The 221,772-nt window shown below is 72.0% G+C and carries 206 protein-coding genes, 9 pseudogenes and 1 riboswitch (1 of these 216 only partly in view); of the genes and pseudogenes, 100 read left to right on the top strand and 115 right to left on the bottom strand.

Features of this window, described 5'->3' with window-relative positions; all coding sequences use genetic code 11:
- On the bottom strand, positions 1–1,200 hold the 5' portion of the coding sequence (lnt, locus tag ACFYZZ_RS37850) for an apolipoprotein N-acyltransferase (protein WP_389186299.1). It extends 366 nt beyond the left edge of the window; only the first 1,200 of its 1,566 coding nucleotides appear in the window; it begins with the start codon at positions 1,198–1,200; the stop codon falls past the left edge of the window.
- An 83-nt stretch (positions 1,201–1,283) separates the two neighbouring features.
- The gene (locus ACFYZZ_RS37845) at positions 1,284–1,766 is read right to left on the bottom strand and encodes a nuclear transport factor 2 family protein (RefSeq protein ID WP_389186296.1); all 483 of its coding nucleotides are present in this window, start codon (positions 1,764–1,766) and stop codon (positions 1,284–1,286) included.
- A 91-nt stretch (positions 1,767–1,857) separates the two neighbouring features.
- Between ACFYZZ_RS37845 and ACFYZZ_RS37840 the strand changes: the two genes are divergently transcribed.
- Entirely contained in the window at positions 1,858–2,481 is a 624-nt protein-coding gene (locus tag ACFYZZ_RS37840) for a DUF4291 domain-containing protein (protein ID WP_389186293.1), read from the top strand.
- A gap of 60 nt (positions 2,482–2,541) precedes the next feature.
- Here the strand turns inward: ACFYZZ_RS37840 and ACFYZZ_RS37835 are convergent, their stop codons facing one another.
- A complete protein-coding gene (locus ACFYZZ_RS37835; protein ID WP_386579730.1) occupies positions 2,542–2,721 on the bottom strand; it encodes a hypothetical protein in 180 nt (59 codons plus the stop codon).
- A 346-nt stretch (positions 2,722–3,067) separates the two neighbouring features.
- Entirely contained in the window at positions 3,068–3,943 is an 876-nt protein-coding gene (locus ACFYZZ_RS37830; protein WP_386579732.1) for an undecaprenyl-diphosphate phosphatase, read from the bottom strand.
- Between the two features lie 256 nt (positions 3,944–4,199).
- Here ACFYZZ_RS37830 and ACFYZZ_RS37825 point away from each other — a divergent pair, with 256 nt between their 5' ends.
- The 3 genes from ACFYZZ_RS37825 to ACFYZZ_RS37815 are packed head-to-tail and all read left to right on the top strand — an operon-like array spanning position 4,200 to position 6,990.
- Positions 4,200–5,348 carry a Gfo/Idh/MocA family protein gene (locus ACFYZZ_RS37825; protein ID WP_389186288.1) on the top strand — a complete coding sequence of 383 codons (1,149 nt, stop codon included), beginning with the start codon at positions 4,200–4,202 and terminating at the stop codon, positions 5,346–5,348.
- Positions 5,345–6,274 carry a PmoA family protein gene (locus tag ACFYZZ_RS37820; protein WP_389186285.1) on the top strand — a complete coding sequence of 310 codons (930 nt, stop codon included), beginning with the start codon at positions 5,345–5,347 and terminating at the stop codon, positions 6,272–6,274. Before ACFYZZ_RS37825 ends, ACFYZZ_RS37820 begins: the two co-directional genes overlap by 4 nt.
- The gene (locus ACFYZZ_RS37815) at positions 6,268–6,990 is read left to right on the top strand and encodes a cupin domain-containing protein (protein WP_389186282.1); all 723 of its coding nucleotides are present in this window, start codon (positions 6,268–6,270) and stop codon (positions 6,988–6,990) included. The genes ACFYZZ_RS37820 and ACFYZZ_RS37815 overlap by 7 nt, the downstream gene beginning before the upstream one ends.
- 37 nt (positions 6,991–7,027) lie before the next feature.
- On the opposite strand, the gene ACFYZZ_RS37810 is transcribed toward ACFYZZ_RS37815, so the two are convergent.
- Both ACFYZZ_RS37810 and ACFYZZ_RS37805 read right to left on the bottom strand, forming a co-directional pair.
- Positions 7,028–7,894, bottom strand: a complete 867-nt coding sequence (locus tag ACFYZZ_RS37810; RefSeq protein ID WP_389186279.1) for a GyrI-like domain-containing protein — start codon at positions 7,892–7,894, stop codon at positions 7,028–7,030.
- Between the two features lie 92 nt (positions 7,895–7,986).
- On the bottom strand, positions 7,987–8,457 hold the full coding sequence (locus ACFYZZ_RS37805; protein ID WP_389186277.1) for a winged helix-turn-helix transcriptional regulator: 471 nt from the start codon (positions 8,455–8,457) through the stop codon (positions 7,987–7,989).
- A 116-nt stretch (positions 8,458–8,573) separates the two neighbouring features.
- On the opposite strand from ACFYZZ_RS37805, the gene ACFYZZ_RS37800 reads away from it, so the two are divergent.
- Positions 8,574–9,743, top strand: a complete 1,170-nt coding sequence (locus ACFYZZ_RS37800; RefSeq protein WP_389186274.1) for a thiolase family protein — start codon at positions 8,574–8,576, stop codon at positions 9,741–9,743.
- 26 nt (positions 9,744–9,769) lie between these two features.
- Here the strand turns inward: ACFYZZ_RS37800 and ACFYZZ_RS37795 are convergent, their stop codons facing one another.
- Entirely contained in the window at positions 9,770–10,546 is a 777-nt protein-coding gene (locus tag ACFYZZ_RS37795) for a TVP38/TMEM64 family protein (protein WP_389186271.1), read from the bottom strand.
- 78 nt (positions 10,547–10,624) lie between these two features.
- On the bottom strand, positions 10,625–11,089 hold the full coding sequence (locus tag ACFYZZ_RS37790) for an NUDIX hydrolase (protein ID WP_389186269.1): 465 nt from the start codon (positions 11,087–11,089) through the stop codon (positions 10,625–10,627).
- A gap of 164 nt (positions 11,090–11,253) precedes the next feature.
- Between ACFYZZ_RS37790 and ACFYZZ_RS37785 the strand changes: the two genes are divergently transcribed.
- The 3 genes from ACFYZZ_RS37785 (at position 11,254) to ACFYZZ_RS37775 (ending at position 14,416) form a co-directional block, all read left to right on the top strand.
- Positions 11,254–11,973 carry a DNA alkylation repair protein gene (locus tag ACFYZZ_RS37785; RefSeq protein WP_389186266.1) on the top strand — a complete coding sequence of 240 codons (720 nt, stop codon included), beginning with the start codon at positions 11,254–11,256 and terminating at the stop codon, positions 11,971–11,973.
- A 296-nt stretch (positions 11,974–12,269) separates the two neighbouring features.
- Complete coding sequence (gene tuf / locus ACFYZZ_RS37780) at positions 12,270–13,439, top strand: elongation factor Tu (protein ID WP_389186263.1); 1,170 nt, start codon at positions 12,270–12,272, stop codon at positions 13,437–13,439.
- A gap of 131 nt (positions 13,440–13,570) precedes the next feature.
- On the top strand, positions 13,571–14,416 hold the full coding sequence (locus tag ACFYZZ_RS37775; RefSeq protein ID WP_389186260.1) for a spermidine synthase: 846 nt from the start codon (positions 13,571–13,573) through the stop codon (positions 14,414–14,416).
- Here ACFYZZ_RS37775 and ACFYZZ_RS37770 read toward each other — a convergent pair.
- Positions 14,378–15,670: an MFS transporter gene (locus ACFYZZ_RS37770; protein ID WP_389186256.1), complete on the bottom strand. Its 1,293-nt coding sequence runs from the start codon at positions 15,668–15,670 to the stop codon at positions 14,378–14,380. The genes ACFYZZ_RS37775 and ACFYZZ_RS37770 overlap by 39 nt on opposite strands.
- Before the next feature lie 189 nt (positions 15,671–15,859).
- Between ACFYZZ_RS37770 and ACFYZZ_RS37765 the strand changes: the two genes are divergently transcribed.
- Entirely contained in the window at positions 15,860–16,195 is a 336-nt protein-coding gene (locus ACFYZZ_RS37765) for a hypothetical protein (RefSeq protein ID WP_389186253.1), read from the top strand.
- Positions 16,196–16,250: 55 nt separating this feature from the next.
- Here the strand turns inward: ACFYZZ_RS37765 and ACFYZZ_RS37760 are convergent, their stop codons facing one another.
- Positions 16,251–17,255, bottom strand: coding sequence for a hypothetical protein (locus tag ACFYZZ_RS37760; RefSeq protein ID WP_389186250.1), 1,005 nt, complete (start codon positions 17,253–17,255; stop codon positions 16,251–16,253).
- A 130-nt stretch (positions 17,256–17,385) separates the two neighbouring features.
- Here ACFYZZ_RS37760 and ACFYZZ_RS37755 point away from each other — a divergent pair, with 130 nt between their 5' ends.
- Positions 17,386–17,829 carry a DUF4442 domain-containing protein gene (locus ACFYZZ_RS37755; protein WP_389186437.1) on the top strand — a complete coding sequence of 148 codons (444 nt, stop codon included), beginning with the start codon at positions 17,386–17,388 and terminating at the stop codon, positions 17,827–17,829.
- 102 nt (positions 17,830–17,931) lie between these two features.
- On the opposite strand, the pseudogene galU reads toward ACFYZZ_RS37755, so the two are convergent.
- Positions 17,932–18,840: pseudogene (gene galU, locus ACFYZZ_RS37750) on the bottom strand (UTP--glucose-1-phosphate uridylyltransferase GalU); the annotation flags it as partial.
- 394 nt (positions 18,841–19,234) lie between these two features.
- On the opposite strand from galU, the gene ACFYZZ_RS37745 reads away from it, so the two are divergent.
- From ACFYZZ_RS37745 to ACFYZZ_RS37715, 7 genes are all read left to right on the top strand, one after another.
- Positions 19,235–21,139, top strand: a complete 1,905-nt coding sequence (locus tag ACFYZZ_RS37745; protein ID WP_389186247.1) for a ricin-type beta-trefoil lectin domain protein — start codon at positions 19,235–19,237, stop codon at positions 21,137–21,139.
- Positions 21,140–21,575: 436 nt separating this feature from the next.
- On the top strand, positions 21,576–28,913 hold the full coding sequence (locus ACFYZZ_RS37740) for an SDR family NAD(P)-dependent oxidoreductase (RefSeq protein WP_389186244.1): 7,338 nt from the start codon (positions 21,576–21,578) through the stop codon (positions 28,911–28,913).
- Position 28,914: 1 nt separating this feature from the next.
- On the top strand, positions 28,915–33,708 hold the full coding sequence (locus ACFYZZ_RS37735; protein ID WP_389186241.1) for a beta-ketoacyl synthase N-terminal-like domain-containing protein: 4,794 nt from the start codon (positions 28,915–28,917) through the stop codon (positions 33,706–33,708).
- On the top strand, positions 33,705–34,025 hold the full coding sequence (locus ACFYZZ_RS37730; protein WP_389186238.1) for an acyl carrier protein: 321 nt from the start codon (positions 33,705–33,707) through the stop codon (positions 34,023–34,025). The genes ACFYZZ_RS37735 and ACFYZZ_RS37730 overlap by 4 nt, the downstream gene beginning before the upstream one ends.
- A 2-nt stretch (positions 34,026–34,027) precedes the next feature.
- Positions 34,028–34,840: an alpha/beta fold hydrolase gene (locus ACFYZZ_RS37725; protein ID WP_389186235.1), complete on the top strand. Its 813-nt coding sequence runs from the start codon at positions 34,028–34,030 to the stop codon at positions 34,838–34,840.
- Entirely contained in the window at positions 34,837–36,039 is a 1,203-nt protein-coding gene (locus tag ACFYZZ_RS37720; RefSeq protein WP_389186232.1) for a glycosyltransferase, read from the top strand. The genes ACFYZZ_RS37725 and ACFYZZ_RS37720 overlap by 4 nt, the downstream gene beginning before the upstream one ends.
- Positions 36,036–37,103 carry a class I SAM-dependent methyltransferase gene (locus ACFYZZ_RS37715; protein WP_389186229.1) on the top strand — a complete coding sequence of 356 codons (1,068 nt, stop codon included), beginning with the start codon at positions 36,036–36,038 and terminating at the stop codon, positions 37,101–37,103. Before ACFYZZ_RS37720 ends, ACFYZZ_RS37715 begins: the two co-directional genes overlap by 4 nt.
- A 106-nt stretch (positions 37,104–37,209) precedes the next feature.
- Here ACFYZZ_RS37715 and ACFYZZ_RS37710 read toward each other — a convergent pair whose 3' ends face one another.
- A complete protein-coding gene (locus tag ACFYZZ_RS37710; protein ID WP_389186226.1) occupies positions 37,210–38,319 on the bottom strand; it encodes a YbhN family protein in 1,110 nt (369 codons plus the stop codon).
- A 227-nt stretch (positions 38,320–38,546) separates the two neighbouring features.
- On the opposite strand from ACFYZZ_RS37710, the gene ACFYZZ_RS37705 reads away from it, so the two are divergent.
- Complete coding sequence (locus tag ACFYZZ_RS37705; protein ID WP_389186223.1) at positions 38,547–39,191, top strand: DedA family protein; 645 nt, start codon at positions 38,547–38,549, stop codon at positions 39,189–39,191.
- Positions 39,192–39,197: 6 nt separating this feature from the next.
- Here ACFYZZ_RS37705 and ACFYZZ_RS37700 read toward each other — a convergent pair whose 3' ends face one another.
- On the bottom strand, positions 39,198–39,725 hold the full coding sequence (locus tag ACFYZZ_RS37700) for a gamma carbonic anhydrase family protein (RefSeq protein ID WP_389186221.1): 528 nt from the start codon (positions 39,723–39,725) through the stop codon (positions 39,198–39,200).
- A gap of 107 nt (positions 39,726–39,832) precedes the next feature.
- On the opposite strand from ACFYZZ_RS37700, the gene ACFYZZ_RS37695 reads away from it, so the two are divergent.
- On the top strand, positions 39,833–40,597 hold the full coding sequence (locus tag ACFYZZ_RS37695) for an acyltransferase (protein WP_389186218.1): 765 nt from the start codon (positions 39,833–39,835) through the stop codon (positions 40,595–40,597).
- Position 40,598: 1 nt separating this feature from the next.
- Here ACFYZZ_RS37695 and ACFYZZ_RS37690 read toward each other — a convergent pair whose 3' ends face one another.
- Positions 40,599–41,456 (bottom strand): EamA family transporter, encoded by an 858-nt coding sequence (locus tag ACFYZZ_RS37690; protein WP_389186215.1) that lies wholly within the window; start codon positions 41,454–41,456, stop codon positions 40,599–40,601.
- 114 nt (positions 41,457–41,570) lie between these two features.
- Between ACFYZZ_RS37690 and ACFYZZ_RS37685 the strand changes: the two genes are divergently transcribed.
- Positions 41,571–42,143: a helix-turn-helix domain-containing protein gene (locus tag ACFYZZ_RS37685; RefSeq protein WP_386579772.1), complete on the top strand. Its 573-nt coding sequence runs from the start codon at positions 41,571–41,573 to the stop codon at positions 42,141–42,143.
- Positions 42,144–42,186: 43 nt separating this feature from the next.
- Entirely contained in the window at positions 42,187–42,744 is a 558-nt protein-coding gene (locus ACFYZZ_RS37680) for a YbaK/EbsC family protein (protein WP_389186211.1), read from the top strand.
- A gap of 2 nt (positions 42,745–42,746) precedes the next feature.
- On the opposite strand, the gene ACFYZZ_RS37675 is transcribed toward ACFYZZ_RS37680, so the two are convergent.
- Positions 42,747–43,883: a cation diffusion facilitator family transporter gene (locus ACFYZZ_RS37675; RefSeq protein WP_389186208.1), complete on the bottom strand. Its 1,137-nt coding sequence runs from the start codon at positions 43,881–43,883 to the stop codon at positions 42,747–42,749.
- A 79-nt stretch (positions 43,884–43,962) separates the two neighbouring features.
- Between ACFYZZ_RS37675 and ACFYZZ_RS37670 the strand changes: the two genes are divergently transcribed.
- On the top strand, positions 43,963–44,364 hold the full coding sequence (locus ACFYZZ_RS37670; RefSeq protein WP_389186205.1) for an ArsR/SmtB family transcription factor: 402 nt from the start codon (positions 43,963–43,965) through the stop codon (positions 44,362–44,364).
- A gap of 9 nt (positions 44,365–44,373) precedes the next feature.
- Here ACFYZZ_RS37670 and ACFYZZ_RS37665 read toward each other — a convergent pair whose 3' ends face one another.
- The 3 genes from ACFYZZ_RS37665 to ACFYZZ_RS37655 all read right to left on the bottom strand — a co-directional run bounded on the left by ACFYZZ_RS37665 (position 44,374) and on the right by ACFYZZ_RS37655 (position 47,921).
- Complete coding sequence (locus tag ACFYZZ_RS37665; RefSeq protein ID WP_389186202.1) at positions 44,374–45,597, bottom strand: 4-hydroxybenzoate 3-monooxygenase; 1,224 nt, start codon at positions 45,595–45,597, stop codon at positions 44,374–44,376.
- A gap of 75 nt (positions 45,598–45,672) precedes the next feature.
- Positions 45,673–47,310, bottom strand: coding sequence for an APC family permease (locus ACFYZZ_RS37660; protein ID WP_389186199.1), 1,638 nt, complete (start codon positions 47,308–47,310; stop codon positions 45,673–45,675).
- 203 nt (positions 47,311–47,513) lie between these two features.
- Positions 47,514–47,921 carry a CoA-binding protein gene (locus ACFYZZ_RS37655; protein WP_389186196.1) on the bottom strand — a complete coding sequence of 136 codons (408 nt, stop codon included), beginning with the start codon at positions 47,919–47,921 and terminating at the stop codon, positions 47,514–47,516.
- A 142-nt stretch (positions 47,922–48,063) separates the two neighbouring features.
- Here ACFYZZ_RS37655 and ACFYZZ_RS37650 point away from each other — a divergent pair, with 142 nt between their 5' ends.
- The 3 genes from ACFYZZ_RS37650 (at position 48,064) to ACFYZZ_RS37640 (ending at position 50,196) form a co-directional block, all read left to right on the top strand.
- Positions 48,064–48,963 carry a hypothetical protein gene (locus ACFYZZ_RS37650; protein WP_389186194.1) on the top strand — a complete coding sequence of 300 codons (900 nt, stop codon included), beginning with the start codon at positions 48,064–48,066 and terminating at the stop codon, positions 48,961–48,963.
- On the top strand, positions 48,960–49,508 hold the full coding sequence (locus tag ACFYZZ_RS37645; RefSeq protein WP_389186191.1) for a SixA phosphatase family protein: 549 nt from the start codon (positions 48,960–48,962) through the stop codon (positions 49,506–49,508). The genes ACFYZZ_RS37650 and ACFYZZ_RS37645 overlap by 4 nt, the downstream gene beginning before the upstream one ends.
- A 61-nt stretch (positions 49,509–49,569) precedes the next feature.
- The gene (locus ACFYZZ_RS37640; protein ID WP_389186188.1) at positions 49,570–50,196 is read left to right on the top strand and encodes a YigZ family protein; all 627 of its coding nucleotides are present in this window, start codon (positions 49,570–49,572) and stop codon (positions 50,194–50,196) included.
- A 48-nt stretch (positions 50,197–50,244) separates the two neighbouring features.
- Here the strand turns inward: ACFYZZ_RS37640 and ACFYZZ_RS37635 are convergent, their stop codons facing one another.
- Positions 50,245–51,579: an MFS transporter gene (locus ACFYZZ_RS37635; RefSeq protein WP_389186435.1), complete on the bottom strand. Its 1,335-nt coding sequence runs from the start codon at positions 51,577–51,579 to the stop codon at positions 50,245–50,247.
- Positions 51,580–51,721: 142 nt separating this feature from the next.
- Positions 51,722–52,120 carry a DUF3291 domain-containing protein gene (locus ACFYZZ_RS37630; RefSeq protein WP_389186185.1) on the bottom strand — a complete coding sequence of 133 codons (399 nt, stop codon included), beginning with the start codon at positions 52,118–52,120 and terminating at the stop codon, positions 51,722–51,724.
- 115 nt (positions 52,121–52,235) lie between these two features.
- Between ACFYZZ_RS37630 and ACFYZZ_RS37625 the strand changes: the two genes are divergently transcribed.
- Entirely contained in the window at positions 52,236–52,856 is a 621-nt protein-coding gene (locus tag ACFYZZ_RS37625; protein WP_389186182.1) for a MerR family transcriptional regulator, read from the top strand.
- Positions 52,857–52,862: 6 nt separating this feature from the next.
- On the opposite strand, the gene ACFYZZ_RS37620 is transcribed toward ACFYZZ_RS37625, so the two are convergent.
- The gene (locus tag ACFYZZ_RS37620) at positions 52,863–53,099 is read right to left on the bottom strand and encodes a hypothetical protein (protein WP_389186179.1); all 237 of its coding nucleotides are present in this window, start codon (positions 53,097–53,099) and stop codon (positions 52,863–52,865) included.
- Positions 53,100–53,356: 257 nt separating this feature from the next.
- Between ACFYZZ_RS37620 and ACFYZZ_RS37615 the strand changes: the two genes are divergently transcribed.
- Complete coding sequence (locus ACFYZZ_RS37615; RefSeq protein ID WP_389186176.1) at positions 53,357–54,520, top strand: exonuclease SbcCD subunit D; 1,164 nt, start codon at positions 53,357–53,359, stop codon at positions 54,518–54,520.
- Positions 54,517–57,507: an AAA family ATPase gene (locus tag ACFYZZ_RS37610; protein WP_389186173.1), complete on the top strand. Its 2,991-nt coding sequence runs from the start codon at positions 54,517–54,519 to the stop codon at positions 57,505–57,507. The genes ACFYZZ_RS37615 and ACFYZZ_RS37610 overlap by 4 nt, the downstream gene beginning before the upstream one ends.
- 3 nt (positions 57,508–57,510) lie before the next feature.
- Here ACFYZZ_RS37610 and ACFYZZ_RS37605 read toward each other — a convergent pair whose 3' ends face one another.
- Positions 57,511–57,957, bottom strand: a complete 447-nt coding sequence (locus ACFYZZ_RS37605) for an Lrp/AsnC family transcriptional regulator (protein WP_386579793.1) — start codon at positions 57,955–57,957, stop codon at positions 57,511–57,513.
- Positions 57,958–58,051: 94 nt separating this feature from the next.
- Here ACFYZZ_RS37605 and ACFYZZ_RS37600 point away from each other — a divergent pair, with 94 nt between their 5' ends.
- Both ACFYZZ_RS37600 and ACFYZZ_RS37595 read left to right on the top strand, forming a co-directional pair.
- A complete protein-coding gene (locus ACFYZZ_RS37600; RefSeq protein WP_389186169.1) occupies positions 58,052–58,516 on the top strand; it encodes a rhodanese-like domain-containing protein in 465 nt (154 codons plus the stop codon).
- 23 nt (positions 58,517–58,539) lie between these two features.
- Positions 58,540–59,055 carry an immunity 21 family protein gene (locus ACFYZZ_RS37595; RefSeq protein ID WP_389186166.1) on the top strand — a complete coding sequence of 172 codons (516 nt, stop codon included), beginning with the start codon at positions 58,540–58,542 and terminating at the stop codon, positions 59,053–59,055.
- 18 nt (positions 59,056–59,073) lie between these two features.
- Here the strand turns inward: ACFYZZ_RS37595 and ACFYZZ_RS37590 are convergent, their stop codons facing one another.
- From ACFYZZ_RS37590 to ACFYZZ_RS37565, 6 genes are all read right to left on the bottom strand, one after another.
- Entirely contained in the window at positions 59,074–60,303 is a 1,230-nt protein-coding gene (locus tag ACFYZZ_RS37590) for a cytochrome P450 (RefSeq protein WP_389186163.1), read from the bottom strand.
- Between the two features lie 56 nt (positions 60,304–60,359).
- The gene (locus ACFYZZ_RS37585; protein WP_389186160.1) at positions 60,360–61,748 is read right to left on the bottom strand and encodes an NAD(P)/FAD-dependent oxidoreductase; all 1,389 of its coding nucleotides are present in this window, start codon (positions 61,746–61,748) and stop codon (positions 60,360–60,362) included.
- Positions 61,738–61,980, bottom strand: coding sequence for a ferredoxin (locus ACFYZZ_RS37580; RefSeq protein WP_389186157.1), 243 nt, complete (start codon positions 61,978–61,980; stop codon positions 61,738–61,740). The genes ACFYZZ_RS37585 and ACFYZZ_RS37580 overlap by 11 nt, the downstream gene beginning before the upstream one ends.
- Positions 61,981–62,137: 157 nt before the next feature.
- Positions 62,138–62,815 carry a hypothetical protein gene (locus tag ACFYZZ_RS37575; protein ID WP_389186154.1) on the bottom strand — a complete coding sequence of 226 codons (678 nt, stop codon included), beginning with the start codon at positions 62,813–62,815 and terminating at the stop codon, positions 62,138–62,140.
- 258 nt (positions 62,816–63,073) lie between these two features.
- Complete coding sequence (locus ACFYZZ_RS37570) at positions 63,074–64,765, bottom strand: DUF885 domain-containing protein (protein ID WP_389186151.1); 1,692 nt, start codon at positions 64,763–64,765, stop codon at positions 63,074–63,076.
- Between the two features lie 32 nt (positions 64,766–64,797).
- Positions 64,798–65,301, bottom strand: coding sequence for an Lrp/AsnC family transcriptional regulator (locus ACFYZZ_RS37565; protein ID WP_094219622.1), 504 nt, complete (start codon positions 65,299–65,301; stop codon positions 64,798–64,800).
- A gap of 60 nt (positions 65,302–65,361) precedes the next feature.
- Here ACFYZZ_RS37565 and ACFYZZ_RS37560 point away from each other — a divergent pair, with 60 nt between their 5' ends.
- Positions 65,362–66,561 carry a trans-sulfuration enzyme family protein gene (locus ACFYZZ_RS37560; protein ID WP_389186148.1) on the top strand — a complete coding sequence of 400 codons (1,200 nt, stop codon included), beginning with the start codon at positions 65,362–65,364 and terminating at the stop codon, positions 66,559–66,561.
- A 77-nt stretch (positions 66,562–66,638) separates the two neighbouring features.
- Here the strand turns inward: ACFYZZ_RS37560 and ACFYZZ_RS37555 are convergent, their stop codons facing one another.
- From ACFYZZ_RS37555 to ACFYZZ_RS37535, 5 genes are all read right to left on the bottom strand, one after another.
- Positions 66,639–68,069, bottom strand: coding sequence for a GNAT family N-acetyltransferase (locus ACFYZZ_RS37555; RefSeq protein WP_389186145.1), 1,431 nt, complete (start codon positions 68,067–68,069; stop codon positions 66,639–66,641).
- 136 nt (positions 68,070–68,205) lie between these two features.
- Entirely contained in the window at positions 68,206–70,878 is a 2,673-nt protein-coding gene (locus tag ACFYZZ_RS37550) for a DUF6493 family protein (protein WP_389186142.1), read from the bottom strand.
- Positions 70,875–72,281: an SWIM zinc finger family protein gene (locus tag ACFYZZ_RS37545; protein ID WP_389186139.1), complete on the bottom strand. Its 1,407-nt coding sequence runs from the start codon at positions 72,279–72,281 to the stop codon at positions 70,875–70,877. Before ACFYZZ_RS37545 ends, ACFYZZ_RS37550 begins: the two co-directional genes overlap by 4 nt.
- Positions 72,282–72,441: 160 nt before the next feature.
- Positions 72,442–74,028, bottom strand: a complete 1,587-nt coding sequence (locus ACFYZZ_RS37540) for an alkaline phosphatase D family protein (RefSeq protein ID WP_389186136.1) — start codon at positions 74,026–74,028, stop codon at positions 72,442–72,444.
- Positions 74,029–74,137: 109 nt separating this feature from the next.
- Complete coding sequence (locus tag ACFYZZ_RS37535; RefSeq protein ID WP_389186133.1) at positions 74,138–75,568, bottom strand: PLP-dependent aminotransferase family protein; 1,431 nt, start codon at positions 75,566–75,568, stop codon at positions 74,138–74,140.
- Between ACFYZZ_RS37535 and ACFYZZ_RS37530 the strand changes: the two are divergent.
- Positions 75,559–76,452, top strand: a pseudogene (locus ACFYZZ_RS37530) (EamA family transporter); the annotation flags it as partial. The gene ACFYZZ_RS37535 and the pseudogene ACFYZZ_RS37530 sit on opposite strands and share 10 nt — an antisense overlap.
- An 81-nt stretch (positions 76,453–76,533) precedes the next feature.
- Here ACFYZZ_RS37530 and ACFYZZ_RS37525 read toward each other — a convergent pair.
- Both ACFYZZ_RS37525 and ACFYZZ_RS37520 read right to left on the bottom strand, forming a co-directional pair.
- Positions 76,534–77,364, bottom strand: a complete 831-nt coding sequence (locus tag ACFYZZ_RS37525; protein ID WP_389186130.1) for an alpha/beta fold hydrolase — start codon at positions 77,362–77,364, stop codon at positions 76,534–76,536.
- Positions 77,365–77,469: 105 nt separating this feature from the next.
- Positions 77,470–78,123 carry an NADPH-dependent F420 reductase gene (locus ACFYZZ_RS37520; RefSeq protein WP_389186127.1) on the bottom strand — a complete coding sequence of 218 codons (654 nt, stop codon included), beginning with the start codon at positions 78,121–78,123 and terminating at the stop codon, positions 77,470–77,472.
- 136 nt (positions 78,124–78,259) lie between these two features.
- On the opposite strand from ACFYZZ_RS37520, the gene ACFYZZ_RS37515 reads away from it, so the two are divergent.
- Both ACFYZZ_RS37515 and ACFYZZ_RS37510 read left to right on the top strand, forming a co-directional pair.
- The gene (locus ACFYZZ_RS37515; protein ID WP_389186124.1) at positions 78,260–78,466 is read left to right on the top strand and encodes a hypothetical protein; all 207 of its coding nucleotides are present in this window, start codon (positions 78,260–78,262) and stop codon (positions 78,464–78,466) included.
- A 155-nt stretch (positions 78,467–78,621) separates the two neighbouring features.
- Positions 78,622–79,383 carry a GntR family transcriptional regulator gene (locus ACFYZZ_RS37510; protein WP_386579822.1) on the top strand — a complete coding sequence of 254 codons (762 nt, stop codon included), beginning with the start codon at positions 78,622–78,624 and terminating at the stop codon, positions 79,381–79,383.
- A gap of 148 nt (positions 79,384–79,531) precedes the next feature.
- Here ACFYZZ_RS37510 and ACFYZZ_RS37505 read toward each other — a convergent pair whose 3' ends face one another.
- Positions 79,532–80,689, bottom strand: a complete 1,158-nt coding sequence (locus tag ACFYZZ_RS37505; protein WP_389186121.1) for an ROK family transcriptional regulator — start codon at positions 80,687–80,689, stop codon at positions 79,532–79,534.
- Positions 80,690–80,854: 165 nt separating this feature from the next.
- Here ACFYZZ_RS37505 and ACFYZZ_RS37500 point away from each other — a divergent pair, with 165 nt between their 5' ends.
- On the top strand, positions 80,855–81,298 hold the full coding sequence (locus tag ACFYZZ_RS37500) for a hypothetical protein (protein ID WP_389186118.1): 444 nt from the start codon (positions 80,855–80,857) through the stop codon (positions 81,296–81,298).
- On the opposite strand, the gene mug is transcribed toward ACFYZZ_RS37500, so the two are convergent.
- The 9 genes from mug to ACFYZZ_RS37455 form a co-directional block, all read right to left on the bottom strand.
- On the bottom strand, positions 81,259–81,792 hold the full coding sequence (gene mug / locus ACFYZZ_RS37495) for a G/U mismatch-specific DNA glycosylase (RefSeq protein WP_389186115.1): 534 nt from the start codon (positions 81,790–81,792) through the stop codon (positions 81,259–81,261). The two genes, ACFYZZ_RS37500 and mug, sit on opposite strands and share 40 nt — an antisense overlap.
- Before the next feature lie 50 nt (positions 81,793–81,842).
- Complete coding sequence (gene purB / locus ACFYZZ_RS37490) at positions 81,843–83,285, bottom strand: adenylosuccinate lyase (protein ID WP_389186112.1); 1,443 nt, start codon at positions 83,283–83,285, stop codon at positions 81,843–81,845.
- Between the two features lie 166 nt (positions 83,286–83,451).
- Positions 83,452–84,240, bottom strand: coding sequence for an SGNH/GDSL hydrolase family protein (locus ACFYZZ_RS37485; protein ID WP_389186110.1), 789 nt, complete (start codon positions 84,238–84,240; stop codon positions 83,452–83,454).
- A gap of 72 nt (positions 84,241–84,312) precedes the next feature.
- A complete protein-coding gene (locus ACFYZZ_RS37480; protein WP_389186107.1) occupies positions 84,313–85,326 on the bottom strand; it encodes a hemolysin family protein in 1,014 nt (337 codons plus the stop codon).
- Positions 85,323–86,678 (bottom strand): hemolysin family protein, encoded by a 1,356-nt coding sequence (locus ACFYZZ_RS37475; RefSeq protein WP_389186104.1) that lies wholly within the window; start codon positions 86,676–86,678, stop codon positions 85,323–85,325. The genes ACFYZZ_RS37480 and ACFYZZ_RS37475 overlap by 4 nt, the downstream gene beginning before the upstream one ends.
- Before the next feature lie 143 nt (positions 86,679–86,821).
- Complete coding sequence (locus ACFYZZ_RS37470; protein ID WP_389186101.1) at positions 86,822–87,247, bottom strand: GNAT family N-acetyltransferase; 426 nt, start codon at positions 87,245–87,247, stop codon at positions 86,822–86,824.
- A gap of 45 nt (positions 87,248–87,292) precedes the next feature.
- Positions 87,293–88,186 carry an LLM class F420-dependent oxidoreductase gene (locus ACFYZZ_RS37465; protein WP_389186098.1) on the bottom strand — a complete coding sequence of 298 codons (894 nt, stop codon included), beginning with the start codon at positions 88,184–88,186 and terminating at the stop codon, positions 87,293–87,295.
- Positions 88,187–88,250: 64 nt separating this feature from the next.
- Positions 88,251–90,818: an ABC transporter permease gene (locus ACFYZZ_RS37460; protein WP_389186095.1), complete on the bottom strand. Its 2,568-nt coding sequence runs from the start codon at positions 90,816–90,818 to the stop codon at positions 88,251–88,253.
- A 4-nt stretch (positions 90,819–90,822) separates the two neighbouring features.
- Complete coding sequence (locus ACFYZZ_RS37455) at positions 90,823–91,635, bottom strand: ABC transporter ATP-binding protein (RefSeq protein WP_386579842.1); 813 nt, start codon at positions 91,633–91,635, stop codon at positions 90,823–90,825.
- A gap of 171 nt (positions 91,636–91,806) precedes the next feature.
- On the opposite strand from ACFYZZ_RS37455, the gene ACFYZZ_RS37450 reads away from it, so the two are divergent.
- Together ACFYZZ_RS37450 and ACFYZZ_RS37445 are read left to right on the top strand one after the other, a co-directional pair.
- The gene (locus tag ACFYZZ_RS37450) at positions 91,807–92,049 is read left to right on the top strand and encodes a toxin-antitoxin system HicB family antitoxin (RefSeq protein ID WP_389186092.1); all 243 of its coding nucleotides are present in this window, start codon (positions 91,807–91,809) and stop codon (positions 92,047–92,049) included.
- 4 nt (positions 92,050–92,053) lie between these two features.
- A complete protein-coding gene (locus ACFYZZ_RS37445) occupies positions 92,054–92,428 on the top strand; it encodes a fic family toxin-antitoxin system, toxin component (protein ID WP_389186089.1) in 375 nt (124 codons plus the stop codon).
- Here ACFYZZ_RS37445 and ACFYZZ_RS37440 read toward each other — a convergent pair whose 3' ends face one another.
- The 6 genes and pseudogenes from ACFYZZ_RS37440 to bioB form a co-directional block, all read right to left on the bottom strand.
- Positions 92,429–93,121 carry a class I SAM-dependent methyltransferase gene (locus tag ACFYZZ_RS37440; RefSeq protein ID WP_389186086.1) on the bottom strand — a complete coding sequence of 231 codons (693 nt, stop codon included), beginning with the start codon at positions 93,119–93,121 and terminating at the stop codon, positions 92,429–92,431.
- A 274-nt stretch (positions 93,122–93,395) separates the two neighbouring features.
- Entirely contained in the window at positions 93,396–94,049 is a 654-nt protein-coding gene (gene folE, locus ACFYZZ_RS37435) for a GTP cyclohydrolase I FolE (RefSeq protein WP_389186083.1), read from the bottom strand.
- Positions 93,968–94,372 (bottom strand): annotated as a pseudogene (locus ACFYZZ_RS37430) (transcriptional regulator); the annotation flags it as partial. The gene folE and the pseudogene ACFYZZ_RS37430, both read right to left, overlap by 82 nt.
- 175 nt (positions 94,373–94,547) lie before the next feature.
- Positions 94,548–95,264, bottom strand: a complete 717-nt coding sequence (gene bioD, locus ACFYZZ_RS37425; protein ID WP_389186080.1) for a dethiobiotin synthase — start codon at positions 95,262–95,264, stop codon at positions 94,548–94,550.
- A gap of 1 nt (position 95,265) precedes the next feature.
- A complete protein-coding gene (locus ACFYZZ_RS37420) occupies positions 95,266–96,555 on the bottom strand; it encodes an adenosylmethionine--8-amino-7-oxononanoate transaminase (protein ID WP_389186077.1) in 1,290 nt (429 codons plus the stop codon).
- Positions 96,548–97,780, bottom strand: a complete 1,233-nt coding sequence (bioB, locus tag ACFYZZ_RS37415; protein ID WP_389186074.1) for a biotin synthase BioB — start codon at positions 97,778–97,780, stop codon at positions 96,548–96,550. The genes ACFYZZ_RS37420 and bioB overlap by 8 nt, the downstream gene beginning before the upstream one ends.
- A gap of 147 nt (positions 97,781–97,927) precedes the next feature.
- Between bioB and ACFYZZ_RS37410 the strand changes: the two genes are divergently transcribed.
- Positions 97,928–99,055 (top strand): 8-amino-7-oxononanoate synthase, encoded by a 1,128-nt coding sequence (locus ACFYZZ_RS37410; RefSeq protein WP_389186072.1) that lies wholly within the window; start codon positions 97,928–97,930, stop codon positions 99,053–99,055.
- 81 nt (positions 99,056–99,136) lie between these two features.
- Here ACFYZZ_RS37410 and ACFYZZ_RS37405 read toward each other — a convergent pair whose 3' ends face one another.
- Both ACFYZZ_RS37405 and ACFYZZ_RS37400 read right to left on the bottom strand, forming a co-directional pair.
- On the bottom strand, positions 99,137–99,361 hold the full coding sequence (locus ACFYZZ_RS37405) for a DUF397 domain-containing protein (RefSeq protein ID WP_389186069.1): 225 nt from the start codon (positions 99,359–99,361) through the stop codon (positions 99,137–99,139).
- A 9-nt stretch (positions 99,362–99,370) separates the two neighbouring features.
- Positions 99,371–100,231, bottom strand: coding sequence for a helix-turn-helix domain-containing protein (locus ACFYZZ_RS37400; RefSeq protein ID WP_389186066.1), 861 nt, complete (start codon positions 100,229–100,231; stop codon positions 99,371–99,373).
- A 212-nt stretch (positions 100,232–100,443) separates the two neighbouring features.
- On the opposite strand from ACFYZZ_RS37400, the gene ACFYZZ_RS37395 reads away from it, so the two are divergent.
- A complete protein-coding gene (locus ACFYZZ_RS37395; protein WP_389186062.1) occupies positions 100,444–100,899 on the top strand; it encodes an ATP-binding protein in 456 nt (151 codons plus the stop codon).
- An 80-nt stretch (positions 100,900–100,979) separates the two neighbouring features.
- Here the strand turns inward: ACFYZZ_RS37395 and ACFYZZ_RS37390 are convergent, their stop codons facing one another.
- Complete coding sequence (locus tag ACFYZZ_RS37390; protein ID WP_389186059.1) at positions 100,980–101,918, bottom strand: LysR family transcriptional regulator; 939 nt, start codon at positions 101,916–101,918, stop codon at positions 100,980–100,982.
- Positions 101,919–102,001: 83 nt separating this feature from the next.
- Here ACFYZZ_RS37390 and ACFYZZ_RS37385 point away from each other — a divergent pair, with 83 nt between their 5' ends.
- Positions 102,002–102,625: a LysE family translocator gene (locus ACFYZZ_RS37385; protein WP_386580546.1), complete on the top strand. Its 624-nt coding sequence runs from the start codon at positions 102,002–102,004 to the stop codon at positions 102,623–102,625.
- A gap of 7 nt (positions 102,626–102,632) precedes the next feature.
- Here the strand turns inward: ACFYZZ_RS37385 and ACFYZZ_RS37380 are convergent, their stop codons facing one another.
- The 3 genes from ACFYZZ_RS37380 to ACFYZZ_RS37370 form a co-directional block, all read right to left on the bottom strand.
- Positions 102,633–103,106 carry a C40 family peptidase gene (locus ACFYZZ_RS37380; RefSeq protein WP_386580548.1) on the bottom strand — a complete coding sequence of 158 codons (474 nt, stop codon included), beginning with the start codon at positions 103,104–103,106 and terminating at the stop codon, positions 102,633–102,635.
- 3 nt (positions 103,107–103,109) lie between these two features.
- A riboswitch (cyclic di-AMP (ydaO/yuaA leader) is annotated at positions 103,110–103,326 on the bottom strand.
- A gap of 350 nt (positions 103,327–103,676) precedes the next feature.
- Positions 103,677–103,985, bottom strand: a complete 309-nt coding sequence (locus ACFYZZ_RS37375; RefSeq protein WP_386580550.1) for a hypothetical protein — start codon at positions 103,983–103,985, stop codon at positions 103,677–103,679.
- 8 nt (positions 103,986–103,993) lie between these two features.
- Positions 103,994–104,629 (bottom strand): ATP-dependent Clp protease proteolytic subunit, encoded by a 636-nt coding sequence (locus ACFYZZ_RS37370; protein WP_389186055.1) that lies wholly within the window; start codon positions 104,627–104,629, stop codon positions 103,994–103,996.
- Between the two features lie 87 nt (positions 104,630–104,716).
- Here ACFYZZ_RS37370 and ACFYZZ_RS37365 point away from each other — a divergent pair, with 87 nt between their 5' ends.
- The 8 genes from ACFYZZ_RS37365 (at position 104,717) to ACFYZZ_RS37330 (ending at position 111,509) form a co-directional block, all read left to right on the top strand.
- Positions 104,717–104,998 (top strand): type II toxin-antitoxin system Phd/YefM family antitoxin, encoded by a 282-nt coding sequence (locus tag ACFYZZ_RS37365; protein ID WP_389186052.1) that lies wholly within the window; start codon positions 104,717–104,719, stop codon positions 104,996–104,998.
- Positions 104,999–105,219: 221 nt separating this feature from the next.
- Complete coding sequence (locus ACFYZZ_RS37360; RefSeq protein ID WP_386580556.1) at positions 105,220–105,522, top strand: urease subunit gamma; 303 nt, start codon at positions 105,220–105,222, stop codon at positions 105,520–105,522.
- A gap of 10 nt (positions 105,523–105,532) precedes the next feature.
- Positions 105,533–105,844, top strand: coding sequence for an urease subunit beta (locus ACFYZZ_RS37355; RefSeq protein WP_389186048.1), 312 nt, complete (start codon positions 105,533–105,535; stop codon positions 105,842–105,844).
- Positions 105,837–107,558, top strand: coding sequence for an urease subunit alpha (locus tag ACFYZZ_RS37350; protein ID WP_386580560.1), 1,722 nt, complete (start codon positions 105,837–105,839; stop codon positions 107,556–107,558). The genes ACFYZZ_RS37355 and ACFYZZ_RS37350 overlap by 8 nt, the downstream gene beginning before the upstream one ends.
- Positions 107,558–108,232, top strand: a complete 675-nt coding sequence (locus ACFYZZ_RS37345) for an urease accessory protein UreF (RefSeq protein WP_389186044.1) — start codon at positions 107,558–107,560, stop codon at positions 108,230–108,232. Before ACFYZZ_RS37350 ends, ACFYZZ_RS37345 begins: the two co-directional genes overlap by 1 nt.
- 102 nt (positions 108,233–108,334) lie before the next feature.
- A complete protein-coding gene (ureG, locus tag ACFYZZ_RS37340; protein ID WP_389186041.1) occupies positions 108,335–109,012 on the top strand; it encodes an urease accessory protein UreG in 678 nt (225 codons plus the stop codon).
- Positions 109,009–109,767, top strand: a complete 759-nt coding sequence (locus tag ACFYZZ_RS37335) for an urease accessory protein UreD (protein WP_389186038.1) — start codon at positions 109,009–109,011, stop codon at positions 109,765–109,767. The genes ureG and ACFYZZ_RS37335 overlap by 4 nt, the downstream gene beginning before the upstream one ends.
- Positions 109,768–109,913: 146 nt before the next feature.
- Positions 109,914–111,509, top strand: a complete 1,596-nt coding sequence (locus ACFYZZ_RS37330; protein WP_389186035.1) for an alpha/beta hydrolase — start codon at positions 109,914–109,916, stop codon at positions 111,507–111,509.
- Between the two features lie 51 nt (positions 111,510–111,560).
- On the opposite strand, the gene ACFYZZ_RS37325 is transcribed toward ACFYZZ_RS37330, so the two are convergent.
- Positions 111,561–112,577: an NAD-dependent epimerase/dehydratase family protein gene (locus ACFYZZ_RS37325; RefSeq protein ID WP_389186431.1), complete on the bottom strand. Its 1,017-nt coding sequence runs from the start codon at positions 112,575–112,577 to the stop codon at positions 111,561–111,563.
- Positions 112,578–112,645: 68 nt separating this feature from the next.
- Positions 112,646–113,365, bottom strand: a complete 720-nt coding sequence (locus ACFYZZ_RS37320; protein WP_389186032.1) for a lysophospholipid acyltransferase family protein — start codon at positions 113,363–113,365, stop codon at positions 112,646–112,648.
- A gap of 181 nt (positions 113,366–113,546) precedes the next feature.
- Between ACFYZZ_RS37320 and ACFYZZ_RS37315 the strand changes: the two genes are divergently transcribed.
- A complete protein-coding gene (locus ACFYZZ_RS37315; RefSeq protein ID WP_389186029.1) occupies positions 113,547–115,040 on the top strand; it encodes an MFS transporter in 1,494 nt (497 codons plus the stop codon).
- A gap of 10 nt (positions 115,041–115,050) precedes the next feature.
- On the opposite strand, the gene ACFYZZ_RS37310 is transcribed toward ACFYZZ_RS37315, so the two are convergent.
- Positions 115,051–115,308 carry a hypothetical protein gene (locus ACFYZZ_RS37310; RefSeq protein WP_389186026.1) on the bottom strand — a complete coding sequence of 86 codons (258 nt, stop codon included), beginning with the start codon at positions 115,306–115,308 and terminating at the stop codon, positions 115,051–115,053.
- A gap of 180 nt (positions 115,309–115,488) precedes the next feature.
- On the opposite strand from ACFYZZ_RS37310, the gene ACFYZZ_RS37305 reads away from it, so the two are divergent.
- Complete coding sequence (locus tag ACFYZZ_RS37305; protein WP_389186024.1) at positions 115,489–116,583, top strand: nitrous oxide reductase family maturation protein NosD; 1,095 nt, start codon at positions 115,489–115,491, stop codon at positions 116,581–116,583.
- A gap of 137 nt (positions 116,584–116,720) precedes the next feature.
- Here the strand turns inward: ACFYZZ_RS37305 and ACFYZZ_RS37300 are convergent, their stop codons facing one another.
- On the bottom strand, positions 116,721–117,734 hold the full coding sequence (locus ACFYZZ_RS37300; RefSeq protein ID WP_389186022.1) for an amidohydrolase family protein: 1,014 nt from the start codon (positions 117,732–117,734) through the stop codon (positions 116,721–116,723).
- A 48-nt stretch (positions 117,735–117,782) separates the two neighbouring features.
- Positions 117,783–119,411, bottom strand: a complete 1,629-nt coding sequence (locus tag ACFYZZ_RS37295) for an FAD-dependent oxidoreductase (protein ID WP_389186428.1) — start codon at positions 119,409–119,411, stop codon at positions 117,783–117,785.
- 295 nt (positions 119,412–119,706) lie between these two features.
- Here ACFYZZ_RS37295 and ACFYZZ_RS37290 point away from each other — a divergent pair, with 295 nt between their 5' ends.
- Positions 119,707–121,011, top strand: coding sequence for a cytochrome P450 (locus tag ACFYZZ_RS37290; protein WP_389186020.1), 1,305 nt, complete (start codon positions 119,707–119,709; stop codon positions 121,009–121,011).
- A gap of 97 nt (positions 121,012–121,108) precedes the next feature.
- Here the strand turns inward: ACFYZZ_RS37290 and ACFYZZ_RS37285 are convergent, their stop codons facing one another.
- Positions 121,109–121,465, bottom strand: coding sequence for a carboxymuconolactone decarboxylase family protein (locus tag ACFYZZ_RS37285; RefSeq protein ID WP_389186017.1), 357 nt, complete (start codon positions 121,463–121,465; stop codon positions 121,109–121,111).
- 206 nt (positions 121,466–121,671) lie between these two features.
- On the opposite strand from ACFYZZ_RS37285, the gene ACFYZZ_RS37280 reads away from it, so the two are divergent.
- The gene (locus ACFYZZ_RS37280; protein ID WP_389186014.1) at positions 121,672–122,628 is read left to right on the top strand and encodes a hypothetical protein; all 957 of its coding nucleotides are present in this window, start codon (positions 121,672–121,674) and stop codon (positions 122,626–122,628) included.
- Positions 122,629–122,633: 5 nt separating this feature from the next.
- A complete protein-coding gene (locus ACFYZZ_RS37275; RefSeq protein ID WP_389186012.1) occupies positions 122,634–123,155 on the top strand; it encodes an RDD family protein in 522 nt (173 codons plus the stop codon).
- Positions 123,156–123,172: 17 nt separating this feature from the next.
- Here the strand turns inward: ACFYZZ_RS37275 and ACFYZZ_RS37270 are convergent, their stop codons facing one another.
- Entirely contained in the window at positions 123,173–124,744 is a 1,572-nt protein-coding gene (locus tag ACFYZZ_RS37270; RefSeq protein WP_389186009.1) for a cellulose binding domain-containing protein, read from the bottom strand.
- Positions 124,745–124,951: 207 nt separating this feature from the next.
- Between ACFYZZ_RS37270 and ACFYZZ_RS37265 the strand changes: the two genes are divergently transcribed.
- Positions 124,952–125,353, top strand: a complete 402-nt coding sequence (locus ACFYZZ_RS37265; protein WP_389186006.1) for a DUF6153 family protein — start codon at positions 124,952–124,954, stop codon at positions 125,351–125,353.
- A 79-nt stretch (positions 125,354–125,432) separates the two neighbouring features.
- Positions 125,433–126,068: a DUF305 domain-containing protein gene (locus ACFYZZ_RS37260; RefSeq protein WP_389186003.1), complete on the top strand. Its 636-nt coding sequence runs from the start codon at positions 125,433–125,435 to the stop codon at positions 126,066–126,068.
- 47 nt (positions 126,069–126,115) lie between these two features.
- On the opposite strand, the gene rocD is transcribed toward ACFYZZ_RS37260, so the two are convergent.
- From rocD to ACFYZZ_RS37220, 8 genes are all read right to left on the bottom strand, one after another.
- Positions 126,116–127,345, bottom strand: a complete 1,230-nt coding sequence (gene rocD, locus ACFYZZ_RS37255; RefSeq protein ID WP_389186000.1) for an ornithine--oxo-acid transaminase — start codon at positions 127,343–127,345, stop codon at positions 126,116–126,118.
- On the bottom strand, positions 127,345–128,154 hold the full coding sequence (ddaH, locus tag ACFYZZ_RS37250) for a dimethylargininase (protein ID WP_389185997.1): 810 nt from the start codon (positions 128,152–128,154) through the stop codon (positions 127,345–127,347). Before ddaH ends, rocD begins: the two co-directional genes overlap by 1 nt.
- Before the next feature lie 163 nt (positions 128,155–128,317).
- A complete protein-coding gene (locus ACFYZZ_RS37245; protein ID WP_386580595.1) occupies positions 128,318–128,803 on the bottom strand; it encodes an Lrp/AsnC family transcriptional regulator in 486 nt (161 codons plus the stop codon).
- 37 nt (positions 128,804–128,840) lie between these two features.
- A complete protein-coding gene (locus tag ACFYZZ_RS37240) occupies positions 128,841–129,008 on the bottom strand; it encodes a hypothetical protein (protein WP_386580597.1) in 168 nt (55 codons plus the stop codon).
- A 92-nt stretch (positions 129,009–129,100) separates the two neighbouring features.
- Positions 129,101–130,051 carry a cytochrome c oxidase assembly protein gene (locus tag ACFYZZ_RS37235; protein ID WP_389185992.1) on the bottom strand — a complete coding sequence of 317 codons (951 nt, stop codon included), beginning with the start codon at positions 130,049–130,051 and terminating at the stop codon, positions 129,101–129,103.
- A gap of 104 nt (positions 130,052–130,155) precedes the next feature.
- The gene (locus ACFYZZ_RS37230) at positions 130,156–131,181 is read right to left on the bottom strand and encodes a 6-phosphofructokinase (RefSeq protein ID WP_389185989.1); all 1,026 of its coding nucleotides are present in this window, start codon (positions 131,179–131,181) and stop codon (positions 130,156–130,158) included.
- A 212-nt stretch (positions 131,182–131,393) separates the two neighbouring features.
- The gene (locus ACFYZZ_RS37225) at positions 131,394–132,122 is read right to left on the bottom strand and encodes a type 1 glutamine amidotransferase (RefSeq protein ID WP_145885041.1); all 729 of its coding nucleotides are present in this window, start codon (positions 132,120–132,122) and stop codon (positions 131,394–131,396) included.
- A 21-nt stretch (positions 132,123–132,143) separates the two neighbouring features.
- A complete protein-coding gene (locus tag ACFYZZ_RS37220; protein WP_386580604.1) occupies positions 132,144–133,382 on the bottom strand; it encodes a MurT ligase domain-containing protein in 1,239 nt (412 codons plus the stop codon).
- Positions 133,383–133,532: 150 nt separating this feature from the next.
- Between ACFYZZ_RS37220 and def the strand changes: the two genes are divergently transcribed.
- On the top strand, positions 133,533–134,087 hold the full coding sequence (gene def, locus ACFYZZ_RS37215; protein ID WP_389185984.1) for a peptide deformylase: 555 nt from the start codon (positions 133,533–133,535) through the stop codon (positions 134,085–134,087).
- 83 nt (positions 134,088–134,170) lie between these two features.
- On the opposite strand, the gene ACFYZZ_RS37210 is transcribed toward def, so the two are convergent.
- A complete protein-coding gene (locus tag ACFYZZ_RS37210; RefSeq protein WP_389185982.1) occupies positions 134,171–134,815 on the bottom strand; it encodes a TetR family transcriptional regulator in 645 nt (214 codons plus the stop codon).
- Between the two features lie 183 nt (positions 134,816–134,998).
- Here ACFYZZ_RS37210 and ACFYZZ_RS37205 point away from each other — a divergent pair, with 183 nt between their 5' ends.
- The gene (locus ACFYZZ_RS37205) at positions 134,999–136,228 is read left to right on the top strand and encodes an acyl-CoA dehydrogenase family protein (protein WP_389185979.1); all 1,230 of its coding nucleotides are present in this window, start codon (positions 134,999–135,001) and stop codon (positions 136,226–136,228) included.
- Between the two features lie 11 nt (positions 136,229–136,239).
- Here ACFYZZ_RS37205 and ACFYZZ_RS37200 read toward each other — a convergent pair whose 3' ends face one another.
- The 3 genes from ACFYZZ_RS37200 to ACFYZZ_RS37190 are packed head-to-tail and all read right to left on the bottom strand — an operon-like array spanning position 136,240 to position 139,044.
- Positions 136,240–136,761, bottom strand: a complete 522-nt coding sequence (locus ACFYZZ_RS37200) for a cupin domain-containing protein (protein WP_389185977.1) — start codon at positions 136,759–136,761, stop codon at positions 136,240–136,242.
- A gap of 7 nt (positions 136,762–136,768) precedes the next feature.
- Positions 136,769–137,983: a cytochrome P450 gene (locus ACFYZZ_RS37195; RefSeq protein WP_389185974.1), complete on the bottom strand. Its 1,215-nt coding sequence runs from the start codon at positions 137,981–137,983 to the stop codon at positions 136,769–136,771.
- A complete protein-coding gene (locus ACFYZZ_RS37190; protein WP_389185971.1) occupies positions 137,980–139,044 on the bottom strand; it encodes a type III polyketide synthase in 1,065 nt (354 codons plus the stop codon). The genes ACFYZZ_RS37195 and ACFYZZ_RS37190 overlap by 4 nt, the downstream gene beginning before the upstream one ends.
- Before the next feature lie 164 nt (positions 139,045–139,208).
- Between ACFYZZ_RS37190 and ACFYZZ_RS37185 the strand changes: the two genes are divergently transcribed.
- Complete coding sequence (locus ACFYZZ_RS37185) at positions 139,209–139,871, top strand: transcriptional regulator (RefSeq protein WP_389185969.1); 663 nt, start codon at positions 139,209–139,211, stop codon at positions 139,869–139,871.
- On the opposite strand, the gene ACFYZZ_RS37180 is transcribed toward ACFYZZ_RS37185, so the two are convergent.
- From ACFYZZ_RS37180 to ACFYZZ_RS37160, 5 genes are all read right to left on the bottom strand, one after another.
- Complete coding sequence (locus tag ACFYZZ_RS37180; RefSeq protein ID WP_386580618.1) at positions 139,872–140,105, bottom strand: DUF6213 family protein; 234 nt, start codon at positions 140,103–140,105, stop codon at positions 139,872–139,874.
- 25 nt (positions 140,106–140,130) lie between these two features.
- On the bottom strand, positions 140,131–141,516 hold the full coding sequence (locus ACFYZZ_RS37175; protein ID WP_389185966.1) for an NADP-dependent succinic semialdehyde dehydrogenase: 1,386 nt from the start codon (positions 141,514–141,516) through the stop codon (positions 140,131–140,133).
- Positions 141,517–141,591: 75 nt separating this feature from the next.
- Complete coding sequence (locus tag ACFYZZ_RS37170; RefSeq protein ID WP_386580622.1) at positions 141,592–142,065, bottom strand: NUDIX domain-containing protein; 474 nt, start codon at positions 142,063–142,065, stop codon at positions 141,592–141,594.
- The gene (locus ACFYZZ_RS37165) at positions 142,062–143,600 is read right to left on the bottom strand and encodes an ATP-dependent DNA ligase (RefSeq protein WP_389185963.1); all 1,539 of its coding nucleotides are present in this window, start codon (positions 143,598–143,600) and stop codon (positions 142,062–142,064) included. The genes ACFYZZ_RS37170 and ACFYZZ_RS37165 overlap by 4 nt, the downstream gene beginning before the upstream one ends.
- A 30-nt stretch (positions 143,601–143,630) precedes the next feature.
- Positions 143,631–144,560: an NAD(P)/FAD-dependent oxidoreductase gene (locus ACFYZZ_RS37160; RefSeq protein WP_389185961.1), complete on the bottom strand. Its 930-nt coding sequence runs from the start codon at positions 144,558–144,560 to the stop codon at positions 143,631–143,633.
- Between the two features lie 78 nt (positions 144,561–144,638).
- Between ACFYZZ_RS37160 and ACFYZZ_RS37155 the strand changes: the two genes are divergently transcribed.
- The 6 genes from ACFYZZ_RS37155 to ACFYZZ_RS37130 all read left to right on the top strand — a co-directional run bounded on the left by ACFYZZ_RS37155 (position 144,639) and on the right by ACFYZZ_RS37130 (position 149,869).
- The gene (locus tag ACFYZZ_RS37155; protein WP_389185958.1) at positions 144,639–145,220 is read left to right on the top strand and encodes a helix-turn-helix domain-containing protein; all 582 of its coding nucleotides are present in this window, start codon (positions 144,639–144,641) and stop codon (positions 145,218–145,220) included.
- 86 nt (positions 145,221–145,306) lie between these two features.
- Positions 145,307–146,278: an NADPH:quinone oxidoreductase family protein gene (locus ACFYZZ_RS37150; protein ID WP_389185955.1), complete on the top strand. Its 972-nt coding sequence runs from the start codon at positions 145,307–145,309 to the stop codon at positions 146,276–146,278.
- A complete protein-coding gene (locus tag ACFYZZ_RS37145; RefSeq protein ID WP_389185952.1) occupies positions 146,275–147,456 on the top strand; it encodes an acyl-CoA dehydrogenase family protein in 1,182 nt (393 codons plus the stop codon). The genes ACFYZZ_RS37150 and ACFYZZ_RS37145 overlap by 4 nt, the downstream gene beginning before the upstream one ends.
- Positions 147,453–148,535, top strand: coding sequence for an acyl-CoA dehydrogenase family protein (locus tag ACFYZZ_RS37140; RefSeq protein ID WP_389185949.1), 1,083 nt, complete (start codon positions 147,453–147,455; stop codon positions 148,533–148,535). Before ACFYZZ_RS37145 ends, ACFYZZ_RS37140 begins: the two co-directional genes overlap by 4 nt.
- Positions 148,536–148,708: 173 nt before the next feature.
- Positions 148,709–149,572 (top strand): phosphatidylinositol-specific phospholipase C/glycerophosphodiester phosphodiesterase family protein, encoded by an 864-nt coding sequence (locus tag ACFYZZ_RS37135; RefSeq protein WP_389185946.1) that lies wholly within the window; start codon positions 148,709–148,711, stop codon positions 149,570–149,572.
- A gap of 102 nt (positions 149,573–149,674) precedes the next feature.
- Positions 149,675–149,869, top strand: coding sequence for a hypothetical protein (locus ACFYZZ_RS37130; protein WP_386580637.1), 195 nt, complete (start codon positions 149,675–149,677; stop codon positions 149,867–149,869).
- A gap of 14 nt (positions 149,870–149,883) precedes the next feature.
- On the opposite strand, the gene ACFYZZ_RS37125 is transcribed toward ACFYZZ_RS37130, so the two are convergent.
- From ACFYZZ_RS37125 to ACFYZZ_RS37115, 3 genes are all read right to left on the bottom strand, one after another.
- Complete coding sequence (locus ACFYZZ_RS37125; RefSeq protein WP_389185943.1) at positions 149,884–151,119, bottom strand: phosphodiester glycosidase family protein; 1,236 nt, start codon at positions 151,117–151,119, stop codon at positions 149,884–149,886.
- Between the two features lie 74 nt (positions 151,120–151,193).
- On the bottom strand, positions 151,194–151,553 hold the full coding sequence (locus tag ACFYZZ_RS37120) for a DUF779 domain-containing protein (RefSeq protein WP_389185941.1): 360 nt from the start codon (positions 151,551–151,553) through the stop codon (positions 151,194–151,196).
- A 93-nt stretch (positions 151,554–151,646) separates the two neighbouring features.
- The gene (locus tag ACFYZZ_RS37115) at positions 151,647–152,432 is read right to left on the bottom strand and encodes a maleylpyruvate isomerase family mycothiol-dependent enzyme (protein WP_389185938.1); all 786 of its coding nucleotides are present in this window, start codon (positions 152,430–152,432) and stop codon (positions 151,647–151,649) included.
- Positions 152,433–152,519: 87 nt separating this feature from the next.
- On the opposite strand from ACFYZZ_RS37115, the gene ACFYZZ_RS37110 reads away from it, so the two are divergent.
- Both ACFYZZ_RS37110 and ACFYZZ_RS37105 read left to right on the top strand, forming a co-directional pair.
- Positions 152,520–153,017 carry a hypothetical protein gene (locus ACFYZZ_RS37110; protein WP_389185935.1) on the top strand — a complete coding sequence of 166 codons (498 nt, stop codon included), beginning with the start codon at positions 152,520–152,522 and terminating at the stop codon, positions 153,015–153,017.
- A 47-nt stretch (positions 153,018–153,064) separates the two neighbouring features.
- Complete coding sequence (locus ACFYZZ_RS37105) at positions 153,065–153,790, top strand: DUF2625 family protein (RefSeq protein ID WP_389185932.1); 726 nt, start codon at positions 153,065–153,067, stop codon at positions 153,788–153,790.
- 19 nt (positions 153,791–153,809) lie between these two features.
- Here the strand turns inward: ACFYZZ_RS37105 and ACFYZZ_RS37100 are convergent, their stop codons facing one another.
- Positions 153,810–154,082 (bottom strand): hypothetical protein, encoded by a 273-nt coding sequence (locus ACFYZZ_RS37100; RefSeq protein WP_389186458.1) that lies wholly within the window; start codon positions 154,080–154,082, stop codon positions 153,810–153,812.
- On the opposite strand from ACFYZZ_RS37100, the pseudogene ACFYZZ_RS37095 reads away from it, so the two are divergent.
- Positions 154,056–154,526: pseudogene (locus ACFYZZ_RS37095) on the top strand (amidohydrolase family protein); the annotation flags it as partial. The gene ACFYZZ_RS37100 and the pseudogene ACFYZZ_RS37095 overlap by 27 nt on opposite strands.
- Before the next feature lie 24 nt (positions 154,527–154,550).
- Here ACFYZZ_RS37095 and ACFYZZ_RS37090 read toward each other — a convergent pair.
- Together ACFYZZ_RS37090 and ACFYZZ_RS37085 are read right to left on the bottom strand one after the other, a co-directional pair.
- Positions 154,551–156,521 (bottom strand): N-acetylmuramoyl-L-alanine amidase, encoded by a 1,971-nt coding sequence (locus ACFYZZ_RS37090; RefSeq protein WP_389186425.1) that lies wholly within the window; start codon positions 156,519–156,521, stop codon positions 154,551–154,553.
- Between the two features lie 216 nt (positions 156,522–156,737).
- The gene (locus tag ACFYZZ_RS37085) at positions 156,738–158,291 is read right to left on the bottom strand and encodes a M1 family metallopeptidase (protein WP_389185929.1); all 1,554 of its coding nucleotides are present in this window, start codon (positions 158,289–158,291) and stop codon (positions 156,738–156,740) included.
- A gap of 225 nt (positions 158,292–158,516) precedes the next feature.
- Here ACFYZZ_RS37085 and ACFYZZ_RS37080 point away from each other — a divergent pair, with 225 nt between their 5' ends.
- The 9 genes from ACFYZZ_RS37080 to ACFYZZ_RS37040 all read left to right on the top strand — a co-directional run bounded on the left by ACFYZZ_RS37080 (position 158,517) and on the right by ACFYZZ_RS37040 (position 169,963).
- Positions 158,517–159,989: a Y4yA family PLP-dependent enzyme gene (locus tag ACFYZZ_RS37080; RefSeq protein WP_389185926.1), complete on the top strand. Its 1,473-nt coding sequence runs from the start codon at positions 158,517–158,519 to the stop codon at positions 159,987–159,989.
- Positions 159,986–161,314 carry a pyridoxal-phosphate dependent enzyme gene (locus tag ACFYZZ_RS37075; protein ID WP_389185924.1) on the top strand — a complete coding sequence of 443 codons (1,329 nt, stop codon included), beginning with the start codon at positions 159,986–159,988 and terminating at the stop codon, positions 161,312–161,314. The genes ACFYZZ_RS37080 and ACFYZZ_RS37075 overlap by 4 nt, the downstream gene beginning before the upstream one ends.
- On the top strand, positions 161,311–162,516 hold the full coding sequence (locus tag ACFYZZ_RS37070; protein WP_389185920.1) for an aminotransferase class V-fold PLP-dependent enzyme: 1,206 nt from the start codon (positions 161,311–161,313) through the stop codon (positions 162,514–162,516). Before ACFYZZ_RS37075 ends, ACFYZZ_RS37070 begins: the two co-directional genes overlap by 4 nt.
- Positions 162,517–162,605: 89 nt before the next feature.
- A complete protein-coding gene (locus tag ACFYZZ_RS37065; protein ID WP_389185917.1) occupies positions 162,606–163,370 on the top strand; it encodes a class I SAM-dependent methyltransferase in 765 nt (254 codons plus the stop codon).
- A 53-nt stretch (positions 163,371–163,423) separates the two neighbouring features.
- Positions 163,424–164,383: an SDR family NAD(P)-dependent oxidoreductase gene (locus tag ACFYZZ_RS37060; RefSeq protein WP_389185914.1), complete on the top strand. Its 960-nt coding sequence runs from the start codon at positions 163,424–163,426 to the stop codon at positions 164,381–164,383.
- A gap of 234 nt (positions 164,384–164,617) precedes the next feature.
- The gene (locus tag ACFYZZ_RS37055) at positions 164,618–167,002 is read left to right on the top strand and encodes an ATP-binding cassette domain-containing protein (RefSeq protein WP_389185911.1); all 2,385 of its coding nucleotides are present in this window, start codon (positions 164,618–164,620) and stop codon (positions 167,000–167,002) included.
- A 316-nt stretch (positions 167,003–167,318) separates the two neighbouring features.
- Positions 167,319–168,728 (top strand): phytoene desaturase family protein, encoded by a 1,410-nt coding sequence (locus ACFYZZ_RS37050; RefSeq protein WP_389185908.1) that lies wholly within the window; start codon positions 167,319–167,321, stop codon positions 168,726–168,728.
- Between the two features lie 129 nt (positions 168,729–168,857).
- Positions 168,858–169,679, top strand: coding sequence for a condensation domain-containing protein (locus ACFYZZ_RS37045; RefSeq protein WP_389185905.1), 822 nt, complete (start codon positions 168,858–168,860; stop codon positions 169,677–169,679).
- Positions 169,667–169,963 carry a hypothetical protein gene (locus ACFYZZ_RS37040; protein ID WP_389185902.1) on the top strand — a complete coding sequence of 99 codons (297 nt, stop codon included), beginning with the start codon at positions 169,667–169,669 and terminating at the stop codon, positions 169,961–169,963. The genes ACFYZZ_RS37045 and ACFYZZ_RS37040 overlap by 13 nt, the downstream gene beginning before the upstream one ends.
- Positions 169,964–170,227: 264 nt before the next feature.
- Here the strand turns inward: ACFYZZ_RS37040 and ACFYZZ_RS37035 are convergent, their stop codons facing one another.
- Entirely contained in the window at positions 170,228–170,476 is a 249-nt protein-coding gene (locus tag ACFYZZ_RS37035; protein ID WP_389185899.1) for a pyridoxamine 5'-phosphate oxidase family protein, read from the bottom strand.
- A 365-nt stretch (positions 170,477–170,841) separates the two neighbouring features.
- Between ACFYZZ_RS37035 and ACFYZZ_RS37030 the strand changes: the two are divergent.
- The 4 genes and pseudogenes from ACFYZZ_RS37030 to ACFYZZ_RS37015 form a co-directional block, all read left to right on the top strand.
- Positions 170,842–171,324: pseudogene (locus ACFYZZ_RS37030) on the top strand (hypothetical protein); the annotation flags it as partial.
- Between the two features lie 104 nt (positions 171,325–171,428).
- The gene (locus ACFYZZ_RS37025) at positions 171,429–172,082 is read left to right on the top strand and encodes a vitamin K epoxide reductase family protein (RefSeq protein ID WP_389185896.1); all 654 of its coding nucleotides are present in this window, start codon (positions 171,429–171,431) and stop codon (positions 172,080–172,082) included.
- A 237-nt stretch (positions 172,083–172,319) separates the two neighbouring features.
- Positions 172,320–174,035, top strand: coding sequence for a cytochrome c oxidase subunit I (ctaD, locus tag ACFYZZ_RS37020; protein ID WP_389185893.1), 1,716 nt, complete (start codon positions 172,320–172,322; stop codon positions 174,033–174,035).
- Between the two features lie 10 nt (positions 174,036–174,045).
- A complete protein-coding gene (locus ACFYZZ_RS37015) occupies positions 174,046–174,396 on the top strand; it encodes a hypothetical protein (protein ID WP_389185890.1) in 351 nt (116 codons plus the stop codon).
- An 83-nt stretch (positions 174,397–174,479) separates the two neighbouring features.
- On the opposite strand, the gene ACFYZZ_RS37010 is transcribed toward ACFYZZ_RS37015, so the two are convergent.
- From ACFYZZ_RS37010 to xylB, 8 genes are all read right to left on the bottom strand, one after another.
- Entirely contained in the window at positions 174,480–174,773 is a 294-nt protein-coding gene (locus ACFYZZ_RS37010) for a hypothetical protein (protein ID WP_389185887.1), read from the bottom strand.
- A gap of 298 nt (positions 174,774–175,071) precedes the next feature.
- Positions 175,072–176,595, bottom strand: coding sequence for an aldehyde dehydrogenase family protein (locus tag ACFYZZ_RS37005; RefSeq protein ID WP_389185884.1), 1,524 nt, complete (start codon positions 176,593–176,595; stop codon positions 175,072–175,074).
- Between the two features lie 56 nt (positions 176,596–176,651).
- Positions 176,652–177,959 carry a GAF domain-containing protein gene (locus ACFYZZ_RS37000; RefSeq protein WP_389185881.1) on the bottom strand — a complete coding sequence of 436 codons (1,308 nt, stop codon included), beginning with the start codon at positions 177,957–177,959 and terminating at the stop codon, positions 176,652–176,654.
- A gap of 79 nt (positions 177,960–178,038) precedes the next feature.
- Positions 178,039–178,641 (bottom strand): N-acetylmuramoyl-L-alanine amidase, encoded by a 603-nt coding sequence (locus ACFYZZ_RS36995; protein WP_389185878.1) that lies wholly within the window; start codon positions 178,639–178,641, stop codon positions 178,039–178,041.
- Between the two features lie 62 nt (positions 178,642–178,703).
- A complete protein-coding gene (locus tag ACFYZZ_RS36990; RefSeq protein WP_389185876.1) occupies positions 178,704–179,717 on the bottom strand; it encodes an acetamidase/formamidase family protein in 1,014 nt (337 codons plus the stop codon).
- Positions 179,718–179,802: 85 nt separating this feature from the next.
- Positions 179,803–180,030: a hypothetical protein gene (locus ACFYZZ_RS36985; protein ID WP_389185873.1), complete on the bottom strand. Its 228-nt coding sequence runs from the start codon at positions 180,028–180,030 to the stop codon at positions 179,803–179,805.
- Between the two features lie 245 nt (positions 180,031–180,275).
- Positions 180,276–181,484, bottom strand: a complete 1,209-nt coding sequence (locus tag ACFYZZ_RS36980; RefSeq protein WP_389185870.1) for an ROK family protein — start codon at positions 181,482–181,484, stop codon at positions 180,276–180,278.
- 57 nt (positions 181,485–181,541) lie between these two features.
- Entirely contained in the window at positions 181,542–182,987 is a 1,446-nt protein-coding gene (gene xylB, locus ACFYZZ_RS36975; RefSeq protein WP_389185867.1) for a xylulokinase, read from the bottom strand.
- A gap of 207 nt (positions 182,988–183,194) precedes the next feature.
- On the opposite strand from xylB, the gene xylA reads away from it, so the two are divergent.
- Together xylA and ACFYZZ_RS36965 are read left to right on the top strand one after the other, a co-directional pair.
- Positions 183,195–184,361 carry a xylose isomerase gene (gene xylA, locus ACFYZZ_RS36970; RefSeq protein WP_389185864.1) on the top strand — a complete coding sequence of 389 codons (1,167 nt, stop codon included), beginning with the start codon at positions 183,195–183,197 and terminating at the stop codon, positions 184,359–184,361.
- A 354-nt stretch (positions 184,362–184,715) separates the two neighbouring features.
- Positions 184,716–184,988, top strand: coding sequence for a hypothetical protein (locus tag ACFYZZ_RS36965; protein WP_389185861.1), 273 nt, complete (start codon positions 184,716–184,718; stop codon positions 184,986–184,988).
- A gap of 9 nt (positions 184,989–184,997) precedes the next feature.
- Here ACFYZZ_RS36965 and ACFYZZ_RS36960 read toward each other — a convergent pair whose 3' ends face one another.
- The 3 genes from ACFYZZ_RS36960 to ACFYZZ_RS36950 all read right to left on the bottom strand — a co-directional run bounded on the left by ACFYZZ_RS36960 (position 184,998) and on the right by ACFYZZ_RS36950 (position 190,601).
- Positions 184,998–186,338, bottom strand: coding sequence for an esterase-like activity of phytase family protein (locus tag ACFYZZ_RS36960; protein ID WP_389185858.1), 1,341 nt, complete (start codon positions 186,336–186,338; stop codon positions 184,998–185,000).
- A gap of 130 nt (positions 186,339–186,468) precedes the next feature.
- Positions 186,469–187,752: an SWF or SNF family helicase gene (locus ACFYZZ_RS36955; protein ID WP_389185855.1), complete on the bottom strand. Its 1,284-nt coding sequence runs from the start codon at positions 187,750–187,752 to the stop codon at positions 186,469–186,471.
- Positions 187,749–190,601, bottom strand: a complete 2,853-nt coding sequence (locus ACFYZZ_RS36950) for a DEAD/DEAH box helicase (RefSeq protein ID WP_389185852.1) — start codon at positions 190,599–190,601, stop codon at positions 187,749–187,751. Before ACFYZZ_RS36950 ends, ACFYZZ_RS36955 begins: the two co-directional genes overlap by 4 nt.
- Positions 190,602–190,810: 209 nt before the next feature.
- On the opposite strand from ACFYZZ_RS36950, the gene ACFYZZ_RS36945 reads away from it, so the two are divergent.
- Complete coding sequence (locus tag ACFYZZ_RS36945) at positions 190,811–190,993, top strand: hypothetical protein (protein ID WP_381662715.1); 183 nt, start codon at positions 190,811–190,813, stop codon at positions 190,991–190,993.
- Between the two features lie 100 nt (positions 190,994–191,093).
- Here ACFYZZ_RS36945 and ACFYZZ_RS36940 read toward each other — a convergent pair whose 3' ends face one another.
- Together ACFYZZ_RS36940 and ACFYZZ_RS36935 are read right to left on the bottom strand one after the other, a co-directional pair.
- Positions 191,094–191,936 carry a hypothetical protein gene (locus tag ACFYZZ_RS36940; protein ID WP_389185849.1) on the bottom strand — a complete coding sequence of 281 codons (843 nt, stop codon included), beginning with the start codon at positions 191,934–191,936 and terminating at the stop codon, positions 191,094–191,096.
- 137 nt (positions 191,937–192,073) lie between these two features.
- Positions 192,074–192,370 carry a hypothetical protein gene (locus ACFYZZ_RS36935; RefSeq protein WP_389185846.1) on the bottom strand — a complete coding sequence of 99 codons (297 nt, stop codon included), beginning with the start codon at positions 192,368–192,370 and terminating at the stop codon, positions 192,074–192,076.
- Positions 192,371–192,468: 98 nt separating this feature from the next.
- On the opposite strand from ACFYZZ_RS36935, the gene ACFYZZ_RS36930 reads away from it, so the two are divergent.
- Complete coding sequence (locus ACFYZZ_RS36930) at positions 192,469–193,374, top strand: oxygenase MpaB family protein (RefSeq protein ID WP_389185843.1); 906 nt, start codon at positions 192,469–192,471, stop codon at positions 193,372–193,374.
- On the opposite strand, the gene ACFYZZ_RS36925 is transcribed toward ACFYZZ_RS36930, so the two are convergent.
- Positions 193,351–193,884, bottom strand: coding sequence for a PadR family transcriptional regulator (locus ACFYZZ_RS36925; RefSeq protein WP_389185840.1), 534 nt, complete (start codon positions 193,882–193,884; stop codon positions 193,351–193,353). The genes ACFYZZ_RS36930 and ACFYZZ_RS36925 overlap by 24 nt on opposite strands.
- Before the next feature lie 114 nt (positions 193,885–193,998).
- Here ACFYZZ_RS36925 and ACFYZZ_RS36920 point away from each other — a divergent pair, with 114 nt between their 5' ends.
- The gene (locus ACFYZZ_RS36920; protein ID WP_389185837.1) at positions 193,999–194,754 is read left to right on the top strand and encodes an alpha/beta fold hydrolase; all 756 of its coding nucleotides are present in this window, start codon (positions 193,999–194,001) and stop codon (positions 194,752–194,754) included.
- 13 nt (positions 194,755–194,767) lie between these two features.
- Here ACFYZZ_RS36920 and ACFYZZ_RS36915 read toward each other — a convergent pair whose 3' ends face one another.
- Entirely contained in the window at positions 194,768–195,367 is a 600-nt protein-coding gene (locus ACFYZZ_RS36915) for a class I SAM-dependent methyltransferase (RefSeq protein ID WP_389185834.1), read from the bottom strand.
- Positions 195,368–195,519: 152 nt separating this feature from the next.
- Here ACFYZZ_RS36915 and ACFYZZ_RS36910 point away from each other — a divergent pair, with 152 nt between their 5' ends.
- The 5 genes from ACFYZZ_RS36910 to ACFYZZ_RS36890 all read left to right on the top strand — a co-directional run bounded on the left by ACFYZZ_RS36910 (position 195,520) and on the right by ACFYZZ_RS36890 (position 200,528).
- Complete coding sequence (locus ACFYZZ_RS36910; RefSeq protein WP_389185831.1) at positions 195,520–196,293, top strand: MHYT domain-containing protein; 774 nt, start codon at positions 195,520–195,522, stop codon at positions 196,291–196,293.
- A gap of 48 nt (positions 196,294–196,341) precedes the next feature.
- On the top strand, positions 196,342–198,864 hold the full coding sequence (locus tag ACFYZZ_RS36905) for a nitrate- and nitrite sensing domain-containing protein (RefSeq protein ID WP_389185828.1): 2,523 nt from the start codon (positions 196,342–196,344) through the stop codon (positions 198,862–198,864).
- Positions 198,861–199,298, top strand: a complete 438-nt coding sequence (locus tag ACFYZZ_RS36900; RefSeq protein ID WP_386581346.1) for a roadblock/LC7 domain-containing protein — start codon at positions 198,861–198,863, stop codon at positions 199,296–199,298. Before ACFYZZ_RS36905 ends, ACFYZZ_RS36900 begins: the two co-directional genes overlap by 4 nt.
- Positions 199,299–199,314: 16 nt before the next feature.
- Positions 199,315–199,728: a DUF742 domain-containing protein gene (locus ACFYZZ_RS36895; protein ID WP_389185825.1), complete on the top strand. Its 414-nt coding sequence runs from the start codon at positions 199,315–199,317 to the stop codon at positions 199,726–199,728.
- A gap of 197 nt (positions 199,729–199,925) precedes the next feature.
- Positions 199,926–200,528, top strand: a complete 603-nt coding sequence (locus ACFYZZ_RS36890; RefSeq protein ID WP_386581350.1) for an ATP/GTP-binding protein — start codon at positions 199,926–199,928, stop codon at positions 200,526–200,528.
- Positions 200,529–200,531: 3 nt separating this feature from the next.
- Here ACFYZZ_RS36890 and ACFYZZ_RS36885 read toward each other — a convergent pair whose 3' ends face one another.
- Positions 200,532–200,960 (bottom strand): PPOX class F420-dependent oxidoreductase, encoded by a 429-nt coding sequence (locus ACFYZZ_RS36885; protein ID WP_386581351.1) that lies wholly within the window; start codon positions 200,958–200,960, stop codon positions 200,532–200,534.
- A 92-nt stretch (positions 200,961–201,052) separates the two neighbouring features.
- Between ACFYZZ_RS36885 and ACFYZZ_RS36880 the strand changes: the two genes are divergently transcribed.
- The gene (locus ACFYZZ_RS36880) at positions 201,053–201,466 is read left to right on the top strand and encodes a roadblock/LC7 domain-containing protein (protein WP_386581352.1); all 414 of its coding nucleotides are present in this window, start codon (positions 201,053–201,055) and stop codon (positions 201,464–201,466) included.
- Between the two features lie 125 nt (positions 201,467–201,591).
- Positions 201,592–202,521, top strand: a complete 930-nt coding sequence (locus tag ACFYZZ_RS36875) for a DUF6397 family protein (protein WP_389185820.1) — start codon at positions 201,592–201,594, stop codon at positions 202,519–202,521.
- Positions 202,522–202,529: 8 nt separating this feature from the next.
- On the opposite strand, the gene ACFYZZ_RS36870 is transcribed toward ACFYZZ_RS36875, so the two are convergent.
- Positions 202,530–203,396 carry an acyl-CoA thioesterase gene (locus ACFYZZ_RS36870; protein WP_389185817.1) on the bottom strand — a complete coding sequence of 289 codons (867 nt, stop codon included), beginning with the start codon at positions 203,394–203,396 and terminating at the stop codon, positions 202,530–202,532.
- Between the two features lie 19 nt (positions 203,397–203,415).
- Positions 203,416–205,929 (bottom strand): DEAD/DEAH box helicase, encoded by a 2,514-nt coding sequence (locus tag ACFYZZ_RS36865; protein WP_386581358.1) that lies wholly within the window; start codon positions 205,927–205,929, stop codon positions 203,416–203,418.
- 145 nt (positions 205,930–206,074) lie between these two features.
- Here ACFYZZ_RS36865 and ACFYZZ_RS36860 point away from each other — a divergent pair, with 145 nt between their 5' ends.
- The gene (locus tag ACFYZZ_RS36860; protein WP_389185813.1) at positions 206,075–206,869 is read left to right on the top strand and encodes a metal-dependent hydrolase; all 795 of its coding nucleotides are present in this window, start codon (positions 206,075–206,077) and stop codon (positions 206,867–206,869) included.
- 14 nt (positions 206,870–206,883) lie between these two features.
- Here the strand turns inward: ACFYZZ_RS36860 and ACFYZZ_RS36855 are convergent, their stop codons facing one another.
- The 4 genes from ACFYZZ_RS36855 to ACFYZZ_RS36840 all read right to left on the bottom strand — a co-directional run bounded on the left by ACFYZZ_RS36855 (position 206,884) and on the right by ACFYZZ_RS36840 (position 211,643).
- On the bottom strand, positions 206,884–207,147 hold the full coding sequence (locus ACFYZZ_RS36855) for a type B 50S ribosomal protein L31 (protein ID WP_389185810.1): 264 nt from the start codon (positions 207,145–207,147) through the stop codon (positions 206,884–206,886).
- A 42-nt stretch (positions 207,148–207,189) separates the two neighbouring features.
- Positions 207,190–207,657: a DUF5709 domain-containing protein gene (locus ACFYZZ_RS36850; protein ID WP_389185807.1), complete on the bottom strand. Its 468-nt coding sequence runs from the start codon at positions 207,655–207,657 to the stop codon at positions 207,190–207,192.
- A gap of 345 nt (positions 207,658–208,002) precedes the next feature.
- On the bottom strand, positions 208,003–209,820 hold the full coding sequence (locus ACFYZZ_RS36845) for an ABC transporter ATP-binding protein (protein ID WP_389185804.1): 1,818 nt from the start codon (positions 209,818–209,820) through the stop codon (positions 208,003–208,005).
- Positions 209,817–211,643 (bottom strand): ABC transporter transmembrane domain-containing protein, encoded by a 1,827-nt coding sequence (locus tag ACFYZZ_RS36840; RefSeq protein ID WP_389185801.1) that lies wholly within the window; start codon positions 211,641–211,643, stop codon positions 209,817–209,819. The genes ACFYZZ_RS36845 and ACFYZZ_RS36840 overlap by 4 nt, the downstream gene beginning before the upstream one ends.
- Before the next feature lie 262 nt (positions 211,644–211,905).
- On the opposite strand from ACFYZZ_RS36840, the gene ACFYZZ_RS36835 reads away from it, so the two are divergent.
- Both ACFYZZ_RS36835 and ACFYZZ_RS36830 read left to right on the top strand, forming a co-directional pair.
- On the top strand, positions 211,906–212,610 hold the full coding sequence (locus ACFYZZ_RS36835; protein WP_389185798.1) for a L,D-transpeptidase family protein: 705 nt from the start codon (positions 211,906–211,908) through the stop codon (positions 212,608–212,610).
- A gap of 58 nt (positions 212,611–212,668) precedes the next feature.
- Entirely contained in the window at positions 212,669–214,294 is a 1,626-nt protein-coding gene (locus ACFYZZ_RS36830) for a peptide-N4-asparagine amidase (RefSeq protein ID WP_389185795.1), read from the top strand.
- 92 nt (positions 214,295–214,386) lie between these two features.
- Here ACFYZZ_RS36830 and ACFYZZ_RS36825 read toward each other — a convergent pair whose 3' ends face one another.
- Positions 214,387–214,836, bottom strand: coding sequence for a MarR family winged helix-turn-helix transcriptional regulator (locus ACFYZZ_RS36825; RefSeq protein ID WP_386581369.1), 450 nt, complete (start codon positions 214,834–214,836; stop codon positions 214,387–214,389).
- A gap of 115 nt (positions 214,837–214,951) precedes the next feature.
- Here ACFYZZ_RS36825 and ACFYZZ_RS36820 point away from each other — a divergent pair, with 115 nt between their 5' ends.
- Together ACFYZZ_RS36820 and mltG are read left to right on the top strand one after the other, a co-directional pair.
- A complete protein-coding gene (locus tag ACFYZZ_RS36820; protein WP_389185792.1) occupies positions 214,952–216,754 on the top strand; it encodes an ABC transporter ATP-binding protein in 1,803 nt (600 codons plus the stop codon).
- A gap of 68 nt (positions 216,755–216,822) precedes the next feature.
- Positions 216,823–217,725, top strand: coding sequence for an endolytic transglycosylase MltG (mltG, locus tag ACFYZZ_RS36815; RefSeq protein ID WP_389185789.1), 903 nt, complete (start codon positions 216,823–216,825; stop codon positions 217,723–217,725).
- A 12-nt stretch (positions 217,726–217,737) separates the two neighbouring features.
- Here mltG and ACFYZZ_RS36810 read toward each other — a convergent pair whose 3' ends face one another.
- The gene (locus ACFYZZ_RS36810; protein WP_389185786.1) at positions 217,738–218,841 is read right to left on the bottom strand and encodes an NAD(P)-binding domain-containing protein; all 1,104 of its coding nucleotides are present in this window, start codon (positions 218,839–218,841) and stop codon (positions 217,738–217,740) included.
- A gap of 180 nt (positions 218,842–219,021) precedes the next feature.
- Here ACFYZZ_RS36810 and ACFYZZ_RS36805 point away from each other — a divergent pair.
- Positions 219,022–219,390 (top strand): annotated as a pseudogene (locus ACFYZZ_RS36805) (protein kinase); the annotation flags it as partial.
- 76 nt (positions 219,391–219,466) lie between these two features.
- On the opposite strand, the pseudogene ACFYZZ_RS36800 reads toward ACFYZZ_RS36805, so the two are convergent.
- Together ACFYZZ_RS36800 and ACFYZZ_RS36795 are read right to left on the bottom strand one after the other, a co-directional pair.
- Positions 219,467–219,744, bottom strand: a pseudogene (locus ACFYZZ_RS36800) (ATP-binding cassette domain-containing protein); the annotation flags it as partial.
- Positions 219,728–219,902 (bottom strand): annotated as a pseudogene (locus ACFYZZ_RS36795) (ABC transporter permease); the annotation flags it as partial. The pseudogenes ACFYZZ_RS36795 and ACFYZZ_RS36800, both read right to left, overlap by 17 nt.
- 158 nt (positions 219,903–220,060) lie before the next feature.
- Here ACFYZZ_RS36795 and ACFYZZ_RS36790 point away from each other — a divergent pair.
- The gene (locus ACFYZZ_RS36790; RefSeq protein WP_389185784.1) at positions 220,061–220,483 is read left to right on the top strand and encodes a YjbQ family protein; all 423 of its coding nucleotides are present in this window, start codon (positions 220,061–220,063) and stop codon (positions 220,481–220,483) included.
- Positions 220,484–221,225: 742 nt separating this feature from the next.
- Here ACFYZZ_RS36790 and ACFYZZ_RS36785 read toward each other — a convergent pair.
- Entirely contained in the window at positions 221,226–221,447 is a 222-nt protein-coding gene (locus ACFYZZ_RS36785) for a hypothetical protein (protein WP_152861212.1), read from the bottom strand.
- A gap of 205 nt (positions 221,448–221,652) precedes the next feature.
- Here ACFYZZ_RS36785 and ACFYZZ_RS36780 point away from each other — a divergent pair.
- Positions 221,653–221,772, top strand: a pseudogene (locus tag ACFYZZ_RS36780) (DNA-directed RNA polymerase subunit alpha); the annotation flags it as partial.

Raw genomic sequence — 221,772 nt, 5'->3', positions numbered from 1 at the left:
GAAGGTCGAGGTCGCAGACTGGCCGAGGAGGATGTCGGCACCGTCCTGGGCGAGATGCCGGCTCATGTCGGGGAACGCGGTCTCGAAGCAGATCATCGGGCCGATGCGCAGCCCGTGCCCGACGTCCATCACGACCTGTTCGGTGCCGCGCCGCCGGTCCTCGCCCGCCGCCTTGCCGACGGAGGTGGCCCAGCCGAGCAGCGAGCGGGCCGGGACGTACTCCCCGAACGGGACGAGGCGCATCTTGTCGTACCGGGCACCGGTCGGGCCGTCCGGGCCGATGAGCACCGAACTCTTGTAGATGCCGGGCCGGTCCGAGCGGCGCGCGTCCACGTTGACCAGGATGTCCGCACCGGTCTGCCGGGACAGCGCCGCGACCCGCCGCGCCAGGTCGGGCCGACGGCTCAGATCGAAGCCGACGCTGCTCTCGCCCCAGACGATCAGGTCGACGTGCTGCCCGGCCAACTGCCGGGTCAGCTGCTCCTCGTGGTCGAAGCGCCGGTCGCCGCCGTCCATGACGCCTGGCTGTACGACGGCGATCCGGACGCGCCCGTCGATGTCCGGGCGGGGTGCCCACACCCAGGCCGCCGAGGTGGCGGCGGCGGTGGCGAGGAGCGAGGCGAGGGCGGGTACCCGGAACTCGCGCACGACCACCAGCATGGCGACCGCGACGTTGACCGCCACCACCAGGAAGCTGAGCAGCCACACCCCGCCCACCGAGGCCAGCCGCAGCGCCGGGCCCACCTGCCACTGACTGGAGCCGAGCATGCCCCAGGGCCCGCCGAGGCCCTGCCAGGAGCGGACCAGCTCCACCGCCAGCCACGCCGACGGCAGCACCAGCAGCGCGGCCACGCCCCGCCCCGGGGACGGCGTCCCGCCCAGGAACCGGCGGACCAGCAGGCCCCAGGGCACCCACAGCAGACTCAGCAGCCCGGCTATCAGGAACAGGAACACGTGCAGGCTCGGCAGCAGCCAGTGGTGCACGGCCAGCATCAACCCGAAGCCGCCGCACCAGCCGTCGTACGCCGCCCGCCGCCCGGTCGGCGCCGAGCGCACCAGCAGGATCCAAGGGACGAGAGCCACGTACGCGAACCACCACAGCGAGGGCGCCGGGAACGCGAACACGGGCAGAGCGCCCGCGAGAGCGGCGACGACGGAGCGCCGCCAGGGAGAGGTCAGCCAGCGGTCGAACGTCCTCATACGGAGTCTCCCTACCAAGGGCTGCCTCCAGTGTGCGCGTCGCAAGCGATCTCCGACAGAGGGCGTCGAGGCGGCTCAGCGGCTCACTCGGGCAGGGCCGCCGGGCTGCGCTCGGGCATCCGGCGCCACTTCTCGTGCACGACGACCTCGCGCAGCCGCCAGCCCTCCCGCGTGCGCAGCAGCCCGAAGTCGTACCGGCCGCCGCACACGAGGTCCGGGGCGCCGAAGTCGCCGTTGTCGGCGAAGCGCATCGGATTGACGTAGTCGGCCCGCACCCGGGCGGTGTCTCCGGTGTCGTGCTCCAGGATCCCGAACCGCAGCCGCCGGTTGACGATCAGATGCTGCCGCATGCCGAACAGGTCCAGGCTCTCGGCGAGCCACCCGGCCACCCGGCCGGCCTCGCCCTCGATCCCGCCGGCGGAACGGTAGTCGGCCCGCCCGTCCGGCGTGAACAGCCCTCGGTACGCCGCCCAGTCACCGTCGTCCACCGCCGCCGCGTACTCGGTGACCAACTCGTCCACGGCCAGCCGGTCCATCACGGTAGCTAGCTCCACACGCTGCGTCATCGGCCAAGTGTTGGACACCGGGGGCCAGGTGCCAAGAGGCGCGCCGAATATTCGGTGGTGCGAGGGAGGCCGGACGACCGAACCTGTCCTCGTGAACGATCAGTCAGTCGAACAAGTAGTTGAACCCGAGCCGAAGTTCCGGATCCGGGCCCGCCACACGGATTCCACGGTCACCGTCTATCAGGCGTACCGCCCGGAGATCGGCGGCCCCGCGGCCCGCACCGGCCGCTTTCCGGCCTCCTGGAAGCGGGACCGGATGACCTGGATCAAGCCGTCCTTCCTGTGGATGATGTACCGCTGCGGCTGGGGCACGAAGGAGGGCCAGGAGACGGTCCTCGCCATCGAGATCGCCCGCGACGGCTTCGAGTGGGCCCTGCGGAACTCCTGCCTGTCGCACTACGTCTCCGGCCTGCACGAGAACCAGGCGGCCTGGAAGCGGGAGTTGAGGCAGTCACCGGCCCGCGTCCAGTGGGACCCGGAGCGGGACCTGCACCTCAACCCGCTGCCGCACCGCTCGCTGCAGCTCGGCCTCGCGGGCGAGGCGGCCGTCCGGTACGCGGACGAGTGGATCGTCGGCATCGAGGACGTGACACCGCTGGCGACGGAGATCCATGGGCTGGTGCGGGCCGGCGAGCTGGACCGGGCGGCGGAGCTGCTGCCGGAGGAGCGGCCGTATGCGGTGGCCGACGAGGTGCTCGCGCATCTGCGCGCGTAGCGTCGTCGGTCCTGCACGGACACCGACACCGGATTCGGACTCCGGCTCCGGACTCCGGTCTCAGGCCGCCTCGATGATTTCTTCGCGGATGGCCTCCGCCCACTCGACCACCAACAGCTCGTACTCCGCGCGCTCCTGGGCCGACAGGGTGCCGCCCGCACGCAGCCACAGCGCCCGGATCTGCTCGTTCACCTCGGCAGCAGACCGCACGGAACCAGGGGGCAGGGAATCGGGGGACATGCGGACAAGCGTAGGGGCAAGCACTGACACTGCGCTACCGCACGGCTACTCAGAACGTATGGGGTTGGTCACCGGTCATCACGCCCGCGTTCGCGGTCGCGCCAGCCCAGACGGCATATGCCCCGCCGGGCCGCCGGGCGGAAGAAGTCGCGGGTGGCGGTGAACTGCCCCTCCGGACAGGTCCGTTCGTCCCCCGCGCGGCCACTGAATCCGCAGGCCATGGCCACTTCGGGGGAGTGGGGGGGGCAGGTGGGAGGGGGCCCGTTCAGGTCCGTCCCGTCCTGCGCGCGGGAGATGTCCGAAACGCTGGTGGGTGCCTAGGAGCTGGGGTGGGCTTCCGGGCCCGTCAGCTCGCCGATTCCGCCGCGTGGGGGCTCAGGGCGCCCGTCGTCACCAGCGCGATGATGACGATGCCGAGGGCGATGCGGTACCAGACGAAGGGCATGAAACTCTTGTTGGAGATCCACTTCATGAACCAGGCGATCACCGCGTAACCCGACGCGAACGCGATCACCGTCGCGAACAGGGTCGGGCCCCAGTCGACATCGCCGCTGCCCACCGAGTCCTTCACCTCGAACAGCCCGGACGCCAGCACCGCCGGGATGGCCAGGAGGAAGGAGTAGCGGGCCGCCGCCTCGCGCTTGTAGCCCATGAACAGGCCGCCGCTGATGGTCGCTCCGGAGCGGGAGACGCCGGGGATGAGGGCGCACGCCTGGCAGAGGCCGAAGATCAGGCCGTCCTTGACGCCGAGGTTCTCCAGCGTCTTGCGCTGCTTGGGCGCGCGGTGCCGCCCCCCGGTCTCGTCACGGGCCGCCAGGCGGTCGGCGATGCCGATCACCACGCCGACGACGACGAGCATGGTCGCGGTGATCCGCAGATCGCGGAACGGACCCTCGATCTGGTCCTTGAGCGTCACACCGAGCACACCGATCGGGATCGAGCCGACGATCACCAGCCAGCCCATCTGGGCGTCGTGGTTGTGCCGCATCGCCTTGTCGAACAGCGACCGGAACCAGGCCGAGATGATCCGCCCGATGTCCTTGCGGAAGTAGATCAGGACCGCCGCCTCCGTGCCGATCTGGGTGATCGCGGTGAAGGCCGCCCCGGGGTCCTTCCAGCCCGAGAAGGCCGCGGTCAGCCGCAGATGCGCGCTGGAGGAAACGGGCAGGAACTCGGTCAGCCCCTGGACGAGTCCGAGGACGAGGGATTCAAACCAAGACATGAAGGTGCGACGTCCAAGCGCTGATGGGATATGTGGTGATCATGTGACTGGGGCAGCGTATCGGGCTCCCCGGACCGCCCGGGAACAGGGGTTCGCCGTCGGCCGGGGGTGAGCGGCGGGACATGAAGGTTCACAGGTGGCACCGGGTGTTGACCGGCCCCGGCGCCTCCGCTTACGTTGCAGCGCAGGAGAAAGCGCTTGCTGCACCCGCCGCACCGCGCCCGCCGCCGTCCCCGGAGGAGTGCTGAACCCGCCCATGCCTCGCTCGACATCCCCCTTCTCCGGCCGGCGCATCCGGGCCGCCGTCATCGGCACCGGCGCCATCGGGCGCGGATCGCATCTGCCCGCGCTCGCCCGACTCGCCGAGGAGGGCGAGACGGAGGTCGTGGCCGCCGTCGACATCGACAAGGACGCCGTGGCGGCGTTCTGCGCCGAGGCCCGCATCCCGCACGCCTATACGGACCTCGACCTGATGCTCGCCGAGCAGCGGCCCGACCTGGTCACCATCGGCACCCCGCCCACGCTGCACCGCGCACAGACGGTGGCCGCGCTGCGCGCCGGGGCCTGGGTGTGGTGCGAGAAGCCCCCGGTGCCCTCGCTCGCCGACTTCGACGCGATCGAGGCGGAAGAGGGCACCGACGGCGGGCCGTACGCGTCGATCGTCTTCCAGCACCGCTTCGGCTCCGGATCCCGGCATGTGCGGCAGCTCCTCGCCGAGCGGGCGATGGGGCGCCCGCTGGTGGCCCACTGCCAGACCACCTGGTACCGGGACACCGCCTACTACGCCGTGCCCTGGCGGGGCCGCTGGCACACCGAGGGCGGCGGCCCGGCCATGGGGCACGGCATCCACCAGATGGATCTGCTGCTCGACCTGCTCGGGCCGTGGAGCGAGGTGCGGGCCATGGCCGGCCGGCTGGTGCACGACGTGGAGACCGAGGACGTCTCCACCGCGCTCGTCCGCTTCGAGAACGGCGCGCTGGCGACCGTCGTCAACAGCGTGCTCAGCCCCGACGAGGTCAGCCGCATCCGCATCGACTGCGAACGCGCCACCGTCGAACTGACCCACCTCTACGGGCATGCCAACGACAACTGGCGCATCACCCCGGCCCCCGACGTGCCGTCCGAACAGGTCGCCGCCTGGCGGGACTTCGGGCCCGACGTGCCCAGCTCGCACCTCGCCCAGCTGCGGGAGCTGGTCGTGAGCATGCGCGCGGGGGAGCGGCCGCGCAGCAGCGGGGCGGACGGGCGCACCAGCCTGGAGCTGATCACCGCGCTGTACAGGTCGGCGTTCACCGACACGACCGTACGACGCGGCGAGATCGGGCCCGGCGACCCGTACTACACGGCCCTGCACGGTGACGCGCCCGGCTGGGCGCCCGGGGCGACCGAGGAGGTCCCGGCATGAGCGGCGGACTGCGCCTCGTCCACGCCCACGGCGACCGGATCACGGTGACCGAACCGCTCACCGGCGTCGAGTTGTTCGCCTACGTCTACCGCCCGGAGGCGGCCTGGGAGGCGCCGAAGCCGTACCTCCACCCGGTGCGCACCCTGGCGGGCGACATCGTCACCGACTACCGGCCCAACGACCACCGCTGGCACAAGGGCCTGTCCCTGACGGCCTCGCATCTGTCCGGGGCGAACCTGTGGGGTGGCAACACATACGTCCATGGGGAGGGCTATCTCGAACTCCCGGAGCGGGTCGGCTCGATGGCGCACGCCTGCTTCGACGTGATCGCCGCCGACGAGGACCGGGCCGTCATCTCCGAACGGCTGACCTGGCACCCGCACGGCGGCCAGCTGTGGGCCGAGGAGGCCCGCCGCGTCGAGGTGCACGACGTCGACCCGGCCTGCGGCTCCTGGGCGCTGACCTGGTCGTCCGCGGTGACCAACCGCCGCGAGGAGCCCCTGCGCTTCGGCAGTCCGACCACCGCCGGACGCGAGATGGCCGGCTACACCGGCCTGTTCTGGCGCGGCCCGCGCGCCTTCCGTGGCGGCCGGATCATCGGCCCCGACGGGGAGGGCCCGGAGCTGATGGGCACGCAGGGCCCCTGGCTGGCCCTGTCCGGCGAGCACGACGGCACCGACGGGCACGCCACCGTCGTCTTCGCGCACGCCCCGGAGAACGATCACTCGGGCGCCGGGGGTACCCACCCCGCCCACTGGTTCGTCCGCAACGACCCCTTCGCGGGCATCGCCCCGTCCTGGGCCTTCCACGAGGAGCTGGAGCTGGCCCCCGGCGACACCCTCACCCGCCGCTACCGCGTCGTCGTCGCCGACGGCGCCTGGGGGCGGGAGGAGATCGCCAAGTACCTGGAGGCGCACCCGTGGTGACCGGATACGACGGGCTGCCCGGAGGGGTCGCCGTCTCGCGCCTGTGCGTCTACGACTGGCCCGCCGCCGACGGCCTGCACGGCGGAACCCCCCATCTGCACCTGGCCTGTTCGGAGGGGTACGTGGTCACGGGCGGGACCGGTGCCGTCCAGACGCTGACGGTGTCCGGGTACCGGGTCACGCCCCTGGAGGCGGGCACGGTCGCCTGGTTCACGCCGGGCACCGTCCACCGGCTGGTCAACGAGGGCGACCTGCGCATCACTGTCCTGATGCAGAACAGCGGCCTGCCGGAGGCCGGCGACGCGGTGCTCACCCTGCCCCCGCGGTACCTGACCGACCCGGACACGTACGCCGCCGCGACCGTGATCCCGGCCGACGCACCGGAGGAGGAGCGGGAGCGGCTCGCCCGCGCCCGCCGTGACCTCGCCCTGGAGGGCTACCGCACCCTGTGCGAGGCTTCCGGCCCCGAGCAGCTGGCCGCCTTCCACCGGGCCGCCGCAGCCCTCGTACGGCCCCGGCTGGCGCAGTGGCGCGAGCGGTGGCGGCACGGGGCACGCGCGGCCGCCGAGACCACCGGGGACCACCTGGCCCGCCTCGAACGCGGCGACGTCTCCCACCTCGCCGATGCCGCCGTACGGGCCGAACAGCCTTCGGAGGAAGGGAAGTTCGGGATGTGCGGGCGGCTGGACGTGTACCGGTCGCAGGCGTGGTCGTAGGGGCGGGACGGCATGCGTCCCGCCCCTTGCTCATGGGTCAGAACGCAGTCCGCTCCACGGGGATCCACAGCTCCGCATCCGCCTGAGTGGCGTCCTGCGACAGCTGGGTCCGCAGAATCTCCGGTCCCGGCCGGCTCCGGTACGGATTGGACGGGAACCACTGCGTGAACACGTCCCGCCAGAGGTACTGGAGCGCCTGCGGGAACGGCCCGGAGCTCTGGAAGACGGCCCAGGTCCCGGCCGGCACGGTGAGCGCATCCATGTCCTGGGGCGCGGCGGCGCGGGTCACCACCCCGTGGTAGTAGTCGAGTTCGGTCCCCTCCGCCCGACTCGGGTCGAGGTTCTCACTCACCCCGACGATCCCCTGCGGCTCCTGATCGGACAGACTCCGCATGCGCTGCAGCGTCTCCTGCCCGATGCCCCGGATGAAGTCGGCAATGGCAGGGTTCACCCCCTCGTGCACGAGCGGAACGCGCGCCTTCCTGCCGACCACACGGAACTCGTCCTTCTCCACGACCCGGTATCGCATACTGCTACTCCCTTCGACGGTGAGGCGGAAGGACAGCCGTGGCTGGGACTGCAGACTCGCACCGGACCGTCTGGCCTCGCCGGGACGGACGCCGTGCATGACGCGGAACGCACGCGCGAACGCCTCCCCCGACGTGTAGCCGTACCGCACCGCGATCTCCAGCAGCGTCCGATCCCCGGCCAGCACCTCGGCGCCGGCGATCGTGAGCCGCCTGCGCCGGATGTACTCCGACAGCGGCATCCCCGCCAGCGCGGAGAACAGCCGCCGTAAGTGGTACTCCGAAGTCACCACGATCCGCGCGAGGTCGGCCCCCTCGATCCGCTGATCGAGGTGGCACTCGATGTGCTCCATGGCCTGGTTCAGCCGCTCCAGCACCCCGGCCTCCTTCCCTTTCGATCACTCACGTTAGGAAGGACTCACCCTGGCGGACCCGACATCCTGTGCCCGATCCGGTCGGGTACGACGGCCTAGGCGGCCGTCGGACCGGTGACCGTCCAGCCCGGGGCCTGCGGGTGGGCCGTCAGGTCGTCGTGGTGGACGGGCTCGCCGCAGGCCCGGCAGGTGATCTGGGGCACCAGTTCGTTGCCGCAGCTGTGCTCGATGACCATGGGGAGGTCGGCGCCCTTGCGCAGGTGGCGGTCGCCCCACTCCTTGAGGGTCATCAGGACCGGCTCCAGCTCCAGCCCGGCCGGTGTGGGCCGGTACTCGAAGCGCTGCGGGCGCTCGCTGTAGGCACGCTTGGTGAGGATTCCCGCGTCCACGAGCCGGCGCAGCCGGGTGGCCAGGATGTCGCGCGGGGCGCCGATGTTGCGCACGAGCTGGTCGAAGCGGCCGTTGCCCAGACACACCTCGCGCAGGACGAGCAGGGAGTACTTCTCGCCGACCAGGGCGAGGGCGTCGGCGATGGAGCAGGGGCGCGGGTCTTTCGTGGCGGCCATGGTGGCCAGTCTAGAGGAGGGTTTGATTTTCCAACCTACGGAGTTATCGTGAGTTTGGATTTCCTACTCACTGGTAGCTCCCTACGGGTAGCCAGGCGGCCAAGGAGGCCCGCACCATGCGAGACGCAGTCATCGTCGAAGCCGTACGCACCCCCATCGGCAAGGGCAAGCCGAACGGCTCCCTCGCCCACGTCCACCCCGTGCAGCTCCTCGCGCACACCCTGCGCACCCTGGTCGAGCGCTCCGGCGTCGACCCGGCGCTGATCGACGACGTCATCGGCGGCACCGTCGACCAGGTCGGCGAGCAGGCCATGAACACCACCCGGTACGCCGTCCTCGCGGCCGGATTCCCGGAGACGGTCCCGGCGACCACCGTGGACCGGCAGTGCGGCTCCTCCCAGCAGGCCGTGCACTTCGCCGCGCAGGGCGTCATCTCGGGCGCCTACGACCTCGTCGTCGCCTGCGGAGTGGAGTCGATGAGCCGGGTGCCGATGTGGTCCAACGTGCCGGCCGGCAAGGACCCCTTCGGTCCGGGCGTGGCCGAGCGCTACCCGGAGGGCCTGCTCCCGCAGGGGATCAGCGCCGAACTCATCGCCGCCAAGTGGTCCCTCACGCGCGCGCGGATGGACGAGTTCGCGGTCTCCTCGCACCACAAGGCCGCCGCCGCGTGGGAGGCCGGCCTGTTCGACGCCGAGGTGGCGCCGCTGGAGGGCGTCACCCGCGACGAGTGCATACGGCCCGGCAGCACCCCGGAGATCCTCGGCGGCCTCAAGCCCGCCTACTACGACCCCGGCTTCGCCGAGCGCTTCCCGCAGATCGAGTGGAACGTCACCGCGGGCAACGCGAGCCCCGTCAACGACGGCGCCTCCGCCGTGCTGATCACCTCCAGCGAGACCGCGGCCCGCCTCGGCCTGCGCCCGATCGCCCGCCTGCACAGCTTCGCCGTCACCGGCTCCGACCCGCTGCTGATGCTCACCGGTGTCATCCCGGCGACGGAGAAGGTGCTGCGCCGTGCCTCGCTCAGTCTGGCCGACATCGACCTGTTCGAGATCAACGAGGCCTTCTCCAGCGTGGTCCTGTCCTGGCAGCAGGAGACCGGCGCCGACCTCGCCAAGGTCAACGTGCACGGCGGTGCCATCGCCCTCGGCCACCCGCTGGGCGCCAGCGGCACCCGCCTGACCACCACCCTGGTCCACGCCATGCGCGAACGCGGCGCGCGCTACGCCCTGCAGACCATGTGCGAGGCGGGCGGGCTCGCCAACGCGATGATCCTGGAAGGGGTCTGAAGGATCACCGGCTGATCAACAGCTGATCACCGGTCGCGCAGGTGGTGGCGCTTGCGCCAGGCCACCACCGTGCCCGCGAGCGCCGGTACCGCGATGGAGGCCATCGCGATCAGGAAGGCGGGCGACGTCGGCGCCGAGGCGCGGGCGCCCGCGACCGCGTAGGCGGCCGTGTTCGGGATCGAGCCGAGCGCCGTGGCCAGCAGGAACGGCAGCCAGCCCATCCGGGAGACGGCGGCACAGTAGTTCGCCGCCCAGAACGGCACACCCGGGAAGAGCCGCGCCGCCAGCATCGAACGGAACCCGTGCCGGCTGAGCTGCCCGTCGGCCGCCTTCAGCCAGCGGCCGCGCAGCAACGGCCGCAGCGCGTCCTGCCCCAGCACCCGGCCGAGCCCGAAGGCGACCCCGGCGCCGAGCACCGTGCCGGACAGCGCCGTCGCCAGCCCCAGCTGGGAGCCGAACAGCGCGCCCGCCCCCAGGTTCAGCAGGGGGCGCGGCACGAACGCCACCGTGCACAGCCCGTACGCCACCGCGAACACGACGGCCGCCGTGGCCCCGCCCAGCTGCGGCGGCCAGCCGTGTGCCAGCAGCCGCTGCGGCTCGAACGCGAGCACGCAGGACGCGGCGCCCGCGAGCAGGGCGAGCAGCAGGGACAGCCGTGCGTACGGCGACAGCACCACACGCGTGCAACGGGCGGCGAACCCCGAGCGGGGCAGGGGCGGGACGGGAACGGCCGCGGGGACGGCCTGCTCCATGGCGGCCCGGGGAGAGGCCGTGGCGGTGCCAGAGCGGTTGGCATCGAGCATCCGGCGACACTAACCGACGCATACGTGTGATCGCCGTGTGGTCCGTCTCATCACCGTCCTGCTCCTTCTCGACAGGCTTCAGGTCCGCCAGGGGCCCTCCGGTACCAGCGCTTCGAGCACGGTCAGCAGCTGGGGCGGCTCCAGGCGGTCAGGGAGCGAGGCCAGGTCCGGCGCGGCGATCCAGGCGTGGGTGTCGAGGTTGATCTGTTCGTCAGGGAGCAGGCCGGTCCTCGCGAGCGTCGGCTGTTCCTCGGCGAAACGGGCCAGGAAGAACTGCTCCGAGCCTGTGTAACGCTTGCCGTTCCACCGCACGTCTCGTTCGACGGTCACGGACCGGTCGGTGACCGCGGCCGGGTCAAGTCCGGTCTCCTCGGCCAGTTCGCGCCGTGCCGCCTCCAGCGGTGTCTCACCGGGGTCCATGCCGCCACCGGGCGGTTCCCACAGCCATGTTCCGTCGAACGGGTCGCGCCAGCGCAGCAGGAGTACGCGCTGGGCGGCGTCCAGGCAGATGACCCGAGCTGCGGGCCGATGTGTCGTCTCCACCGGCTCAATCTAGCCATGCGGCCAAGTGGTGTTCGAGGCCCCTACGTTGACAGCTGATCGCCCAAGGGGCTGCGTAGGTACAGGACGAGGTGGACTACGGCTACCGCCTGATCATCGCGGGGCAGGACGGCCTGTGACCGGGTGATCGCCGTATCGTTCGTCCCGTGACCGTCACAGGCGCGGCCCCGCCGGACGTGCCGCCCAGCGCCCTCGCCGACACCGTGCTGGAGCGGCTGACCGCCACGTACGCCGCAGCGGCCGATCCCGCAAGGGCCGCGGCGATGCGGGCGTACATGAAGGACGTGGCGCCCTTCCTCGGGATCCCGACCCCGGACCGGCGCACCCTGTCCCGCACCGTGCTGGCCGGCACACCCCGGCCGGACGAGGCCGACTGCACCGCGATCGCCCTGCGCTGCTGGCTGCTGCCCGAGCGCGAGTACCACTACTTCGCCGTGGACTACCTGCGCCGCCACGCGGCCCGCTGTACCTCCGCGTTCCTGCCTGTAGCCCGGTACCTCATCACCACCGTCTCCTGGTGGGACACCGTCGATCTGCTCGCCGCGCACGTCGTCGGCGCCCTGGTCGCGGCCGACCCCGGGCTCACGGCCGACATGGACGCCTGGATCACCGACGACGACCTCTGGGTGGCGCGTACGGCCCTGCTGCACCAGCTCCGCTACAAGGAACGCACCGACACCGACCGGCTGTTCGCCTACTGCCTGCTCCAGTCCGGCCACCCCGACTTCTTCGTCCGCAAGGCCATCGGCTGGTGCCTGCGCGAGTACGCCAAGACCGATGCCGAGGCCGTACGCGGCTTTCTGGCACGCGAGCGGAGCCGGTTCGCACCGCTGACCGTGCGCGAGGCGCTGAAGAATATCGCCTGAGGGCCCTCGCTTCCACTGCCTCAGCTCGCGTACCGAGTGACCAGGGCGGCGAAAAACCATTCGACGCCGGACAAACCGTCGGCGATGATCGTCGACATGTTCCGGTACGCCTTCCTCCTCGCAGCATCCGCAGTCGCGGATGCGCCGAAGGCTGCCGTCCCGATCCTCGCGGCCGCTGTCGACGGCGCCCGAAGCTGACCCTCTCCGGATTGTCCGGCGGACCCCGCAGGGGGAGGGTCGGCCACTCCTCGGGGTCCCCGCTCTTCCGCACGCCTGAGAGGCTTCGAGGTACAGCCATGTCCAAAACGGCATACGTGCGCACCAAGCCGCACCTGAACATCGGCACGATGGGCCACGTCGACCACGGCAAGACCACCCTGACCGCCGCCATCACCAAGGTCCTGGCCGAGCGCGGCACCGGCACTTTCGTCCCGTTCGACCGCATCGACCGGGCCCCGGAGGAGGCCGCCCGCGGCATCACCATCAACATCGCGCACGTCGAGTACGAGACCGACACCCGGCACTACGCCCATGTCGACATGCCGGGCCACGCCGACTACGTCAAGAACATGGTCACCGGCGCCGCGCAGCTCGACGGGGCGATCCTCGTCGTCTCCGCGCTCGACGGGATCATGCCGCAGACCGCCGAGCACGTGCTGCTCGCGCGGCAGGTGGGCGTCGACCACATCGTCGTCGCGCTCAACAAGGCCGACGCGGGCGACGAGGAGCTGACCGACCTGGTCGAGCTGGAGGTCCGCGACCTGCTCACCGCGCAGGGGTACCCGGGGGACGCCGTGCCCGTCGTACGGGTCTCCGGGCTGAAGGCGCTGGAGGGCGACCCGCGCTGGACGGCGTCGATCGAGGCGCTGCTCGACGCGGTCGACACCTACGTGCCGATGCCCGAGCGGTATCTGGACGCGCCGTTCCTGCTGCCGGTGGAGAACGTGCTCACCATCACCGGGCGGGGCACGGTCGTCACGGGCGCCGTGGAGCGGGGGACGCTCCGCCTGGGGGACCGGGTCTCGGTGCTCGGCGCCGACGTGGAGACCGTCGTCACCGGGCTGGAGACCTTCGGCAAGCCGATGGAGGAGGCGCAGGCCGGGGACAACGTGGCCGTGCTGTTGCGCGGTGTGCCACGGGACGCCGTGCGGCGGGGGCACGTGGTGGCTGCGCCGGGGAGTGTGGTGCCCAGTCGGAGGTTCTCGGCGCGGGTGTACGTGCTCTCGGGGCGCGAGGGTGGTCGTACGACTCCGGTGTCCACGGGGTATCGGCCGCAGTTCTACATCCGTACGGCTGATGTCGTGGGGGACGTCGACCTGGGGGAGGTGGCGGTCGCGCGGCCCGGGGAGACGGTCGAGATGACTGTCGAGCTGGGGCGGGAGGTGCCGTTGGAGCCGGGGCTCGGGTTTGCCATCCGTGAGGGTGGGAGGACTGTGGGCGCCGGTACGGTCACCTCTGTCGGTTGAGGGTCCCTGGACCGTAGGGGGCCCGGTGCGTGGGGGGACTGCGGGCCGGTTGTGGCTGGTCGCGCAGTTCCCCGCGCCCCTGAGGTGGGTCTCCGTGCTCCGTGTTTTCCAGTACCGGAGACAATGGTTTCGTGAGTGAAGCCATACCAGTGACCCGGACCGTTGACCACGGCACCGCCAAGTTGATGCCCGATGTCGATCGGGAGAGGGCCTGGCTGCTCACCGTGGACGGGGCGCCGCAGTCGTACGTCGATCTGGATGATCCCGCGTATCTGGAGTTCGAGTACGCGCGGCGGCTCGGGTATGTGCTGGACGTCGTCGCCGAAGAGGGGCGGCCGCTGGATGTGCTGCACCTCGGGGGAGGGGCGCTGACGCTGCCGCGCTATGTGGCCGCCACCCGGCCCGGCTCCCGGCAGGACGTCGTCGAGGCCGACCGTGCTCTGCTGGAGCTGGTCGTCGAGCATCTGCCGCTTCCGGAGGGCTCGGGTGTCGCGCTGCACGCCGCCGACGCCCGGGCCTGGCTGGAGGCCGCCCCGGACGACTCGGCGGACGTGCTGATCGCCGACGTGTTCGGTGGCTCACGTGTCCCGGCCCACCTCACCTCGCTCGCCTACGCCCGCGAGGCCGAGCGTGTGCTGCGCCCCGACGGGGTCTATCTGGCCAACCTCGCCGACGCGGCGCCGTTCGGGTTCCTCCGCTCTCAACTGGCCAATTTCGCCGCGGTGTTCGAGGAGCTGGCGCTGATCGCCGAGCCTGGCGTGCTGCGCGGGCGGCGGTTCGGCAACGCGGTGCTCGTCGTCTCGCACCGCACCGTCGACACCGCAGCCGTGGCCCGCCGCACCGCCGCCGACGCGTTCCCGGCCCGGGTCGAACACGGCCGCGCGCTACGGGACTTCATCGGGGCCGCCCGGCCGGTCCACGACACCGACGCCGTACCCTCACCCGAGCCCCCCGACGGGGCTTTCGGTATCGGCTGAGGGGAGCCCGGCGGCGGTCGTGCGCTCGGCGCGGCGGGTCAGCCCGCGCACGTCCGGGACCAGCAGGACCAGGGCGGTGACCAGGACGACCAGGCCCGCGCAGCCCCACAGGGCGGCCGTGCGGCCGACGGCGGACTCGGTGGGGCCGGCCAGGGCTGTGGCGAGGGGTATGAGCGAGACCGAGCCGAACCAGTCGTAGGCGGAGACCCGGGAGAGCTTGTCCTCGGGGATCTCCTGGTGCAGCGCGGTCATCCAGGAGACGCCGAACACCTCCACCGTCGTCCCCGCGACGAACATGACCACGTAGAGGACGCCCACCGGCACCGGCACGGCGAGGGCGGCCGAGGGCAGGGCCAGCGGGAAGACGCACAGGGTGCCGGCGAGGAGCAGACGGCGGGGTCGCCAGCGGGTCATCAGCAGGGCGCCGGCCACCGTGCCCGCGCCGAACGCGCCCAGCGCCAGCCCCCACGGGCCTGCCCCGCCCAGGCTGTCGCGGGCGACGAGCGGGCCGTACACCGCGTCGGCCGCGCCGACCACCGCGTTGGCGATGGAGAACTGGACGACGATGCCCCACAGCCAGGGGCGGCCGACGAACTCCCGCCAGCCCTCCCGGAGATCGGCCAGCATGCCCTCGCCGGGCGTGCGCGGCGGGATGTGGCTGACGTCGAGGAAGGAGCGCAGGGCTCCCGCGACGGCGAAGGCCGCCGCGTCGAACGCGAGGACCCAGCCGGGGCCGACCGCCGCGACCAGCGCGCCGCCGAGCGCGGCGCCGCCGAGGGCCGCTCCCTGGGTGGCCATACGGAAGAGGGCGAACGCGCGGCCCGCCTGCTCACCCTCCACCGAGGACATCAGCATGCCCTCGGCCGCCGGGCCGAAGAACGCCTGCCCGGTGCCGCCGAGCGCGGTGAGCAGCATCATCTGCCACAGCCGGGGCTCGCCGGCCAGCACCAGGAGCGCGAAGGCTCCTTGGGAGAGGCAGTTGAGGGCGTTGGCGGCGACCATCACCCGGTGCCGGGGCAGCCGGTCCGCGAGCGCGCCGCCGATGAGCAGGAACACCACCAGCGGCAGGGTGCGGGAGGCGGCCACCAGTCCCACGTCGCCGCCGTCGCCGCCCGCGTCCAGCACGGCGAACGCGGCGGCGATGAGCGAGCCGTTGGCGCCGAGACCGGTCACGACGGCCGCCGCGGTCAGCAGCGAGTAGTTGCGGCTCGCCCAGGCGGGCCTGGGCCGGTGGCGGGGGACGGCTTGCTTCACCGGGTGACTATCGCTCGCGTCCGCCGCGGTTTCAAACCGGTTTCCGAGGGCGCCGCCGATCCGGCCAACTCGCCGTGCATGGCGCGTTTTTGACGGAGAGGGAGGAGCCTTTTAAGGTGATCAAGTCATGTTCATGACTGCTTGTCATGGTGATGACTCATATGGTTCGAAAGAGAAGAAAGGATCTTCATGCGCAAGCATGCTGCAGCCCTGATCGCCACGGCTGCGCTCATCGGTGCGGCCGTGCCCGCTGTCGTCGCGGCGCCCGCCTCGGCCTCGACGATCCGCTGCCAGCCCGCCGCCCACCGGTACGTCGTCAAGAAGGACAACGCCCCCATCCACAAGACGCCGAGCGCCCGTGGCAGGGTGATCGGCCACGCGTACAAGGGCCACCACGTGGTCTCCCACTACGAGTGCACCAACGGCAGCACCTGGGAGTGCATCAAGGACTGCCAGGTCTCCGACGACGGCACGCCGACGCTGTACGGCCACTGGATCTACCGCGGCTACCTGGGCGAGGGCTGAGGCTCCCCAGTGTTCCGGCCCGCCGCGCTGCGGTGGGCCGGAACGCCCTGCGGGCTCAGTCGGAGGTCGGGGTTCCGTGCAGGCGGACCGTGCTGAGGATCTTCAGGACGGTTGCCTTGGGGATCTCGCCCTTCGTACCCGTGGCCCCGTAGAAGTTGAACGACACATAGTCGTCGGCGGAGTTCTTGAAGCCGAACGTGAGCGCCTTGCCGTCGGTCACGCACTTGCCCTTGCGCGGGGTGTGGGTCGACTGGGCCCACGCGTAGCTGCCCTCGACGCCCGAAGCCGACTTGAAGGGCGTGGGCTTCTTGTCCCACGAGATGCTCTTCTTGTCCGGCATGGTGTAGCCGCCGTAGACCCACCAGGCCGGGGTGTTGATCGCGATCTCGTCCGTGTCCTTGGCGCCGCTGGCGCCCTTGGTGCCCACGACCGCCAGCGGGGTGTCCTCGGTGCGGCCGTCCTTGTCGTCGTCGGACGTGCACCACTTGGACTGGTACTCGGCGAGGCCCGACATGGTGATGCCCTTGTCCTTGTCGGACTTCGGGAAGTCGAAGCCGACCGCGAGACCGGTGGCCTGGACCTCCCAGTCCGACGGCACGTCGAAGGCGACACCCCACTTGGGGTTCACCACGACCTTCCAGCCGGCGATCGCCGGCTTCTCGGTCTCGTTGCCGCGCGGGTCGTCGTCCGTCGACGGGGACGCGCTGGAGCCGGAGGGCGACGACGTGGCCGGGCTGCTCGGCTTGTCGGCCACGTCCTTCTTGTCCTTGTCGCCCAGGACCAGGAACGCGGTCACACCGGCGGCCACCACCACGGCCGCGGCCGCCACGATCGCGACGACCTTCGTCCGGTTTCCACCGCCACCACCGCCACCGCCCGGTGAGGGCTGCGGGACACCCGCGGGTGCCGGAGCCCCCCACTGCGGCTGCTGCGCATAGGGGCTGGGCTGTTGGTAGCCGGGCTGCTGGTACGGATTCGGTTGCTGGTAACCCGGCTGCTGATACGGGTTGTTCTGCGGGTTCTGCTCGCCCCCGGGCGGCTGCTGCTGTCCTGGCCACATGGGGGCCCACCCTAGCGGCGCCAGGGACACGATTCGGTCACTACCCCTCGCCAGGGCTGTAGCGAAGCGGAATCCTCTCTGGCCAGCGGCTGCTACTCGTGAGTAACATGGCGGCATGAGCGCAGACCAGATGTCGATCGGCGACATGCTCGCCGCCACCGTGCCGATGGCCCGGACCCTGAACCTGGAGTTCCTGGAGACCTCTCCGGAGCAGGCCGTGGTGTCTCTGCCGGACCAGGGTGAATACCACAACCACGTGGGCGGGCCGCACGCCGGCGCGATGTTCACGCTCGGGGAGTCGGCCAGCGGGGCCATCGTGCTGGCCGCGTTCGGCGACCAGCTCTCGCGCGCCGTGCCGCTTGCCGTGCGGGCCGAGATCGCCTACAAGAAGCTGGCGATGGGCGCCGTCACCGCGACCGCGAAGCTGGGCCGCCCGGCCGCCGAGGTCGTGGCCGAGCTGGACGCGGGGCAGCGGCCCGAGTTCCCGGTGACGATCGAGATCCGCCGCGCGGACGGAGCGGTCACTGGTGAGATGCAGGTCGTGTGGACGCTGCGTCCCAACAACAAGGACTGATGCGGGACACGGGGGAGGGGTCCGGGTGGATCCCTCCCCTCGCGTTGTCTCAGGCCGCCTGGGGCTCCTTCCCGATGCCGGCCTCGCCTGTCTTGCCGTCCTCCAGCCCCCCACGAACTCCCGGAGCCAGCCCCTGAATTCGGGGCCCAGGTCCGGGCGGTCGCAGGCCAGACGGACCACTGTGCGCAGATAGTCCGCCTTGTTGCCGGTGTCGTAGCGCAGGCCGTCGAAGACGACCCCGTGCACCGTGCCGCCCGCGGCCAGCTCCTGGAGGGCGTCCGTCAGCTGGATCTCGCCGCCGCGGCCCGGCGGGGTGCGTTCCAGGACGTCGAAGACGGCGGGGTCGAGGACGTAGCGGCCGATGACCGCGTAACGGCTCGGCGCCTTCTCGGGTGACGGCTTCTCGACCAGGCCGGTGACGCGTACGACTCCCTCCTCGCCGGTGGGTTCCACCGCCGCGCAGCCGTAGAGATGGATCTGCGCCGGGTCGACCTCCATCAGCGCGACCACGGTGCCCGCGTACCGGTCGCGGACGTCCAGCATGCGGCTGAGCAGGGTTTCGCGCGGGTCGATCAGGTCGTCGCCGAGCAGGACGGCGAAGGGCTGGTCCCCGACGTGGTGGCGGGCGCACAGCACGGCGTGGCCGAGGCCGAGCGGGTCGCCCTGACGGATGTGGTGGATGTCGGCCAGCCGTGCAGGATCGCGTACGGCGTCCAGGCGCACGGTGTCGCCCTTGGCCGCCAGGGCCTGCTCCAGCTCGAAGGCGTTGTCGAAGTGGTCCTCGATGGCGCGCTTGTGCCGGCCGGTGACCATCAGGATGTCGTCGAGACCGGCCGCCGCGGCCTCCTCGACGACGTACTGAATGGCCGGCTTGTCGACGACGGGGAGCATCTCCTTCGGCGTCGCCTTCGTCGCGGGCAGGAACCGGGTGCCTAGCCCGGCGGCCGGGACGACCGCCTTGCGTACCGAGCGGGGCGAGGCGGGGGTCGCTGGGGAGTGGGGGGCGATCATGCGGCCATGCTCGGGCACGCGGATGAGAGTGCGCCGAGAAGAACGTGGGAACAGGCTGTGGGTGTCCGCCGGCGGGACGGGCGGGAAGTTGGAGATTTCGTGTGCCATCCGGCTTTCCGCGCACACAAGTTGACCGTCATGCAACCGCGGCCTCGGAGAGGTGTGTTGATACCGCCGGTAACTGTTGTGCATTTCCCGGACTTTGAAACCGAGTCATTCGAACTTCTTGTTTCCTGTGAGGCTCGTGTGCGAAGGTGAGCCTTCCTGTGAGAGGGGTAAAGGTCGCGACCGAACGGCAAGGCCGGGCCCCTCAGGTATGCACCAATCAGGCACTGCTTTCCGACGGGGCGCCATTTCGGATGCCGCCCTGCGGCTGGAAAGGAAATGGTGTTCCGTGCAGTCCCCTTACCCCCCACGCCCGCCGTTCCCGCCCCGCCCCGGTTCGCTGCCGGGGGAGTCCGACCGCGATCTCGTCGCCCTTCTGGGCGGCCCCGGTGGCGGCCGCCATCACGCCGTCGCCCTGCTCCTGGCCCGGCACTGGCGGGCCACCCGCGACTACGCGAGCGTCTGCCTGGCCGCCGCCGGGCCCGCAGTGCAACTGGTGGCCACCGCCGCCTTCCAGCAGGTACTCGGCCGGCTCACGAGCGGGGCGGTCGGCGGCGCCCTGCGCCCGCAACTGCTGGTGGCCGTCCGTGAGACCGTCCGCACCTGGGCCGCCGACGAGGCCGCCTGTGTGGTCATGCCGGAATTGCGCAAAACCACCGGTGGCCGTGGTCTACGCGCGACGATGCCCGGCACGCCCGAAAGGCGGCAACTCGCAGAACGTGCATTCCAGGCCCTGCCCGCCGCCTCCCAATGCCTTCTGTGGCATACCGAGGTCGAGGCGGAGCCCATAAACATACCCGCTGGTCTGTCGGGGGTGGACACGGCCACCGCCGCGACCGCCCTGGAGCAGGCCCGCGAGCAATTCCGGGCGGGCTGCGTACGCGCCCACCGTGAACTCGCACCCTCCAGGGAATGCCGCTTCCACAACCGCCTCCTGGACGTCCCCATTCGACGCGGCGGCTCCCTGCTCCCGGATGTACAGGCGCATCTGGCGGCCTGCCGCCACTGCCGGCACGCCGCCGAACAGCTCAGCCATTTCGAGGGCGGCCTGGAAGTCCTGCTCGCCGAGACCGTGCTCGGCTGGGGCGCCCGCCGCTATCTCGACTCCCGGCCGGGCCGCGGCGCCCTGGAGGAGAAGCCGCCCGCGCCGCACGCGGTGGCCCCGGCACCGGGCGGCCGACACCGCACAGTCCCGGACGGCAGACGTCGCGCGCTGCCCGAGGGCAGGCGTCGTACGGCTCTGGCGGTGGGCGTCGGTCTCACCTCGCTCGCCCTGCTGGCCACGGTGCTCGCGGTCAAGGGCTGGTCCGATGACAACGGTGTCCCGGCGCCCGGGGCCACCTGGGGTGCCCCGGTGGGCAGTTCGGCTCGCCCCGGCGCCGACAGCGAGCGGTCCTCCGCGCTCTCCTCGTCCGCCGCCTCGGCCGGCGACCCGGTCGAGGTCGCCCACGGCAGGCTGCGCAGCCTCGCCTCCGGGCTCTGTCTGGACGCGAGAGGGGGGAACGTCGAGGCGGGTGCGGGTGCGGGTGCGGGTGCGGGTGCCGTGCTGGCGGAGTGTTCTTCCGCCGGGTCGCAGCAATGGTCGTACCAGGGCGACGGACTGCTGCGCGGCGCCGCCGATCCCACGCTCTGCCTGGCCGCCGACCCGGGGACGCGGGGCGTCGTGGTGTCCGGCTGTGTCGTGCACGCCGGAGAGGTGTCGTACGACATCACGGTCCGGGGTGAAGTCCTGCTCCGCAGGCCCGAAGGACTTGCCCTTGCCCTCGCCCCGGACTCCGGGGGCTCCCCGACCCGGGTGGTGGTCGCGGCCCGCGACGGCTCGAAGCGGCAGCGGTGGGTCCTTGAGGCGGAGGCGGAGGCGGAGGCGAGGACGGGGGTGGGAGTGGGCGCGCCGCCGGAGGCGCCTGACCCCGGGCGGAGTGGACCCTCGAAGGGGCCCGCCGAACAGCCGCCCGGGCGGCCGGACGAGGACGCCCCGCGTGAGGAGCGTGGGCAGGGGCACAGGGATGGGCAGGGGCAGGAGCACCAGCCGGCCAGTCCGGGGTACGAGACCCGGATCGCCCAGGTCGGCGCCCACGAGGATCCCGGCGCGGCGGGATCCGCCCCTCCCGCGGACCCGGTGCGCCGGCTCGTCTCCCCGGTCGCGGGCACCCTCGTCCCCGCGTCGACGGCGGTCGGCTCGCTGCTCGGCTGACATCGGAGGGCCACCCCGGACACGGGGGTGGCCCTCGCCCGCCCTCCTCCGGCCAACTCGCCGCCCGGCTCGGGTGCGTACCGGGATCGAGCCACCGGGCGGAAGTCATGCGGAATTTACAGAAACCGATCCCGTGTCCTGTGACGTTGCCCCACGGTGAGTCCACGGTGAATATGCTCGGCGCTTTGACGGGCTTGTGGGGGTGTGTCGAGAGGGTCGGGAAGGCCGTACGGTCAATGGGCGGCAGAGGATTGCTCGGATTTCCGGCGCTTGCGGGGGAATTCGGCGGGCTGGCCGAATCGATGCCACCGCTCGCGAAAAGGACGCGGCGTTATTGACCCGCCAGTAAGCACCTCGCTAGGTTCCGGTGGCCTCGCACCAGAGTGTCCTGCCGCACACCCCCCACCGTGCTGTCTTGCCGATTCTTCGGAGCATCATGACCTCCCCCGTGCGCGCCCAAGACCTGATCCTGTGTCTCACCCCCTTCGGAGAACCCGACGCCGGGCCGGCCGTGGCCGCCTGCGCCGCCGGCGCGCTCGGCATCCTCGACCTCGGCGACGGCGACCGACGATCCCGCGAGGAGCTGAACCGGCTGAGCAGAGCGGCGCCGGGGCCCTTCGGCGTACGGGTGACCGGACGCTGCGCGCTGGACCCCGGCGAACTCGGCGGTGGCCCCGACACCGTGGTCGTCGCGCAGGACGCGCCCTGGAACGTGGGCGAAGTGTCCGCGCGGTACCGGTTGTTGGCCGAGGTCACCGATCTGGCGCAGGCGCGTGAAGCGGTGCGTGCAGGGGCCCATGGGCTGATCGCGCGAGGCTCCGAGAGCGGTGGCCGGATCGGCGGGCTGAGCACCTTCGTTCTGCTCCAACAGCTGCTGGGTGGGGGCGGGTTGGAGGTTCCGGTCTGGGCCTGTGGCGGCATCGGGCCGCGTACGGCCGCGGCCGCGGTGGCCGGCGGGGCGGCCGGTGTCGTCCTCGACAGCCAACTGGCCCTGCTGGCCGAGTCGCGGCTGCCGGAGGCGGTGCGGGCGGCGCTGCGCTCCCTGGACGGTTCCGAGACCGTGGTCGTCGCCGGGCACCGGGTACTGCGCCGACGCGGCCCGGACGCCCCGCCTCCGCCCCCGGACGACGCCGCGGCGGTCGCCTCCCTGCTCGGCGCGCGGGACCTGCGCCGCCAACTCCTGCCGGTGGGCCAGGACGGCTTCCTGGCCGCGCGGTTCGCCGAGCGGTGGGGGGATGTACGGCGGACCGTGCACGAGGTGAGGGCGGCGATACAGGAGGTCGTCGGGGCGGCGGAGGCTGAGGGCGCGGATGGCCGCGGGTCGAGGCGGGCGGGTGCCGAGCCGGGGAGGTCGGCAGGCGGTGGGTCGGCCATGTGGGTCGGCGGTGGTCCGGCGGAGTCGATCGGCGGTGGGTCGGCCGGGTCAGCCGACGGTGGGTCGGCAGCGGCAGCGGCAGCGGAAGACGGTGAGTCGGTAGCGACCGGCGGCGGTGGGTCGGCAGTGGCCGGCGGTGCCCCGACGGAGTCGTTCGGCGGTGGGCCGGGCGAGTCGGCCGACGGTGGGTCGGCAGCAGCAGCGGCAGCGGAAGACGGTGAGTCGGCAGCGGTCGACGGTGGGTCAACAGTGGACGGCGATGGCCCGACGGAGTCGTTCGGCAGTCGTTCGGCCGGTTCAGCCGACCATGGCTCGACAGCGCCCGACGGCGGGTCGGCACTGGCCGGCGGTGGCCCCGCCGAGTCATCCGACGGGCGCCCGACCGGATCGCCCGACGCCGACTCGACCCAGTCCGTCGACCACGACCACGGCCCCGCGAGTGCCCTGCGCCCCGGCTCCCGCATGAGCCGTGCCCTCGGTACCCGGCTCCCTGTCGCGCAGGGCCCCATGACGCGCGTGAGTGATCAGGCGGGCTTCGCCGCCGCCGTTGCCGCGGACGGGGCGCTGCCCTTCCTGGCGCTGGCCCTGGCCGACGGTGAGCGGACCCGGGCGATGCTGACCGAGGCGCGTGCCGTGCTGGACGGGCGGTCCTGGGGTGTGGGTGTGCTCGGCTTCGCGCCCGAGGACATCAGGAACGCCCAGTTGGAAGCCGTACGGGAACTGCGCCCCACGCACGCGATCATCGCGGGCGGACGGCCCGCCCAGGCCGAGGCGCTGGAGCGGGCCGGGATCCGCACCTACCTGCACGTGCCCTCACCGGGGCTGCTGCGGCAGTTCCTGCAGGCCGGGGCGCGCCGGTTCGTGTTCGAGGGCTCCGAGTGCGGCGGGCACGTCGGACCGCGCGCCTCCTTCCCGCTGTGGGAGGCCCAACTCGCCGTACTGGAAGACTTCCTGGACGACGAAGCCGATGCCGGAACCGCGCGGCAGCTGGAGGTGTTCTTCGCGGGCGGGATCCACGACGAGCGGTCCGCCGCGATGACCGCCGCCCTGGCCGCACCCCTCACCGCCCGGGGCGCCGCCGTCGGCGTCCTCATGGGCACCGCCTACCTGTTCACCGAGGAGGCCGTGGCGCACGGCGCGATCCAGCCGCTCTTCCAACGGCAGGTGCTGACCGCCACCACGACCGCCCTGCTGGAGACCGCACCCGGCCACGCCACCCGCTGTGTCCCCAGCCCCTTCACCACGGACTACCGCGCTCGCGAGGCCAAGCTACGCGCGTCCGGCCTGCCCGACCGGGAGGTGTGGGAGGCGCTGGAGCGGCTCAACGTCGGGCGACTGCGCATCGCGAGCAAGGGCGTCGAGCGGTCGGCCCAGGGCGAGTTGACCGGCGTCGACGAGGAACGACAGCTCACCGACGGGATGTTTATGGCCGGCGAGGTCGCCGTCCTGCGCTCGGCGACCACCACCCTCGCGGAGCTGCATCACGCCGTCACCGACGGCGCCGCCGACCTCCTCGCCGCCCGCGCCCCCCGCCCCGCCGGTTCACGGGCCTGCGAACCCGCGCCGCCCGCCCCGCTCGACGTCGCCGTCGTCGGCATGGCCTGCATGTTCCCCGAGGCGCCCGACCTGGCCACCTTCTGGGCCAACATCGTCGCCGGACACGACGCCGTCACCGAGGTCCCGGCCGACCGGTGGGACCCGGCCGTGCACCACGAGGCCGGCAGCACGGCGTCCAAGTGGGGCGGCTTCCTGCCCCGCATCCCCTTCGACCCGCTGGGCTACGGCATCCCGCCCGCCTCCCTCGGCAGCATCGAGCCGGTCCAGCTGCTGTCCCTGGAGGCCGCCCGCAGGGCCCTGGACGACGCCGGATACGGCGACCGGGGGCGGACGTTCGACCGCTCGCGCACCTCCGTCGTCTTCGGCGCGGAGGCGGGCAGCGACCTGTCCGGCGCGGCCACCCTGCGCGCCGTCCTCCCGTCGTACTACGGCAAGGTCCCGGACGGTCTGGAGGAGCAGCTGCCCCGGCTCACCGAGGACTCCTTCCCCGGCATGCTCGCCAACGTCATCTCCGGCCGCATAGCGAACCGGCTGGACCTCGGCGGCGCCAACTACACCGTCGACGCGGCCTGCGCCTCCTCCCTCGCCGCGCTCGACGTGGCCTGCAAGGAACTCGTCTCCGGCGGCAGCGACGTCGTGCTGTGCGGCGGGGCCGACCTGCACAACGGCATCAACGACTTCGTCCTGTTCTCCTCGGTGCACGCCCTCTCTCCGACCGGCCGCTCCCGCGCCTTCGACGGCTCCGCCGACGGCATCGCCCTCGGCGAGGGCGTGGCCTGCGTGGTCCTCAAACGGCTCGCGGACGCCGAGCGCGACGGCGACCGTGTCTACGGCGTGATCAAGGGCCTCGGCTCCGCCAGCGACGGCCGCTCCCTCGGCCTGACCGCACCCCGCCCCGAGGGGCAGCGGGCCGCGCTGCTGCGCGCCTACCGCAACGCCGGCGTCTCGCCCGCCGAGGTCGGCCTGGTCGAGGCGCACGGCACCGGTACGGTCGTCGGGGACCGTACCGAACTCACCGTACTCGGCGAGGTGTTCGCCGAGGCCGGCGCCGAAACCGGTACCTGCGCGCTCGGCTCGGTCAAGTCGCAGATCGGGCACACCAAGTGCGCCGCCGGACTCGCGGGCCTGATCAAGACCGCCCTCGCCCTCTACACCGGCGTCAAGCCGCCCACCCTCCACCTGGACCGGCCCAACCCGGCCTGGTCGGAGGAGGAGAGCCCCTTCGCCTTCCACACCCGCGCCCAGCCCTGGGCGGCCCCGGCGGCGGAACGGCTCGCCGGAGTCAGCGCGTTCGGCTTCGGCGGAACCAACTTCCATGTGGTGGTGGGGGCCTACGACGGCGCCGTACCGCCGCAGCAGACCCTGGACGCCTGGCCCGCCGAGCTGTTCCTGTTCCGCGGGAAGGACACGGCGGCGGCCCACCGGGACGTCGAGGAGATCCTGCGGGCCGCCGAGTCCGACGGCCGACCCTGGCGCCTGCGCGACCTCGCCCTCGCCGCCGCCCGGCGCGCCGACACCTCCCACGAACCCGTGCGGGCAGCGGTCGTGGCCCGCGATGTCGACGACCTGATCGGGCAGTTGAGACGCGTCCTCGCCGCGGAGCACGATCCGGCGGCCGGCGGCCCCGTCGAGGGCGAGGATGAGGCCAAGGTCGCCTTTCTCTTCCCCGGCCAGGGCAGCCAGCGGCCCGGCATGCTCGCCGACCTGCTGGTCGCCCTGCCCGAGCTGCGCCACTACCTGCACCTCGGCCGCGCCCACGCCGACGCCCTGTACCCGCCCGCCGCCTTCGACGAGGCTGCCCGCGAGCGCCGCCGGGCCGATCTCACCGACACCCGGGCGGCGCAGCCCGCGCTCGGCATCACCGGCCTCGCCGCCCACGCCTTCCTCACCTCGGCGGGCATCCAGCCGGACCTCGCGGCCGGACACAGCTACGGTGAACTGGTCGCGCTGAGCGCCGCCGGAGCCCTCGACCCGGAGACCCTGCTGGAGCTGAGCACCGAGCGTGCGAGCGCGATCCTGGCGGCCGCGGGCGACGAACCCGGCACCATGGCCGCCGTCGGAGCCGGTGCCGAGGACGTGGCACGCGCACTGCGCGCCGCCGGGGCGCCCGAGTCGGTCGTCGTCGCCAATCACAACTCGCCCGATCAGTCGGTGATCTCGGGTCCCACGGCCGAAGTCGAGGCCGCCGTGGGCCTGTTGCGCGAGGCGGGCCTCGGGGTGCGACCCATCCCGGTCGCCTGTGCCTTCCACAGTCCGGTGGTGGCCGCCGCCGGGGAGCGGTTCGCCAAGGTCCTCGCGGACAAGGCCGTACGAGCCCCGGAGTTCCCCGTCTGGGCCAACCGCACCGCGGCCCCGTACCCGCACGACGCCGACGCCGTACGCGGCGAACTCGCCGCACAGATCGGCGCGCCGGTCGCCTTCGCCGCCCAGATCGAGGCGATGTACGAGGCGGGAGCGCGGATCTTCGTGGAGGCGGGCCCCGGCACGGTCCTCACCCGGCTCGTCGGCCGGATCCTCGGCGACCGTCCGCATCGCACCGTCGCCTGCGAGCCCCGCGCCGACAGCGGCCTGCCCGGCTGGCTCGACGCCCTCGCCCAACTGGCCCTCGCGGGGCTGCCGGTGCGCACCGCCTGGCTCTTCCGGGGCCGCGACGCCGTCGACGCGCTCCGGACACCGGCGCCGCGGCGGCCCGGCTGGACGGTCGACGGACACCTCGTCCGCACCGCCGACGGAGCACTCCTCCCCGGTGCCCTCGCACCGGCCCGACGAGTCGTGGAGACGACTGTGACGACGAACCCGCAGTACGGTGCCCCGGCCGGCCAGGACGCGCTGATCTCCGAATTCCTGCGCACCAGCCGGGAGCTGATCGCCGCCCAGCGCGATGTGCTGCTCACCTACTTCGGCGCCGCGCCCGGAGCGACCCCGCAGGCACCCGCCGCCCCCGCACCGATACCGCAGGCCGTGCTCCCAGAACCAGCCCAACTTCCCGCTGCTGCAGTGCCGTTGCCCGAAGCCGCCGAACCTGCCGAGCCCGAGCGTGACGTCGAGCGAGTGGTCCTGGAGATCATCAGCGAGCGCACCGGATACCCCGTCGACATGATCGAGCCCGACCTCGACCTGGAGGCGGATCTGAGCATCGACTCGATCAAGCGGGCCGAGATAGCGGGCGAACTCGCCAGACGCCTGGGGATCGCGGGCGGAGCGGAGATCCTGGACGACGCGGAGCTGGAGAAGCTGGCCAAGGCGCGTACGGCGGCGTCGGTGACGGCCTGGCTGACGGCGCGGGTCGGTGGGGGCGCCGGGGCTGATCTGGAGCCCACCGCAGCGGCCGACCAGGGACCGGCGGCCCCGCAGGAGCAGATGCCTCTCGGCGAAGCCCCGAAGCGCTGCGAGCTGCGCCCGGTGTCTCTTCCGCACCCCTCGGCCGACCCCGCCGTCACCCTCTCCGGCACCCGGTTCGTGCTCCTCGGCGACGGCGGGGGAGCGGCGGCCGAGGTCGCGGCACGGCTCCGGGCGCACGGCGCCGACACGGTGACCGTCGACCGGGCCCACCTCCTCGGCGAGGCCGACGGCAGGGTCGACGGCGTCCTGTACCTGGGCGCGCTCCCCGGCCCCGAGCTTCCGGTGCTGCCCGAGGCCTTCCCCGTGCTGCAGGCGGCCCTGGCCTGCGCACCGCGCAGCCTGCTGGCCGTGCAGCCGGCCGACGGCGAGGCGGCGACCCGGTCGGCCGGTCTCCACGGCCTCTTCCGCACCGTCGCCCGGGAGTACCCCGACACCCTCGCCCGGATCGTCACCGCCCCCGACACCGCACCCGCGGCCGTCGCCGACGCCCTGCTCGCCGAGCTGATCGCGCCGGAGCCGGCCCCTGTCGTCCTGCGTACGGCCACCGGGCAGCGGCACGGTCTCGAACTGGTGCCCGCGCCCCTGGGCCCGCTCGGCAGCACCGGCGCGGGACCCGCCGGGGACGGCGCCGCCGAGGCCGCCGCGCTCGGCCTGGACCGGGACTCCGTGGTGCTGCTGGTCGGCGGCGCCCGGGGCATCACGGCGAGGTTCGCCGTCGCGCTGGCCGCAGCGAGCCGCTGCCGTGTCGAGCTGGTCGGCCGCACGCCCGCGCCCACCGCGCCCGAGACCCCGGAGATCGCAGCCGCCCGCACCGCCGTCGAACTGCGCGCCGCTCTCGCCGCGAACGGCTCGCTCAGACCGGCGGAGGTCAACCGGGCGGCCGAACTCGTCCTCGCCCAGCGGGAGATCACCGCCACCCTCGCGGAACTCGCCGCCCTCGGCAGCGAGGCCCGCTACCGCTCGGTCGACTTCCGCGAGCGGGACGCCGCGCTCCAGGCCGTCAAGGAGATCCACGCCGAGCACGGCCGGCTCGACGGAGTCGTCTTCGCCGCCGGGGTGATCGAGGACCGGCTGATCGCCGAGAAGAGCCCCGACTCCTTCCGGCGCGTGTACGGCACGAAGACAGCCGGGGCCGCTGCCCTGCTCAGCGCGCTCGAGGACCTGCCGGGCGGACCGGGATTCACGGTGCTGTTCGGCAGCATCGCCGCTGTCCTCGGCAACCGCGGCCAGGCCGACTACGCCGCCGCCAACGACGCCCTGGAACGCCTCGGCGCCGACTGGGCCGAGCGCACCGGCCACCGGGCGCTCACCGTCCACTGGGGCCCCTGGGCGCCCTCCGGCATCCACAGCGGCATGGTCGGCGAGGAACTGGGCCGCGAGTACGCCCGCCGCGGGGTGCGGCTGATCGACCCCGACGAGGGCACCGCGGCCCTGCTCCGGGAACTCGCCTGGGGCGACCGCCCGGCCCGCGCCGTCGTCTACACCGCCTCGGGCTGGTGAGATGACGGAGCCTCAGACTCCCGTCGCCATAGTCGGGATGGCGGTGCTGCTGCCCGGTGCCGCAGGGCTCGACGCCTACTGGCGCAACCTGCGCGACGGCGTGGACGCCATCGGCGACGTCCCCGAGGGCCGCTGGGACGCCGGCTACTACCGCCCCGGCTCGGCCGCGGAGCCTGCCGTCGCCGACCGCATCTACTGCCGGCGTGGCGGATTCGTGGACGGACTGGCCCAGGTGGAGGTGACCCGGTACGGCATCATGCCCGCCTCGGTGCCGGGCACCGAGCCCGACCAGCTGATCGCCCTCGACGTGGCCGCCGCCGCGCTCGCCGACGCGGGCGGCACGGACCGGCTGCCGGAGCGGGACCGGATCGGCGTGGCCCTGGGACGCGGCGGCTACCTCACCCCGGGCCTGGTCCGGCTCGACCAGCGCGTGCGCACCGCCGGACAACTGGTCCGCACACTGGGCGAGTTACTGCCCGACCTGTCGTCCGCCCAGCTGGACCGGGTGCGGCAGGCGTTCACCGAACGGCTCGGCCCGGACAGCCCCGAGTCCGCGATCGGCCTGGTCCCCAACCTCGCCGCCTCCCGCATCGCCAACCGACTCGACCTGCGCGGCCCCGCCTACACACTGGACGCGGCCTGCGCCTCCTCGCTGGTCGCCGTCGACCAGGCAGTCACCGAACTCGCCACCGGCCGCTGCGACATGATGCTGGCCGGGGGAGTGCACCACTGCCACGACATCACCCTGTGGAGCGTCTTCTCCCAGCTGCGCGCCCTGTCCCCTAGCCAGCGCATCCGCCCCTTCCACCGCGACGCCGACGGCATCCTCATCGGCGAGGGCACCGGCGTCGTCGTACTCAAACGGCTCGCGGACGCCGAACGTGACGGTGACCGCGTGTACGCGGTGATCCGCGGGACGGGCGTGGCCAGCGACGGCCGTACGGCCGGGCTCGTCACGCCCGACCCCGGCGGCCAGACCCGAGCCGTGCGCCAGGCCTGGCACGCGGCCGGACTCGACCCCGCAGCACCCCACTCCGTCGGCCTGCTGGAGGCGCACGGCACCGCCACCCCCGCCGGTGACGCCGCCGAACTCGCCACAGTGGCGGAGGTGTTCGGACCGGGCGCGGCCCTCGGCGACGAGCGGCCCGTGCTCGGCTCGGTGAAGTCGATGATCGGCCACACCATGCCGGCCGCCGGTGTGGCCGGCCTGGTCAAGGCCGCCCTCGCCCTGCACCACGGCACCCTGCTGCCCACCCTCCACTGCGACGACCCCCACCCCGCCCTCGCGGCCACCCGCTTCCGCACCCTGGAGCGGGCACGCCCCTGGGAGACCGGCCCGGAACAACCGGTCCGGCGGGCCGCCGTGAACGCCTTCGGGTTCGGCGGGATCAACGCCCACGTGGTGCTGGAGGAGGCGCCGGGCGGGCGAGCGAGGTCCCGGCACGCCCTGACCCCGGTCGCCGAGCCGGAGCGCGTGCTGCTGCTCGCCGCCGACACCCCGGACGACCTCGCCGCCCTCCTGGCCGCCGACGATCCGGCGGTCCTCGCCGCCGGCCTCGACCCCGCGCGGCCGCACCCCGACGCCGGCCCCGTACGCCTCGGCATCGTCGACCCCACCGCCAAACGGCTGGCCCTGGCCCGTCGCGTGGTCGGCAAGGGCCGCGCCTGGCAGGGCCGCAGCGACGTCTGGTTCCGGCCCACCCCGCTGCTCGGGCCCGGCAAGCTGGTCTTCGTCTTCCCCGGCCTCGAAGGCGACTTCGCGCCCCGCGCCGACGACATCGCAGCCCACTTCGGCCTGCCCCCGCTCGCGGCCACCGGCACGGACGTACACGTCGACGACGTCGGACGGCACGGTTTCGGGGTCGTGGGCGTGGGCCGGCTCCTGGACACCGCGCTGCGCCGCATGGGGGTCGTACCGGACGCGGTCGCCGGGCACAGCGTCGGCGAGTGGACCGCCATGGCCGCGGCCGGACTGTACTCGAACGCCCAAGTGGACGCCTTCATGGCCGAGTTCGACCCGGACACGGTGACCGTGCCGGGGCTGGCCTTCGCCGCCGTGGGAGCCTCGGCGGACCGCGTCCGGACGGCTCTCGCCCAGGCCTGGTCCGGCTCCGGGATCGTGCTCTCCCACGACAACGCGCCCCGCCAGTCGATGGTCTGCGGTCCGGACGCGGCGGTCCAGGAGTTCGTACGGTCCTTCCGCGCCCAGGGCGTCCTGTGCCAGGTGCTGCCGTTTCGCTCCGGCTTCCACACGCCGATGCTCGAACCGTACCTCGCCCCCATCAAGGAGGCCGCCGACCGCTTCCGGCTCCATCCGCCGACCGTACCGGTCTGGTCCGGGACCACCGCTGAACCCTTCCCGCAGGACGAGGCGGCGGTGCGCGAGCTGTTCGTACGACACCTGCTGGAGCCCGTCCGCTTCCGCGAGCTGATCGAGTCCCTGTACGCGGCAGGCCACCGCACCTTCGTCCAGACCGGCCCCGGCCAACTGGCCTCCCTCATCGACGACACCCTCGCCGAGCGCGATCACCTGGCCGTCGCCGCCAACTCCCCGCACCGCTCCGGAATGACCCAACTGCGATGCGTGGCAACGGCGTTGTGGACGGCAGGGGCACGGGTGGCTCCCGCGCTGCCGTCTGCTCCGTCACCCGGGGCGGCGGGCCGCGCCGAGGCGCCCGAGCCGACGCCCTGCGCGCAGGAACCCGTCACCACACTCCGCACCCACGCGTCCGCTGCGGCACCCGCGCGCCCCGCCGTCCGCCTCGATCTGGACGGTGCCCTGGTGTCCCTGGCCGGGCCGGACCTGGACGTGCTGCGGTCGCAGCTGCGGCCGAGCCGACAGGCAGCGCACGCTTCGCAGCCACCCCGCCCCGGCACGTCCTCCCTCGACGACCTCGCCACCCGCTTCCCGGCGGCCGCCGAGCTGACCGCCCTGCTGCGGGACACCGCGGACACCGCGGCGGAGCTGATCGCGGCGCACGGCCACCGAAGCGGCCGAAGCGACCGAAGCGACGGCGGAACGGGACCACTCACGGCCACCGCCGCCGCAACGTCCCCCGCTTCCGCTTCCGCTTCCGCCCCCCGCACCGTCGCCCGAGCCGCCCTCCCGGCCCCGGCGGGCTCGGCCGGCACATCCCATACCCCCGTGCCCACCCCGGCCCCCGTCACCACCACCGTCCACATCTCCCCCCACTCCATGCCCCACCTTCTCGACCACTGCTTCTTCCCCCAGCGCCCCAACTGGCCTGATGTGGAGGACCGCTGGCCGGTGGTCCCCGCCACCACGATCGTCCGGCACATGATGGACGCGGCGGAGGACGCGGCTCCCGGCCTGCGTGCCGTCGCCGTGCACGGTGCCCGCTTCGACCGTTGGCTCACGGCCACACCCCCCGTCGACGTGCCCGTCTCCGTCACCCCCGACCCAGGCCACCCGGACCGCGTCGCCGTCGCCTTCGGCCCCACGGCCCGTGCCGTGGTCGAACTCGCCCCGCACCACCCCGCACCGCCCCCGCCGAGCCCGCGCCCGGACGCCCCCGAACGCGTCCCCGAGCACACCGCCGCGCAGATCTACCGCGACCGCTGGATGTTCCACGGCCCGGCCTTCCAGGGCCTCACCGAACTGACCGCGGTCGGCGCGCGGCACATCCGCGGAGTGATCACGGCGCCCGCGGCGCCCGGCGCCCTGCTCGACAACGTCGGCCAGCTGCTGGGCTACTGGATCATGGCGACGCGCACCGAGCGGACCGTCGTGTTCCCGGTGCAGATGCGCGAGATGCGCTTCCACGGGCCCCAGCCGGCCCCCGGGACGAAGGTGGACTGCCTGCTGCGGATCACCTCGCTCACCGACACCCTCCTGGAGGCGGACGCGGAACTGACCATCGACGGGCAGGTGTGGGCCGTGCTCAGCGGCTGGCAGGACCGCCGCTTCGACAACGACCCGCAGACCCGCCCCGTGGAACGCTTCCCCGAGCGCCACACCCTCTCCGAGGCCCGGCCCGGCGGCTGGGCGCTCGTGCACGAGCGGTGGCCCGACCTCGCCTCACGCGAGCTGATCATGCGCAACTCGCTCGGCGGTGCGGAGCGCGCGGAGTACGCCGAGCGCCCGCCGCGCGGCCGCAGACAGTGGCTGCTGGGCCGGATCGCGGTCAAGGACGCCGTACGGCAGTGGCTGTGGCAGCACGGCGAAGGGCCCGTCTTCCCGGCGGAGATCCGCGTGCACAACGACGAACTCGGCCGCCCGTACGTCACCGGCGTGCACGGCCGCACCCTGCCCCCGCTGGACGTCTCGCTCGCCCACCGAGCGGAGGCGGGCGTGGCGATCGTACGGCCGCACACCCCGCAGCCCGGCCCCGGCATCGACATCGAGGAGGTCACCGCGCGCGACCCCGCGACGCTCGCCACCGCCCTTGGCGCGGACGAACTGCGGCTCCTGCGCACGCTCTGCGCGGCCGGCCCCGACGGCGACGATCTGTGGTTCACCCGCTTCTGGGCCGCCAAGGAGGCCGTGGCGAAGGCCGAGGGGGTCGGATTCGGGGGCCGCCCCAGGGACTTCGCCGTGCGCGGGGCCGCCCCGGACGGCAGCCGGCTGGAGGTTTCCGGGCGGCTGGAGCGCGCCTACACCGTGCACTGCGCACCGGCGGGCAATCCGCCCGCCCTGCCCCGACGCGCCTACGTGGTGGCCTGGACGACGGGACCCGAGTCCGGTGCCGGACAAGGTGACGGACCGGGCGATGGACCGGGCGATGGACCAGGCGATGGACAAGCAGACGAAGCAGCCGAGGAGTACCCGCGATGAACCCCACCCAGCCGGTGCCGGCGCAGCCCACCACCGACACCGTGCTCGCCGACATCACCGGCATGCTTCGCACCCTCCTCGGGGAGTACGGCGAGGACGACGTGGTGATCGGTATGTCCACCACCTTCAACCGTGACCTGGAACTGGAGAGCATCGACCTCGTCACGCTGGCGGGACTGCTGGAGGAGCGGTACGGCCGGCGGGTCAACCTCGCCGAGTTCCTGGTCGGCATGGAGTTCGACGAGATCATCGAGCTGACCGTGGGCCGGCTCGTCGAGTACGTGGTGTGGAGCCTGAAGACCACGGAGGCGGGCTGACCATGGCGATGATCGACGCCGGCGGAATCCGCCTGCACGTCCAGCGGATGGGGCCCGCGGACGGCCGTACCCCGCGCGCCACGGTCGTCCTCGTGCACGGGCTGCTCACCGACAGCCTGGCCAGCTACTACTTCACCGTGGCCCCCGCCTTCGCGGCGGCCGGCCTCGACGTCGTCATGTACGACCTGCGCGGACACGGCCGCAGCGAACGCCCGCCGGACGGGTACACCCTCGACCACAACATCGACGACCTGGAGACCCTCCTCGACCGGCTCGGGATCACCGGGCCGGTGCACCTCGCAGGCAACTCGTACGGCGGCACCATCGCCTTCGGCCACGCGGCTCGCCACCCCGACCGCACGGCCAGCCTCACCCTGATCGAGTCCGAACCCGCGACCACCGCCTGGGCGGTGAAACTGGGCGGCATCCTGCGCCGGGTGCTGACCGAACTCGCGCACAACGAGCCCGACGCCCTCGCCTGGATCGCCGCGAACCGCGGCCACAACACCGCCCGTCTGGCCAAGGGCGCGGCCCGGCTCGCCCGCGAGACCACCCTCGGCCGGGACATCCCCGCGAGCCGGGTGCTGACCGAGGAGCAGATCAGGGCCGTACGCTGCCCGGTCCTCGGCGTGTACGGCGGCGACTCGGACCTGGTGGACCTGGTGCCGCTGAAGGAGGAGCTGCTCACGGACTTCCGGCCGGTCGTGCTGCCCGGGCACGAGCACTCGGTGCTGGTCGAGGCGGCCCCGGCCGTCGGCCGGCACATCCTGGACCTGATCCTGTCCGTCGGGCACGTGCGGGCGGGGGTCCGGTGAGCGGGTTCCTGTTCGTCGTCCCGCCGCTGGTCGGACACGTCAACCCGGCCGTCGGCGTCGCCGCCCGGCTCACCGCGCGTGGACACCGGGTGGCCTGGGCGTGTGCCGACCCGGCGCTGGTCCGCCGGCTTGCGGGCGAGAACGCGGACGTGTTCGCCTGCGCGGGCCCGGTGCCGGGCGCCGAAGGTGCTGTACGACCGCCCGACCTGCGGGGCGCGGAGGCTCTGAAGTTCCTGTGGGAGGGGTATCTGGTGCCGCTCGCCGACGCGATGGCGGCAGGTGTCCGCGCGGCCGCCGAGCAGTTCCGCCCCGACGTGGTCGTCGCCGACCAGCAGGCCTTCGCCGGTGCCCTGGTGGCCGAACGCCTCGGCCTGCCCTGGGCGACCTCCGCCACCACCTCGGCCGAGTTCACCGGCGCCTACGACGGCATGCCCAAGGTCGCCGAGTGGCTGCGGCAGCGACTGGCCGGGCTGCGCACCCGGATCGGCGACCCGGCCGGCACCGCCGACCCGCGCTACTCGCCCCACCTGCTGCTCGTCTTCAGCACACCCGAACTCATCGGCCCCCAGGCGCCGTTGGGGCAGCGGATCCACTACGTCGGCCCCTCCCTCGCCGACCGCCCCGCCGGGCCCGGCTTCCCCTGGGACTGGCTGGACGCCGGCCGGGCGAAGGTCCTGGTGACCCTCGGCACCGCCAACGCCGACGTCGGCGGCCGCTTCCTCGCCGAGTGCCGCACCGCGCTGCGCGAACGCGCCGACCGGCTGCAGGCGGTGCTCGTGGACCCGGGCGCCACCCAGCCCGCCGACCTCTCCGACAAGGACGTGCTGATCCTGCCGTCCGTGCCCCAACTCCCGCTGCTGGAACGGATGGACGTGGTCGTCTGCCACGCCGGACACAACACCGTGTGCGAGGCGCTCTGGCACGGTGTACCGCTCGTCGTGGCGCCCATCCGTGACGACCAGCCCGTGGTGGCCGCCCAGGTCGTGGACGCGGGCGCCGGCGTCCGGGTCCGCTTCGGCCGGGTCACCGCACCCCGGCTGGGCGCTGCCCTCGACACCGTCCTGCACGACCGCGCCCACCGGACCGCCGCCATGCGCGTCCGCGCGGCGTTCCGCGCCGCGGGCGGCGCCCGCGCGGCCGCCGACCACCTCGAACGACTGGCAGCACCCAGCAGCGGAGGGACGACGGAGAACCCATGAGCGACCACAGTGACAAGAACGAGCGCATCGCCGCCCTGCGCCCGGCCTACCAGGCCGACCTCGCCGACGGCACGGAACGCTTCTTCGCACCCCGCCGCACCACCTGCCCCTGGTGCACGTCGAGCAGTCTGACGACCCGCCTGCACACCACCGACCTGCTCCAGCACAAGCCAGGCCGGTTCACCCTCGACCGCTGCACGGACTGCGGACACACCTTCCAGAACCCCCAACTGACCGAAGAGGGCCTGGAGTTCTACTACCGCGACTTCTACGACGGCCTGGGCGAACAGCGCATGAGCGGCACCTTCGGCGGCCGCACCGCGATGTACCGGGACCGCGCGCAGGCGATGGCACCGCACGACCCCACCGCGAAGAACTGGCTCGACGTCGGCACCGGCCACGGCCACTTCTGCGAGGCCGCCCGCACCGTCCTGCCCGGCACCTCCTTCGACGGTCTCGACTTCACCGACGGCGTCGAACTCGCCGCCCGCGAGGGCCGTGTGGAGCACGCCTACCGGGGCGCCTTCCCCGACCTCGCACCCGATCTCGCCGCCCGCTACGACGTGGTGAGCATGTTCCACTACCTGGAGCACAGCACCAGTCCCGACCGTGAACTCCGCGCCGCCCACGAGGTCGTACGCCCCGGCGGCCACCTGCTCATCGAGGTGCCGGATCCGGAGAGCCGCTACGCCCGGCTCCTCGGCCGCTGGTGGCTGCCCTGGCTCCAGCCGCAGCACCTGCACTTCATGCCGGTCGCCAACCTGCGTCGGCGGCTGACCGAACTCGGCTTCACGGTGGTCGCCGAGCAGCACGCCGAGCCGCACGACCCGATCGATCTGCTCGCCGCCGTCTGGCTGGCCCTCGGCCACACCGCCCCGCGCGACGACGCACCCTGGCTGCCCGAACCTCCCGGCGCCCTCCGCCGCGCCCTGCGCACCGCACTCCTCCTGGCAGGCGTCCCCGCCCTGCTCACGGCCACCCTGCTCGACCGCTTCGCGGTACGACCCCTCTCCCACCGCCTCGGCCTGTCCAACGCCTACCGCCTGGTGGCCCGCCGCGAGTGACCGGGCTCAGCACACCAGGGCGCTCACACCCCGGGTGCTCGCCTCACTTCGGCGCTCACAACACCTTCGCGCTCACAACACCTTCGCGCTCACAACACCTTCGCGCTCACAACACCTTGGCGCGGATCAACGCCGACAGCACCAGAGCGCCCGGCAGCAGCGGCAGCCAGTCGGTCAGCACCCGGTACCCGATCACGGCCGCGGTGGCCGCCGCCGGCTCGGCGCCGAAGGCGACCAGCGTCCACACCAGCGCCGCGTCCACCGCAAGCCCACCGGGCGACGGGACGGCCCCGACGGCGGTGCCGGCCGCCAGAAAGGCGAGGACCACCTGCTCCCAGGGCAGCCCGAGGCCGAGCGCCGACCCCACACAGACCAGCGCACTTGCCTGCAGCAGCGGCATCGCGGCCGCCCCGCCCCACAGGGCCAGCACCCGGCAGGGCCGGCCGTGCACCTCCCGCGCATCGGCGAGGGCGGAGCGCACCAGCCCGGTCACCGGGCGCCGCAACGGCCGTACGACCGTCAGCAGCACCCCCACCACGGCGAGCACCCCGCCCGCGACAGCGGCGAGCGGCACCAGCAGCCGCCCGTCCGGGAGCAGGTCCGCGAGCCGCCGCCAGGCGGGCGAGGCGGCCAGGAACACCAGCAGCACCAGGGTCTTCGCGCTGGACTTGGCCAGCGAGTACAGGCCGATCGAGGCGGTCGCCCGAGGCAGCGGCACGCCCCGGGTGCGCAGGAACCGCACCGTGACGGCGTGCGCGCCGAGGCCGCCGGGCAGCACGTGGTTCGCGGCACCGGCGGCGAACTGGGAGGCCAGCAGCAGCCCCGGCGGCACCCGGTCCGGCAGCGCGCCCTGGCGGGCGCAGGAGGCCGCCACCCAGTTCAGGCAGGTGAACGCGATCCCGGCCAGCAGCCACCAGGGGTCGGCCGCGAGCAGCCGCGTCACACCGTCGTACACCACGGGCCGGTTGGCCAGCGCCCAGCCCACGGCGAGCAGCAGAGGAGCCAGACAGAGGCCGAGCCGGACCGGCCGCGCGGCCATGAGCGAGCCCCGCCGCACCGGAGCCTCAGACTCCGGACACGTTGCCGAGACAGGCGAGAGGGATGAGGCAGGGGAGACAGGGGCGACAGGTGAAACAGGCGGTGGTGCAGGTGGGGAGAGCGGGGACAGTGAGGACAGCGGGGACAGTGAGGACACGGGGACGTCGTCCTTCCGCATCGGGCCCCGGCGGGGGACCTGGGGGAAGCGGGGCGGCGAAACCGCCGAGAGCCTTCCCCTCCCGCATGACAGCTGGATGTCCGAAAGCCGAAGGAGGGAGGGCGGGACGGTGCCGCCGGGTGTCCGCGGGAGCCGTCGTTCACCGCCGACCAGGTAGCCTTCCCATGGGGTGCGCTGTGCAAGCCACGCCCCGACAGGCAGGGAAGGCGACACGGGAGGACCCGGCGGTGCACGTCCAGGAATGGCTCGACTCGGTGCCCCCGGTCGCCGTCTACGCGGTGGTGGCCCTGGTGATCGGCGTGGAGAGCCTGGGCATCCCGCTGCCGGGCGAGATCGTCCTGGTCTCGGCGGCCCTCATGTCCTCCCAGCACTCCGGCATCAACCCGATCGTCCTCGGCGCGTGCGCGACCGCCGGTGCCGTCGTGGGCGACTCCATCGGCTACGCGATCGGCCGCAAGGGCGGACGCCCCATGCTGGCCTGGCTGGGGAAGAAGTTCCCGAGACACTTCAGCGAGGGCCACGTCGCCACCGCGGAGCGCTCCTTCGAGAAGTGGGGCATGTGGGCCGTCTTCTTCGGCCGCTTCGTCGCCCTCCTGCGCATCTTCGCCGGGCCCCTCGCGGGCGTCCTCCACATGCCGTACTGGAAGTTCCTGACCGCCAACGTCCTCGGCGGCATCTGCTGGGCGGGCGGCACCACGGCGGTCATCTACTACGTGGGCGTGGTGGCCGAGGACTGGCTGAAGCGCTTCTCGTACCTGGGCCTGGCAGCAGCGGTCCTGATCGGCCTGACGTCGATGCTGATCATCAAGCGCAGGGCGAAGAAGGTCCAGTCGGAACAGCGAGAAGCAGAACCTGTAAGCGCCGGCGACTAGAAGTCCCTACTGGTGCACATCACGATGCGCCTTGGCCAACTCCGCATACATGGTCCCGTTGAGCGTGACCCCCTGCCGCTCCTCCTCGGACAACTCCCGCCGCACCTTCGCCGGCACCCCCGCCACCAGAGACCCCGGCGGCACCACCATCCCCTGCGGCACCAACGCCTGAGCGGCAACAAGCGACCCCGCCCCGATCAAGGCCCCGTTCAGGACGGTCGCCCCCATCCCGATGAGACAGTCGTCCTCCACGGTCGCGCCGTGCACCACCGCGTTGTGCCCGATGGAAACCCGCTCCCCGACGCTCACCGGAAACCCGGGATCCGCATGCAGCGTGACGTTGTCCTGCACATTCGCGTCCGCCCCCACGGTGATCGTCTCGACATCACCTCGCACCACCGCCCCGTACCAGACACTGGCCCCCGTATGCAGCGTCACGTCCCCGATCACAGAGGCCGTAGGCGCCACGAACGCCCCCGGATCGACCTGAGGCTCCTTGCCCCCGAAACCCACGATCAGCGCTTGCTGCGTCATCACCGTCTCCTCATGTCCTGGTACGACGCACGGTACGACATGGAGTAGGGCAAAGATCACAGCAGCCCGCCCTCTCGCCGATGGCAACCGCTGAGTAACGTGACCCCGTGCCGAAGCGCAAGAACACGTTCTCATCCTGGCGAGCCCGCGCAGCGCAGCGCGCCGTCCACGCCGGCTGGGCGTGGGTCCAGCGCACGGGATCGGTGACCGCCGAGAACCCCGGCCGCCTCCGCTTCGGCTCGATCGGCGAAGCCACCCGGCTGGCCTTCCCGCTCGGAACGGTCTTCGGCGACCCCTGGATCCACCTCGGATCCCACTGCATCATCGGCGAGCAGGTCACCCTCACCGCCGGCCTGATGCCGGACCTGGATCTCGGCCCCGACCCGATCCTGCGCATCGGCGACGGAGTCGTCCTCGGCCGGGGCAGCCACGTCATCGCCGACACCACGGTCACGATCGGCCGCGACTGCTACTTCGGGCCGTACGTCTACGTCACCTCCACCAACCACTCCTACGACGACCCGCACGAGCCCATCGGCAGACAGTGGCCGCGGATGGAGCCGGTGGAGATCGGACCGGGCTGCTGGATCGGCACCGGCGCGGTGATCCTGCCGGGGGCCCGGATCGGCCGGAACGTGGTTGTGGCGGCCGGCGCCGTGGTGCGCGGGACCGTGCCCGACCATGCCGTGGTGGCAGGGGCGCCCGCCCGGGTCGTACGGCGCTGGACACCCGAGGACGGCTGGCAGCCGCCCCTGCGGACCCCCGCGCCGGTGCCGCTCCCGGAGGGAGTCACACCGGAGCAGCTGCGCGCGCTGGCCGACCTCGACGAGGAGGGCGTGGAACGGCTGGCCCGTCTGGAGGCCGACGGCTGACTCAGCCGGTCGCCAGCAGCAGCGTCCCGAGTAGGGCGAGCCCCGCTCCGGCGGCCTGGATCGCGCGCAGCCGTTCGCTGAGGAAGCCGCGGGCGGCCAGCGCGGTGACCACCGGGTAGAGGGAGGCGAGCACCGCCGCCACGGTGACCGGGCCGTGCTGGGCGGCGACCGCGTAGGTGCCGTTGGCCGCCACGTCCGCTAGGCCGACGAAGGCCAGCGCGGGCAGCGAGGCGCCGGGCAGGCCGCCCTCCGGCAGGGCGGGGTTGCCCCGCCGGACCGATGCGTACAGGGCCGCGCCGCCCGCGGCGACGCTCGTCACGCGCTGCACGAAGAGGGAGAGGAAGAGGCCTGTGACGTTGGTCGAGGCCTCCGTGATCAGGGCGAACACCGTGCCGAAGCCCAGCGCCGCGACCAGCGTCAGCAGGATCGTCAGCCGCTGCACGGGCGCTCCGCCCAGCTGGGGGCCGCCCGCGAGGACCACGCCGGTGACGGCGACCGCGATGCCCGCGACCTGGAGGGCCCCCGGGCGTTCGCCGAGGATCAGGCCCACCCCGACCGGGACGGCCACACTGAGCGTGGCCAGCGGGGAGACCACGCCCATCGGGCCCAGGGCGAGCGCCTTGTAGAAGGCGAACACGGCCAACGGCCCGGCCAGGCCGGCCGCGACCGCGAACCACAGCCGTGGCCCGGCCTCGGTCCAGCCGCCGGTCGCGAGCGCGATCGCGCCCAGCACCACCGCCGCGATCGCCTGGGAGGCGACCACCACCGTCAGCGCGGGCGTGCGTCGTGTCAGCAGCCCGCCACCGAAGTCGGCCAGGCCCCACAGGAGGCTGGTGGTCAGGGCGAAGAACGCTGTCACTGATGCCTCGCAGTACAGTTTGGTGAACGAGCGGGTGCATCCCACCGTAGTTCGGTTCAGTGAACTCTGTCATCCAAAATATTGAATCCCCAACCGTGACCCTTTGGACGGAATGTGTCGGACCTCGAACTCCTGACCCAGTCCCTGGCGCGCAACGTCAAGCACTGGCGCGCGGTGCGCGGCTTCACCCTGGACGTGCTCGCCGCCCGGGCCGGTGTCAGTCGCGGCATGCTCATCCAGATCGAGCAGGCCCGCACCAACCCGAGCATCGGCACCGTCGTCAAGATCGGCGACGCGCTCGGTGTCAGCATCACCACCCTCCTCGACTACGAGCAGGGCCCGAAGGTCCGCATCGTCCCCGCCGAGCGGGCCGTACGGCTGTGGCACACCGACGCCGGCAGCTACAACCGGCTCCTCGCCGGCACCGAGGCGCCCGGGCCGCTGGAGATGTGGGACTGGCGGCTGATGCCGGGTGAGCGCAGTCCCTCCGAACCGCACCCCGGCGGCACGGTCGAACTGGTCCATGTCACCGCGGGTGAGCTGACGCTCACCGTGGACGGCGAGGAGTACCGCGTCCCGACCGGCGCGAGCGCCTCCTTCGAGGCCGACCTCCCGCATGTGTACGGCAACACCGGCGACGTGCCGATGGAGATGGTCATGGCGGTCTCGGTGCCGCCCGTGCACTGAGATGCCGGTACGGCGGGCGGGCGGGCCTTGCTAGCGTGCGGCCATGCGCGCACCCATCGGAGACTTCGACACCGCCACCCCCGCCCCCGACTGCCTGGACGAACTGACCGCCCCCGTCGCCGACGCCGTACGCCACTGGCAGGGCAGCGTCCCCGCCGACCGGATCCTCTACGTCGAGACCGACCCGCGCTGGGCCGACACGGCCGTCTTCGTCGAGCACTACGGCCGCGACCTGCTGGAGCGGTCGGCGAACTGCGTGGTGGTCGCGGGCAAGCGGGGCGGCGAGACCACCCTCGCGGCGTGTCTGGTCCTCTCCACCACCCGGGTCGACGTGAACGGCGTGGTGCGCCGCCAACTCGGCGCCCGCAAGGCGTCGTTCGCCGCGATGGACACCGCGACCGGCGAGACCGGCATGGAGTACGGCGGCATCACCCCGGTCGGACTGCCCGCCGACTGGCCGGTGTTGGTGGACGCCGCCGTCGTCGACCTGCCCTACGTCCTGGTCGGCAGCGGACGCCGCCGCGGCAAGCTGCTGGTCCCGGGCAAGGCGCTCGCCGAGCTGCCCGGCGCCGTGGTGCTCGAGGGGCTGGGGACTGTCTGAGGTCAGGCCGTCAGGTGATGGGCCAGGGCCAGATGCGGGTCCGTCTCGCCCGGCACCGGTGCCGGGTCGGCGTGCACCAGGGCGGCCGTGAGCCTCGGTACGGCGTGCAGCAGGGCGTGTTCGGCCTCGACGGCGATCGCGTGTGCCTTGCGGACCGACGCCTCGCCGTCCACCACGACCGCCAGCTCGGCCCGCAGCCGGTGCCCGATCCACCGCAGCCGCAGCTCGCCCACCTCGCGCACGCCCGGCACCGCACGCACCGCCCGCTCGGCCCGGTCCACCAGCGCCGGGTCGACGGCGTCCATCACCCGCCGGAACACCTCCCGCGCCGCGTCCCGCAGCACCAGCGCGATCGCGGCGGTGATCGCCAGTCCCACGATCGGGTCGGCCAGGTGCCAGCCGAGGGCCGACCCGCCGGCGCCGAGCAGCACGGCAAGTGAGGTGAATCCGTCCGTCCGCGCGTGCAGCCCGTCGGCCACCAGCGCGGCCGAGCCGATCTCCCGGCCCACCCGGATCCGGTACCGGGCCACCCACTCGTTGCCCACGAACCCGACCAGCGCGGCCACCGCGACGGCCGGCAGATGCGCCACCGGGCGCGGGTCGAGCAGCCGCCCGACGGCCGCCCAGGCCGTGAACGCGGCGGAGGCGGCGATGGTCAGCACGATCGCGAGCCCAGCGAGATCCTCGGCGCGCCCGTAGCCGTAGGTGAACCGTCGGGTCGCCGCCCGCCGCCCCAGCACGAAGGCGATGCCCAGCGGTACGGCCGTCAGCGCGTCTGCCGCGTTGTGCACGGTGTCCCCGAGCAGCGCCACCGAACCGGAGAGGGCCACCACCACGGCCTGCGCCAGCGCGGTCGTCCCGAGCACGCCCAGCGACACCCACAGCGCGCGCATGCCCCGCGCCGAGGACTCCAGGGCCGGATCGAGCTTGTCGGCGGTCTCGTGCGAGTGCGGGGTGAGGAGATGGGCGAGGCGGTGGCGCAGGCCGGGGGAGGGGTGGGGGTGAGCGTGGCCGTGACCACGGTCGTGGTGATGGCCACGGTCGTCGTGATGCCCATGGTCGTGGGGGTGGCCATGCTCGTGGGGTTGGCCATGGGGCTGCTGACCGTGCCCGTGCTCGTGCGTGTGCCGGTCGCTCACGTGGATCCCCTTCCGGTGGGTGGGAACGGACGCGCGGCTGGGAATGGACGCGCGCAGCCCACGGAGCCATTATGTGCGTATGAGCGCACGCATGCACCTATCACCTGCGCACCATGCGCAGCCGCGCACCCCGGGCGACGAGCAGTTCGCGGTGGCCGCCGAACTCCTCGCCCTGCTCGGTGACCGCACCCGCCTCACCCTGCTGCACGCCCTGACGGCCGGCGAGGCCGACGTCACCACCCTCACCGAGGCATGCGGCGCCGCCCGTCCCGCCGTCAGCCAGCACCTGGCCCGGCTGCGCCTCGCGGGCCTGGTGGGCACCCGCAAGGAGGGCCGCCGCGTGGTCTACGCGCTGCGCGACGGTCATCTGCGCCGCCTGGCCGACGAGGCGCTGAAGGTGGCCGACCACCGCCTCGCCGAACGGGTCACCGCTACGGAGTCGAGCGGCTCACCACAACAGGGCGCCGAGCCGCTCGGGTAGAGCCCCCGCTCAGAACACTGCGGCCGAGCCCAGGTACTGCTCGGCGAAGGCCGCCGCGGCGGTGGGCGAGGTGAACAGGCGGCGCAGCCGGGCGATCGTGGTGCCGGCCCGGAAGGGATCGCCCGAGGAGACCCCGTGGTAGATGTCCGACAGCCACTGCGAGAACTCCTGGTAGTCCCACACCCGCCGCAAGGACGCCTTCGAGTAGCCGTCCAGGCCGCTCCTGTCGCCCCGGGTGAGGTGCCCGACCAGCGCGTCGCCGAGCAGGAACGCGTCGTGCAGGGCGAGGTTCATGCCCTTGGCGGCGATCGGCGCCGTGAGATGACCGGCGTCTCCGGCCAGCAACAGCCGTCCGTGGACGAGGGGTTCGACGACGTAGTGGTGCATGTCCAGCACGCGTTTCTCGATCAGCCGGCCCTCGGTCAGCGGCGGCGCACCGGCCGCGCCGAGCCGGGTGCGCAGCTCGGCCCAGACCCGCTCGTGCGGCCAGTTCCCGGGATCGTCGCCGGGCGGGCACTGCAGGTAGTAGCGGGTGACCTCGGGGCTGCGGGCCATGTGCCCGGCGAAGCCGTTCGGGTGGACGCCGAACAGGACGCAGTCGGAGGAGGGCGGGGCCTCGGCGAGCAGTGCCAGCCAGCCGATGCCGTCGTCCTGCCGGGCGATCCGTGTCCCCTCCGGGGGCATCGCGTCCCGGGTCACCCCGCGCGCGCCGTCGCAGCCCGCGACGAACTCGCAGCGCAGCAGCCGCCGTTCACCGGTCTCCGGGTCCCGGTACGACACAGCGGGCCGGTCCGAGTCCAGGTCGTGCAGTTGTACGTCGCGCACACCGAAGCGGATGTCGCCGCCGCGTACGTCGGCGTACTCCCGCACCAGGTCCGTCACCAGCAACGGCTGGGGGTAGACGTAGTGGTGGTGGCCCGTGAGGTCGCCGTAGGAGAACCGGAACCGTTCGCCGTCGAAGCGGAACTCGCAGGTGTCGTGCACCTGGGCGCGCTCCAGCAGGTTCGCCGCCAGGCCGCGCCGCGCGAGTTCGCGTACCGCCCATTCCTCGATCACGCCGGCTCTCGGCCGGGTCTCGATGAACTGCCTGCTCTCGGTCTCCAGGACCACACAGTCGACGGAGGCGTCCCGCAGGATCGTGCCGACGGTGAGCCCGGCGGGCCCGGCGCCCACGACGACGACCGTACGGCGTTCCCCGGGCGCGGAGTCGGGGTGGGGGGAGGGGTGCGTCACCCCGGCATTATGACGGTGTCCCGTCAGCCGCGGCGGAGTTGCCGAGGCTGACGGGACACCGGGTGAGGTGCGGGGTCAGTGCGCCGGAGCGTCGGTGACCACGACCTCCTCGATGCTGCGCTCGATCGCCTCGGGCTTCGAGGCGGTGGCCTTGGCCCAGTAGTAGATGGCCAGGGAGAACACCGCGACCACCGCGATGTCCCAGTACAGCGGGATGGTGCCGTTGCCGCCGAAGGTGCTCAGGTAGGAGATCACACCGAGGCCGGCCAGGTAGCCGGGCAGCCACTGCGCGGCCTTGAAGTCCAGCCGGGGCGCGTCGGGCAGGTTCTTGCGGATCGCGTACCAGGCGTAGGAACCGAGCAGCACGTAGCCGATCAGGATCGCGGCGCCGAGCCGCCACAGGGTGTCCCAGCCGGACCAGAAGATGATCAGGTTGGCGACCACGAACGACAGCGGCGCGACGAACTTGCCGAACGGCAGGCGGTACGGGCGCTCGTGGTGCGGCAGACGGTCGGCGAAGACGCCGTAGGCCAGCGGCGCACCCGCGTACATCAGGACGCTCGCCGAGGTGATGAAGCTGACCAGCTCCTGCCAGCTGGGGAACGGCAGGAAGCAGATCACACCGGTCACGAACGAGACCACGAGGCCGAACCACGGCACACCGCGCTTGTCCGTCTTGGCGAACGCCTTCGGCGCGTAGCCGTTCTTGGCCAGGCCGTAGGAGATGCGGGAGGTGGCGGTGGTGTAGATCAGGCCGGTGCCGCCGGGGGAGATGATCGCGTCGGCGTACAGCACGAAGCTCAGCCAGCCGAGGCCCACCAGCGTGGCCAGACCCGCCCAGGGGCCGCTGATGCCGGGGAAGTCGAGCTTCGCCCAGCCGTGCGCGAAGGAGCTGTGCGGCAGCGCGACGATGAACACGACCTGGAGCAGGATGTAGATGACCGAGCCGATCGCGACCGAACCGAGGGTCGCGCGGGGCAGGTCACGCTTCGGGTTGCGGCTCTCGCCGGCCAGCTGGATCGCCTGCTCGAAGCCGAGCAGCGCGAAGATGATGCCGCTGGAGCTGATCGCACCGAGGACGCCCTTGGCACCGAAGGGCGCGAAGCCCTCGGAGGTGAAGTTGCCCGGGTGGAAGTTGCCGATGGCGATGACGAAGATCGCGGCGAGCGGGACGGCGATCTTCCACCAGGTGGCGGCGCTGTTGGTGTGGGCGAGGACACGGACACCGAGGAAGTTGACCGCGACGAAGACCGCCATGAGGACGACCGCGGTGACGATGCCGCTCGCGGTGAGCGTTCCGTCCGCGCGCTGCAGCCCGTCGGCCCAGCTCCAGTGCTTGGCGTAGCCGATCATGGCCTCGACCTCGATCGGTGCCACGGTGGCCGCCTGGAGCCAGGCGAACCAGCCGAACGACATGCCGGCCAGGCCGCCGAAGGCGTAGTGCGGGTAGCGGGCGGTACCACCGGCCACCGGGAACATGCCGCCGAGCTCGGCGTGCACCAGGGCCAGCAGCCCGATGGCCACCGCGCCGATCACCCACGAGATGATCGCCGCGGGGCCGGCGACCACGACGGCCTTCTCGGCGCCGAACAGCCAGCCGGAGCCGATGATGGAGCCCACGGAGGCCCACATCAGACCGATCAGGCCGACGTCACGGCGCAGACCGCCCTGGTCCTTCGTGGTTATGGGCGCTGCATGGTCGACTTTCACCATGTCAAGTGGCCTCTCAGATCGTTTAACACAGGCTTAACGAACAACAGCGCCACACAGTAGGGAGGGTTTCTGCGTTACCAAAAGACTCTTGGTGAATTCTTGACCTCGGATCTTGCCCCTCTTGGTCCCGGCATTCACACAGGTCAAGGGGTGACTCGAATGTCAATATTCAGCGGTGAATTGTGAGAAGAAGGTGAGACAGGTCACCCCAGAAGGGGAATTTCGATCGCCGGACAGCGGTCCATGACCATGTCAAGTCCGGCCGTCCGGGCCCGCTCGTGGGCGGCTTCGTCCACCACGCCGAGCTGGAACCAGACCGCCTTCGCGCCCTTGGCGACGGCCTCGTCGGCGACCGCTCCGGCCAGTTCGCTGTTGACGAAGACATCGACGACGTCGACCTCGAAGGGGATGTCCGCGAGGGAGGCGTAGCCCTGCTCGCCGTGCACCGTCTCCGCCTTCGGGTGCACCGGCACGATCCGCTTGCCGTAGCGCTGCAGCACCTGCGCCACGCCGTACGCGGCCCGCCGCCGGTTGGCGGACAGTCCGACCACCGCCCAGGTGTCGCCCAGCTCGGTCAGAATCCTGCGGATCGTCGCTTCGTCGCCGTACACGGCCGCCTCCTCGGGCTTCGGTGACTGTCGTCGGGGCAGAACAGCGCCCATCAGGTGCTGATTCCCCCCGGAACCCCGCCACGGTGACCGGAATCGGCGCAAGGTGCCTGCGTACGGCCCTCCGCACGCCTACGCTCGGGCCGTGCTGCGCATCCTCGACGCCCGAACCGGTGAGCCCGTCGCCGCCGCGCCCGCCCGGCGTGGCCTGACCCGCATCGAGGCGTATGCCTCCGGCCTCGATCTGACGGCCCTGCGGGTACTGCTCACCGCCGACGTCCTGGTCCGCGCCCTGGAACTCGGCGGCACCCCCGTCTGGACGATTCTCACCGCACCCCACCGGCACGCCGAACTCCGCACGGCCGCGACGCACCTCGCCATCCGTCCCTTCGAGGACGGCCGGGACCTCGCGTCCGGGCTGGGAGAGGCGCAGGTGATCCACGTGGTGGCCGAGGACACCGCGACCATGCCGAGTGAGGGCCCCCTGCTGACGGTCGCCCCGGCCGTATGGACGGCGGCGGAACCGGGGGACGACGAGCAGCTCGGCGGGTCGGGCGGATCGCCGCGCGATGGCGCGGGTACGGGCGGACACGGCTCGGACACCGCTTCGGACGCGCCACCCCACACCGCCACCACGGCCGGGGAGGCCCCCGCACCCCGCTCGTCAGGTGACCAGCCCCCTCTCGGCCTCCCGGCCCTCCTCTCCGATCCCACCGCCCTGCGCCTCGCCCTTCTCTCCGTCCCCCGGAACACGGCGGTACGGCTGGACGCCGACGGACTCGGAGCGGCGGCGCAGAGCCTCGCCCGCTGGCGGCGGGCCGTCGCCGGCTGGGCGCGGCAGCCTTCGCGGCCGGTGCCCGATGCGGTGCGGGTGCGGCTGCGGGCCGCGTGGGAGGACGATCTGGACCTGCCCGGGGTGCTGGCCGTGCTGCGGGACGTGGAGAGCGCGCCGGAGCTGCCCGACGGTGCCCGGTTCGAGACGTATGTGTACGCGGACCGCCTGCTCGCCCTCGACCTCGCCCGTGACCTCGGGAGCTTCGCGTGATCGAGCGTGCGGGCGCGGGCCCGCTGCGCCGGCTGGTCGTCCTGCGGCACGCCAAGTCCGCCTGGCCCGAGGGCGTCGAGGACCACCGGCGTCCGCTCGCCCCGCGCGGCCTGCGGGACGCCCCGGCCGCCGGGCGCGCCCTCGCCGAGGCCGACTGCCTGCCCGACCTCGCCCTGTGCTCCACCGCCGTACGTGCACGCCGCACCTGGGAACTGGCCTCCGCCCAGTGGGGCACGCCGCCCCCGGTGCGCTACGACCGCAGGCTGTACGGCGCGGACGTACCGGAACTGCTGGAGGTCGCGCGCGAGGCGCCGCGCGAGGTGGAGACGCTGCTGCTGGTCGGGCACAACCCCGGGATGGAGGAGCTGGTATTGGAGCTGGCCGGGGACGGACTGGAGGACACGCTCGAACAGGTGCGGGCGAAGTTTCCGACCTCCGCGATCGCCGTACTGACCTGGCGCGCCACCGGCTGGCCGGCCCTGGCCCCGGGCACCGCCCTGCTGACCTCGTTCATCGTGCCGCGGGGCAGGAAGGAGAAGGAGTAGCCGGGCCCGGCGGACGCGCACCGCGATCAAGGGCGGCCCGGCGCTCGCATAGGCTGACGGAATGCAGGACGAGTACCGCACCGTAGCCCGGGCCGGCGTGCACGAGACCGAGATCAACCGTTCCCGTTTCCTGTGCGCCCTCGCCCCGGCGGCCACCGAGCAGGAGGCCCAGGAGTTCGTCGCGGCCGTCCGCAAGGAGCACGCCGACGCCACCCACAACTGCTGGGCGTACGTCATCGGCGCCGACGCGTCCGTGCAGAAGGCCAGCGACGACGGCGAGCCGGGCGGCACCGCCGGCGTCCCCATGCTGCAGATGCTGCTGCGCCGCGAGATGCGGTACGTCGTCGCCGTCGTCACCCGGTACTACGGCGGTGTGAAGCTCGGCGCGGGCGGGCTCATCCGGGCCTACGGCGGAGCGGTCGGCGAGACCCTGGACGAGGTCGGCGCACTCACCCGGCGCCGCTTCCGGCTGGCCACGGTCACCGTCGACCACCAGCGCGCCGGCAAGATCCAGAACGACCTGCGCGCCACCGGGCGGGAGGTCCGGGACGTCCACTACGGCGAGGCCGTCACCATCGAGATCGGCCTGCCGGACGCCGACGTGGACGCCTTCCGCGCCTGGCTGGCCGATGCGACGGCGGGCTCGGCCGGGTTCGAGCTGGGCGGCGAGGCCTACGGAGACGCGTGAGGTCCGGTGCCCGAAAGGGGTCGGCCGGACCGCACGCCTCTCAGACGTTCACGCCTCCTCGGAGACCGTGCTCCGCGGGCGGGGAATGCCCAGCGCGCACAGGGCACCGACCAGGACCACGGCGACACCGACCCACACCGCGGGGTGCAGGCCGTCGACGAACTCCTGGGGGCTGCGGGTGCTGCCGTGCGCCACGAACACCGTGCTGAGGACGGCGATGCCGAGCGCCCCGCCGATCTCCCGGACCGTGGTGTTCGCGCCGGAGGCCTTGCCGGCGTGCTCCTTGGCGACCGAGGCGAGCACCACCGCGGCCGTGGGCGCGAAGACGAAACCCATGCCGATGCCCGCGACGATCATCGGACCGACCATGGCCGAGTAAGCGGTGCCGGTGTCCGCGACCAGGTTGATCCAGCCGAGGCCCACCCCCTGCAGGAACAGGCCGAGCGCCATCAGCCGGCCGCCGCCGACCTTGTTCGTGAGCACACCGGCGACGGGGGCGACGAACATCGGCATCAGCGTCCAGGCCAGGGTGCGCACACCGGCCTCCAGCGGGGTCCGCGGGGGCACGATCTGCAGGTACTGGGCGAGCAGGAACAGCGAGCCGAAGACACCGAAGTACATCGCCGCGGAGACGATGTTGGTGAGCGTGAAGGCCCGTATCCGGTAGAAGGACAGGGGCAGCATCGGCTGCGCGGCCCTGGCCTCCCAGAGCACGAACACGGCGAGCAGCACCGCACCCCCGGCGAAGGCACCCAGCACCTTCGCCGAACGCCAGCCGTCCGTGTCGCCGTGCACGATGCCCCACACCACCGCGCACAGTCCGGCAGCGGCCAGCAGCATGCCGACCAGGTCGAGGCGGATCCCGGGCAGCGAGCTCTCGCGCAGCGTCAGCAGGATGAGGGGGACGGCGACGACGCCCACCGGCACGTTGATCCAGAAGATCCACCGCCAGTCCAGCCCGTCGACCACCGCACCGCCGACCACCGGGCCCGTCGCGACGGCCAGGCCGCTGATCCCCGACCACAGGCCCAGCGCCAGCCCGCGCATCCGGTCCGGCACGGCCTGGGACAGCAGGGTCAGCGACAGCGGCATCACGGCCGCCGCGCCGAAGCCCTGGATCGTGCGGAAGGTGATCAGCTGGGCGCTGGTGTCGGCGAGACCGCAGCCCGCGGAGGCCAGCGTGAACACGATGATGCCGAGCACGAACACCTGCCGGCGGCCGAACCGGTCACCGAGCGCGGCCCCCGTCATCAGCAGGCACGCGAAGCTGAGGACGTAGGCGTTGACGAACCACTGGAGTTCCTGGGTGTCGGCCTTCAGGTCGACGGCCAGGGTGTGCAGGGCCGTCGACACGACGAGGTTGTCGAGCGCGACCATGAACATCGGCACGCTGCAGGCGACGATCGCGAGCCAGAGCGGAACGCGCCGACCCGTGCGCTCCGGGCCGGCGACGACCGGATCGTCGAGGACCGGGTTTCCTTCGGACAGCGTCATGGCGGGGGTCTCCTGATGGGGGTGAGCGGGGTCAGGCGTTCGTGTGCTGCTCGGCCAGCCGCCGCTTGGCGTCCGACCAGTCGATGGGCAGATCCGCCGCCGGGACCTCCCAGAACGTGAAGACCGAGTGCTTCATCGTGGGCCGCAGACCGGTCATGATCGACTTGTGCGGCTCGGTCCGTGCGTACGTGTAGAGCGCGTCCCTGTCCTGCCAGGCGGAGAGCGTCCAGAAGGTGCGCTTGAAGGGTTCGGCGATCAGCGAGGCGCCGTAGGCGCCGGGCGCGCCGGAGACCTGCCGCCAGGCGACCAGGGACTTGAGGAAGAAGCGCGGTACGTCCTTGAGGGAGCGGACCTCCAGACGGGACGCCATGACGAACGCCTCGGCATCCGGCGCGGGCTTGTTGACGGTGGTCCAGGGCAGGGTCGGCATGGCTGCGGCCTTTTCGGGTCAGAGGCAGGGCGAGAGGAGGGACCCAAAATTGGATACCTCTACTGTCTATGTTAGACAGTAGAGGTATCCAGTTTTCAAGAGCGGAGCCGATCCGATGCGTATGTCCGAGCTGAGCCGCCGCAGCGGCGTCTCCGTCACGACGATCAAGTACTACCTCCGTGAGGGCCTGCTCCCGGCCGGCCGGCAGACCGCCGCGACCCAGGCCGAGTACGACGAGCAGCACCTGCGCCGGCTCCGTCTGATCCGCGCGCTGACCGGTGTGCGCGGGCTGTCCGTCAGCACCACCCGGGACCTCCTCGAAGCCCTGGACCAGCACACCGGCGACACCCACCGCACCCTCGGCCTCGCCCTCGGCGCGATCCGGCTGGCCGAGGAGCCCGCCGAGCAGGCCCCCGAGGCGGCCGAAGTCGACGCACTGGTCGAGGAGTTGGGATGGGATGTGCACGAGTCGGCGCCCGCCCGCGCCGCGCTCGCCGAGACCCTGGCCTCGCTGCGCTCGCTGGGCATCCCGCGGGACTGGCACGCCTTGCTGCCCTATGCCCGGCTCGCCGAGCGGACCGCGGTCCTCGACCTCGACCAACTGGACGGCATCGAGGACCCGTTGGAGCTGGCCGAGCACGCGCTGCTGCTGACCGTCCTCCTGGAGCCCGCGCTGCTGGCGCTCAGGCGCATGGCCCAGGAGAACGAGTCGGCACGGCGGCACACCGGGCACTGAGACGCGTCAGGACAGCTCGCGCAGGATCTCGGCCGCGGCCTGGGGCCCCGCCGAGAACGCGGCCTCGTGGGACCCGATCAGGTCCGGGCCCAGCTGCTTGGAGTGGAGGTACGACCCGGCCGGCTTGGCCCGGCCGCCCTCGTTGGCGTCGTAGATCACGGACTGCAGCTCGCGCAGCGCCATGTCGCCGGTCCGCCTGCTGCCCCACGCCCGCGCCGCCGCCGAGGCCATTGCCCGGGGCATCCGCCCGAACGGCTGGCGGGATGCGGAGGTCGGTACGTGGCGCGCACGACAACCGTTTGGTCGTGCAGTGGCCGACTTTTGTTCACATCAAGGCGATTCCCGGGCGTATCGGGCGTAGTTGCCGGTCGCGCATCGAGGTCCGTGGTGGATCAGGTGTGCCGAGGCATTAGCGTGGTGGGTGCTGTGCGCGAGCCTGTCCGGGTTCGTGTGGGTCCTTGAGGTGTGGATGGGGTAGTCGTGCGGGCCGGAGCGGTTTCGTGAGAGTGCTGCACACGTCCGACTGGCATCTCGGCCGGGCCTTCCACCGGGTGAGCATGCTCGGAGCGCAGGCCGACTTCATCGGTCACCTCGTCACCACCGTGCGCGAGTACGCGGTGGACGCGGTGGTCGTGGCCGGGGACGTGTACGACCGCGCGGTACCCCCGCTCGCCGCGGTCGAGCTGTTCGACGACGCCCTGCACCGCCTCGCCGCCCTCGGCGTGCCCACGGTGATGATCTCCGGCAACCACGACTCGGCCCGCCGCCTCGGTGTCGGCGCCGGACTCATCGACCGCGCCGGCATCCATCTGCGCACCGAGCCGTCCGCCGCCGGCACCCCGGTCGTGCTGGCCGACGCCCACGGCGACGTGGCCTTCTACGGGCTGCCGTACCTCGAACCGGCGCTGGTGAAGGACGAGTTCGCGGTGGACAGGGCCGGCCACGAGACCGTGCTCGGCGCCGCCATGGACCGCGTCCGAGCCGACCTCGCCGGCCGCCCGCCGGGCACCCGCTCCGTCGTCCTCGCCCACGCCTTCGTCACCGGCGGCCAGGCCAGCGACAGCGAGCGGGACATCACCGTCGGCGGAGTGGCCGCCGTGCCCGCCGGGGTCTTCGACGGCGTCGACTACGTGGCGCTCGGCCATCTGCACGGCTGCCAGACGATCACCGAGCGGGTGCGCTACTCCGGCTCCCCGCTCGCGTACTCCTTCTCCGAGGCCGACCACCGCAAGAGCATGTGGCTCGTCGACCTGGACGCCGAGGGCGCGGTCACCGCCGAGCGGCTCGACTGCCCGGTGCCGCGCCCGCTGGCCCGCATTCGGGGCGCCCTGGACGACCTCCTCGCCGACCCCGCTCTCGCCCGCCACGAGCACGCCTGGGTCGAGGCCACCCTCACCGACCCGGTCCGCCCCGCCGAGCCCATGGCCCGGCTCACCGAGCGCTTCCCGCACACCCTCAGCCTGGTCTTCGACCCGGAACGGGCCCCGGACGACCCCGAGGTGTCGTACGCCCGGCGCCTGGCCGGCCGCAGCGACCAGCAGATCGCCCAGGACTTCGTGGCCCATGTGCGCGGCGCCGGGCCCGACGAACAGGAGGCGGCCGTGCTCGGCGAGGCCTTCGACGCGGTGCGCGCCGACGACGCGGTCCGGGAGGTGGCCCGGTGAGGCTGCACCGGCTCGACATCACCGCCTTCGGACCCTTCGGCGGCTCCCAGAGCGTCGACTTCGACGCGCTGTCCGCCGCCGGGCTCTTCCTGCTGCACGGCCCCACCGGCGCGGGCAAGACCTCCGTCCTGGACGCCGTCTGCTACGCGCTCTACGGCTCCGTGCCCGGCGCCCGGCAGAGCGGCCAGGGCATGCACCTGCGCAGCGACCACGCCGAGCCCGGCACCCGCACCGAGGTACGCCTCGAACTCACCGTCGCCGGACGCCGGTTGGAGATCACCCGGCAGCCGCCGTGGGAACGGAAGAAGCTGCGCGGCACGGGGACCACCGTCGACAAGGCCCAGACCTGGCTGCGTGAGTACGACGCCACAGCCCGCGCCTGGAAGGACCTCAGCCGCTCCCACCAGGAGATCGGCGAGGAGATCGCCCAGGTGCTCGGCATGAGCCGCGAGCAGTTCTGCCAGGTCGTCCTGCTGCCCCAGGGCGACTTCGCCCGCTTCCTGCGCGCCGACGCCGAGGCCCGCGGCCGCCTCCTCGGCCGTCTCTTCGACACCCAGCGCTTCGCCGACGTCGAGAAGCGGCTCGCGGAGCGCCGGCGCACGACCGAGGCCCGGGTACGGGAGGGCGACGCCGCGCTCCTCGCCGACGCGCACCGCATGCAGCAGGAGGCGGGCGACGCGATGGAGCTGCCCGAGCTGAGCCCCGGCGAGCCCGGCCTGGCCGAGGCCGTCCTCGGTGCCGCGGCCGTGGCCCGCAGCACCGTGCGGGAGCGCCTCACCGTCGCCCACAGCCGGCTGGCCGCCGCCGAGTCCGGCCGGGCCGCGGCGCAGCGCACCCTGGACGACGTACGCGAACTCGCCCGGCTGCAGGGCCGGTTCGCCGAGGCCCGGCAGCGGGCCGAACGCCTTCAGGAACGGGCCGGCGCCCACCGGGAGGCGCAGGAGCGCATGGCGCGCGCCCGCAAGGCGGAGGCGGTGGCGCCCGCGCTGGAGCTGCGGGAGGCCGCCGAGACGGACCACGGCGCGGCCGCCGAGGCCGAGGCACGAGCACGCCGTAGGCTTCCCGGCTCCTACGCCGACGCCGGCCCCGCGGGCCTCACGGCCGCCGCCCGCCGCGCCGCCGAAGAGCTGGGCGGTCTCGAGTCGGCCCGGCGCGCCGAACGGCGGCTCGCCGAACTGGCCGAGGAACGGGCCGGGTTGGACCGGCAGGAGCGTGCCGACGAGGACGTGCTGCGCGAGGCCGACGCCTGGCTCGCCGAGTGGGACGCCACGCGCGCGGCCCTGCAGTCCCGCACCGAGTCCGCGCAGGAGGCGGCCACCCGCGCCGAACAGCTCGCCGTCCAGCGCGAACCCGCACGACGGCGCCTGCACGCCGCACGGACCCGGGACGAGCTGGCCGCCGACCTGGAGGAGGCACAGCGCCGGGCCCTCGCCTCCGGACAACGCGCCCTGGACGCCCGCACCCACTGGCTGGACCTCAAGGAACAGCGCCTGACCGGCATCGCCGCCGAACTGGCCGCGCACCTCACCGATGGCGAACCCTGCGCCGTCTGCGGAGCCACCGCACACCCCGCCCCGGCCCGCAAGGTCGCCGGACACGTCGACCGCGAGACCGAGGAACGCGCCCAGGCCGCCCACCAGCACGCCGAGGAACAGCACACCGAGGACGAACGGCGCCTCGGCGTCGTACGCGAGGCCCTGGCCGCCGCCACCGCCGAGGCCGGCGACACCCCCACCGCGCGGCTCGCCGCCGAGGCCGACCGGCTGGAGCAGGACTACGCGCGCGCACGCCGCGACGCCTCCGCCCTGCACGCCGCCCAGGAGGAGCTGCGGGGGGCCGAGCGCGAGCGCGAGCAGCGCCTTCAGGCCCGCCAGGAGGCCGCCGTACGGGCCGCCTCCCGGCTCACCCGACGCGAGACCCTGGAACGTGAACACGCCCTCCTGGAGCAGGAGTTGACGCTGGCGCGCGGAGCCGCGACCAGCGTGGCCGACCGCGCCGCACAGCTGGAGCGGCAGGCGACGCTGCTCACCGACGCCGCCCACGCCGCGAGCGCCGCACAGGACGCCGCGCAGCGGCTCAAGGACGCCGACGCCCGCCTCGCCGACGCCGCCTACCGCGCCGGCTTCGACACCCCGCAGGCCGCGGCCGCCGCCCTGCTGGACGACGTGGCCCACCGCGACCTGCAACACCGCCTGGACGCCTGGCAGTCGGAGGAGGCGGCCGTACGCGCCGTGCTGGCCGAGGCCGACACCGCGGCTGCCGCGCAGCAGCCGCCCGCCGACCTCGCCGAGGCGGAGCGGACGGCGGCCGAGACGGAACGCCGGCTGCGCGCGGCCGCCTCCGCACGGGACGCGGCCGCCCGCTGCTGCACCGAGCTGGACCGCCTCTCCGCCCGTGCCGCCGCGGGAGTACGGGCACTCGCCCCGCTGCGCGCCGAGTACGACCGGGTGGCCCGCCTGGCCGCGCTCACGGCGGGCACGTCCGCCGACAACGAACGCAAGATGCGCCTGGAGTCGTACGTCCTGGCGGCCCGCCTGGAGCAGGTTGCCGCCGCCGCGACCGCACGGCTGCAGCACATGTCGTCCGGCCGCTACACCCTCGTCCACTCCGACGACCGCACCGGACGCGGCCGCAGCGGCCTCGGGCTGCACGTCGTGGACGCCTGGACCGGCCGTGAGCGGGACACCGCCACCCTGTCCGGCGGCGAGACCTTCTTCGCCGCCCTCGCCCTCGCCCTGGGCCTCGCCGACGTCGTCACCGACGAGGCCGGAGGCGTCCGCCTGGACACCCTCTTCATCGACGAGGGCTTCGGCAGCCTCGACGACCAGACCCTGGACGAGGTCCTGGACGTCCTCGACTCGCTGCGTGAACGCGACCGCAGCGTCGGCATCGTCAGCCATGTCGCCGACCTGCGCCGCCGGATCCACGCCCAGCTGGAGGTCGTCAAGGACAGATCGGGGTCGTCGCTGCGGCAGCGGGGCGGGTGACGGTCAGCGGCCGAGCGGACGCCGGGGCAGGGGCGAGGAGTACACCACGCTCGTGGTCACCGAACCCAGCGCGCCGATCCGGCCGGAGATCTCCTCCAGATGCGGCATCGACCGCGCGGCGACCTTGATGACGAAGCAGTCGTCGCCGGTCACGTGGTGGGCCTCGAGGATCTCCGGAGTCGCCGCCACCAGGTCGTGGAAGGGCTTGTAATTGCCGTTCGGGTAGCGGAGCCGGACGAACGCGAGGATCGGCAGGCCGAGCCGCTCGGGGTCCACGACCGCCGCGTACCCCTGGATGACACCGGCTTCCTCCAGCCGGCGCACCCGTTCGGTGACCGCGCTCGGCGACATGGAGACGGCGCGCGCCAGTTCGGCGTAGCTGGCCCGGCCCTCCCGCTGGAGGACCTCGAGGATGCGCCAGTCGGTGGCGTCCGGGGAATACACGGTCATCCCGGATGGATAGCAGGGAAATCCCCGGCCGATCAAGGGGAACCCCGGGGATCCCCACTTCAGGGACCCGGCCCAGCGCCATAGATTTCTGGCCATGATCACCAACTCCGTGAGCCCCGTCCTGCGGGTCGCCCCCGCCGAGGCCGCCGCCTACTTCCGCGCCAGTCTCGCCTTCCACGCCGACGTCTCCGACGTGGCCGTTGCGCTCGCGGCCGACGGCGACCCCGGCTTCGTCGTGATCGACTGCCGCTCGACCGAGTCCTGGGACCAGGGGCACGTCCCCGGCGCGGTCCACCTGCCCACCGCGCTCATCCCCGAGCAGGCCGAGCAGCTCCTCGACAAGTCCGTGCCCGTGGTGACGTACTGCTGGGGCCCCGGCTGCAACGGCGCCACCCGCGCCGCCCTCGCCCTGGCCGAACTCGGCTACCAGGTCAAGGAGATGCTCGGCGGCTTCGAGTACTGGGCCCGGGAGGGCTTCGCCTACGAGACCTGGCAGGGGCCGGCGCGCCGGGACGCCGACCCACTGACGGCACCCGTGGACGGCGAGTGCGGCTGCTGACGCCCGCCGTGTAGGTTCTGCGCATGGCTCGATACGCGGATCCAGGCGCACTGGAGTGGGTGGAGTCGGGCGGTGGCCCGCTGATAGCCGTACCGGAGACGGTGCTGCCGTTCTGGGCGGGCGCCGACAGCGAGGAGCTGGCCACGGACTACGACCGCGCGTGCGAGGTCGACGGCTACGTCGGGCTGCTCCCGGTCGGCGACAGCACCGCCCTCGTCTTCGGCGACGAACCCGCCTCCACCTCGTACCTGCCCGACCACGGCACCTTCGTACGCTGGTCCGCCGCGAACTCCGAGAGCGAGCTGCTGGCCCAGATCCCCGGCGCGCTCCACGCGGCCGTGTGGGAACACGAGATCCGCTGGAACGTGCCCGGCCCGGTGGTGCTGTTCGACTCGGCCTGGCCGGGCGGCGCGGCGGAGGGCGGGGAGCACCTGCGCGTGCCGCTGCAACCGGGCTCGTACGCGGTGCGCGCGGCCTACGCCCAGCCCGGCCCCGAGACCTGGGTCGGACTGGTCCAGCTCAGACGGCTCGTGGACTGAGCCGGGGCGCGCCCGCCGTCACCGCAGGCCGTCGAAGGTGATGTTGAGGTGGCGCGGGCCGCGCAGCACGGCGTTCGGGCGGTAGGGCGGCGGGTCCTCGACCAGCTGGGGGTTGTCGAGCCGCCGGGCCAGTTCGGCCAGCGCGATCTGGGCCTCCAACCGGGCCAGCGGAGCGCCGAAGCAGCTGTGGATGCCGCTGCCGAACCCGAGGTGCTGGATGTCCTCGCGGTCCGGGTCGAACCGGTCGGGATCGGGGAAGCGCTCCGGGTCCCGGTTGCCCGCGGCCAGGACCAGCCAGATCCGCGAGCCTTTGGGGATGGTGACACCGCGCACCTCGATGTCGGTGATGCAGGTGCGCTGCGGCACGAGCTGCACCGGCGGTTCGTAGCGCAGGAGTTCCTCGACGATCTTCACGGCCAGGCCCGGGTCGTCACGCAGCCGCTGGAGGTGCTGCGGGTACCGCAGCAGCGTGAGCATGCCGTTGGTGATCAGGTTGACGGTCGTCTCGTGACCGGCGATGAGCAGCAGCACCGCCGTGCTCAGCACCTCCATCGCGGTCATCGCGCCGTCCGGACCGTGGCTGTTCACCAGGTCGGACAGCATGTCGTCCTGCGGTTCCCTGGCGCGCTTCTCCACCAGCCCGTTCAGGTACATGCCGAGCTGCAGCCGGGCCTCCTGCGCGGTCTTCATGGCCTCGGCGCTCGTGCGGGTGTCGGGGTCCAGGCCGGCGACGATCGGGTCCACCCAGGAACGGAAGCGGGGTTCGTCCTCGCGCGGCACGCCCAGCAGCCGGCAGATCACGGTCACCGGGAAGGGGTACGCGAACTGGTCGACCACGTCGATCTGCCGTGCGTCCCCGAACCCGTCGATCAGGCCGGTGACGATCTGGGCGAGTTCGCCGCGCATCGAGTCGACCCGGGTGGGCCGGTGCGGCGGACCGAAGGAGCTGTTGGCGATCCGCCGCAGCCGGTCGTGCTCCGGCGGGTCGAGCCGGATGAAGCTCGGCGGCAGCCCCGTCGCCTCCGGCCCGGACAACTCGTCGTCGCCCGGGGCGGTGACGTTGGCGGCGTCGGAGCTGATCCGCGGGTCGTGGAGCAGGTTCTTGATGTCCCAGTACGAGCTGATGACGTACGGACCGTCCTCCTCCTCGTGCAGCACCGGGGTCTTGCGGAGCTCCTCGTACAGCGGATACGGGTTGGCGCGGTTCGCGAAGTCGGTGATCTGGCGCAGGAGCGAGGCGTGCGTCATGCGGAGTCCTTGGGGCGTGAAGGTCCGTGGAGGGGGAGCGGGGTCCGGGCGCCGGGTCAGTGGGCCGGGGTGAAGACGAGCTGCCGGTCGGTCGGTGAGTAGCCGCTGAGGGTCACGCCCGGGCCGTGGGTCGGCAGCGACGGGTCGGGGAACTCGGCCGGGACCGGCTGGCGGCCCTCGGGGCGGCGGTCCATCGTCGGGTACTCCACCGGGAACGGCGCACCTCGCTCGATCTCCCGCTGGTAGAACTCCAGCCACCGGGTGTTGTCGAAGCTCACGGCGGCGATTACGCGGTCCTGGTAGCCGTACACGCCGACGAACCGGCGATCCGCCAGGGAGCCCTGCGTGATCATGATCTGCTCGCCCATGGGCGGGACGCCCACGGACTTGATGTTCACGCCGAACTGCGACGACCAGAAGGCGGGCACCCACAGGTGCGGGCGGCGGTCGCTGCTGGGGCTGATCATGTTGTGCGCGGCGATCTCGGCCTGTGCGACGGCGTTGCCCCAGTGCTCCAGGGAGAGGAACTGGTAGCCGAACAGCGCGTGCGGGGACCGGGCGACGTCGCCCGCGACGAAGATGTCGTCGGTGACGATGCCCCGGAAGTCGAAGGCGCGGCAGCCCGCGTCACAGGCGATGCCCCGGGGTCCCGCGCCGAGCCCCGACCCGGTCAGCCACTCGGTGTTGCGCGTCGAGCCGAGCGAGACGACCACGAGGTCCGTCTCGACGACGCTCTCGTCGGACAGATGGGCGGCCCTCACCCGGCCCACCGAGTCGCCCTCCAGGCCGGTGACCATGACACCGGTGCGCAGGTCGACACCGTTCTCGTGGTACAGCTCGGCGGACACTGCGCCGATCACCCCGCCGAGGGCTCCCGCCAGGGGCGCGCCCGCGCGTTCCGCCACGGTGACCGCGAGGCCCATCTCCCGGCAGGCCGAGGCGATCTCCGACCCGGAGAACCCGGCGCCGATGATGAGGACCCGGCGCGGACCGGCCTTCAGCCGCCGGTACAGGGCGGCCGCGTCGTTCCGGGTCCGCAGCAGGAGGACGCCGTCCAGCTGCGCCTCCGACTCCTTCGGCCAGGGCCGGGCGCGCACACCGGTCGCGATCAGCAGGCGGTCGTACTCGACCTCGTCCCCGTCGGCCAGCCGCACCCGTTTCGCGGTCATGTCGAGGCCCGCCGCCGGGACGCCGAGGCGCCACTTCGCGTCGATCTCGCGGCGCCGGGGCAACTCGGTGTGGAGCGGGTCCGCCTTGCCCAGCAGGACGCTCTTGGACAGCGGCGGCCGGTCGTAGGGATCGTACGGCTCGTCACCGATCAGGGTGAGTTCACCGGTGAAGCCCTCGGCACGCAGCGTCTCGGCGGCCCGCAGGCCGGCCAGCGAGGCGCCCACGATCACGATCCGGCCCTCGCGCCTGAGCCAGCCCACGTAATCAGTGACCATCGGACGCCTCCCGGCCGGACGCGGCGTCGTCACCCGTGCCGTCGAGACCGTCGGCCGTGATCGCCTGCACCGGGCACGCGGCGACGGCACGGGCCACTCGCTCCCGCTGTTCCTCCTGCGCCCGCGGGTTGTAGATCAGCGCCTCCTCGCCGTGCATGGCGAAGACGTCGGGCGCGAGGAACGCGCACTGCGCGTACCCCTGACACTTGTTGAGATCGACGACGAGCCTCATCGGCGCTCCGTCCTTCAGGTGGCCAGGTCCGGTGCGCGCCACCACGTTCCGCGCGGGCGCCTTCGGACGGCGGTCATGTCCCGCTCGCCAGCATGCGAGCGTCGAGGGAGGCCTCGCGCGCTCAGGCACGCCGTTGGAGTGAACGGGCTCCGCGGGGTCACGCGGACGCCGTGAGACGCGCCCTGGTGCGACCGCTCGCCACGATGATGTAGACGCTGAGCACCAGCGACCAGGCGGGGAAGACCAGCTCCGCCCAGGGGACGTTCGACGAGACGAGGAGCAGGGTCAGGGCGGTGAGGTAGCCCAGCACCGAGAGCCAGCGCGGGAGCACGCCGAGGCGGTGCCCGATCACCGACATGGAGCACACGAACACGGCCGCCATCCGCATCGCGTACCCCGTGATCAGCGTGTACGCGAGGTGGCGGCCGAAGTCCCAGGTGGCCGTCCCGGAGCCGGCTCCCGGGGGGTGCGCGAGGCCCAGCACGGCCGCGCCCGCCGCGGCGGCGGCGAACATCGTGGCGGTGAAGACCAGTCCGCTGCCGAGGAGGACGGTGGCGAGGAACCTGTCCTCGACGGCCCCGACGTGGGCCCGGACGGCGCCGACGAACCACAGGAAGAAGATGCCGGCGAACGGTACGAGCGCGAGTGCGGTCCGCACCGCGTTGCGCTGCGCGGAGTCCGTGAACGCCGGGGCGTCGACCGCGTCGGCCCCCTCGGGAATGCCCAGCCGCAGCAGCACGATCGCCGCCGCCAGCAGCAGCGCGAACAGCACTCCGGCCAGTCCGGCGGCCCGCGGGGTCTGCATCGCCTCCTGACCCGGCCCCTTTCCCTGCATACCCGGCCCGCCTCCTCCGACTCGCCCCTCGCCACCAGCAAGCCGCCCCACCAACGGCTCCGCCACCGGAGGGCGGCCGTACGGCCGAACGGGGTGCGGTCCGCTGCCTGGGACCGGGTCGCCCTGCGCAGCAACCCCCTGCCCCTGCGTGGCCGCACCGCGCTCGTCACCGGAGCCGGTAGGCGTGCCGGAATCGGGCACGCGGTGGCGAGGCGGCCGGCCGCGTGCGGCGCGGTCAACCCCGGGTCACCGGCGAGGTCAGAGCTGGGACAGCTCGTCCAGCAGGTCGTCCAGGCCCAGCGAACCCTGCGAGAGGGCCGCCATGTGCCAGGCCTTCAGGTCGAAGGCGTCGCCGTGCCGTTCGCGAGCCTTCTCGCGGCCCAGCAGCCATGCCCGCTCACCGAGCTTGTAGCCGATCGCCTGGCCCGGAATGGTCAGGTACCGGGTCAGCTCGCTCTCCACGAAGTCCGCGGGCCGGCTGCTGTGCGCGCCGAAGAACTCCTGGGCCAGCTCCGGCGTCCACCGCTCACCGGGGTGGAACGGGGAGTCCGCCGGGATCTCCAGCTCCAGGTGCATGCCGATGTCGACGATCACCCGGGCCGCCCGCATCATCTGCGCGTCCAGGTAGCCGAGCCGCTGCTCCGGGTCGGTGAGGTAGCCCAGCTCGTCCATCAGCCGCTCCGCGTACAGCGCCCAGCCCTCCGCGTTGGCGCTGACCCCGCCGACCGTGGCCTGGTAGCGGGACAGGTCCTTGGCGACGTGGGCCCACTGCGCCAGCTGGAGGTGATGCCCGGGCACGCCCTCGTGGTACCAGGTCGACACCAGGTCGTACACCGGGAACCGGGTCAACCCCATGGTCGGCAGCCAGGTGCGGCCGGGACGCGAGAAGTCCTCCGACGGGGGCGTGTAGTACGGGGCCGCGGCACCGCCGGGCGGGGCGATGCACGACTCCACCTTGCGCACCCGCTCGGCGAGGTCGAAGTGCGTGCCGTCCAGATCCTCGATGGCCTTGTCCATCAGGCCCTGCAGCCATTCCCGGACCTCGTCGACACCCTCGATGTGCCGGCCGTGCTCGTCCAGGTGCGCGAGCGCCACCCACGGGGTCTTCGCGCCGGGCAGGATCTTCTCCGCCTCCTGCTGCATCTCGCCGAGGATGCGGTGGAACTCCGACCAGCCGTACGCGTACGCCTCGTCCAGATCCAGGTCGGTGCCGTTGAAGTAGCGGGACCAGCGCGCGTAGCGCTCGCGGCCCACCGTGTTCGGGGCGCCCTCGATGGCCGGCGCGTACACGTCCCGCATCCAGTCCCGCAGCTCCACCACGGCGGCGCTCGCCGCGCGGGCGGCCTCGTCCAGCTCCGCGCGCAGCGCGTCCGGGCCGGCGGCGGCGAAGTCCTCGAACCAGCCGAGGCCCTTTCCGTCGGTGTCCGACCACTCGGTGAGCTGCTCGACGAAGGTCGCGGTCGGCCGCGGCGCCGCGTACAGCTTGCGCTCCAGACCGAGCGCCAGGGACTCCTGGTAGCCCGCGAGCGCCCCCGGCACCGCACGCAGCCGCTCGGCGACGGCCGCCCAGTCCTCCTCCGTCTGCGTCGGCGTGACCGTGAAGACCTCACGCACCGAGTGGCCGGGCGTGCTCAGGTTGCCGACCTCGCGCAGGTGCTCGTCGGCCTCGTGCACGGCCAGCTCGGCGGTCAGCCGCTCCCGCAGCAGCCGCCCGCAGCGGCGCTCGACGTCACTGTCCGCGCCGGGCTGCCGCTCCGCCTCGTCGAGCCGGGCGAGGGTGGTCCGCGCCAGCTCCGCGAGGGCCTCCCGGCCCCGCGGCGAGTAGTCGGGCAGCCTGCTCGAACTCTCCTTCACACCAAGGTAGGTGCCGGTGACCGGGTCGAGGGCGATGAGGTCGTCCACATAGGTGTCGGCGACCTGGCGGGGCAGCGGGCTCTGGATCTCAGACATGCCGCCATCCTCGTACGGGGACTATGCCTGCGTCACCCAGGTATTCGTGATTCCGCTCTGGGCGTGGCCGGAGGCAGCAGCGGCCCGCAGTCCCACTGCTGGAAGATCAACCGGGTTTCCACCCGGGCCACTTCCCGGTGCGCCGTGAACTCGTCCAGCACCAGCCGCTGCAGATCGGCCATGTCCGCCACGGCCACATGCACCAGATAGTCGTCGGGCCCGGTCAGATGGAACACCGTCCGTGACTCCGGCAGTGCCCGGATCCGCTCCACGAACGGTCCTACCAGCTCCCGCCGATGCGGCCGGACCTGAACCGACAGCAGGGCCTCCAGACCGCGCCCCAGCTTCGCCGGATCCAGCCGCAGCTGGTGGCCGAGGATCACGCCCGCGCGGCGCAGCCGGGTCACCCGGTCCAGACAGGTCGACGGCGCCACGCCCACCTGCGCGGCGAGATCGCGGTAGGTGGTCCGGGCGTCGTTCTGCAGCAGCCGCAGCAGGTGAAGATCCACCGGATCCAGTACGACAGATTCAGCCATTGGCCGAACGTAGCACGGTGTTCGATTCCGGTGACCCGTCCTGTGTTCAACCTTCCGCCCATGGACACAGCGAGCACGGGTGCCTACGACGCCGTACGCACCGCATCGAGAGCACTGGCCACCGAGGCCGTGCACGCCGGCCGCGACGACCTCGCCCGGCAGGGCCTGCACGCCCCGCCCATCGACCTGTCCACCACCTACCCCTCGTACGACAGCCGGGGCGAGGCGGCTCGCATCGACGCCTTCGCCACCGACGGCGCCGACCCGGTGGGCCCGCCGATCTACGGCCGCCTCGGCAACCCGACCGTCGCCCGCTTCGAGACCGCCCTGGCCAGCCTGGAGGGCACTGAGTCCGCCGTCGCCTTCGCCAGCGGCATGGCGGCGCTCAGCGCGGTCCTGCTCGCCCGCTCCGCCATGGGCCTGCGCCATGTTGTCGCGGTACGGCCCCTGTACGGCTGCAGCGACCATCTGCTGACCGCCGGGCTCCTCGGTACGGAGGTGACCTGGACCGACCCGGCCGGCATCACCGACGCGCTGCGCGCCGACACCGGTCTCGTGATGGTCGAGTCCCCGGCCAACCCCACGCTCGCCGAACTCGATCTGCGGGCGATCGCCCACGCCTGCGGCACGGTCCCGCTGCTCGCCGACAACACCTTCGCCACACCTGTTCTGCAGCGCCCCGTCGAACAGGGTGCGCGGCTGGTGCTGCACAGCGCCACCAAGTACCTCGGTGGCCACGGCGATGTGCTGGCCGGTGTGGTGGCCTGCGACGAGGAGTTCGCCGGACGGCTTCGGCAGATACGTTTCGCCACGGGCGGTGTCCTGCATCCGTTGGCCGGCTATCTGCTGCTCCGGGGGCTGTCCACGCTGCCGGTGCGGGTCCGGGCCGCCTCCGCGAACGCCGCCGAGCTGGCCGCTCGGCTCGCCGCCGACCCGCGGGTGGCCCGTGTCCACTATCCGCGCCTCGGCGGCGCGATGGTCGCCTTCGAGGTCCACGGCGACCCGCACGAGGTGATCTCCCAGGTCCGGCTGATCACCCCGGCGGTCAGCCTGGGCAGCGTGGACACGCTCATCCAGCACCCCGCCTCCATCAGCCACCGCATCGTCGACGCCGACGACCGGCGCGGCGCCGGGGTGAGCGACCGGCTGCTGCGGATGTCGGTGGGCCTGGAGGACATCGACGACCTGTGGGCCGACCTGGACCAGGCCCTGGGGGAGCGGGCCGCCACGCCGGTACCGCTCCAGGAAGCCGTGCGCTGACGGGGGTGCGCACGACAACGGCCCGGCGGGAAACCGCCGGGCCGTCCGTCATCGAGCCGGGCTCGGTCGCGGCGGGCTCAGTCGCGGCGGGCCGCCCCGCCGAGCCGCTCCTCACCGCCGCCGAACGGCGTGCGCGCGGCGACCGGGGCGGCGTCCAGGCGGGCCGTGATGACCAGGGTGCCCTCCTCGATCTGGTAGTCCAGGGGCAGCCCGAGACCGCGCATCGCGGCGACCATCCCGGTGTTGGAGGCCTGCGTCACGGCGTAGACGCTCTCGCAGCCCGCCTCCACCGCCATCGCCACCAGGCGGCCGAGGAGTTCGGCGCCGACGCCGCGCCGCTGCCAGTCGTCCTCGATCAGCAGCGCGACCTCGGTCTCGTCGCCGTCCCACAGCAGATGCCCGAGGCCGACGATCCGGCCCGAGGGGGTCTGGGCTGCCAGCGTCCGCCCGAAGCGGGGGCTGAGCAGGTGGTTCAGATAGCGGTCGGCGTTCCCGACGGGCCCGTGGTACCGCATGCCGAGGGTGCGCTTCGAGCACCGCTCGTGCATCGCCCGGGCCGCCGCCAGGTCACCGGTGTCCGCCCGGCGCACGGCGATGTCGTTGCCCTCGGGCAGCGTCAGCACGTCCTGGCCGCGCGGGATGCGCGGACCGAGCCGGCTGTCCAGCTCCACCAGAGCCCTGGCCCGCGCGAACTCGGTCGGCGTGAACGGCAGATACGGCCGCTCCACGGTGAGCACACCGCCCTCCGGCGCCCGCAGCCGCATCACGGTGTCCTCCAGGACCCCCTCGACCGGCACGGGCTCCGGGCCGCGCCCCCCGCCGACCGGCGTGGCGGGCAGCGAACGGATCGTGCACCGGCCCAGCAACTGCCGGAGCGCCAGCGGCAGTTCCGCCGCGTCCAGCGCGGTGCGCGCCGCCAGGCCGAGGACCCGGGTGGGGGCGTCCACCAGGTCGTGGGCGTCGGCCCGCTCGATCCAGGTGGACGTACCGCCGGCCAGCGCGACCGCCCGGGTGATCTCGGCCCCCGCCAGCGCCTCGGGCGACCGCAGCAGGAACTCGTCGACCGTGCCGTCGGCCAGCGGATGCGTCTGCAGGCTCAGGATGTCGACCCGCCGCCCGGCCAGCGCCGTGCACAGTGCGGCCAGCGAGCCGGGCTCGTCCTTCACCGTCGTCCGCATCCGCCACAGTGCGCCGGTCCCGGCCACGTCCTGCGCGTCCGCCTTCCGTACGGGCCCGGCCGACCGCCCATCGGCGGCCGACCGGGCACCGGTATCCTCGGCCGGCGGTGCGTGGCCGTGGCGCCGAGCCCACCACGTGTGGAAGCCCGCCGTCGCGGCCAGCACGATCGCCGAGATCACCAGCAGCGCCGGACCGTCGGGTCCGTGCCCGATCAGGTTCGCCACTCCGTCGGCCACGGCAACGGCCGTGAACAGGGCGGCGAGTTCGACGAGGTCCCGCCGCCAGTGGTGCACGGGCCGTCCGTGCTTCGTCCGGGTCACTTGAGACATGTCTGGAGTCATGCACTCACTGTGAAGGAACGGTGTTGCGTGATCACGAACGGTTTGTGACCGATGGGTAAAGCATGCTTCCGCCCTTTTTGTTGCGCTTTCTATTGTTGCGGTGGGGCAGGCCTGCCGGTCCGGCTCAGGCGGCCACCTCCTCGGCCAGCGCGTCCCGCAGCCGCCGCGCCTGGACGACCAGACGGGAGGAGCCGCCACGCGCGGCGGCCTCCGCCAGGTGCGGCACTTCTCCGCGCGCCCCGGACCGCTCGGCGCACTCCGCCGCCACGGCCATCAGGTCTCCGAGGCCCCGGGCCGCCACGGCCGCCGCCTCCGGGCGGGCGGTCGCCAGACCGGCCAGCGGAACGGGCAGGGCGTGCCGGAGCAGCTCCCATATCGTCGCATTGGCTCCCGTGGCCGCCGCCGTCCGTACCGACTCGGCCAGCCGCTGCGGCTTCACCGCACCGCCCCCCACCAGCTCGCCCAGATCCGCGCCCAGCCGCGCCGCGTCGAGCTGCCCCCGCGCGGCGAGCACCAGCAGGGCGTCCACGGCCGCGAGTCGGTCCTCCTGGTGCCGCGCACCGAGCCCGTACGCCACGCACAGGTGCACGGCCTCGCCCGCCACGCCGCCGGATTCGGCGAGCAGCGGAAGCACGCCGGTACCGCGCTCGTCGTCCACGGCCGTGTCGGCCAGATCCTGCAGCATCCGGGCCGCGACCAGCTCCCGCCGCTCCGGGAGCACGGCGAGCCAGTGCCGGCGTGTGGCGGGGTCCCAGTGCCTGCACTGCCAGCCGCAGGAGATGGGGGACAGCGGCCGACCGAGCCGGTGGAACTCCTGCGGGAAACCGTCCTGCAACTCGGGGAGTTCGGCCAGCTCCAGAAGGATCCGCTCGCCGTCGGTGTGCCGCGTGGCCTCGGGGAGGGCGGCGTTGGTGCCGCCCAGCCAGCGGGCCAGCCGCGCCCCCTCCGCAGTGCCGAGCGCCCTGGCCCGCCCCGCCGCTTCCTCGACCGTCGCGCGGTCGTCCCTGCGCACCCGCAGCAGGGCCTGGGCGAAGTCGGTCGCACACACCCGGGCGTCCAGGCGCCGGTACTCCGCCAGGCGGGCCACCAGTTCCGCCGGCTCCAGCAGGCCCGTGCCCCAGGTGGGCGTGGCGAGCAGCAGCGGCATCGGGTCCGTGCGCAGGCGGTACGCCACCTCGCGCAGCCGCGCGTCGAAGACCCGGGCGAGCCCGCTGTGCGGGCACTCGTGTTCCTTCGGCCCCTTGCGCACGGCAGCGTGGAGCGTCGCCGTGCTCACCTTGCCGTGCAGGGTCGCGAGGAGCAGTTCGAGGCCTTGCCGGGCGCCGAAGAGGCCGTACCGGGAGTTGCTGAACATGTCGTCCGTACGCGGCCACTGCCGGTCCTCGTCCGTGGCCCACCAGCTGTTCGCGACCACCGGCACGAGCGCCCGGCGCAGTGCCTCCGGATCCTGGTACGCGTGCCGCACCAGACCGTCCAGCGCCCGCTCGAACGCGGCCACGTCACCCTCGGAGGCCAGCAGCGCCCCCATCTCCTCGGCCACCTCCTCGGCCGTCAGCGGCGCGGGCTCCAGCCGGAACGGCTCCGGGGCGGGCGGCAGCACCTCCTCGTACACCTCCTCGAACTCGCTCTGCGCGACACCCAGCGCGGCGGCCGCCCGGGCGCGCAGTGCCGGGGACAACTGCTGTGCGGCATGGGCGAGTTCCTCCTGGACCTCGTCGGCGTCGAGCTTCTTCAGGTGCCGTTCGACGAGCTTGAGCGCCCGCTCCTGCACCTGGGTGTCCTCGTTTCCGAACGCCTGGGCCACGACCGGCAGCAGCTCCGCCGCCGTGCCGGGGTCGCGGGAGAGCACCTTGCCGAGCAGGACGAGCTGGGCCCGCACCAGCTTCTTCTCGCTGCGGAACAGCAGCCCTTCGGAGGCCTCGGCCAGCTGCCGGGAGGTCAGATCACCCTGCAGCGCCAGGCCGGTGAGCACCGCCTGTGCGTGCGAGGCGACGGGGGAGACCGCGTCGCGGGACAGCGCCGTCCAGTCCGGGATCCGCGTCCGCTCCTCGTCCCGGGTGAGCGCGAGCTCCGTCAGCAGCGGCAGGAAGATCCGGTGGTCGGTGGGGCCGCCGCCGCGCAGCAGCCGGGCGACACAGGCGTCGACCAGGAACTCGCGGTCCAGGGAGCCCTCCTGGGCGAGTGCCGCGAGGGCGCTCTGCCAGGAGCCCGGTCCTTCGCCGAGCAGCCAGCGGACCTCGGCGAGATCCGACAGCGTGAACAGCCCGCCGACCAGCGTGGCGAGGTTCGGCTCGCGGCGCAGCACGTCGGCGACGCCCTCGCGGCGCCATCTGCCGTCGCCGACGCTGACGTGCCGGATCCAGCCGACCACATAGGCGTCCGTCACCGGGACCTCGCAGCCCGACCGGCTCACCAGCCCCGCCATCAGGGCGTACGGCACCTGTGCGGACACCGGCCGCTGGGCCAGCCGGTGCGCCACATCGGCCAGCCAGCCCGTGTCCCGGCCCTCCAGGACCCGCAGGAGTGACTCCGCGGACGCCTGCCGCCACCGCAGGTCGCTCGCCGCGAGCCAGGCCGCGGCCGCCGCGGCTCCCGTGTGGCAGGCGGCCCCGGCCAGGTGCAGCGCCGGGCGGATCTTCTCCGACCTGCCCTCCCACGGCGGGACGGCCCGCAACTCCTTGCGCAGCTGCTTCAGATCCGGCAGTGACGCGCGCCGTTCGGCCGTCGTCATGCCCTGCACCAGCCGCAGCGTCTCCGCCGTACGCCCGGCCCGTACCGCCTCCATCAGCTCCCTCATCGCACGCCCCCGTCGATCGCCGCCATGCCCTGTCCCACCGCGGCGCCCCGCCGCACCATCCGCACCGCCAGCGCGTGCTTGCACGGCCCGCGTCCGCCCCGGTACTTCGCCCACCACAGGCAGCTGCAGGTGAGCACCCCCGCCTCATCCCGCACCCGGTGCACATGTCCGTCCTCGGCGGTCACCGTGGCCAGGGCGCCGTCGAGGGTCACCGCGTCCGCCGCCGCCAGGGCTCTGGCCGAGCGCAGCCGCGGATTGTGCCTCTCGACGCGCTCGGAGTCGTAGGGCAGCTCCCGGTGGAAGTAGGCCGCCTCCGCCATGTCGTATCCGACGCGGCCCGAGGTGCCGAGGCGGACCAGGGCGGCGCGCACCCGCTCGGGTGTGAGGCCCGAGGCGGCCGCGAGGTCGGCCACGTCGACGCGGGGTTCCCACGCCAGCAGCACGGCTATCAGCTCGGCGTCCCCGGCGGCCTCGTCGGTGGCGAGCGCGTCCAGGACGCCGCCCTCGCCGGAGAAGCCGCGCGAGGCGTCCGGCGACAGCGTGAGCGTGAGCCGCATGCCGGGCAGAACGACCTCCCAGGCGGCGGCCGTACTCGCCGCACCGCCCACCGCGGGGCCGTACACCCGCAGGGCCGTCGCATGCCGCAGCACCCGCTGCAGCGCGGCCAGCCGCTCCGGACCCGGCAGGCACACCGCGCCCGGCACCGGCCGCGTCGTCGGCCGCAGTCCGCGGCCCACCGGGACCACCCAGCGCGGTCCGCCCGAGGCCCGCCGCGCCCCGCCCGCCCTCGGCAGCCCGCGCAGGAACCGCACCGCCTCGTCCGCCGGCAGCTCGGCCCGCAGGTCGAACCCGGCCGCGATCACCTGGGCCTCGGCGAAGCCGCGCAGCCACCGGTCGGGCAGCGGGACCTTCTTCTCCACCACCGGGCCGTCCAGCGTGGTGACCGCCAAATCGTCCGGGCCGACCCGCAGATGGAGCGGATCGTCCGTACCGATCCGGGACAGAGCCTCGCGCAGCGGGTTGTTGACGTCGACGTTCGTCGTGCCGTGCCCCACCTCGCCGCCGTCGAGACCCGGAGTGAGGACGTCCAGCCGGGCATACACCCCGCCGCAGCCGGAGAAGGACTCGAAGCGCAGCCGGTCGCCGTTGCCGGTCACCACCGGGTCGAGCGAGGCGCGCAGCTGCGGCTGGTAGTAACGCGCTGCCGCCACGTCGGCCACCGCGAGCAGCGCCGCCGCAGCGACCTGGGGCGAGGTCAGAAAGCCCGCGAAGAACCGCGGATGGTCCTGCACACCCGTGGGTGTCGCACCCCGGGACGTTTCCAGCCCGAGGCGGCGCCCGTCCGCCGCGGACTCGAGCGCGGAGGGTCGGCGATAGGCCACGGCCTGCAGTGATCGCGTCATGGGAAAAACCGTAGAGGCGCCCACTGACAATCGGCCTGACCTGCGAAAACACCTGCCCGACGGTGGAGTTGCCGGGCGGCTGACCGTGCCGCGCTCCGGGGGATGACGCCGGCGCGCGGCACGGCTTCGAGCGTACGGGACCCGGCGGCCCCGCGATCTCCTACTGGCCGACCCGGCCCGGCTGCAGCGTCTGCGTGAACAGCACCGTGCCGTCCTGCTCGCGCAGCCGTACCGTCAGTTCGCCGCTGTCGCCGTCGATGTCGACCTCGCCGAAGAACTGGTAGCCGCCGGCGGGCGAGACGTTCGCCGCGGTCGGCGCCTTCACGAACACCCGCTCCGGACCGAACGTGTTGTCCAGCGCGTTGGCCGGGAACGCGCCGGCGTTCAGCGGCCCGGAGACGAACTCCCAGAACGGCTCGAAGTCCGTGAACGCGGCCCGCGCCGGCTGGTAGTGCTGGGCCGAGGTGTGGTGCACGTCCGCCGTCAGCCACAGCGTGCCGGTGATCCGCCGGTGCTTGATGAAGCGCAGCAGCTCGGCGATCTGCAGCTCACGGCCCAGCGGCGCGCCCGGGTCGCCCTGCGCCACCGCCTCGAGGTTCGGCTTGCCCTCCATCGGGTCGGGCACCACGAGGCCGAGCGGCATGTCGGCGGCGATCACCTTCCACACCGCACGCGAGCGGGACAGCTCCCGCTTGAGCCACTCCAGCTGCTCCCGGCCGAGGATGCCCTGCGGGTCCACGGTCTGGTTGTCGGGCGAGTTGGCGTTGCGGTAGGTGCGCATGTCCAGCACGAACACGTCCAGCAGCGGGCCCTGGCGCAGCACGCGGTAGACGCGGCCCTCCTTAGCGCCAGGCCGCAGCGTGGAGATCGGGAAGTACTCGCTGAACGCCCGCCGGGCGCGAGCCGCCAGCACGTCGATGCTCTTCTCGGTGTACCGGGTGTCGGTGGAGGCGATCACCTCGCCCGGGTACCAGTTGTTGCGCACCTCGTGGTCGTCCCACTGGATGACGGACGGCACCCGGGCGTTGAACCGCTTCAGGTTCTCGTCGAGCAGGTTGTAGCGGAAGTTGCCCCGGTACTCGGCGAGGGTCTCGGCGACCTTCGCCTTCTCCTCGGTGGTGACGTTCCGCCAGGTGGAGCCGTCCGGCAGGGCCTGGGTGGCGCTGATCGGGCCGTCGGCGTAGACGTTGTCGCCGCTGCACAGGAAGAAGTCCGGGTCCAGCCCGGCCATCGCGTCGTAGATCCGGTAGCCGCCGAGGTCGGGGTTGATGCCCCAGCCCTGCCCGGCCAGGTCGCCCGACCACAGGAAGCGCACGCCGTCGCGGCGGTGCCGGGAGACGGTGCGGAAGGTGCCGGTCACGGGCTCGCCGGTGCGGCGCGGGTCGTCCGGGTCGGCGAGCAGCACGCGGTAGTGGATCTGCTCGCCGGAGTGCAGGCCGTGCAGCCGGGTGGTGCCGGTGAAGTCCGTGTCGGCGCCCAGCAGCGGGCCGTGCCATCTGCGCGGGTTGCGGAACGACTCGGTGGCCGAGGTCTCCACGATCATCCGGGCCGGCCGGTCCGAACGCACCCACACCAGGCCCGAGTCGGCGGTCACGTCACCCGTCTGCACGCCCCAGCCCGCCTCGGGGCGGCCGGAGAGGGCGAACGCCGGTGCCGCGCCGAGGCCCGCGGGCAGGGTCAGGGCCGCCGACGCGGCGAGGGAGCCGCGCAGAACGCTGCGGCGGCCGGGGAAGGGACTGTGGGACATGGCTGTGCCTCCAGGAACGGGATCCGGCCAGTGTGCAGAGCCACACCTACTGGGGCGCTGCGGCGCCCACGCAAACCGCAAGTGAACAACCGGGCGCCCGGGCCGAGGGTCACCCGCCGAGGGCCTCGGCCATCAGGCGTACCCCGGCCCGGATCCGGGCCGGAGGCAGATGCGCGTACCCGAGCACCAGGCGCACACCGCCCTCACCGGTACGCGCGTGCGTGCAGGCGCTGAGCGGCCGTACGGCGATGCCGGCGTCGGCGACCCGCTTCAGGAAGTCCTCCTGCGGGCCGAACCGTTCGGGCAGTTCGGCGATGGCGTGCAGGCCCGCGGCGATCCCGGACACCCGCGTCCCGGGGAAGTGCTCGGCCAGGGCGGCGACCAGGGCGTCGCGCCGCTCCCGGTAGGCGCGCTGGCAGCGGCGCAGCTGCCGGTCGTAGTCGCCGCGCTCCAGGAAGTGCGCGAACAGCGCCTGGTCGAGCGAGGGATGGCCGAGGTCCATGGTCCGTTTGCGCTCGATGATCTCCTCCGTAAGGGCCGCGGGAACCAGCAGCCAGCCCAACCGCAGCCCGGGGGCGAGGGACTTGCTGACCGAGCCCATGTAGGCGACACGTTCCGGATCGAGGCCCTGGAGGGCGCCCACCGGTGCGCGGTCGTAGCGGAAGTCGCCGTCGTAGTCGTCCTCCAGCACCAGGCCGTCCACCGACCTTGCCCAGCCGAGCAGTTCGGCACGCCGCCGCGCCGAGTACGCGATCCCGGTGGGGTACTGGTGGGCCGGCGTCGACACCACGGCCCGTACACCGGACGCGCGCAGCGGGCCGAGCGCCAGGCCGTCCTCGTCCAGCGGCAGCGGTACGGCGCCCAGGCCGGCCGCCGCGTACAGGCCGTCGTGCTGCGGACTGCCCGGGTCCTCGACCCCGATCGAGTGCATCCCGCGCGCGTGGAGCACGGATCCGACCAGGGCGCTCGCCTGGGCGACCCCGGAGACCACCACGATCCGCTCCGGGTCGGCCACCACGCCCCGGCGGCGGGCCAGCAGCCCGGCGAGCGCGGTGCGCAGCCGGGGCAGCCCACGCGGGTCCGGGTAGCCGAGGTCGTGGTGCGGCAGCTCGGCCAGCACGGCACGCTGCGCGGCGGCCCAGGCGGCCCGCGGGAACAGCGAGAGGTCCGGCGTGCCCGGGACGAAGTCGGCCCGGGTGCCGGGGGAGCGGGGCGCGAGGTCCCGCGCGCCGGGCCGGGCCGCCCGTACCGCGTCGCCCACCCACGTTCCCGCGCCCCGGCCGCTGCGCAGATACCCCTCGGCCGTCAGCTGCTCGTACGCCTCCGTTACCAACCCCCGTGACACGCCGTGGTCGGCGGCGAGGTCCCGGCTGGACGGCAGACGGGTGCCGGGCGTGAGCCGGCCCGAGCGGATCGCCTCGCGCAGCGCCGCCTGGAGGGCACGACCACGCGCGCGCGTTGGTGCCGAGGCCGCGGGCAACAGCAGCTCCCACGCGGCGGAGCCCATGAGACCGGCCGTATTGGTCCCCGATGACGTCATGGAAGTGGACCTTAAACCGGACCACGCCGCTTCCTAGCGTCGCGGTCATGAAAGCCACCACCACCCGCGGCGCCCTCCTCGCCGCCCTCGCCTGTGTGCTCGTCGGCGGGTCCTTCACCGCCAACAGCGTCCTGGGGCACTACCCGTACGCCGGCGGCCAGTTCCTGCGCTACGCGCTCGCCTGCCTGCTGCTCGCTCTGCTCGCCGGACGGGACGCCGGTCCGCGGCTGCGCGCGCTCGGCCTTCGCCGGTGGCTCCGCCTCGGGCTGCTGGCGGCCGTCGGCATGGTCGGATTCAACCTGGCCGTCATCGCCGCCGAACGCAGCGCGGAACCCGCGGTGCCGGGTGTCTTCGTCGGCTGCGCACCGGTCGTGGTGGCCGTCGTCGTTCCGCTCCTCGACGGGCGCCGCCCGCAGCGCGCGGTGCTCCACGGCGCCCTGCTCGTCGCCGCCGGCGCGTTCACCGTGCAGGGCTGGGGCCGTACGGACGGGCCAGGAATCGCGTTTTCGGCGTGCGCGCCGGGCGGCGAGGTGGGGTTCGCGGTCCTCGCCGTGCCGGTGCTGCGGCCGCTCGGGCCGCGGCTGCTGTCCGCGACGGTGTGCGCCGTCGCCGCCGTCGAGGCCGCGCTCGCCGGTGCGGTCCTGGACGGCGGCGCGTGGCTGCGCCGTCCAGGCGCCGCGGAGACCGCCGCGCTGCTGTGGCAGGCGGCGGTCGTCACCGTCGTCGGCTTCGTGTGCTGGTACATGAGCATGCAGCGGCTCGGAGCGGAGCGCGCCACACTCTTCTCCGGGCTTATTCCGGTGGCCGCCGCCTGCACCGCCCCGCTGGTCGGCACCGGCTCCTACGGCCCCGCGCAGGCCGTGGGCAGCGCCCTGGTCGGCGCCGGGGTCGCCCTCGGCTCCGGCGCGCTGGGCCCCCTCGGCGAACGCCTGCCTGTCGCGCGGCGTCCCGTACGCCGGCGCCGGTCAGCGGCTGCCGTCGAGGATCACCCGGGCGACCAGCGCCGGATCGTCGCTCATCGGGCAGTGCCCACAGCCGGGCAGCCGCACCAGCCGGGCGTGCGGGATGATCGTCTTGGCGCGGACGCCCTGGCGGCGCACGAGGAGCCGGTCCCGGGTGCCCCAGGCCACGGTGACCGGCAGGCCCGGCAGATCGTCGGTGAACTGGACGGTGGTGCCCGCCCGCAGGGTCGCGTCGAAACCGGTGGACCCCACGAGCGCGAGCGTCTCGGCCACCACGGCCTCGGGTGAACGGCGTGCGGGACGGCCGTAGATGGTGCTCGTCAGCGCGGTGCGTCCGGCCGCCGTGCGCGACAGCCGCTCAACCAGGGGCAGCGGGAGCCGCTGGGCTATGCCCCGCATCGTGAGCAGCAGCGCGAAGGCGTAGCGCCGCTCGGGCTGCGTCCAGAAACCGGCCGGGGAGAGCGCCGTGACGGACCGTACCCGCTTCTCGCGGCCCAGTTCCAGGGCCAGCAGGCCGCCCAGCGAGTTGCCGGCCACGTGCGGGTGATCCAGCTCCAGCGCCTCGAACAGGGCGCCGAGCACGGAGTTGGTCGTGGGCAGGTCGTAGTCCAGGCCGGCCGGCAGGCCGGGGGACGCGCCGAAGCCCGGCAGGTCCACCGCGATCACGTCGCGCTCGGTGGCGAGGATGTCCACCACCGGGTCCCAGGCCTGCCGGTGGTGGCCGATGCCGTGCAGCAGTACCAGCGGTTCACCGCGTCCCACGCGCGCGTAGGAGACGGTCACGTCCTTCGGGCCGTGCGGAGTGGGGACCGTGAAGGAGACGGTGGCGGACATGGGGGTGCTCCTCGTCTGGGCTGCTGACGGACGCCGTAGACAGCTTGTCAGCAATTGCTACCGACGGGTAGCCCCCGGTGTGGCACCGCCGCGCCCGCACCGGCCTCAATGCCCCCGGCGCACCTCGAAGTTGAAGTCCGCGTGCCCGAACTTCTGGAAGAGGTCGAACCACAGGGGCAGCAGCATCTCCACGGACCGCGCCGACCGGATGCCGCCCAGGTCCAGCACCCGGTCCGCCGGCCAGCCGAACTCCACGAGCAGTTCCGTCGCCTGCTGCTTGGCGGCGTCGTCGTCACCGCACACGAACAGGTTGTGGTCGCCCGGCACCCGCGCCGGAGCCACCATCACCTGGCAGTTGACCGTGTTCAGCGTCTTCACCACGCGCGCGTGCGGGAAGGCCCGCTGGATCTGTTCGGCCACGCTGTCCGATTCCACCGGGTCGAGCCGCAGCCGGCCGTCCTCGAACGCCAGCGGATTGCAGACGTCCAGCAGGACCTTGCCGTGCAGGTGCTCCGCCCCCGCCGCGCGCAGCGCGTCGAGCGCCACCCGGCCGCCCACCGCGTTGATGGCAACGTCGGCCGCCGCGGCCGCGTCCGCGAACGAGCCCGCGTGCGCCCGCCCGCCCGCGGCCGTCGCCCACTCCACCGCGATCGGATTGTCCTTCGTCCGCGATCCGAGGGTCACCTCGTACCCCAGCTCCACCAGCCTGCCCGCCAGCGTGCGGCCCACCTCTCCCGTGCCCAGCACCGCGTAGCGCATCGGTCACCTCCCGGACCCCGGCCGCCGGCCACCGACGGTCCGCGGACATTGTGGTCCGAACCAGTGCGGAACGGGTCGATTCCACCTGGACGCCGAGGGGCGTGTCGGATGGGATGGGGCGGGCCTACGGCAGCTCGTGCTCACTCTTTCGGGGGACAAGCCCGGCACCGTCTTCCAGGTGGACGTCGCCGGCGGTCGCATCAGCACCGTGCACCTCGTCCGCAACCCGGACAAGCTGCGGTCCCTGGTCGGCCGCTGCGCCGTACCGGCACGAAAGCCCAGGTCGTACGACACGGGCTTTGCCGCGATGTCACCCATGCTGCCGCGTACGAACGCCTCGTGAACGCTCCACTGCGCCGCCCCCGTGTGTTGCCTCAGGGATGGAGGATTGGTCTTGACCAAGGGTTTCGGCCGCCCTATGGTCGCAGATAAGTGCAACAACCTTTAATAAACAAGGGCGCTAAAAACCGCCGGACCACGGCTCTTGCGGAGGACAGGGTGGGGACCCAGCAGCTGGAATCGGTGCCGGAACCGAAGTACTGGCATCTCAAGACCGTGCTCAGTGAGGCACTCGACTCCGAGTTCTCGGTCGGCGAGATCCTGCCCAACGAGCGCGACCTCGCCGCCCGCTTCGGCGTGGCCCGTGCAACGCTCCGCCAGGCCTTGGAGCAGCTGGAGCTGGAAGGCCGGCTGCAGCGTCGCCGCGGTGTCGGCACGACCGTCGCGCCCCCGCGCGTGGGCGTGGCCGTCGGCAGCGAGCAGCACGCCTGGCCGGGGGCCGCGGACGACGCCTGGCAGCCGGTCGACTGCGTCCAGTCCGCGCCGCCGGTGGCCGTGGCCGCCGCCCTGGAGGCCGACTCCGGCGAGCCCGTGCACATCGTGCGCCGCTCCCGGATGTCCCACGGCCAGCTCGTCGCCACCGAACTGCTCTACGTCCCGGCCGCCTCGGTGCCCGACCTCACCGCGATCGACGCCCCGTCCGGCCCGGCACGCGCGCGTGCGGTGCTGCGCGAGCTGCAGCGCCAGGAGCTGGAGGGCCAGGACCGCGCCGTCGAGCTGGGCTCCGCCCGCGCGGACGACGCCAAGGACCTCGACCGGCTGCCCGGCGCACCCGTCCTGGTCGTCACCACCCGCTTCTTCGCGGGCGGCCGCACCGTGGCCCTCTCCGTGGCGACCTACCGCGCCGACACCTGCCGCCTCACCTTCGGCGACTCGCCCGACGTGGAGATACACCACGACCCCGAGCAGCGGGCCTCCTGAGCCCCAGCCGACCCCACCGCGCCCCGGGAACCTCTCCGGGGCGCGCGGTGTCCCGCCCGTCCACCGTGCAGCTCCAGGCACCAGGCCCCGCCCACCCGTGCTGATCAGGCAGCGCTGCCTCCCCGCGACGCGATCCGCCGGACAGGCCCTATCGCCGCGCCGTGACCGTGCCCTCCACCGCGAACAGCTGCTCCTCGACGTGGTCGAGGGCGAGGCGGAGGGCGCCTGTGGCCACGGCTGCCTCGCCCAGGAGGGACAGCGTCACCCGGGGTGGGCGCAGGCAGTAGCGGGCGAGTTCGCGGCGCAGGGGATCGAGTACGCCGTCCAGGCCGGCCGCCCAGCCGCCGATCACGACCAGCTCCGGGTCGAGGGCCAGCACCAGCGCGGCCACGTCGTGGACCAGGCGCTGGATGAAGCGTTCGACGGCCGCCCGAGCCCGCTGGTCGCCCTCGCGGGCGAGTGCGAACACCTCGGCGACGGCCTGTTCGTCGAGCGGGTGCAGCGGCTCGTCGGTGGTGGACAGCAGCGTCTCCGGGGTCGCCTCCCGGCCCAGCAGATGGAGCGCGCCGATCTCACCGGCCGCCCCGCCGTACCCGCGGTGCAGCCGTCCGCCGATCAGTGAACCCGCGCCCGGGCTGAGCCCGGCCAGCACGAACACCACGTCGTCCGTCTCCGTCGCCGCACCCTTCCAGTGCTCGGCGACGGCCGCCGCGTTGGCGTCGTTCTCGACCAGCACCGGGCACTTGAAGGAGCGGCTGAGCCGCTCGCCGAGCTTCAGGCCCGTCCACTGCGGCAGGGCCGTGCCCAGCCGTACCGTGCCGTCGGCCTCCACGATGCCCGGAGTGCCCACGCCCACCGCCCGCAGCGAACTGCGTGCGACCCCGGCCCGGCGCAGCAGCTCGGCGACGGCGCCGCGCAGCCGCTCCAGGCGTTCGTCCGCCGGGGCTGTCTCGTCCACCTCCTTGGCCTGCGCGCCCAGCACCCGTCCGTCCAGATCGGACAGAAGCGCGGCGACGCGGTGGGCGCCGATCTCCAGGCCCAGCAGATGCCCGGCCTCGGCGCGGAACCGGAACCGGCGAGCCGGTCGCCCCTGACGGCGTGCGGTGCCCTCCTCGGCCGCCTTCTCGACCACGAGCCCCGCTTCGATGAGCCCTTCGACGACTCCCTCGACGGTCGGCCGGGACAGTCCCGTGACCCGGGTGATCTCGGTGAGCGTCGCGCAGTCCGTGGCACGCAGAGCGTGCAGCACCACCGCGGAATTGATCCTTCGCAGCAGCGAGGGATCGCCGCCGGTCAGCTGGCCCACCGTCGGTCCTCCCAGCTCGCGGGCGTGTTGGGCGGATCGTACTCGGCCGGGCCCACCCCGGCGAGTGCCGGGCTCCGGCGGCCCGGCACGAGGCGGCCTGACGGCCCGGCACAGGCTTGCCTGACGGCCCGCCAATTGTCAGTGGGGCCCGCTTTACTGGATCACATGGACATCGCAAAGTGTCTGACCCTCATCGACCTGCTGTGCGCCCGGGAGTTCCCCACGGCGTACGGCAGGACGGAGCACGGCGAGAGCGGGCCCGGCTATCACCTGGTCGCCTTACAGACCAGCGGCGAGTTCTGGGAGGACGACGGCACCGAACGGGAGGAGACGGCGGCGCAGTACGAGGCCGACCGGGACGGCCTCGTGGAGCGGCTCACCGACCGGTGGGGGCCACCGCAGCACTTCAGCCTGCGCACCGTCTTCGGCCGGACGACGGAGGGCGAGGACATACCCGAGCCGTGGGCCGGACTCAGTGGGCACGTGCCGGACGTCCACCTGTGGGAGGCGGCCGGGACGGGCCGATGGGTCGCCCTCGGCGTCTCCCAGTGGGGCAAGGAGCTGCCCTTTCAACTCCTCGGCGTCGTGACCGAAACGGATCCCCCCTGATCCGACGTGCCGCCCGCGGCCTTCCGCAGCAGCGCGAACTCCTCCGCCATCGTCGCCGCCGTCCAATGCGCGTTCAGCCCGCTGGGATTGGGCAGCACCCACACCCGCGTGTCGCCGATCATCCGCTCCTGCGGCCCCACTTGAGCCTTGCGGTCCCCGAAGGCCGCCCGGTACGCGGTCACCCCGACCACGGCCAGCCACTTCGGCCGCCGTCGCGTCACCTTGGCCGTCAGCAGCCGCCCGCCCTCGACGTACTCCTCGGCGCTCAACTCGTCGGCCCGCGCGGTCGCCCGGGCCACCACGTTCGTGATGCCGAGCCCGTACGACAGCAGCTCCTGCTGCTCCGCGGGCTTCAGCAGCCTCGGGGTGAACCCGGACAGGTGCAGCACCGGCCAGAAGCGGTTGCCCGGGCGGGCGAAGTGATGGCCCGTGGCCGCCGTCATCAGCCCCGGGTTGATGCCGCAGAACAGCACCTGGAGACCGTCCGCGACCACGTCGGGAACGAGACGGTCGCGGGCGGCCTCCAGTTCCGCCCGGGTAAGGGTCAGAGGATCGCTCCGGGCGTGTAGCCGGCGGCCTCCGGGCGCTGCTTGACGATCTCCTCGATCCGGCCGACGACCACGCCGACCTGGTCGGCGGCCGCGCCGGTGAAGGACAGCTTGTCGGCCATCAGTGCCGCCAGCTGCTCCCGGTCGAGCGGCAGCCGCTCGTCGGCGGCGAGCTTGTCGAGCAGGTCGTTGCGCTCGGCGCCCTGCTCGCGCATGGCGAGCGCGGTGGCGACGGCGTTCTCCTTGATCGCCTCGTGCGCGACCTCGCGGCCGACCCCGGAGCGCACGGCGCCCATGAGCACCTTGGTGGTGGCGAGGAACGGCAGGTAGCGGTCCAGCTCACGGGCGACCACGGCGGGGAAGGCGCCGAACTCGTCGAGCACCGTCAGGAAGGTCTCCAGCAGGCCGTCAAGGGCGAAGAACGCGTCCGGCAGCGCGACGCGGCGCACCACCGAGCAGGAGACGTCGCCCTCGTTCCACTGGTCGCCCGCCAGCTCACCGGTCATCGAGGCGTAGCCGCGCAGGATCACCATCAGGCCGTTGACGCGCTCGCAGGAGCGGGTGTTCATCTTGTGCGGCATCGCCGAGGAGCCGACCTGGCCCGGCTTGAAGCCCTCGGTGACCAGCTCGTGCCCGGCCATCAGCCGGATCGTCTTGGCCAGCGAGGACGGCGCCGCCGCCAGCTGCACCAGCGCGGTCACGACCTCGTAGTCCAGCGAGCGCGGGTAGACCTGGCCGACCGAGGTGAACGCCTGCGAGAAGCCCAGGTGCCGCGCGATCCGGTCCTCCAGGTCGGCGAGCTTCGAGGCGTCACCGCCCAGCAGGTCCAGCATGTCCTGCGCGGTGCCGACCGGGCCCTTGATGCCACGCAGCGGGTAGCGGCCCAGCAGCTCCTCGACCCGGCCGTGGGCGACGAGCAGCTCGTCGGCGGCGGTCGCGAAGCGCTTGCCGAGGGTCGTGGCCTGGGCGGCCACGTTGTGCGAGCGGCCCGCCATGACCAGCTCGGCGTACTCGCCGGCCAGCTTGCCCAGCCGCGCCAGCACGGCCACCGTGCGGTCGCGCATCAGCTCCAGCGACAGCCGGATCTGCAGCTGCTCGACGTTCTCCGTCAGGTCACGGGAGGTCATGCCCTTGTGCACGTGCTCGTGCCCGGCGAGGTCGTTGAACTCCTCGATCCGCGCCTTCACATCGTGCCGGGTGACCTTCTCGCGCTCGGCGATCGAGGCCAGGTCCACGGTGTCGAGGACGCGCTCGTAGTCGGAGATCGCCTCGTCCGGCACCTCGATGCCGAGGTCCTTCTGGGCCCGCAGCACGGCGAGCCAGAGCTGCCGCTCCAGCTTCACCTTCTGCTCGGGGGACCAGAGCGTGGCGAGCTCGGTGGAGGCGTAGCGTCCGGCGAGGACGTTCGGGATGCGGGGCTTGGCGGGCGCAGAAGTCACGTGTCCAGATTCTACTGGCGGTTTATGCAGGCCACCGCCAGGGCCTTCTTCAGCGGAAGCTACGAGACCTGCGTCACGACGGAAATCGGCGGGCCGTGCCGGCACGTCGGCACGGTAAGGCCGGTGCCCGGGCCAGGCCCTGGCCTCCGCAAAGCTCACGAGTACGCTACGCCGGCCCCTCGTACGGCAGCAGCTCCGGCCGCTTCGCCGGGCGGCCGTCGCCGGAGGAGCGGCCGGTCAGGCGGCGGCCGATCCACGGCAGCAGGTGCTGCTTGGCGAACCGGGCGTCCGCGGCCCGCCGCGAGACCCACCCGGGCGGCTCGGTGGCCGGCATCGGCGTACGCCACTCGGCGTCCTCGGGCGGGTAGCCGAGCGTCTGCCACACCGCCTCGGCGACCCGGCGGTGCCCCTCGGCCGTCAGATGCAGCCGGTCCACGTCCCACAGCCGCGGGTCGGCCAGCGACGGCGCCCCGTACAGGTCGACGACCAGGGCGCCGTGCCGCTCGGCCAGCTCGTCGACGCAGCCGAACAGCTCCTCCATGCGCGGCCGGAACCGCTCCAGCACCGGGCCCTGCCGGCCGGGGCTGCGCATCAGCACGAGCTGCCGGCAGCTGGGGGCCAGCCGCTCGACGGCCTCCGTCAGCAGCCCCCGCACCCGGCCCATGTCGCACTTGGGCCGCAGCGTGTCGTTGAGCCCGCCGACGAGCGTGATCACGTCGGGGTTCATCGCGGCCGCCACGTCGACCTGCTCGTCCACGATCTGCCCGATGAGCTTGCCGCGCACCGCGAGGTTGGCGTACCGGAACCCGGGGGTGCGGGCGGCCATCCGCGTGGCGAGCAGGTCGGCCCAGCCCCGGTAGGAGCCGTCGGGCAGCAGGTCCGACATGCCCTCGGTGAAGGAGTCGCCGACCGCGACCAGGCTGGAGTGCGTGGGAGGTATGGGATTCGTCTGCATGGCGACAGCGATGGTATCCCGGCTCCATACCCAGCGGTCGGTCACCCCGGACGATCCGGGACGCGACGTCCCTCACGCGGGCTGCGCGAACAGCTCCCGCAGCACGTCCTCCATGGTCACCAGCCCGGCCAGCCGCCCGTCGTCGCCGAGCACGCCCGCGACGTGCGTACGGCTGCCCCGCATCGCGGTGAGGACGTCGTCCAGCGGGGTGCTCTCGCGCACCCGCGCGATGGGCCGCATGTCGCGCAGCCGGAACGGCGTGTCCCGGGGCAGGGCGTCCAGCGCGTCCTTGACGTGCAGATACCCGACGATCCGGCGGCCCTCGTCGACCACCGGGAACCGGGAGAAGCCCGAATCGGCCGACAGCCGTTCCAGCTGCTCCGCCGTGACGCCCACGCGGGCGTACACCACCCGCTCCAGGGGCACGACCACGTCCCGCACCGGCCGTCGCCCCAGCTCCAGGGCGTCGTGCAGCCGCTCCTGCGCCCGGTCGTCGATCAGTCCCGCCGCGCTGGCGTCCTTGACGATGTCGGCGAGTTCGGTGTCCGTGAAGGTCGCCGCGACCTCGCCCTTGGCCTCCACCCTGAGCAGCTTCAGCAGCCCGTTGGCGAAGGTGTTGATCGCGAAGATCACCGGGCGCAGCGCCCGGGACAGCGCGACCAGGGGAGGGCCGAGCAGCAGCGCGCTGTGCACGGGTTCGGCCAGCGCGATGTTCTTGGGCACCATCTCGCCCAGCAGCATGTGCAGATAGGTGGCCAGGGTCAGCGCGATCACGAAGGACACGGCGTGGCCCGCGCTCTTGGACACACCGACCGCGTGGAACACCGGCTCCAGCAGATGCGCGATCGCCGGCTCGGCGACCACACCCAGGACCAGCGTGCACAGCGTGATGCCCAGCTGGGCTGCGGCCAGCAGCGCGGAGACGTGCTCCAGACCCCACAGCACGCTCTTCGCGCGCCGGTCGCCCTCCTGGGCGAGCGGCTCGATCTGGGAGCGGCGCACGGAGATCAGCGCGAACTCGGCGGCCACGAAGAAGGCGTTGACGACCAGCGTCGTCAGACCGATCAGCAGCTGTACGGCGGTCATCGCGCCCCCTCCGTCTTCCCGTCGCTCCGCTCGGTGCCCTTCGCGTCGTCCAGCGGCGCGTGCAGCAGCACGCGGGCCGACCGGCGCCCCGAGGCGTCCACCACGTCCAGCCGCCAGCCGGCCACCTCGACTCTGTCCCCGACCTCGGGTATGCGGCCCAGCTCGGTGGCGACCAGGCCGGCCAGGGTCTCGTACGGCCCCTCGGGCACGCGCAGACCCACGCGCGCGAGCTGGTCGGTGCGGGCGGCGCCGTCCGCGGAGTACAGGGCCCGGCCCGTCTCGTCGGCGCCGGCGGGGGCGAGGTCGGGTGTCTCGTGCGGGTCGTGTTCGTCCCGTACCTCTCCGACGACCTCCTCGACGATGTCCTCCAGCGTCGCCACGCCGGCCGTGCCGCCGTACTCGTCGATGACGACGGCCATGGTGCGCTTGCCGGAGAGCCGGTCCAGCAGCCGGTCGACGGTGAGGGACTCGGGCACCAGCAGGGGCTCGCGCACCACCTGGGTGACCGAGCGGCGGGGCCGCTCCTCGGCGGGCAGGGCCAGGACGTCCTTGATGTGGGCGACGCCGACGACCGAGTCGAGGCTGCCGCGGTAGACCGGGAACCGGGACAGGCCCGTGGCCCGGGTCGCGTTCGCCACGTCCTCGCAGGTCGCAAGGGTGTCGAGGGCGACGACCTGGACGCGCGGGGTCATCACGTTCTCCGCGGTGAGGTCGGCCAGGTTCAGCGTCCGGACGAACAGTTCGGCTGTGTCCGCCTCCAGCGCGCCCGCCTTGGCGGAGTGCCGGGCGAGGGCCGCCAGCTCCTGGGGCCCGCGCGCGGAGGCCAGCTCCTCGGCGGGCTCGATGCCGATCCGGCGCACCGCACGGTTGGCCGTGTTGTTGAGGTGTGTGATGAAGGGTCGGAAGGCGGCGCTGAACCAGCGCTGCGGGTTGCCCACCCGCTTCGCCACGGCCAGCGGCGAGGAGATCGCCCAGTTCTTCGGCACCAGCTCGCCGACGACCATCAGGAACACCGTCGACAGGGCCGTGCCCAGCACCAGCGCGGCCGTGCCCGCCGTGGCGGACGAGAGCCCCATCGCCTCGAACGGCGCGGCGAGCAGCTTGGCGATCGACGGTTCGGCGAGCATGCCGACCACCAGGTTGGTGACCGTGATGCCGAGCTGTGCGCCGGAGAGCTGGAAGGTCAGGTTCCGTACGGCCTTCAGGGCGCCGGCCGCGCCGCGCTCGCCGTGCTCGACGGCCCGCTCCAGCTCGCCGCGCTCGACCGTGGTCAGCGAGAACTCGGCGGCCACGAAGCCGCCGCAGGCGAGCGAGAGCAGGATCGCCACCAGAAGGAGCAGCACTTCGGTCATCGGGTCACCCCAGTCCCATGATCGGGCAGGGCGGGGCGGAACGCGCGGTGTCGCGTACTGGCAGGATCGCCCATGGGCGGACGCTCACAACCTTTCATCGAGGACCGAGTACTCCCCCAATGGTAAAGGACGGGCAAAGTCGCCTAGTCGGTGAGCGGCTTCGTCCAGCGCCGCCACTGCTCCTGCGGCGCGTACCCGGCTGCCCGCCAGGCGTGGTGCGCCCTCTCGTTGCCGACCAGCACCATCGCGTCCCCGCGCCGCCCGCCGAGCTGTACGAACCGCTCCTCGGCGGCGGCCAGCAGCGCCGAGCCGATGCCCTGCCGCCGCCGCTCCGGATGCACCGCGAGCCGGTACAGATGGCAGCGCCAGCCGTCGAAGCCCGCGATCACCGTGCCGACCAGCTCACCCTCGTGCTCCGCGAGGATCAGCGCCTCGGGGTCGCGGGTGACCAGCCGCTCCACTCCCGCGCGGTCGTCGCTGATGCTGGTGCCCTCGGCGGCCGTCTTCCAGAAGGCGAGGACGGCGTCCAGGTCGGCGGGCCGGGCGGCACGTATGCGCAGTTCGATCATGGACTCAGCCCAGCACACCGGGCTGCTCCCGCCCGGGGAATTCCATCATGCGGACTCCTCCCGCAGCCGGGCGATCACCGGAGCGAACGCCTCCATGTACGGCTCCAGGACGGTCAGGTACGAGAAACCGAACCGCTCCCGCTGCGTCCGCACCCGTGCCACGACCTCCTCCAGCGGGCCGGCCAGCACGATGGGCAGCGCCAGCGCGCGCTCCAGGGTCAGCCCGGGCTGCCGCTCCAGCAGCGGCTTCAGCACGGGCTCCGGGTCGTCGGTGACGGCCACCAGCTGGAGCAGCAGGTTCAGCTCGGCGGGTTCGGCCCGGCCCGCCGCCAGCTCCCGGTAGCGGGCCACCCGCTCGTCCACCGCCTCCGCGTCGACGGGCTCCAGCTTCCCCGTCGTGGTGCCCGGCACCAGCCGTGCTCCGGTGAAGCCGACGACGTCCGCGTGCTCCGCGGCCAGGCGCAGCATCCGCTCGCCGTTGCCGCCGAGCAGCAGCGGCACCCGGCTCTGGGCCGGGCGGGGCAGGTGATCGGCAGCGCCGAGCAGCCGGGCAAGCTCCTCGACCGTGCGCCGCAGATGGTCCACCCGCTCGCGCGGGGAGCCGTACGGCAGCCCGGCCGCCTCGTGCTCGGACTGGACGTAGCCGGTCCCCAGGCCGAGTTCGAGCCGGCCGCCGGTCAGAGCGTCCGTGGTCGCGACCTCGCGGGCCAGCAGGGTGGGGTTCCAGAGGCCCGCGTTCAGCACGAACGTGCCGAGCCGGGGTCGCTCGGTGGCCTCGGCGGCCGCGACCAGCGCGGGGAACGGCGCGACCATCCCGAGGTGGTCGGGGACCAGGATCACGTCGTACCCCAGCTCCTCGGCGCGGCGACACTTGGCCCGCCACTCGGCGGCGGGCGACGGCGTGAGCAGACTGACCCCGAAACGGAACGCGCGCGGCATGAACTCTCCTCGACAGCGGGTGACTTGAGTCTGTGCCCGTGATTCCATCACGTCCGGGACACGCTCACTCGTGCGCGATCGCCGCCAGCACGTTCATCCGGGACGCCCGCAGCGCGGGCAGCAGGGCCGCCACGATGCCCACGACGGCCGAGCCGATCACCACCCCGACGATCGTGCCCCAGGGGATGGCGAGCGCGCTCATGCCCTGCAGGGCCAGCACCTGCTGGGTGCACACGCCCCACACGAGCCCGAGCCCCAGCCCGAGGACCGCGCCGAACACGGCGATCACCACCGACTCCAGCCGGATCATCCGCCTGAGCTGCCGTCGGCCGAGACCGATCGCGCGCAGCAGTCCGATCTCCCGGGTGCGCTCCACCACCGACAGGGCGAGGGTGTTGACCACGCCGAGCACGGCGATGACGATCGCGAGTCCGAGCAGCGCGTACACGAGGTAGAGCAGCACGGCGATCTGGTCGTGGACGAGTTTCTTGTAGTCGGCCTGGTCGCGCACCTGGACCTGCGGATAGGGCTTCAGCGTCCGCTCCAGCCGGGAGCGCAGCTGGTCCGCGCCGGTGCCGGCGGCCTTGTCGACGTAGAGCGCGGCGTCCTGGCCGCCGGGGACGTACTTCTCCACGGTGGCGATGCCGAAGAAGAGCCCGCCCTGCATGCCGAATCCGCCGCTGCCGTCCTGGTCCGTGAGGGCGCCGACCCTCATCTCGGTGGTGCGGCCGCCGGGGAACTCGACGGGAACGGTGCTGCCCAGGCGCACGTGGTGATCCCTGGCGAAGGTGACGTCCATGCCGAGGGCGCCGTCCGCGAGGGCCGCTGCGCTGTTCCCGGCCGCGTAGGTGACATGGGCGACCTCGTCCACCTGGGGGTCGTAACCGGCGGCGGTCGTCTCCACCCGTTTGCCGTCGGGCAGGCGTACGGCCACGGGCGCGAACCGCTGCCGTACGACGAGCCGTACGCCCTCGGTGCCGCGGACCTTGTCGGTGATCTCCTGGGTGAACGGCAGGAAGTTGGTGTTCTGGACGGTGAAGTCGGCGCCCAGCGTCTTGTCGATCTGCCGGTCGAACGACGCGGACATGGAGGCGCTCGCCACCGACATCCCGCCGACCAGCGCGAGGCCCACCATCAACGCGGCCGCGGTGGCGCCGGTACGGCGCGGATTGCGCAGGGCGTTGCGCTGGCTCATCCGGCCGACCGAGCCGAACAGGGCAGGGAAGCCCCCGCCCAGGACCCGGATCACCGGGCGTACCAGCAGCGGTCCCGCGATGACGGTCGCGATCAGCGTCAGCACCACGCCGAGGCCCAGCAGGGAGGCCGCCGAGGCGGTCTTCGTGGCCGCCGCGCACCCGGCCAGCGCGGCCGCGCCGGCCGCCCCGACCACGGATCCGACGATCGCCCGCACCTTCAACGGCTTGCCCACACCGGCGACTTCCGCGTCCGCGAGGGCCGCCATCGGCGAGACGGCCGCGGCGCGCCGCGCGGGCAGGTACGCGGCGACGAAGGTGACGCCGACGCCGACGCCGTACGCCGCGACGGGCGTCGCCCAGCCGATGACCATCTCGGTGGCCTTCAGGTTCATCCCGAACGCGCTCATCAGCCGGATCAGCCCGAACGCCAGGCCGATCCCGGCCGCGAGGCCCAGCGTGGAGCCGACGACACCGAGCAGCACCGCCTCGGTGAGCACCGACCGCCGCACCTGCCGCCGGTCGGCGCCCAGGGCCCGCAGCAGGCCCAGTTCACGGGTGCGCTGGGCGATCAGCATGGAGAAGGTGTTGACGATCAGGAAGATGCCCACGAGCACGGCGATGCCGGCGAATCCCAGCATCACGTACTTGATGACGTCGAGGAAGCCGCCGAGGTCGGCCGCGGCCGACTTGGCCTGCTCGTCGGCGGTCTTCAGGTCGTAGGTGCCGGTGCCGATGGCCGCGCCGACACGGCGCTTGAGTTCCGGGTCGCTCACGCCCTTGGCCGCGTCCACGGAGATGCTGGTGGCCCGGTCGGCGGAGCCGAGCAGTTCGCGGGCGGCCACAGCGGGGTCCAGGAAGACCAGGGCCGCGCCCGGGTTGGTGGTGGTGAACGTGGCGATGCCGACGACCCGGACCCGGAAGGTGCCCGGCTGCGCCTGGACGGTCAGCGTGTCGCCGATCCGTACGTGCTTCTTGTCGGCGGTGTCCGCGTCCAGCAGTGCCTCGCCCGCACCGTTCGGCGCATGACCGGAGGTCAGCTTCACCGGGCTGCGATGGGTGACGTACCAGGAGGTGGCGATCGTCGGGGCACCGGTGGTCGGGCCCACCGACTTGTGGGCGCTGTCGACCACCACCACGTTCTGCACCGACACGTCCGCGTGCGCCGCCGCGACCCCGTCGACCTTCGCCACCTGCGCCTTCAGGGCCGCGGGCACGGTCTGCACCGCGCCGCTGGGCACCGGGGACTTCAGGTCCTGCTTCGGCTCGACGGTCACATCGGCGGAGGTCGAGGCGAACAGCCGGTCGAAGGTCCGGGTGACGGTGTCGGAGAAGATCAGGCTGCCCGCGACGAACGCGACGGACAGCACGACCGCCAGCGCGGACAGCGCCAGCCGGCCCTTGTGCGCGAGGAAGCTCCTCAAGGTCGCCTTGAGCACCGGGTCAGTCCTCCAGGGCGGGGCTGTCGTCGCCGAGTCGTCCGCGCACCACGTCGAACGCCTTCATCCGCTCCAGTACGGCATCCGCGGTCGGCCGCTCCATCCGGTCCACGATCCGTCCGTCGGCGAGAAAGAGCACGAGGTCGGAGTGGGCGGCGGCGCCCGGGTCGTGGGTGACCATGACGACGGTCTGCCCCAGGTCGTCCACGGCGCTGCGCAGGAAGCCCAGCACCTCCAGCCCGGCCCGCGAGTCCAGGTTGCCGGTCGGCTCGTCGGCGAAGATCAGCTCGGGCCGGGAGGCCAGCGCCCGCGCGCAGGCGACCCGTTGCTGCTGACCGCCCGAGAGCTGCGCCGGGCGATGCGTCAGCCGCCCGCGCAGCCCGAGGGTGTCTATGACCTGGTCCAGCCACTTCTCGTCGGGCTTGCGGCCCGCGATGTTCATGGGCAGCGTGATGTTCTCGGCCGCGTTCAGCGTCGGGATGAGGTTGAACGACTGGAACATGAACCCGATCCGGTCCCGGCGCAGCCGGGTCAGCTCGCGGTCCTTCAGGCCGGTGATCTCCGTGTCGCCGATCCAGACCTGACCGGCCGAGGCGTCGTCCAGTCCGGCCAGACAGTGCATCAGCGTGGACTTCCCCGAGCCCGAGGGACCCATCACGGCGGTGAACCGGCCGCGTGCGATGTCGACGTCGACCGAGTCCAGGGCGAGCACGGCCGTCTCGCCCGAGCCGTACGCCTTGGTCAGCCCGCGGGCGCGGGCGGCGATCCCGCCGTCCGGCGCCAGGCCCGGCGCGTACTCCGCAGCAGGTGTGGACAAGACCGCCTCCCGGTCGCCTGGACGTCCCGACTCCTGGTCGGGGCCGAGCCTAGTGTGACCCGTCGCACAGCCGGAATCCCCCCTGGGGCCGAGGAGTCGGAGACCGTGTAAGGGGCACCTTCCGCCCGGCGGCTCTTGCCGTTGCTAGCACCTCGGCGCTAGCTTCGAAGCATGGCGAAGACCCAGCTGAACGTGCGCGTGGACGAGGACACCGCCCGCGCGGCCCGCGAGCGCGCCCTGGCCCGCGGCATGAGCGTCAACCGCTACATCGAAGAGCTGGTCAGACAGGACGCCGGGGAGGCCGGTCGCACCTTCGTGGACGCCGCGGCCGACTTCATGAAGCAGTACGAGTCCGTGTTCGCCGAGGAGTTCACCGAGACGCGCGGCACCGACTCCGGCGCGGGTCGCAGCTGATCCCTTGAGCGATCTCAGCATCGACCTCGCCTGGCTGCTCATGCTCGCCGAACAGAGGACGCCCGGGGATCCGCAGGTCACCGACTGGGGCGCGCTGGTCGCCGCCGTCGCCCGGCACCGGGCCGAGATATTCGGTGTGCCCGTCTACGACACCCCGCACGCCCGCGCCGCGTCCCTGCTCCAGCTGCTTCTCCACGTGCCCGCGCTGGAGCGCTCCAACGCGCTGTTCGCCTCGGCCGTCGCCTACGCCTATCTGGTCGCCAGCGGCCTGAAGGTCGTCACCACACCCGAGCAGGTCCGCGACCTCGCCCGGCTGGTCAAGAACGGTGAGGCGAGCATCGAAGACATCGCCCGGGAACTGCGCCGCTGGAGTCTGTGATCAGCGCCGGTCCGGCTCCTCGGGCCGCCAGGCGGTCCCCAGCACGCAGTACGAGGCGGGCAGCTTCGGACCCTTCTCCGGCACCAGCATCCGCCGCAGCGGGCCGAGTTCGAACCCGGCCTCGCGCAGCGCGGCCACCGGCTCCCGGGACAGGTGGCAGCCGCCGTTCAGCGCCGGCCACAGCCTCCGGTCCAGGGTGCGCTGGGTCAGCGTCATCATCCGGCCGCCGCCCCGGCCGTGCTCGAAGAACCGCACCTCGCCGCCGGGCCTGAGCACCCGGCGTGCCTCGGCCAGCGCCCGCGGCACGTCCCGCACGCTGCACAGCACCAGCGACAGCACGACCGCGTCGAAGGCCTCGCTCTTGACGGGCAGCGCCTCGGCTGCCCCGGGCACCACGTCGACCGGCACCTGGGCGTGCCGCGCGGACTGCAGCGCCAACTGTCTCAGCAGCGGCTCCGGTTCGATCGCCACGACCTCCGCGACCGCCGCCGGGTAGTGGGCGAAGTTCAGCCCGTTGCCCGCACCGATCTCGATCACCCGCCCGGACAGCCCCGCGAGCAACCGCTCACGCACCCCGGCCAGACCGAGCCGGGACTCCGCGGCCACACTGAACCGGGCGTAGTAACGGGCGAACAGCGGGTGGTGGACGGGACTCTGCGCCACCTGGCCGGAACCGGCCGACGACAGCCTCATGGCAACCTCCCGGAGGACGGGCGTACGGAGATTGTCCCCCGTACACCCCCGTCGCACCCCCGCCGAACGCGTCACGGCTCACGAGGGAAAGGGGCGGGTGCTCACCGCGTTGATGGCGCAGGACGACTCGGAACCCGGTCGTCGGCCGGCGCATGTCCCGAAAACCTCCGCCGCGTCCGGGCCGTATCCGACGCACGACGCGATGCGGGCTCACCCCGCCCAGCCGGTGGGGGGAGCCACCTGTGCCAGGCGTGAGTGGGGGCGAGCTGGTTGCTCAGGTGGGCAGGCCGGCGAGGGAGAGGAATTCGGCGCGGGAGCGCGGGTCGTGGCGGAGTGTGCCGAGGAGTGTGGAGGTGAAGGTGCTCGAGCCGGTGGCCTGGACGCCGCGGAGGGTCATGCAGGTGTGTTCGGCTTCGATCACGACGCCGACGCCTTTGGGTTCGAGGTGCGCCTGCAGCCAGTCGGCAACCTGCTTGGTCAGACGTTCTTGGACCTGGGGCCGGCATGCGAAGTGTTCGACGACGCGGGCCAGTTTGGACAGGCCGAGGATGCGGCGGCCGGGCAGGTAGCCGACGTGGGCGGTGCCGACGACGGGCAGCATGTGGTGCTCGCACACCGACCGGACGGGGATGCGGCGTGCCAGCACCAGCTCGTCGTAACCCTCATCGTTGGGGAAAGTCGTCAGGTCGAAGGGGCGCGGGCCGAACAGTTCGGCGTAGGCGCGGGCCATGCGGCCGGGGGTGCCGCGCAGGCTTTCGGTGTCGCTTTCGCTGCCGAGTGCTGCAAGGAACCGGGCGGCGGCGCGTTCGGCTTCGGCGAACTGTGGGCGGCAGGTGGCGGTGCGCCTCAGGACGGCCGCGTGATCGAGGGCGGTGAGGAAGCCGGCTGGAGGCGGACGCAGCAGTGACCGGGGCCGGGAGCCAGGCATGCCTGGAGGCCGCCCTCGTCGAGCCCTTCCAGGACGCCGCGGAGCAGGTGCAGGTTCATGCCGCAGACCGTCTGGGTGTGTTCGCGGGCGAGCGCGTGGAAGGGGCAGTTGCCCAGCACGATGGCGTCACCGTCGTGGCGGTGCTCGAATCCGTTGCCCTCCAGCAGGTCGAAGACACCCGCCTGTCTCTGCGCGGCAAGCTGCCTGCCCAGCTCGTGGGCCTTTCGATGCAGGACGGTGCGGACCGGTTCGCCGGTGGTTTCGGATTCCTCCAGGGCCTGGGCGAGGAGTCGTCCGGCCAGTTCGTAGTGGCGCTCGGGCATGATCCGCCGGACTGGCCCGAGGACGCCTCCGGGATCCGGTGCGCGCCGGCGTCAGGGCGCCTCCGGGATCCGGCCCGTTTCCGTCAGGGTGCTTCCCGGATCGGGCGCGTCTCGGTCAGGGTGCTTCCCGGATGGGCGCGCGTCCGGGGCGCCTCCACGATCTGGGGTGTTTCCGTCAGGGCGCCTCCCGGATCCGGAACGCCTCCGCGTCCCACGTCCCGTACAGGCGCGGGGCCAGCCACTGGGGTGCCGCCGTGCGGAAGTCGGCGGGCTGGAGTGCGCCGGCCCCTGCGGGCAGTGCGCCGAGCAGCGGAGCGGCGGCCACCTCCGGCAGGTCCATGACGTTGCAGCGGGAGGCGAGGTCGGGGGCGTCGGGCCAGCTGCCGATCACCACGCCGGCCGGCTCCAGGCCTCGCGCGCCCAGTTCACGGGCCGTCAGCTCCGTGGTGTTCAGCGTGCCGAGCCCGGCGGAGGCCACGACCAGCACCGGCGCGTTCAGCAGCCGGGCCGCGTCCGCCAGCGTCCCGCCCGCCGCGTCGAACCGTACGAGCAGCCCGCCCGCACCCTCGACCAGTACCAGATCGTGCTCGGTGGCCAGCTTGGCGGCGGCCTCGGCCACCTCGTGCGGATGCACCGGGGCCATCCCGGCCCGCCGGGCCGCCGTACCCGGAGCCAACGGATCGGGGTACCGCGCGAGTTCGGCGGCCGTGACGGCCCCGGCGAGCCGGGCGACCTCGTCCGCGTCGCCGCGCTCGTCCGGCCGTACCCCCGTCTGCGCGGCCTTCAGCACGGCGACCGACTGCCCGGCCGCGAGCGCCGCGGCGGCGACGGCCGCGGTCGTGACCGTCTTGCCGACCTCCGTACCCGTCCCCGTGATCACCAGTACCGGCATCTCATCCCTCCCGCGCCGCGACGCACACCGCGCGTGCGATCCGTGCCACGTCCGCGTCGTCCGAGACGTACGGCGGCATCGTGTAGACCAGGTCGCGGAACGGGCGCAGCCACACGCCCTCCCGCACCGCGGCCCGGGTTGCCGCGGCCATGTCCACCTCGTGGTCGAGCTGGACCACCCCGATGGCGCCGAGGACGCGGACATCCTTGACGCCGGGAAGGTCCGCGGCCGGAGCCAGCCCCGCGCGCAGGCCCGCCTCGATCCGCCCGACCGCCGACCGCCAGTCCTGCCCGAGCAGCAGCTCGATGGAGGCGCAGGCCACGGCCGCCGCCAGCGGATTGCCCATGAAGGTCGGCCCGTGGGCGAGCACTGGCACCTCACCGCGCGAGATGCCGTCCGCGACCCGGGCGGTGCACAGCGTCGCCGCCATCGTCAGATAGCCGCCGGTCAGCGCCTTGCCCACGCACATCACATCCGGGGTGACACCCGCGTGCTCCGCCGCGAACAGCGCACCCGTGCGCCCGAACCCGGTGGCGATCTCGTCGAACACCAGCAGCACGTCGTGCGCGTCGCACGCCTCGCGCAGCACCCGTAGATACGCGGGGGAGTGGAACCGCATCCCACCCGCGCCCTGCACCACCGGCTCCACGATCACCGCTGCCAGCTCGTCGGCGTGCCGCCCGATCGCCGAGCGCAACTCCTCGGCGTACGACTCCTCGTACTCGGCCGGAGGCGGGCCCACGAACACCTGGCGCTGGAGCACGCCGGTCCACAGCTCGTGCATCCCGCCCTCGGGGTCGCACACCGACATCGGCTGCCAGGTGTCGCCGTGGTATCCGCCCCGCCAGGTCAGCAGCCGCTGCTTGCCGGGGCGGCCGAGCGAGCGCCAGTACTGCAGGCACATCTTCACGGCGACCTCGACCGACACCGACCCGGAGTCGGCCAGGAACACATGCTCCAGACCGTCCGGTGACATGTCGACAAGGAGCTTCGCCAGCCGTACGGCGGGCTCGTGCGTGAGCCCGCCGAACATCACGTGGCTCATCCGTCCCAGCTGCTCGCGCGCCGCCTCGTTGAGGACCGGGTGGTTGTAGCCGTGGATCGCCGACCACCACGAGGACATGCCGTCGACGAGTTCGCCCGAGCCGTCCGCGAGCCGCAGCCGGACCCCGCTCGCCGACTCCACGACGAGGGGTTCGACGCGCCCGGGCATCGGACCGTACGGATGCCACACGTGCCGGCGGTCCAGCTCCAGCAGTTCGGGCACGCTCAGGCCGGACGGGTCAGGCATTGGGCGCGAGGTCCGTTCCGGCACCCCGGCGGCGGACGGCGACCAGGTCGGTGCGCGGCTCGTTCGTGGCAGGCCCGGACGCCGTACCGCACACGTCCGTTCCTTCGTGCGAACCGCAGACGGATCCGCACCCGGCCTCGCCGTGCGACCCGCAGCCCGCGTCGCCGTGCGACCCGCAGCCCGCGTCGCCGTGCGACCCGCAGCCGCCCCCGGCCGCCGTCGCCCGGTGCTCCGGCAGCGTCACCTCGCCGGCGCCCTCCACCTCGAACCCGGCGTCCGCGATCATCTCCAGGTCGGCCTTGCCGGCCTGGCCCTCGCTGGTCAGGTAGTCGCCGAGGAAGATGGAGTTGGCCAGGTTCAGCGCGAGCGGCTGCATCGTGCGCAGGTGGACCTCGCGGCCGCCCGCGATGCGCACCTCGACGTCCGGGCAGACGAAGCGGACCATCGCGAGGATGCGCAGGCAGCGCTGCGGGGTGAGGTTCCACTCCGCGGAGAGCGGGGTGCCCTCCATCGGGATGAGGAAGTTCACCGGAACGGAGTCCGGGTCCAGCTCGCGCAGCGACAGGACCACGTCCACCAGGTCCTCGTCGCTCTCGCCCATACCGGCGATGAGCCCCGAGCAGGCGGACAGACCGGCGGCGTGCGCCTTCTGCACCGTGTCCACCCGGTCGGCGTACGTGTGGGTGGTGGTGATGTCCCCGTACGTGGCCTCGGAGGTGTTCAGGTTGTGGTTGTAGGCGTCCGCGCCCGCCTCGCGCAGCCGTTCGGCCTGGCCGTCGGAGAGCAGACCGAGGCAGGCGCACACCTCGACGTCCTCGTTCTGGCCCTTGATGGCCTTGATGGTCTCGGAGACCCGGTCCACGTCCCGGTCCGTCGGGCCGCGCCCGCTGGCCACCAGGCAGACGCGCTTGGCGCCACCGGCCAGGCCCGCCGCGGCGGCCTGGGAGGCCTGGTCGGGCTTGAGCCAGGTGTACTTGAGGATGTCGGCCTTGGAGCCGAGCCGCTGGGAGCAGTAGGAGCAGTCCTCCGGGCACAGCCCGGACTTCAGGTTGACCAGGTAGTTGAGTTTCACGCGCCGGCCGAACCAGTGCCGGCGCACCTTGCCGGCCGCGGCCACCACATCGAGCAGGTCGTCGTCGGAGGTGGCGAGCACGGCGAGTGCTTCCTCACGGGTCGGCAGCTCGCGCCGCAGCCCCTTGTCCACCAGCGTGTTCAGCAGGTCCATGAGGCCCGATCCTGTCCTACGGGACCGCTTCCGGCCAAGGAGAGTCTGCACAACGGATGCGGATCACCGTGTGGGTATTGCCACACCCTGGGTGGTCGGGCGTGCCGCTAGGGTCTGTCCGCTACCTACAAATGCCCCGGAGGACCCATGGCGTTCGGCTGGATCGACGAGCAGGCCGAGGCGCGCCGCCGCGCCGGACTCGTACGGACCCTGCGCCCGCGCCCCGCCGACTCGCCGCTGCTGGACCTGGCGAGCAACGACTATCTGGGCCTCGCCCACCACCCCGAGGTCGTCGAAGCGGCGGCCCGGGCCGCGCGGACCTGGGGCGGCGGCTCCACCGGCTCCCGGCTGGTCACCGGCACCACCGAGCTGCACACCGAGCTGGATCGCGAACTGGCCGACTTCTGCGGGTTCGAGGCGGCTCTCGTGTTTTCGTCCGGTTATGCCGCGAACCTGGCCGCGGTCACCGCACTGGGCCCGCACGGCTCCCTGATCCTGTCCGACGCGGGCAACCACGCCTCGCTCATCGACGGCTGCCGGCTCGCCCGGGGCACCACGCAGGTGGTCGGGCACGCCGACCCGGAGGCCGTGGACAAGGCGCTGCGCACGCACGGGGGAGAGGCGATCGTCGTCTCCGACACCGTGTTCTCCGTCGACGGGGACGCGGCCCCGCTGGCCGCGCTGGCCGAGGCGTGCCGGGAGCACGGCGCGGGGCTGGTCGTGGACGACGCCCACGGGCTCGGTGTGCTGGGCGACGGCGGCCGGGGCGCCCCGCACGCGGCCGGTCTCGCGGGCGCGGCGGACGTGGTCGTCACGGCCACGCTGTCCAAGTCGCTGGGCAGCCAGGGCGGGGTGGTACTGGGTCCGGCCCGGGTGATCGACCATCTGGTCAACGCGGCCCGGACGTTCATCTTCGACACGGGGCTGGCCCCCGCGGCCGCGGGCGCGGCGCTCGCGGCACTGCGGCTGCTGCGGCGCGAACCGGCGCGGGCGGATCGGGCCCGCGCGGTCGCCGCCGAACTGCACGCAGGCCTGACCGCCGCGGGTCTGGACGCGGTGCGTCCGGACGCCGCGGTGGTCTCGGTGCGGGCTCCCTCCCCGGAGCAGGCCGTGCGCTGGGCGGCCGACTGCCGTACGGCAGGTCTGGCCGTGGGCTGCTTCCGTCCCCCTTCCGTGCCCGACGGCATCTCACGGCTGAGGCTGACCGCCCGCGCGGACCTCTCCGGGGCCGAGATCGAACGCGCTGTACATGTGATCGGCGAAACGCGACCATGAGTCGGCGTGACACGGCCGGGCATCGCGCGAAAGTGATCGGACCTGATCAGTAGGGGTCGGTCGGGTCGGGTGGGAACGGGATCATCGGAGCGCGGTCACGAAGCCCGCCCAGCTCCCGGGGGAGAAGAGCAGCGCGGGTCCGGCCGGCTTCTTGGAGTCGCGCACGGCGAGCAGCCCGGCCCAGCGGCCGGAGTGCGGCCGGGCCGTCTCCACGCAGTTGTTGGCTCCCGTGCTGTAGCTGCTGCGCAGCCAGCGCACGTCGTGCAGATCGGTACTGGCAGGGACGTTCCGAGGCAGTGCTGACATGGTGCCTCCTTACGCGCCGTCGCCTATCCCGGCGATGTAATCCAACGTGTCCTCGGGTGAAAGGGCGTGGATCTGGAGGGTGTTGAAGGCCTCCAGGTAAGCCTTGAGGTCTTCTTTCCGTTCCAGGTAGAGGCTACTCGTCAACTGGTCGAGAACAACCACATCCAGATCAGAAGTGCTCTGAAATGAGAAAATAACGAAAGGCCCGGTGAGGCCGACATGCGCACCGGCGGCGAACGGGAGCACCTGGAGGCGCACTTGGGGCAGGCGGGCGCACTCGACCAGCCGGGAAAGCTGCCGCGCCATGACCTCCGGCCCGCCGATCTCGCGCCTGAGCACCGCCTCGTCCAGTACGGCGCTCAGCTCCAGCGGTGGATCGGAGCGCAGCACGTCCTGCCTGGCCAGCCGCACCTCCACCAGCGCGTCCAGCCGCTCCTCGTCCACCCCGTCCAGGGCCGCACGGGTGACCGCCTGAGCGTATTCGGGCGTCTGCAGAAGGCCGGGAACCACCGTGGTCTCCAGCGTGCGCATCCCGGTCGCCTGTGACTCCAGGCTGATGAAATCGCGGTAGGTGGGCGGCAGGATGCCGCGGTAGGCGTGCCACCAGCGGCTGCGGCCGCCCGCCTCCTCCGACCCCGCCAACATCAGCAGCAACTCACGCAGTTGGCCGTCCGGTTCCCCGTATGCGTCGAGGAGTAACCGCACGTCGGCCGGTTTCACCCCGCTGGCGCCGGTCTCGATGCGGCTCACCTTCGACTGGTGCCAGCCCACGAGACGGGCAGCCTCACCGCTGGTGAGCCCCGCCCCGGTGCGCAGTGCACGCAGTTCGGCGCCCAATTTGCGACGCCGCACCGCGGGACCGTTCTGCATGGGTTACTCCTTACTCCTTACGGGCCACCCAAATACGGTCTCGCGTCGCAGAGTTCACCGCTTTGAGCGACAGATATATGCATATCTTGGTGGATCGCTCCCCGGACCGGCCCGGTGATGGCAGTCTGGCGAACAAGCACCAGTCCGGGACCGTACTCGAACCATCCGCTCCTCGTCGGACTGCGGTCCCGTGGGAAAGGGACGACGTCGCCATGGCAGACCATCTGGAAGCATCCGTCACTCTGCCGAGCGATCCCGCCTCGGTCTCCGCGGCCCGCTCCTACGTGGTGGGAACCCTCGAGGAGTGGGGGCTGCCGTCGGACACCGAAGCAGCCGACACCGTGCGGCTCATCGTCTCCGAGCTGGCCACCAATGCCGTACAGCACACCTTCGGACAGTCACCCACCTTCACGGTCGACATCGCGCTGGACCGTGACGAACATCTGCGCATCGGCGTCACGGACAGTCATCCGCGCTTTCCGAAGAGACTGCCCGCCGCCGTCCAGCAGGACAACGGGCGCGGCATGGTCATCATCCGCTGGCTCACCGCCGAGTGCGGCGGCAAGCTCCGCGTCCGCCCCACCCGCGAGGGCGGCAAGACGGTCTCCATCGAACTCCCCTGGACCGTCCCGGCCGAGCCGGTCACGGCAGGACAGCCGGAACTCTAGGGCCTGTCCGACAATTCCCGCCCGCCCCTGCTGAACCGCTTCGGCGACCTGCGGCCAACCCCACTCGGCCGGGCGACGCTTCACCGGGACGGCCGCTGACCCACCGGCGTCTGCCGGGCGCGGCCGAACGCTCCGTGCAGCAGGGCCCGGAACGCCTCCGCCGCCGGAGCGACCTCGTCGGGCCGGAAGGCGACCGAGATCGTACGGCGCAGCCGTCCCGCCTCCAGCGGCCGCACCCCGACCGGAGTCACCGCGGTCCGCGCCACCATCTCCGGTACGACAGCCACCCCGAGCCCCGCGCTGACCAGCGCGCACACCACGGCGTACCCGGGGGTCGGCACCAGCAGCGCGGGAGTGGCGCCCGCCTCGGCGAGCAGGGCCTCCACCTCCCGCCGGGCCGGATGGTGCGGGGCCATGCTGATCAGCGGTTGCCCGGCCAGCTGCGCCAGCGGCAGCCGCGACGAGGCGCTGCTCAGCGCATGACCCGGCGCCGTCACCAACACCAGCTCCTCCACCAGGACCGGCTCCAGACCGACCGAGGCCGGCACCGCAGCGGCCTCGCCCGGGTGGTAGGCGTGGGTCAGCGCCAGATCCACCTCACCGGCCGCCACCGCGGCGACCCCGGCCGGCGGGTCGTAGTCGGCGACCGACAGCTCGACGTCCGGGTGGGCCCGGCGGAACGCGCTCAGCGCCGGCGGCAGCAGATGGACGCCCGCGGTCGGGAAGGTGCCGAGCCGCAGCACCCCGCCCGACAGACCGGTCAGCCGGGCCAGTTCGTGCCGGGCCTGCTCCAGCTCGTCCAGCACCCGCCGGGCCCGCGCCACCAGCACCTCGCCCGCCTCGGTCAGCCGGGCCCCGCGGTGATGCCGCACCAGCAGCGCCGTGCCCGCCTCCCGTTCCAGCTTGGCCAGCTGCTGGGAGAGCGCGGGCGGCGTGTAGCCGAGCCGGTCGGCGGCCCGTGTGATGGAGCCCGCCTCCGCCACCGCGACCAGCGCGGCCAGCCGCGTGGGGTCGTACATGGCACAAGCCTAAAGCACTGCTTAAGACAGACCCTGGTCATTCGAAATACCTGCTGAAGGCTCGCTCCGTGCACGCTGGCCGTATGGACGGACAGCTCATCGCCTTCACCGGGATCGCCGCCGGACTCGTCGCCATGCCGGGCGCCGACTTCACGGTGGTCGTACGCAACGCCCTCGTCTCCCGCCGCGCCGGCGCGGTCTGCGGGCTCGGCATCGCGGGCGGCCTCCTGGTGCACACCACGCTGGCGGTGGCCGGAGTCGCCGCCGTGCTGGTCGCCGTCCCTGCGCTCTTCCGCGCGCTGCAGCTGCTGGGCGGCGCCTATGTGCTGCAGCTCGGCGTGCGGACCCTGTGGTCGCTGCGGCGGCCCGCCACCGCCACCGCTTCCGTCGAGGCGGCACCGCCCGCCCCGCACCCGCTGCGGCAGGGCTTCGTCACCAACGTCCTCAACCCGAAGGCCTCGCTGACCTTCCTCAGCCTGCTGCCCCAGTTCGTGCCGTCGGGCGACTCCGCGCTGCCCAGGACGCTGCTGCTCGCGCTGATCGTCTGCACGCTGGCGCTGGCATGGTTCCAGGTGGTGGCCCTGCTGGTGGACCGGCTCGGCAGGTGGCTGCGCCGGCCCCGGGCCGCCCGCATGCTGCAGGCGGGCACCGGGGCGGTGTTGACGGTGCTGGGAGCGGCTCTGCTGCTGGAGCCGCTCCTGCCCTGAGTCCGGGTCAGCTGACCCGGCCGTACCAGACGCTCCTGCTCCAGATCTTCTCCAGTCGCACCACGGACCCGGTCTTCGGGGCGTGCCAGATCTTGCCCTTCCCGGCGTAGATGCCGACGTGGTAGACGCTCGAACCCGAGTGGAAGAACACCAGGTCGCCGGCCTTGCGGCTCCGGGCCGAGATGTGGTGCGTCTTGTTGTACTGCTGGGCGGCCGTGCGCGGCAGCTTCTTGCCCGCCTTCTTGAACGAGTAGAGCGTCAGCCCCGAGCAGTCGAAGCGGCGCGGCCCGGTGGCCCCCCATGCGTACGGGGCACCCTTCTTGGAGGCCGCGACCTGGAGTGCCTTCGCCGCCGTGCCGGCGGCCGAGGCGTCGGTGGCGAGGCCCGGGACCACGATCGAGCCGCCGACGGCGGCGAGGGTGAGAGCCGAGGCCGTACCGGCACGGGCCATGAGCGACGGGACACGATTGAGCGCAGTCATGCGCAACCCTTCGTCAGCCGCCTGTGAAGGATGACCTGTCGGATTCGGGCTGGCGAAGTTGCCCGGCCGTGTTGCCACGGCTTCACCCCAAGGGCTGCTCGGTGCGATCGCCCGTCTGTGCGACGAACGTCCGTTCCGGCGACCCGTCTTGCTCGGGTCCTCCACTCCTGCCGATCCACTCCTGTCGACCGGTCATCCGGGGCGGCGGCAGGACTCGGCGTCCGCCCGGATCGCCCCGCCGTGGTGGCGGGGGCTTGTCGTCAGACACGGATCTTCACTCACAGGAGTCGGAAAATCCCAATGGAATCGGGGATTTGTGGTGTTACTCACCACTCACCCGTTCGGGTGGACGCTGCTGTGTTCGAGGCACCGTCAGATCCCGCACGTAGCCCCGGACCTGGGACGAAGCACTTTCTCGCCGACCTTGAACCGGCGTACTGCGCAAGCCGGGAGACCCGGAAAAAGTTCTGGAGCTACGCCGGCCGGGGGTACGTCGTTCGGGCCGTTTCGAGTCCGGCTCCGGCGGGTCCGTCGACGCGTTGGTCCCGTCGGGCCGGACGAGCGTCCGGATCAGCCCACGCGGTCCGGCGGGAGCACGACGCGAGCGGTGCGGCGCTCGCCGTCGAGCACCCTCAAGGCCCGTGCCAGCGTGTCCCCATGCAGCTCCGTCTCGCCGCGCTGGTGCATGAGGGCGAGCGCGTCGCGCAGCTCGGACGCCTTGCGCACCAGGGCCTGCGCCGCGCGCAGCCCGCGGTAGGTGTCCCCGGACTGCGCCGGGTTGATCCGGCCCAGCAGGTCGACCGCCTCCAGATAACGGTCGATCAACTCGCCCTCGGCGCACGTCAGGGCGGGCAGCGGCGGAAGCTCCGGTGGCAGCATCGGCCGGCTCACCCCGCGTGCTGTGCGCCGGGGGTGCTCCTGCGGCTCGGGACGACGCCGTCCACCAGGCCGTACGCCAGTGCGCCCGGCGCGTCCAGCACCAGCTCCCGCTCCAGGTCCTGGTGGACCTGTTCCGGGGTGCGCCCGGTGTGCAGGACCAGCATCTCCTCCATGAGCGTGCGCGTCCGGGCCAACTCGTCGGCCTGGATGACGAGGTCGCTCGGCTGTCCCTGGGCCGGTTCGGGCAGCGCGGGCTGTTCGAGCACCATGCGCGCGTTCGGCAGCGTGAACCGCTTTCCCGGGGTTCCGGCCGCGAGCAGGATCGCGGCGGCCGAGGCGGCCTGGCCCAGGCAGTAGGTCTCCACGTCGCAGGTGACGTACCGCATCGTGTCGTAGACCGCCGTCAGCGCGCTGAACGAGCCGCCCGGGCAGTTGATGTACAGCGTGATGTCCCGGTCCGGGGCCGCGTGTTCGAGGTGCATGAACTGTGTGATCACGTCGGTCGCCGCCGTGTCGTCGAGCGGTGTCCCGAGGAGGACGACTCGGTTCTCGAACAGCTTCGAGTGGGGATCGAGCGTGCGGTGGCCCGTGCTCGTGCGCTCGGTGAACTCGGGCAGGACGTGACGGGCGGACAGTCGGGTCATGGGCATACCCCTTCCTCGCGACAGGGCCTGTGGCGGCCTCGCTTCTGTACAGAATGTACAGGATGTACGTGACGTTAGAATGAGGGCATGGCCTACGAGATTCCGGTGACGCAAGCCAGGGCTGAGCTCGCCGACCTGATCAACCGGGTGGTGTACGGCGGTGAGCGCGTCGTCGTGACACGGCACGGCAAGCCGTTGGTCGCGCTGGTCTCGGCCGCCGACCTGGAGCGGCTCGACGCCCTCGACGAGCCGGTCGAGGAGCAGCCGATGGTCACGTCGGTGTCCCGCGTGCGCGAGGTCGAGCCCGCGGCCCGGGAGCGGCGGCGCTTCGGGATCGCGGCCGAGCACCGGGGGCCCGGCGTCTCGTAGCCGGGTATGTGCGGGCCCATCGCGCAGCCATGTGTTGATCAAGGTCTGGTTAACGTCGCTGAAACTCCGGCGAACTAGCCTGCCGATCCACGCCACCAGGGGTTTTTCTGCCCGCGTTGATCACGTTCGGGCAAATTTGTCTGTGTGTTACACCTATCCCGTCGTGGTGGCTGCGGCAACCGGACCCCGCACGGTCCGGAGCAAGGACTGTGAGGTGGGACGTGCAACTGACCCCGCACGAACAAGAGAGGCTGCTGATCCATGTGGCGGCCGACGTGGCCGAGAAGCGCAGGGCTCGTGGGCTCAGGCTCAACCACCCGGAAGCGGTCGCCCTCATCACGTCGCACATCCTCGAGGGCGCGCGTGACGGTCGTACCGTCGCCGAGTTGATGTCCTCCGGCCGCAAGCTCCTCACCAGGGAAGACGTCATGGACGGCATCCCCGAGATGATCCACGACGTGCAGGTCGAGGCCACCTTCCCGGACGGCACCAAGCTCGTCACCGTCCACGAGCCGATCATCTGAGGGGGCCGCGATGATTCCCGGAGAGGTGCTTTTCGCGGACGGCCCAGTCGTCTACAACGAGGGCCGCGAGGTCACCCGGCTGACCGTGCTCAACGGCGCCGACCGGCCCGTCCAGGTCGGCTCCCACTACCACTTCGCCGAGGCCAACCCCGGCCTGGAGTTCGACCGGACCGCCGCCCACGGCAAGCGGCTGAACGTCGCCGCCGGCACCGCCGTACGCTTCGAGCCCGGCATCCCCGTCGCCGTCGAACTCGTGCCCCTCACCGGCGCCCGGATCGTGCCCGGACTGCGCGGCGAGACCGGAGGTGCCCTCGATGCCTGAGATCTCCCGCGCCGCCTACGCCGACCTGTTCGGCCCCACCACCGGCGACCGCATCCGGCTCGCCGACACCGACCTGCTGATCGAGATCGAGGAGGACCGCTGCGGCGGCCCCGGACTCGCCGGTGACGAGGCGGTCTTCGGCGGCGGCAAGGTCATCCGCGAGTCCATGGGGCAGTCGCGTGCCACGCGCGCGGAAGGCACCCCCGACACCGTCATCACCGGTGTCGTCATCGTCGACCACTGGGGGATCGTCAAGGCCGATGTCGGCATCCGCGACGGCCGGATCACCGGCATCGGCAAGGCGGGCAACCCCGACACCATGGACGGCGTGCACCCCGACCTGGTGATCGGCCCCGAGACCGAGGTCATCGCCGGCAACGGACGGATCCTCACGGCCGGCGCCATCGACGCGCACGTCCACTTCATCTGCCCGCAGATCGCCGACGAGGCGCTCGCCTCCGGCATCACGACCCTGGTCGGCGGCGGCACCGGACCGGCCGAGGGCTCCAAGGCGACCACCGTGACGCCCGGACCCTGGCACCTGGCCCGGATGCTGGAAGCGATGGAGCAGTACCCGCTCAACATCGGCTTCCTCGGCAAGGGCAACACGGTCTCGCACGAGGCGATGCTCTCCCAGATCCGCGGCGGCGCCCTGGGCCTCAAGCTGCACGAGGACTGGGGGTCCACCCCGGCCGTCATCGACGCGGCCCTGACCGTCGCCGAGCGCACCGGCATCCAGGTCGCCATCCACACCGACACCCTCAACGAGGCCGGTTTCGTCGGCGACACCCTGGCCGCGATCGCCGGCCGGGGCATCCACGCGTACCACACCGAGGGCGCCGGCGGCGGGCACGCGCCGGACATCATGACCGTGGTCTCCGAGCCGCACGTGCTGCCCAGCTCGACCAACCCGACCCGGCCCTTCACCGTCAACACCGCCGAGGAACACCTCGACATGCTGATGGTGTGCCACCACCTCAACCCGGCGGTCCCGGAGGACCTGGCCTTTGCCGAGTCGCGGATCCGGCCGTCCACCATCGGCGCGGAGGACATACTCCACGACCTCGGCGCGATCTCGATCATCTCCTCCGACTCCCAGGCCATGGGCCGGGTCGGCGAGGTCGTGCTGCGCACCTGGCAGACCGCGCACGTCATGAAGCGGCGGCGGGGCGCGCTGCCCGGCGACGGGCGGGCGGACAACCGGCGGGTACGGCGCTACGTCGCCAAGTACACGATCAACCCGGCGCTCGCCCAGGGCCTGGCCCGCGAGATCGGCTCCGTCGAGACCGGCAAGCTCGCCGACCTGGTGCTGTGGGAGCCCGCGTTCTTCGGGGTCAAGCCGCACCTCGTCATCAAGGGCGGCCAGATCGCGTACGCACAGATGGGTGATGCCAACGCCTCCATCCCGACGCCGCAGCCGATCCTGCCCCGGCCCATGTACGGGGCGATCGGACGGGCACCGGCCGCCAACTCGTTCAACTTCGTGGCCCCGGCGGCCATCGAGGACGGGCTGCCGGAGCGGCTTCAGCTGGGCAAGCGCTTCGTCGCCATCGATTCGACGCGCGGGGTGACCAAGGCGGACATGCGGGAGAACGACGCGCGTCCCCAGGTGCGGATCGACCCCGACAGCTTCGCCGTGCACATCGACGGCGAGCTGGTCGAGGCGGCTCCGGCGGCCGAACTGCCCATGGCCCAGCGCTACTTCCTCTTCTGATGTCCAGGGCAGCACTGCTCGTCCTGGCCGACGGCCGCTTCCCCGCCGGAGGGCACGCGCACTCCGGCGGGGCGGAGGCCGCCGTCAAGGCGGGACGGATCACCTCCGCGGCGAGCCTGGAGGACTTCTGCCGGGGTCGGCTGCACACCGCCGGGCTGGTCGCGGGCGCGCTGGCGGCCGCTGCCGTCCTGGGCGTCGAGCCCCGGGAGCTGGACGCGGCCGCGGACGCCCGCACCCCCTCGCCGGCGCTGCGGCTCGCCGCGCGCAGGCTCGGCCGGCAGCTGATGCGAGCTGCCCGCGCGAGCTGGCCGTCGGCCGAACTCGACGCGCTGGCAAGGGAGTTCCCCAAGGGCGCCCACCAGCCGGTCGTGCTCGGAGCCACGGCGAGCGCAGCAGGCCTCGGCCCCTTGGACGCCGCGTACTGCGCGACGTACGAGAGCGTGAGCGGGCCGGCGACGGCCACGGTCCGTCTGCTGAGCCTCGACCCGTTCGACGCGACGGGAGTTCTGGCCCGGCTGGCTCCGGAGCTGGACCGCGTCGCGGACGCGGCCGTGGAGGCGGCGCGGAGGGTGCTCGACGAGGGAGTCGATGCGCTGCCGGCGGCTTCGGGGCCCCTGCTGGAGGTCGGCGCTGAGTGGCATGCGAGCTGGCCGGTACGACTGTTCGCTTCCTGACCGGGGGCTGCGCCCCCAGACCCCCATCGGCCTGAACGGCCTCGTCCTCAAACGCCGGACGGGCTGATTGTTGCCGGACTTGGCTGAAATGGAGCCGCTGTCATGCACCTAGACCACACCCACCACGGCCCCTCCGCCGTCAGCGCGGACGCGCATCGTCCCGACGGCTCCCGCCGCGCCCTGCGCATCGGGCTCGGCGGACCCGTCGGCTCCGGGAAGACCGCGACCGTCGCCGCGCTGTGCCGGGCGCTGCGCGACCAGCTGTCCCTGGCCGTCGTCACCAATGACATCTACACCCGCGAGGACGCCGAGTTCCTGCTCCGGGAGGCCGTGCTGCCGCCCGAGCGGATCACGGCCGTGGAGACCGGGGCCTGCCCGCACACCGCGATCCGCGACGACATCTCCGCCAACCTCGAGGCCGTGGAGGACCTGGAGGACGAGGTCGGTCCGCTGGACCTGATCCTCGTCGAGTCCGGCGGGGACAACCTCACCGCCACCTTCTCCAAGGGGCTCGTGGACGCGCAGATCTTTGTGATCGACGTGGCGGGCGGCGACGACATCCCGCGCAAGGGCGGCCCCGGCGTCACCACCGCCGACCTGCTCGTCGTCAACAAGACCGACCTCGCGCCGTACGTCGGCTCCGACCTCGCCCGGATGGCTGCAGACGCCAAGGCGCAGCGGGCCGAACTCCCGGTCGTCTTCCAGTCGTTGCGCGAGGAGGCCGGCGTCGCGGACGTGGCCGCGTGGGTGCGGGAGCGGCTCGCCGCGTGGGCGGCATGACGGCGACCGGCGTCCGGGCGAACGCCCGGATCGTCGCCCGCGCCGACGGACGCGGCGGTACGGCGCTGCCCGTGCTGGACGGCGAGGGCCCGCTGGCGCTGCGCCGCACCCGGGCGAGTGGCGGCGAGGCGCGGGTGATGGTCGTCGGCGCGATGAGCGGCCCGCTCGGCGGGGACCGCTTCTCGCTGGAGGCGCGGGTGGAGGAGGGCGCCCGGCTGCACGTCGGCTCGGCCGCCGCCACCATCGCGCTCCCGGGTCAGGGCAAGGGCGAGGCCCGCTACGACGTGCGGCTGGACGTGGCCGACGGCGGCGAGCTGCGCTGGCTGCCCGAGCAGCTGATCTCGGCCGGTGGCAGCGACCTGTACGTCACCACGCGGGCCGAACTCGCCGCCGGGGCGCGGCTCGTGCTGCGCGAGGAGCAGGTGCTCGGCCGGGTCGGCGAGGCACCGGGGCGGCTCACCAGCCGGCTCATGGTGCGCGTCGCCGGCCGGACCGTGCTGGACCAGGAGCTGTCCTGCGGGCCCGGCGCGCCGGGTGGCTGGGACGGGCCCGCCGTGCTCGCCGGACACCGGTCTGTGGGCCAACTGGTGGTCCTACGGCCCGAGTTCGCAAAGCAGCCGGTTGCGGCGCGGATGCTGGGGGAGTGTGCCGCGCTGGTACCGCTCGTGGGACCCGCCGTACTCGTCAGCGCCGTGGCCCCCGACGCGCTCGGGCTGCGGCTGCTGCTGGACGAGGCGCTGACCCTGCTGGCCTGAAAAGACGCACGTTCCGCTCAGCGGGACGTGATCATCCGTTTATCGGATTGGTAAAGAAACGTCTGTGCCCCCTGTTCTCGGACGGCTCACAGCGGAGAGGATCCCCGCCTGACCACTCGTAGAACTTTGTTGGGGGAGGGGCCCACTTGAGGGAGAACAGACCGAAGAGCCGCCTGCTGGCGTTCGGTTCGGCCGGAGCACTCGTCACCGCGACCCTGATAGCCGGCGCGGTGTCGGCTCCCGCGGCCAGCGCCGACAGCCGCCACGGACAGGACCGCGAGGCCAGGGGCGCCCAGATCGCCGCCGCCCGCGCGGCCAAGGCCGGCATCGACTGGAAGGACTGCCCCGCCGACTGGGGCCTGGAGAAGCCCATCCAGTGCGGCTGGGTCTCCGTGCCGCTCGACTACGCCAAGCCGTACGGCAAGCAGATCAAGCTCGCCGTCGACCGCATCGGCAACACGGGGACCCCCGAGGAGCGCCAGGGCGCCCTCGTCTACAACCCGGGCGGTCCCGGTGGCTCCGGTCTGCGCTTCCCGCGCCGGGTCGTCACCAAGAACGCCGTCTGGGCGAACGTCGCGAAGGCCTACGACTTCGTGGGCTTCGACCCGCGCGGTGTCGGCCACTCGGCGCCCATCTCCTGCGTCGACCCGCAGGAGTTCGTCAAGGCGCCCAAGGCCGACCCGGTCCCGGACACCGAGGCCGACAAGAGCGCGCAGCGCAAGCTGGCCCGCGAGTACGCGCAGGGCTGCGCCGAGCGCAGCGGCGCCATGCTGCCCCACATGACCACGCCGAACACCGCCCGCGACCTGGACGTCATCCGCGCCGCGCTGGGCGAGAAGAAGCTCAACTACCTGGGCGTCTCCTACGGCACCTACCTCGGCGCCGTCTACGGCACCCTCTTCCCGGGCCACCTGCGCCGCATGGTCGTGGACAGCGTGGTCGACCCGGCGCGCGAGAACATCTGGTACGAGGCCAACCTGAACCAGGACATCGCCTTCGAGGGCCGCTGGAAGGACTGGGAGGACTGGGTCGCCGCGAACGACGCCGCCTTCCACCTCGGCACCACCCGCGCCGCCGTCCAGGCCAAGTGGCTAGAGCTGCGCGCCACCGCCAAGAAGAACCCCATCGGCGGGGTCGTCGGCCCGGCCGAGCTGATCTCCTTCTTCCAGAGCGCCCCGTACTACGACTCGTCGTGGGTGCCGGTCGCCTCGGTGTTCAGCAAGTACGTCGCCGGTGACACCAAGGCGCTCGTCGACGCGGCCGCCCCCGACCTGTCGGACACGGCCGGCAACATCAGCGCCGAGAACGGCAACGCCGTCTACACCGCCGTCGAGTGCGCCGACGCCAAGTGGCCCACCAGCTGGCGCAAGTGGGACCGGGACAACACCCGGCTCAACAAGGACTACCCGTTCATGACCTGGGCCAACGCCTGGATGAACCTGCCCTGCGCCACCTGGCCGACCAAGCAGCAGACCCCGGTGGACGTCAAGACGCACCGTGGCCTGCCGCCGGTGATGATCGTGCAGTCCACGCGTGACGCGGCGACCCCGTACCCGGGCGCCGTCTCACTGCACCAGCGCTTCAAGGGCTCCCGCCTGATCACCGAGGAGGGCGCGGGCTCCCACGGTGTGACCAGCCTGGTCAACCCCTGCATCAACGAGCGGGTCGACAGCTACCTGATCGGCGGCAAGCTGGACACCGCCGACGTGACCTGCGCGCCGCACGCGACGCCCAAGCCGTAACCCCTCCGGTACGGCGACGAGGGGCGGCCGGACTCTCCGGCCGCCCCTTCGTCATGTCCCGGCCGACCAGGCGTCCTCGGCCGCGTAGTCGAAGAGGTCGGGATACGCCCGCGCCAGCAGCGGGAAACACTCCCGCCAGTCTCCCTCGGCGAGCCGCTGCCGCAGCCACTCCAGCGTCTCCGGCAGGCTCTCCTCGTACGACACCACCGGCCGGTAGCCCAGCTCCCGCTCGGCTGCGGACATGTCGAGGACGACCGGCAGCGGCCCCGACCAGGGAGTGCGGCCCACGGATCCGGCGGGCGGCGGGCCGTCCACCAGCGTGGTCTCCGGCTCCGTGCCCATGACCGCGTCGATCGCCGCCGCGATCCCGGCGACCGTCGGCGCCTGCGGATCACCGGCGTTGAGCACCCGGGACCCCGGGCGGGCCGCGGCCAGCCGGACCAGTTCGGCGATGTTCCGGGCGCTCGCCGGATGGAACCGGCTCTCCCCGCCGTAGGCGAGCACGCGTCTGCCCCGCCCGTCCAGATGCCGCTTCACGAAGTACAGCTCGCGGGGGAGCGGACTGTACGGCCCGTGCACCGCGCCCGCCCGCAGCACGGTCGTCGGCAACTCCGCGCCCTTCGCGAGCAGTTCACGCTCCAGAGCCGCCTTGCGGGCGCTGGACGTCGTCTCGCCCGGGGCCACCGTCGGCTGCGTCTCCGCGACCGGCACCGGGTACGCCGGGAAGCCGTCGGGCTCGTCCAGGGTGTCGAAGCCCCGACCCTTGGCGTCCTCGTACACCGACACGCTGGAGATCACGACCGCCGAGCCGATCCGGCCCGCGAGGTCCGTCAGCTGCCGGGCGTGACCGGCGTCGTACGCGACCACGTCGACCACCAGATCGCAGCCGTCGCCCACCACGGCCGCGAGCGCCCCGTCGCCCGTACGGTCCAGCCGGACCGCCCGCACCCCCTCGCCCCACGACCCGTCCCGGCCACCGCCCCGCGAGGCGGCCGTCACGTCCCAGCCGTCCCGTTCCAGTGCCGCCACCGCCGGACGGCCGATCTGTCCGCTCGCCCCGATCACCACAGCCCGTTTCATGCGGCGAGCCTAGGCATGCGGCACGCTCGTGGCGGAGCCGTTCTGCCGACGGCAGATCAGCTGAGCGGCGCCCGCGGGAACTTGCGCTCCTTCTTCTCGGCCGCCTGCTCCGCCTTCACGACGGCCGCGTACCGGTCGACGTACTCCTGCTCGGACAGCGAGAGGATCGCGTACATGATCTCGTCGGTGACGGCCCGCAGGATGGCCTTCTCGTGCTCCATACCGGCGTAGCGGGAGAAGTCGAGCGGCTTGCCGAAACGGATGACCACGGGGTGGATGTTCGGAATGACCTTGCCGGGCGGCTGCGCCTCGAAGGTGCCGATCATCGCACAGGGCACCACCGGCACCCCCGCCTTCAGCGCCATGACCGCGACCCCCACCTTGCCCTTGTACAGCCGGCCGTCGTGCGAGCGGGTGCCCTCCGGATAGATGCCCAGCAGCTCGCCCTTGCTCAGCACCCCGAGCCCCTCGCGGATCGCGGCCTGTCCCGCGTCCTTGCCGGAGCGGTCCACCGGGATCTGGCCGGCGCTGCGGAAGAAGAACGCGGTGAGCCGGCCCTTGATGCCGGGCCCGGTGAAGTACTCCGCCTTGGCGAGGAAGGTGATGCGCCGCTTCAGCATCGCCGGCATCAGGAAGTGGTCGGAGAAGGACAGATGGTTCCCCGCGACGATCGCCGGCCCCGACGCCGGCACGTTCTCCAGCCCCTCGATCCGGGGGCGGAAGACCAGTCTGAGCAAGGGGCCCAGCAGCACGTACTTGAGCACGTAGTAGAACACGGTTCGTCCCTCACTTTGCTCATGCGCGCCTGTGGTCACCTGTAGCTGTGCTCAGCCGGTCTCATGCTGACACTTTATTGAGTTCACTGACAGATGGTCAGGTGTGATGGCCGCCCCGTATCGCCGCCCCGGCGCCCGTTCCCCGCTGGTGCGACCGGTCATGCATGCATAGCGTGATCACATGACCACAGAAACGGACCGGCCCGCTCTCGACGACCGGCGGTGGAAAGCGCTCGGGGTCTGTCTGGCCGCGGGCTTCATCTCACTGCTCGACGTCTCGATCGTGAACGTGGCTCTGCCTTCCATGGAGCGCGGGCTCGGTGCCTCCGAAGCCACCCAGTCCTGGGTGGTGTCCGGGTACGCCCTCGCCTTCGGGCTCGCGCTGGCGCCGGCGGGGCGACTGGGCGACCTGCGTGGGCGCCGCCAGGCGCTGTTGTTCGGCCTCGGCATGTTCACGGCCGCGTCGGTGGGGTGCGGCCTCGCTGCCGGCCCCACCTGGTTGGTGGTGTTCCGTCTGATCCAGGGTGCGGCCGCCGGTGTGGTCGCACCGCAGACCTCCGGCCTGATCCAGCAGATGTTCCAAGGTGCCGAGCGGGCTCGGGCTTTCGGTTTCCACGGCAGCGTCGTCGCCGTGTCCACCGCGGTGGGCCCGCTCGCGGGCGGAGTGCTGATCCAGGCGTTCGGCACGGACGACGGCTGGCGCTGGGTGTTCTTCGTCAACGTGCCCATCGGGGTGGCCGCCCTCATCGCGGGGCACCGGCTGCTGCCCCGCCTCCCGGTGCCGCGCGACAGACGGGAGACGTTCGATCCTTTGGGCCTACTGCTCCTCGGCACGGGCGTGCTCGCGTTGCTGCTGCCCCTGGTCCAGGAACAGCAGTGGCAGGGGCGGGCGAAGTGGGTACTGCTCCCGGTGGGCGTACTGCTGCTGGGGGCTTTCTGGGCGTGGGAGAGGATCCAAGGCGGCCGGGGCAAGGCGCCGCTGGTCGACCTCGGGCTCTTCTCCCTGCGCTCCTTCACGCTCGGCACCCTGATCAGCCTCACGTTCTTCGCCGGGCTCACCACCATTTTCTTCGTCCTGTCACTGTTCCTGCAGAACTCCGTGGCATACAGCGCCCTCGCCGCCGGCGTGACGATCCTGCCGTTCGCGGCCGCTTCGGCGGTCGGCGCGGTCTTCGGGGGACGGCTGGTGATGCGTTACGGCCGCAGCCTGGTCGTCATCGGCCTGAGCGCGGTGGTTCTCGGGCTGCTCGGCGTCGTGTCGGCCGTTCAGCTGGTGCCCGGCGAGGGCGTGGGCTGGGCCATGGCGCTGCCGCTGGTCGTCGCCGGGATCGGGTCCGGTCTCACGGTCTCACCCAACACGACCCTCACCCTTGTGCCCGTGCCGGTACGACGGGCCGGTGCGGCCGGCGGGGTGATGCAGACCGGCCAGCGCATCGGCTCGGCCGTGGGTATCGCCGTGGTCGGCGCCGTGTATTTCGCGCACCTCGCCAACCACGGCCGTGCCACGACGGCCCTTCAGCTCGGGCTGCTCACCGCCATGGCCATCATCCTCGTCGCCCTCGTCCTGGCCGTGGCCGATCTGCGGGAGCGCCGCGCGCATCCGGGCCGCGACGACCTCACAGCGACGCAGCGGCGGGGCGTGGAGGGCGGTCCTCAGCCATCGGAACAGAGATGACCGCCGTGCGTCAGTCCTTCGAGGCGCAAGGCAGCCGACGCGCTGCGAAAAGAACCATCGAAATCTTCACCGCGGTCGAAATGGTCAAGGCCTGCAGGAAGGGCATTCCCGTGAGCCACAGTGCCATCATCATGGCCGTGAGGACCAGGAAAACCGGGAGCAGGTTGGTCTGTTTGACCGCGGAACGCAGAACACCCGTGAGTGTTCGAGGCTGAGCCACGCTGTCGATCGCGCCAACGCGGATCTCTTTTTCGTCGACTTGCGGCATTCTCTTTCCTCCCGTGGGCTCGTTTCCGCTAGCGAGCCTAGGTACGGCCCGACGGGGCTGCCACCGCTGCTACTCCGACGTCGTCCGTACGCGGCCGGTGATGTGAACCTTTACGCCCGTTGGGAGGCATGCGGGCGAGTGTCGCGCGGGCATCCGCACATTCGGTCCTACGTTCCGGACATGAAACGGAACCATGTGCGGTACGCCGCGTTCGTCGCCGTACTTCTCGGTGCGGGCCCAGGCGCTTTCCCGGCCTCGGCGGTCTCCCTCCCGTCCGCGCGGACCTTGACGGTGCACCCGGGTGAGTCGATCCAGAAGGCGGTGGACGCCGCCCGCGCCGGTGACACGGTCCTGGTGCAGGCCGGCACCTACCACGAGAGTGTCACGGTCAAAACCTCCGGACTGACCCTCCGCGGTGTCGGTCCGCGCACCGTGATCGTGCCTCCTCCCGCGAAGAAGGCCGCCCCCAGCCCCAAGGCAGCGGTCGGCTGCGTGGAGGGCGGCAAGGGCATCTGCGTGATCGGGCTCAGGGACAAGCCCGTCGCGGACGTGACCGTCTCCGACCTGAAGCTGACGGGCTTCTCCCGGGTCGGTCTGTGGTCCATGGCCACCGACCACCTGACCGTGCAGCGGGTGAGGGCCGAGAAGAACGGCCAGTGGGGCATCTCGCAGGAGCACTCCACACGCGGCGTGTTCAAGAACAACGTCGCCCGCGACAACGGTGACGCCGGCCTGTACCTCGCCAACACGACGATGTCGGAGAAGGGGGCCACGGACAGCCGGGGCCTGGTCGTGGACGGGAACACCCTGGAGGGCAACCGGAACGGCCTGACGGTCCTGCGCCTGCGAAACCTCACGGTCCAGCGGAACTACATGACCGGGAACTGCACCGGGATGATCGTGATCGGAGACGAGAACAAGCCCCGGGCCGGCGCACTCACCATCAGTGAGAACTATGTGCTGCGCAACAACAAGTACTGCGCCAAGACGGCCCGGCTGCCGTTCGTGCAGGGCTCCGGGATCGTACTGTCCGGTGCGGAGAGCGTTCTGCTGACGCACAACATGGTCGCGGGCAACAGCGGCCGGTCGCCGCTGTCGGGCGGGGTCGTGCTGCTCAAGGGCAACGTCGGCGCGGTCAACGACAAGAACCGCGTCGACAAGAACATGTTCACCGGCAACGCCCCGGCCGACCTGGTCAACCAGAACGCCTCGAAGGGCAGCAACCTCTTCCGCGGCAACCTCTGCCGGGTCTCGATCCCGGCCGGACTGTGCTGAGCTGAGCCGGCCCGTCGGCCGTGCGGCTCCGTGAACCGGGCAGTGTCCCTTCGCGTCGCTCCCCCGCGAGCGGTACGAAGGGACACTGCCGTTGCACCGGTTGGTGAGCGTGGCCCGCGTGACGGTCCCGGGCGCGCTCAGGCAGGAGCGAGTGCGGGCAGCAGACGCAGGGCGTTCCCGCGGTTGATGTGGCCGCGTTCCCGGATCCCGAGGGCGGGATCCCCGTCCAGAGCGGGGGTGGTCACCTCGGTGACCACGCGCGTGGGGGTGGGGGGCCAGTCGCTTCCGTAGAGGATCCGGGAGGAACCCGCGGCGGCCAGCAGAGTGGGGGTGGCCGACGGAGACATGGGCGCGGCCGTGTCGTAGTAGAAGCGGTGCAGGTAGTCGCGGACGCGCCCGGGGTCGACGGCGGGGACGAGCTGGCGGCCGAAGACCTCGATCCGGCTCGCGATGTAGGGGAGGTACCCGCCGCCGTGCGGGAGGATGAAGGTGAGCCGCGGAAAGCGGTCCAGCGCGCCGTTCATGATCAGGCTCAGGGCGGCGCGGGTGGTGTCCATGAGGAAGTCGCACACGAACGGCGGTACGCCCTGGGGGGCGCCGGAGGTGCTCACCTGCATGGGGTGCGTGCTGATCACGGCGGCGCGTTCGTCCAGTTCCGCCATGATCGGGTCGAGTGCGGGGTCGCCCAGGTACGTGTCGCCCGTGCTGGTGCGCGCACTGACGCCTACGGCCCCGAGCTGGTCCATTCCGTGGGAGACGGACCAGCGGGAGAGTTCGGCGTCGTCGAGGAAGATCGGTGTGAAGAAGGCGAAGCGGCCGGAGTGCCTGGTGGCCAGGGCGCCGGCCGCGTCGAGCGCGACACGCGTGCTCTCCTTGCGTGCCGCCGCCTCCTTGAAGCGTCCCAGCATGGCGACGGTGAGGACGCTGGTGCGCGTGCCCGTCCGATCCATCAGGTCCAGGGCGGCGGTTTCGTCCCACCGGGTCCACGGCGGCAGGCTGCCACGGTCCGCGAACCCGTTCTTCTCGGCCCACCGCAGCCATTCGGGGGCGGTGTAGTGGTGGTGGACGTCTATTCGTTCGTGTCGGGCGTCGTCGTCGCCCAGTGCGGTGCGGTGGCCTATGTCGCCCGGAGCTTGCAGGTCGGTCGGCATGGAAGGGCTCCCTACGGTGGAAGGGTCCGGGGGCGTCGGAGAGCGGGATCAGCGGCTGAGGAGGCCTTCGAGGACATGCGTCAGCTCGGCCGCGGGGTTCGCGGGGAGGTCTGCGGAGCGCCAGGCGACGATTCCGTCGGGGCGGACGAGCACCGCGCCCTGAGGAGTGACGCCGTGGACGGCAGCCCAGTCCGCGCCACCGCCATCGGTGCCGTGGGCGGCCGTGGTGTCCAGGTCGAAGTCCGGGCCGACGCCGATGCGGTAGGACACCAGGGGGACGTCGAGCTTGGCCGCCGCGGCCTGGGCGGCTGACGGCCACGGCCCGTCCGAAAGGCCCGAGAGCAGAACGAAGCACCGCTCGTACAGATCGACGGTCGACTTGGTGTCCCCGTTGTGCACGACGGTCATGTGCGGGGCCCGGGTACCGGGGTCCGCCTGCAGGCGTAGTGTCTCCGGGATGGTCGGCGCTTCGGTGTCCGCGCCGGACACGGCCGTGGAGAGGTAGCGGTAGCCGAGGGCCACGGTCATCAGGTCCGTGCTCTGGCTCGGGCCCTGCGCGGCGGCGTAGCCGGGGTGCTCCTCGCGTGCCGCTTGCTCGATGGCCCGGGTGATCGTGGCCAGGGCGACCGGGCGCCGTTCGTTCTCGTAGGTGTCCAGCAGGCCCTCTCCCGCCCAGCCGCGCAGTACCGCGGTGATCTTCCAGGCCAGGTTGTGAGCGTCCTGGATGCCTGTGTTGGATCCGAACGCGCCGGTGGGGGGCATCTCGTGGGCCGAGTCACCGATGAGGAAGACGCGTCCCTGCCGGTAGCGGTCGGCGACCCGGTCCGCCGCGTGCCACGGAGCACGCCCGGTGACCTCGACGTCCAGGTCCCGTACGCCGGCGGCGGCCCTGACGTGGTCCGCGATGCGCGTGTCGGTGAAGTACTCGAGCGTCTGGCCGCGCTCGGGGAACCACGGGATGTGGAAGACCCACTTCTCCTCGTTGTCGACGGGCAGCAGGACCCCGTCGCCCTCGGTCCCGTTCAGGTAGCAGACGAGGAAGCGCTGATCGCCCACCACTTCGCCCAGGAGCTTGCTGCGGAAGGTGACGCTGACGTTGTGGAACAGGTCGCCCCCTCCGCTCTGTCCGATGCCCAGGCGCTCGCGCACGGGGCTGCGCGGCCCGTCGGCCGCCAGGAGGTAGGCCGTGCGCACCGTGTACGTCCGGCCGCTCTCCCGTTCGCGCAGTTCGCACGTCACGCCGTCCGGACCCTCGGCGAAGGAGACCAGCTCCGTACCGAAGCGCACGTCCCCGCCCAGTCGACGGGCGTGCTCCAGCAGGACCGGCTCCAGGTCGTTCTGGCTGCAGGCGCACCGCAGGGTGGAGCACACGTCCTTCTCGGGGGGCTTCCCGCCGGTGAGCCGGGCCGAGAGCCATCTGCTCTCACCGCCCGACAGTCTGTCCGTCTGCATGATGCCGTGATTGCCGGACAGGTTGGCCGCGGCCTTTCTGATGTCCGGTTCCAGGCCGGCGGTGCGGAACAACTCCATGGTCCGCATGTTGTTCCCCCGGCCCCGGGGGTGTTCGGAAGTGGCGGCCCGGCGTTCGACGACCATATGGCTGACGCCCAGTCTGCCCAGAAACACCGACGCGGACAGTCCGACAAGCGAACCGCCCACGATCAATACCGGCACCATTTCTTCTTCGTCGCGCCTGTCCAAGGCCCGTCCTCCTCCAGTGACCCAGCGGTGGTTCGGGCAGCAACTCGAATTCATGGCGGCCCTGGTTTCGAACCTGTCATACGCACCCCGGGTCGGCAATCGAGCCTTCCCTCGGACGGCGCACTCGTCATTCCGTGACCGCACCGTGCCGACGATGTCGGTCAGCGTCAGGGTGAATCGCGTTTTCCCGTTGCGCGTGGCGTCAATGCATTCCTGCGTTCCGGCGTTCAGCCGACTCGTGCCACTGCGGGAAAGAGAAGAAGGGCCGTCGATGACTCAGATGCAAGAGCAGGAGACCGCGGACGAGACAGCCCGGGCAGTGGATGCGGCATCCCGCGGTTGCCCCGAATACCGGTCCAACCCGCACCCTCTCTATCGGCATCTGCGGGAGAACGCGCCCGTGTGCCGTCTCACCCCGCCGCACGGTGTGGACTCGTACCTCATCACGGGGTTCGAGGACGCGAAGGCAGCTCTGGCCGACCCGCGGATCAGCAAGGACATGTACGCGGCCATCGATGCCTACCGTTCCATCTTCGGCGACTCCTCCATCGCCCTGGACGACAACATGCTGTTCGCCGACCCGCCGAAGCACACGAGGCTGCGCCGGATCGTCAACCGTGCCTTCGTGCCCCGCCGTATCGAGGCCCTGCGCCCCCGGATCCAGGAGATCACCGACGCGCTGCTCGACAAGTGCTCCACCCTGCAGTCCGTCGATCTCCTGTCGGCCTTCGCCTTCCCGCTGCCCCTCCAGGTGATCTGCGAGCTGATCGGCGTCCCCGAGGAGGAGAGGGACGAGGTCCAGCAGTGGTGCAGCGTCGTCGCGAAGACCGGTTTCAGCAAGAAGGACAAGGACCGGCTGGCCGAGGCCGAGACCGCGCTCCGGGAGTACTTCGAGGTCCTGATCGCCCGTAAGCGGAAGGCCCCCGAGGACGACCTGCTGAGCGTCCTCATCCAGACGCGGGACGAGCAGGAGTCGCTGACGGACGGCGAGTTGCTGTCCACGCTGTGGGTGCTGCTGTTCGCCGGCCACAAGACGACCGCCTACCTCATCGGCAACGCCGTCTTCACACTGCTCACGCATCCCGAGCAGCTCCAGCAGGTGATCGACTCGCCCGAACTCCTCCCGAACGCCATCGAGGAGATCATCCGCTTCGAGGGCTCGGTCGAGAACGCGACCTTCCGTCACGCGCTCGAGGACATCACCATCGCGGGGACGCTCATTCCCAAGGGCTCGCTGGTGCAGATCGCGGTCACCTCGGCCAACCGGGACGCCGCCGCGTTCGAGAACCCCGACACCTTCGACATCGCCCGGCCGGGCGTGCAGAGCAACCATCTGGGATTCGGTACGGGCCCGCACTACTGCCTCGGCGCACCGCTGGCCAGGATGGAGATGCAGATCGCCCTGGCCTCGCTCTTCCGCCGCTTCCCGAAGCTCTCCCTGGCCCTGCCGGCCGACGAGGCCAAGTGGCTGACCGTGCCCTTCCCCGCGTTCCGCGGCCTGACCGAGCTGCCCGTCGCACTGGACCCCTCCAGGGTTCTGGACGACTGGGCATCCGGGATGCCCGACATCGCGTGAGACTCAGGTAGAGCAACGGCTCGTCCCTCGGTCCGTCAGGTCGGTTTCGAACTGACGTCGCCACACAGGCACAGGGACGAGCCGTTGTTGCCCGGGTTCAGGCGCTGTCCCGGCTCCGGGCCTCGGCCACGGCGATGGACTGGGCCTCTGCATCGGCCAGGGCGATGGCCACGCCGAAGGCCTGGGCGATGTGGCCCGCGGCCGACATCACGCGCGCGGTGCCGACGACGGGGGCGATCGCCACGAGGACGTCCTGCAGCTGCTCCACGGTCAGTTCGGCCTTGACCGCCGGGTCGACGTGGGCGAGGTAGGAGATCGCCGGTGCGTCCATGGCCACGAGCGCGGCGATGCGGGTCAGGATGAGGGTGCGGGCGTCCATGCCGCAGCGCTCTATCGAGTCGATCGTCATGGCGGCCAGCGTGTCGAGGACGGGAGCGTCTGATGTGGTGGGCATGGGGGATCGCCTTCCGGAGTCTGCCGTCTGGGGCCCGTTCACCGTAGGCGGCTGCCCGGCGCCCTTTGCTCACCCGACGCGGGTGAGGCTGTCGGACACGGCGGTGACCGTGATCCGGCCGGTGTGCACACGCCGTCCGGTCGGCCGGGGCAGGTCACCCCTGGTGGGTGAGGGCGGGCCGCGGCCCGCGATGGTCCGATACCGGCATGAGCAGGTCCGTGGGCGACTCGCCCGCCTCCGCGCCGACGGGTGGGAGCGGCGACGACGGCCTCGTGGGCCCCGTACCACCGGGGGTGACGCGGCTGGTCCTGGGGCTGGCCGACCTGGCGTCGCAGGCCGTGTCCGCGGTTCGTTCCGGGACTCCGCGTCCGGTGGGTGCGCCGGCGCCCCTGGGCGACGCCCTGCTCGGATTCGCCCTGGAGGTGAAGCGGCGGTCGGTGTCCAGGGTCGTGGGCACGGCCGACCGGGCCGGGCGCTGGGCCGGCGCCGCGACCCGGCTGCTCGTGCCGTCGACGGTGCGGAGTGCGGCGGACCGCCGCATCGCGTACTGGAGCGCGCGGGGAGCGGCGGAGCGGGAGCGGTCGCGGAACCAGGCCGGGGACCTGGTGCGGGCGCTCGTCCGGGCGGTGACGGCGGCCGTCGTAGACGAGCTGGACCTCGACGCCGTGGCCGACCGTCTCGACGTGGACCGCGTGGCCCGGCGCGTCGACCTCGACGCCCTGCTGGCCCAGGTCGACCTCGACGCGGTCCTCGCCCGCGTGGACCTGGACGCCGTGCTGGCCCGGGTCGACGTCGACGCCCTGCTGTCCCGGATCGACCTCGACGCCGCCATCGACCGGATCGACGTGGACGCGGTGGCGGAGCGGCTGGACGTCGACCGGGTGGCCCGGCGCATCGACCTCGACGCGCTGCTGGCCCGGGTGGACCTGGCGGCGTACACCGAGCAGGTGCTGGAGGAGCTGGACGTCGGGCGGATCGTCCGGGACACCGGGGGCAGCATGACGGCGGAGACGCTGGACGCGTTCCGTGAGCAGAACGCCCGCGCCGACCGGTTCGTGGACCGGTTCACCGACCGGCTGCTGCATCGCGCCGGATCCCCTCCGGAGCCGGCCGACGGTGAGCCGCCGTCCGTCGGGGGACGCGAGGGACCGGAGGTGCAGTGACCTCGATGGCCCGTGCGCCCGGTCCGGCGGTCGCCCAGGGACTGCCGGCCGGGATCGTCACGCGTACCGTGGCCGCCGTCGTGGACGTCCTCGTCGTGCTCGGCGCGGTCTCGGCCGTTCAGTTCGGTTATGCGGCGTTGCGGTATCTGCTGCTGGGGCCCCCGTTCTCGGCGCCGCATCTCGGCCTGTGGGGCACCACGGGATTCGGCTCCGCGCTCGCGGCCGTCTATCTCGCGGGCAGCTGGTGCACGGTCGGGCGCACCGTCGGTGACCAGTTGATGGGCCTGCGGGTGACCGGCCGGTCCGGTGCCCGCCTCACCCTCGTCCCCGCCGTGCTGCGGGCCGTCCTGTACCTCCTCTTCCCGCTGGGACTGCTGTGGATCCCGGCCAGCAGGCGCCGGGCCTCCGTTCAGGACCTGCTGGTGGGCAGTGCCGTGGTGCACGACTGGTACGGCCACGCGCGGCCCCACCCCGGTCCGGCCGGCTCGCCCGGTCCACCGGGTCATGGCGCGGGCGAGCGGCCGTAGGCGGTACCGAGGACAGGTCAGCCGGTGTACGCCGCGAAGATCTTCGCGAACTCGTAGGGGGACTGCGGGACGTTCGTGCACTGGTACAGGGCCCCGGTGCAGGCGTTGCGGTCCCGGGTCGCCTCCCAGAAGGCCAGCTCCCCGAGGTGCTTGTCCTGCGCGAAGGAGACCAGTTGGCGGGCGTCGCTCTGGTCGTAGACGTGGCCGTCGTCGTTCTGGCCGAGCATCGGAGTCACGCCGGTCATCGCCCACAGCTGGGCGTCCGACCTGCCGGGGTAGAGCGACCGCAGCTGGGTGAAGGTGGACTGCGCGGCCTGGAGGGCGGCGTCGCCGTAGTCGACGCTCCGGTAGTAGTCCATGGCCATGAGGTTCACGAGGTCGAGGTCGACTCCGGCGTCCCGCGCCGCCTTGACCACGTTCAGGCCGTCCGAGGTGAGGCCCTCCGGGAGCACGGGGAGCGTGAGGGAGATCCGCAGCCCGGGGTGGGCCTGCTGCAGACGGGCCAGGGCCTGGGAACGGCGGCTGATCGAGGCCGGGTCGGCGACGGCCGCACCCTCGATGTCGAAGTCGACATAGGTCAGGTCGTACGCGTTCACGACCGCGTTGTACTCGGTGTAGAGGGAGTCCACCGAGTCGCAGGCCTGGGCCAGTTCGATGCCGGACGCGCCGCCGAAGGAGACCTTCACGTCACCGCCGTTCGCCCGGATCGCGTCGATCTGGTCCTTGGCCCAGCCGCCTCGCGGGTCATAGGCGTTGAACCACATGGCCTTGCAGCCGGAGGCGGTGACGAACGCCATGGTGTAGCTCTTGAGCCCGCTTGCGGAGGCCATGTCGGGCATGCTCGGGGTGGGCCACGCACCCATGTCGACGTACGGAGCGGTGTGCACGCCGCCGCCCGGCCGGGTGCCCCCGGAGGCGGTCGTACCGCTGACCGCCGCGCTGTAGGCGGAGACGTTGCCCGCGGCGTCCCGGGCCCGCACGCGGAACGAGTAACTCGTGTTCGCCTGCAGTCCGGTGGCCGTGTACGAGGTTCCGGTCACCGTGACGGGTGTGCCGCCGTCGCGCGAGATGTCGTAGCCCGCGACGGATCCGGAGTCGTCCGTGGCGGCCGTCCACCGCACGGTCAGCGACGAGCTGGACGCGGAGCCCACGGTCACCCCGCCGGGCACGCCGGGCGGGGTCGTGTCGCCGCCGCCCGAACCACCCGTGCAGGGCGCGCCGTTGAGCCGGCAGCCGGCCGGTGTGCCGGCGCCGCTCGACACCCACCCGAAGGTGGTGCTCGCGCCCGGCGCCAACGAGCCGTTGTACTCACGGTTCTTGAAGGTGTAGTGACTGCCGCTCCGGGTGAGCAGCGCGTCCCAGTACGAGCCGACCGTGGTGCCGGAGGGCAGGTCGAACTCGACGGTCCAGGCGGACACGGTCGTACTGCCGCCGTTGGTGAGGGTGTAGGCGCCCTGGTAACCGCCGTCCCAGGTCGCGGTCTTGGCGAACGACGCCGTGGCCGAGCCCGCGGCGAGTGCGGGCGGTGGGGTGAGGAGCAGGAGCAGTGCGCCGAGGAACAGGGCGACGAGTGCCGATGGTCTTCGCATCGCTGCCTCCACTGGGGGGTCGGGCGCCGGGTCGACGCGCGAGGCCGCACAGGATTGGTCCATACCAAGTGATGGCATGTACATATCGATTGGCTGGAACCGCGTCAAGGGCACTGCGTCGTCCGGGACCTGACGGACCATGCCCGCGCGCTCGCACCGGCGAGGCCCCCGGCTCGTCCACCGACCGCGACCCATACGATGTCCCCGATGCACAGCACCGGACAGCACGCCCGGCAACCGCCCCCGAGGCGGCTGCGCGCGCTGTTCGTGCTGGCGGTGCTGGCCGGGCTGCTGGGCATGCACGCCCTCGCGCCCGGCGGCGGCACGGGGCACGGGGAGCATGCCCGGGCCGCGCACACGAAGGCCGCGGTCATCGCCCAGGGCGACTGTCTTGAAGGCGCCGGACACTGTGGCGGCCATCGGATGCACCACGCCGATCCCACCTGCGCGTCCGGTGCCGTGAACGGCGGTCCGCAGCTGCCCGCGCTCGTACCCGACCCCGTGACCGCCCTCGCACCGACGACCGACCTGCGCTCGTGCGCGCTCACGGCGCCGGACGAGGCCCGTGCACCACCCTCCCTGGCGGAACTCCAACTCCTGCGGATCTAGAGGCCACGACGACCGTCCACGCCGCGGTCGTCCTCCCACGCGCGCCCGAAGACAGCTTTCGAACAGCAGGAGTTCCCGTATGACCACCCGTACCCTGACGCGTCGCGTCGCCCTCGTCGCGGTGACCGGCGTCGCCTCCGTCGTCCTCGCCGCCTGTGGCGGTGGCGGTGGCGGCGGCGACCACGCGGGCCACGGCACCCCGGCGAGCACGAGTGCCAACGCCACCGCCGCGGCGCACAACGCCCAGGACGTCGCCTTCGCGCAGGGCATGATCCCGCACCACCAGCAGGCCCTGGAGATGGCGCGGCTCGCCGACGGTCGGGCCTCCTCGGCCCGGGTGTTGGACCTCGCCACCCGCATCGAGAAGGCGCAGGACCCGGAGATCCGCACCATGACCGGCTGGCTGAAGACCTGGGGCGAGCAGATGCCGATGGCCGGCATGGACCACTCGGGTCACGCCGGCATGTCCGGAATGATGAGCGACGACGACATGGCCGCCCTCAAGAAGGCCACCGGCAAGGACTTCGACACGAGGTTCCTGTCCCTGATGGTCGAGCACCACCAGGGCGCTGTCGAGATGGCCGAAGCGGAGAAGGGCAAGGGCCGGTACGGCCCCGCCATGGGCATGGCCGACGACATCGTCAGCGCCCAGAACGCCGAGATCGAGGAGATGAAGCAACTCCTCGGCAAGAGCGAGAGCAAGAGCAAGAGCTGACCGAGTGGGCAGGGGGCCGGCGGTACCCGTCCGGCCCCCTGCCCCCGTCACCGGCCGGCCGCGCCGAGCACCTTCTCCAGCGAGCCCAGCGCCGACTGCAGCTCCTCGGCCGTGATGGTCAGCGGGGGCGCCAGCCGGATGGTGGAGCCGTGCGTGTCCTTGACCAGGACACCCTCCCGCATGAGGCGCTCGCTGATCTCACGGCCGGTGCCGATGGCCGGGTCGACGTCGACGCCCGCCCACAGCCCACGCGCGCGGAAGCCGGTCACGCCCCGGCCGACCAGCTCGGCCAGGCCGCTGTGCAGGACCTGACCCAGGTCGGCCGCCCGGCGCTGGAACTCGCCGGTCTCCAGCAGCTCGACCACCGCCGTGCCAACGGCCGCCGCCAGCGGGTTGCCGCCGAACGTGGAGCCGTGCTCGCCCGGGTGCAGCACACCCAGCACCTCGCGCCGCGCCACCACCGCCGACACCGGCACGATGCCGCCGCCCAGCGCCTTGCCGAGCAGCAGCACGTCCGGGACGACGCCCTCGTGCTCGACGGCGAGGGTACGGCCGGTGCGGCCGAGGCCGGACTGGATCTCGTCCGCGATGAACAGGCAGCCCTTGCGGCGCGTCAGCTCACGCACGCCGGCCAGGTAGCCGTCGTCCGGGATGACGACCCCGGCCTCGCCCTGGATGGGCTCGAGCAGCACCGCCGCCGTCGTCTCGTCGACCGCCTCCTCCAGCGCGGCCAGGTCGTTGTACGGCACGACCCGGAAGCCGGGCGTGAAGGGGCCGAAGCCGGCGCGGGCCGTCTCGTCCGTGGAGAAGCTGACGATCGTCGTCGTACGGCCGTGGAAGTTCTCCGCCGCGACCACGATCGTGGCCTGGTCGGCGGGGACGCCCTTCACGTCGTACGCCCACTTGCGGGCCACCTTGATGCCGCTCTCCACCGCCTCCGCGCCGGTGTTCATCGGCAGCACCATGTCCAGGCCGGTCAGCGCCGCGAGCCGCTCGGCGAACTCGGCGAGCCGGTCGTTGTGGAAGGCGCGGGAGGTGAGGGTCAGCCGGTCGAGCTGGCGGTGCGCGGCCTCGATCAGCGCCGGGTGCCGGTGGCCGAAGTTGAGGGCCGAGTAGCCCGCCAGCATGTCGAGGTAGCGGCGGCCCTCGACGTCCTCCACCCAGGTGCCCTCGGCCCGGGCGACGACCACGGGCAGGGGGTGGTAGTTGTGCGCGAGGACCGGCTCCTCCGCCCTGATCAGGTCGTCGGACGTGCGCTCGTGCGCGGGTGCGGTCATCAGCGGATCTCCTGGGTGCAGCACTTGATGCCACCGCCGGCCTTGTGGAACTCCGACAGGTCGACGGGGACGGGGACGTAACCGTGGTCGGCCAGGCGCTCGGCCAGCGCCTCGGCCTTGGGAGCGATGAAGACGTGCCGGCCGTCGGACACGGAGTTCAGGCCGAACGCCATCGCGTCGTCGCGGGTGGCGAGCACCGCGTCCGGGTACAGGCGCTTGAGCACCTCCCGGCTTCCCGGCGAGAAGGCCTCCGGGTAGTAGACGATGTTGTCCTCGTCGAGGACGAACAGCGCCGTGTCCAGGTGGTAGAAGTACGGGTCCACCAGGGTCAGGCCGATCACCGGGTGGCCGAGGAACTCCTGCGCCTCGCGGTGGGCCTCACGGGTGGTGCGGAACCCGGTGCCGGCCAGCACGTACCGGCCGGTCCACACCAGGTCACCCTCGCCCTCGGTCACCGCCTCGGGCCGGTAGACGTCGTAGCCGGCCGACTTGAACCAGGTGTCGTAGTGGACCGACTCGGGGCGTCGCTCCGCCGCGTGGAACAGGGAGCCGAAGACCCGGCCGCCGACCACGAACGCCGCGTTGGCGGCGAACACCATGTCGGGCAGGCCCGGGACCGGGTCGACCGCCTCGACGGTGTGGCCGTGGGAGCGGTAGGTGCGGATCAGCTCCTGCCACTGCTCCTGGGCCAGATCCACGTCGACGGGCGTGTCGGGATGCATCCAGGGATTGATCGCGTACTGCACGGCGAAATGTCTGGGTTCGCAGACAAGGAAGCGCCGGGCGCGCGGCACACGACTTTCGGCCACAGAGGGTTTCCTCCGCTTTCCTGTGTGTCACTGGGGGTTGGCACAACGGTAGGAAGTGACGAGGCGGACGACAAGAAACGAAAGCTGCGTGCGTGCGCAGCATCGCTGCGTTCTCACCAGGAAGAACGCACGAGAACTGCGCGCTTCGGGGTTTACTTCGCGATCACTCGGGTGCGGCGTGCGTCGCGCCCGCTTCGGGGCTTTCCGGGAGGAGGTGGGACAGCACCATCACACTGATCGTCTTCCGGATGAACGGTTCGGCACGGATCCGCTCCAGCACCTCCTCGAAGTGCTCCACGTCCCGCGCCCGCACGTGGAGCAGCGCGTCCGCGCCGCCGGTCACCGTCATGGCCGCCGTGATCTCCGGGTGGTTGCGCACCACCTCCGCCAGGCGCCGCGGCGGGGCCGCGCCCTCGCAGTACACCTCGACGTACGCCTCCGTGCGCCAGCCGAGCGCGGCGGGCTTCACGGTCGCCGTGAACCCGGTGACCACACCGGTCTCCCGCAGCCGGTCCACGCGCCGTTTGACCGCGGTGGACGACAGCCCGATCGCCGCGCCGATCTCGGCGAAGCTGGTCCTGGCGTTCGCCATCAGCGCGGTGATGATCTTCCGGTCGAGGTCGTCGAAGGAGGCAGCCCTGCTGTTCATGCGGGCACTGTAATCAGCCACGCCCGCGTCGAGCCTCCTACGACTGGGTGACGACCATGGCGAGCGTCAGCAGCATGAGCACCACCCATCCGAACCACAGCCAGCCGTTGCTGCCGAGCGCGACCGTGTAGGCCGTCACGACGACGAGCCCGCCGACAGTCATCGCCCCCATCGCCTTGGTGGAACCGTTCGTGGAACCGGGCATCGCGACACCCTCCTCATGGTCCGTCCTCGACCATGGTGCCCCGAATGCCACGCGAACGGCATACCGCGGAGTCGGCTCTCGATACCGCGGACTCAGCTCTGGCGCGCGTTGAGCGAGGCCAGGTAGGCGTTGTACGCCTCCAGCTCCTTGTCACCGTCCCGGTCGGCGGCCCGGTCCTTGCGCTTGGCCTGCCGCTGCTCGGAGCCGTACCACTGGAACAGCAGCGCGATCAGCACCAGCACGGACGGGATCTCGCTGAACGCCCAGGCGATGCCGCCGGCCGCGTTCTGGTCGGAGAGCGCCTCGATGCCGAGCGAGGCGGGCGGGTGCTTGAACGTCTCGACCATCGGCTCCGACCCCATCATCAGCGCGATGCCGAAGAAGGCGTGGAACGGCATGCCCGCGAACAGCTCCAGCATCCGCATCAGGTGACCCGGCCGGTGGGGCCCCGGGTCCACGCCGATGATCGGCCAGAAGAAGGACACGCCCACGGCGAGGAAGTGCACCATCATCGCGATGTGCCCGGCCCTCGACCCCATCAGGAAGTCGAAGAGCGGGGTGAAGTACAGCGCGTACAGACTCGCGATGAACATCGGGATCGTGAAGGCCGGGTGGGTGATGATCCGCATGTACCGGCTGTGCAGCAGCGCCAGCAGCAGCTCACGCGGCCCCTTGCGGCCCCTGCCGGCCACCGGCAGCGCGCGCAGCGCCAGCGTGACCGGCGCGCCCAGCAGGATCAGGATCGGCGACAGCATGCTGATGACCATGTGCTGCACCATGTGCACGCTGAACATGACCATGCCGTAGTCGTTCAGCCTGGTGCACATCACCAGCCCGATGGTCAGCACACCGGCGACGTACGACACCGTACGGGCCACGGGCCACGCGTCCCCGCGCCGCCGCAGCCGCACCACGCCCCAGCCGTACAGGGCCAGCCCGGCCAGACAGGCGACGAGAAAGAAGGGGTCCGCCGACCACTGGAGCCCCCGCCCCAGCGTGAACGGCGGCAAGTCCATCATCGTGCCGTGCCCGCTGTGATCCATCCGGCGGCTCCTGATTCGTGGGGGTTGTACGCGTCTGTCCGCCCCCAAGAGTAGAACCGCCCCCGGTCACGGCTGTGACCGGGGGCGGGTTGTCCTCGGCTGAACTACAGGACGCACTCCGCCTCGTCGTACCGCTCGGCGGGAACCGTCTTCAGCGTCTCCACGGCCTCGGCGAGCGACACCATGACGATGTCGGTGCCGCGCAGCGCGGTCATCAAGCCGAACTCCCCGCGGTGCACGGCCTCCACCGCGTGCCAGCCGAACCGCGTGGCCAGCACCCGGTCGTACGCCGTGGGCGTCCCGCCCCGCTGCACATGCCCCAGGATCACCGGCCGTGCCTCCTTGCCGAGCCGCTGCTCCAGCTCGATCGACAGCTGCCGGGCGATCCCCGCGAAGCGCTCGTGGCCATAGACGTCCTTGCCGCCCTCGTCGAACTCCATGGAGCCGGGCCGCGGCTTGGCGCCCTCCGCGGCGACCACGATGGCGAACCGCTTGCCCGCCTCGAACCGCTCACCGACGCGCGCGGCCAACTCCTCGATGTCGAAGGGCCGTTCCGGCACGACGATGGCGTGGGCACCGGCCGCCATGCCGGAGTGCAGCGCGATCCAGCCGGTGTGCCGGCCCATGACCTCCACGACCAGCACACGCTGGTGGGACTCGGCGGTGGTCTTCAGCCGGTCCAGGGCCTCGGTGGCGACACCGACCGCCGTGTCGAAGCCGAAGGTGACGTCCGTGACGGCGATGTCGTTGTCGATGGTCTTCGGGACGCCGACGACGGGCAGTCCGTTGTCCGACATCAGCCGGGCCGCCTTCAGCGTGCCCTCGCCGCCGATCGGGATGATCGCGTCGAGGCCCAGTTCCGCGACATGGCCCTTGGCCCGCTCCACACCGTCACGCAGATGCGAGGGCTGGACCCGGGAGGAGCCGAGGATGGTGCCGCCGCGGGCCAGGATGCCGCCCACGGCGTCCAGGTCGAGCTTCATGTAGTCGCATTCCAGGAGGCCCTTCCAGCCGTCCCGGAAACCGATGACCTCGTCGCCGTGGTCGGCGACGGCACGGTGCACGACGGACCGGATGACGGCGTTCAGGCCGGGGCAGTCGCCGCCGGACGTGAGGACACCAATGCGCATAGCCCGAAATACCTTCTCAACGTGGGCCGGAAAACCGGACCACGTCGTCCGGCGGATTCCCGGCCACCCTACCGGCGGGAGGGGGTGGTTCCGTAGCGGGCGTCCGCCTGCTGGACGCGCCCGCACATGTGAGCGGACGGCCTGTCAGGCGGGCCCGCTACGAGCCTGCCGGGAACCGCTGAGACGGCGCTGAAGCGACGCTGGGACGACGCTTACGCAGGCTGCTGCGCGGCAGTGATGCGCTCGTTGCGGAGCGCGTCGTACCAGCGGTCGTCGATCGGCGGCAGCGCGTTGACGTCGAGCGCCAGCTTCAGCAGCAGGTCGGCGATCAGCGGGTTACGGGCCAGCACGGGGCCGTGCATGTACGTGCCGAAGACCGTCCCGTTGTACGCGCCCTCGGTGCCGTCCCCGGTGCCGTTGCCCTTGCCGATCTTCACCCGGGCGAAGGGGCGGGCCGTGGCCCCGAGGTGGGTGACGCCCTGGTGGTTCTCGAATCCGGTCAGCTCGGGGAGGCCGAGCTGCGGGTCGATGTCCCCGAGGACGTCGCCGACGCACCGCTCGCCCTCGCCGCGCACCGAGACCACGTCCAGCAGGCCGAGGCCCGGCTCGCGCTGGCCGAGGTCGTTGATGAACTCGTGGCCGAGGATCTGGTAGCCGGCGCACACGGAGAAGACGATCGCGCCGTTCTCCACCGCGCGCTGCAGATGGCCGTCGCGGCGCAGCCGCTCGGCAGCGAGCCGCTGCGGCCGGTCCTCGCCGCCGCCGATCAGGTAGATGTCACCGGAGGTCGGGATCGGCTGGTCGCTGCGCACGTCCAGCCGGGCCACGTCCAGGCCGCGCTGCCGGGCCCGCCGCTCCACGACGAGGGCGTTGCCCTGGTCGCCGTAGGTGCTCAGCAGGTCGGGGTAGATCCACACCAGCCGCAGTTGGTTGTCGCTCATGAGGTGATCGCCCTTCGAAGATCAGTTGCCGACGCGGCGGCGCAGGTCCTGGAACGCGGTGTAGTTCGCGATGACCTCGATCCGGCCCGGCGGGCACATCTGCACGGCCTGGTCGAGGTTCTCGCAGACCTGGAAGTGCTGGTTCGCGACCTCCAGACGGACGGCGAGGTCCAGCTTCCGGTCGCCGATGACGAAGATCGGGTGGCCGGTCAGCCGCGTGTAGTCGACGTCCCACAGCCAGGAGGTGTCGGTGCCGTCGGCGCCGCGGGCGTTCACGGAGAGGATCACCGGGGCGGGCGGCGGGTCGATCAGGGAGAACGTCTCCAGCCAGCCGGCCGGGTTCTTCGCCAGTAGCAGCCGCAGGTCACGGCCCTCGAACTGGACGACGTCGTAGCGTCCCGCGACGGCCTGCACCTGGTACATGCGCTCCAGGGCGACCTGCGGCGGCACGCCGAAGACGGCGGCGACGGCCGCGGAGCTGGCCGCGTTCGCCTTGTTGGCGCGACCCGGCAGCTGCAGGTGGATCGGCCAGGCGGACCCGTGCGGATCCAGCACATGGTCCCCGGACAGCGCCCAGGTGGGCGTCGGCCGGCGGAAGCCGCACTCGCCGCAGAACCAGTCGTCACCGGGGCGCTGCATCACGCCACCGCAGGACGGGCAGGACCAGGCGTCGTCCTTCCACATCTGCCCGGCTGCGACCCAGATCACATTCGGGGACGAGGAGGCGGCCCAGACCACCAGCGGGTCGTCGCAGTTGGCGACGACGACGGCCTTGGTCCCGGCGAGACCCTCGCGCCAGTTCTCGGCGAGCATCCGGGTCTCGGCCGCGCGGTCCAGCTGGTCGCGCGAGAGGTTGAGCAGCGCGATGCACTTCGGGTCGGTGTCCCGGGCGACGCCGGCCAGGTACTTCTCGTCGACCTCGATGACGGCGAACTTGGCGTCCGAGCCCCCGGCCAGTGCCGAGGTGATGCCGGCCGGCATGTTCGCGCCGAGCGCGTTCGAGACGACCTCGCCCGCGGCCCGCAGGGCCTCCGCGATCAGCCGCGTGGTCGTGGTCTTGCCGTTGGTCGCCGAGACCAGGACGACGTCCAGGTTCTGGGCGAGCCGGGCGAGGAGGTCGGGGTCGAGTTTGAGTGCGACCCGGCCGCCGATCACCGATCCGCTGCCGCGTCCCGCGGCGCGGGACGCCGCTGCGACCGCCTTGCCCGCGGTCACGGCCAGCTTGGCCCGCGGCGTGAGCGGGTCCGAGTTGCCTGCCATCAGTTCTCGATCCTCCTTGCGTACGCGCCGCGCCTGGGGCCATCCGGCTACGTGGTGTGGGCCTCAGCCTATCGAGATCCATTCGCACACCCGAATCCCGGCCCATGCCTGGCGGCGGGCATGAACTGAACGAACCGTACCCTTGCCGCCATGCGACACGGCTCGATCCCGGGCGCCCACGGGCGCGTCCGGCCTCTTTCCCTGCTCCACGACCCCGTCCTGCACGGGCCCTGCCGGGCCGTCACGGACTTCGGACCCGAACTGGCGGCGCTCGTGGAGGACTTGTTCGCGACCATGTACGCGGCCCAGGGGGTGGGCCTGGCCGCGAACCAGATCGGCGTGCCGCTACGGGTGTTCGTCTACGACTGCCCCGACGACGAGGACGTCCGACATCTCGGACATGTCGTGAACCCGCGCCTGGTGGAGGCGGACGGCGTGGTGATCCGCGGCCCGGAGGGCTGTCTGTCCCTGCCGGGCCTGGAAGCGGGCACGGAACGCTACGACCACGCGGTCGTCGAGGGCTTCACCGCGACCGGAGAGCCGATCACCGTGCACGGCACGGGTTTCTTCGCCAGGTGCCTGCAGCACGAGTCGGACCACTTGGAGGGCACGGTGTACGCCGACCACATCAAGGGCTGGCGCCGCCGCAGACTGATGAGACAAATCTCGCGATCTTCGTGGCACCGGGAAACCGGTCCCGCCTGAAGGAGCGCGGGGCTGTGTTCAACCTGCGGCTCCGCCGCGCGGGCGCGACCGGCCCCCACGCGCCCGCACCCGAATCGTGACCGTCAGAACCCCGGACCGCCCATTTTGTCCCCGGCTGCCGCAAGGCGACCCCACAGCAGATCGGCGAGAGACCTCACCAACTCGGCCCGGGAGCACGGCCGCTCGCCGAGCCACCAGTCCCCGGCCGCATGCATCATCCCGACGATCCCGTGCCCCCAGACCCGAGCCAGCTGCTGACTCCCGGGCCCGAGGTCCAACCGCTCCTCGATGACCTGAGCCAGCTCCTCGCCCATCCGCCGAAGCAGCGGGGCCGAATGCTTGCCGACGTCGAAGCCCGGTTCGCCTCCCTGGCTTCCCTCCGCCGGATGCATGAGGAAGCGATACACCTGAGGCCGTGCCTCGATCGCCGCGAGGTAGGTGTCCAGCGTGGACTCGACGCGCTCCCGCCGCTCGGCCGGGGCGTCCAGTGCCGCCCGCAGCGAGTCGAGCAGGGCGTCCGTGTGCCGCTTGGCCAAGGCCGCGTACAGCCCGCCCTTGTCGCCGAAGTGGCGGTAGAGGATCGGCTTGGTGATGCCGGCCTCCGCGGCGATGGCGTTCATCGAGGCCTGCGGACCATCACGCAGAACGACTCGGTCCGCCGCCTCCAGCAGCTCGCGCCGTCGGCGGTCGGCGGACCGCTGCTGATCGGTCCGCTGCGTGGTGTCCATGTGCTCTCCCCACCCGTGCTGATTCGGTGACGCCTGCGCAAACTAACACTGTCCACGCCCCTGACATCGAACGGGATGCCGAGGCGTCATCGGGAGTTGACTTTTCCTACCGGTCAGTAACACACTCGTGTTACCGCTAGTAACACCACTGGAAACACCGTATGCGCCGCCGCTGGAGGGGACATGGCCGAGTTCACCATGGAGCTCAACGACGAACAGAAGGAGGTCCGGGACTGGCTGCACGGTTTCGCCGCCGACGTCATCCGCCCCGCGGCCGCCGAATGGGACGAGCGTGAGGAGACTCCCTGGCCGGTCATCCAGGAGGCCGCGAAGGTCGGCATCTACTCCCTCGACTTCTACGCGCAGCAGTACTTCGACCCCACCGGCCTCGGTATTCCGATGGCCATGGAGGAGCTGTTCTGGGGCGACGCGGGCATCGCCCTCTCCATTGTGGGCACCGGCCTGGCCGCCGTGGGCGTTCTCGCCAACGGAACCGAGGAACAGATCGGTACCTGGATCCCCCAGATGTACGGCGACGCGAACGACGTCAAGGTCGCCGCGTTCTGTTCCTCCGAGCCCGACGCCGGCTCCGACGTCGCCTCCCTGCGCACGCGTGCCGTGTACGACGAGGCCAAGGACGAGTGGGTGATCAACGGCACGAAGACCTGGGCGACCAACGGCGGCATCGCCAATGTCCACGTCGTCGTCGCGGTCGTCGACCCGGAGCTGGGCTCCAAGGGCCACGCTTCCTTCATCGTCCCGCCGGGTACGCCGGGGCTGTCCCAGGGACAGAAGTTCAAGAAGCACGGCATCCGCGCCTCGCACACCGCCGAGGTCGTCCTGGAGAACGTCCGCGTTCCCGGCTCCTGCCTGCTCGGCGGCAAGGAGAAGCTGGACGAGCGGCTCGCCCGGGCTCGCGAGAGGGCGAAGGCCTCCGGTGGTGAGCGGGTGAAGAACGCGGCGATGGCGACGTTCGAGGCGTCCCGCCCGGCCGTCGGCGCGATGGCGGTGGGCACCGCACGGGCCGCGTACGAGGTGGCTCTCGACTACGCGACGACCCGTGAGCAGTTCGGGCGGCCGATCATCGACAACCAGGGTGTCGCCTTCCAGCTCGCGGACATGCGCACGCAGATCGACGCCGCGCGGCTGCTCGTGTGGCGTGCCTCCTGGATGGCGGTCAACGGCAGGCCGTTCACCGCGGCCGAGGGCTCCATGTCCAAGCTGTTCGCCAGTGAGACCGCGAAGAAGGTGACCGCGCAGGCGATCCAGATTCTGGGCGGCAACGGGTACACCAGGGAGTACCCGGTGGAGCGGATGCACCGGGACAGCGCGATCTACACGATCTTCGAGGGGACGAGTGAGATTCAGCGGCTGGTGATCGCGCGGACCTTGTCGGGGATGCCGATTCGGTAGCGCTTACGGAATCACCTGTGCCTGAGCGGAGTCAGTTGCTGGATGTCGTACTTGGCGCGTAGTTCCTCTATCGCCTCCTGATCCGGCGGCCCCCCGCTCCCCAGGATCTCCAGCAGCTCCTCGAAGTAGCGCTCGTGATCGGGCGGCGGACTCGCCTGGAAGAACATCTTCGCCGGTGTGTCCGTCGGGTTCGCGAACGCGTGGGGGCATCCCGGAGGTACCACGATCACCGTGCCCGGGGTTGCCCGTACCACTCGGCTGCCCGAACTCGACTCCCACTTCTGCCAGTTGTCGGGGGTGCGGACGCGCGGCTCGAAGGCGAGCACGTCCAGCTCGCCGTCGAGGACGTAGAACAACTCCTCGCTGCGCGTGTGCACATGGGCACCGACGTCGAAGCCCGGCGGGACCTCCACCTCGAAGGTGGAGGCCATCCGCGAATGGGTGCCGGTGACCTTGAACGTCACGCGCTGGGCGGACGTCGCGACGATGCGGCCATGGCCCGGAGGCACGAGCAGTCCCTCGGTCGTCGTCATCGGTCGCTCACCACGTCACGGGCAGGGCCTCGGGCCCGCGGATCAACGCGCCCTTCCTGAAAGCCACCTGTCCGGGCGGTACGGCGAGCCGCAGGCCCGGCAGCCGGTCCAGCAGGGCGTCCACCAGGAGTTCCGCTTCCAGCCGCGCCAGCATGCCGCCGGGGCAGTAGTGCGGGCCGAAGCCGAATGCCACGTGCGGGTTGGGGCTGCGGGAGAAGTCGATGGTCTCCGGGTCGGTGAAGACGTCCGGGTCGCGGTTGGCGGCCAGGTAGGAGACGTAGACCGCGTCGCCCGCGCGGATGCGTACGCCCCTGATCTCCACGTCCTCCAGGGCGATCCGGGAGAGGCCGACGGCGTTGCGGTGCGGGATGTAGCGCAGCAGTTCGTCGATCGCCTTCGGACGGATCCCCGGATCGGAGCGCAGCCGTTCGACCAGGTCGGGGCGGGTCAGCAGCAGGTAGAACAGCTGCCCGCTGTTGTTGGTGACCGCCTCTCCGCCGATCTGGAGGAGGCCGGCGAGGCCGACAGCCTCCTCCAGGGTGACCTCGCCCCGGCACACGGCGGCGCCGAGCAGTGAGGTGACGTCCTCGGCCGTGCTGCCCTCGCGCAGCCCGATGAGGTCGGAGAAGTAGGCACTCATCTCGCGCTTGGCCTTCTCGCTGGCCTCCTTTCCGTGCGCGGAGGACAGGATCAGCTGGGTCCAGGTGTGCATGTCGTGCCGGTCGCCCGCAGGGACGCCCATCAGCTCGCAGATCACCGCGATCGGGAAGGGGCTGAGGACCGTCGCCGTCAGGTCGGCAGGCGGGCCGTCCTGGAGGAGTTCGTCGACCAACTCGTCCAGCATGTCGCGCGCCCGCTCGCGGATCCGCTCCACGCCCTTCGCGGTGAACGCGGCGGCGACCGAGCGGCGCAGCCGGGTGTGGTCGGGCGGGTCCAGGAAGCCGACCGCGCCCCGGTCCGGGACGTAGTGCGGAGCGAGCCGGGTCACCTGCCGGCCCATGACCGCCTCGCGGCCGAAGCGGGGGTCGTTGGCCACCATGCGCACGTCGTCGTACCGGGTGACCAGCCACGCCCAGCCCTCGCCGTTGGCCAGCTGGACGCGGGTGACCGGGCCCTCGCGCATCAGGTCGGCCAGCACCGGGTCGAAGTCCGTCCCGGTCAGATCGACGGCCGGCCAGTGCCGGATCGGGGGCAGGATCCCCGTGACGGTCTCCTCGCTCATCGCGCGATCCCGCCGTCCTTGACCCAGCGGCCCACGGTCATCTCGGCGGTGATGCCGGGACCGAACCCGGCGAGCAGCCCGCGCGCCCGGTGCTCGGCACCGCCCTCGTCGAACAGCCGGCGCAGCGCGTCGAGGACGACGGCGCTGGCGATGTTGCCGTACTCGGTGAGCGTGGCCCGGCTGAACCGGAAGGCGTGCGGGTCGACCTGGAGAAACTTGCTGAGGTCGTCGAGTATTCGGGGACCGCCCGCGTGGATGATGTAGAAGTCCAGGTCGGCGGCGTCCCAGCCGTGCGTGCCCGCGAGGTCCTGGAGTGCCGGGGCGAGCGGCTCCATGGTGGTCGGCACCCGCTTGTCCAGCAGGAAGTGGAAGCCGGTGGCCCGGACGTCGTAGGCGATCCAGTCCTCGGTCTTGGGGATCAGGTACGAGCCGTTGCGCTCCAGATGGACGCCCGTGCCGCCCCGGCCGCGCACCACGGCCGCGGCGATGCCGTCGCCGAACAGGCCGTTGGACAGCAGCGAGCCGACGCCGAGGTCGGTGGGCTGGTAGCACAGCGAGCAGAACTCGCAGGCGACGATGAGGACGTTGCCCTCCGGGTAGGCCGAGCAGAAGTCGTGGGCCCGGTTGATGGCCGCGCCGCCGGCCGCACAGCCCAACTGGGCTATGGGGAGTTGGCGGGTGTTGGACGGGAAGTCCATCTCGTTGATCAGCCACGCGGTCAGCGAGGGCATCATGAAGCCCGTGCACGACACGTAGATGATGACATCGATGTCGGAGGTCAGGACCTCGGCGTCGTCGAGCGCGCGCTGGATCACCGCGGGGACACGGGCCTTCGCCTCCGCCTCGTAGAGCTTGTTGCGCTCCTCGAACCCGGGGTGTTTCAGGGTCTCCTCGATGGGCTGCACGATGTGCCGGGTGCGGACGCCCGTGTTCTCGATCAGCCGGAGGGCCAGCGGGAGCTGGGGGTGGTCCGCGTGGTGCGCACGTGCCAGCTCCAGCGTCTCCTCCATCGTGATCACGTGTTCGGGTACGGACACCGAGGGTCTGCACAAAGTCGCCATGAGCCGTCCCTGCTTTCGCCGTCCGGCGGACTGGCGCCCGCCGGTCAGAAGGTGGTCCACCCAGGTTCACCCGAGGGGGCGACGATCTCTCGTCGGGTTACTCCGAATCGGGGACAAGGGGTAGGGATCGGACCTGAAGCCCGAACCACCCCTCGGAGGCCCGGATGACGCCCAAGGCCGCAGAACTACTGGCCACCACGACCGCCCAACTCGCCCCGGACCCGCGGACCAACCCCCTCGTCCCGCTGATCGCCGGGGGAGAGGCGAGCCGCGAGACCCTCGCCGCCCTGGCCCTGGAACAGCGGTGGGTGATCGCCGCGGACCAGCGCGCCTTCGTACACCTGGCCGAGCGCACGGCCGACTCCCGCACCGCGGCTGCCTTCTTCACCTCGCTCGCCGAGGGCGAGACGCTGGCGGGGGAGCATCTGACCGCGTTCGCGGCGGCGTCCGGCGTGACCGAGGAGCAGACGCACACGTACGTTCCCCGGCCCGGCTGCCAGGCCTACCCCGCCTACGTCTCCTGGCTCGCCCTCAACGCCTCCCCGGCCGACGCGATCCTGGCTCTCACCGCCAACTTCTCGGCGTGGGGCGGCTATTGCGCCCGCATCGCCGAAGGCCTGCGCCACCACTACGGCTTCTCGGACGAGGCCTGCGCCTTCTTCGACTTCTTCGCGCAGCCGTCCCCCGACCTGGACGCACAGGCGACGGCGGCGGTGGCGGCGGCACTGGAATCCGGCCACCTGAACACAGACCTCGCGCACACCTACGGACGCCTGCTCCAGGCGTACGAGGCGATGTTCTGGAACTCGCTGAGGGAAACTCCCTAGCTACGGCGCCCCGCTGCTGTGAGCGATACAAGCCACGTCGATGCGGTCCGCAAGCTTCGCCAGCTCGATGGTCAACGCGGCGACCGTATCCTCGTCGAGCCCCTGCTCCCCGGCCTCGACAAGATGCAGCCACCGCCCACCCACGGTCCGCAACAACTTACTCACGTCGGCCGCCGCCACCTGCAGGGCACCGCGGTCGTCGACGATCAGAGGCAGGGTCACTTCGCGGTTCACAAACGGGATGGTAGCCGCGCAGTCCTCACGCACCCTGCCAAACCGTGGTGATGTTGCAGAACTCCCGGATTCCGTGCCCGGACAGCTCACGCCCGTACCCGGAACGCTTCACACCGCCGAACGGGAACGCCGGATGGGAGGCGGTCATCCCGTTCACGAACACGCTACCCGCCTCCAGATCCCGCGCGAACCGCTCCATCTCGTTCTCGTCCCGCGTCCACACGTTCGAACTCAGCCCGAAGAAGGAGTCGTTCGCGATCAGGATCGCCTCGTCCAGGTCGCCGGCCCGGTACAGCGTGGCGACCGGCCCGAACGCCTCCTCACGGTGGATGCGCATCTCCCGGGTGATGCCCGCAAGGACGGTCGGCGGGTAGTACCAGCCCGGCCAGTTCGGGCGTTCCCCGCCGCACAGCACCTGGGCGCCGCTGCGCTTCGCGTCGTCGACCAGCTCCTCCAGGTCGGCCCGCCCCTGCTCGGTGGAGAGCGGCCCGATCTCGGTGCTCTCCTCCAGCGGGTCACCGATCTTGAGCGCCTTCATGCCCGCGACGAACTTCTCGGCGAAGGCGTCGTACGCGTCGGTGTGCACGATGAACCGCTTGGCCGCGATGCAGGACTGTCCGTTGTTCTGCACCCGCGCGGTCACGGCGACCTGCGCCGCCCGGTCGAGGTCGGCGGAGGGCATGACGACGAACGGGTCGCTGCCGCCCAGCTCCATCACCGTCTTCTTGATCATCTCGCCGGAGGTGGACGCGACGGCCCGCCCGGCCGGCTCGCTGCCCGTGAGCGTCGCGGCCTTCACGCGCTCGTCGCGCAGGATGCCGTCGACCGCTCCCGAGCCGACCAGCAGTGTCTGGAAGCAGCCCTCCTTGAAGCCCGCCCGGTGGAACAGGTCCTCCAGGTACAGGGCCGTCTGGGGGACGTTCGAGGCGTGCTTGAGCAGGCCCACGTTGCCCGCCATCAGCGCGGGCGCGGCGAAGCGGATCACCTGCCACAGGGGGAAGTTCCACGGCATCACCGCGAGGACGGGCCCGAGCGGCCGGTAGCGGACCCGGACCCGCGAGGCGCCGGAGTCCCGCACGTCCGCCTCGGCCGGTTCCTCGTCGGCGAGCAGTCCCTCGGCGCGTTCGGCGTACCAGCGCATCGCCTTGGCGCACTTCGCGGCCTCCGCCCGGGCCTGCTTGACCGGCTTGCCCATCTCGGTGGTCATGACCCGGCCGATCTCCTGCTGGTCCTCGTCCAGCAGGTCGGCGGCCTTGTTCAGCAGTCGGGCGCGTTCGGCGAACGTGGTCGTCCGGTACGTGCGGAACGTCGCCTCGGCGAGCTGGAGCCGGCGTTCCAGCTCCTCCTCACCCATGGACTCGTACGTCTTGAGTGTCTCGCCGTTCGCCGGGTTCACCGTCGCGATGGGCATGGCTGACCTCCCTGGGAGCGGGCTTGCTTCGACCTTCGCGCGCTGCGGTGCCGCACGCAACGCGTACTGCCCCCTTCAGCCCGAGTGCTCCGCCAGTCGGTCGAGAAACGCGGCCTGAGCCGTGATGATCAGCGCCCGGGCCCGGTCCAGAGCGAACCACGCCACCCGGTCCAGTTCCGGGAACTCCTGCGTCCGCCCGGACCTCGGCGGCCACTCCATGGTGAAGGTGCCGGGGTCGATCGCCTCCGGGTCCAGGTCGGCCTCGATCGCCCACACGGTCACGATCTTGCCGTTGGCCTGCGCGACCTCGCCCAGAGGTACGGCCTGCCCGTCGGGCGGCGCCAGCCCCAGCTCCTCCCGGAACTCGCGCCGGGCCGCCTCCCAGGCGGGCTCGTCGGGCTCGTACTCGCCCTTGGGCACGGTCCACGCTCCCGCGTCCTTCTTCGCGAAGAAGGGACCGCCCATATGGCCGAGCAACACCTCCAGCCCGTCGTCGGTGTGCCGGAACAGCAGCAGTCCCGCGCTGCGCTTCGTCGTCCGCACCGTCACGGCTTGACCTCCGGGTGGGCCGCCAGCAGGGCCTCCACCGTATCGGCCTCAGCCGCCCTCTTGTCCTCGCGGTAGCGGACCACGCGGGCGAAGCGCAGGGTGACGCCGGCCGGGTAGCGGGAGGAGCGCTGCAGGCCGTCGTAGGCGATCTCCACGACGAGTTCCGGGCGGACGGTGACCACCCAGCCGTCGTCCTCGACGGCCAGCTCCCGCAGCCGCTCGGTCTGCCAGGCGAGCATCGCGTCGGTCATGCCCTTGAAGGTCTTGCCGAGCATCGCGAAGGTGCCGTCCGGGTTGCGGGCGCCGAGGTGGAGGTTGGAGAGCTTGCCGGTGCGGCGGCCGTGGCCCCACTCGGCGGCCAGGACCACCAGGTCGAGCGTGTGCACGGGCTTGACCTTCAGCCAGGACGCACCGCGCCGGCCCGCGCTGTAGGGGGCGTCCAGCGCCTTGACGACCACGCCCTCGTGGCCGCGGGCGAGGGTGTCGGCGAGGAAGCGTTCCGCCTCGGGGATGTGCTGTGGCCCCGACGCCACGGTCCGGCGGACCCGCAGCGGTGCGGGCACCAGATCGGTCAGCAGCGCGTGCCGTTCGGAGAACGGCAGGTCGAGCACGTCCTGCCCGCCGACCAGCAGCACGTCGAAGAAGACGGGGCAGACGGGCACCTGAACGGCGGCCTTCGCCACGTCGGTCCGGGAGCCCACCCGGCCGGCGGTCTCCTGGAAGGAGCGGGGCCGGCCGTCCGCGCCGAAGGAGATGACCTCGCCGTCGAGGATGAACCGGTCGCTCGCCAACCCCAGGGCCGCCCGGGTCACTTCGGGCAGCCGGTCTGTGATGTCGTCCAGCGTCCGGGTGTGGATCCGTACCGCGCTGCCCTCCCGGTGGACCTGGACCCGGATGCCGTCCAGCTTCTCCTCCACCGCGCACGCGCCCAGCTTCTCGACCGCCTCGGCCACCGAGGAGGCGCTCTGCGCCAGCATCGGCAGCACCGGCCGGCCGACCGTGAGCCGGAACCGGTCCAGCGCCCCGGGCCCCTCGGCGAGCAGGGCCTGCGCCACCGTCTGCAGTGACCCGGCGAGCATCACCGCCCGCCGGACGTCCGCCGGATCCGCGCCGGTCGCCCGGGCCAGACCCTCCACGGCGACCGCGTCCAGCGCGCCCTGCCGCACCTCGCCGGTGAGCAGGCCGCGCAGGAAGTGCTGCTCCGCCTCGGTGGCCGCGCCCATCAGCTCGCCGACGATCCGGGCCCGCTCCGCCTGGGAGCCGGCCCCGGACACCTTGCCCAGCTCGCCGAGCCGGGCGTCGACCTCCCGCACGGTCAGCGAGGGCTCGGCGGCCGGCGGGACCGGGCGGCTCAGCACCTTCCAGCCGACACCGAGCCGCCCCTGGGGGAGCCGTCCGGCCAGGTAGGGGATGACGATCGGCACGTCGTCCGCCTCCGCGTCCCGGAAGAGCTCCGCGAGCAGCGTGGTCTTACGGGACCGGGCGGCCGTCGCGGCGACCGCCCGGGACACCTCGGCGAGCCGGGACAGCAGCATGCAGTCATGGTCGCACCGCGGGCGCGGGGTCTACACCCGTACGGCCGCGTCGAGGTCGGCGAAGAGCAGCTCGCCGTTGATCGCCGCCCCGGCCCGGTAGCCACGGCTCGCCGCGTTCACCACCTGCTCGGCGAAGCCGCCGGCGTTGCCCGCCGCCCACAGACCCGGCACGGTCGTCAGGCCCTGCTCGTCGATCACCGGGAAGCTGCCGAAGGGCGTCTCGCGCAGTTCCGCGCCCAGCCGCACGAGCAGGTCGTTCTGCGGAACGGCACGTGGCGCGACGTACAGCACCTCGCGGTCGTGGACCGTGCCGTCCGCCAGCCGGACGCCGGTGAGCCGGTCCTCCCCGGCGAGCACCTCCGCGACCGCACCGGGTACGACGGTGACCCCGGCGGCGGCCAGCCTGCGCCGGTCCTCGTCCGTCAGCTCCGTCTCCCGCACCTCGTGCAGGAAGAACCGCACGTCCTTGGACCACTGCGTCACCATCAGCGCCTGGTGCACGCTCATCGGGCTGCTCGCCAGCACGCCGGTCGCCCGGTCGCGGGCCTCCCAGCCGTGGCAGTACGGGCAGTGGATCACGTCCCGGCCGAACCGCTCGGCGATCCCCGGGACCGGCGGCAGCTCGTCCTTCAGGCCGGTGGCGACGACCAGCTGCCGCGCCGATACGGTCCGGCCGCTCGCGAGCACCACGGTGAAGTCCTCGTCCCTGGTCGCGTCCACCACCCGGTCCCGGACCAGTTCCACGCCGTACCGCGCGATCTCCTCGCGCCCTACGGCCAGGAACTCGGCGGGCGACATGCCGTCCCGGGACAGATAGCCCTGCAGGTGAGCGGACGGCGCGTTGCGCGGCTCGCCCGCGTCGACCACCAGCGTGCGCCGCCGGGCCCGGCCCAGCACCAGCGCGGCGGACAGGCCGGCCGCGCCGCCCCCGATCACCACCACTTCATATGCCTCGGTCACGGTGACCACCTCCGCGCCCGACGGTCGCCCACATGCTGCCGCGTTGACAAACTTCTTTGCCGAATCTGCAATACGGGTATGAGCACCGAGAACACCGACGACGTTCTGGCCGGCGTCGGCCCGAGGCTCCGGCGGATCCGCAAGGAGCGGGAGGTGACCCTGGCCGCGCTGTCCGAGGCGACCGGCATCTCCGTCAGCACCCTGTCCCGGCTGGAGTCCGGCCTGCGCAAACCCAGCCTGGAGCTGCTGCTGCCCATCGCCCAGGCCCACCAGGTACCGCTGGACGAGCTGGTCGGCGCACCGCCGGTCGGCGACCCCCGGGTGCGGGCGAAGCCGCTCGAACGGCACGGCCGGACCTTCTGGCCGCTGACCCGCCAGCCCGGCGGCCTCCAGGCCTTCAAGGTCCGCGAACCGCAGCGCAGGCAGGAGCCGGAGCCGCGCACCCACGAGGGCTACGAGTGGCTGTACGTGCTCTCGGGCAGGCTCCGGCTGGTGCTCGGCGAACACGACGTGGTGCTGGCGGCGGGGGAGGCGGCGGAGTTCGACACGCGGGTGCCGCACTGGTTCGGGTCGGCGGGGGAAGGGCCGGTGGAGTTCCTCAGCCTGTTCGGGCCGCAGGGGGAGCGGATGCACGTACGGGCACGGCCGACTCGTAAGTGACGGGCCGACCTGCTTCCCGAACGGCAAGCGACCGCTTAGTATGCGGTCGGACCCGGTCAGACGAAGCAGTCCCGTGGAGGCCCCGCATGCAGGCATGGCAAGTGCACGAGAACGGCGAGCCGAGCGAGGTGATGCGCTTGGCGGAGGTGGAGCGGCCCACGCCCGGTGAGGGCCAGGTGCTGCTGCGCGTGCGAGCCGCCAACATCAACTTCCCGGACGCCCTGATGTGCCGGGGGCAGTACCAGGTACGGCCGCCGATGCCCTTCACGCCCGGTGTGGAGATCTGCGGCGAGACCGAGGACGGCCGCCGGGTGATCGCCAACCCCGCGCTGCCGTACGGCGGCTTCGCCGAGTACGCGCTCGCCGACGCCCGCGCCCTGCTGCCCGCGCCCGAGTCCCTGGACGACGCCGAGGCCGCCGCGCTGCACATCGGCTACCAGACGGGCTGGTTCGGCCTGCACCGCCGCGCCCACCTGGAAGCGGGGGAGACCCTGCTCGTGCACGCCGCCGCGGGCGGGGTCGGCAGCGCGGCCGTGCAGCTCGGCAAGGCGGCCGGGGCCACCGTGATCGGCGTGGTCGGCGGTGCCGACAAGGCCGCCGTCGCCCGGGAGCTGGGCTGCGACGTGGTCGTCGACCGCCGCACCGAGGACGTGGTCGCCGCCGTGAAGGAGGCCACCGGCGGCCGGGGCGCCGACGTGATCTACGACCCCGTCGGCGGCGCGGCCTACGCCCAGTCCGCCAAGGTCGTCGCCTTCGAGGGCCGGATCGTCGTGGTCGGCTTCGCCAGCGGCACCATCCCGAGCCCCGCGCTCAACCACGCCCTGGTGAAGAACTACTCGATCCTCGGCCTCCACTGGGGCCTGTACAACACCAAGAACCCGAAGCTGGTCCTGCACTGCCACGAGCAGCTCACCGAGCTGGCCGCGCGGGGCGCGATCAAGCCGCTGGTGAGCCGGCGGGTACCGCTCGCCGACGCGGCCGCGGCCGTGCAGCGGGTCGCCGACGGGGTGACCACCGGCCGGGTGGCCGTGGTCATGGACAAGGGAGCCGCCGCATGATCGACGCCGCCGAACTCAAGCGCCGCACGGCCGAGTTGCTGGCCGCGCATCCGCCCGCCTCGACCGACCGCCTGGAGTTCCTCCGGGCCCGCTTCGACGCCGGGCTGGCCTGGGTGCACTACCCGGAGGGCCTCGGCGGACTCGGTGTCCCGCGCTCCCTACAGGTCGTGGTGGACGCCGAGCTGGAGGCCGCGGGCGCCCCCGACAACGACTCGCGCCGCAACGGCATCGGGCTCGGCATGGCCGCGCCGACGATCCTCAAGTACGGCACGGAGGAGCAGAAGCAGCGCTATCTGCGGCCGTTGTGGGTGGGGGAGGAGGTCTGGTGCCAGCTGTTCAGCGAACCCGGTGCCGGCTCCGACCTGGCCGCGCTCGGCACCCGGGCCGTCCGCGAGGGCGACGAGTGGGTGGTCAACGGGCAGAAGGTGTGGACGTCCGGCGCGCACAACTCCCGCTGGGCCATCCTCATCGCCCGCACCGACCCGGACGTGCCCAAGCACGCGGGCATCACCTACTTCATCTGCGACATGACCGACCCGGGCGTCGAGGTGCGGCCGCTGCGTCAGATCACCGGCGAGGCCGAGTTCAACGAGGTCTTCCTCACCGACGTCCGCATCCCCGACTCCCGCCGCCTCGGCGAGGTCGGCGACGGCTGGCGGGTCGCCCAGACCACACTCAACAACGAACGCGTCGCCATCGGCGGCATGCGACTGCCCCGCGAGGGCGGCATGATCGGCCCGGTCTCGAAGACCTGGCGGGAACGCCCCGAACTGCGCACCCACGACCTGCACCAGCGGCTGCTGAAGCTCTGGGTCGACTCCGAGGTCGCCCGGTTCACCGCCGAGCGGCTGCGCCAGCAGCTCGTCGCGGGCCAGCCCGGCCCCGAGGGCGCCGGCATGAAGCTCGCCTTCGCCCGCCTCAACCAGGAGATCAGCGGCCTGGAGGTCGAACTCCGGGGTGAGGAGGGGCTGCTGTACGACGGCTGGACGATGAGGCGCCCCGAACTGGTGGACTTCGTCGGCCGCGATGCCGGCTACCGCTACCTGCGCTCCAAGGGCAACAGCATCGAGGGCGGGACCACCGAGATCCTGCTGAACATCGTCGCCGAGCGCGTCCTGGGCCTGCCCGCCGAGCCGCGCACCGACAAGGACGTCGCATGGAAGGACCTGGCCCGATGAGTACACAGCCGGATCTGCTCTACTCCGAGGAGGAAGAGGCGCTGCGCGCCGCGGTCCGCGACCTGCTCACGGACCACTGCGACGCGGCCGGCGTGATCGCCCGCACCGAGTCGGACACTCCGCACGACCTCGCCCTGTGGAAGTCCCTCGCCGACAGCATGGGCCTCGCCGGGCTGCTCGTGCCCGAGGCGCAGGGCGGCCAGGGTGCCACTCACCGTGAAGTCGCCGTCGTGCTGGAGGAGCTGGGCCGGGCGGTCGCGCCCGTCCCGTACCTCACCAGCGCGGTCGTGGCCACCGAGGCCCTGCTGGCCTGCGGGGACGAGGAACTGCTGGGCCACCTGGCCTCCGGGCGCACCATCGGCGCCCTCGCGGTCGGGCTGCACTCGGCCCCGGGCGCCGCCTTCAAGGCCGTACGGCTGGAGAACGGCACCCTGCACGGGGAGTTGACGGGCATCGCGGACGCGGCCGCCGCCGACGTCCTGCTCGTCCCGGCCGACGACGGCGGGCTGTACGCGGTCGCCGCCGACGCCGTGACCGTCACCCCGCAGACCTCCCTGGACCTGACCCGCCCGCTCGCCACCGTCACCCTCGACGGCGCGCCCGGCCGCCGCATCGGCGACGCGGACGTGGCCGTACGACGGGCCCTGCGCAGCGCCGCCGGACTGCTCGCCGCAGAGCAACTCGGCGTCGCCGACTGGGCGCTGACCGAGACGGTCCGGTACCTGAAGGAGCGCAAGCAGTTCAACCGGCCGGTCGGCGGGTTCCAGGCCCTCAAGCACCGGCTCGCCCAGCTGTGGCTGGAGGTCGTCAACCTCCGGGCCGCCGCCCGCGCCGCCGCCGACGCGCTCGCCTCCGGCGAGGACACCGACCTCACGGTCGCCGTCGCCCAGGCGTACGCGGCGCCGGTCGCCGTCCACGCGGCCGAGGAGGCCCTGCAGTTGCACGCCGGCATCGGCATGACCTGGGAGCACCCGATCCACCTGTACCTGAAGCGGGCCAAGGCCGACTCGATCGCCTACGGTACCGCGGGTGCCCACCGGGAGGCCCTGGCCGAACTGGTCGACCTCCAGGCGCCCTGACGCACGGCGTGTGAAGCCCGCCCCACCTGGGGCGGGCTTCTTCGCGCGGGCACCCGTCACCAAGTGAACAGAGGGCAGCAGTCCGGCCAACTCCCTTCAGAACAGGGCCATTTGAGTGGAGAGCGCACGCATACTCTCCCCGGTCCCATCCGGTCCCTCAAGGGAGGCAGCGCATGGCCCTCACCACCCGTCGCAGAGCCCTCACCACCCTCGGCGCCGCCCTCGCGGGCGTTGTCGCCCTGCCCGCCGGCCAGGCCTGGGCGGGCGGCGGCCACCGCGGCCCGCGCCCGCTGTGGCACGCGCACGCCCACAACGACTACGAGCACCCGCGGCCCCTGTCCGACGCCCTCGGCCACCGCTTCGGCAGCGTGGAGGCCGACATCTTCCTCGTCGGCGACCAGCTGCTCATCGGTCACGACAGCTCAGAACTGGACCCGACCCGCACCCTGGAGTCCCTCTACCTCGACCCCCTCGCCGCTCGCGTCAAGGCCAACCACGGCTCCGTGTACCGGGGGTGGCGACAGCCGCTGCAGCTCCTCATCGACATCAAGACCGAGGGCTCCTCGACGTACGTCGAACTCGACCGGCACCTGCGGCGCTACCCACAGCTGTTCACCCGTTACGCGCACGGCCGCGTCCACCCCGGTCCGGTCACCGCCGTCATCTCCGGCGACCGCGCGGCCCGTCTCCCCATGGAGGCCCAGACCGAGCGCCGCGCCTTCTACGACGGCCGGCTCGCCGACCTCGGCACCGCGGCCCCCGCCTCCTTCGCCCCGCTGATCAGCGACAACTGGACGCTGAACTTCACCTGGGTGGGCGCGGGCCCGTTCCCGGACGGCGAGCGGCAGAAGCTGCGCGACATCACCGGTGCCGCCCACGCGCGCGGGCAGCAGATCAGGTTCTGGGCGACCCCGGACACGGCGGGTGCGACCCGGGACGCCCTGTGGACGGAACTGCTCGCCGGCGGCGTCGACTACCTCAACACCGACGACCTCGCCGGCCTGGAGGCCTTCCTGGACGCACACCTGTCCGGGTAAGACCACACGATCGGAGGACATGTCAGCCGCCCGGACGAACCCCCCGCTACGCCACACTTGCGGCCGAACGCCGCTCATGGGGCGTGGCGGAGGAGGTTCCCGATGGCCGTTTCCATCTCTGTGGTGCTGCTGCTCCTGATCATTGTCGTGATCTTCATGCGCAACGGCGCCCTGAAGATCTCGCACGGCCTGGTCTGCATGCTGCTCGGCTTCTACCTGGCCAGCACCAGCATGGCGCCCACGATCCACAGCGGGCTCACCGCGACCGCCGACCTGGTGAGCAGCCTGCGGCCGTAGGGCGGCCGTCGCGGTCAGGACGAGAAGACCCCGATGCCGTTCGGGACCGGGCGCTCGGATCCGCCGCTCGGGTGGTTGCGGACCGTCACGCTGCTCGCGCCCGTGTCCCGGGTGACCATCTCGGACGAGCCGCCGCCGTCGAGGTTGAACGCGTCGGACGCGCCCAAGCCGTCCATGAGGTCGGCCTCTTCGGCGATGGTCATGCCCGTCCGGTAGGCCGCGGCCCCGTCCAGCGAGAGCAGCAGCATCCTGTGTCCGTCGTCCGCGAGGCCCACGACGGTGCGCACGGCCGAGGTGTTGTCGTCCAGGCCGGACAGCGGCCTGCCGCCACGCAGGACCGGGTAGCCGCCGATCGCGAACCTGTACGGGACCTTGGCCGTGGCCGCCACCAGGTCGTGCGTGACGGTCACCTCGTCGCCGGCGGACAGCTGCCGCAGCTGCTGCGCGCCCTGCTCGCGGCCCACCAGGACCGTGGTGTCCGCGGGGATCGAGCCGGTGCCCGGGGTGTCGGAGGCGGAGACCACCTCACCGCCGCGCACCTTCACCTCGTAGGTGTCCTCGCTGCACGCCCCGGCCCGGTCGGTGTCCGTGCCGCAGGTGGCCCGCTCCCGCGAGACGCTTCCCCACCGCGAGGTGAAGGCGCCGACGGAGTTCTGCGGCAGTGCGTACTGGTTGAGGCCCTTGAGCGGGAACTCCCCCTCCGGCGTGCCGACGGAGCCGCTGAGGGTGAGGCGGTCCAGCCGGGCCCGCCCGTCGGTGCCCACGCCGAGGACGTCCGTCGTGGTCGTACCGGGCGGCAGGGAGGGCCCGAACCGCTGGGCCTTCGGCACCGCCGCCTTGAGCACCTGTCCGCCGGCGATCGCCGGTCCCACGCTCGCGCCCGTCGCCTCCACGCCCGGGTGCTGGGTCTCGCTGATGTTGAAGAAGTCGCCGTTGACCCCGGCGACCGCGCCGGCCGAGTCGGCCAGGTTCGAGACGGTCGCGCGGGCCGCCACCGACCCGGGGTACAGCAGGCCCAGCCGGACATGAGGATTGTTCAGATCGACGGTGAGCAGGTGGGCGTGTGCCCTGCCCGCCGCCTCCTCGATGTCGAACTGCCGGTAGGTGACACCCGGCGCGACCCGCCTGCCCAGTGGTACGGCACCGGCCGGCGCCGCCCCCGCCAGGGCCGCACCGGCCAGTACACCGAGCGCCGTGAGAACCGTGAGAACCGATCTGCCTGCCGTCGTCTGCCGCCGATCACGCGCCACTGCGCCCCCTGAAGTCTCGTCAACTGTCCCAGGACTCAAGAAAGTGCAGCAGACGGCGGTGGCGCGCGGGGGAGCTAGGCGTCGACTACGCGAGAACGAGTGAGAAAACGTACCCCCTCGGGTGCTTCCAGTGAGAATCCGCTCCCTCGTCCGGGTACCACGTCGACGATCAGCCGGGTGTGGCTCCACGCCTCGTACTGGCTCCTCGACATCCAGAAGGTCACGGGCTCCTCGACACCCTCCACCGCCAGTTCCGCCAGCAGCACGTCGGAGCCGCCGGTCCGGAACTCGCCGTCCGGGTAGCACATGGGCGCGCTGCCGTCGCAGCAGCCGCCCGACTGGTGGAACATCAGCGGACCGTGCTCGGCCCGCAGCCTGCGTACCAACTCGGCGGCCTGCGGGGTGAGTTCGACGCGGGGAACTTCCACTTCCATGGTCACCGTCCTGGAGAGCCGGGGCGTCGCAGGTGCCCCAGTCTCACGGCTCGTCAACTGTGCGTCCAGCACGCGTTCTTCAGCGACCGTGGGTCAGCCGTGGCCGAGGACGTCGTCGGTCCGGCCCCACCCGGGCGTCGGCGGCTGCGGCCACCTCGGGGGAGGGGGCAGGGTCTCGGCCGGACCGTCGGACACCAGGCCCGTGGCCGGAGTCCGCCCGCTGAGCCACCCCAGCAGGAGGTGCCCGGGCCCGGCGACCGAGGGGCCCTCGGGAGACAGGGCCCACCGGCGGCCCAGGTCGACCGCCTCGACGCGGGAGAGGGGATGCCCCTGGGTCTGCAGAGTGGCGAGGGTCTCGTCGAGCGCCCAGGACACGTACGACGCCGGCCAGTCGGAGGTGCCGTACTCCAGGCCGAGGTCGGCGTGGTGGTGCTCCAGTTCCCGCTGACACCGCAGCAGGGTGTACCAGGCGGGGTGCCGCCAGCCGGCGAGCGCCGCCACCAGGGTGTCCCACCTCGCCGCGGGCATCCCCCGGGCCTCCGCCACGACCAGGTCCAGGGCCCGCCGTGTCCGGTCGGCCAGCGCGTCGGCGGGCAGGGCGGCGGTCCGCTCGGCCGCCTCGGCCAGGGCGGCCGCATCCTGCCGGGGCCCCGGCGCGGAGCCCGTACGCGCCAGCCGCAGCAGCCAGACGTAGGCGTCCGCGCCGCCCGCGATGTGCGCGAGCACCTGGCCCCGGGTCCAGGGAGCGAGTCCGGAGGGCGCCCGGCAATCGGCGTCGGACAGCGCGTCCATCGTCTGCGCGAGCCGGTCCACGGAGCGGACGACGTCATCGATCAGGGCGTCGACATCGGCCGCGCCCCTCGCGGGGGAAACGTTCATGCACACTCCCGAGCCTCGACATGCACCAAGAGCATCCCAGAGACAAGGAGATGACGGAGGGGCGGGTGCCTGGGAGAGGATGCCCTCATGCGCTACCACTCGCCCTTCGACCGGCCCGAACCGCGCCTCGTGCCCGCCGGCGAACACCCCCTCTGGGACGAGGCCTTGGCAGCGGTCAACCGCGACCTGGCGGTGACCCTGCCCGAGCAGCGGCCCCTGTGCCTCTTCGCGGTGCCCTGGGAGGAGGGCGAACCGGACCAGGTCTACGTCGCCCTTGCCAACGGCGAGTGGCACGGCAACCCTCTGTGGGCCGACCCGGACACCTCCGCCGACGCCCTGGAGGCCGTTGCCGAGGCCGCCCAGGACACGGTCTCGGAGCGCCTGTGGCAGGCATGGCCGGTCTGCGCCGTGCACGACCTGGGGATGCACCTGCGCGAGGAGTCCGGCCGGCCGTCGTGGTGGTGCGCCGGTACGACGGATCCGAAGGACCCGCCGCACATCCGCGCGGCCGTGGGCGAGTTGGAGACCCTCCAGCGCCCGCACCGGCCGAACCGGAAGCGCCGGAAGAACAGCGCGCGGGGCTGACCGGGGGCGGCCGGGGCCCGGCGCGGCGGGCGTGCCATGATCCTCCGATGCGCGAGATCGACGAACTGGCCCAGGTGGACGATCCGGCCTGGCCGCAGCTCCAGGAGCTGCTCGCGGCCACTGCCGTGCCGGTCCGTGTGCTGCCGGGCGACCCCGGCGAAGGCCGCCGGTGCCTGCTGCAGATGCAGGTCACCGCGCGCTCCACGCTCGGCGCGCTCGCGCTGAACTGCGGCGGGCTCGTCCTGGACGACGGGTGGCTGCGGGTGTACGGCGGCGGCTCGGCGGCGACCGGCGGTCTGCCCGGTCTGGGCCGGGTCAACGGCTTCCCGGAGGAGTTCGATCCCGCCTGGCATCCCGCCTCGGGTCTGGTCGTCGGGCACGACGTGCTCGGCGGGGTGTTCGCACTCAACGGCCACGACCCGGCCGGAGCGGGCCGCCCGGGCGAGCCCGGGCAGATGACGTACTTCGCTCCCGACACCCTGGAGTGGGAGGCCCTGGACATGGGCCACTCCAGCTGGGTGCGGTGGCTCCTGTCGGGCCGGCTGGAGACGTTCTACGAGGGGCTGCGCCCGCCGGGCTGGCGCGAGGAGGCCGCCGCCCTGGACCTCTCGCAGGGCATCACCGTCTACCCGTTCCTGTGGTCCGAGGAGGCGCAGGACGACCTCGCTGCCACGACCCGGCTGGCCGTGGCGATGCGCGAAGTCCTGGGTGCGGCGGCGGACTTCGCCCGGCAGCTGGGTCCGGCCGACCCGGGTTTCCTCGGCGAGGCCTGAGGCACCGCCGCCCGGCTGCTCACCCCTGGCGGCGAACGGCACGCATCGCCACCGCGTACACCCCGGAAGCCGCCAACAGCCCCACGGGCAGGGCGAGATCGATGCCCAGGGCGGCTGCCACCGGCCCGGTGTGCACCGTGTCGACGCACGCGGCGGAGGAGGCGACGCCCGCCGCGAGGGCCGGCGCGCCGGCCCAGTTGACCCTGCCGGTGTACCAGAAGGGGCTGCCCGGGGTGTCGTCGGCGAGGACGAGGCCGTCGTAGCGGTTGGCGCAGCCATGCAGCCCACCCACTGCTTCGAGTTCACCCGAGCCGACCACACCGACAACTGGTCGCGCCGGCTCGGCGATGAGCGTGCCGGGCGCGCGTTCCGCTGCCGCGATCTGTGGGCGGCCGGGGCCCGGGTCGTCCTCGGCTCCGACTGGCCCATCGCGCCGTACCCGCCACTGCAGGTCATGGCCGGCACCCGGCACCGCCGCCCCGCCGACCTCTCCCTGCCTCCGCACGGGCCCGACCAGGCCCTCACCGCGCTGCAGGCGCTGCGGGGCATCACCGTCAACGCGGCCTGGGCCGCCGGGGAGGAGCACCTCGCCGGCCGGCTCGCCGTCGGCCGGCGTGCCGACCTGACGGTGCTGGCCGAGAACCCGCTGGAGGTCCCCGACACCGAGCCGGCCGACCTGCCGGTCGTCCTGACGGTGCCGGCGGGCCGGCCCACGCACCAGGCCGCCGACCTGTAGTCGACGGCCCGGGCACCCTTCGGGTCAGCGCTGGGGAACGGGCACCGCCTGTCCGGGCGGGCCCGCCGCCACGGCCGCCGACTTGATCACGTCGACATCACTCGCCCGGACATAGGCGAGCCGGTGGCCGAGCTGGATCTCGTAGTACTCCTCCTGGCCCCGCACCACCGGGGACGGGGAGTCGTTGGAGGAAGGTTTCTCCAGGTAGGAACCGAGGACGCGGGACTGCGTCACATACCGTTGGCCCGCACGGATGGTGTACGGGAGCGGCGACTCCTCGGGCAGCTCGTCCGCATCCTCCGGATAGGCGTCCTCCTCCGGCAGGGCGCGGCCGAACGCCTCGACCTCCCGCAGGCCCTCCTTCGGGGTCACCATCAGGCCGCGCGCACCGACCGCCGTCGGGTGACCCTGCGGATTCTTGAACCAGGCCTTGTGACCCTGGAACCAGATCGCCGTCCAGTCGCCGCTCCGGTCGGCGACCGCGAAGGTCTGGCCCGCCGAGACCCGCGACCCGAGGTCGTTGACGTCCACGGTGGAGTCCTGGCCGTCGGGGTGCCGGCCCGGGTCCTGGATCAACGGCGCGTTGTCGTACGGATCGGTGTGCAGGCGGACCGCACTGGAGCCGTGCGGCGCACACGTCACACCGCTCTTGGTGCAGCCGGTGAACCGCGGCTTGTAGGTGGGGTAGTCCGGCAGGATCATCACGACGTCGCTGTCCGGCCCGGCCGTCGCCTTCAGCGGCGCGCCGAGCAGGTCGAAGTAGTGCCGCCAGTCCCAGAAGGGGCCCGGGTCGTCGTGCATGTCCGGGATGGAGTCCTCGGTCGGGGCCGGCACGTTGTCATGGCCGAAGATGTGCTGCCGGTCGAGCGGAACCCCGTACTTCTTCGCCAGGTATTTCACCAGGCGGGCCGAGGACCGGTACATCGTCTCCGTGTACCAGGCGTCGGGATGCCGCAGGAATCCCTCGTGCTCGATCCCGATCGAACGGGCGTTCACGAACTGGCTGCCGGAGTGCCAGGCCGAGTCCTTGATCCTGACGTGCTGGGTGATGTGGCCGTCCCGGGAGCGGATGGAGTAGTGCCACGACGCCTCCTCCGGATCCTGGATCGTCTGCAGCATCGACGCCAGCGGTGCCTCGGTGTCGTGGATGACGATGTAGTCGATCCGCTGGTCCTTGGGCCGGTCGGCCAGCTGGTGGTTGCCGTACTCGTCGTCGTCGATCTCGACGTACGGCGCGCTGAGCCAGGAGCAGGACAGCTCAGGCGGGCAGTCGACCTCCTTCGGGCGCGGCGCGCCCGTGGTGGCGGGGCGGTGCGGGCGGACACGGGGGCTCGCCGCGAGGGTGACGCGCTGCCCCGCGTCGGTGACGCGGCGCGCGCCCCGGCGGATGACGTCGAAGACGTCGTCGGCGTAGGTCTCCGCCGAGGCCCGGTCGGCGGCGCCCGGGAAGGCGGCCACGGTCTCCCACCAGTCCGCCGGATTGGGGCTGAGCGGCTTGCCGAGCTTTCGCTGGGTCGCCGCGAGGAGGGCCGCGCCGCCGCGCACGTTGGCCGCGTCGTCCGTCCGCAGCTCCTCGGCCGGAAGCCCGGTCAGGCGTGCGGCCCGTCGCAGGTCCGCCGCGGGTTTCGGCATGCCCGAGGAGGGCGACCCCGCGGCCCCCGTGCGCGGCTGTCCCTTCTTGAGCTGTGGCGTCTGCTGGGGCTGGGGCGCGTCCACCAGGTGCATCGGACCGTAGCCGCCGACGACGCTCGGCGCGCCCTGGTGGGAGTCCCACCGCGACTGCAGGTAGGACACGCCCATGAGCACGCTCCGGGGGACGTGGTACTCGTTCGCGGCGGCCTTGTACTCGTCCTGCAGACGTTGGTCGGACGGAGCGACCTCCCCCGAGCGGTCGATCAGCAACGGCACCAGAAGCGCCGCCGAAGCGGTCACACAGATGATCCGCCGGTGCCCGCGTACGGCACTGGAGACGCGGGGGGCGACGCGTTTTTTCATGTAGGTGCCTCCGACGAGGTTCAGCGTGGTGGCCAGGGACAGGTGCGACCAGGGCACAGTTGACTGCCCTTCAGGGCAAAGGGGGTTGCCCTTCGCGTCACCCCTCGTACGTTTCCGTGCCTCGCGCGCCACGTCGCGCCGAGCGTCACCGGCGTGGACCAGCCGTCGGGCACAGGCCACCCGGTCGGCGGCACCCTGCCCGGCCCGGCGTCGGGCTCAGTCCTCGACCGGGTCCACCTGCCAGTCGGCGTGTCCCGGCATGGGCGGGGTGTGCGGCCCGTACAGCCAAGGCGTCAGAAAGGGCGTCAGATCCTCGCCCGCGACGCGGGACGCGAGCCTGACGAAGTCCGCGGTGCCGGCGGCCCGGCCCCGGTACGTCGTCACCCAGGAGCGTTCGATCCGGTCGAAGGTGTCCTCGCCCACCTTCTCCCGCAGCGCATAGAGCACCAGCGCCGAGCCGTCGTAGCGCATCTGCCGGAACAGGGTGGACGCGGTCGGCTCGGCGGGTGCGCCGTCGTCGTGCCGCCACTGGTCGTGCTGTTCGTAGGCGGCGCGCATCATGCCCGCCAGGTCGATGCCGCCGTGGGTGTCGGAGTAGAGCAGCTCGTAGAAACGGGCGTGTCCCTCGCTCAGCCACAGGTCCGACCACCGCCGGATCGCGACGCTGTCGCCGGTCCAGTGGTGGGCCAGCTCGTGCACGAGGTTGCGCTCGGCGCCGACCTGATCCCCCGACAGATCGGCGCCCGGCACGACGGACAGCGACTGGGTCTCCAGGGCCACCGGCAGGTCGGTGTTCCCGACCAGCACGCCGTAGCGGCGGAAGGGATAAGGGCCGAGCCGCTGTTCGAGCCAGGCCAGGTGCTCGGGGGTGAGCGCGCGGTACGCCTCGGTGTCCGTGACCAGGTCCTCGGGGACCACGTCGCGGACGGGCAGCCCGCGCGGACCCGTGCCGTCCACGACGGAGAACCTCCCGATGCCCATCTGGACCAGCTGGGCCGCGACCGGTTCCTCGGAGTCGTAGGTCCACCGGATCCGTCCGTCGGCTTGCCGTACGCGCCCGACGAGCCGGCCGTTCGCCACCGCAGTCAGCCCCGGCGGGGTGGTGATCCGGAAGGTGAACGGTGCCCGCACGCTGGGGTGGTCGTCGGCCGGGCAGACCATCCTGGCGCCGTCGGGCTGGAGCGACAGCAGGGTGCCGTCGGCCGTGGGGACCCAGCCGTAGTCCTGGATCGCGTCGTCGCGGTGGCGTCGCTGCGTCGGGTCGGCGGTGTAGGCGACCCGGACGGTGAACGCACCCCCGCGGGCGATCGGCCTCGCCGGGGTGACGACCAGCTCGTCGCCGTCGCGCACGGCCTTCGCCGGTGTGCCGTCGACGGTGACCGCGTGCAGCATGTTGCCCGCGAAGTCGAGGTCGAAGCGGGACAGGGCCTGTGTGGCGGTGGCACGGATGGTGGTGGTCGCGGCGAAGGGCGTGCGGGGCGCGCGCCAGTCGAAGTCGAGGGTGTAGCGGCGGACCGTGTAGCCGCCGTTCCCGTCGAGCGGCGCGAGCGGGTCACCGAGACCGCGGGCACCGGGGGAGGGGACCTCGCCGGGCGAGCCGGGGGAGGCACCGGGGGCGGGGTGCCCGGCGCGGTCCGGCGCGCGGTGCTCCCCGTCGGGGAGGACGACGGTGAGGGCGGCGGCACCCGCGATGCCGACGGCACCGGCCAGGGTGAGGGCCGCACGGCGGGTACGGATGCGGCGTCGGATGCCGGCGGTCGTGAAGTCCATGGCGGCACTATGTCAGTAAGAGATCATTAATGTGCTTATATCCATCCATTCCGACGCAGCGGCTCCCAGGGCCGGTCTCCGGCGAAAACCTGCCGACTTGCTCCCACGGGGGGAGGTACGGGGCGTAAACCGATCGGATGGGGGAAGAGGGTCATACGGCAAACCGCGGGGAGTGGTCGGCCGTGCCCGGGGTGCCGGGCCTGGGTACGGGGGGAGGGACCAGGCATGGGCGGGCAGCCCCTGTTTCTCCGTCCGCGGCTGGAACCGCGGCTGCGCTCGCTGGCGGAGTCCGGCGAGCTGCTGCACACACTCGTGGACGCGCTCGGGTCGCCGCTGCACGCGGTCGTTCCCGACCAGACGGCCGCGAATCTGGAGCGGTTCCGAGCGGTGTACCGCCGGCATCACCTCTCCGGCCAGGTCTTCTTCGCCCACAAGGCCCATCGGTCCAGTGCCCTGCTGAGGCGGCTGGCCGCCACGGACGCGGGCGTGGACGTCGCATCGCTGGGCGAACTGCAGCACGCGCTCGGCGCCGGATTCACCCCCGACCGCATCACCGCCACCGGACCGAAGAACAGGGAGTTCCTCTGGCTGGCCGCGCGGACGTCGGTCACGGTCGGCGTCGACGGCCGCGACGAGCTGGAGCAGCTCGCCGCCCTCGTTCGCAAGCACGCCCTGCCCCGGGCCCGCGTCCTGCTGCGGCTGTCGGGGTTCGAGACCGCCGGGGTGCGGGTGCTGAGCCGGCGCAGCCGGTTCGGCTCACCCGTACGGGATTTGGAGCCGCTGCTGGAGGCGGTCGAGCGGCACCGTGACGTCCTCGACCCGGCGGGAGTGGCGTACCACCTGGACACCACCAGCCTCGACGAGAAGGCCACGGCGCTCGAAAGCTGCCTGCGCGTGCTGGAGGAGTGCCGGGAGCGGGGACTGCGGCCGTCGGCCGTGGACATCGGCGGCGGATTCGGCGTCAACTACCTTGCCGACCGCGAGCAGTGGGAGCGGTACACGACCGAGCTGACCGCCGCCGTCCTCGGCACCCGGCCACCCCTGACCTGGGGCGGGCACGGCTACGGGCTGCGCAACGAGGCCGGCACCCTGCGCGGCGCGCTCGGGCTCTACCCCGCGCACCGGCCAGTCGCCGGGGCGCGGTACCTGGACGAACTCCTCGCGCACCCCGCCGCGTCGTTCGGCGGCCGCCCGCTGGCCGGCCTGCTGCTGGAGCACCTCTACGACCTGCACACCGAACCCGGGCGGGCACTGCTGGACCAGTGCGGGCTGACCCTCGCGAGGGTGCTGGAGGTCCGCACCCAGGAGGCCGGCGGCGAGCTGCTCGTACAGCTGGAGGCGAAGGCCGACGACATCGCCCTTGAGGCGCACGGCGTCCTCATGGACCCCCTGGTCCTCCCGCGGGACCCGGCACGCACCGGCCCCGCCGCGGAGCCGGTCGCCGTCCATCTCTTCGGCAGCCTGTGCCTGGAGGCCGACCTGATCACCCGGCGGACGGTGTTCCTGCCCCGCCGCCCCGAACCGGGCGACCTGCTGGCCTTCGTGAACACCGCCGCCTACTGCATGGACTTCCACGCCACCCGCGCCCAGCGCCGGCCCGTCGCGCGCAAGGTCGCCGCCTGGCAGGACGGCGGCTCGTGGCGCTGGTGCCTGGACGATCAGTACTGGCCGACCACCTCCGTGGGAGGAGCGCAGTGAGGTACGACAGCATCACCGAGGCCATCGGCAACACTCCGCTCGTGCGCATCGACCCGGCCGTACACGGTCTGACCCACATCGACCTGTACGCCAAGCTGGAACTGCTCAACCCGTTCGGATCGGTGAAGGACCGGGCCGCCTGGAACATGGCGCGTCCCCACCTGCGGGCCGCGGCCGAGGACGGCCGGCAGGTCGTGGAGCTGTCGAGCGGCAACACCGCCAAGGCGCTGGCCGTCCTCGCGGGGATGCACGGCCTGACCTTCAAGAGCGTCACCAACCGGATGCGCATCCCGGAGATCAAGGACCTCCTGCTGCTGCTCGGCGCCGAGATCGAGGAACTGCCCGGCCAGAGCGAGTGCCTGGACCCGACCGCCACCGACGACCCGCTCACCCTCTTCCACCGGACGCTGTCCGAACCCGGCGGTGCCTTCCTGCACACCGACCAGTACTTCAACCCGCGCAACACCGAGGCCCACCTCGCCGGCACCGGCCCGGAGATCGTCAAGGACCTGGACGGCCGGGCCCCGGACTGGTTCATCGCCTGCGTGGGCACGGCCGGTTCCTCCACCGGCGTCGCCCGCGCGCTGCGCGAACACGACCCCGCCGTACGGGTCGTCGGACTGGTCGCGGACAAGTCAGACTTCATCCCCGGCATCCGCACCATCGACGAGGCGCGCGAGGTCGGGCTGTTCGACCCGGGCACCTACGACACGATCGAGGCGGTGAGCGCCGACGACGCGATCGAGGGCATGCTGACGCTCAACCGCCGGTGCGGCATCCTGGCCGGCCCCACCGGCGGAGCCGCCTACTTCGGCGCCCTCCGCCGACTGCGGGCCGCCGACGGCGAACTGACGGAGCGGCAGTCGGCCGTCTTCATCGTCTGCGACCGCGTCGAAAGCTACCTGAGCTACGTCCGCCGGCGGCGCCCGGACCTGTTCGGCCGCCCCAGCCGCAGGAACTCACCGGCCGACGTGTCCGACACCGAGATGCGCGAGGCTCCGGCCGTCGGCGTCGCCGAGGCCCAGGCGTGGATCGCCACCGGCCGGCCGCTCGTGGTCGACCTGCGCAGCCCCTCCGCGTACGCCGCCCTGCACATCGACGGCTCGGTCAACATCGTCGACGAGCTGTTCGAGGAACTGGTCCATGGCGGCCTGCCCTTCAGCCGCAACCGCCCGGTGCTGCTCGCCTGCCCGGTCGGCGAGAAGTCCGCCCGCTACGCCGCGCTGCTGACCCGTATGGGGCACCCGGAGGTCCGCAGCCTGACCGGCGGTATCATCGCCTGGCGCGACGCCGGCGCACCCCTGGTACGGGACCGAGCGGCATGACCGCACCCGGGATCCGTACTCAAGAGCCGTCCGACAGCGCGGAGTTGAGCGCTCTGCGCGCCCAGTTCCCCATCATCACCGGGCACCCGGAGCTGGCCTACCTCGACAGCGCGGCCACCGCGCAGAAGCCGCAGGCCGTACTCGACGCGGTCCAGGCCTACCTCACGACGACCAACGCCAACGCCGGGCGCGGCACCTACACGTGGGCCAACAGGACCACGGCCCTGGTCGAGGAGACCCGGGACCGTGTCAAACGGTTCCTCGGCGATCCGGACCCGGAGCGGTCCGCCGTGCACTTCACGAGCGGCACCACCGAGGGGCTGCGCGCGATCGCCCGCGACTGGCTGCCCCAACTCCTCGCCGACGGCGACGAGATCGTGGTCCCGGTCGCCGACCACCAGGCCAACATCTCACCCTGGCTGGAGGTACGGCAGCAGCTGGCCGGCCAGGGCGTGCGGGTCCGCGTCCTTCCGATGCCGTACCAGCAGGCGTCCGGCGACTACGACCACACGGCGCTGGCGTCCCTCGCCGGGCCACGCACCCGGTTCGTCGCCGTGACCCATGTCCACCACGTCTACGGCGGGAACATGAACATCCACCGCATCCGCGAGGCGGTGGGCCCGGACGCCGTCATCTGCCTGGACGCCGCCCAGAGCGTCGGTCATCTGCCGGTGTCTGTGGCCGAGTTGGACGTCGACTTCGTCGTCTTCTCCGGTCACAAGGCCATGGCCCTGCCCGGCTCGGGGGCCGTCTGGGCGCGCCAGGCAGGCGGGGCGGCGTTCACCCCCGGCGGCTGGCCGGGCACGCCCAACACGGCCGGCATCGCCTCCCTGGCCGCGGCGCTGGACTGGCTGGAGGCCGCCGGGCCCGACCGGATCGAGCGGTGGACGGTCGCCCTGGCGGCCCGGCTCACGGACCGGCTGCGCCACCTGGACGCCTACGAGATCCTCGGCTGCCGGACGAGCGTCGCCGCCGACTCACCCGTACAGCAGCGCCAGGGCATCGTCACCTTCCGGCACCGCGACATCGACTCGGGCGACCTGGGGTTCATCCTCTTCAGCCACGGCTTCATGGTCCGCTCCGACAGCCACTGCCAGGGCAGCGCGGGGGAGAAGGCCGACTCGGTACGGGTGAGCCTGCACGTCTACAACAGCAGGGAGGAGATCGACAGGCTGCTGTCGGTCCTTGCCACCCTCGGGTGATATCAGCCCCCGATAAGAGAATGGAAACCGTTGTCAGCTGTAGCCTCTGCGAAGGAATCAGGGGCGAGACGGCAAGGTGGCACGACCGTATGGGGCTGAGTCTGGCAACGGCCGAGCGATGGGTGCGGCGGTGGGAGCGGCAGCAGGAGCGGTACGCCGTCGACCGTGAGGAGCGCTTCACGGTGATCGCCGACATGGTCGAGCACATCGCCGCGAGCGCTGCCCACCGGCCGCTGATCGTCGACCTCGGCTGCGGCCCCGGATCGCTGGCGGCCCGTCTGGCCCGGCGGCTCCCGGACGCGGACATCGTGGCGGTGGACCGGGACCCGCTCCTGCTGGAGCTGGCCCGCACCCACCACGCGGACGCGGCCCGCTACGTCGACACGGTCATCGGCGAGCACGGCTGGACCGAGGCCCTGGACCTCGACCGCTCGCTCGACGCGGCCGTCTCGACGACGGCCCTCCACTACCTGAGCCCGCAAACCCTGCGCCGCACCTACGGCCGACTGGCCTCGCTCCTGCGCCCCGGCGGCATCCTCGTCAACGGCGACCACCTCCCCCAGGACGACCCCCAACTCGCCCAGATCGCCGGGCACATCGGACTCCGCCGAGCGGAACGCCGACGGGCCTTCGCGCACGAGGACTGGTCCTCCTGGTGGACGGCGATCGCCGAGGACCCCGAAATGACCGATCTCTACACCGAACACCAGGCCCGCCGCCCCCCGACGGGAACGGACAACGCCGCCCGGCTCTCCCTGTCCGCGCACGTACAGCTCCTGCGGCAGGCGGGCTTCGGTCACGCCGGGCCCGTCTGGCAGTACGGCGACAGCTATGTGGTCGTGGCGATCCGCTGATCAGCCTGGTCCGGCTTGACTTCGAGTGTGCTCGAATTCGTAGCGTTCCGGACATGAGCACTGCACAGCACAAGATCGGTTCGGGTTTCGGGGCCGACAGTACGGCCGACGACGTTCTCGAAGGCATCGACCTCGGCGGAAAGCTCGCGATCGTCACCGGTGGCTACTCGGGGCTCGGGCTGGAGACCACCCGGGCGCTCACCAGGGCGGGGGCCGAGGTCGTCGTACCGGCGCGGCGTCCGGACCGCGCGCGGGAGGCGCTCGCGGGTCTGGACCGGGTCGAGGTGGACCAGCTCGATCTGGGCGACCTGGAGAGCGTGCGGGCGTTCGCCGAGCGGTTCCTCGCCTCCGGACGCACCGTCGGCCTGATGATCAACAACGCCGGGATCATGGCCTGCCCTCAGACCCGGGTCGGACCCGGCTGGGAGGCGCAGTTCGCCACCAACCACCTCGGCCACTACGCCCTGGTCAACCGCCTCTGGCCGGCGATCGAACCCGGCGGCGCCCGCGTGGTCTCCGTCTCCTCCCGCGGCCACCACTTCTCCGGCATCCGCTGGGACGACATCCATTGGCAGCAGGGCTACGACAAGTGGGAGGCCTACGGCCAGGCCAAGACCGCGAACGTCCTGTTCGCCGTCCACCTCGACAGGCTCGGCAGGGAGAAGGGGGTGCGCGCCTTCGCACTCCACCCCGGCGGCATCATCACCCCGCTCCAGCGCCACCTGCCCAAGGAGGAAATGGTGGAGGCCGGCTGGATCGACGAACAGGGCAACGTGCTCAACCCCGAGGGCTTCAAGTCCCCGCAGCAGGGTGCGGCCACCCAGGTGTGGGCGGCTACCTCACCCCAGCTGGAGGGCCTCGGCGGCGTCTACCTGGAGGACTGCGACATCGCCGATCCCGCCCCCGAGGGTGAGCGCCTGGGCGTGAAGGCGTGGGCGACGGACCCGGAGCAGGCGGCCCGTCTGTGGGCACTGTCGGCGCAGCTGACGGGCGTCGACGCGTTCGCGGCTTAGATCCCTCACCGAGGCCCGCCTCGGATCCCTCACCGAGGCCCGCCTCGCGGTCGTCACCGGACCGGTAAGGAATGGAGAAGCGCCGGTCGCGGAGCCGCGGCTACCGTGGCCGCCACGGGTGTCGTCCGGCGTAGGAAAATCGGACGTTACGCTCTATGCCGGTCGGATCCGGCCAGGCGGCACCGGTGGAGACCGTGAAGGCGGGCCCGCCCGAGGGATGGAGTGACGAGAAGCATGGCCAAGAGGACGGACACGCAGTCGCCTGCGCCGCACGCTGCCGACAGCCACGAACTGATCCGCGTGCACGGCGCGCGTGAGAACAACCTCAAGGACGTCACCGTCGCGATCCCCAAGCGCCGGCTGACCGTCTTCACCGGCGTCTCCGGCTCGGGCAAGAGCTCCCTGGTGTTCGACACGATCGCCGCCGAGTCGCAGCGGCTGATCAACGAGACCTACAGCACCTTCGTGCAGGGCTTCATGCCCACGCTGGCGCGCCCCGACGTCGACGTGCTGGAAGGGCTGACGACCGCGATCATCGTCGACCAGCAGCGGATGGGCTCCGACCCCCGCTCCACGGTCGGCACCGCCACCGACGCCAACGCGATGCTGCGCATCCTCTTCAGCCGGCTCGGGCAGCCGCACATCGGTTCGTCCCGGGCGTTCTCCTTCAACATCCCGTCGATCAGCGGCGCGGGTGCGGTCACGGTCGAGCGCGGCGGCAAGACAGTCAAGGAGCAGCGCAGCTTCAGCATCACCGGCGGCATGTGCCCGCGCTGCGAGGGCCGGGGCACGGTCACCGACATCGACCTGACCCAGCTGTACGACGACAGCAAGTCGCTCAGCGAGGGTGCGCTGACGATCCCCGGCTACAGCATGGACGGCTGGTACGGCCGTATCTTCAAGGGCTGCGGCTTCTTCGACCCGGACAAGCCGATCCGCAGGTTCACCAAGAAGGAACTGCACGACCTCCTCCACAAGGAGCCCACCAAGATCAAGGTCGAGGGCATCAACCTGACCTACGAGGGTCTGATCCCCAAGATCCAGAAATCGATGCTGTCCAAGGACATCGACGCGCTGCAGCCGCACATCCGCGCGTTCGTCGAGCGGGCGATGACGTTCACCACCTGCCCCGACTGCGACGGCACCCGGCTCAGCGAGGGGGCCCGGTCCTCGAAGATCGAGGGGATCAGCATCGCCGACGCCTGCACGATGCAGATCAGCGACCTGGCCGCATGGGTCCGCGGTCTCGACGAACCGTCGGTCAAGCCGCTGCTGACGGCGCTGGGGGAGACCCTCGACTCGTTCGTCCGGATCGGCCTCGGCTACCTGTCGCTGGACCGGCCGTCGGGCACGCTGTCGGGCGGCGAGGCCCAGCGCGTCAAGATGATCCGCCACCTCGGCTCCTCGCTCACCGACGTCACCTACGTCTTCGACGAGCCCACGACGGGCCTGCACCCCCACGACATCCAGCGGATGAACGACCTGCTGCTGAGCCTGCGGGACAAGGGCAACACCGTGCTCGTCGTGGAGCACAAGCCCGAGGTCATCGCGATCGCCGACCACGTCGTCGACCTCGGCCCAGGCGCCGGCGCGGCGGGCGGCACCGTCTGCTTCGAGGGCACCGTCGAGGGGCTGCGGGCCGGCGGCACCGTCACCGGCCGCCACTTCGACGACCGGGCCGCCGTCAAGGACTCGGTGCGCAGGCCCACCGGCATGCTGCAGATCCGCGGCGCGCGGGCGAACAACCTGCAGGACGTCGACGTCGACGTCCCGCTCGGGGTGCTGACGGTCATCACCGGCGTCGCCGGCTCCGGCAAGAGCTCGCTCGTGCACGGGTCGATTCCCGCCGCCGAGGGTGTCGTGTCGGTCGACCAGGGCGCGATCCGCGGCTCGCGGCGCAGCAACCCGGCGACGTACACCGGACTGCTCGACCCGATCCGCAAGGCGTTCGCCAAGGCCAACGGCGTGAAGCCGGCCCTGTTCAGCGCCAACTCCGAGGGCGCCTGCCCCACCTGCAACGGCGCCGGCGTCATCTACACCGACCTGGCGATCATGGCCGGCATCACCACCACCTGCGAGGAGTGCGAGGGCAGGCGGTTCGACGCCTCGGTGCTCGAGTACCGCCTCGGCGACCGGGACATCAGCGAGGTGCTGGCGATGTCGGTGACCGAGGCCGGCGAGTTCTTCGCGGCCGGTGAGGCCCGTACGCCGGCGGCGCACCGCATACTCGACCGGCTCGCCGACGTCGGCCTCGGCTACCTCACCCTCGGCCAGCCGCTGACGACCCTCTCCGGCGGCGAGCGGCAGCGGCTCAAGCTGGCCACCCACATGGCCGAGAAGGGCGGTGTCTACGTCCTCGACGAGCCGACCACCGGCCTCCACCTCGCCGACGTCGAGCAGCTGCTGGGCCTGCTCGACCGACTGGTCGACTCCGGCAAGTCGGTCATCGTCATCGAGCACCACCAGGCGGTCATGGCGCACGCCGACTGGATCATCGACCTCGGCCCCGGTGCCGGCCACGACGGCGGCCGGATCGTCTTCGAGGGCACCCCGGCCGACCTCGTCGCAGCCCGCTCCACCCTCACCGGAGAACACCTCGCGGCCTACGTCGGCGCCTGACCGCGCGTCGACGGGGCGGCGCGCATGCTCGGCGTGCAGGACTCCCGGAATCACCCAGGCCTCTCGACCGGCTCGCCAGCCTCCACGACCGCCTGGAGGTCCCCGCACAGCCACGGGCGCGCCCTCGACGGCGTGGACGCCTACGATGTCCGCGACGGAGAGACCGTGGCCGGCGCCACCGCATCGTGGATGCGGCCACAGGGCCGATCGAGGAGGGCTGTGTGACCGTCGCCGACATGGTGGCCCGCCGAGGACGAGGCGGTTGTCCCCGTACGCCGGCACTGCGCGTCGGCGACTCCCGCACCGGCGGCGGCTCATGAGTGAGGCGATCGTGGTGGGGGCCGGCCCGAACGGGCTGGCCGCCGCCGTCACCCTGGCCCGGCACGGGCTGCGGGTCACCGTCCTGGAGGCCGCCGACGAGATCGGCGGCGGCACCCGCAGCGGCGAGGCCATCGTGCCCGGACTGCTGCACGACCACTGCTCCGCGGTGCATCCCATGGCGGTCGGCTCGCCGTTCCTGCGCGAGCTGGACCTGGGCCGGTACGGCCTGCAGTGGCGGCTGCCGGACGTCGACTGCGCGCATCCGCTCGACGGCGGATCGGCCGGCGTCCTGTACCGCTCCGTCAGCGACACCGCGGCCGCGCTGGGCCGGGACGGGGCGCGGTGGCGGCGGTTGTTCGACGGACCCGCCGCCGCCTTCGACATCCTGGCGGAGGACGTCATGGGCCCGCTGCTCCGGGTGCCGCGTCACCCGGTCCGGCTCGCCCGGTTCGGGCTCCCGGCCCTGCTCCCCGCCGCGGCACTGGCACGCACGTTCGCCACACAGGAGGCCCGGGCGCTGTTCGGCGGAGTGGCGGCCCACGCCTTCCAGCCGCTGCACCACCCGATGAGTTCCAGCATCGGCCTCGGCATCCTGACCGCCGGACACCGGCACGGCTGGGCGGTCGCGGCAGGCGGCTCCCGCGCCATCACCGACGCCCTCGCGGCCCTGCTCGCCGATCTCGGCGGCAAGATCGAGACGGGGGTGCGGGTCCGGTCGGCCGCGGACCTTCCGCCCGCCGACGTGACCATGTTCGACCTCGCGCCCGGGGCGGTGGCCGACATCCTCGGCGACCGGCTGCCGCCGCGCGTCGCCCGCGCCTACCGGCGGTTCCGGCACGGCCCCGGCGCCTTCAAGGTGGACTTCGCGGTCGAGGGCGGCGTGCCCTGGTCCGCCCTGCCGGCGCGCCGGGCGGGCACGGTGCACCTCGGCGGCCCGTTCTCCGAAGTGGCCTTCACGGAACGGGAGATCACTGCCGGACGGATGCCCGAGCGGCCGTTCGTCCTGGTGGGCCAGCAGTACCTGGCCGACCCGCAGCGCTCGGTCGGCGACGTGCACCCGGTCTGGACCTACGCGCATGTGCCGCACGGCTACGACGGCGACGCCACCGAGGCGATCATCGCCCAGATCGAGCGGTTCGCCCCCGGGTTCCGGGACCGCGTGGTCGGCATGAGTACCCGCCCCACCTCCGCCTTCTCCACCCACAATCCGAACTACGTCGGCGGCGACATCCTCACCGGCGCCAAGAACATCCCCCAACTCCTCTTCGGCCCCCGCCTCGGCCTCGATCCATACGCCACCGGGCTCCCCGGTCACTACCTCTGCTCGGCGGCGACCCCGCCGGGCCCCGGGGCGCACGGGATGTGCGGCCACCATGCCGCCCGAGCCGCGCTGGAAGCGCTGTGACCGACGACCCGTGGGCCACGGCCGCCCCGTCACCGGGTGTGGACCTCTGGTCAGGCCTTCCGGTTCCGCTGTGCAATCTCTGACCGACTTCTTTCACCTCGGTGGCCAATCACCGGAGTCGGCCTAACGATGATCTCCTCGGTCACGAGCGGCTGGTTCGACCTGTCCGCCTACGTACCGCTGCGGGGGAGCCTCGTCCAGAGCGGCGACGAAGAGTTCCTGCTGGTGCTGGTGATCCATCACATCGCAGGTGACGGTGCGTCGTTGGCACCGCTGGCGCGGGACGTGTCCGTGGCGTACCGCGCGCGGGTGGCCGGCCGTGAGCCGGAGCGGACCGAACTGCCGGTGCAGTACGCGGACTACACGCTGTGGCAGCGGGAGGAACTGGGCGACCTGGCAGACCCGGAGAGCCTCCTGTCGGACCATGCGGCGTACTGGCGCGAGGAACTCGCCGGGGTGTCGAAGCCGTTGCCGCTGCCGCTGGACCGGCCCCGGCCCGAGGCGGCGAGCCACCGGGGCGGATCGGTGGAGATCGGCCTCTCGACCGAGACACGGACGCGGATCGAGGCGATGGCCCGCGCCCACGGCGCGACGGCGTCGATGGTGTTCCAGGCCGCGCTGACCGCGTTGCTGCACCGGATGGGCAGCGGCGACGACGTGGCGGTCGGATCGCCGATCGCGGGCCGCACCGACGAGGCGCTGAGCGACCTGGTGGGGTTCTTCGTCAACTCGTGGGTGCTGCGGGTCCGGTTGTCCGCGGAGTCGTCGTTCGAGCGGGTGCTGGAACAGGTACGGCAGAAGGCGCTCGCGGTGTACGAGAACCAGGACGTCCCGTTCGAGATACTGCTGGAGTTCCTGCGGCCGGAACGGTCGGCCGCGTACCACCCGCTGTCCAGGTGGTGCTCGCATGGCAGAACAACGTGCCGCCGGAACCGGACATGCCCGGCCTGACGGTGTCGATGGAACCCATCCCGACCGGCACCGCGAAGTTCGACCTGTTCTTCAACCTCGCGCCGGACGAGTCCGACGGGTCGGTGATGGGCGAGATCGAGTGCGCCACCGACCTCTTCGACCGCTCGACGGTGGAACAGATTGCGGCGCGGTTCGTGCGCGTGGTGGAGCAGGTCGTCGCCGACCCCTCGATCCGGACTGGCGGAGCATTCCCTACGGCCGGCCCATCGACAACGCGCGGTATTACTTCCTCGACGAGGACATGGAGCCGTGTCCCCGCATAGGCGCAGAACCGCACGGCCTCCGTGCGCTCTCGCGCGCCGGGTGGCACAGGGGCGGGTTTCTGGAAGGGCCCACGAAGGTTCCAGGGGCCGAACGGCCCTTTCGCGCGTGGGATGGGGTCGGCTTGACTGGGCCCGGATGCGGACCACCCGAGGGTGGTCCGCTGTGCCCGGTTCGCGGTTCCGGGCGCAGCGAACGGCTCGGGGGGAGTACATCTTCTCCTCCGCCCGAGCCCTCAGCGGTCGCCTCGCAGCGCGCGCCGGCCTTCACGGCTCCCCGCCGTCTGCCGCGACCAGCCGGATGCCGGTGATCAGGTCGGGGCGGATGCGTCCTCCGGCCGGGTCGATGCCGTAGGCCTCGTAGGCGACGACCACTTCGCGGTCGCCGTTCTGCCGGGCGTGCGAGACCAGTGCGGCGCCCTCGTGGGTGCGGATGATGATGGCGCCGTCGTCGAGGACATGGTCGACCGGGCGGGCGGTGGGCAGCGCGTGCCGGGTGAAGATGATCCGCCCCACTGGCCCTGCGCCTGCCGAGCAGGCGCAGGGCCTCGTCGGGGGACAGTTCGAGGCTGCGGCGCTGGGATGCCATCGAGGGCTGTCCTTCGGGTACGGCGATACCTGTCCGCCGCACGGGGCCGGGGGCCGCGGCCAGCAGGTCTGATGGCCTCCATGGAAAGCGTCTCGAACAGGGTGTGCCAGGGCCGTTCGGCCCTTGTTAACCGCTGCACGTACTGACTTCACTGATCCAGCGGTCCCGCCCGTGGGGCTTCGGCCTCGCCCCTGCGCTCGGCGAGGCGGTCCCGCTCACGGGCGAGGCCCGGGTGGGACCGCGTAGCACGACGGATGGGAGAGCGCCGTATGACGGAGAGGCGAGTGCGGACATGATCGCGGCGATCGGGCACGCCGATCTGACCCCGGACACACTGGAGCTGGTGGAGGCCGAGCTGCGGGCGGCGCTGGAGCGGCTGCCCGCGCAGAGGTCGGCGCTGGTGCGGGCAGGGGCCGGTGCGCCGGTGGCGTTCGGGCGGGCGGTCCGGGCGACGGGGCGGGAGCTGGTCGTGGTGACGCCCACACAGGGGATGGTGCCCGCGTTGCTGCCGGAGCGAGACCGGGTGGCGGTCGCGGAGCTGGTGTCCCTCGCCCGGTGGATGCGTCTGCTGGCGTACGAGCCGGACGACCGGGACGCGTGTGTCGGCGCGGACGAGCGGACGATCGCGGAATGCCGGCAGCTGCTGGCCGTGTGGGACGGCTCGCCCTCCAACGGCCGTGACGCCACCGCGCATCTCGTGGCGTACGCCCGCGCCCGTGGCGTTCCGGTCGAGGTCGTGTGGCCTGAGGGAGCTGCCCGCGAGGCGATACCCGGTGGACCGGCGCCCGCCGCCGGTCGCCGCCTACGCGGCATCAGCCCTCTGTCGACCACCACGGGCCCGGCGCCCACTCGGACCACTGGCAAGGCGGACCAACCACGATGACCGGCACCACCGCTACCGCGCACCACCTCACCAGGAAGGACGGACGACGAGGAGAGATCACACCGGAGGGCGCGACCAGTTCGCGTGCCTTCGCCTGGCTGCTGATCGTGTCCGGAGCGCTCGGCATCCTCGCCTCCTTCGTGATCACCATCGACAAGTTCGAGCTGTTGCAGGACCCGCACTTCTCGCCCTCCTGCAACCTCAGCCCGGTGCTGTCCTGCACGAACGTCATGCGCAGCGCCCAGGCGTCCGTGTTCGGATTCCCCAACCCGCTGCTGGGCCTGCTCACCTACCCGGTGGTGGTGGCCGTCGGATTCGCGCTGCTGGCCGGGGCTCGCTTCCGGCGCTGGTTCTGGCTCGGGCTGAACGCAGGAACGCTGTTCGGCGCGGGATTCTGCATGTGGCTGATGAGCCAGGCGCTGTACGAGATCGGCGCGCTGTGCCTGTGGTGCTGTCTGGCCTGGGCGGCCACGATCGCGATGTTCTGGTACACCACAGCGCACAACCTGAGCCACGGCATCCTGCGCGCGCCGCGCGTGGTGGTGGCCGGGGTACTGGAGTTCCACTGGGTGGTACCGGTCACCTGGTACCTGGCCATCGTGATGCTGATCGCCACCCGCTGGTGGGACTACTGGCAGACACTGCTCTGAGCGCATCGCCGACCGTACAAAGTCCGCCGCTGCGTCGGCTGATATCGCCATATCATCCCGGCGGCAGGCGGGGCCTCCGGCCACCGAAAGGATGAGTTCCAGTTGTGACGAATGGCGATGGCCGGTGAGCCTGGTTGTTACCGGCCCGAGTGCCAGTAGCGTCGCGTCGGAACGACGCCGCTCGCGCAGCCGCGATGTCGGTCAATGTTTTTCGGAATCTCGGAGACGAACAAAACTGTGAGCATCTCCAACGGATCTCAGGACGCCGCCGCTGCAGCACCGGAGGAGGTGTACGAGAACGAGTTGCCGCTACGGCGCAGCCAGCCGGGCAACGTGGCCGTGAAGTGGTTGACCACCACGGACCACAAGACGATCGGAACGCTGTATCTGATCACATCGTTCGCGTTCTTCGTGATCGGTGGCGTGATGGCGCTGCTCATGCGCGCCGAGCTGGCCCGCCCGGGCCAGCAGATCATTTCGAACGAGCAGTACAACCAGGCTTTCACGATGCACGGCCTGGTCATGCTGCTGATGTTTGCGACGCCGCTGTTCGCCGGCTTCACGAACTGGATCATGCCGCTGCAGATCGGCGCGCCCGACGTGGCGTTCCCGCGGCTGAACATGTTCGCCTACTGGCTGTACCTCTTCGGCTCGCTGATCGCGGCGGCCAGCTTCCTCACCCCGCAGGGCGCCCCCGACTTCGGCTGGTTCATGTACGTACCCCTGTCGGACGCGGTCCACTCGCCGGGCGTCGGCGCCGACATGGGCATCATGGGGCTGGCGTTCTCCGGCTTCGGCACCATCCTGGGCTCGGTCAACTTCGTCACCACGATCATCGTCATGCGTGCTCCCGGCTTGACCATGTTCCGTATGCCGATCTTCTGCTGGAACGTGCTGCTGACGGCCGTGCTGGTCCTTTTGGTCTTCCCGATCCTCGCGGCCGCACTCTTCGCCCTGGAGGCGGACCGCAAGTTCGGCGCCCACGTCTTCGACGCCGCAAACGGCGGGGCCCTGCTGTGGCAGCATCTCTTCTGGTTCTTCGGCCATCCAGAGGTGTACATCATCGCGCTGCCGTTCTTCGGCATCGTTTCCGAGATCATCCCGGTCTTTTCCCGAAAGCCGATGTTCGGTTACATGGGACTGATCGCCGCGACCATCTCCATCGCCGGTCTGTCCGCGACGGTATGGGCTCACCACATGTACGTCACCGGCGGTGTGCTGCTCCCCTTCTTCTCCTTCATGACCTTCCTGATCGCGGTGCCGACCGGTGTGAAGTTCTTCAACTGGATCGGCACCATGTGGAAGGGAAGTCTGTCCTTCGAAACACCCATGCTCTGGACGACCGGCTTTCTGGTCACCTTCCTCTTTGGCGGTCTGACCGGCGTGATCCTCGCCTCGCCGCCGATGGACTTCCACGTCTCCGACTCGTACTTCGTGGTCGCGCACTTCCACTACGTCGTCTTCGGCACGGTGGTCTTCGCGATGTTCGCCGGATTCCACTTCTGGTGGCCGAAGATGACGGGCAAGATGCTGGACGAGCGGCTCGGCAAGATGACCTTCTGGACGCTGTTCGTCGGCTTCCACACCACTTTCCTCGTCCAGCACTGGCTGGGCGTCGAGGGCATGCCGCGCCGCTACGCCGACTATCTGGCAGCCGACGGATTCACCACCCTCAACACGGTCTCGACGATCGGCTCGTTCCTGCTCGGTCTGTCGATGCTGCCGTTCTTCTACAACGTGTGGAAGACGTCCAAGTACGGCAAGCCGGTCGGCGTCGACGATCCATGGGGCTACGGTCGTTCCCTCGAGTGGGCGACGTCCTGCCCGCCGCCGCGGCACAACTTCCTCACCCTGCCGCGGATCCGCAGCGAATCCCCGGCGTTCGACCTGCATCACCCCGACATCGCGATGCAGGAGCAGGAGCACCAGTTCCCGGCGGGGCCGCAGAGGTGAGGGTCCTGCCATGAGCGCCGAGATGGCGGCGAACGACGATTCGGTCCAGGCCGGTATCGCACGGATGGAGGGTTACCTGCTGTGGCAGGGTGAGATCGAGCGAGCCCGCGCGGAAGCCGAATCCTTTGCCGATGAACTCGACTGGCTGACAACCGCTCAGCGGGAAAAGGTGGTCGACCTCTTCACCCGTCGCCAGCTCGACCTCTCCCGGGCGGCCATCACCCGCACGGCCCAACGCGCACTACAGCTCCGCCAGGAATACCAGCAGCGCTATGACTGCCTCAAACGCCGGGGCTTCGCCGCTGCCCTGGCCCTGGGAGCCGCTGCTGTCTTCGTCGATTCGTTGCTGCTGATGCGTTGACGAGTCACGACGCGCGAGGAAGCCGCACCGGGGAAACGATGGTCGGCCGCGGTGCCCCGGAGCGGGAGAGGCACCGGCGACCGTCAGCAGATCCTCTTCACGCAAACACCGCACGCCCCGGTGCCCGTGCACCCCGCACGTGCCGCATCCGGCACGAGGCCCGGCCCGTCGGAAGCCCGCAGGCCGCCGGAACCGGCCGCGCGGAGAATCCTGCCCCCGGTCGGACGCCGGTGGATGTACCAGGCCATGTTGGAGGTGAGCCCGGTCAGCAGGATCCAGGCGATGGCCACCACCCACGCGCCTCGGACAACGGACACTGCGGCAGCGGTGGCGGTCAGTCCACAGACGACGGCGGCGTAGTACGCGAGACGGGGCATCCGGCGGCTCCTCTTCATGGGCGGGTACGGGCACACCCACCGCTCACCCTCCCGCGGCAGCGCGACCACCGCGGTAGGGCCGACGGCCGGGAGACGCGCAACTGTCGCATCAGGGTGCAGCCGCCGTCCGGCCCTGGCGCACAGGGGCCGTTCGGCCCTGTCCGGCCCGCCGTGCACGGTGATTACCTGGCACAGCGGCCGAGTGCGCCGGCCACTGCGGCTCCCCGTTCCCCCGTCCGGGAGGGAGATTGACCGGCGCATTCGGTACGCGCTACCGACCGCTTCGACGCCCTTGTGGCTAGAAGAAGCCCAGCTTCTTCGGCGAGTACGACACCAGGAGGTTCTTCGTCTGCTGGTAGTGCTCCAGCATCATCTTGTGCGTCTCGCGGCCGATACCGGACTGCTTGTAACCGCCGAACGCCGCGTGCGCGGGGTAGGCGTGGTAGCAGTTCGTCCAGACCCGGCCCGCCTGGATCGCGCGGCCCGCGCGGTACGCGGTGTTGATGTCCCGGGTCCACACGCCCGCGCCGAGACCGTAGAGCGTGTCGTTCGCGATCTTGATGGCGTCGTCGAAGTCGTCGAACGAGGCCACCGAGACGACCGGCCCGAAGATCTCCTCCTGGAAGATCCGCATGCGGTTGTCGCCCTCGAAGATGGTCGGCTGGACGTAGTAGCCGCCCTTCAACTCGCCGTCGTACTCCACGCGTTCGCCGCCGGTGAGGACCTTGGCGCCCTCCTGCCGGCCGATGTCCAGGTAGGAGAGGACCTTCTCCAGCTGGTCGTTCGAGGCCTGGGCGCCGATCATCGTGGCGGTGTCCAGAGGGTGCCCCGGCTTGATCTGCCGGGTGCGAGCCACAGCAGCCTCCAGGAACTCCCCGTAGTTGCCGCGCTGGACGAGCGCCCGCGAGGGGCAGGTGCACACCTCGCCCTGGTTGAGCGCGAACATGGTGAAGCCTTCGAGCGCCTTGTCCCGGAAGTCGTCGTCGTGGGCCCACACGTCGTCGAAGAAGATGTTCGGGGACTTGCCGCCGAGCTCCAGCGTGACCGGCTTGATGTTCTCCGAGGCGTACTGCATGATCAGCCGCCCGGTCGTGGTCTCCCCGGTGAACGCCACCTTCGCCACCCGCGGGCTGGACGCCAGCGGCTTGCCCGCCTCCACGCCGAAGCCGTTGACGATGTTGACCACGCCCGGCGGCAGCAGGTCGGCGATGAGGCTCATCCAGTAGTGGATGGACGCCGGGGTCTGCTCGGCGGGCTTGAGGACGACCGCGTTGCCCGCGGCCAGCGCCGGCGCGAGCTTCCAGGTCGCCATCAGGATCGGGAAGTTCCACGGGATGATCTGCGCGACCACACCGAGCGGCTCGTGGAAGTGGTACGCCACCGTGTCGTCGTCGATCTCGCCCAGCGAGCCCTCCTGCGCCCGGATGGCGCCCGCGAAGTAGCGGAAGTGGTCGATGGCGAGCGGGATGTCGGCCGCCAGCGTCTCGCGCACCGGCTTGCCGTTCTCCCAGCTCTCGGCCACCGCGAGGGGTTCGAGGTAGGCCTCCATACGGTCGGCGATCTTCAGCAGTGTGTCGGCGCGCTCCGCCACCGACGTACGACCCCACCCGGGCGCGGCCTCGTGCGCCGCGTCCAGCGCCCGCTCGACGTCCTCCGCGGTACCGCGCGCGATCTCGGTGAACGGCTGCCCGTTGACCGGCGACGGATTCTCGAAGTACTGCCCGCGCGACGGCGGCACGTACGCTCCGCCGATGAAGTGGTCGTAGCGCGCCTGGTAGGAGACGATCGCGCCCTCGGTGCCGGGCGCCGCGTAACGGGTCATGCTGGTCTGCCTCCCGGTGAAGCGCTGCCCGCCGTTGGGCAGCTCGCGGCGCGAGGCTAGGCGGGCGGACGTTGCAAGTACGTTGCGCCGCCGGCCGGTGCCGGTGGCCGGTGAGCCGGTACAGCCAGCTCGGCCTCCAACGCCGCCAGCCGGGCCCGCACCGGCGCCGACGGCCGCACCGCCGCGAGCGCCCGCCACACCTCCAGGTCGTCCTCACCCCACGGCGCACGCGCCCAGTCCGCGAGCAGATCGGGATCGCCGTGGGTGATCAGGGCCGCCCGCAGACCGTCGGCGAGGCGGCGCCTGAGCCGCACCACCGCCGGGGCCTGCGAACCCGGCAGCAGCGGGCCGGCGTACGCCTCCACCGCGGACGTCAGCGCACCCGTCTCCAGCCGCCGCTCCACCACGCCGGCGTCGGACTCGACGGCCGCCGTGAGCCGGTACGGCCGGGAGGCGAGCAGCCCCGGCCCCAACAGCCGCCTCAGCCGGGCCAGTTCGGCACGCAGCGTCACCGGGGTCACCGACTCGTCCGCGTACAGCGCGCACAGCAGTTCGTCGCCGGTCAGCCCCTCGGGACGGCGGCCGAGGAGGACCAGGATCTCGCTGTGCCGGCGGCTGAGCCTGATCCGGTGGCCGTCCAGCCGGAGCTCGGCCTCGTCGCGGCCCAGGACGCTCAGCGTCGCGGTGTCCTCGGCACGCCGAGGCGGGGCGAGCAGCGCGAGCTGGGACTCGGCGGCCCGCGCCACCGCCTGCACGAAGCCCAGACTGTGCGGATGCGCCAGCCCGTCGCCACCGGTGATGTCGACGGCCCCGAGGACCCGGCCGGTGTGCGGATCGTGCACCGGCGCCGCCGCACACGTCCACGGCTGCACCCGCCGTATGAAGTGCTCCGCCGCGAACACCTGCACCGGCCGGTCCAGGGCGACCGCGGTACCCGGCGCATTGGTGCCGACGGCCGTCTCCGACCAGCGAGCCCCGGGCACGAAGTTCATCCGGTCCGCCAGGCGCCGGGTCGCCGGATGCCCTTCGACCCACAGCAGCCTTCCGTGTGCGTCGCACACCGCCAGCAGATGCTCGCCGTCGGCGGCGAACGTGCCCATCAGCTCCCTGAACAGCGGCATCACCCGGGCCAGCGGGTGCTCGGCCCGATAGGTACCGAGGTCGCCGTCGGTCAGCTCCACGCTCGCCGTACCGTCCGGCCCCACACCGGCTCGCGCGCTGCGCCGCCACGACTCGGCCACCACGCCCCGCACCGGGCGCGGCACCGTGCCGGCCGTGGTGAACGTCTCGTGCGCCCGGCGCAGCACCCGGACTCGCTCGGCGGGGTCGGCCCCCGGCTCCAGGGCCACCCACGGATCGGTCAACTCGCCCTCCCCGGACGGTGAAACGGCTGGAACCATCGTCACGCGCCGTGTTCGCCCAGACAACCGGTTCGACGTCCGCCTACGCGAAATTGACCAGTCTGATGTAGCGGACCCAGTCCCAGAACGGTCCCGGATCGGTGTGGTCGGTGCCCGGCACCTGATAGTGGCCGATGATGTGCTCCCTGTCCCTGGGGATGCCGTACCTGGCGCAGATGGCTGCCGTCAGCTGCGCGGACTGCTCGTAGAGGGCGTCGGTGAAGAAGGCGGGCTCGTTCACCCAGCCCTCGTGCTCGATGCCGATGCTGCGGGTGTTGTAGTTCCAGTTGCCCGCGTGCCAGGCGATGTCGGCCTCGTGCACGCACTGGGCGACGTGCCCGTCGGCCGAGCGGACCACATAGTGCGCGGACACCTGCTTCTGCGGGTTCTGGAAGATGGCCAGCGTGTCCGTGTACGTCTCCTGCGTGACATGGATGATCACACGGTCGACGGTGTAGTCGGCGGGGCGGTCGGACGAGGTGTAGTTGGCGGTGGTCGCCGGCTGCCACTCGGCCGGAGGGTAGTCGACGGCTTCCCGCGCACCGGCGCGGGCGTCGGGGAGCAGCGAGTAGGGGACGGCGGCGAGAGCCGCGCCCTTCAGGATCCGTCGCCTGCTGAGCTGTGGTCCGGGCCGGTTGGTGTCCATCGTCGGCTGCCTTTCAGGAACGGGTGTGGGGGGCATCACAAGCCTGCGCGACTGATGCGGTGTCAGCGGCCGAGCGTCCGCGCCGTCTCCCGCAGCCGCGCGTGCATGCCGCGGTGAGTCTCCCGCGCGGGCAACCACTCCTTGCGGAGCTTGGCCACGCACGTGTAGTTGGTGTCGCACACGTTGGCCAACGGCGATTCGACCGCCTGGGTTGCGTACTGATACGCGTCCGGCTCACTGAATCCGTAGTCGCGCACCAGCCACTGCACCAGGTCAAGCTGCGATATCCGGAACGCGTCCTCCACCGGGCGCGCCGAGCCTGTCGAGATGAGATGCGTGTCCGATTCCAGCCGGGGCCAGGGGGTGGCGACGTCCTTGAGGAGGTCGACGATCACCACGGTGTTCATCGCGCACTCCACGGCGACCCCGCAGGTCTCGCCCTCGCCCTGCCGCGCGTGCCCGTCACCGAGACTGAGCAGGGCGCCCTCGACGTTCACCCCCAGATAGCAGGTGACACCGGCCCGCATCTCGGGCGTGTCCATGTTCCCGCCGTGCGCGTCCGGGACCGGGGCCGAGCGCACCTCCAGATTGGCGGGGGCCACCCCCACCGTGCCGTGCATGGGGTCGAGGGGCAGCTCCAGCTCTAGGTCACTGTCCTGCGCTCGGAAGAGAGCGGTGCGCCGGGTGCGGTCGAGCTGCCAGATCCAGACCCGCTCCGGCAACGGCGGTTGCAGCGTGGCCGTGGTGTGCGTCGAGGTGAGCGCGCCGAAGAGGGGGACCGTGGTCGAAGCGGCCCAGTCCCGGGCCGGTTCGAGGGACACGAAGTGCACGGCCACGGTGTCGCCGGGCTCGGCTCCCTCGATGTGGAAGGGGCCCGTCTGCGGATTCAGGAAGGGAAACTCGCAGACCTCGGAGACGAGGTCCTTCTCGGACCGCACCCGGCCGGCGAAGCAGTCCTCGGTGTAGAGGTCGAGAACCGTTCCGGGCTGGATCCGGGCCACCGGGGGAGCACCGCCGAACGTCCAGGCGTACTCGTCCGGTTCCGGGCGCACGGTCAGGATGCGGGGGTCGGTCATCGCGGCATCGGTCCTTTCGGTGCGGCGGTCATGAGGAGAGAATCGGTCCCCGTCGGCCTTCCGGTGGGGCGGCTCGCCGTTACGGTCAGCGAGGCACGGTTCCGTCCTGCCGGTGGCCGGCCCTGTCGAGTTCCTCGGCGTGAACCCGTGCGGTCTCGGCTATTCGCTCGGGGTGATGCCGCATCAGCACCAGCAGGACCACCGCGCCGGCGGCCACGGTGGCGGCCGGCGCCATCGCCGTGATGCTCTGGAACAGGGCTTCGCGCAGCCCGATGGCGTCCCGCCGTAGCGTCCCGGTCGTCTCCGCGTGCATGTCGTCCCCCGATCCGTGTCAGCCGACTGGCACTCGACGCGTGTGCATCCCCTCGTCCCGCGAGCGCTCCGCCGGACAGGCAGGGCGGCAGCGCCTCGCGTGAATCACGGTACGGCGCGGGTGAGTTGGGCAGAAGGGTGCGCCGCGGTTCCGTGGACAACCGGCGGACTGTGGACAACTCCGCCACCCGATCGAGTGAGACCAGGCCGTCTTCCGGCCGTGCGAGCCCACCCGGCAGCGAGCCGTCAGGGCCGCTCCGCCACCGCCGCCGGATCGTCGAGAACGGCCCGGACGACCGAGTGGGCCGCGCCGAGGAGGGGGCCCTCGGGACCCAGTCCGGACACCGACACCGGGCAGGCCGGTCCCGCCGTACGGCCCGTCAACTCGGCCTCCAGCGACGGCAGCAGCCAGGGGGAGAGGCCGGCGAGGGCCCCGCCGAGGACGACCGTCTCGGGGTCGAGCAGATTGACCGCCCCGGTCAGCGCGATGCCGAGCGCCGTGCCGGCGTCCCGCAGAGCCCGCCGTACCGCCTCGTCACCCTCCCCGGCCCGTCCCGCGAGCAGACCGACCAGGTCCTCCTTCGGCTCCAGCCCGGCCGCACGCAGCACCGCCTCCTCACCGGCGTACTGCTCCAGGCACCCACGCCCGCCGCACGGGCAGGCGGGTCCGTCCGGGCGGACGGGCACATGACCCAGCTCGCCCGCGAACCCCCGCGTGCCGCGCAGCAGTTGCCCGTCCACGACGACCGCGGCGCCGATGCCGATCTCGGCCGACACGTGCAGGAAGTCGCGCGGTGTGCCGGCACCGAGCCACAACTCGGCCAGAGCACCGAAGTTGGCCTCGTTGTCCACGATCACGGGCAGGCCGCCGGGCAGCAGGGGGCCTAGGTCCGTGTCGTTCCAGTCGAGGTTCGGGGCGCGCACGACCGTGCGGCCGTCCCGCGCCACAAGCCCCGGTACGGCGACCGCGAGACCGGCGGGCCACAGCCCCTCCCGTTCCGCCTCGGCCACGACCCGGCGGACCAGCGCCGTCAGCTCCTCGATCACCGGTCCCGGGGCGCGGCCCCGGTTCGCGCCGTGCCGCACGGCTCGGGCGCGGACCGCGCCGCGCAGGTCGACCGCGCACACCGCGAGGTGATCGACGCCGATCTCCGCCCCGATGCCGGCGGGACCGTGCCCGCTCACCGCGAGCGCGGATCCGGGGCGGCCCACCCGGCCCGGCCGTTCCGGGCCCAGCTCCTCCAGCAGCTCCCAACGGATCAGCTCGTCCACGAGGGTCGAGACCGCCGCCCGTGTCAGGCCGATGTGGGAGGCGACCGCGGCCCGCGACAGCGGGCCCTCCGCGCTGACGGCGTGCATCACCCGGGCGAGGTTGCGCCGGCGCATGCCCTGCTGGGTGTCCGGCAGAGAGCGTCCGGCGCCGGTCGGGCGGCCCTCGTGCGGCGATGCGGTCATGCTCTGGTCAATCCTCGGTGTCTGCGGCCGGGCACAGCTCGGGTGCGGCGGCTGGGCTCAGCGGGATTCCGGCCCCCGCTCCAGCAGCGGGGCCGCGTCGGAGAGTACCCCGCTGATCCGGGCCAGCGTCGCCTCGTCCCGCTCCACCGCGTCCAACACCGGGCCCGCGGCCGTGTTCCAGCGACGGGCCACCGCGCCCGGGTCCTCGCCGGTCAGCAGGCCCGCGGCCTGCGCCGCGGCCCCGAGGGCGACCAGCTCCCTGGCCTCCGGGACCTGGACCGGCCGCCCCGACAGCCGGCGTACCGTCTGCTGCCAGGCCGTGCCCCGGGCTCCGCCGCCGATCAGCAGCAGCGGGGTGGTGCGGTCCGCGTCCTGGTCGAGGACCAGGTCGAGCGCGCCGAGCAGTGCGTGCACCGCGCCGTCGTAGGCCGCCTGCAGCAGCTGGCCGGCGGTGGTGTCATGCCGCAGCCCGTGCAGCAGGCCGGACGCGTTCGGCAGGTTCGGAGTGCGCTCGCCGTCCAGGTACGGCAGCAGGGTGACGGAGGTGCCGGGCTCGACGGCCTCCCGGTCCAGGCCCAGCAGTGCCGCGACGCGGTCCACGGCGAGGGTGCAGTTCAGGGTGCAGGCCAGTGGCAGCCAGTCGCCGTGCGCGTCCGCGAAGCCCGCCACCGTACCCGTCGGATCGACGGGGCGGTGCTTGGAGACGGCGTACACGGTGCCCGACGTGCCGAGGCTCAGCACCGGCGTGCCCGGCCGCAGGCCGAGGCCCAGCGCCGCGGCCGCGTTGTCACCGGTGCCCGGCGCCACCAGGGTGCCCTTGGAGAACGGCAGGTCGTGGTGCTCGCGCACGGTGCCGGCCACCTCGCCGGGCCGTACCACCCGGGGCAGCAGCGTCGGGTCGAGGCCCACGTGCGCCAGCGTCTCCTCGTCGTAGGCCTCCGTCCCGGACGCCCACCAGCCGGTGCCGGAGGCATCGCCGCGGTCCGTCGTGCCCTGTCCGGTCATGCGCTCGGTGAGGTAGTCGTGGGGGAGCCGCACCGCCCTGGTGGCGCGGACCGCCTCCGGCTCGTGCTCGGCCAGCCACGCCCACTTCGTGACCGTGAACGACGCTCCGGGCACGCTGCCGGTGCGCTCCGCCCAGCCCTTCGGGCCGCCCAGCTCCTCGACGAGCCGGCGGGCCTGCGGCGCCGAGCGGACGTCGTTCCAGAGCAGCGCCGGACGTACCGGTTCACCCTGCTCGTCCAGGGTGACCAGGCCGTGCTGCTGGCCGCCGACGGACACCGCGGCGGCCTCGTGCGCGGGCTCACCGCACTGGCGCAGTGCCTCGCACAGGGCGTCCCACCACTGGCGCGGATCACTCTCCCGGCCCGCACCGGAGGACACGGTGTGCGGCGCCTGGCCGCTCGCCACGACCTCCCCGGTGGCTGCGTCGACGACCAGCGCCTTTGTGGACTGGGTGGATGTGTCCACGCCGACGACGAGCGGACCCTCGGCTGCTGACATCGGGTTCTCCTCTTCCGCGGCTGCGCGGGATGTGCTGTGAGCTGGCAAGACTTCTGTCAACGACATCGGTCGACGACAGAGGCCAACGACATCCGTCGAAGACTCCTTGTCGTCGAAGACACACCTTGTCTCTTCCCAGAGGTGCGTCCGCATACTAATTTGTAAACGGCCATGACGAAATAGTCGTACGCAGCAAGGAGTCGCGGCATGAGCTACCAGCCCACCCCCGAGGACAGGTTCACCTTCGGCCTGTGGACCGTCGGCTGGCAGGGAAGGGACCCATTCGGCGACGCCACCCGCCGCGCCCTCGACCCGGTCGAGACGGTGCAGCGGCTCGCCGAGCTGGGCGCCCACGGGGTGACCTTCCACGACGACGACCTGATCCCCTTCGGGGCCACGGCCACCGAGCGCGAGTCGCACATCAAGCGCTTCCGCCAGGCCCTGGACGCGACCGGCATGACCGTCCCGATGGCCACCACGAACCTCTTCACGCACCCCGTCTTCAAGGACGGCGCCTTCACCGCCAACGACCGCGACGTCCGCCGCTACGCGCTGCGCAAGACGATCCGGAACATCGATCTCGCCGTCGAGCTGGGCGCCAGGACGTACGTCGCCTGGGGTGGCCGTGAGGGCGCCGAGTCCGGCGCCGCCAAGGACGTGCGCGCGGCCCTCGACCGGATGAAGGAGGCGTTCGACCTCCTGGGTGAGTACGTCACCTCCCAGGGCTACGACATCCGCTTCGCCATCGAGCCCAAGCCGAACGAGCCGCGCGGCGACATCCTGCTGCCCACGGTCGGTCACGCGCTGGCCTTCATCGAGCGCCTGGAGCGCCCCGAGTTGTACGGCGTCAACCCCGAGGTGGGTCACGAGCAGATGGCCGGGCTCAACTTCCCGCACGGCATCGCGCAGGCCCTGTGGGCCGGAAAACTCTTCCACATCGACCTCAACGGGCAGTCCGGCATCAAGTACGACCAGGACCTGCGGTTCGGCGCCGGCGACCTGCGTGCCGCCTTCTGGCTCGTGGACCTCCTGGAGAGCGCCGGTTACGAAGGGCCCCGCCACTTCGACTTCAAGCCGCCGCGGACCGAGGACCTCGACGGCGTGTGGGCGTCGGCGGCCGGCTGCATGCGCAACTACCTCATCCTGAAGGAGCGTTCGGCCGCCTTCCGCGCCGACCCGGAGGTCCAGGAAGCGCTGCGTGCCTCCCGCCTGGACCAGCTGGCCCAGCCGACCGCCGCGGACGGCCTGCAGGCCCTGCTCGCCGACCGCACGGCCTTCGAGGACTTCGACGTGGAGGCGGCCGCCGCGCGCGGTATGGCCTTCGAACAGCTCGACCAGCTGGCGATGGACCACCTGCTGGGCGCACGGGACTGAGTGCGCACGCGCGCGTAGGGGGCCGCTTCCGAGCGGCCCGCACGCGCGCGTGCCTGCCGAAATCCGCGGCTCCGGTGAGGGCCGACCGCCCCAGCGCGGGATGCGGCGGAATCGTGCGGTCCACGGCATGAGCCGGTATCAGCTTCCGTGCGCGGGTGGCCTCATGACCGGGCGGTGGCGACTCTGGACGGTATGTCCCTGTCGCCTGTACCTCCCGTCCCGCCCGGACCGCCGGGCGGCACCCCGCCTCCGCCCGGCGGTTTCGGGCCGCCCCAGGGCGGCTTCGGCCCGCCCCCTCCCGGCGATCCTGACCCGTCATGGCTTCCGGTGCCTTCGCCGCGGAGCCGCGGCCCGTTGTTCGCCGTCCTGACCCTCCTCGTGGCCGCCGCGGCCGTCCTCGTCGTGGTGCTGACGGCCTCCGGGAAGCACGGCTCGGGGGACGAGAAGGCGCCGAAGGAGAGCGGCACGAGCACAAGCCGCTCTCCCAGGCCCTCCTTCAGCCTTCCCACCGAGCTGCCCAGCCGGCTGCCTTCGCGGCTGCCGACCGAGCTGCCCTCGGGTTTCCCGAGCACGCTGCCGAGCGACCTGGAGTCGATCCTGCCCTCGCTCTCCGACGTGCTGCCGTGAAAACGCCTCTCACAGGCCTTCGGGCAGCCGGACGTACGTCAGGGCCGTCTTGATCCCGCTGTCGACGAGGCGGCCCTGGGCGTCGAACGCGCCCGCTCCGTCGGTCATCCCGAAGTCGTTGTCGTTGATGAGCGCGAGAGTGTCGTGGTCCACGCGGGCGATGCCCTCGATCTTCCCCGGCACACCGCTCACCTTGCCCAGGTCGACGACGAGCCGCTTGCTCAGCACCGGCACGCCTGCCGCGGCCGGGTCGTCCAGCTGCTCCAGCGACGGAGAGGTCGTGTCGTCGTCCCAGGGGCCGCCGAGGATGTCGGCCTTCTGCCCCAGCCTGACCAGCTGCAACCGGGCCGCCTTGTCGGTGCGCTCCTCCACCAGCAGACGGTCGCGGCCGACGGCCACCACCGAGGAGATCTTCAGCTCGGAGGTGTCGTCCTCGCTCGGGTCGACGACGTTCACCGGGTCGAAGCGGTAGGCGTACTCCGCGGTGACGGCCTGCTTCCGCGGTGAGAAGCGCAGCAGACGCGTCGTGCGCGAGGCCTCCCCGGCGGCCGTGTCGGGCAGCGAGAGCGGGCTCTGCAGGGCTATCACCAGGTCACCGCAGGGAAGCTGCGCAAGCCCCTCGAAGCCGCGGTTGGTCTTCCGGTGCAGCAGGACGGACGGCAGTGCCTCCACCACCGGGTAGTCGGCGCCGGTGAGGTTCAGCCCCTTGGGCACGTAGCGAGTGAGCACCTGCCCGCGTGCGGAGACGTGGATGAGCGAGGGGCCGTACTCGTCCACGAGCCAGAAGGACCCGTCCCCGGCCCGCACGATGCCCTCGGTGTCCAGACCGTTCGGGTCGTACGACAGCGGGGTCGTGGCGTCGTAGGTGTACGGCGCCTCGTCGCGGCTCTTCTGGTTCGGCAGCCCGGTGACGGCCTTCCCCGAGGCAGTGGTGATCGGGATCGCGTCGATCACCTCGATCTCGTCCCCGGAGACCCGGATCTTCACGATCGCGGGGTCGAATCCCGGCACCGGGAACGTCCGGCGCTTCTTGCCGTCCACCTTGATCTGACCGTTGGGGCCGCGGTCGGAAACGGTCCAGTACTCGCCTTTGCGGCCGGCCGGGTAGATGTCGCTGCCGATGCCCCCGAGGTCCACTCCGTGGTCGTCGGCCACGCTGCCGGGCAGCAGCGCGTTGCTGAACTCGCCGAGCGGGATCTCCCCGAGGGTGGCCGTGCGGATGACACGGGCATCCCTGGACGGCGCCGCCGTGGCCGTTCCCGCGGCCACGAGGGCGGCGGCCAGGGCCAGGGGAAGGCCCGTGGCGACGGATCGGTGGACACGGCGCCGGCCGGTGGCGTGCGGGGACATCGGGCCTCCTGAGGGCAAGTTCGTTGACTGCGGCCAGATTTGGACCCCAGAAGGAACATCGCACGACCCCGGGGTGAACAAGCGGCGTCCACCACTCGTCGGGTCGCCCTCGCCGCGGACTGACAGCCCGTCAAGTGCCTGCGTGCGACCGGTCCTCCGGCCCGAGCCGCGCCGCGGCCAGTGCCGTCGCCGGATCCCGGTCCGCGCCGCCCGCCGGAACCCACCGCCCGCCCTCCTCGCGGTAGGGCCACCAGCTGCCCTCCTGGCCGAGGCGCAGCTGAATCCCTTCGGCCGGGACGGTCCAGCGGTTTCCGGCCGGCCGGAACGACGGCCGCTCGTCCTCCTCCCAGGCCGCCTCCAGGGCCGCACGCGCGCGTGCGAGCGCCGCGCCCTCCACCTGCCACTCCTCGTCGAGCACGGCCAGGGCCGCCGCACCTCCGACTCGCCAGGCACGTACGGCCGACGCCAGCCCGTCGCCGCCCCGCCCCGACCCTTCGGCGAGCCGGTCGGCGACAGCACCGGGAGCGGCGCCTTCGGCGAGCCGTACGGCGTCCTGAGCGGCCGTCAGCCCCATGTCCGGCTCCCCGTCGGCGCCGAGGCTCTGCCTGAGCATTCGGTGGGCCTCGGATGCCGTTCGCGCGGCCAGGAACTCCAGTGCCACGGGGTCGATACCGGGCGATGCCTGAGCCGACTCGGTCTCGAAGGACGGCGGTTCGCCGGGGCTCTCCGGAAGGCTGGGCAGAGCGGGCAGCGGAGGCAGGATGTCGGCGGCAGCCCAGGCCTCCGCCGCGTCCACACCCTCCGCCTCGGCGGACTCGTCCCGGCAGGCGGCGCTCCGCAGATGCAGCTGATCCAGGAACGCGCTCCGCGCCCGGCCCCGAAGGAGCAGGAGCACGAACGGATCCTCGTCCAGGAGACGCGCCACCTGATGGGACAGGGCGGCGGTGTGCCCGCAGTGGTCCCACGCGTCACAGTCGCACTCGGGTTCCAGATCGCCGAGCCCCGGCAGGAGTTCGATGCCCCTGACCGCCGCGTCCTCGATCAGATGCGAGGGCAGTTCCCCGTCGAGGAGCGCGGCCAGGTGTCCCGCCTGCTCCACGGCCAGGTCCAGAAAACCGACCCACTGCTCTTCGGAGAGTTCCGGCACCAGGACGTCGGCCCGGTGCGCCACGCCCTTCGGATCGCGGACGACCGCGGTGACCCGGCCCGGCCGTACCGTCACCGCGCCGACGCCGCCCCCACGCGCGAGTCGGCGCCCCGCCTTCACAGCGGCGGAGTCCAATGCCCCGTCCTCCAGCGCCCCCAGCCAGGTGCGGACCCACCAGGTCTGTGCGAACCCGCGCCCGCGCGCGGGCGGCAGCGCGGCGAACGTGCGCTCCAGGCCACGGTCGTGCTCATCGGCGTAGTGGTTCATCGTGCCTCCCCGCGCAGTTCCACCAGTGCGGCCAGTTCCGCGTCCGTCAGCTCCGTCAGTGCGGCCTCGCCCGCGCCGAGCACGGCATCCGCCAGTTCCCGCTTGCGCCCCAGCATTTCGGCGATGCGGTCCTCGACCGTCCCCTCGGCGATCAGCCGGTGCACCTGCACCGGGCGGGTCTGCCCGATGCGGTACGCGCGGTCGGTGGCCTGCGCCTCGACCGCCGGGTTCCACCAGCGGTCGTAGTGCACGACATGCTCGGCCCGCGTGAGGTTCAGGCCCGTTCCCGCGGCCTTCAGCGAGAGCAGGAACACCGGCGCCTCACCCGCCTGGAAGCGCCGCACCAGCGCCTCGCGCTCGGCGACCGGAGTGCCGCCGTGCAGGAGCTGCGAGGGCACCCCACGCGCCGTCAGGTGCCGTTCGAGCAGGCGGGCCATCCGCACGTACTGCGTGAAGACCAGGACGCCCGAGTCCTCCGCGAGGATGGTGTCGAGCAGTTCGTCCAGCAGCTCCAGCTTCCCCGAGCGTCCCGTGAGCCTCGGGTCGTCCTCCTTGAGGAACTGCGCCGGGTGGTTGCAGATCTGCTTCAGCCCGGTCAGCAGCTTCACGATCAGACCCCGGCGGGCCATGTCGTCGGCGTCCGCGATCCGCTCGAGGGTCTCGCGGACCAACGCCTCGTACAGGCCCGCCTGTTCCTGCGTCAGTGCCACCGGGTGATCGGTCTCGGTCTTCGGCGGCAGTTCCGGGGCGATGCCGGGGTCGGACTTCCGGCGCCGCAGCAGGAACGGCCGCACGAGCCGCGCGAGATGCTCCGCGGCGGCGGGATCCCGGCCGCCCTCGACCGGCAGGGCGTACCGCGTGCGGAAGGCGCCGAGGCGGCCGAGCAGTCCCGGTGTGGTCCAGTCGAGGATCGCCCACAGTTCCGTCAGGTTGTTCTCCACCGGCGTGCCCGTGAGCGCCACACGCGCGCGTGCGCCGATGGACCGCAGCGCACGCGCGGTCGCCGCATACGGGTTCTTCACGTGCTGCGCCTCGTCGGCGACGACCATGCCCCAGTGCACCTCGGCGAGCCGCTCGGCGTCCAGGCGCATGGTGCCGTAGGTCGTGAGGACGAACTCCCCGTCCGCCAGGGAGCCGAGACCGCGCCCGGGTCCGTGGAACCGGCGCACGGGGACACCGGGCGCGAACTTCTCGATCTCGCGCTGCCAGTTGCCGAGCAGGGACGCCGGGCAGACCACGAGCGTGGGGCCGGCCGACGAGGCGTCCGTCTGCCGGTGCAGGTGCAGCGCGATCAGCGTGACCGTTTTGCCGAGCCCCATGTCGTCGGCCAGACAGCAACCCAGCCCGAGCGCCGTCGTCCGGGCCAGCCAGCCCAGGCCGCGAAGCTGGTAGTCCCGCAGGGTGGCGGCAAGGGCCGTGGGCGGGGCGACGGGCTGCCCCGCCTCGGGGTCCGTGAGCCGCTCCCGCAGCTGCGCCAGCCATCCCGTGGGCCGTACGTCGACCAGGTGGCCGTCGACCTCGGCCGAGCCCGTCAGAGCGGCGGCCAGCGCCTCGACCGGGGCGATGGAGCGGTCCTGCCGGTTACGGGCGCGGTCCGCCTCCCGCGGGTCGACCAGGACCCATCGCTCGCGCAGCCGCACGAGGGGGCGCTTGGCCTCGGCGAGCCGGTACAGTTCCTCGCGCGACAACTCGCGCCCGCCCAGCGCGAACCACCAGCGGAAGGAGAGCAGGGCGTCTGCCGAGAGGAACGACGGCAGCGTCGAAGCCTCCCCGTCCCGCGGGCCGACGGCCGCGTGTGCGGTCAGCTCGCGTGACAGCTCCTTCGGCCAGTGCACGTCGACTCCCGCGGCGGCCAGTGCCCGGCCGCCCTCGCCCAGAAGTTCGGCGATCTCGTCGTCCGCGAGGTCCACCACGTCCGGCGCGGCGGCGGCGAGCAGTGGCGTCAGCGGCGGCCATGCCCGGGCCGCCCGGCGCAGTGCCAGCAGCGTGTCGGCCCGCGCGCGGGGGCCGAACACGTCGCGGGCGGGTCCCGAGCCGGCCCACAGGTCGGCGGCGTCCGCGACGTCCGCAGCCCCGCTCGCGCCGTGCACTTGGAGCACCGCACGGAACTGCACGGTGGAGTCGTCCTCGCGGACGGCGTCCTGCAGACCGGGCGCTTCCACGCGCAGCGACAGGCGGACGCCCGCGTCGTGGCCGGCGGCGATGTCGTCGGCCCACGCGCGCAGGCTGGGCAGATGCTGCGGTTCCGGTGCCGCGAACGCGGCACGGCCCGTCACGAGCGGTGCGGCCGGGGAGCGGGGGAGCGTGTCGGCGACCGCGTCCAGGAAGGCGCGCAGCAGCCGCTCGGGATCGGGGAGCCGAGGGTGCTCGCCGGCGGTGAGTGGTACGGCGTGTGCCTCCGGAGGCATGGCCGCGGCGAGTTCGCGGACCAGTTCCGCATCGCCCACGGACAGCGGCCCCACCCGCCAGGCGTCGTGATCGCCGGAGGAGAGACCCGGCAGGAGCAGGCCGCGTGCCAGGAAGTGCAGGGCCAGCAGGCCGGCCGTGCCCCAGAATGCGGTGGCCCGATGGGCGCCCGTCTCTGCACGCGCGTGCGTGAGCACCGGCAGGGCGGCGCGCACCGGCAGCAGCAGAGCGGGCACCCGTACCCGCTCGAGGTCCCGGTCGGGCGCGGGCAGCACCAGGTCCAGCTCCGAGACGGACCCCTGGGCGAGATCGGGGAGAGGTTCGCCGCCCGGTCGCCAGAAGGCCATCAGGCCGGCGCGAGCGGGGTCGGACGGTACGAACACCGTGCAGCAGCGGGCCAGTTCGGACAGGTCGGAGGATGCTTCCGTGGGAGTCCTCTGCACAGTTCCGCCGCACTCCTCAAATTTGACTACTCGCTAGGAGTGGCCGAGGATACAGCACGCGGCGAGCCCACCTCGAAGGCTTACGCTGTGACCTGTGCCACTAAGGGGCGCGTCTCAGGGATGTCTCAGGGTCGAGCTTCGGAACCGCCGGGAACGCGGGGCCGTTTTCAGAGCAGAGAGCGGCAGTGGCCGCGAAGGAGGCGACGCTCATGTCCAAGAACGCGAAGATCGCCGCAGGGGGTGTGGCGGTCGGTCTCATCCTGCTGATATGGCTGCCCTGGTGGGTGGCGTTCCTCATCGTGGTGGGGGTTCCGGCCGCTGCGTATCTGGCGCTGGACCCCTCGCAGCGGCGCAGGCTCCGCCGGGTCGGACGCAAGGAACTCGGCCGCTGAGAGACCGGCGAACGGACCTGGTCCGTTCGCCGGGGCGGCCGCGGACGCTCCCCGGACCGTCGGGGACCGCGCCTCCGCGGAGGGAGCGGCCCCCTCGGGGTCAGCTGGGCCGTACGGCCATCTTGTCGAGCGCCTCCAGGAGACCGGGCAGTTCGGGACCCCGGCCCACCGGCAGGACCTCTCCGGGCTCCTCGTCGAGCAGGACGAACGCGATGTCGTCGGTGCGCGCCACCATCGACCATCCGGGGCCGTCGGCGCGCAGCGTCCGGGCGTCGCCCGGGGCGAACGACGAGCGCACCCGGCCCAGCGGCGGCGGAGAGTCGACGTAGGCGCGCGCCTCCGAGAGCACCCGCCGGACGCCCTGGTGGCCGCTCTTCGGTGCGTTCTCCTCGTCGTCCGCCGCGGCCTCCGCCGTCTCGGTCCCCTCACCGGACGAGGGGAGGTAGTCATCGCCGATCTGCTCCCGCCAGACCGCCCACTGCAGCGCGATCTCGTCGGCGCCCAGACGTCGCTGGGCCGGACCCCAGGAGCTGGTGTCCGGCGGGGTCAGGGCGGGCCCCTCCCCGACCTCGGGGTCGGGGTCGTGCGGCGCGGGCACACCGGGCGCGGCGACGGCGACCGCCAGCGGCCAGCCCGGCAGGGCCGTCACGACCGTGCGCTCGTCCGGCGACAGTTCGTACTCCATGCCGCAGTCCCAGGACGCGATCGCCACGGCGACCAGCGAGACGTCGTCGATGACGACCGTCCAGCGGGCGCCCTCGCCGTCCTGCCCGAGTACCAGGCCGTACCCGTCGGCGAGCGGGGCGAGGTCAAGCGCCGCGCAGGCCTCCGGGTAGTCGTCGCCCAGCACGCTCGGAAACTGCGCCGGCGTCAGCAGCACCGCCGTGAGCACGTACAGCGCCTCGTCCGCGGCGGCGACGGCCTCATCGTCCGTCCCGGCCATGCCTGCCTCCCCAGTGGTTCGTCCATCGGCGCGCACCCTAGTGCGAGCGGAAGCCGCTTGTCACGACTCCGCACACCACACGGAGCTGCAGGTTTCCACCTGGACGGGGGCGAAATGCCCCCGTCGGGGTCCGTCTCTCAGGCCGTCGGCAGCCCGAGGAGGTCGCGGGCCACCGTCCCGGGTGACTCGTCACGCTCCCGGGCGAGCGCGATGACGGCCCGGCACGCCAGCTCGTTCACCCCGAACGACAGTGCCTCGGGAGACACCCATCCCGCCGCCTCGTCGATCCGGTCCTGATCGTCCTCCGCGCAGGCCGCCACATAGGCGGCCGCTGCTTCGAACAAGTTGTGTGCGCGCCGGTCCCGAGTGTCCACCGCCTCCGCGTGCGAGGAGGTACGGAATCTGGCGGCGTACTTGCGCATCATGTCGAACACGTGCTCCACCTTAGCCCTGAACGGGGTCGTCGCTGATCGCTCACTTGCTCCTGTTCAACGTAGAGTTGGAGCTTCGGCGACAGAAGGGGGACGGCGCGGTGAAGCGCTTCGAGCGGCTTGAGCAGATCCGCCGGATGGATCCGGTGGCGGACGCTCTGGAGATCTACCGGCTCAGCGTGGCGTTCGAATTCCCCTGGGACTACACGCGCGCCCTGGAGCTGGCCCTGTACCGCACCTACGCCGTGCCCAGCATCGGGCGGCTGCTGGCGCGGACCGCGGAGCTGACCGAGCGCACGCAGAAGCGTTACGACGACACCGCGCTGCTCCTCGACGCCGTCGTGGAGCACGGCTTCACCGCCGACGAGGGCCGTACCGCGATCCGCCGCATCAACCAGATGCACCGCAGCTACGACATCAGCGACGACGACATGCGCTACGTGCTCTCCACCTTCGTGGTGGTGCCCAGGCGCTGGATCGACACCTACGGCTGGCGTCGCCTGTCCCGGCACGAGGTCGTCGCCACCACCGAGTACTACCGCACCCTCGGCCGGCACATGGGCATCCCCGACATCCCCGAGACCTACGAGGGGTTCGAAGCGCTCCTCGACGCCTACGAAGAGGCGCACTTCGACTGGGACGTCCAGGCCCGACGGGTCTCCGACGCCACACTCGACCTGATGGCGTCCTGGTACCCGCGCCCGCTGGCGCCGCTGCTGCGCACGGCCACCCTCGCTCTGCTCGACGAGCCGCTGCTGCGTGCCTTCCACTACGAGCCTCCGAGCCAGGCCACGTCCTCGCTCGTGCGCCGCGCGGTGCGTACGCGTGGCCGGTTGGTCCGGCTGCTTCCGCCGCGCCGCACACCGCACTTCGCACGGCAGAACTGGGAGATCAAGGGCTATCCGAACGGCTACCGGCTGGCCGACCTGGGCACCCGCCCGGTCCCGGGGACGGGCGCCTGCCCGGTACGGCACCTGGACACCTCAGCGGCCGACGGCCTCGAGTGAGGCGAGGGTCTCGCGCAGCCAGGTGAGTTCGGCGCGGCTCGTGGCGCGCGCGATCTTGAGCACCCCGCGCCGGAACGGGTCGTCCAGTTCCTCGGCGGCCAGCGGCCGGTCGCCCTCGTAGAAGAAGCTCGCCGGTTCCTCGAGAAAGGCCAACCGGCGCCGTAGTACGGCCGCCTGGGCCGCCGGGTCGTCCAGGTGGCGCAGGAACGCGAGCAACGTGAACCAGTGGTTCTCGTCAGTGATCTCGCGCTGCCCGGGGTCGGCGAGGCGGCGCCGCAGCTCCTGCCTGCCCTCCTCGGTGAGCGTCAGCACGTGACGTGGCGCGGCCACGGCACCGGGCTCGGTGGCCCGCGCCAGCAGGCCCGCCTTCTCCAGCCGTTTGATCGCCGGGTACAGCGTGCTCTCGGCGACGGGCCGCACGTGCCCGGTGAGCGCGGCGATGTGCCTGCGCAGGACGTAGCCGTGCAGCGGGACGTCGTACAGGAAACCGAGGATGGCGAGTTCCAGCATGCCCGCATCCTCTCCTATGCCCGCTGTACAGCGAGGCCTCGATATTCTGCTTCCGTAATACATCGATGTCGAGGTATCTTGCATACGTCATCGCACGCATCAGGGAGGGGCACCGTGAAGCAGGCCGAATTCGACAGCAAGGGGAGCCGGATCCGGTGGACGGAGGCGCCCGGTGAGGGGCCCGCGCGCGTGTACCTGCACGGACTCGGATCGGTTTCCTCCGTGTACCACGCGCACATCGCGGCCCGCCCCGAACTCACGGGCAGGCGCAGCCTGTTCGTGGACCTTCCCGGGCACGGCATCAGCGACCGGCCCGAGCACTTCGGCTACACGCTGGAGGAGAACGCCGACGCCGTGGCTGCCGCACTGGACCAGGCCGGCGTCACCGGTGCCGAGTTGATCGCGCACAGCATGGGCGGGGCCGTCGCCATCGTCCTCGCCCACCGGCGACCCGACCTCGTCTCCCGGCTGGTCCTCACGGAGGCCAATCTGGACGCCTTCCCGCCGCAGACGGCTGCGAGCAGCGGCATCGCCTCCTACGGGGAGGACGAGTTCGTCGAGGAGCAGTACGCGCGCGTGCTGGAGGCGGTGGGCCCGCTGTGGGCGGCCACGATGCGGCTGGCCGATCCGCGTGCACTGCACCGCAGTGCGGTCGGTCTGCGGCGCGGCTCGGACCCCGTGATGCGCACCCTGCTGGAAGGCCTGGCGATCGACCGCGTCTACCTTCAGGGCGAGCGCAGCGGCGAACTCCCGGGCAGGGAGGACCTGGAAGCCGCCGGGGTCCGCGTGGTGACGGTGCCCGGCGCCGGGCACAACGTCATGTTCGACAATCCCGACGCCTTCGTGGCCGCCGTGGCGGGGCGGAACTGATCCGCCCCGGCCGTCAGGCCTCGGGCACCGCCAGGGCGAGGAAACGGGCGTCTTCGTCGACGTACGACGTCATGCGCCATCCCGAGCGGGCCAGGAGAGGGCCGAGATTGGCCTCGGCCCGCAGGTCGTCGGGGGTGATCTGCCGCCCCTGACGCGCCGCCAGGGCCGCCCGGCCGATGGGATGGAACAGTGCGAGCACGCCGCCCGGCCGCACCACGCGGACCAGCTCCCGCAGGTTCTCGGAGGGCTTGGGCAGGTGCGCGATCAGGCCCGCCGCGAACACGGCGTCCATCGAACCCGACCGCAGCGGCAAGGCGGCCACGTCCGCGAGCAGCAGCCGCCCCACCTGGTGTCGCCCGGCCCGCACGGCGGCCTGGAGCATCGCCGGAGTCAGATCGACCCCGGCCACCACTCCGGACGGCCCCACGGCGGCACGCAAGGGCGCAAGGGCGCGTCCGGTGCCGCAACCGGCGTCGAGCACGCGATCACCCTGACGCAGGCCGAGGTTCGCGACGGCGGCCGTGTAGGCGGGACCGTCGTCGGGGAACCGGCTGTCCCAGTCGGCGGCGCGGGCGGTGAAGAACTCCTGGACATGTGTGTGGTCGTCGCTCATGCCCCGCATGATCCCTCACCGACACGGGGGACATGCCTGCGCGCATGTTCGAGCTGGACGCGATCGTTCCATCGCCTCTCTGTGTCATATTCCAACACCTTTCGAAATGCGCCCCCTTCGTGCGCCCCTGCCGCGACTAGCGTCCCGGGGCCATGGGACACCTGGACCACGCCGCCTTCGGCTGGCTGACCCCCGCGCTGTCGTACGTGATGGCCTGCATAGGCGCCGCACTGGGACTGCGCTGCACCGTGCGCGCGCTCTCCACCACCGGCCGGTCGCGCCGCAACTGGCTCGTCACCGCCGCCTCCGCGATCGGGACGGGCATCTGGACCATGCACTTCGTGGCCATGCTCGGCTTCCGCGTCAGCGGCACCGACATCCGGTACGACGTGCCGCTGACCATCCTGAGCCTCGTCGTCGCCATGGTCGTCGTCTGTGCCGGCGTCTTCGCCGTCGGATACAGCAAGGACCGCAACCGGGCGCTCCTCCTGGGAGGGCTCACCACCGGGCTCGGCGTCGCGAGCATGCACTACCTGGGCATGGCCGCGGTACGGCTGCACGGTCAAGTGCACTACGACCCCGTCCTCGTCGGACTCTCGGTCCTGATCGCCGTCGTGGCGGCGACCGCGGCCCTGTGGGCGGGGCTCAACATCAAGTCACCCCTTGCGGTCACCCTCGCCTCCCTCGTCATGGGGGCGGCCGTCAGCAGCATGCACTACACCGGGATGTTCGCGGTGAGTGTGCGCGTCACCCCCTCCGGCGAGGTTCTGCCCGGGGCCACGGCGATGCAGTTCATCTTCCCCCTCGCCGTCGGCCTCGGGTCCTATCTGTTCCTCACCTCGGCCTTCGTCGCCCTCTCGCCCACGGCCGACGAGCGCGAGGCGTCCGCCTCGGCCCAGCGGCCCGTCCAGAGCGTCGCCCGCTAGCGGGAGCCCGGCCCCGGAGCCCCGACCCACATCCCGAGCGAGGAGGCCATGCGCCCACCCCGTAACACCCCCAGAGCCGGCACCCCTGCGCAGTCCACGCCCCCGCCCCGCGGCCGACGCGCGCACGCCGGACCACCGGCCGACGAGGTGCCGGGCGGGCCCCTCGACACGCTGCGGGAGCACGCGCCCCCGCGCGCGGGCCGTTGGCGCATGCGCGCTCGCACGGTGCGTGCCAAGGTGGTCTGCCTGCTGATGGTGCCCGTCATCTCCCTGCTCGCCCTGTGGGCGTACGCCACCGTCAGCACCGTCCAGGACGTTGCCCGGCTGCGGCAGTCCCAGCGGGTCGACGCCGAACTGCGCACCCCGGTGGCCGCAGCCGTCGCCGCACTGCAGACCGAGCGGGCCGCGGCCGTGCGCCATGCCGCCGACCCGGGCGCGGGACGCGGCGACGACCTCGAAGGCCTCGCCGCGCGGACCGACCGCGCGGTGGCCAAGCTGCGGCTCGGCCACGGCCACACCGTCGCCGACAGCCAGGAACTGCCCGCCGGAGTCGGCGGACGCCTCGAGGACTTTGTCGCCGGCGCCGAGCACCTGCGCGCGCTGCGGACCGCCGTACTCGACCACAAGGCCGGCTGGAGCCAGGTGTACGCGCAGTACACGAGCACCATCGGTACGGCCTTCACGGTGGACGGCGCCCTCACCGGTGTCCAGCAGGCCGACGTCGGCTCCGACGCGCGTGTGCTGCTCGAATTCTCCCGCGCCGCCGAGGCGCTGGCCCAGGAGGACGCGATCCTCGGCAGCGCGCGCCCGGCCGCCGGCCTGCAGGGCGAACGGCTGCGGCTGTTCGGCGCGGCCGTCGCCACGCGCCGCACCCTCTCCGAGGCAGCCGTGGCCGACCTGCCCGGCACCCAGCGCGCAGCCTGGCGCGAGCTGGCCGGCAGCAGCGCCTATACCGGCCTCACCGCCACGGAAGACAAGATCATTGCCTCCGGCGCCGGTGCCAAGGCGGTGGACACCGCACCGGCGAGCGCCTGGAACACTGCCCACGCGCGCGTGCAGGACGTGATGCGGACCATCGCGACGGACACCGGCCGCGCCGTCGCGGGCCGCGCCGACCCGTTCACACGCGGCTTCCTCAGCCCCGCCGGCGCCGCGGTGCTCTTCGGCCTCGCCGCCGTCGTCGCCTCGCTCGTCATCTCCGTCCGCATCGGGCGGGCCCTCGTGGTCGAGCTGGTAAGCCTGCGCAACGACGCTCTGGAGATCGCCCGCCGCAAACTCCCCGCGGCGATGCGGAAACTGCGCACGGGCGAAGAGATCGACATCCAGGCCGAGGCGCCCGCCGGACCACCCGCCGAGGACGAGACCGGCCAGGTCGCCGAGGCCCTGACCACCGTGCACCGCGCCGCCCTGCACGCAGCGGTCGAACGCGCCGAACTCGCCAGCGGCATCTCCGGAGTCTTCGTCAACCTGGCCCGCCGCAGCCAGGTGCTCGTCCACCGCCAGCTCAGCCTCCTCGACAGCATGGAGCGGCGCTCCGACGACCCCGACGAGCTGAGCGACCTCTTCCGCCTCGACCACCTCACCACCCGGATGCGGCGCCACGCCGAGAGCCTGATCATTCTCTCCGGAGCCGCACCCGGCCGGGCCTGGCGCATGCCGGTGTCCCTCACGAACGTCGTACGCGCCGCCGTCTCCGAGATCGAGGACTACGCGCGCGTGGAGGTGCGCCAGCTCCCCGAGGCGTCCGTCATCGGCGCGGCGGTCGCCGACGTCACCCACCTGCTCGCCGAACTCGTCGAGAACGCCGCCCAGTTCTCGCCGCCCCACACGCGCGTGCGCGTCACCGGAGAACCCGTCGGCAACGGCTACGCCCTCGAAGTCGAGGACCGCGGCCTCGGCATGGGCACCGACACCCTCGCGGAGGCCAACCGGCGGATCGAACAGTCCGAGGCCCTGGACCTGTTCGACAGCGACCGCCTCGGACTGTTCGTGGTCAGCAGGCTGGCGGCTCGGCACGGCATCAAGGTGCACCTGCGCACCTCCCCCTACGGAGGCACCACCGCGGTCGTCCTGGTGCCCACCGTCCTGCTGCACACCCGCGCCGCCGAGCGCCCCGCCCAGGAGGAGGCACCGGCACGGCCGGAACAGCCGCGCGAGTACGCGCCCGTGCCCGACGCGCCCCCGTCGCCCTCCGAGGTCACCGCGCAGACGGACCGGCCCGCCCTCGCGGCCAGTGCCCCGGCCCCCTCGACCCCCGCGCACGAACCCCCGCCCCCCGGAGTCACCACCTTGAGGCTGCACCGCCCTCCGAACGACTCCGAATCCTCCGACAACCTTCCACGCCGCGTGCGCCAGGCGAGCCTCGCGCCCCAACTCCGCCATCAGCGCTCCGAAGAGACGGCGCCGGAACCCGACCCGCGCGGCGACGACCGGCGCACCCCCGAACTCGTACGGGACCGCATGGCGGCCTACCGCGCGGGCTGGGCCCGCGGCGGTGGCAGGCAACCCGGCCGCGGCCCCGCCCCGGCACCCGAAACGGGCAGTGACAGCACTGAAGGAGACCCGGCATGATCCAGGACCCGAGCATGAGTACCGCCCAGCGATCAGGTGAACTGGACTGGCTGCTGGACGACCTGGTGATGCGGGTGAGGGAGGTTCGGCACGCCGTCGTGCTGTCCAACGACGGCCTGGCCGTCGGCGCCTCCACCGCCCTCGCGCGGGAGGACGCGGAGCATCTCGCGGCCGTGGCCTCCGGCTTCAACAGCCTCGCCAAGGGCGCGGGACGGCATTTCGGGGCGGGCGGCGTGCGCCAGACCATGGTGGAGATGGACGACGCCTTCCTTTTCGTGGCCGCGGCCGGCGAAGGCTCCTGCCTGGCGGTGCTCACCGCCGTCACCGCCGACATCGGCCTGGTCGCCTACGAGATGGCACGACTGGTCAAGCGCGTGGGCGAGCATCTCTACACAGCGCCCCGCGTCGCCGCCCGGCCGCCTGCCGCGGGATGAGCCGGAAGGGCGGCACATGACCGAGAACCAGAGCGACGGACGGCGCGAGCAGGGCAGCCAGTGGTACGACGGCGAGGCCGGGCCCCTCGTCCGTCCCTACGCCATGACCGGCGGACGCACCCAGCCCGGCCCCACCGGGGTGCGCTTCGACCTGATCGCCCTCGTCACCCTCGACCCCGCCGCACCCGCGGTGGACGAGGACACCTTGCTCGGCCCCGAACACCGCGCCCTGGTCGACCTGTGTCGCACCGAGACACAGTCCGTCGCCGAACTCGCGGCCGACGCGGACCTCCCGGTGGGCGTGGTCAGGGTGCTTCTCGGTGACCTCCTGGAACTGGGCTGCGTCACCGTCAGCCGCCCGGTACCCCCGGCCCAGCTGCCGGACGAACGCATTCTCCGTGAGGTCATCGAGGGGCTGCGGGCGCTGTAGATGAACGTTCAGAATCCGACGGGCGCCTCCTGGCATCCCGTTCCGTGCGCGTTCCGGAACCGACCGGGCGCGAAACGGTCACATCAGGCGTGTTCCGGTCCGATCCCCCGGAGGGATGCCGGAGTTGTCATGATGCTGACCTCCTGTCCCGAGCAGTCCGACACCGACCACAGCCGGCCCTCCCGAGAGAAGTGATCATGGTCTCCGAGCACTCCGACGCCGCCGGCGACATGTCCGCCCTGGCACTGAAGATACTGGTCGCCGGCGGCTTCGGTGTCGGCAAGACGACCCTCGTCGGGGCCGTCAGCGAGATCCGCCCGCTGCGCACCGAGGAGCTGCTCAGCGAAGCCGGTCAGCTCGTGGACGACACCGACGGCGTGGACCAGAAGGTCACCACGACCGTCGCCATGGACTTCGGGCGCATCACCATCCGCTCCGGCCTCTCCCTGTACCTCTTCGGCACACCCGGCCAGGACCGCTTCTGGTTCCTGTGGGACGAACTGGCGCAGGGGGCCCTCGGTGCCGTGGTCCTCGCCGACACCCGCCGTCTGGAGGACTGCTTCCCGGCCGTCGACTACTTCGAGCACCGGCGCATCCCGTTCGTGGTGGCCGTCAACTGCTTCCCCGGAGCACGCAGCTACGGCGCCCACGACGTCTCCCGGGCCCTCGACCTGGACCGGGGCACACCCGTGGTCCTGTGCGACGCGCGCGACCGGGACTCCGGCAAGGAGGTGCTGATCCGCCTCGTCGAGTACGCCGGGCGGATGCACACCGCCCGACTCCTCGACTCGGTGAGCTGAACGTCAGCCGGTCAGATCCTTCAGCGCCACCACCTTTTCCACGGCGACCCGGACCAGCAGCTCGCCCGGGACGCCGTTGCGGGCGCCGAACTCGTCCGCGCGCTCCTCGCCCATGTACCGAGCGGCGATGCGGGTGGCCCAAAGGCGCAACTCGTCCAGCTCCTCCGACAGTCGGGCGCGCCCGTGCAGCACCACGAAGTGGAACGGCGGCCGGTCGTCGTCCACGCACAGGGCGATCCGTCCGTCACGGGCGAGATTGCGCCCTTTCACGGTTTCCTTACCGGTGTTGAAGACCACGTCGTCCCCGTCCAGTACGAACCAGACCGGGGCCACATGTGGGCTCCCATCGGCGCTGACGGTGGACAACTTGCCGGTTCGGGTGCCGTACGAGACGAACGCCCGCCATTCCTCATCGGTCATCTTCTGTGCCATACGCCCATCCTGCTTGCCCGCAGGCCGGTCGTGGGGAAGGCTGGCGGACAGTTCCTCCAGCCAGGGGGAGACGTCACACGGGGAGACGGAACATGGCGCAGAACCAGGGACTCGGCTGGCTCCTGGACGATCTGACCGGGCGGGTGGACCATGTACGGCACGCGCTGGTCCTGTCCAACGACGGCCTGGTCACGGGGGCCAGCACCGGCCTTCGCCGCGAGGACGCCGAGCATCTGGCCGCGGTTGCGTCCGGGCTGCACAGCCTCGCGAAGGGATCGGGGCGCCACTTCGGCGCGGGCAGGGTGCGGCAGACGATGATCGAGTACGACGACGCCGTGCTGTTCGTGACCGCCGCCGGCACCGGCAGCTGCCTGTGCGTGCTCAGCGGCGCGGAGGCCGACATCGGCCAGATCGCCTATGAGATGACCCTGCTCGTCAACCGTGTCGGCGAACATCTCGGCGTGGATGCCCGGCAGCCCGATCGCGCTCCACTGTCAGATCTCTGACCTGCGTCTTTGTCTCGCGCCGTGGAGTTATCCACAGGCTCGCCACGATGTGCGCCGATCCGGCTACGGTGTGTGCACGGCGAACGCGCAGGGCGTGAGCCATCGACTTCACGGGGAGTACGACCATGTCGGGAAGCACCTTCGTCCCCGCCCGCACCGTCACCTGCACCCCGAGCCGCGCGGCTCGTGAACTGGGGCTCAAGCGCCGCGAGTTCGACCTCGCCGTCCATCTCGGCCGCATCCGGACCGTGCCCGACGAGGGCGGAGGCGGGGGCCGCCGGGTCGAACGGACCGAGATCGACCGGCTGCGCACCCAGGACGGTTTTCCCGACACGCTCCGTGAGCGCTTGCGCGTCGTGGGTACGGCGGAGGGTGCTGCGCTCATGGAGATCCCCGCGGGCAGGTTCACCAGGCTCGCCCGACTGGGTCTGCTGGTGCCGGTCCGCTTTTACCTGAACCGTTACCGAGCCGTGGTCTGGCTCTATCTGGCAGAGGAACTACGGCAGTTCACGTCCGGTGCGGAGAACGCACACCTGCTCAGGGGGCGTACGCCCGAGAGCCTCAGGAGCCAGCTGGCGGCCGGGGTCGACCTCCGGGCCCGCAACTGGCGGGGACGGCAACTCGGATTTCTGACACGGCAGTCCGAGGCCTCCTGGGCGCGTGCCGGGGTGGTGGCCGCCTTCCTCCCGTCCATCGACGTCGCGGATGTGGTCAAGGACCCCTACGAGCGCGCCCAGCTGAACCGCTTCCGGCCCGCTCCGCTCGACCACGGAGCGCCGGGATCACCGTCCGCGCATCTTGCCGAGCAGCTGATGACGGCGCAGGACCCGGACGAGATCGGCTGGCTGCGCAGCGACCTGGCGCACGCAGTGGAGGAGGCACGCGCCCACGCACCCGCCCCGCACCCGGCCGCACGGCACACGACCGTGCCCACGGCACGATCGGCCCCGCCGACCACACCCGGGGACCACGACACCCGGCCGGAGACACCGCGACCGACCCGCGGACTGCGGGCGTGGCTCCGCCGCAGAAACCCCCGGCCCGCCGGGGTCTGAGCCCCGCGCTACAGGGCCCGGAACAGACCTTCCTGGACGACCGACACGAGCAGCTGCCCCCGCAGGTCGTAGATGCGCCCGCGGGCCAGACCGCGCCCGCCGGTGGCGATCGGAGACTCCTGGTCGTACAGGAACCACTCGTCCGCGCGGAACGGCCGGTGGAACCACATGGCGTGGTCCAGCGAGGCCATGTCGAAGTTCCGCGCGGCCCACAGGGGTTCGACCGGGATGCGGACCGCGTCCAGGAGGGTCATGTCGCTGGCGTAGGTCAGCGCGCACGTGTGCACCAGCGGGTCGTCACCGAGCGGACCGACTGCGCGCATCCACACGGCGCTGCGCGGCTCGCTCCCCTCGATCTCCTCGGCGTGCCAGCGCAGCCGGTCGACGTAACGGATGTCGAAGGGCTGGCGGCGCGCCATCCGCTCCAGCTGCTCCGGCAGCGCGCCCAGATGCTTGCGGATCTCCTCGGTCACCGTCGGCAGGGACTCCGGGTCCGGCACCTCACGGGCCGGCGGCAGCTGGTGCTCGAACGGTCCTTCCTCAGGCTTGTGAAAGGAGGCGGTCAGATTGAAGATCGTGCGGCCCTGCTGCACGGCCGTGACCCGGCGCGTCGTGAACGACCGGCCGTCGCGGACCCGTTCCACCTGGTACACGATGGGCACGCCCGGCCGGCCCGGGCGGAGGAAGTACGCGTGCAGCGAGTGCACCGGGCGTTCGCCGTCCGTGGTGCGCCCGGCGGCGACCAGTGCCTGGCCCGCCACCTGGCCGCCGAAGACCCGCTGCAGGGACTCCTGCGGGCTTCGGCCACGGAAGATGTTGACCTCGATCTGCTCCAGGTCGAGCAGGTCGACCAGTCTCTCGGCCGGGTTCGTCATCGGTGGGATTCTCCTGTGGTCAGAGCTGGCCGACATCGGTGACGCGCACGACGGCACGGCCCTCGGCGTCGGAGGCCGCCAGGTCGATCTCCGCGCTGATGCCCCAGTCGTGGTCGCCGTTCGGGTCGTCGAAGATCTGGCGGACGCGCCAGAGACCGTTCTCCGGCTCCTCCTTGATGACCAGCAGCTTGGGGCCGCGGGCGTCGGGGCCGGTGCCGAGGTCCTCGTACTCGTCCCAGTACTTGTCCATCGCCTCGCCCCACGCCTCCGCGTCCCAGCCGGCCTCGGCGTCCATCTCGCCCAGGTCCTCGACCTGGTCGAGGGCGGCCAGCTCCACGCGGCGGAACATCGCGTTGCGGACCAGGACGCGGAAGGCGCGGGCATTGGCCGTGACCGGCTTGACCTCGTCGGCCTTCTCCTGGGCCTCCTCGGCGGTCATCTCCTCCGGGTTGGCGAGCTGCTCCCACTCGTCGAGCAGGCTGGAGTCCACCTGGCGCACCATCTCGCCGAGCCACTCGATCAGGTCCTGGAGATCCTCGGACTTCAGGTCGTCCGGGATGGTGTGGTCGAGGGTCTTGTAGGCGCTGGCGAGGTAGCGCAGCACGATGCCCTCGGTGCGGGCCAGCTCGTAGAAGGACACCAGCTCGGTGAAGGACAGCGCCCGTTCGTACATGTCCCGGATGACGGACTTGGGCGACAGCGGGTGGTCACCGACCCACGGGTGGCTCTTGCGGTAGGTGTTGTACGCGTGGAAGAGCAGCTCTTCCAGGGGCTTCGGGTACGAGATGTCCTGGAGGCGCTCCATGCGCTCCTCGTACTCGACACCGTCGGCCTTCATCGCGGCCACGGCCTCGCCGCGCGCCTTGTTCTGCTGGGCGGCGAGGATCTGCCGCGGGTCGTCCAGCGTGGACTCGACCACGGACACCATGTCGAGGGCGTAGGACGGCGAGTCGGGGTCGAGCAGTTCGAAAGCGGCGAGCGCGAACGTGGACAGCGGCTGGTTGAGGGCGAAGTCCTGCTGGAGGTCGACCGTGAGCCGCACGATGCGGCCCTCGGCGTCCGGCTTGTCGAGCTTCTCCACGATCCCGCCGTCCAGCAGCGAGCGGTAGATCGCGATCGCCCGCCGGATGTGCCGCAGTTGCTGCCTGCGCGGCTCGTGGTTGTCCTCCAGGAGGTGGCGCATCGCCTCGAAGGCGTTGCCGGGACGGGCGATCACCGACAGCAGCATCGTGTGGGTCACCCGGAACCGCGAGGTGAGCGGCTCGGGTTCGGACGCGATCAGCTTCTCGAAGGTGTTCTCCGTCCAGCCGACGAAGCCCTCCGGTGCCTTTTTGCGCACCACCTTGCGGCGCTTCTTCGGATCGTCGCCGGCCTTGGCGAGGGCCTTCTCGTTCTCGATGACGTGCTCGGGTGCCTGCGCCACGACCAGTCCCGCCGTGTCGAAACCGGCCCGGCCGGCCCGGCCCGCGATCTGGTGGAACTCTCGGGCCCGCAGCGTGCGCACCCTGCTGCCGTCGTACTTGGTCAGCGCGGTGAACAGCACCGTCCGGATGGGCACGTTGACACCCACGCCGAGCGTGTCCGTGCCGCAGATGACCTTGAGCAGACCGGCCTGGGCGAGCTTCTCCACCAGACGCCGGTACTTGGGCAGCATGCCGGCGTGGTGGACGCCGATGCCGTGCCGGACGTAACGGGAGAGGTTGCGGCCGAACTTGGTGGTGAAGCGGAAGTTGCCGATCAGCTCGGCGATCTGGTCCTTCTCCTCGCGCGAGCACATGTTGATGCTCATCAGCGCCTGCGCCCGCTCCACGGCCTGCGCCTGGGTGAAGTGGACGATGTACACGGGGGCCTGCTTGCTCTCCAGCAGATCGGTGAGCGTCTCGGTGAGCGGGGTGAGCTGGTACTCGTAGGAAAGGGGCACCGGGCGGGTGGCCGAGCGGACCACAGCGGTGGGGCGGCCGGTGCGGCGGGCGAGGTCCTTCTCGAAGAACGACACATCGCCCAAAGTGGCCGACATCAGGATGAACTGTGCCTGCGGGAGTTCCAGCAGCGGGATCTGCCAGGCCCAGCCGCGGTCGCCCTCCGCGTAGAAGTGGAACTCGTCCATCACGACCTGGCCGACGTCCGCGTTCTTGCCGTCGCGCAGCGCGATCGACGCCAGCACCTCGGCGGTGCAGCAGATCACGGGCGCGTCGGCGTTCACGGAGGCGTCGCCGGTGAGCATGCCGACGTTCTCGGTGCCGAAGAGCTTGCACAGCTCGAAGAACTTCTCCGACACCAGCGCCTTGATCGGAGCCGTGTAGAAGGTGACCTCGTCCCGGGCCAGCGCGGCGAAGTGCGCGCCCGCCGCGATCATGCTCTTGCCCGAGCCGGTGGGCGTCGAGACGATCACGTTCGCCCCGGAGACCGCCTCGATCAGCGCCTCCTCCTGGTGGGGGTAGAGCGTGAGACCGCGCTCCTGCGCCCACGACTCGAAGGCTTCGTACAGGGCGTCGGGGTCGGCGGTCGGCGGCAGCTGATCGATGAGGGTCACGCACCCATCTTGCCTGGCCTTCTCCCCGAGAGGGGAATCGGCTGCGAGTACGAAGATCATGGCCGCTACGCTGTGTCGCCGACGGCGCGTCAGTGCACCGGGTCAACTGGACAGCGGCACACGAGGAATGGGGCGGGAAACGGCCATGATGGGACCAGCACACTCACTGTCGGGGGCCGCGGCCTGGCTCGGCGTAGGAGCGGCGGCCGCCGCGGCCGGGCACCCGATGCCCTGGCCGGTCCTGCTCGTCGGTGCGCTGATCTGTGCCGGTGCGGCGCTCGCCCCGGACCTCGACCACAAGGCCGCCACCATCTCGCGGGCCTTCGGGCCGGTCTCGCGATGGCTCTGCGAGATCGTGGACAAGCTGTCGTACGCCGTCTACAAGTCGACCAGGAAGAAGAGCGACGCGCGGCGCTCGGGCGGCCACCGCACGCTCACGCACACCTGGCTGTGGGCGGTCCTCATCGGCGCCGGCAGCTCCGCGGTGGCGATCGCCGGTGGCCGGTGGGCGGTGCTGGCCATCCTCTTCGTGCACATGGTCCTGGCGATCGAAGGTCTGCTGTGGCGGGCGGCCCGGGGCTCCAGCAGCGATGTCCTGGTCTGGCTGCTCGCGGCGACGAGCGCCTGGATCCTCGCGGGGATCCTGGACAAGCCGGGCAACGGCTCCGACTGGCTGTTCACCGCGCCGGGGCAGGAGTACCTGTGGCTGGGGCTGCCGATCGTGCTGGGTGCGCTGGTGCACGACATCGGGGACGCGCTGACGGTGTCCGGCTGCCCGATCCTGTGGCCTATTCCGGTGGGCCGCAAGCGCTGGTACCCGCTGGGGCCGCCGAAGGCGATGCGGTTCCGGGCCGGCAGCTGGGTCGAGCTGAAGGTGCTGATGCCGGTGTTCATGCTGCTCGGGGGAGTGGGCTGCGCCGCTGCCCTCAACGTGATCTGACGCGCGCGGCCGCGTCAGCCCGCATCGCCCGGCTCCGCCCCGCCGTACCGGCGCTCGAACCGGGCGATACGGCCCTCGGTGTCCACCGTGCGGGCCTTGCCCGTGTAGAAGGGGTGGCTCTCGGAGGAGATCTCCACGTCGATCACCGGGTAGGTCTCGCCGTCGTCCCACTCGATGGTCTGCTCGCTGCTCGCCGTGGACCGGGTGAGGAAGGCGTAGCCGGCGGTGCGGTCGCGGAAGACCACGGCGTGGTACTCAGGGTGCTTGTCCTGCTGCATGGCGGCTCCTCGCGCGGGGCGGGCGCCCAGAGGGCGTCCTGGTCAGCCGGAGAGGGAGTCCTCGTCGACGATGTGCATCGCTGCCTCCTCGGCGGAGGCGGCGGCTCCGTCGATGCCGACGTCGGTGGCGATGAGGGCGCTCTCCTCGTCCTCGTGGGCGCCTTCGTCGGGGGCGACCAGGCGGCCGGAGCGGCGCGCACCGACCTCGTTGTCGAGGAGTTCACCGTCGGCCTCGCAGTCGCCGATGCCGTCGCTGTCGGGTGCGGTCGTGTCCGGCAGTTCCTCGGCGAGCCGCTGGTCCAGCGTCTCCCCGGACAGGCGTTCGCTCGCCGTCACTCCGCTGTGCTCCACCGCCCACGGCCGCTCCGGAGGGGACCAGCCGCGGTCCAGCGGGTCGTCGACGCCGTCGAAGTCCAGTGTGTCCTCGACGTCGAGCACGCCCGAGTCGTCCCGGATCTCCGAGGCATCGGGCTGGTAGACGTCGTCCCCCCATCCGTCGGCGCTGTCCACGGGTACCTCCAGGTGGTGAGGACGGCCTCGTGCCCCGGCGAGGGGCAGGGCGCCGCCGGCACGCTCGGCACGGGTTTCACGCGGCCGGAACGTAAGGGATCCCAGCCGTTCCCCGAGCCGGTGCCGCTATCCAGCCTTCCACCCCTGATCGGCACTGCGCAACGGCACGGGCGGAGGTCTGCGGCCGTGCACCCCCGCCAGACCCCTTCTCTCCGCTTCTTCCCGGGTTCACCCACCCACCCCCGTCCGGTCCACACGATCACTGTCCGTGACACCGTGTGTGCGGTCACCGTCCGTGTCGCCGCGAATACGGCGACACGATCCTCAGTCCCTGCCCGCGAGCACTCAGCCGTGCCACGACCGCCACAGCGCCGCGTACGCCCCGTCCGCCGCGACCAGCTCCTCGTGGCTGCCCAGCTCGCTGATGCGGCCGTTCTCCACGACGGCGATCACATCGGCGTCGTGGGCGGTGTGCAGGCGGTGGGCGATGGCGACCACCGTGCGGCCGTCGAGGACGCCGGCCAGGGAGCGTTCCAGGTGTCGGGCCGCGCGGGGGTCGAGCAGCGAGGTCGCCTCGTCCAGGACCAGGGTGTGCGGGTCGGCCAGCACCAGCCGGGCCAGCGCGATCTGCTGGGCCTGCGCCGGGCTGAGCGCCAGTCCGCCGGAGCCGACCTCGGTGTCCAGCCCGTCGTCCAGCGCCCGCGCCCAGCCGTCCGCGTCGACCGCGCCCAGCGCCGCCCACAGCTCGGCGTCGTGGCCGGCGACGGGGGTCCCCCCGCTCGAGCGAAGTCGAGAGTGGGGGAGGGCCAGCAGGAGGTTGTCGCGCAGGGAGCCGACGAAGACGTGGTGCTCCTGGTTGACCAGGGCGACGTGCGAGCGGACACGTTCGGCCGGCATCCGGGACAGTTCCGCGCCACCGAGGGTGATGCTGCCGTCCCGGGGCGCGTAGATGCCGGCGAGCAGCCTGCCCAGCGTGGACTTGCCCGCACCGGAGGGTCCGACCAGGGCCAGCCGGGTGCCCGGGGCGACCTGCAGGGAGACCTTGCGCAGCACATCGACGCCCTCGCGGTAGCCGAAGTGCACCCGGTCGGCTTGCACGTCCCTTCCACCGGGCGACAGCGAGGCGTCCCCGGCGTCCGGCTCGATGTCCCGGACACCGACCAGCCGGGCGAGCGACACCTGGGCCACCTGCACCTCGTCGTACCAGCGCAGGATCAGGTTCACCGGGTCGACGAGCATCTGGGCGATGAGCGCGCCCGTCGTCAGCTGGCCCACCCCGATCCAGCCCTGCAGCACGAACGCACCGCCGACCATGAGCACCGAGCCGAGCACGATGACATGGACGGCGTTGATCACCGGGAAGAGCACGGACCGCAGCCAGAGGGTGTACCGCTCCCAGGCGGTCCACTCCTTGATCCGCCGCTCCGACAGGGCGATGCGCCTCTCGCCCAGGCGGTGCGCCTCGATGGTGTGGCCTGCGTCCACGGTCTCGGCGAGCGCGGCGGCGACGGCGGCGTAGCCGGCGGACTCGGAGCGGTAGCCGGAGGGCGCCCGCTTGAAGTACCAGCGGCACCCCGCGAACAGCACCGGTACGGCGAGCAGTACGGCGGCCGCCAGCGGCGGGGCCGTCACGACGAGCCCGCCGAGCAGCAGCAGCGCCCACACCACACCGATCGCCAGCTGCGGTACGGCCTCCCGCATGGCGTTGGCGAGGCGGTCGATGTCGGTGGTGATGCGGGAGAGCAGGTCACCCGTGCCGGCCCGCTCCAGCACGCCCGGCGGCAGCCCCACCGAGCGGACGAGGAAGTCCTCGCGCAGGTCGGCCAGCATCCGCTCACCGAGCACCGCACCGCGCAGCCGCACCTGGAGGACGAACAGGGCCTGCACGAGGAGGGCGCACACGAACAGCCCGGCGGTCAGGCCCAGATGAAGTTCCCGTGCGCCGTCCGACACGCGCTCGACGAGGTCGCCGAGCAGGTACGGGGCCACCATGGAGGCGACCACGGCCACGGTGTTGACGGCGATCAGGAGCAGGAAGGCCCGGCGGTGCCGGCGGAACAGCTCGGACACGTACGCGCGCACGGTCGAGGCCGCGCCGACGGGCAGGGTGGTGGCGGTCGTCGGGGCCGCCGGGTCGTACGCCGGTGGCGCAACGCCGATCATGCGCTCTCCTCGATCTCTTCCAGCTTGTCGAAGGCACCCAGGAGGGTGCCCCCGTCAGCCAGGGCCGTATCCGCGTCGGCCGCGGCCAACTCCTCGTCGGTCTCGCGCGTCACCACGGCCCGGTACCGCGGTTCGGTGTCGATCAGTTCGCGGTGCAGGCCGACCGCGACCACCTCGTCCTGGTGGACGAGGGCGACCCGGTCCGCGCGGTCCAGCAGCAGCGGCGAGGAGGTGAACACCACCGTCGTCCGGCCCGAGCGCAGCCGTCGCAGCCCGTCCGCGATCCGGGCCTCGGTGTGCGAGTCGACCGCGGAGGTCGGCTCGTCAAGGACCAGCACCTCGGGGTCGGTGATCAGGGACCGGGCCAGCGCGAGCCGCTGCCGCTGGCCGCCGGACAGGGAGCGGCCGCGCTCGGTGATGCGGGCGTCCATCGGGTCGGCGGCGTCCAGCGACCCCTGGACCAGCGCGTCCAGGACGTCCTCGCACTGCGCGGCCGCCAGCGCGTCCTCGGCGTGTACGGCACCGGAGGAGGGCACGTCGAGCAGTTCGCGCAGCGAGCCGGACAGCAGCACCGGGTCCTTGTCCTGGACGAGGACGGCGGTGCGGGCGCTGTCGAGCGGGAGGTCGTCGAGCGGCACCCCGCCGAGCAGCACTGCCGGGCCGGGCTCGGCGGGGTGGCCGCCCAGCCGCTCCGCGAGTCGGCCGGCCGCGTCCGGGTCGCCGCACACCACCGCGGTGAACCGGCCGGAGGCCGCGAGCAGACCGGTGGCCGGGTCGTACAGGTCGCCGCCCGGCACCGCGGCCGCGCGGGAGCCGTCGGCGTCCGTGGACCGCTCCAGCGACAGCACGCGCGCTGCCCGTTTGGCCGAGGGCCGTGAGAAGGAGTACGCCATGGCGATCTCCTCGAAGTGCCGCAGCGGGTAGTTGAGGACCATGACCGCGCTGTAGACGGTGACGAGTTCGCCGACCGTGATCCGGTCCTGGCGGGCCAGGTGGATGCCGTGCCAGACGACCACGACCAGCAGCAGTCCGGGCAGCAACACCTGGATGGCGGAGATCAGCGACCACATCCGGGCGCTGCGCACGGCCGCGTGCCGTACCTCCTGCGAGGCGCGGCGGTAGCGGTCGAGGAACAGTTCCTCGCCGCCGATCCCGCGCAGGACGCGCAGCCCGGCGACGGTGTCCGAGGCCAGTTCGGTGGCCCGGCCCGCCTTCTCGCGCTGGATGTCGGCGCGACGGGTGGCCCCGGGCAGCAGGGGCAGCACGGCGAGCGCGACGATCGGCAGGCCCACGGCGACGACCACACCGAGGGCGGGCTGGTAGACGACCAGACCCACACAGACCGCGACGACGGTCAGCGCGGCGGCGGTGAAGCGGGAGACGGCCTCGACGAACCAGCCGATCTTCTCCACGTCGCCGGTGGAGACGGCCACCACCTCGCCGGCGGCGACCCGCCGGGTCAGCGCGGAGCCGAGTTGGGCCGCCTTGCGGGCCAGCAACTGCTGGACCCGGGCGGCGGCGGTGATCCAGTTGGTGACGGCGGTCCGGTGCAGGAAGGTGTCGCCGACGGCGACGGCCGTGCCGCACAGCAGCATCAGAACACCCGTCAGGGCGAGCCGGGTGCCTGAGGGGTCGATGACGGCCTCGACGGCGAGACCGACGCAGAAGGGCAGGGCGGAGACGGCGACGAAGTGCAGCAGGCCCCAGGCGAGCGCCTTGAGCTGGCCGCCCATCTGGTTGCGCCAGAGCCACCACAGGAGGCGAGGACCCGAACGTGCGTCCGGCACGCCGGGGTCGGAATACGGAAGGTCTTGAATCTGCATGACGTCCCAGTGGCTCGTGTCAGGGAGGACGGGAGGCGGGAACAAACCGTGAAAGGGTCGCGTCGCAGAGTGATGAAATTCAACCGGTTTTCCCCGACGGCCCGCGAAATCCACTGGGTTCCGGCCAGGCGTCGTCGCCCAAAGCGGCCCACGTCCGGGAGCTCTGTGGTCCGGTGCGGCGCATGCCCGGAGGGTCGCTCGACCGGCCGATACGTGATGTCATCATGGTCGCGTGCGGATAGACGGTGTGCGGCGAGTGACCATGGCAGTGGCGGCTTTCGGAACCCTCCTCGCGGCCTTGTCCGCGTGCGGGGCGCAGGGAGGCGGCCACGCCGACCCGGAACCCGGCGGCCAGGCCCGGCAGTCCGGCACGGCCGGCCGAGACCCGCGCAGCATCCCGGGCGTCGGCGCCGGCCTCCAGCGGCGGATTCCGGCCGACTCCCGGCAGGTGGTGGCCGTCTACGGCGAGGGCAAGGACTCGGCGGACTCCACGGTCGTGCTCTACGTCAAGCGAGGCGAGGCATGGCAGCGGATCCGCAGTTGGTCGGCACACAACGGCAAGAAAGGCTGGACCACCGACCATCACTCCGGTGACCGGCGCAGCCCCGTCGGCGTGTTCACCCTCACCGACGCCGGTGGCGTGCTCGAGGATCCGGGTGCCGAACTGCCCTACACGCAGGACGCTTCCTTCACCGCCCCGCGCTGGTGGGCCAAGTCGCACTGGCACGACTTCGACTACGTCATCGCCATCGACTACAACCGGGTCAAGGGCACCCCGCCGAACGATCCGACGCGCCCCCAGGGCGAGGAGAAGGGCGGGAGCATCTGGCTGCACATGGACCACGGCAGCGGTACGTCGGGCTGCGTCAGCATGTCCAAGTCGGCCATGCGGTACCTGCTGCGCACGCTCGACCCGGATCAGCATCCCGTGGTGGTCATGGGGGACAAGGCTGACCTGATGAGCTAGTACGGATGGCGGGACGCCTCATTGCGGGGCGGCCCCGACTCCCCGTAGAACACCGGCCATGAGAAGACGGATAGTCATGTCCATGCTCGCCGGAGCGACCCTCCTGGCGGGCACGTTCTTCGGCACCGGGGTCACTGCCGCGCAAGCCGCACCCCAGGCCGCCACCGACGCTCCGGCCGAGTTCGGCACCGACTGGCACGACCCGGTGACCGCCGCCCCGCCCGTCGACCGTCCGCACACCAAGTCCTGCCAGGTCACCCTGGCCGAGGCCCAGTTCCGTGACTTCACCCCCTACCGGGGCGCCTACACACCGCCCCAGGGCTGCGGCGACCGCTGGAGCAAGGTCGTCCTGCGCCTCGACGGCAAGGTGAAGGGACGTCAGTACGACCGCCTCGGCTATCTGCACGTCGGCGGGGTCGAGATCCTGCGCACCTCGACACCCGAACCGTCACCGGACGGCATCGAGTGGCATGTGGAGAAGGACGTCACCCGTTACAGCAACACCTTCCGCGGCCCGCAGGACGTCGAGATGCTCATCGGAAACGTCGTGGACGACACCTACACCGGCGTCATCGACGTCAAGGTGACGCTCACCTTCTACGCGGGCCGCGCCGAGACGCCCGCGCCCGACCGTGTCCTCACCCTGGCCGACACGCCCGACGGCACGACCCTCACCACCCCGCGCAACAGCGAGCGCATCGTCGCCGAGGTGTACGCCACCGGATCCGGCGGCGGCTGCGAGGAGTTCTGGTACCTGACCGTGGCCGACCCGGCGTCGTACTCCTGCAAGGCGGATCACGGGCCGTACCGCGAGGTGCAGATCAAGGTCGACGGGCAACTCGCCGGCATCGCCGCGCCGTTCCCGAACGTGTGGACCGGTGGCTGGTCCAACCCCTTTCTCTGGTACGTCATCCCGGGTCCGCGTGCCTTCGACGTCAGGCCCGTCGAGTACGACCTGACACCCTTCGCCGGACTCCTGAACGACGGCCGCCCGCACCGCGTCGAGGTCTCCGTCGTCGGTGTGCCCGCGGGGCAGTCCGGCTGGAGCACCCCCGTGAACGTCCTGGTCTGGCAGGATGCCCACCGCGCCCACGTCACCGGTGCCGTCACCACGGACCGGGCGAGCGGCATCGCCAACTCCTCGACCTACACACCCGGTTCGGAGAACCGCGTCGACACCGAGGCCGCACACCGGCTCACCGTCTCCGGATACCTGAACACCTCGCACGGCCGCGTGACCACCACCGTCACCCGCACGCTCGCGAACACCTCCGCTCACCGCTGGACCGACGGCGAGAACACGGACGGGCTCGACGCGACCTGGACGGACGACGAGACGGTGAACGTGCGCGGGCAGGGGCTCGCGCGAACGACGCACACGCACCGGACGTACACCATGAACGGCGCCACGACCCTGGGCGCGAACGACCGGCTGCGCACCGTGCTGGACCTCGGCGACCGGGCGACGGTCGTGGAGCGGCAGGGCGGCCGGCGCACCGCGTGGTCGCGGCTCGACGACACCTACAGCGGCGACGCGGCGTACACGATCAACGTCCCGCGCGACCAGCGCCATGCGGTCGGCACGACGAGCGAGCGCTACCGCCTCACCGGCTCGGACGGCTGCTACGACCGTTCGCTGACCACGGTCCAAGGGGTGCTGACGGAGGACCACAGCCGTTGCTGAGGGCGGCGGTGCGGGCTGCGCCACACGAGTGATTCACGCGGCTGTCGCATGCGGCCCCCGCTCCGACCTCGTGGAGCGGGGGCCACGGCCGTTCAGCAGGGCTTGGACGCCTCTCCGTCGATCAGGGTGTCCAGCAGCACGCCCAGCACCTCGCGCTCCTTCTCCGTCAGCGGAGCGAGGATCTCCGCGGCGGCCGACCGGCGCGCGCCGCGCAGCTCGCGCAGGGTCGCCCGGCCCTCGTCCGTCAGCTCGATGCGGGTCACCCGCCGGTTCGTCGGGTCCGGCACCCGCCGCACCTTGCCGCTCGTCTCCAGCCCGTCGACGAGGGTCGTCACCGCACGCGGCACCACCTCCAGGCGCTCGGCCAGGTCGGCCATGCGCGGGGGCGAGCCGTAGTGCGCGAGGGTGCGCAGCAGCCGGGACTGGGCCGGCGTGACGCCCAGGTCGCGCCGCTCCAGGTGGCGCTTCTGGATGCGGTGCACCCGGCGGGTGAGCCGCAGCAACTGCTCGGCGAGCAGGCCCTCGGGATCGGGGGTGGTCATGCGGGAACAATATCAGGATGCCGTTCATTGTGAGTATAGGTAACAATGAGCTACGATCCGTTCGCCATCGTCGGCCGCACCCTGGGCCGGCGCCCGCTCACCTCCGTAGGAGCCCATGCACCCCGACCGTGAACCCTCCTGGACCCCACCTGCCGACGCCGAGGAACAGCCCCGGCAGGTGCGCCGCATCCTGAAGCTCTTCCGTCCCTACCGCGGGCGGCTCGCGATCGTCGGCCTGCTCGTCGGCGCATCGTCGCTGGTCTCGGTGGCCACGCCGTTCCTCCTCAAGGAGACCCTCGACGTCGCGATCCCCGACGGCCGCACCGGCCTGCTCAGCCTGCTCGCGCTCGGCATGATCCTCAGCGCCGTCCTGTCCAGCGTCTTCGGCGTACTCCAGACGCTGATCTCGACCACCGTCGGCCAGCGCGTCATGCACGACCTGCGCACCGCCGTCTACGGCCGCCTGCAGCGCATGTCGCTCGCCTTCTTCACCCGCACCCGCACCGGCGAGGTGCAGTCCCGCATCGCCAACGACATCGGCGGCATGCAGGCCACCGTCACCTCCACGGCCACCTCCCTCGTCTCCAACGCCACCAGCGTGGTCGCCACGATCCTCGCGATGGTCGCACTCGACTGGCGCCTGACGGTCGTCTCGCTGCTTCTGCTGCCGGTGTTCGTGTGGATCAGCCGCCGCGTCGGCAACGAACGCAAGAAGATCACCACCCAGCGGCAGAAGCAGATGGCCGCGATGGCCGCCACGGTCACCGAGTCGCTCTCCGTCAGCGGCATCCTCCTCGGCCGGACGATGGGCCGCTCCGACTCCCTCACCGCGTCCTTCGCCGAGGAGTCCGAGCGCCTGGTCGACCTCGAGGTGAAGTCGAACATGGCCGGGCGCTGGCGCATGGCCGTGATCACGATCGTCATGGCCGCGATGCCCGCCGTCATCTACTGGACCGCGGGCCTGGCCCTCCAGCTCGGCGGCCCGCAGGTCTCGCTCGGCACCATCGTCGCCTTCGTCTCCCTCCAGCAGGGCCTGTTCCGCCCGGCCGTGAGCCTGCTGGCGACCGGTGTCCAGATCCAGACCTCCCTCGCGCTCTTCCAGCGCATCTTCGAGTACTTGGACCTGCCCATCGACATCACCGAGCGCGCGGAGCCGGTCCACCTCGACGCGATCAAGGGCGAGGTCCGCTTCGAGGAGGTCGAGTTCCGCTACGACGGCAAGGGCGGCCCGGTCCTCGACGGCATCGACGTCACCGTGCCGGCCGGCGGCAGCCTGGCGGTGGTCGGCCCGACCGGCGCCGGCAAGTCCACGCTCGGCTATCTGGTGCCCCGGCTCTACGACGTCACCGGCGGCCGCGTCACGATCGACGGCGTCGATGTGCGCGACCTCGACTTCGACACCCTGGCCCGCGCGGTCGGTGTCGTCTCGCAGGAGACGTACCTCTTCCATGCCTCGGTCGCCGACAACCTCCGCTTCGCCAAGCCGGACGCCACCGACGAGGAACTGCACGCGGCGGCCCGGGCCGCCCAGATCCACGACCACATAACCGGGCTGCCCGACGGCTACGACACGGTCGTCGGTGAACGCGGGCACCGCTTCTCCGGCGGCGAGAAGCAGCGCCTGGCGATAGCCCGCACCATCCTGCGCGACCCGCCGGTCCTCATCCTCGACGAGGCCACCAGCGCCCTGGACAACCGCACCGAAGCCGCGGTGCAGGACGCCATCGACGCCCTGTCGGCCGACCGGACGACCCTCACCATCGCCCACCGCCTGTCCACCGTCCGCGGCGCCGACCAGATCGTCGTCCTGGACTCCGGCAAGGTCGCCGAGCGGGGCACGCACGAGGAACTGCTGGATCTGGACGGACGCTACGCGGCCCTGGTGCGCCGGGACGCCCAGCTGGAGCCGACGGGCTGACACGGAACCGTAGCCGACAAGCTGACGATATGTCGGATTTGAAGCGATATGCGTATTAACGTGCCTGCATGCAGATGAACACTCCGCGACGGAGCACGATGCGACTGACGCGCCGGGGCAGGTTCCTCCTCGTCATGTCCGGCGCCGCCCTGGCCGGCACCGCCGCCGTGGCGGTGCCGCTGCTGACTCGGGGGAGCGGTCATGTGGAGGCGAAGCCCCCCATGCTGGTCATCCCGGAGGGCTGGCGCGCGAACCAGATCTACGACGCCGTCGACAGGGCCCTCGCGCTGCCCCCGGGCAGCACCCGGAAGTCACTCGGCAAAGCCGCCCTCAAGCTGCCGAAGGAGGCCGCGGGCAACCCGGAGGGCTACCTCTTCCCGGCGACCTATCCCATCGAGAAGGGCGCCACCCCCGAGTCGCTGCTGCGGTTCATGGTCGACACCGCCAACAAGAAGTTCAACGGCGCGCCGGTCGCTGCCGGGGCCCAACTCAACGCGGTGAACGTCTACCAGGCCGTCACCATCGCCAGCATCGTCCAGGCCGAGGCCGCCACCAAGGCCGACATGGGCAGGGTGGCCCGGGTCATCTTCAACCGGCTGCAGCGGGGCATGCCGCTGCAGATGGACTCCACCATCAACTACGCACTCAACCGCAACACCGTGCACACCAGCCTGGACGACACCCGCATGGAGAGTGTGTACAACTCCTACCAGCGCATGGGTCTGCCACCCACCCCGATCGACAACCCCGGCGAGGACGCGATGCGTGCCGCGATCAACCCGCCGCCCGGTGACTGGCTGTACTTCGTCACGATCAGGTCGGGCGACACCCGCTTCACCGCCGACTACTCCGAGCACCTGCGCAACGTGGCCGAGTTCAACGCCGCGCACCAGGCATCGGGGCAGCCCCAGCAGTCCCAGCAGCCCAGCGCAAGCCCGCAGCGGCTGCCGGCCACGCAGCCGCCCCGCTGAGCCGGCAGGACATCACGCGGCGGCCGGCTCGACCGGTTCGACCTGCTCGTCCGGCTTTTCGGCCAGCAGTCGCGTGATGTCCCGTACGGCCGCGCGTCCGGCCCGGTTGGCGCCGATGGTGCTGGCCGAGGGGCCGTAGCCGACGAGGTGGATGCGCGGATCGGCGACCGCGCGGGTCCCCTCGATCCGGATCCCGCCGCCGGGTTCGCGCAGCCGCAGCGGCGTGAGGTGATCGAGTGCGGCCCGGAAGCCGGTGGCCCACAGGATGACGTCGGCGTCCACGTGCCGACCGTCGTTCCACTCCACCCCGTCCGGGGTGATCCGGTCGAACATCGGCCGGCGGTCCAGGACCCCGTCGGCCAGTCCCTGCCGGATGGCGTCGTTGAGCGGGAGTCCGGTGACGGAGACCACACTCCTCGGCGGCAGACCCTGCCGTACCCGCTCCTCCACCAGGGCCACCGCCGAGCGGCCCGCCTCCTGGTCGAACGGGCCCTCACGGAAGACCGGGGGCCGCCGGGTGACCCAGGTGGTGGCGGCCGCGTACGGAGCCAGCTCCAGCAGGTGCTGGGTGCCGGACGCCCCGCCGCCGACCACCACGACCCGCTTCCCGGTGAACTCCTCCGGCCCGGCGTACCGCGCGGTGTGCAACTGCCGTCCGTGGAAGGTCTCCTGACCGGGGTAGCGCGGCCAGAACGGCCGGTCCCATGTGCCGGTCGCGTTGATCAGCGCCCTCGTGGACCAGTTGCCGTCCGAGGTCTCCACGAGCAGTCGCCCGGCGTCCCCCTCGCGCACGGCGCGGACGTCGACGGGGCGCCGTACCTGCAGGTCGAAGGTGCGCTCGTACCGGTCGAAGTACTCGCGGATCACCTCCGCCGAGGGCCGGGCCGGATCGGCGTCCGTCAGTTCCATGCCCGGCAGGGAGTGCATCCCGTGCACCTTGCCGTACGTCAGCGACGGCCAGCGGAACTGCCAGGCGCCGCCGGGGCCGGGGGAGTGGTCCAGGACCACGAAGTCGCGGTCCGGCTCGAAGCCGGTGCGCCGCAGGTGATAGGCGCTGGACAGACCGGCCTGTCCAGCGCCTATGACCACTACCTCGACCTCGCGCAATTCGTTCACGGTTCCACTAACAGTGAGGCGACCAGGGATCTTCCCGAGCGCTCATCTCGGAGTCACGCCGGACGGGCGCTTTGCCGCGGTCAAGGTGGTGCGCTCGCAGTTCGTGGAGGACGACGGATTCCGGACATGTTCCCGCCGTGAGGTGGAGGCGTCCCGCAGGGTGTCGGGCGTCGTACACGGCTGCGGTGGTCGACGCGGACGGCGGACGCGCGCCGTTGTCGTGGCTGGCGTCGGTGTTGGTACCCGACCATCGCCGCCGACGGGCCGGGGGTCATCGACTTCGGGATCGCACGGGCCACCGACAGCGAGGGCGGCACCGAGATCACCCACGCGGGCCGGCTGGTCGGCTCTCCCGCCTTCATGTCTCCGGAACAGGCCGAAGGGCGTGAACTCACCCCGGCCGGCGACGTGTTCTCGGTCGGAGCGGTGCTGTTCCAGGCGTGCACCGGACGGAGCCCGTTCGCCGGTACGTCCACGCCGCAGACGTTGTACAACGTCGTACACACCGAAGCCGACCTCACCGCGCTCCCGGAGGAGCTGCGCGGCCTCGTCGGACGGTGCCCGGCCAAGGACCCGTCCCAGCGGCCGACCCCGGTCGAGATCCCGCGGTCTCTCGGGCGGCTTGCAGCAGATCGGGCTCGCGCACCAGGGCACGGGCGAGGGAGGCGCGCTGTGCTTGGCCGCCTGAGAGGGTCCTCGGCCAGCCTCGCTGCGACGGCCGAGGCCGATTTCGTCCAACGCCCGTGCGGCGACTACGCGTTCGGGCTTGCCGGGCAGGGCGAGCAGCACGTTGGACCACGCCTTCTTCCAGGGCATCAGCCGGCGAGCCTGGAAAGCGACGGCCCTGCGGCGGGAGACGAGGGCGGTGCCCGCAATGTCGCGGGGTTCACCGGCCGGTGAACGTCGGTCGCCATTGCAGCAGCAGCCTGTCGAGGGAGCGGACGATGAAGTCGGCGAGCAGGCCGAGGAAGGCGTAGACGATCAGGCAGACCACGATCACGTCGGTGCGCAGGAAGTCCCGCACAGTCCCGCACCTGCACCATCAGGAAGCCGATGCCGGCGTACACGCTGAGGCAGAGCGGGCAGGGCTGAACGCAACATGCGGCCGAACGTAGCCAGGCGCGCTCCATGGTCAACGGTTTCTCGCCCTGTGACCTCACGTACCAGGAAACGGTCGCGCCATGCCATGGGGCCTCGGCGTATGGGCCAGGATGGGGGCATGTCAGATGCCTTCACCACTCGGATGCTGCATGTCGCCACCGGTTCCAGGGAGCGGGTCGTGGACCTGACCTCCGACTGTGAGGAGTTCCTGCGCGAGGCGGCGGCCGGCCGCGACGGCCTGCTCAATATTTTTGTGCCCCATGCAACTGCCGGCATCGCCGTCATCGAGACGGGCGCCGGCAGCGACAACGACCTTCTGACCGCCCTGCACACCCTGCTCCCCGCCGACGACCGCTGGCAGCACCGGCACGGCAGCCCGGGCCACGGCCGCGACCACGTCCTGCCCGCGATCGTCCCGCCGCACGCGACCCTTCCGGTCATCGGCGGCCAACTGGAGCTGGGCACCTGGCAGTCGGTGTGCCTCGTGGACACGAACAAGGACAATCCCGACCGCAAGGTGCGGCTGAGCTTCCTGGCGTGACTTCCTTCCGAGGAGCAACTTTCACGGTCGGCCGAAGGCCGAGGAAGTTGAACGCTGTCCTATGTGTGACGGAATTAGCGTGATGAGGGTCTTCGCCCCTCGGAGGAGGCCGCTGACCTGGGATTCTGTCATTCGGAGCGATGGGGTGCGCTTCCTGACGCTCGTTCGACGGCAAGACAGGCCGACACGGGAGACGTGTGAAAGCTCCACTCTCGACTGTGCGTTCCACCCATCCGCGCAGAGTGCCGTCTGACGGGGACGGCCCAGGAGCAGCACCCCATCAACTGTGTTGATGGGGTGCTGGGCTGTGTGCGCGGAGGCGTTCACCTGCGTTCGTGGGTGACTTGCCTACGGGAAGGCGGCCCGGCACATGGTCCCGGCTGAACGCCGTTGACCGTCGCTGAATGAGACGGGAATCGAGACGGCTGCACTCCTTGCCGCAGCACCGGAGACAGCGCGCGGCCAGCTGTCGAAACCATCGCGAGCGTGGGAGCTAAGCCGCCTTGGATTGCGCCGCACGCGTGCCCGAGGCGGGACCCTGTACCTCTTTGAGCAGGAAGGTCTCGTCTTCCCCGAAGTCAGGGGCCTGGAAGGGGTTGGTCGTCGGAGGCGGCGATGCTGCGGTGGAGCAGAGGGGTTGCCCTTCCAGGGCGGAGAATAGCGACGTCAGATCGATGAGAGGACTCTCTTTCGTTACAGGTCCCTGAAGGCGCCTGCTGTGCCGTATCCGGGCACAGCGGTCCTACAGCTTGGTCATCTTGGCGTACGGGCTCAAGATCCGCATTTGCGCCGAGCCGAAATCCACGAGCGCCGCGATTCCGTCCTCGATGCCGATCACCCGGCCGAGGCCGTACATGTCGTGTGTGACCTGATCTCCCACGGCGAAGTGCTTGGGAGCCGGTGTGACCGGGGCCTTGAAGGGGCTGGTGGGCAAGTGACGCTTCGGTGCAGCAGGCTTTGTCATTGCCCCCAGTATGCGCCTACGAACTGCGCTGGTGGCCGCCTCGCTGATCGTTGGACGCCAGTCCAGCAGGAGCTGAGCCTGTCGACCGGCCGGCCTGCAGACGGGCGGAGCCGGGCGGTTCGGCTTCGTATGACGCCGCACCACCCGTACCCTTCGGGGACCACGGCGTCAGATAGCGGGCGCCAAACACTGGAGGCAATACCTCGTGCTGATTGCTCAGCGTCCGTCACTGACCGAAGAGGTCGTCGACGAGTTCCGCTCCCGGTTCGTGATCGAGCCGCTGGAGCCGGGCTTCGGCTACACCCTCGGCAACTCCCTGCGCCGC

Origin of the sequence: Streptomyces sp. NPDC001816 (assembly GCF_042892235.1) — a bacterium.
Lineage (GTDB): Bacteria > Actinomycetota > Actinomycetes > Streptomycetales > Streptomycetaceae > Streptomyces.
This window is presented reverse-complemented; position numbering and strand designations above follow the sequence as displayed.

What these genes read in the sequence shown, in the direction of transcription:
- ACFYZZ_RS37845 (WP_389186296.1), bottom strand. Translation starts at nt 1,766, where the DNA reads ATGACGCAGCGTGTGGAGCTAGCTACCGTGATGGACCGGCTGGCCGTG.
- ACFYZZ_RS37835 (WP_386579730.1), bottom strand. Translation starts at nt 2,721, where the DNA reads ATGTCCCCCGATTCCCTGCCCCCTGGTTCCGTGCGGTCTGCTGCCGAG.
- ACFYZZ_RS37830 (WP_386579732.1), bottom strand. Translation starts at nt 3,943, where the DNA reads ATGTCTTGGTTTGAATCCCTCGTCCTCGGACTCGTCCAGGGGCTGACC.
- ACFYZZ_RS37825 (WP_389186288.1), top strand. Translation starts at nt 4,200, where the DNA reads ATGCCTCGCTCGACATCCCCCTTCTCCGGCCGGCGCATCCGGGCCGCC.
- ACFYZZ_RS37820 (WP_389186285.1), top strand. Translation starts at nt 5,345, where the DNA reads ATGAGCGGCGGACTGCGCCTCGTCCACGCCCACGGCGACCGGATCACG.
- ACFYZZ_RS37805 (WP_389186277.1), bottom strand. Translation starts at nt 8,457, where the DNA reads ATGGCCGCCACGAAAGACCCGCGCCCCTGCTCCATCGCCGACGCCCTC.
- ACFYZZ_RS37800 (WP_389186274.1), top strand. Translation starts at nt 8,574, where the DNA reads ATGCGAGACGCAGTCATCGTCGAAGCCGTACGCACCCCCATCGGCAAG.
- ACFYZZ_RS37795 (WP_389186271.1), bottom strand. Translation starts at nt 10,546, where the DNA reads ATGCTCGATGCCAACCGCTCTGGCACCGCCACGGCCTCTCCCCGGGCC.
- tuf (WP_389186263.1), top strand. Translation starts at nt 12,270, where the DNA reads ATGTCCAAAACGGCATACGTGCGCACCAAGCCGCACCTGAACATCGGC.
- ACFYZZ_RS37765 (WP_389186253.1), top strand. Translation starts at nt 15,860, where the DNA reads ATGCGCAAGCATGCTGCAGCCCTGATCGCCACGGCTGCGCTCATCGGT.
- ACFYZZ_RS37760 (WP_389186250.1), bottom strand. Translation starts at nt 17,255, where the DNA reads ATGTGGCCAGGACAGCAGCAGCCGCCCGGGGGCGAGCAGAACCCGCAG.
- ACFYZZ_RS37755 (WP_389186437.1), top strand. Translation starts at nt 17,386, where the DNA reads ATGTCGATCGGCGACATGCTCGCCGCCACCGTGCCGATGGCCCGGACC.
- ACFYZZ_RS37740 (WP_389186244.1), top strand. Translation starts at nt 21,576, where the DNA reads ATGACCTCCCCCGTGCGCGCCCAAGACCTGATCCTGTGTCTCACCCCC.
- ACFYZZ_RS37735 (WP_389186241.1), top strand. Translation starts at nt 28,915, where the DNA reads ATGACGGAGCCTCAGACTCCCGTCGCCATAGTCGGGATGGCGGTGCTG.
- ACFYZZ_RS37730 (WP_389186238.1), top strand. Translation starts at nt 33,705, where the DNA reads ATGAACCCCACCCAGCCGGTGCCGGCGCAGCCCACCACCGACACCGTG.
- ACFYZZ_RS37725 (WP_389186235.1), top strand. Translation starts at nt 34,028, where the DNA reads ATGGCGATGATCGACGCCGGCGGAATCCGCCTGCACGTCCAGCGGATG.
- ACFYZZ_RS37715 (WP_389186229.1), top strand. Translation starts at nt 36,036, where the DNA reads ATGAGCGACCACAGTGACAAGAACGAGCGCATCGCCGCCCTGCGCCCG.
- ACFYZZ_RS37710 (WP_389186226.1), bottom strand. Translation starts at nt 38,319, where the DNA reads ATGCGGAAGGACGACGTCCCCGTGTCCTCACTGTCCCCGCTGTCCTCA.
- ACFYZZ_RS37700 (WP_389186221.1), bottom strand. Translation starts at nt 39,725, where the DNA reads ATGACGCAGCAAGCGCTGATCGTGGGTTTCGGGGGCAAGGAGCCTCAG.
- ACFYZZ_RS37680 (WP_389186211.1), top strand. Translation starts at nt 42,187, where the DNA reads ATGCGCGCACCCATCGGAGACTTCGACACCGCCACCCCCGCCCCCGAC.
- ACFYZZ_RS37670 (WP_389186205.1), top strand. Translation starts at nt 43,963, where the DNA reads ATGAGCGCACGCATGCACCTATCACCTGCGCACCATGCGCAGCCGCGC.
- ACFYZZ_RS37660 (WP_389186199.1), bottom strand. Translation starts at nt 47,310, where the DNA reads ATGGTGAAAGTCGACCATGCAGCGCCCATAACCACGAAGGACCAGGGC.
- ACFYZZ_RS37640 (WP_389186188.1), top strand. Translation starts at nt 49,570, where the DNA reads ATGCAGGACGAGTACCGCACCGTAGCCCGGGCCGGCGTGCACGAGACC.
- ACFYZZ_RS37635 (WP_389186435.1), bottom strand. Translation starts at nt 51,579, where the DNA reads ATGTTCATGGTCGCGCTCGACAACCTCGTCGTGTCGACGGCCCTGCAC.
- ACFYZZ_RS37630 (WP_389186185.1), bottom strand. Translation starts at nt 52,120, where the DNA reads ATGCCGACCCTGCCCTGGACCACCGTCAACAAGCCCGCGCCGGATGCC.
- ACFYZZ_RS37625 (WP_389186182.1), top strand. Translation starts at nt 52,236, where the DNA reads ATGCGTATGTCCGAGCTGAGCCGCCGCAGCGGCGTCTCCGTCACGACG.
- ACFYZZ_RS37620 (WP_389186179.1), bottom strand. Translation starts at nt 53,099, where the DNA reads ATGCCCCGGGCAATGGCCTCGGCGGCGGCGCGGGCGTGGGGCAGCAGG.
- ACFYZZ_RS37605 (WP_386579793.1), bottom strand. Translation starts at nt 57,957, where the DNA reads ATGACCGTGTATTCCCCGGACGCCACCGACTGGCGCATCCTCGAGGTC.
- ACFYZZ_RS37600 (WP_389186169.1), top strand. Translation starts at nt 58,052, where the DNA reads ATGATCACCAACTCCGTGAGCCCCGTCCTGCGGGTCGCCCCCGCCGAG.
- ACFYZZ_RS37595 (WP_389186166.1), top strand. Translation starts at nt 58,540, where the DNA reads ATGGCTCGATACGCGGATCCAGGCGCACTGGAGTGGGTGGAGTCGGGC.
- ACFYZZ_RS37590 (WP_389186163.1), bottom strand. Translation starts at nt 60,303, where the DNA reads ATGACGCACGCCTCGCTCCTGCGCCAGATCACCGACTTCGCGAACCGC.
- ACFYZZ_RS37585 (WP_389186160.1), bottom strand. Translation starts at nt 61,748, where the DNA reads ATGGTCACTGATTACGTGGGCTGGCTCAGGCGCGAGGGCCGGATCGTG.
- ACFYZZ_RS37580 (WP_389186157.1), bottom strand. Translation starts at nt 61,980, where the DNA reads ATGAGGCTCGTCGTCGATCTCAACAAGTGTCAGGGGTACGCGCAGTGC.
- ACFYZZ_RS37575 (WP_389186154.1), bottom strand. Translation starts at nt 62,815, where the DNA reads ATGCAGGGAAAGGGGCCGGGTCAGGAGGCGATGCAGACCCCGCGGGCC.
- ACFYZZ_RS37570 (WP_389186151.1), bottom strand. Translation starts at nt 64,765, where the DNA reads ATGTCTGAGATCCAGAGCCCGCTGCCCCGCCAGGTCGCCGACACCTAT.
- ACFYZZ_RS37565 (WP_094219622.1), bottom strand. Translation starts at nt 65,301, where the DNA reads ATGGCTGAATCTGTCGTACTGGATCCGGTGGATCTTCACCTGCTGCGG.
- ACFYZZ_RS37560 (WP_389186148.1), top strand. Translation starts at nt 65,362, where the DNA reads ATGGACACAGCGAGCACGGGTGCCTACGACGCCGTACGCACCGCATCG.
- ACFYZZ_RS37555 (WP_389186145.1), bottom strand. Translation starts at nt 68,069, where the DNA reads ATGTCTCAAGTGACCCGGACGAAGCACGGACGGCCCGTGCACCACTGG.
- ACFYZZ_RS37550 (WP_389186142.1), bottom strand. Translation starts at nt 70,878, where the DNA reads ATGAGGGAGCTGATGGAGGCGGTACGGGCCGGGCGTACGGCGGAGACG.
- ACFYZZ_RS37545 (WP_389186139.1), bottom strand. Translation starts at nt 72,281, where the DNA reads ATGACGCGATCACTGCAGGCCGTGGCCTATCGCCGACCCTCCGCGCTC.
- ACFYZZ_RS37540 (WP_389186136.1), bottom strand. Translation starts at nt 74,028, where the DNA reads ATGTCCCACAGTCCCTTCCCCGGCCGCCGCAGCGTTCTGCGCGGCTCC.
- ACFYZZ_RS37535 (WP_389186133.1), bottom strand. Translation starts at nt 75,568, where the DNA reads ATGACGTCATCGGGGACCAATACGGCCGGTCTCATGGGCTCCGCCGCG.
- ACFYZZ_RS37525 (WP_389186130.1), bottom strand. Translation starts at nt 77,364, where the DNA reads ATGTCCGCCACCGTCTCCTTCACGGTCCCCACTCCGCACGGCCCGAAG.
- ACFYZZ_RS37520 (WP_389186127.1), bottom strand. Translation starts at nt 78,123, where the DNA reads ATGCGCTACGCGGTGCTGGGCACGGGAGAGGTGGGCCGCACGCTGGCG.
- ACFYZZ_RS37500 (WP_389186118.1), top strand. Translation starts at nt 80,855, where the DNA reads ATGGACATCGCAAAGTGTCTGACCCTCATCGACCTGCTGTGCGCCCGG.
- ACFYZZ_RS37485 (WP_389186110.1), bottom strand. Translation starts at nt 84,240, where the DNA reads ATGCAGACGAATCCCATACCTCCCACGCACTCCAGCCTGGTCGCGGTC.
- ACFYZZ_RS37480 (WP_389186107.1), bottom strand. Translation starts at nt 85,326, where the DNA reads ATGACCGCCGTACAGCTGCTGATCGGTCTGACGACGCTGGTCGTCAAC.
- ACFYZZ_RS37475 (WP_389186104.1), bottom strand. Translation starts at nt 86,678, where the DNA reads ATGACCGAAGTGCTGCTCCTTCTGGTGGCGATCCTGCTCTCGCTCGCC.
- ACFYZZ_RS37470 (WP_389186101.1), bottom strand. Translation starts at nt 87,247, where the DNA reads ATGATCGAACTGCGCATACGTGCCGCCCGGCCCGCCGACCTGGACGCC.
- ACFYZZ_RS37465 (WP_389186098.1), bottom strand. Translation starts at nt 88,186, where the DNA reads ATGCCGCGCGCGTTCCGTTTCGGGGTCAGTCTGCTCACGCCGTCGCCC.
- ACFYZZ_RS37450 (WP_389186092.1), top strand. Translation starts at nt 91,807, where the DNA reads ATGGCGAAGACCCAGCTGAACGTGCGCGTGGACGAGGACACCGCCCGC.
- ACFYZZ_RS37440 (WP_389186086.1), bottom strand. Translation starts at nt 93,121, where the DNA reads ATGAGGCTGTCGTCGGCCGGTTCCGGCCAGGTGGCGCAGAGTCCCGTC.
- folE (WP_389186083.1), bottom strand. Translation starts at nt 94,049, where the DNA reads ATGCCTGGCTCCCGGCCCCGGTCACTGCTGCGTCCGCCTCCAGCCGGC.
- bioD (WP_389186080.1), bottom strand. Translation starts at nt 95,264, where the DNA reads ATGCCGGTACTGGTGATCACGGGGACGGGTACGGAGGTCGGCAAGACG.
- ACFYZZ_RS37420 (WP_389186077.1), bottom strand. Translation starts at nt 96,555, where the DNA reads ATGCCTGACCCGTCCGGCCTGAGCGTGCCCGAACTGCTGGAGCTGGAC.
- bioB (WP_389186074.1), bottom strand. Translation starts at nt 97,780, where the DNA reads ATGGACCTGCTGAACACGCTGGTGGACAAGGGGCTGCGGCGCGAGCTG.
- ACFYZZ_RS37410 (WP_389186072.1), top strand. Translation starts at nt 97,928, where the DNA reads ATGGCGTTCGGCTGGATCGACGAGCAGGCCGAGGCGCGCCGCCGCGCC.
- ACFYZZ_RS37405 (WP_389186069.1), bottom strand. Translation starts at nt 99,361, where the DNA reads ATGTCAGCACTGCCTCGGAACGTCCCTGCCAGTACCGATCTGCACGAC.
- ACFYZZ_RS37400 (WP_389186066.1), bottom strand. Translation starts at nt 100,231, where the DNA reads ATGCAGAACGGTCCCGCGGTGCGGCGTCGCAAATTGGGCGCCGAACTG.
- ACFYZZ_RS37395 (WP_389186062.1), top strand. Translation starts at nt 100,444, where the DNA reads ATGGCAGACCATCTGGAAGCATCCGTCACTCTGCCGAGCGATCCCGCC.
- ACFYZZ_RS37390 (WP_389186059.1), bottom strand. Translation starts at nt 101,918, where the DNA reads ATGTACGACCCCACGCGGCTGGCCGCGCTGGTCGCGGTGGCGGAGGCG.
- ACFYZZ_RS37385 (WP_386580546.1), top strand. Translation starts at nt 102,002, where the DNA reads ATGGACGGACAGCTCATCGCCTTCACCGGGATCGCCGCCGGACTCGTC.
- ACFYZZ_RS37380 (WP_386580548.1), bottom strand. Translation starts at nt 103,106, where the DNA reads ATGACTGCGCTCAATCGTGTCCCGTCGCTCATGGCCCGTGCCGGTACG.
- ACFYZZ_RS37375 (WP_386580550.1), bottom strand. Translation starts at nt 103,985, where the DNA reads ATGCTGCCACCGGAGCTTCCGCCGCTGCCCGCCCTGACGTGCGCCGAG.
- ACFYZZ_RS37370 (WP_389186055.1), bottom strand. Translation starts at nt 104,629, where the DNA reads ATGACCCGACTGTCCGCCCGTCACGTCCTGCCCGAGTTCACCGAGCGC.
- ACFYZZ_RS37365 (WP_389186052.1), top strand. Translation starts at nt 104,717, where the DNA reads ATGGCCTACGAGATTCCGGTGACGCAAGCCAGGGCTGAGCTCGCCGAC.
- ACFYZZ_RS37355 (WP_389186048.1), top strand. Translation starts at nt 105,533, where the DNA reads ATGATTCCCGGAGAGGTGCTTTTCGCGGACGGCCCAGTCGTCTACAAC.
- ACFYZZ_RS37350 (WP_386580560.1), top strand. Translation starts at nt 105,837, where the DNA reads ATGCCTGAGATCTCCCGCGCCGCCTACGCCGACCTGTTCGGCCCCACC.
- ACFYZZ_RS37345 (WP_389186044.1), top strand. Translation starts at nt 107,558, where the DNA reads ATGTCCAGGGCAGCACTGCTCGTCCTGGCCGACGGCCGCTTCCCCGCC.
- ureG (WP_389186041.1), top strand. Translation starts at nt 108,335, where the DNA reads ATGCACCTAGACCACACCCACCACGGCCCCTCCGCCGTCAGCGCGGAC.
- ACFYZZ_RS37335 (WP_389186038.1), top strand. Translation starts at nt 109,009, where the DNA reads ATGACGGCGACCGGCGTCCGGGCGAACGCCCGGATCGTCGCCCGCGCC.
- ACFYZZ_RS37315 (WP_389186029.1), top strand. Translation starts at nt 113,547, where the DNA reads ATGACCACAGAAACGGACCGGCCCGCTCTCGACGACCGGCGGTGGAAA.
- ACFYZZ_RS37310 (WP_389186026.1), bottom strand. Translation starts at nt 115,308, where the DNA reads ATGCCGCAAGTCGACGAAAAAGAGATCCGCGTTGGCGCGATCGACAGC.
- ACFYZZ_RS37305 (WP_389186024.1), top strand. Translation starts at nt 115,489, where the DNA reads ATGAAACGGAACCATGTGCGGTACGCCGCGTTCGTCGCCGTACTTCTC.
- ACFYZZ_RS37300 (WP_389186022.1), bottom strand. Translation starts at nt 117,734, where the DNA reads ATGCCGACCGACCTGCAAGCTCCGGGCGACATAGGCCACCGCACCGCA.
- ACFYZZ_RS37295 (WP_389186428.1), bottom strand. Translation starts at nt 119,411, where the DNA reads ATGGTGCCGGTATTGATCGTGGGCGGTTCGCTTGTCGGACTGTCCGCG.
- ACFYZZ_RS37290 (WP_389186020.1), top strand. Translation starts at nt 119,707, where the DNA reads ATGACTCAGATGCAAGAGCAGGAGACCGCGGACGAGACAGCCCGGGCA.
- ACFYZZ_RS37285 (WP_389186017.1), bottom strand. Translation starts at nt 121,465, where the DNA reads ATGCCCACCACATCAGACGCTCCCGTCCTCGACACGCTGGCCGCCATG.
- ACFYZZ_RS37280 (WP_389186014.1), top strand. Translation starts at nt 121,672, where the DNA reads ATGAGCAGGTCCGTGGGCGACTCGCCCGCCTCCGCGCCGACGGGTGGG.
- ACFYZZ_RS37275 (WP_389186012.1), top strand. Translation starts at nt 122,634, where the DNA reads ATGGCCCGTGCGCCCGGTCCGGCGGTCGCCCAGGGACTGCCGGCCGGG.
- ACFYZZ_RS37270 (WP_389186009.1), bottom strand. Translation starts at nt 124,744, where the DNA reads ATGCGAAGACCATCGGCACTCGTCGCCCTGTTCCTCGGCGCACTGCTC.
- ACFYZZ_RS37265 (WP_389186006.1), top strand. Translation starts at nt 124,952, where the DNA reads ATGCACAGCACCGGACAGCACGCCCGGCAACCGCCCCCGAGGCGGCTG.
- ACFYZZ_RS37260 (WP_389186003.1), top strand. Translation starts at nt 125,433, where the DNA reads ATGACCACCCGTACCCTGACGCGTCGCGTCGCCCTCGTCGCGGTGACC.
- rocD (WP_389186000.1), bottom strand. Translation starts at nt 127,345, where the DNA reads ATGACCGCACCCGCGCACGAGCGCACGTCCGACGACCTGATCAGGGCG.
- ACFYZZ_RS37245 (WP_386580595.1), bottom strand. Translation starts at nt 128,803, where the DNA reads ATGAACAGCAGGGCTGCCTCCTTCGACGACCTCGACCGGAAGATCATC.
- ACFYZZ_RS37240 (WP_386580597.1), bottom strand. Translation starts at nt 129,008, where the DNA reads ATGCCCGGTTCCACGAACGGTTCCACCAAGGCGATGGGGGCGATGACT.
- ACFYZZ_RS37235 (WP_389185992.1), bottom strand. Translation starts at nt 130,051, where the DNA reads ATGGATCACAGCGGGCACGGCACGATGATGGACTTGCCGCCGTTCACG.
- ACFYZZ_RS37230 (WP_389185989.1), bottom strand. Translation starts at nt 131,181, where the DNA reads ATGCGCATTGGTGTCCTCACGTCCGGCGGCGACTGCCCCGGCCTGAAC.
- ACFYZZ_RS37225 (WP_145885041.1), bottom strand. Translation starts at nt 132,122, where the DNA reads ATGAGCGACAACCAACTGCGGCTGGTGTGGATCTACCCCGACCTGCTG.
- ACFYZZ_RS37220 (WP_386580604.1), bottom strand. Translation starts at nt 133,382, where the DNA reads ATGGCAGGCAACTCGGACCCGCTCACGCCGCGGGCCAAGCTGGCCGTG.
- def (WP_389185984.1), top strand. Translation starts at nt 133,533, where the DNA reads ATGCGACACGGCTCGATCCCGGGCGCCCACGGGCGCGTCCGGCCTCTT.
- ACFYZZ_RS37210 (WP_389185982.1), bottom strand. Translation starts at nt 134,815, where the DNA reads ATGGACACCACGCAGCGGACCGATCAGCAGCGGTCCGCCGACCGCCGA.
- ACFYZZ_RS37205 (WP_389185979.1), top strand. Translation starts at nt 134,999, where the DNA reads ATGGCCGAGTTCACCATGGAGCTCAACGACGAACAGAAGGAGGTCCGG.
- ACFYZZ_RS37200 (WP_389185977.1), bottom strand. Translation starts at nt 136,761, where the DNA reads ATGACGACGACCGAGGGACTGCTCGTGCCTCCGGGCCATGGCCGCATC.
- ACFYZZ_RS37195 (WP_389185974.1), bottom strand. Translation starts at nt 137,983, where the DNA reads ATGAGCGAGGAGACCGTCACGGGGATCCTGCCCCCGATCCGGCACTGG.
- ACFYZZ_RS37190 (WP_389185971.1), bottom strand. Translation starts at nt 139,044, where the DNA reads ATGGCGACTTTGTGCAGACCCTCGGTGTCCGTACCCGAACACGTGATC.
- ACFYZZ_RS37185 (WP_389185969.1), top strand. Translation starts at nt 139,209, where the DNA reads ATGACGCCCAAGGCCGCAGAACTACTGGCCACCACGACCGCCCAACTC.
- ACFYZZ_RS37175 (WP_389185966.1), bottom strand. Translation starts at nt 141,516, where the DNA reads ATGCCCATCGCGACGGTGAACCCGGCGAACGGCGAGACACTCAAGACG.
- ACFYZZ_RS37165 (WP_389185963.1), bottom strand. Translation starts at nt 143,600, where the DNA reads ATGCTGCTGTCCCGGCTCGCCGAGGTGTCCCGGGCGGTCGCCGCGACG.
- ACFYZZ_RS37155 (WP_389185958.1), top strand. Translation starts at nt 144,639, where the DNA reads ATGAGCACCGAGAACACCGACGACGTTCTGGCCGGCGTCGGCCCGAGG.
- ACFYZZ_RS37150 (WP_389185955.1), top strand. Translation starts at nt 145,307, where the DNA reads ATGCAGGCATGGCAAGTGCACGAGAACGGCGAGCCGAGCGAGGTGATG.
- ACFYZZ_RS37145 (WP_389185952.1), top strand. Translation starts at nt 146,275, where the DNA reads ATGATCGACGCCGCCGAACTCAAGCGCCGCACGGCCGAGTTGCTGGCC.
- ACFYZZ_RS37140 (WP_389185949.1), top strand. Translation starts at nt 147,453, where the DNA reads ATGAGTACACAGCCGGATCTGCTCTACTCCGAGGAGGAAGAGGCGCTG.
- ACFYZZ_RS37135 (WP_389185946.1), top strand. Translation starts at nt 148,709, where the DNA reads ATGGCCCTCACCACCCGTCGCAGAGCCCTCACCACCCTCGGCGCCGCC.
- ACFYZZ_RS37130 (WP_386580637.1), top strand. Translation starts at nt 149,675, where the DNA reads ATGGCCGTTTCCATCTCTGTGGTGCTGCTGCTCCTGATCATTGTCGTG.
- ACFYZZ_RS37120 (WP_389185941.1), bottom strand. Translation starts at nt 151,553, where the DNA reads ATGGAAGTGGAAGTTCCCCGCGTCGAACTCACCCCGCAGGCCGCCGAG.
- ACFYZZ_RS37115 (WP_389185938.1), bottom strand. Translation starts at nt 152,432, where the DNA reads ATGAACGTTTCCCCCGCGAGGGGCGCGGCCGATGTCGACGCCCTGATC.
- ACFYZZ_RS37110 (WP_389185935.1), top strand. Translation starts at nt 152,520, where the DNA reads ATGCGCTACCACTCGCCCTTCGACCGGCCCGAACCGCGCCTCGTGCCC.
- ACFYZZ_RS37105 (WP_389185932.1), top strand. Translation starts at nt 153,065, where the DNA reads ATGCGCGAGATCGACGAACTGGCCCAGGTGGACGATCCGGCCTGGCCG.
- ACFYZZ_RS37090 (WP_389186425.1), bottom strand. Translation starts at nt 156,521, where the DNA reads ATGAAAAAACGCGTCGCCCCCCGCGTCTCCAGTGCCGTACGCGGGCAC.
- ACFYZZ_RS37085 (WP_389185929.1), bottom strand. Translation starts at nt 158,291, where the DNA reads ATGGACTTCACGACCGCCGGCATCCGACGCCGCATCCGTACCCGCCGT.
- ACFYZZ_RS37080 (WP_389185926.1), top strand. Translation starts at nt 158,517, where the DNA reads ATGGGCGGGCAGCCCCTGTTTCTCCGTCCGCGGCTGGAACCGCGGCTG.
- ACFYZZ_RS37070 (WP_389185920.1), top strand. Translation starts at nt 161,311, where the DNA reads ATGACCGCACCCGGGATCCGTACTCAAGAGCCGTCCGACAGCGCGGAG.
- ACFYZZ_RS37065 (WP_389185917.1), top strand. Translation starts at nt 162,606, where the DNA reads ATGGGGCTGAGTCTGGCAACGGCCGAGCGATGGGTGCGGCGGTGGGAG.
- ACFYZZ_RS37060 (WP_389185914.1), top strand. Translation starts at nt 163,424, where the DNA reads ATGAGCACTGCACAGCACAAGATCGGTTCGGGTTTCGGGGCCGACAGT.
- ACFYZZ_RS37055 (WP_389185911.1), top strand. Translation starts at nt 164,618, where the DNA reads ATGGCCAAGAGGACGGACACGCAGTCGCCTGCGCCGCACGCTGCCGAC.
- ACFYZZ_RS37050 (WP_389185908.1), top strand. Translation starts at nt 167,319, where the DNA reads ATGAGTGAGGCGATCGTGGTGGGGGCCGGCCCGAACGGGCTGGCCGCC.
- ACFYZZ_RS37045 (WP_389185905.1), top strand. Translation starts at nt 168,858, where the DNA reads ATGATCTCCTCGGTCACGAGCGGCTGGTTCGACCTGTCCGCCTACGTA.
- ACFYZZ_RS37040 (WP_389185902.1), top strand. Translation starts at nt 169,667, where the DNA reads ATGCCCGGCCTGACGGTGTCGATGGAACCCATCCCGACCGGCACCGCG.
- ACFYZZ_RS37025 (WP_389185896.1), top strand. Translation starts at nt 171,429, where the DNA reads ATGACCGGCACCACCGCTACCGCGCACCACCTCACCAGGAAGGACGGA.
- ACFYZZ_RS37015 (WP_389185890.1), top strand. Translation starts at nt 174,046, where the DNA reads ATGAGCGCCGAGATGGCGGCGAACGACGATTCGGTCCAGGCCGGTATC.
- ACFYZZ_RS37010 (WP_389185887.1), bottom strand. Translation starts at nt 174,773, where the DNA reads ATGCCCCGTCTCGCGTACTACGCCGCCGTCGTCTGTGGACTGACCGCC.
- ACFYZZ_RS37005 (WP_389185884.1), bottom strand. Translation starts at nt 176,595, where the DNA reads ATGACCCGTTACGCGGCGCCCGGCACCGAGGGCGCGATCGTCTCCTAC.
- ACFYZZ_RS36995 (WP_389185878.1), bottom strand. Translation starts at nt 178,641, where the DNA reads ATGGACACCAACCGGCCCGGACCACAGCTCAGCAGGCGACGGATCCTG.
- ACFYZZ_RS36990 (WP_389185876.1), bottom strand. Translation starts at nt 179,717, where the DNA reads ATGACCGACCCCCGCATCCTGACCGTGCGCCCGGAACCGGACGAGTAC.
- ACFYZZ_RS36985 (WP_389185873.1), bottom strand. Translation starts at nt 180,030, where the DNA reads ATGCACGCGGAGACGACCGGGACGCTACGGCGGGACGCCATCGGGCTG.
- ACFYZZ_RS36980 (WP_389185870.1), bottom strand. Translation starts at nt 181,484, where the DNA reads ATGACCGCATCGCCGCACGAGGGCCGCCCGACCGGCGCCGGACGCTCT.
- xylB (WP_389185867.1), bottom strand. Translation starts at nt 182,987, where the DNA reads ATGTCAGCAGCCGAGGGTCCGCTCGTCGTCGGCGTGGACACATCCACC.
- xylA (WP_389185864.1), top strand. Translation starts at nt 183,195, where the DNA reads ATGAGCTACCAGCCCACCCCCGAGGACAGGTTCACCTTCGGCCTGTGG.
- ACFYZZ_RS36960 (WP_389185858.1), bottom strand. Translation starts at nt 186,338, where the DNA reads ATGTCCCCGCACGCCACCGGCCGGCGCCGTGTCCACCGATCCGTCGCC.
- ACFYZZ_RS36955 (WP_389185855.1), bottom strand. Translation starts at nt 187,752, where the DNA reads ATGAACCACTACGCCGATGAGCACGACCGTGGCCTGGAGCGCACGTTC.
- ACFYZZ_RS36945 (WP_381662715.1), top strand. Translation starts at nt 190,811, where the DNA reads ATGTCCAAGAACGCGAAGATCGCCGCAGGGGGTGTGGCGGTCGGTCTC.
- ACFYZZ_RS36940 (WP_389185849.1), bottom strand. Translation starts at nt 191,936, where the DNA reads ATGGCCGGGACGGACGATGAGGCCGTCGCCGCCGCGGACGAGGCGCTG.
- ACFYZZ_RS36925 (WP_389185840.1), bottom strand. Translation starts at nt 193,884, where the DNA reads ATGCTGGAACTCGCCATCCTCGGTTTCCTGTACGACGTCCCGCTGCAC.
- ACFYZZ_RS36915 (WP_389185834.1), bottom strand. Translation starts at nt 195,367, where the DNA reads ATGAGCGACGACCACACACATGTCCAGGAGTTCTTCACCGCCCGCGCC.
- ACFYZZ_RS36910 (WP_389185831.1), top strand. Translation starts at nt 195,520, where the DNA reads ATGGGACACCTGGACCACGCCGCCTTCGGCTGGCTGACCCCCGCGCTG.
- ACFYZZ_RS36905 (WP_389185828.1), top strand. Translation starts at nt 196,342, where the DNA reads ATGCGCCCACCCCGTAACACCCCCAGAGCCGGCACCCCTGCGCAGTCC.
- ACFYZZ_RS36900 (WP_386581346.1), top strand. Translation starts at nt 198,861, where the DNA reads ATGATCCAGGACCCGAGCATGAGTACCGCCCAGCGATCAGGTGAACTG.
- ACFYZZ_RS36895 (WP_389185825.1), top strand. Translation starts at nt 199,315, where the DNA reads ATGACCGAGAACCAGAGCGACGGACGGCGCGAGCAGGGCAGCCAGTGG.
- ACFYZZ_RS36890 (WP_386581350.1), top strand. Translation starts at nt 199,926, where the DNA reads ATGGTCTCCGAGCACTCCGACGCCGCCGGCGACATGTCCGCCCTGGCA.
- ACFYZZ_RS36885 (WP_386581351.1), bottom strand. Translation starts at nt 200,960, where the DNA reads ATGGCACAGAAGATGACCGATGAGGAATGGCGGGCGTTCGTCTCGTAC.
- ACFYZZ_RS36880 (WP_386581352.1), top strand. Translation starts at nt 201,053, where the DNA reads ATGGCGCAGAACCAGGGACTCGGCTGGCTCCTGGACGATCTGACCGGG.
- ACFYZZ_RS36875 (WP_389185820.1), top strand. Translation starts at nt 201,592, where the DNA reads ATGTCGGGAAGCACCTTCGTCCCCGCCCGCACCGTCACCTGCACCCCG.
- ACFYZZ_RS36870 (WP_389185817.1), bottom strand. Translation starts at nt 203,396, where the DNA reads ATGACGAACCCGGCCGAGAGACTGGTCGACCTGCTCGACCTGGAGCAG.
- ACFYZZ_RS36860 (WP_389185813.1), top strand. Translation starts at nt 206,075, where the DNA reads ATGATGGGACCAGCACACTCACTGTCGGGGGCCGCGGCCTGGCTCGGC.
- ACFYZZ_RS36855 (WP_389185810.1), bottom strand. Translation starts at nt 207,147, where the DNA reads ATGCAGCAGGACAAGCACCCTGAGTACCACGCCGTGGTCTTCCGCGAC.
- ACFYZZ_RS36845 (WP_389185804.1), bottom strand. Translation starts at nt 209,820, where the DNA reads ATGATCGGCGTTGCGCCACCGGCGTACGACCCGGCGGCCCCGACGACC.
- ACFYZZ_RS36840 (WP_389185801.1), bottom strand. Translation starts at nt 211,643, where the DNA reads ATGCAGATTCAAGACCTTCCGTATTCCGACCCCGGCGTGCCGGACGCA.
- ACFYZZ_RS36835 (WP_389185798.1), top strand. Translation starts at nt 211,906, where the DNA reads ATGGCAGTGGCGGCTTTCGGAACCCTCCTCGCGGCCTTGTCCGCGTGC.
- ACFYZZ_RS36830 (WP_389185795.1), top strand. Translation starts at nt 212,669, where the DNA reads ATGAGAAGACGGATAGTCATGTCCATGCTCGCCGGAGCGACCCTCCTG.
- ACFYZZ_RS36825 (WP_386581369.1), bottom strand. Translation starts at nt 214,836, where the DNA reads ATGACCACCCCCGATCCCGAGGGCCTGCTCGCCGAGCAGTTGCTGCGG.
- ACFYZZ_RS36820 (WP_389185792.1), top strand. Translation starts at nt 214,952, where the DNA reads ATGCACCCCGACCGTGAACCCTCCTGGACCCCACCTGCCGACGCCGAG.
- mltG (WP_389185789.1), top strand. Translation starts at nt 216,823, where the DNA reads ATGCAGATGAACACTCCGCGACGGAGCACGATGCGACTGACGCGCCGG.
- ACFYZZ_RS36790 (WP_389185784.1), top strand. Translation starts at nt 220,061, where the DNA reads ATGTCAGATGCCTTCACCACTCGGATGCTGCATGTCGCCACCGGTTCC.
- ACFYZZ_RS36785 (WP_152861212.1), bottom strand. Translation starts at nt 221,447, where the DNA reads ATGACAAAGCCTGCTGCACCGAAGCGTCACTTGCCCACCAGCCCCTTC.